The 226,528-nt window shown below is 67.4% G+C and carries 205 protein-coding genes, 3 tRNA genes and 1 riboswitch (2 of these 209 cut by a window edge); of the genes, 96 read left to right on the forward strand and 112 right to left on the reverse strand.

Going from position 1 to position 226,528, the window contains the following annotated elements; all coding sequences use genetic code 11:
• A protein-coding gene (gene trpE / locus RCAP_RS11635) for an anthranilate synthase component I (RefSeq protein WP_013068064.1) crosses the window boundary here: on the forward strand, positions 1-300 show its 3' end. 1,209 nt of this gene lie to the left of the window's left edge; 300 of the gene's 1,509 nt are visible here — the last part of the coding sequence; its start codon lies off the left edge, out of view; the stop codon is at positions 298-300.
• Between the two features lie 138 nt (positions 301-438).
• Here the strand turns inward: trpE and RCAP_RS11640 are convergent, their stop codons facing one another.
• Positions 439-1,932: a divergent polysaccharide deacetylase family protein gene (locus RCAP_RS11640; RefSeq protein ID WP_013068065.1), complete on the reverse strand. Its 1,494-nt coding sequence runs from the start codon at positions 1,930-1,932 to the stop codon at positions 439-441.
• Between the two features lie 145 nt (positions 1,933-2,077).
• Here RCAP_RS11640 and RCAP_RS11645 point away from each other — a divergent pair, with 145 nt between their 5' ends.
• The 5 genes from RCAP_RS11645 (at position 2,078) to lexA (ending at position 5,769) form a co-directional block, all read left to right on the forward strand.
• A complete protein-coding gene (locus RCAP_RS11645) occupies positions 2,078-2,665 on the forward strand; it encodes an anthranilate synthase component II (protein ID WP_013068066.1) in 588 nt (195 codons plus the stop codon).
• Positions 2,662-3,672: an anthranilate phosphoribosyltransferase gene (gene trpD, locus RCAP_RS11650; RefSeq protein WP_013068067.1), complete on the forward strand. Its 1,011-nt coding sequence runs from the start codon at positions 2,662-2,664 to the stop codon at positions 3,670-3,672. Before RCAP_RS11645 ends, trpD begins: the two co-directional genes overlap by 4 nt.
• A complete protein-coding gene (gene trpC, locus RCAP_RS11655; RefSeq protein WP_013068068.1) occupies positions 3,669-4,463 on the forward strand; it encodes an indole-3-glycerol phosphate synthase TrpC in 795 nt (264 codons plus the stop codon). The genes trpD and trpC overlap by 4 nt, the downstream gene beginning before the upstream one ends.
• The gene (gene moaC / locus RCAP_RS11660; protein ID WP_013068069.1) at positions 4,457-4,930 is read left to right on the forward strand and encodes a cyclic pyranopterin monophosphate synthase MoaC; all 474 of its coding nucleotides are present in this window, start codon (positions 4,457-4,459) and stop codon (positions 4,928-4,930) included. Before trpC ends, moaC begins: the two co-directional genes overlap by 7 nt.
• Before the next feature lie 122 nt (positions 4,931-5,052).
• On the forward strand, positions 5,053-5,769 hold the full coding sequence (lexA, locus tag RCAP_RS11665) for a transcriptional repressor LexA (RefSeq protein ID WP_013068070.1): 717 nt from the start codon (positions 5,053-5,055) through the stop codon (positions 5,767-5,769).
• On the opposite strand, the gene RCAP_RS11670 is transcribed toward lexA, so the two are convergent.
• A complete protein-coding gene (locus RCAP_RS11670) occupies positions 5,763-7,955 on the reverse strand; it encodes a ComEC/Rec2 family competence protein (RefSeq protein ID WP_238530197.1) in 2,193 nt (730 codons plus the stop codon). The genes lexA and RCAP_RS11670 overlap by 7 nt on opposite strands.
• A 79-nt stretch (positions 7,956-8,034) precedes the next feature.
• Here RCAP_RS11670 and gltX point away from each other — a divergent pair, with 79 nt between their 5' ends.
• A complete protein-coding gene (gltX, locus tag RCAP_RS11675) occupies positions 8,035-9,435 on the forward strand; it encodes a glutamate--tRNA ligase (protein WP_013068072.1) in 1,401 nt (466 codons plus the stop codon).
• A 101-nt stretch (positions 9,436-9,536) separates the two neighbouring features.
• On the forward strand, positions 9,537-10,832 hold the full coding sequence (gene gltA, locus RCAP_RS11680; protein ID WP_013068073.1) for a citrate synthase: 1,296 nt from the start codon (positions 9,537-9,539) through the stop codon (positions 10,830-10,832).
• Between the two features lie 62 nt (positions 10,833-10,894).
• On the opposite strand, the gene RCAP_RS11685 is transcribed toward gltA, so the two are convergent.
• From RCAP_RS11685 to RCAP_RS11725, 9 genes are all read right to left on the reverse strand, one after another.
• Complete coding sequence (locus tag RCAP_RS11685) at positions 10,895-12,481, reverse strand: glucan biosynthesis protein (protein ID WP_013068074.1); 1,587 nt, start codon at positions 12,479-12,481, stop codon at positions 10,895-10,897.
• Positions 12,482-12,538: 57 nt separating this feature from the next.
• The gene (locus RCAP_RS11690) at positions 12,539-13,723 is read right to left on the reverse strand and encodes an NnrS family protein (protein WP_013068075.1); all 1,185 of its coding nucleotides are present in this window, start codon (positions 13,721-13,723) and stop codon (positions 12,539-12,541) included.
• 114 nt (positions 13,724-13,837) lie between these two features.
• On the reverse strand, positions 13,838-14,389 hold the full coding sequence (locus RCAP_RS11695) for a calcium-binding protein (protein ID WP_013068076.1): 552 nt from the start codon (positions 14,387-14,389) through the stop codon (positions 13,838-13,840).
• A gap of 76 nt (positions 14,390-14,465) precedes the next feature.
• On the reverse strand, positions 14,466-15,095 hold the full coding sequence (locus RCAP_RS11700; protein ID WP_080514620.1) for an HAD family hydrolase: 630 nt from the start codon (positions 15,093-15,095) through the stop codon (positions 14,466-14,468).
• Positions 15,092-16,720, reverse strand: coding sequence for an FGGY-family carbohydrate kinase (locus RCAP_RS11705; protein WP_013068078.1), 1,629 nt, complete (start codon positions 16,718-16,720; stop codon positions 15,092-15,094). Before RCAP_RS11705 ends, RCAP_RS11700 begins: the two co-directional genes overlap by 4 nt.
• A gap of 30 nt (positions 16,721-16,750) precedes the next feature.
• Positions 16,751-17,479: an SDR family oxidoreductase gene (locus tag RCAP_RS11710; protein ID WP_013068079.1), complete on the reverse strand. Its 729-nt coding sequence runs from the start codon at positions 17,477-17,479 to the stop codon at positions 16,751-16,753.
• Between the two features lie 15 nt (positions 17,480-17,494).
• Entirely contained in the window at positions 17,495-18,745 is a 1,251-nt protein-coding gene (locus tag RCAP_RS11715; RefSeq protein WP_013068080.1) for a sugar ABC transporter permease, read from the reverse strand.
• Positions 18,742-19,545 carry an ATP-binding cassette domain-containing protein gene (locus RCAP_RS11720; protein ID WP_013068081.1) on the reverse strand — a complete coding sequence of 268 codons (804 nt, stop codon included), beginning with the start codon at positions 19,543-19,545 and terminating at the stop codon, positions 18,742-18,744. The genes RCAP_RS11715 and RCAP_RS11720 overlap by 4 nt, the downstream gene beginning before the upstream one ends.
• Positions 19,546-19,640: 95 nt before the next feature.
• Positions 19,641-20,687, reverse strand: coding sequence for an ABC transporter substrate-binding protein (locus RCAP_RS11725; RefSeq protein ID WP_013068082.1), 1,047 nt, complete (start codon positions 20,685-20,687; stop codon positions 19,641-19,643).
• A gap of 237 nt (positions 20,688-20,924) precedes the next feature.
• On the opposite strand from RCAP_RS11725, the gene RCAP_RS11730 reads away from it, so the two are divergent.
• The 4 genes from RCAP_RS11730 to RCAP_RS18565 all read left to right on the forward strand — a co-directional run bounded on the left by RCAP_RS11730 (position 20,925) and on the right by RCAP_RS18565 (position 24,522).
• A complete protein-coding gene (locus tag RCAP_RS11730) occupies positions 20,925-21,953 on the forward strand; it encodes a substrate-binding domain-containing protein (protein ID WP_013068083.1) in 1,029 nt (342 codons plus the stop codon).
• A gap of 50 nt (positions 21,954-22,003) precedes the next feature.
• Positions 22,004-22,198: riboswitch (cobalamin riboswitch) on the forward strand.
• 304 nt (positions 22,199-22,502) lie between these two features.
• Positions 22,503-23,288: a tonB-system energizer ExbB gene (exbB, locus tag RCAP_RS11735; protein WP_013068084.1), complete on the forward strand. Its 786-nt coding sequence runs from the start codon at positions 22,503-22,505 to the stop codon at positions 23,286-23,288.
• Positions 23,288-23,707 (forward strand): TonB system transport protein ExbD, encoded by a 420-nt coding sequence (gene exbD / locus RCAP_RS11740; RefSeq protein WP_013068085.1) that lies wholly within the window; start codon positions 23,288-23,290, stop codon positions 23,705-23,707. Before exbB ends, exbD begins: the two co-directional genes overlap by 1 nt.
• Positions 23,704-24,522 carry a TonB family protein gene (locus tag RCAP_RS18565; RefSeq protein WP_013068086.1) on the forward strand — a complete coding sequence of 273 codons (819 nt, stop codon included), beginning with the start codon at positions 23,704-23,706 and terminating at the stop codon, positions 24,520-24,522. The genes exbD and RCAP_RS18565 overlap by 4 nt, the downstream gene beginning before the upstream one ends.
• Here the strand turns inward: RCAP_RS18565 and RCAP_RS11750 are convergent.
• From RCAP_RS11750 to RCAP_RS11780, 7 genes are all read right to left on the reverse strand, one after another.
• Positions 24,506-24,757 carry a DUF6525 family protein gene (locus RCAP_RS11750; protein ID WP_013068087.1) on the reverse strand — a complete coding sequence of 84 codons (252 nt, stop codon included), beginning with the start codon at positions 24,755-24,757 and terminating at the stop codon, positions 24,506-24,508. The two genes, RCAP_RS18565 and RCAP_RS11750, sit on opposite strands and share 17 nt — an antisense overlap.
• An 18-nt stretch (positions 24,758-24,775) precedes the next feature.
• On the reverse strand, positions 24,776-25,981 hold the full coding sequence (locus tag RCAP_RS11755; protein WP_013068088.1) for a GTP-binding protein: 1,206 nt from the start codon (positions 25,979-25,981) through the stop codon (positions 24,776-24,778).
• 168 nt (positions 25,982-26,149) lie between these two features.
• Positions 26,150-27,949, reverse strand: a complete 1,800-nt coding sequence (locus RCAP_RS11760) for a peptidoglycan D,D-transpeptidase FtsI family protein (protein ID WP_013068089.1) — start codon at positions 27,947-27,949, stop codon at positions 26,150-26,152.
• Entirely contained in the window at positions 27,946-28,344 is a 399-nt protein-coding gene (gene ftsL, locus RCAP_RS11765) for a cell division protein FtsL (RefSeq protein WP_013068090.1), read from the reverse strand. The genes RCAP_RS11760 and ftsL overlap by 4 nt, the downstream gene beginning before the upstream one ends.
• A complete protein-coding gene (rsmH, locus tag RCAP_RS11770) occupies positions 28,341-29,357 on the reverse strand; it encodes a 16S rRNA (cytosine(1402)-N(4))-methyltransferase RsmH (protein WP_013068091.1) in 1,017 nt (338 codons plus the stop codon). Before rsmH ends, ftsL begins: the two co-directional genes overlap by 4 nt.
• Position 29,358: 1 nt before the next feature.
• Complete coding sequence (gene mraZ, locus RCAP_RS11775) at positions 29,359-29,844, reverse strand: division/cell wall cluster transcriptional repressor MraZ (protein WP_238530261.1); 486 nt, start codon at positions 29,842-29,844, stop codon at positions 29,359-29,361.
• Between the two features lie 754 nt (positions 29,845-30,598).
• Complete coding sequence (locus RCAP_RS11780) at positions 30,599-31,663, reverse strand: Mrp/NBP35 family ATP-binding protein (RefSeq protein WP_013068093.1); 1,065 nt, start codon at positions 31,661-31,663, stop codon at positions 30,599-30,601.
• A 303-nt stretch (positions 31,664-31,966) separates the two neighbouring features.
• On the opposite strand from RCAP_RS11780, the gene RCAP_RS11785 reads away from it, so the two are divergent.
• Both RCAP_RS11785 and rlmJ read left to right on the forward strand, forming a co-directional pair.
• The gene (locus RCAP_RS11785; protein ID WP_013068094.1) at positions 31,967-32,170 is read left to right on the forward strand and encodes a DUF1127 domain-containing protein; all 204 of its coding nucleotides are present in this window, start codon (positions 31,967-31,969) and stop codon (positions 32,168-32,170) included.
• Positions 32,171-32,652: 482 nt separating this feature from the next.
• Entirely contained in the window at positions 32,653-33,450 is a 798-nt protein-coding gene (gene rlmJ, locus RCAP_RS11790) for a 23S rRNA (adenine(2030)-N(6))-methyltransferase RlmJ (RefSeq protein WP_013068095.1), read from the forward strand.
• Between the two features lie 6 nt (positions 33,451-33,456).
• Here rlmJ and RCAP_RS11795 read toward each other — a convergent pair whose 3' ends face one another.
• The 3 genes from RCAP_RS11795 to ftsY form a co-directional block, all read right to left on the reverse strand.
• On the reverse strand, positions 33,457-33,705 hold the full coding sequence (locus tag RCAP_RS11795) for a hypothetical protein (protein ID WP_013068096.1): 249 nt from the start codon (positions 33,703-33,705) through the stop codon (positions 33,457-33,459).
• Positions 33,706-33,825: 120 nt separating this feature from the next.
• Positions 33,826-34,440, reverse strand: a complete 615-nt coding sequence (locus RCAP_RS11800; RefSeq protein ID WP_013068097.1) for an inner membrane-spanning protein YciB — start codon at positions 34,438-34,440, stop codon at positions 33,826-33,828.
• A gap of 269 nt (positions 34,441-34,709) precedes the next feature.
• Positions 34,710-36,149, reverse strand: a complete 1,440-nt coding sequence (gene ftsY / locus RCAP_RS11805) for a signal recognition particle-docking protein FtsY (protein ID WP_013068098.1) — start codon at positions 36,147-36,149, stop codon at positions 34,710-34,712.
• A 353-nt stretch (positions 36,150-36,502) separates the two neighbouring features.
• Here ftsY and RCAP_RS11810 point away from each other — a divergent pair, with 353 nt between their 5' ends.
• Positions 36,503-37,840, forward strand: coding sequence for an alkane 1-monooxygenase (locus RCAP_RS11810; protein WP_013068099.1), 1,338 nt, complete (start codon positions 36,503-36,505; stop codon positions 37,838-37,840).
• A 67-nt stretch (positions 37,841-37,907) separates the two neighbouring features.
• Positions 37,908-38,318 (forward strand): hypothetical protein, encoded by a 411-nt coding sequence (locus RCAP_RS11815; protein ID WP_013068100.1) that lies wholly within the window; start codon positions 37,908-37,910, stop codon positions 38,316-38,318.
• Between the two features lie 114 nt (positions 38,319-38,432).
• Here RCAP_RS11815 and xseA read toward each other — a convergent pair whose 3' ends face one another.
• Entirely contained in the window at positions 38,433-39,896 is a 1,464-nt protein-coding gene (xseA, locus tag RCAP_RS11820) for an exodeoxyribonuclease VII large subunit (protein ID WP_013068101.1), read from the reverse strand.
• Positions 39,897-39,981: 85 nt separating this feature from the next.
• Here xseA and purD point away from each other — a divergent pair, with 85 nt between their 5' ends.
• Positions 39,982-41,244: a phosphoribosylamine--glycine ligase gene (gene purD, locus RCAP_RS11825; RefSeq protein WP_013068102.1), complete on the forward strand. Its 1,263-nt coding sequence runs from the start codon at positions 39,982-39,984 to the stop codon at positions 41,242-41,244.
• Positions 41,245-41,437: 193 nt separating this feature from the next.
• Here purD and RCAP_RS11830 read toward each other — a convergent pair whose 3' ends face one another.
• A complete protein-coding gene (locus tag RCAP_RS11830) occupies positions 41,438-42,817 on the reverse strand; it encodes an L-serine ammonia-lyase (RefSeq protein ID WP_013068103.1) in 1,380 nt (459 codons plus the stop codon).
• 212 nt (positions 42,818-43,029) lie between these two features.
• Here RCAP_RS11830 and RCAP_RS18570 point away from each other — a divergent pair, with 212 nt between their 5' ends.
• The 8 genes from RCAP_RS18570 (at position 43,030) to RCAP_RS11870 (ending at position 50,692) form a co-directional block, all read left to right on the forward strand.
• On the forward strand, positions 43,030-43,998 hold the full coding sequence (locus tag RCAP_RS18570; RefSeq protein ID WP_013068104.1) for a Hint domain-containing protein: 969 nt from the start codon (positions 43,030-43,032) through the stop codon (positions 43,996-43,998).
• Positions 43,999-44,098: 100 nt separating this feature from the next.
• Positions 44,099-44,884 carry a ribose-5-phosphate isomerase RpiA gene (rpiA, locus tag RCAP_RS11840; RefSeq protein ID WP_013068105.1) on the forward strand — a complete coding sequence of 262 codons (786 nt, stop codon included), beginning with the start codon at positions 44,099-44,101 and terminating at the stop codon, positions 44,882-44,884.
• Positions 44,853-45,350, forward strand: coding sequence for a hypothetical protein (locus RCAP_RS11845; protein ID WP_131618313.1), 498 nt, complete (start codon positions 44,853-44,855; stop codon positions 45,348-45,350). The genes rpiA and RCAP_RS11845 overlap by 32 nt, the downstream gene beginning before the upstream one ends.
• Before the next feature lie 46 nt (positions 45,351-45,396).
• Positions 45,397-46,749: a glutathione-disulfide reductase gene (gorA, locus tag RCAP_RS11850; protein WP_013068107.1), complete on the forward strand. Its 1,353-nt coding sequence runs from the start codon at positions 45,397-45,399 to the stop codon at positions 46,747-46,749.
• A 65-nt stretch (positions 46,750-46,814) separates the two neighbouring features.
• Positions 46,815-47,990, forward strand: a complete 1,176-nt coding sequence (gene hflK / locus RCAP_RS11855) for an FtsH protease activity modulator HflK (RefSeq protein WP_013068108.1) — start codon at positions 46,815-46,817, stop codon at positions 47,988-47,990.
• The gene (gene hflC, locus RCAP_RS11860; RefSeq protein ID WP_080514621.1) at positions 47,987-48,889 is read left to right on the forward strand and encodes a protease modulator HflC; all 903 of its coding nucleotides are present in this window, start codon (positions 47,987-47,989) and stop codon (positions 48,887-48,889) included. Before hflK ends, hflC begins: the two co-directional genes overlap by 4 nt.
• Positions 48,889-49,080 (forward strand): DUF2065 family protein, encoded by a 192-nt coding sequence (locus RCAP_RS11865; RefSeq protein WP_013068110.1) that lies wholly within the window; start codon positions 48,889-48,891, stop codon positions 49,078-49,080. The genes hflC and RCAP_RS11865 overlap by 1 nt, the downstream gene beginning before the upstream one ends.
• A gap of 121 nt (positions 49,081-49,201) precedes the next feature.
• Positions 49,202-50,692: a Do family serine endopeptidase gene (locus RCAP_RS11870; RefSeq protein WP_013068111.1), complete on the forward strand. Its 1,491-nt coding sequence runs from the start codon at positions 49,202-49,204 to the stop codon at positions 50,690-50,692.
• A gap of 56 nt (positions 50,693-50,748) precedes the next feature.
• Here the strand turns inward: RCAP_RS11870 and RCAP_RS11875 are convergent, their stop codons facing one another.
• On the reverse strand, positions 50,749-51,339 hold the full coding sequence (locus RCAP_RS11875) for a peptidoglycan-binding domain-containing protein (protein WP_013068112.1): 591 nt from the start codon (positions 51,337-51,339) through the stop codon (positions 50,749-50,751).
• A gap of 131 nt (positions 51,340-51,470) precedes the next feature.
• Here RCAP_RS11875 and fdxE point away from each other — a divergent pair, with 131 nt between their 5' ends.
• Positions 51,471-51,794: a ferredoxin FdxE gene (gene fdxE / locus RCAP_RS11880; protein WP_013068113.1), complete on the forward strand. Its 324-nt coding sequence runs from the start codon at positions 51,471-51,473 to the stop codon at positions 51,792-51,794.
• A gap of 428 nt (positions 51,795-52,222) precedes the next feature.
• On the forward strand, positions 52,223-53,107 hold the full coding sequence (gene purU, locus RCAP_RS11885; RefSeq protein WP_013068114.1) for a formyltetrahydrofolate deformylase: 885 nt from the start codon (positions 52,223-52,225) through the stop codon (positions 53,105-53,107).
• Positions 53,108-53,276: 169 nt separating this feature from the next.
• Here purU and pgi read toward each other — a convergent pair whose 3' ends face one another.
• The 5 genes from pgi to RCAP_RS11910 form a co-directional block, all read right to left on the reverse strand.
• Entirely contained in the window at positions 53,277-54,890 is a 1,614-nt protein-coding gene (gene pgi / locus RCAP_RS11890; RefSeq protein ID WP_394296328.1) for a glucose-6-phosphate isomerase, read from the reverse strand.
• Positions 54,887-55,558, reverse strand: coding sequence for a 6-phosphogluconolactonase (gene pgl / locus RCAP_RS11895; RefSeq protein ID WP_013068116.1), 672 nt, complete (start codon positions 55,556-55,558; stop codon positions 54,887-54,889). The genes pgi and pgl overlap by 4 nt, the downstream gene beginning before the upstream one ends.
• Positions 55,555-57,030 (reverse strand): glucose-6-phosphate dehydrogenase, encoded by a 1,476-nt coding sequence (gene zwf, locus RCAP_RS11900; protein WP_013068117.1) that lies wholly within the window; start codon positions 57,028-57,030, stop codon positions 55,555-55,557. Before zwf ends, pgl begins: the two co-directional genes overlap by 4 nt.
• 164 nt (positions 57,031-57,194) lie before the next feature.
• Positions 57,195-57,755, reverse strand: coding sequence for an RSP_2648 family PIN domain-containing protein (locus RCAP_RS11905; protein WP_013068118.1), 561 nt, complete (start codon positions 57,753-57,755; stop codon positions 57,195-57,197).
• Positions 57,755-58,963 (reverse strand): RSP_2647 family RNA methyltransferase, encoded by a 1,209-nt coding sequence (locus RCAP_RS11910; RefSeq protein WP_013068119.1) that lies wholly within the window; start codon positions 58,961-58,963, stop codon positions 57,755-57,757. The genes RCAP_RS11905 and RCAP_RS11910 overlap by 1 nt, the downstream gene beginning before the upstream one ends.
• A 230-nt stretch (positions 58,964-59,193) precedes the next feature.
• Here RCAP_RS11910 and edd point away from each other — a divergent pair, with 230 nt between their 5' ends.
• Complete coding sequence (gene edd / locus RCAP_RS11915; protein ID WP_013068120.1) at positions 59,194-61,014, forward strand: phosphogluconate dehydratase; 1,821 nt, start codon at positions 59,194-59,196, stop codon at positions 61,012-61,014.
• Between the two features lie 94 nt (positions 61,015-61,108).
• On the forward strand, positions 61,109-61,762 hold the full coding sequence (locus RCAP_RS11920; protein WP_013068121.1) for a bifunctional 4-hydroxy-2-oxoglutarate aldolase/2-dehydro-3-deoxy-phosphogluconate aldolase: 654 nt from the start codon (positions 61,109-61,111) through the stop codon (positions 61,760-61,762).
• Here the strand turns inward: RCAP_RS11920 and RCAP_RS11925 are convergent, their stop codons facing one another.
• Both RCAP_RS11925 and RCAP_RS11930 read right to left on the reverse strand, forming a co-directional pair.
• Positions 61,763-62,032 (reverse strand): hypothetical protein, encoded by a 270-nt coding sequence (locus RCAP_RS11925; protein WP_013068122.1) that lies wholly within the window; start codon positions 62,030-62,032, stop codon positions 61,763-61,765. It abuts the gene before it with no gap.
• 13 nt (positions 62,033-62,045) lie between these two features.
• Positions 62,046-64,817: a [protein-PII] uridylyltransferase family protein gene (locus tag RCAP_RS11930; protein ID WP_013068123.1), complete on the reverse strand. Its 2,772-nt coding sequence runs from the start codon at positions 64,815-64,817 to the stop codon at positions 62,046-62,048.
• A gap of 255 nt (positions 64,818-65,072) precedes the next feature.
• Here RCAP_RS11930 and RCAP_RS11935 point away from each other — a divergent pair, with 255 nt between their 5' ends.
• The 8 genes from RCAP_RS11935 to RCAP_RS11970 all read left to right on the forward strand — a co-directional run bounded on the left by RCAP_RS11935 (position 65,073) and on the right by RCAP_RS11970 (position 73,011).
• Positions 65,073-65,531: a DUF2852 domain-containing protein gene (locus RCAP_RS11935; protein ID WP_013068124.1), complete on the forward strand. Its 459-nt coding sequence runs from the start codon at positions 65,073-65,075 to the stop codon at positions 65,529-65,531.
• 135 nt (positions 65,532-65,666) lie between these two features.
• Complete coding sequence (locus RCAP_RS11940) at positions 65,667-66,488, forward strand: arginyltransferase (RefSeq protein ID WP_013068125.1); 822 nt, start codon at positions 65,667-65,669, stop codon at positions 66,486-66,488.
• Positions 66,489-66,716: 228 nt separating this feature from the next.
• Positions 66,717-67,814, forward strand: coding sequence for a TRAP transporter substrate-binding protein (locus tag RCAP_RS11945; RefSeq protein ID WP_013068126.1), 1,098 nt, complete (start codon positions 66,717-66,719; stop codon positions 67,812-67,814).
• 96 nt (positions 67,815-67,910) lie between these two features.
• Positions 67,911-68,681 carry an SDR family oxidoreductase gene (locus tag RCAP_RS11950; protein WP_013068127.1) on the forward strand — a complete coding sequence of 257 codons (771 nt, stop codon included), beginning with the start codon at positions 67,911-67,913 and terminating at the stop codon, positions 68,679-68,681.
• Positions 68,674-69,009, forward strand: coding sequence for a dihydroneopterin aldolase (locus RCAP_RS11955; protein ID WP_013068128.1), 336 nt, complete (start codon positions 68,674-68,676; stop codon positions 69,007-69,009). The genes RCAP_RS11950 and RCAP_RS11955 overlap by 8 nt, the downstream gene beginning before the upstream one ends.
• 65 nt (positions 69,010-69,074) lie before the next feature.
• A complete protein-coding gene (locus RCAP_RS11960; protein WP_013068129.1) occupies positions 69,075-69,389 on the forward strand; it encodes a hypothetical protein in 315 nt (104 codons plus the stop codon).
• Between the two features lie 65 nt (positions 69,390-69,454).
• Complete coding sequence (locus tag RCAP_RS11965) at positions 69,455-71,800, forward strand: glycoside hydrolase family 3 N-terminal domain-containing protein (RefSeq protein WP_013068130.1); 2,346 nt, start codon at positions 69,455-69,457, stop codon at positions 71,798-71,800.
• Positions 71,797-73,011 carry a glucoamylase family protein gene (locus tag RCAP_RS11970; protein ID WP_013068131.1) on the forward strand — a complete coding sequence of 405 codons (1,215 nt, stop codon included), beginning with the start codon at positions 71,797-71,799 and terminating at the stop codon, positions 73,009-73,011. The genes RCAP_RS11965 and RCAP_RS11970 overlap by 4 nt, the downstream gene beginning before the upstream one ends.
• Here RCAP_RS11970 and RCAP_RS11975 read toward each other — a convergent pair.
• The gene (locus tag RCAP_RS11975; protein WP_013068132.1) at positions 73,008-74,744 is read right to left on the reverse strand and encodes an ABC transporter ATP-binding protein/permease; all 1,737 of its coding nucleotides are present in this window, start codon (positions 74,742-74,744) and stop codon (positions 73,008-73,010) included. The genes RCAP_RS11970 and RCAP_RS11975 overlap by 4 nt on opposite strands.
• Before the next feature lie 253 nt (positions 74,745-74,997).
• Between RCAP_RS11975 and RCAP_RS11980 the strand changes: the two genes are divergently transcribed.
• From RCAP_RS11980 to xth, 6 genes are all read left to right on the forward strand, one after another.
• Positions 74,998-75,654, forward strand: coding sequence for an SDR family NAD(P)-dependent oxidoreductase (locus RCAP_RS11980; RefSeq protein ID WP_013068133.1), 657 nt, complete (start codon positions 74,998-75,000; stop codon positions 75,652-75,654).
• 140 nt (positions 75,655-75,794) lie between these two features.
• The gene (gene surE / locus RCAP_RS11985; protein WP_013068134.1) at positions 75,795-76,583 is read left to right on the forward strand and encodes a 5'/3'-nucleotidase SurE; all 789 of its coding nucleotides are present in this window, start codon (positions 75,795-75,797) and stop codon (positions 76,581-76,583) included.
• On the forward strand, positions 76,580-77,227 hold the full coding sequence (locus tag RCAP_RS11990; protein WP_013068135.1) for a protein-L-isoaspartate(D-aspartate) O-methyltransferase: 648 nt from the start codon (positions 76,580-76,582) through the stop codon (positions 77,225-77,227). The genes surE and RCAP_RS11990 overlap by 4 nt, the downstream gene beginning before the upstream one ends.
• A gap of 60 nt (positions 77,228-77,287) precedes the next feature.
• Positions 77,288-78,538: a LysM peptidoglycan-binding domain-containing M23 family metallopeptidase gene (locus RCAP_RS11995; RefSeq protein ID WP_013068136.1), complete on the forward strand. Its 1,251-nt coding sequence runs from the start codon at positions 77,288-77,290 to the stop codon at positions 78,536-78,538.
• A 135-nt stretch (positions 78,539-78,673) separates the two neighbouring features.
• A complete protein-coding gene (locus tag RCAP_RS12000) occupies positions 78,674-80,353 on the forward strand; it encodes a putative transporter (protein WP_013068137.1) in 1,680 nt (559 codons plus the stop codon).
• Between the two features lie 22 nt (positions 80,354-80,375).
• Positions 80,376-81,155: an exodeoxyribonuclease III gene (xth, locus tag RCAP_RS12005; protein WP_013068138.1), complete on the forward strand. Its 780-nt coding sequence runs from the start codon at positions 80,376-80,378 to the stop codon at positions 81,153-81,155.
• Between the two features lie 33 nt (positions 81,156-81,188).
• Here the strand turns inward: xth and RCAP_RS12010 are convergent, their stop codons facing one another.
• Both RCAP_RS12010 and dksA read right to left on the reverse strand, forming a co-directional pair.
• Entirely contained in the window at positions 81,189-82,361 is a 1,173-nt protein-coding gene (locus RCAP_RS12010; protein WP_013068139.1) for an FAD-dependent monooxygenase, read from the reverse strand.
• Positions 82,362-82,536: 175 nt separating this feature from the next.
• A complete protein-coding gene (gene dksA / locus RCAP_RS12015) occupies positions 82,537-82,959 on the reverse strand; it encodes an RNA polymerase-binding protein DksA (RefSeq protein ID WP_013068140.1) in 423 nt (140 codons plus the stop codon).
• Positions 82,960-83,153: 194 nt separating this feature from the next.
• Here dksA and RCAP_RS12020 point away from each other — a divergent pair, with 194 nt between their 5' ends.
• Positions 83,154-83,996: an AAA family ATPase gene (locus RCAP_RS12020; RefSeq protein ID WP_013068141.1), complete on the forward strand. Its 843-nt coding sequence runs from the start codon at positions 83,154-83,156 to the stop codon at positions 83,994-83,996.
• A gap of 9 nt (positions 83,997-84,005) precedes the next feature.
• Here the strand turns inward: RCAP_RS12020 and RCAP_RS12025 are convergent, their stop codons facing one another.
• Genes RCAP_RS12025 through RCAP_RS12065 form a run of 7 tightly spaced genes read right to left on the reverse strand, consistent with a single transcriptional unit; the run spans position 84,006 to position 92,543 of the window.
• Positions 84,006-85,112, reverse strand: a complete 1,107-nt coding sequence (locus tag RCAP_RS12025) for an alpha/beta hydrolase family protein (protein ID WP_013068142.1) — start codon at positions 85,110-85,112, stop codon at positions 84,006-84,008.
• A complete protein-coding gene (locus tag RCAP_RS18575) occupies positions 85,109-86,575 on the reverse strand; it encodes a CmcI family methyltransferase (RefSeq protein ID WP_013068143.1) in 1,467 nt (488 codons plus the stop codon). Before RCAP_RS18575 ends, RCAP_RS12025 begins: the two co-directional genes overlap by 4 nt.
• 21 nt (positions 86,576-86,596) lie before the next feature.
• Complete coding sequence (locus RCAP_RS18580; RefSeq protein WP_013068144.1) at positions 86,597-88,372, reverse strand: TylF/MycF/NovP-related O-methyltransferase; 1,776 nt, start codon at positions 88,370-88,372, stop codon at positions 86,597-86,599.
• The gene (locus tag RCAP_RS12050; RefSeq protein WP_013068145.1) at positions 88,369-88,617 is read right to left on the reverse strand and encodes an acyl carrier protein; all 249 of its coding nucleotides are present in this window, start codon (positions 88,615-88,617) and stop codon (positions 88,369-88,371) included. The genes RCAP_RS18580 and RCAP_RS12050 overlap by 4 nt, the downstream gene beginning before the upstream one ends.
• Positions 88,618-88,655: 38 nt before the next feature.
• Complete coding sequence (locus tag RCAP_RS12055) at positions 88,656-89,864, reverse strand: cytochrome P450 (RefSeq protein ID WP_013068146.1); 1,209 nt, start codon at positions 89,862-89,864, stop codon at positions 88,656-88,658.
• Positions 89,857-91,590, reverse strand: a complete 1,734-nt coding sequence (locus RCAP_RS12060) for a fatty acyl-AMP ligase (RefSeq protein ID WP_013068147.1) — start codon at positions 91,588-91,590, stop codon at positions 89,857-89,859. The genes RCAP_RS12055 and RCAP_RS12060 overlap by 8 nt, the downstream gene beginning before the upstream one ends.
• Positions 91,587-92,543 carry a radical SAM/SPASM domain-containing protein gene (locus tag RCAP_RS12065; protein ID WP_337999037.1) on the reverse strand — a complete coding sequence of 319 codons (957 nt, stop codon included), beginning with the start codon at positions 92,541-92,543 and terminating at the stop codon, positions 91,587-91,589. Before RCAP_RS12065 ends, RCAP_RS12060 begins: the two co-directional genes overlap by 4 nt.
• 412 nt (positions 92,544-92,955) lie before the next feature.
• Between RCAP_RS12065 and RCAP_RS12070 the strand changes: the two genes are divergently transcribed.
• Positions 92,956-93,429, forward strand: coding sequence for an Lrp/AsnC family transcriptional regulator (locus RCAP_RS12070; protein ID WP_013068149.1), 474 nt, complete (start codon positions 92,956-92,958; stop codon positions 93,427-93,429).
• Positions 93,430-93,435: 6 nt separating this feature from the next.
• Here RCAP_RS12070 and RCAP_RS12075 read toward each other — a convergent pair whose 3' ends face one another.
• On the reverse strand, positions 93,436-94,152 hold the full coding sequence (locus RCAP_RS12075; RefSeq protein WP_013068150.1) for a GntR family transcriptional regulator: 717 nt from the start codon (positions 94,150-94,152) through the stop codon (positions 93,436-93,438).
• 204 nt (positions 94,153-94,356) lie between these two features.
• On the opposite strand from RCAP_RS12075, the gene RCAP_RS12080 reads away from it, so the two are divergent.
• From RCAP_RS12080 to RCAP_RS12105, 6 genes are all read left to right on the forward strand, one after another.
• Positions 94,357-95,544 (forward strand): ABC transporter substrate-binding protein, encoded by a 1,188-nt coding sequence (locus RCAP_RS12080; RefSeq protein ID WP_013068151.1) that lies wholly within the window; start codon positions 94,357-94,359, stop codon positions 95,542-95,544.
• A gap of 68 nt (positions 95,545-95,612) precedes the next feature.
• On the forward strand, positions 95,613-96,482 hold the full coding sequence (locus RCAP_RS12085) for a branched-chain amino acid ABC transporter permease (protein WP_013068152.1): 870 nt from the start codon (positions 95,613-95,615) through the stop codon (positions 96,480-96,482).
• A 3-nt stretch (positions 96,483-96,485) separates the two neighbouring features.
• A complete protein-coding gene (locus tag RCAP_RS12090; protein WP_013068153.1) occupies positions 96,486-97,457 on the forward strand; it encodes a branched-chain amino acid ABC transporter permease in 972 nt (323 codons plus the stop codon).
• Positions 97,454-98,236, forward strand: a complete 783-nt coding sequence (locus RCAP_RS12095) for an ABC transporter ATP-binding protein (protein WP_013068154.1) — start codon at positions 97,454-97,456, stop codon at positions 98,234-98,236. Before RCAP_RS12090 ends, RCAP_RS12095 begins: the two co-directional genes overlap by 4 nt.
• Before the next feature lie 3 nt (positions 98,237-98,239).
• The gene (locus RCAP_RS12100) at positions 98,240-98,956 is read left to right on the forward strand and encodes an ABC transporter ATP-binding protein (RefSeq protein WP_013068155.1); all 717 of its coding nucleotides are present in this window, start codon (positions 98,240-98,242) and stop codon (positions 98,954-98,956) included.
• On the forward strand, positions 98,956-99,687 hold the full coding sequence (locus RCAP_RS12105) for an aspartate/glutamate racemase family protein (RefSeq protein WP_013068156.1): 732 nt from the start codon (positions 98,956-98,958) through the stop codon (positions 99,685-99,687). Before RCAP_RS12100 ends, RCAP_RS12105 begins: the two co-directional genes overlap by 1 nt.
• 24 nt (positions 99,688-99,711) lie before the next feature.
• Here the strand turns inward: RCAP_RS12105 and RCAP_RS12110 are convergent, their stop codons facing one another.
• The 8 genes from RCAP_RS12110 to RCAP_RS12145 form a co-directional block, all read right to left on the reverse strand.
• Positions 99,712-101,211: an aldehyde dehydrogenase gene (locus tag RCAP_RS12110; RefSeq protein WP_013068157.1), complete on the reverse strand. Its 1,500-nt coding sequence runs from the start codon at positions 101,209-101,211 to the stop codon at positions 99,712-99,714.
• Between the two features lie 16 nt (positions 101,212-101,227).
• Complete coding sequence (locus RCAP_RS12115) at positions 101,228-102,010, reverse strand: ABC transporter permease (RefSeq protein WP_013068158.1); 783 nt, start codon at positions 102,008-102,010, stop codon at positions 101,228-101,230.
• Positions 102,011-102,019: 9 nt separating this feature from the next.
• The gene (locus tag RCAP_RS12120; protein ID WP_013068159.1) at positions 102,020-102,889 is read right to left on the reverse strand and encodes an ABC transporter permease; all 870 of its coding nucleotides are present in this window, start codon (positions 102,887-102,889) and stop codon (positions 102,020-102,022) included.
• Positions 102,886-103,986, reverse strand: coding sequence for an ABC transporter ATP-binding protein (locus tag RCAP_RS12125; protein WP_013068160.1), 1,101 nt, complete (start codon positions 103,984-103,986; stop codon positions 102,886-102,888). The genes RCAP_RS12120 and RCAP_RS12125 overlap by 4 nt, the downstream gene beginning before the upstream one ends.
• Positions 103,987-104,067: 81 nt before the next feature.
• Entirely contained in the window at positions 104,068-105,120 is a 1,053-nt protein-coding gene (locus RCAP_RS12130; RefSeq protein ID WP_013068161.1) for an ABC transporter substrate-binding protein, read from the reverse strand.
• Complete coding sequence (locus tag RCAP_RS12135; RefSeq protein WP_013068162.1) at positions 105,117-106,457, reverse strand: sigma 54-interacting transcriptional regulator; 1,341 nt, start codon at positions 106,455-106,457, stop codon at positions 105,117-105,119. The genes RCAP_RS12130 and RCAP_RS12135 overlap by 4 nt, the downstream gene beginning before the upstream one ends.
• Positions 106,454-107,590, reverse strand: coding sequence for a PAS domain-containing protein (locus RCAP_RS18585; RefSeq protein ID WP_013068163.1), 1,137 nt, complete (start codon positions 107,588-107,590; stop codon positions 106,454-106,456). Before RCAP_RS18585 ends, RCAP_RS12135 begins: the two co-directional genes overlap by 4 nt.
• A 293-nt stretch (positions 107,591-107,883) precedes the next feature.
• Positions 107,884-109,272, reverse strand: coding sequence for an NAD(P)/FAD-dependent oxidoreductase (locus tag RCAP_RS12145; RefSeq protein WP_013068164.1), 1,389 nt, complete (start codon positions 109,270-109,272; stop codon positions 107,884-107,886).
• Positions 109,273-109,449: 177 nt separating this feature from the next.
• On the opposite strand from RCAP_RS12145, the gene RCAP_RS12150 reads away from it, so the two are divergent.
• The 4 genes from RCAP_RS12150 (at position 109,450) to RCAP_RS12165 (ending at position 112,145) form a co-directional block, all read left to right on the forward strand.
• Entirely contained in the window at positions 109,450-110,742 is a 1,293-nt protein-coding gene (locus RCAP_RS12150) for a lipoprotein-releasing ABC transporter permease subunit (protein WP_013068165.1), read from the forward strand.
• A complete protein-coding gene (locus RCAP_RS12155; RefSeq protein ID WP_013068166.1) occupies positions 110,735-111,418 on the forward strand; it encodes an ABC transporter ATP-binding protein in 684 nt (227 codons plus the stop codon). Before RCAP_RS12150 ends, RCAP_RS12155 begins: the two co-directional genes overlap by 8 nt.
• Positions 111,415-111,735: an arsenate reductase family protein gene (locus tag RCAP_RS12160; protein WP_013068167.1), complete on the forward strand. Its 321-nt coding sequence runs from the start codon at positions 111,415-111,417 to the stop codon at positions 111,733-111,735. Before RCAP_RS12155 ends, RCAP_RS12160 begins: the two co-directional genes overlap by 4 nt.
• 128 nt (positions 111,736-111,863) lie before the next feature.
• Entirely contained in the window at positions 111,864-112,145 is a 282-nt protein-coding gene (locus RCAP_RS12165) for a helix-turn-helix transcriptional regulator (RefSeq protein ID WP_013068168.1), read from the forward strand.
• A gap of 65 nt (positions 112,146-112,210) precedes the next feature.
• Here the strand turns inward: RCAP_RS12165 and RCAP_RS12170 are convergent, their stop codons facing one another.
• From RCAP_RS12170 to RCAP_RS19355, 4 genes are all read right to left on the reverse strand, one after another.
• Positions 112,211-112,417 (reverse strand): cold-shock protein, encoded by a 207-nt coding sequence (locus RCAP_RS12170; protein WP_013068169.1) that lies wholly within the window; start codon positions 112,415-112,417, stop codon positions 112,211-112,213.
• Positions 112,418-112,793: 376 nt separating this feature from the next.
• Complete coding sequence (thrS, locus tag RCAP_RS12175; RefSeq protein ID WP_013068170.1) at positions 112,794-114,740, reverse strand: threonine--tRNA ligase; 1,947 nt, start codon at positions 114,738-114,740, stop codon at positions 112,794-112,796.
• 275 nt (positions 114,741-115,015) lie between these two features.
• Positions 115,016-115,645 carry an outer membrane protein gene (locus RCAP_RS12180; protein WP_013068171.1) on the reverse strand — a complete coding sequence of 210 codons (630 nt, stop codon included), beginning with the start codon at positions 115,643-115,645 and terminating at the stop codon, positions 115,016-115,018.
• 278 nt (positions 115,646-115,923) lie between these two features.
• On the reverse strand, positions 115,924-119,145 hold the full coding sequence (locus RCAP_RS19355; RefSeq protein ID WP_013068172.1) for a beta strand repeat-containing protein: 3,222 nt from the start codon (positions 119,143-119,145) through the stop codon (positions 115,924-115,926).
• 272 nt (positions 119,146-119,417) lie between these two features.
• Here RCAP_RS19355 and proS point away from each other — a divergent pair, with 272 nt between their 5' ends.
• The gene (gene proS / locus RCAP_RS12190; protein ID WP_013068173.1) at positions 119,418-120,758 is read left to right on the forward strand and encodes a proline--tRNA ligase; all 1,341 of its coding nucleotides are present in this window, start codon (positions 119,418-119,420) and stop codon (positions 120,756-120,758) included.
• Between the two features lie 763 nt (positions 120,759-121,521).
• On the opposite strand, the gene RCAP_RS12195 is transcribed toward proS, so the two are convergent.
• Positions 121,522-121,597, reverse strand: a tRNA-Ala gene (locus RCAP_RS12195).
• 196 nt (positions 121,598-121,793) lie between these two features.
• Positions 121,794-122,123, reverse strand: a complete 330-nt coding sequence (locus tag RCAP_RS12200; protein WP_013068174.1) for an FYDLN acid domain-containing protein — start codon at positions 122,121-122,123, stop codon at positions 121,794-121,796.
• A 116-nt stretch (positions 122,124-122,239) separates the two neighbouring features.
• On the opposite strand from RCAP_RS12200, the gene RCAP_RS12205 reads away from it, so the two are divergent.
• The 6 genes from RCAP_RS12205 (at position 122,240) to RCAP_RS12230 (ending at position 126,177) form a co-directional block, all read left to right on the forward strand.
• Complete coding sequence (locus tag RCAP_RS12205) at positions 122,240-122,938, forward strand: M48 family metallopeptidase (RefSeq protein ID WP_013068175.1); 699 nt, start codon at positions 122,240-122,242, stop codon at positions 122,936-122,938.
• Between the two features lie 30 nt (positions 122,939-122,968).
• The gene (locus tag RCAP_RS12210; RefSeq protein ID WP_013068176.1) at positions 122,969-123,616 is read left to right on the forward strand and encodes a GntR family transcriptional regulator; all 648 of its coding nucleotides are present in this window, start codon (positions 122,969-122,971) and stop codon (positions 123,614-123,616) included.
• A gap of 166 nt (positions 123,617-123,782) precedes the next feature.
• Complete coding sequence (locus RCAP_RS12215) at positions 123,783-124,283, forward strand: acyl-CoA thioesterase (protein WP_013068177.1); 501 nt, start codon at positions 123,783-123,785, stop codon at positions 124,281-124,283.
• 85 nt (positions 124,284-124,368) lie between these two features.
• Entirely contained in the window at positions 124,369-124,992 is a 624-nt protein-coding gene (locus RCAP_RS12220) for a L,D-transpeptidase (protein ID WP_013068178.1), read from the forward strand.
• Positions 124,992-126,038 carry a tRNA 2-selenouridine(34) synthase MnmH gene (gene mnmH / locus RCAP_RS12225; protein ID WP_013068179.1) on the forward strand — a complete coding sequence of 349 codons (1,047 nt, stop codon included), beginning with the start codon at positions 124,992-124,994 and terminating at the stop codon, positions 126,036-126,038. The genes RCAP_RS12220 and mnmH overlap by 1 nt, the downstream gene beginning before the upstream one ends.
• Before the next feature lie 62 nt (positions 126,039-126,100).
• Positions 126,101-126,177 (forward strand) — tRNA-Met (locus RCAP_RS12230).
• Between the two features lie 18 nt (positions 126,178-126,195).
• On the opposite strand, the gene RCAP_RS12235 is transcribed toward RCAP_RS12230, so the two are convergent.
• From RCAP_RS12235 to RCAP_RS12245, 3 genes are all read right to left on the reverse strand, one after another.
• Entirely contained in the window at positions 126,196-126,615 is a 420-nt protein-coding gene (locus tag RCAP_RS12235; protein ID WP_023911687.1) for a hypothetical protein, read from the reverse strand.
• A gap of 143 nt (positions 126,616-126,758) precedes the next feature.
• On the reverse strand, positions 126,759-127,307 hold the full coding sequence (locus RCAP_RS12240; protein WP_013068181.1) for a glutathione peroxidase: 549 nt from the start codon (positions 127,305-127,307) through the stop codon (positions 126,759-126,761).
• A gap of 54 nt (positions 127,308-127,361) precedes the next feature.
• The gene (locus tag RCAP_RS12245) at positions 127,362-129,893 is read right to left on the reverse strand and encodes a TonB-dependent receptor (protein WP_023911689.1); all 2,532 of its coding nucleotides are present in this window, start codon (positions 129,891-129,893) and stop codon (positions 127,362-127,364) included.
• Between the two features lie 235 nt (positions 129,894-130,128).
• Between RCAP_RS12245 and RCAP_RS12250 the strand changes: the two genes are divergently transcribed.
• Positions 130,129-131,160, forward strand: coding sequence for an ABC transporter substrate-binding protein (locus RCAP_RS12250; protein WP_013068183.1), 1,032 nt, complete (start codon positions 130,129-130,131; stop codon positions 131,158-131,160).
• Positions 131,161-131,556: 396 nt separating this feature from the next.
• Here RCAP_RS12250 and RCAP_RS18590 read toward each other — a convergent pair whose 3' ends face one another.
• Together RCAP_RS18590 and RCAP_RS12260 are read right to left on the reverse strand one after the other, a co-directional pair.
• Complete coding sequence (locus tag RCAP_RS18590; protein WP_013068184.1) at positions 131,557-133,314, reverse strand: polysaccharide pyruvyl transferase family protein; 1,758 nt, start codon at positions 133,312-133,314, stop codon at positions 131,557-131,559.
• A 171-nt stretch (positions 133,315-133,485) separates the two neighbouring features.
• A complete protein-coding gene (locus RCAP_RS12260) occupies positions 133,486-134,406 on the reverse strand; it encodes a manganese-dependent inorganic pyrophosphatase (RefSeq protein WP_013068185.1) in 921 nt (306 codons plus the stop codon).
• A gap of 242 nt (positions 134,407-134,648) precedes the next feature.
• On the opposite strand from RCAP_RS12260, the gene RCAP_RS12265 reads away from it, so the two are divergent.
• Positions 134,649-134,936, forward strand: a complete 288-nt coding sequence (locus RCAP_RS12265) for a co-chaperone GroES (RefSeq protein WP_013068186.1) — start codon at positions 134,649-134,651, stop codon at positions 134,934-134,936.
• A gap of 48 nt (positions 134,937-134,984) precedes the next feature.
• On the forward strand, positions 134,985-136,622 hold the full coding sequence (groL, locus tag RCAP_RS12270) for a chaperonin GroEL (protein WP_013068187.1): 1,638 nt from the start codon (positions 134,985-134,987) through the stop codon (positions 136,620-136,622).
• 66 nt (positions 136,623-136,688) lie between these two features.
• On the opposite strand, the gene RCAP_RS12275 is transcribed toward groL, so the two are convergent.
• The 5 genes from RCAP_RS12275 to RCAP_RS12295 all read right to left on the reverse strand — a co-directional run bounded on the left by RCAP_RS12275 (position 136,689) and on the right by RCAP_RS12295 (position 142,506).
• Positions 136,689-137,102, reverse strand: coding sequence for a cytochrome c family protein (locus RCAP_RS12275; protein ID WP_013068188.1), 414 nt, complete (start codon positions 137,100-137,102; stop codon positions 136,689-136,691).
• A gap of 73 nt (positions 137,103-137,175) precedes the next feature.
• Positions 137,176-140,028, reverse strand: coding sequence for a DNA polymerase I (polA, locus tag RCAP_RS12280; RefSeq protein WP_013068189.1), 2,853 nt, complete (start codon positions 140,026-140,028; stop codon positions 137,176-137,178).
• A gap of 92 nt (positions 140,029-140,120) precedes the next feature.
• Complete coding sequence (locus RCAP_RS12285) at positions 140,121-140,303, reverse strand: zinc-finger domain-containing protein (RefSeq protein ID WP_013068190.1); 183 nt, start codon at positions 140,301-140,303, stop codon at positions 140,121-140,123.
• Between the two features lie 236 nt (positions 140,304-140,539).
• Entirely contained in the window at positions 140,540-140,920 is a 381-nt protein-coding gene (locus tag RCAP_RS12290; RefSeq protein WP_013068191.1) for an HIT domain-containing protein, read from the reverse strand.
• Between the two features lie 11 nt (positions 140,921-140,931).
• Positions 140,932-142,506 (reverse strand): DUF5928 domain-containing protein, encoded by a 1,575-nt coding sequence (locus RCAP_RS12295; RefSeq protein ID WP_013068192.1) that lies wholly within the window; start codon positions 142,504-142,506, stop codon positions 140,932-140,934.
• 146 nt (positions 142,507-142,652) lie between these two features.
• Between RCAP_RS12295 and RCAP_RS12300 the strand changes: the two genes are divergently transcribed.
• The gene (locus RCAP_RS12300) at positions 142,653-143,471 is read left to right on the forward strand and encodes a sulfotransferase family protein (RefSeq protein ID WP_013068193.1); all 819 of its coding nucleotides are present in this window, start codon (positions 142,653-142,655) and stop codon (positions 143,469-143,471) included.
• A gap of 229 nt (positions 143,472-143,700) precedes the next feature.
• On the opposite strand, the gene RCAP_RS12305 is transcribed toward RCAP_RS12300, so the two are convergent.
• Genes RCAP_RS12305 through nth form a run of 3 tightly spaced genes read right to left on the reverse strand, consistent with a single transcriptional unit; the run spans position 143,701 to position 145,994 of the window.
• Positions 143,701-144,363: a class I SAM-dependent methyltransferase gene (locus tag RCAP_RS12305; protein WP_013068194.1), complete on the reverse strand. Its 663-nt coding sequence runs from the start codon at positions 144,361-144,363 to the stop codon at positions 143,701-143,703.
• A 3-nt stretch (positions 144,364-144,366) separates the two neighbouring features.
• Positions 144,367-145,353, reverse strand: a complete 987-nt coding sequence (locus tag RCAP_RS12310) for an adenosine kinase (protein WP_013068195.1) — start codon at positions 145,351-145,353, stop codon at positions 144,367-144,369.
• Positions 145,350-145,994: an endonuclease III gene (nth, locus tag RCAP_RS12315; protein WP_013068196.1), complete on the reverse strand. Its 645-nt coding sequence runs from the start codon at positions 145,992-145,994 to the stop codon at positions 145,350-145,352. Before nth ends, RCAP_RS12310 begins: the two co-directional genes overlap by 4 nt.
• Positions 145,995-146,148: 154 nt before the next feature.
• On the opposite strand from nth, the gene RCAP_RS18595 reads away from it, so the two are divergent.
• From RCAP_RS18595 to RCAP_RS12335, 4 genes are all read left to right on the forward strand, one after another.
• The gene (locus RCAP_RS18595; RefSeq protein WP_013068197.1) at positions 146,149-147,096 is read left to right on the forward strand and encodes a Hint domain-containing protein; all 948 of its coding nucleotides are present in this window, start codon (positions 146,149-146,151) and stop codon (positions 147,094-147,096) included.
• 75 nt (positions 147,097-147,171) lie between these two features.
• The gene (locus tag RCAP_RS12325; protein WP_013068198.1) at positions 147,172-148,071 is read left to right on the forward strand and encodes a methylated-DNA--[protein]-cysteine S-methyltransferase; all 900 of its coding nucleotides are present in this window, start codon (positions 147,172-147,174) and stop codon (positions 148,069-148,071) included.
• Between the two features lie 123 nt (positions 148,072-148,194).
• A complete protein-coding gene (locus tag RCAP_RS12330) occupies positions 148,195-148,869 on the forward strand; it encodes an OmpA family protein (RefSeq protein WP_013068199.1) in 675 nt (224 codons plus the stop codon).
• Between the two features lie 99 nt (positions 148,870-148,968).
• Positions 148,969-149,742 carry a FadR/GntR family transcriptional regulator gene (locus RCAP_RS12335; RefSeq protein ID WP_013068200.1) on the forward strand — a complete coding sequence of 258 codons (774 nt, stop codon included), beginning with the start codon at positions 148,969-148,971 and terminating at the stop codon, positions 149,740-149,742.
• A gap of 11 nt (positions 149,743-149,753) precedes the next feature.
• On the opposite strand, the gene RCAP_RS12340 is transcribed toward RCAP_RS12335, so the two are convergent.
• The gene (locus RCAP_RS12340) at positions 149,754-150,149 is read right to left on the reverse strand and encodes a DUF4087 domain-containing protein (RefSeq protein WP_198525885.1); all 396 of its coding nucleotides are present in this window, start codon (positions 150,147-150,149) and stop codon (positions 149,754-149,756) included.
• Complete coding sequence (gene fnrL, locus RCAP_RS12345) at positions 150,142-150,888, reverse strand: transcriptional regulator FnrL (protein WP_013068202.1); 747 nt, start codon at positions 150,886-150,888, stop codon at positions 150,142-150,144. Before fnrL ends, RCAP_RS12340 begins: the two co-directional genes overlap by 8 nt.
• A gap of 57 nt (positions 150,889-150,945) precedes the next feature.
• Between fnrL and hemN the strand changes: the two genes are divergently transcribed.
• Together hemN and rsgA are read left to right on the forward strand one after the other, a co-directional pair.
• The gene (gene hemN, locus RCAP_RS12350) at positions 150,946-152,301 is read left to right on the forward strand and encodes an oxygen-independent coproporphyrinogen III oxidase (RefSeq protein WP_013068203.1); all 1,356 of its coding nucleotides are present in this window, start codon (positions 150,946-150,948) and stop codon (positions 152,299-152,301) included.
• Between the two features lie 251 nt (positions 152,302-152,552).
• Entirely contained in the window at positions 152,553-153,587 is a 1,035-nt protein-coding gene (rsgA, locus tag RCAP_RS12355; RefSeq protein WP_013068204.1) for a ribosome small subunit-dependent GTPase A, read from the forward strand.
• A gap of 86 nt (positions 153,588-153,673) precedes the next feature.
• Here rsgA and RCAP_RS12360 read toward each other — a convergent pair whose 3' ends face one another.
• The 6 genes from RCAP_RS12360 to RCAP_RS12385 form a co-directional block, all read right to left on the reverse strand.
• On the reverse strand, positions 153,674-154,900 hold the full coding sequence (locus RCAP_RS12360; protein ID WP_013068205.1) for a glycosyltransferase: 1,227 nt from the start codon (positions 154,898-154,900) through the stop codon (positions 153,674-153,676).
• Positions 154,897-156,489, reverse strand: coding sequence for an ABC transporter ATP-binding protein (locus RCAP_RS12365; protein WP_013068206.1), 1,593 nt, complete (start codon positions 156,487-156,489; stop codon positions 154,897-154,899). Before RCAP_RS12365 ends, RCAP_RS12360 begins: the two co-directional genes overlap by 4 nt.
• Positions 156,486-157,592, reverse strand: a complete 1,107-nt coding sequence (locus RCAP_RS12370) for an ABC transporter permease (protein WP_013068207.1) — start codon at positions 157,590-157,592, stop codon at positions 156,486-156,488. The genes RCAP_RS12365 and RCAP_RS12370 overlap by 4 nt, the downstream gene beginning before the upstream one ends.
• Complete coding sequence (locus RCAP_RS12375) at positions 157,592-158,743, reverse strand: microcin C ABC transporter permease YejB (protein WP_013068208.1); 1,152 nt, start codon at positions 158,741-158,743, stop codon at positions 157,592-157,594. Before RCAP_RS12375 ends, RCAP_RS12370 begins: the two co-directional genes overlap by 1 nt.
• Positions 158,744-158,790: 47 nt before the next feature.
• Positions 158,791-160,683, reverse strand: coding sequence for an extracellular solute-binding protein (locus tag RCAP_RS12380; RefSeq protein WP_013068209.1), 1,893 nt, complete (start codon positions 160,681-160,683; stop codon positions 158,791-158,793).
• A gap of 122 nt (positions 160,684-160,805) precedes the next feature.
• Positions 160,806-161,405 (reverse strand): c-type cytochrome, encoded by a 600-nt coding sequence (locus RCAP_RS12385; RefSeq protein WP_013068210.1) that lies wholly within the window; start codon positions 161,403-161,405, stop codon positions 160,806-160,808.
• A gap of 200 nt (positions 161,406-161,605) precedes the next feature.
• Here RCAP_RS12385 and RCAP_RS12390 point away from each other — a divergent pair, with 200 nt between their 5' ends.
• Positions 161,606-162,445, forward strand: coding sequence for a prephenate dehydratase (locus RCAP_RS12390; RefSeq protein WP_013068211.1), 840 nt, complete (start codon positions 161,606-161,608; stop codon positions 162,443-162,445).
• A gap of 149 nt (positions 162,446-162,594) precedes the next feature.
• On the opposite strand, the gene RCAP_RS12395 is transcribed toward RCAP_RS12390, so the two are convergent.
• The 3 genes from RCAP_RS12395 to RCAP_RS12405 form a co-directional block, all read right to left on the reverse strand.
• On the reverse strand, positions 162,595-163,053 hold the full coding sequence (locus tag RCAP_RS12395; protein WP_013068212.1) for an SRPBCC family protein: 459 nt from the start codon (positions 163,051-163,053) through the stop codon (positions 162,595-162,597).
• Positions 163,054-163,117: 64 nt separating this feature from the next.
• Positions 163,118-164,050 carry an NAD(+) diphosphatase gene (gene nudC / locus RCAP_RS12400; RefSeq protein WP_013068213.1) on the reverse strand — a complete coding sequence of 311 codons (933 nt, stop codon included), beginning with the start codon at positions 164,048-164,050 and terminating at the stop codon, positions 163,118-163,120.
• Between the two features lie 446 nt (positions 164,051-164,496).
• A complete protein-coding gene (locus RCAP_RS12405) occupies positions 164,497-164,946 on the reverse strand; it encodes a nucleoside deaminase (protein ID WP_013068214.1) in 450 nt (149 codons plus the stop codon).
• Between the two features lie 119 nt (positions 164,947-165,065).
• Between RCAP_RS12405 and RCAP_RS12410 the strand changes: the two genes are divergently transcribed.
• The 14 genes from RCAP_RS12410 to RCAP_RS12475 all read left to right on the forward strand — a co-directional run bounded on the left by RCAP_RS12410 (position 165,066) and on the right by RCAP_RS12475 (position 178,541).
• Positions 165,066-166,850 carry a pseudouridine synthase gene (locus RCAP_RS12410; RefSeq protein WP_013068215.1) on the forward strand — a complete coding sequence of 595 codons (1,785 nt, stop codon included), beginning with the start codon at positions 165,066-165,068 and terminating at the stop codon, positions 166,848-166,850.
• Positions 166,851-167,010: 160 nt separating this feature from the next.
• Positions 167,011-167,922 (forward strand): 5-bromo-4-chloroindolyl phosphate hydrolysis family protein, encoded by a 912-nt coding sequence (locus RCAP_RS12415; protein WP_013068216.1) that lies wholly within the window; start codon positions 167,011-167,013, stop codon positions 167,920-167,922.
• Positions 167,923-168,052: 130 nt separating this feature from the next.
• Positions 168,053-168,595 carry a hypothetical protein gene (locus RCAP_RS12420; protein ID WP_013068217.1) on the forward strand — a complete coding sequence of 181 codons (543 nt, stop codon included), beginning with the start codon at positions 168,053-168,055 and terminating at the stop codon, positions 168,593-168,595.
• A gap of 20 nt (positions 168,596-168,615) precedes the next feature.
• Entirely contained in the window at positions 168,616-169,782 is a 1,167-nt protein-coding gene (locus tag RCAP_RS12425) for a toxic anion resistance protein (RefSeq protein WP_013068218.1), read from the forward strand.
• Complete coding sequence (locus tag RCAP_RS12430) at positions 169,779-170,726, forward strand: DUF2927 domain-containing protein (RefSeq protein ID WP_013068219.1); 948 nt, start codon at positions 169,779-169,781, stop codon at positions 170,724-170,726. The genes RCAP_RS12425 and RCAP_RS12430 overlap by 4 nt, the downstream gene beginning before the upstream one ends.
• 8 nt (positions 170,727-170,734) lie before the next feature.
• Positions 170,735-171,847 (forward strand): SPFH domain-containing protein, encoded by a 1,113-nt coding sequence (locus RCAP_RS12435; RefSeq protein ID WP_013068220.1) that lies wholly within the window; start codon positions 170,735-170,737, stop codon positions 171,845-171,847.
• Positions 171,848-171,850: 3 nt separating this feature from the next.
• A complete protein-coding gene (locus RCAP_RS12440; protein ID WP_013068221.1) occupies positions 171,851-172,978 on the forward strand; it encodes a hypothetical protein in 1,128 nt (375 codons plus the stop codon).
• Between the two features lie 54 nt (positions 172,979-173,032).
• Positions 173,033-173,956: a carbohydrate kinase family protein gene (locus RCAP_RS12445; protein WP_013068222.1), complete on the forward strand. Its 924-nt coding sequence runs from the start codon at positions 173,033-173,035 to the stop codon at positions 173,954-173,956.
• Entirely contained in the window at positions 173,953-174,402 is a 450-nt protein-coding gene (dtd, locus tag RCAP_RS12450; RefSeq protein ID WP_013068223.1) for a D-aminoacyl-tRNA deacylase, read from the forward strand. The genes RCAP_RS12445 and dtd overlap by 4 nt, the downstream gene beginning before the upstream one ends.
• A 280-nt stretch (positions 174,403-174,682) precedes the next feature.
• Positions 174,683-175,996 carry a DEAD/DEAH box helicase gene (locus tag RCAP_RS12455; protein ID WP_037091808.1) on the forward strand — a complete coding sequence of 438 codons (1,314 nt, stop codon included), beginning with the start codon at positions 174,683-174,685 and terminating at the stop codon, positions 175,994-175,996.
• Between the two features lie 71 nt (positions 175,997-176,067).
• A complete protein-coding gene (locus RCAP_RS12460; RefSeq protein ID WP_013068225.1) occupies positions 176,068-176,658 on the forward strand; it encodes a thymidine kinase in 591 nt (196 codons plus the stop codon).
• Between the two features lie 69 nt (positions 176,659-176,727).
• Positions 176,728-177,171 (forward strand): thioredoxin domain-containing protein, encoded by a 444-nt coding sequence (locus RCAP_RS12465; RefSeq protein WP_181443883.1) that lies wholly within the window; start codon positions 176,728-176,730, stop codon positions 177,169-177,171.
• 96 nt (positions 177,172-177,267) lie between these two features.
• Positions 177,268-177,342 (forward strand) — tRNA-Ala (locus tag RCAP_RS12470).
• A gap of 143 nt (positions 177,343-177,485) precedes the next feature.
• A complete protein-coding gene (locus RCAP_RS12475) occupies positions 177,486-178,541 on the forward strand; it encodes a class I SAM-dependent methyltransferase (protein ID WP_013068227.1) in 1,056 nt (351 codons plus the stop codon).
• Here the strand turns inward: RCAP_RS12475 and RCAP_RS12480 are convergent.
• Entirely contained in the window at positions 178,538-180,586 is a 2,049-nt protein-coding gene (locus RCAP_RS12480) for a putative bifunctional diguanylate cyclase/phosphodiesterase (RefSeq protein ID WP_013068228.1), read from the reverse strand. The two genes, RCAP_RS12475 and RCAP_RS12480, sit on opposite strands and share 4 nt — an antisense overlap.
• 465 nt (positions 180,587-181,051) lie before the next feature.
• Here RCAP_RS12480 and RCAP_RS18600 point away from each other — a divergent pair, with 465 nt between their 5' ends.
• The gene (locus RCAP_RS18600; protein WP_013068229.1) at positions 181,052-184,267 is read left to right on the forward strand and encodes an FG-GAP repeat protein; all 3,216 of its coding nucleotides are present in this window, start codon (positions 181,052-181,054) and stop codon (positions 184,265-184,267) included.
• Between the two features lie 40 nt (positions 184,268-184,307).
• Here RCAP_RS18600 and RCAP_RS12490 read toward each other — a convergent pair whose 3' ends face one another.
• From RCAP_RS12490 to RCAP_RS12515, 6 genes are all read right to left on the reverse strand, one after another.
• Positions 184,308-185,288, reverse strand: a complete 981-nt coding sequence (locus RCAP_RS12490; RefSeq protein WP_031321410.1) for an ABC transporter substrate-binding protein — start codon at positions 185,286-185,288, stop codon at positions 184,308-184,310.
• Positions 185,289-185,335: 47 nt separating this feature from the next.
• Positions 185,336-186,184 (reverse strand): ABC transporter permease, encoded by an 849-nt coding sequence (locus tag RCAP_RS12495; RefSeq protein ID WP_013068231.1) that lies wholly within the window; start codon positions 186,182-186,184, stop codon positions 185,336-185,338.
• The gene (locus RCAP_RS12500) at positions 186,181-187,044 is read right to left on the reverse strand and encodes an ABC transporter permease (protein WP_013068232.1); all 864 of its coding nucleotides are present in this window, start codon (positions 187,042-187,044) and stop codon (positions 186,181-186,183) included. The genes RCAP_RS12495 and RCAP_RS12500 overlap by 4 nt, the downstream gene beginning before the upstream one ends.
• Positions 187,045-187,137: 93 nt before the next feature.
• Positions 187,138-187,929, reverse strand: a complete 792-nt coding sequence (locus RCAP_RS12505; RefSeq protein WP_013068233.1) for an ABC transporter ATP-binding protein — start codon at positions 187,927-187,929, stop codon at positions 187,138-187,140.
• Positions 187,930-187,935: 6 nt separating this feature from the next.
• A complete protein-coding gene (gene hydA, locus RCAP_RS12510; protein ID WP_013068234.1) occupies positions 187,936-189,387 on the reverse strand; it encodes a dihydropyrimidinase in 1,452 nt (483 codons plus the stop codon).
• A gap of 78 nt (positions 189,388-189,465) precedes the next feature.
• Positions 189,466-190,716 carry a Zn-dependent hydrolase gene (locus tag RCAP_RS12515; RefSeq protein WP_013068235.1) on the reverse strand — a complete coding sequence of 417 codons (1,251 nt, stop codon included), beginning with the start codon at positions 190,714-190,716 and terminating at the stop codon, positions 189,466-189,468.
• Positions 190,717-191,018: 302 nt separating this feature from the next.
• On the opposite strand from RCAP_RS12515, the gene RCAP_RS12520 reads away from it, so the two are divergent.
• Positions 191,019-191,303: a helix-turn-helix domain-containing protein gene (locus tag RCAP_RS12520; RefSeq protein WP_013068236.1), complete on the forward strand. Its 285-nt coding sequence runs from the start codon at positions 191,019-191,021 to the stop codon at positions 191,301-191,303.
• 273 nt (positions 191,304-191,576) lie between these two features.
• Here the strand turns inward: RCAP_RS12520 and preA are convergent, their stop codons facing one another.
• Both preA and RCAP_RS12530 read right to left on the reverse strand, forming a co-directional pair.
• Positions 191,577-192,878 carry an NAD-dependent dihydropyrimidine dehydrogenase subunit PreA gene (gene preA / locus RCAP_RS12525; RefSeq protein ID WP_013068237.1) on the reverse strand — a complete coding sequence of 434 codons (1,302 nt, stop codon included), beginning with the start codon at positions 192,876-192,878 and terminating at the stop codon, positions 191,577-191,579.
• Between the two features lies 1 nt (position 192,879).
• Complete coding sequence (locus RCAP_RS12530; RefSeq protein WP_013068238.1) at positions 192,880-194,211, reverse strand: NAD(P)-dependent oxidoreductase; 1,332 nt, start codon at positions 194,209-194,211, stop codon at positions 192,880-192,882.
• An 834-nt stretch (positions 194,212-195,045) separates the two neighbouring features.
• On the opposite strand from RCAP_RS12530, the gene RCAP_RS12535 reads away from it, so the two are divergent.
• The 4 genes from RCAP_RS12535 (at position 195,046) to RCAP_RS12550 (ending at position 197,644) form a co-directional block, all read left to right on the forward strand.
• Positions 195,046-195,195 (forward strand): light-harvesting protein, encoded by a 150-nt coding sequence (locus RCAP_RS12535; RefSeq protein WP_013068239.1) that lies wholly within the window; start codon positions 195,046-195,048, stop codon positions 195,193-195,195.
• Between the two features lie 20 nt (positions 195,196-195,215).
• A complete protein-coding gene (locus RCAP_RS12540) occupies positions 195,216-195,398 on the forward strand; it encodes a light-harvesting protein (protein ID WP_013068240.1) in 183 nt (60 codons plus the stop codon).
• A gap of 96 nt (positions 195,399-195,494) precedes the next feature.
• Positions 195,495-196,883: a light-harvesting complex assembly protein PucC gene (pucC, locus tag RCAP_RS12545; RefSeq protein WP_013068241.1), complete on the forward strand. Its 1,389-nt coding sequence runs from the start codon at positions 195,495-195,497 to the stop codon at positions 196,881-196,883.
• 62 nt (positions 196,884-196,945) lie between these two features.
• Positions 196,946-197,644: a hypothetical protein gene (locus RCAP_RS12550; RefSeq protein WP_013068242.1), complete on the forward strand. Its 699-nt coding sequence runs from the start codon at positions 196,946-196,948 to the stop codon at positions 197,642-197,644.
• A gap of 379 nt (positions 197,645-198,023) precedes the next feature.
• Here RCAP_RS12550 and RCAP_RS12555 read toward each other — a convergent pair whose 3' ends face one another.
• The 10 genes from RCAP_RS12555 to ptsP all read right to left on the reverse strand — a co-directional run bounded on the left by RCAP_RS12555 (position 198,024) and on the right by ptsP (position 213,472).
• On the reverse strand, positions 198,024-198,743 hold the full coding sequence (locus tag RCAP_RS12555) for a sulfate/molybdate ABC transporter ATP-binding protein (protein ID WP_013068243.1): 720 nt from the start codon (positions 198,741-198,743) through the stop codon (positions 198,024-198,026).
• Positions 198,744-198,751: 8 nt separating this feature from the next.
• Positions 198,752-199,615 carry a sulfate ABC transporter permease subunit CysW gene (cysW, locus tag RCAP_RS12560; RefSeq protein WP_013068244.1) on the reverse strand — a complete coding sequence of 288 codons (864 nt, stop codon included), beginning with the start codon at positions 199,613-199,615 and terminating at the stop codon, positions 198,752-198,754.
• On the reverse strand, positions 199,608-200,444 hold the full coding sequence (gene cysT, locus RCAP_RS12565) for a sulfate ABC transporter permease subunit CysT (protein ID WP_013068245.1): 837 nt from the start codon (positions 200,442-200,444) through the stop codon (positions 199,608-199,610). Before cysT ends, cysW begins: the two co-directional genes overlap by 8 nt.
• Positions 200,445-200,640: 196 nt before the next feature.
• Positions 200,641-201,615 (reverse strand): cysteine synthase A, encoded by a 975-nt coding sequence (gene cysK, locus RCAP_RS12570; RefSeq protein ID WP_013068246.1) that lies wholly within the window; start codon positions 201,613-201,615, stop codon positions 200,641-200,643.
• Between the two features lie 288 nt (positions 201,616-201,903).
• Positions 201,904-203,112, reverse strand: coding sequence for a tryptophan synthase subunit beta (gene trpB, locus RCAP_RS12575; RefSeq protein WP_013068247.1), 1,209 nt, complete (start codon positions 203,110-203,112; stop codon positions 201,904-201,906).
• Between the two features lie 104 nt (positions 203,113-203,216).
• Positions 203,217-205,142, reverse strand: coding sequence for a putative bifunctional diguanylate cyclase/phosphodiesterase (locus RCAP_RS12580; protein ID WP_013068248.1), 1,926 nt, complete (start codon positions 205,140-205,142; stop codon positions 203,217-203,219).
• A 143-nt stretch (positions 205,143-205,285) separates the two neighbouring features.
• Positions 205,286-208,042, reverse strand: a complete 2,757-nt coding sequence (locus RCAP_RS12585; protein ID WP_013068249.1) for a sensor domain-containing protein — start codon at positions 208,040-208,042, stop codon at positions 205,286-205,288.
• A gap of 244 nt (positions 208,043-208,286) precedes the next feature.
• Positions 208,287-210,023, reverse strand: a complete 1,737-nt coding sequence (locus RCAP_RS12590; protein ID WP_013068250.1) for a PTS fructose-like transporter subunit IIB — start codon at positions 210,021-210,023, stop codon at positions 208,287-208,289.
• A gap of 18 nt (positions 210,024-210,041) precedes the next feature.
• Positions 210,042-210,992, reverse strand: a complete 951-nt coding sequence (gene pfkB / locus RCAP_RS12595) for a 1-phosphofructokinase (RefSeq protein WP_013068251.1) — start codon at positions 210,990-210,992, stop codon at positions 210,042-210,044.
• Complete coding sequence (gene ptsP / locus RCAP_RS12600; protein ID WP_013068252.1) at positions 210,989-213,472, reverse strand: phosphoenolpyruvate--protein phosphotransferase; 2,484 nt, start codon at positions 213,470-213,472, stop codon at positions 210,989-210,991. Before ptsP ends, pfkB begins: the two co-directional genes overlap by 4 nt.
• A 68-nt stretch (positions 213,473-213,540) precedes the next feature.
• On the opposite strand from ptsP, the gene RCAP_RS12605 reads away from it, so the two are divergent.
• Together RCAP_RS12605 and RCAP_RS12610 are read left to right on the forward strand one after the other, a co-directional pair.
• Positions 213,541-214,956, forward strand: coding sequence for an ABC transporter substrate-binding protein (locus RCAP_RS12605; RefSeq protein WP_013068253.1), 1,416 nt, complete (start codon positions 213,541-213,543; stop codon positions 214,954-214,956).
• Positions 214,953-217,586: an ATP-binding protein gene (locus tag RCAP_RS12610; protein ID WP_013068254.1), complete on the forward strand. Its 2,634-nt coding sequence runs from the start codon at positions 214,953-214,955 to the stop codon at positions 217,584-217,586. The genes RCAP_RS12605 and RCAP_RS12610 overlap by 4 nt, the downstream gene beginning before the upstream one ends.
• A gap of 10 nt (positions 217,587-217,596) precedes the next feature.
• On the opposite strand, the gene RCAP_RS12615 is transcribed toward RCAP_RS12610, so the two are convergent.
• The 9 genes from RCAP_RS12615 to RCAP_RS12655 form a co-directional block, all read right to left on the reverse strand.
• Positions 217,597-218,307, reverse strand: a complete 711-nt coding sequence (locus tag RCAP_RS12615; protein ID WP_013068255.1) for a response regulator — start codon at positions 218,305-218,307, stop codon at positions 217,597-217,599.
• A gap of 97 nt (positions 218,308-218,404) precedes the next feature.
• Entirely contained in the window at positions 218,405-218,578 is a 174-nt protein-coding gene (locus RCAP_RS12620) for a DNA gyrase inhibitor YacG (protein ID WP_013068256.1), read from the reverse strand.
• Positions 218,575-219,615, reverse strand: a complete 1,041-nt coding sequence (locus tag RCAP_RS12625; RefSeq protein WP_013068257.1) for a ribonuclease E/G — start codon at positions 219,613-219,615, stop codon at positions 218,575-218,577. Before RCAP_RS12625 ends, RCAP_RS12620 begins: the two co-directional genes overlap by 4 nt.
• On the reverse strand, positions 219,612-220,187 hold the full coding sequence (locus tag RCAP_RS12630; RefSeq protein WP_013068258.1) for a Maf family protein: 576 nt from the start codon (positions 220,185-220,187) through the stop codon (positions 219,612-219,614). Before RCAP_RS12630 ends, RCAP_RS12625 begins: the two co-directional genes overlap by 4 nt.
• Complete coding sequence (gene infA / locus RCAP_RS12635) at positions 220,184-220,402, reverse strand: translation initiation factor IF-1 (protein ID WP_013068259.1); 219 nt, start codon at positions 220,400-220,402, stop codon at positions 220,184-220,186. Before infA ends, RCAP_RS12630 begins: the two co-directional genes overlap by 4 nt.
• Positions 220,403-220,484: 82 nt before the next feature.
• Positions 220,485-221,387, reverse strand: a complete 903-nt coding sequence (locus tag RCAP_RS12640; protein WP_013068260.1) for a carbon-nitrogen hydrolase family protein — start codon at positions 221,385-221,387, stop codon at positions 220,485-220,487.
• On the reverse strand, positions 221,384-221,965 hold the full coding sequence (locus tag RCAP_RS12645) for a GNAT family N-acetyltransferase (protein ID WP_013068261.1): 582 nt from the start codon (positions 221,963-221,965) through the stop codon (positions 221,384-221,386). The genes RCAP_RS12640 and RCAP_RS12645 overlap by 4 nt, the downstream gene beginning before the upstream one ends.
• Entirely contained in the window at positions 221,965-222,396 is a 432-nt protein-coding gene (locus tag RCAP_RS12650) for a ketosteroid isomerase-related protein (protein ID WP_023911706.1), read from the reverse strand. Before RCAP_RS12650 ends, RCAP_RS12645 begins: the two co-directional genes overlap by 1 nt.
• A gap of 280 nt (positions 222,397-222,676) precedes the next feature.
• Positions 222,677-223,510: an NAD(P)H-binding protein gene (locus tag RCAP_RS12655; protein ID WP_013068263.1), complete on the reverse strand. Its 834-nt coding sequence runs from the start codon at positions 223,508-223,510 to the stop codon at positions 222,677-222,679.
• Between the two features lie 86 nt (positions 223,511-223,596).
• Here RCAP_RS12655 and RCAP_RS12660 point away from each other — a divergent pair, with 86 nt between their 5' ends.
• Positions 223,597-223,989: a winged helix-turn-helix transcriptional regulator gene (locus RCAP_RS12660; RefSeq protein WP_013068264.1), complete on the forward strand. Its 393-nt coding sequence runs from the start codon at positions 223,597-223,599 to the stop codon at positions 223,987-223,989.
• On the opposite strand, the gene RCAP_RS12665 is transcribed toward RCAP_RS12660, so the two are convergent.
• The 4 genes from RCAP_RS12665 to RCAP_RS12680 all read right to left on the reverse strand — a co-directional run.
• Positions 223,974-224,426, reverse strand: a complete 453-nt coding sequence (locus RCAP_RS12665) for an arsenate-mycothiol transferase ArsC (RefSeq protein WP_013068265.1) — start codon at positions 224,424-224,426, stop codon at positions 223,974-223,976. The genes RCAP_RS12660 and RCAP_RS12665 overlap by 16 nt on opposite strands.
• Positions 224,426-224,905, reverse strand: coding sequence for a UPF0262 family protein (locus RCAP_RS12670; protein WP_013068266.1), 480 nt, complete (start codon positions 224,903-224,905; stop codon positions 224,426-224,428). Before RCAP_RS12670 ends, RCAP_RS12665 begins: the two co-directional genes overlap by 1 nt.
• Positions 224,902-226,218, reverse strand: a complete 1,317-nt coding sequence (gene hisD, locus RCAP_RS12675; RefSeq protein WP_013068267.1) for a histidinol dehydrogenase — start codon at positions 226,216-226,218, stop codon at positions 224,902-224,904. Before hisD ends, RCAP_RS12670 begins: the two co-directional genes overlap by 4 nt.
• 174 nt (positions 226,219-226,392) lie before the next feature.
• Positions 226,393-226,528, reverse strand: the end of a protein-coding gene (locus tag RCAP_RS12680) for a GNAT family N-acetyltransferase (RefSeq protein ID WP_013068268.1). It continues 341 nt past the right edge of the window; 136 of the gene's 477 nt are visible here — the last part of the coding sequence; its start codon lies beyond the right edge, outside the window — the gene reads right to left on this strand; its stop codon occupies positions 226,393-226,395.

Below are 226,528 nucleotides of genomic sequence, written 5' to 3' on the forward strand. Positions count from 1 at the left end.
GGCACGGTTTCGGGGGCGCCGAAGGTGCGGGCGATGGAGATCATCGACGAGTTGGAACCGGAAAAGCGCGGCATCTATGGCGGCGGCGTGGGCTATTTCGCGGCCAATGGCGAAATGGACATGTGCATCGCGCTGCGCACCGCGGTGGTGAAGGATCAGACGCTTTTCATCCAGGCGGGCGGCGGCGTCGTCTATGACAGCGACCCCGAGGCCGAGTTCCAGGAAACCGTGAACAAGTCCAAGGCCCTGCGCCGCGCGGCCGAGGATGCGGGGCTGTTCGTGCGGCGCGGCAATCACTAAATCCGCCCGCCGAAGGGCGTATTTGCACCAAGAAAAAACAGCCTTCAAGACAGCCTTCCCTGCGGGGAGGGCTTTTTCTTGGCCGAAATACGCACCTGCGACCGCGGCGCCTGGGGCCAGGCGCGAAAAGGAGCGTATTTAGGCCAAGAAGAAACCCCTGCCGTTTCTTCTTGGGGAAAATACGCTCTTGCCGGGGGCCGGGGCGGGCGCGGCGCCTATTTGGCCTTCCCCCGCCCCGATCAGCGCCGAAAGCGGCGCGAGGTTGTACTTCGCCCCCTCCTCTGCGGCCCAGGCGGTCAGACCGGCGACGGATTCGGGCCAGGCCGACAGCATGACGACCGTGGCGCCGTCGCGGGCCGCCTCGAACCCGGCGCGGTCGAGGGTGCGGGTGATCACCGCCGCCTTGTCGCGCCGCGTGTCCAGAACCCGGAAGATGCCCGCGCGCGGCACGTCCCCTGTCGCCCGCGCGCCGATGCCGCCCGGTTGCGTCACATAGGCCATGCCCTCGGCGGCCAGCGCCTTTTCCGCCTGCGCCAGAAGCGGCGCCTTGCCCTGCAGCACCGGCGTTTCCGGCTCGACCAGCGCCACCGCCTGCGGCACCGCGCGCTGCCAGGCGGCCAGCGCCACCTCGAGATCCTGCGCCACCGCCCCCGCGGGCAGCGGCCCGGCCAGCATCGCCACCTCGAGCCCGGCGGCGCGGTAGCTTTCCGCGGCCTCGGTCACCCCGGGGGCCGCGGGGTCCAGCACCACCGTCACCCAGTTCCCCAGCGCCGCGATCGTCTGGGCGTCAAGCCCGCCCGCCGTGGTGCCGACGTCAACGAGCAGCACCGTCACATAGGGCTTGCCCGGCTTTTCCACGAAAGCCGCGCCAAAGCGGGTCAGCGCCGGGCCGGTCGCTTCGGGGGCCGGGGCCGCGGCGGGCGGCACGGGATCGGCGACGAAGGGCGTCACCGGCACGCCCGAGGGCGGCACGGAACTGCCCTGCGGCGCCGAGCCGACCTGCGGCAGCCGGTTCACCTTCGTCCCCTCGGCCGAGGCGAAGCCCGCGCCCGGCCCGCCCTGTCCCGACCCGCTTTGCCCCGGAACAATCACCCGCGGCCGCACGGGGCCGGGCGGCACCAGCGCGCCATCGGGCATCAGGGTGATCTCGCCGCCCGGAACGGGGGCGGGGGCGGTTTCGGCCGGGGGCAGATCGGGGGCCGCGGTGATGACGGACGGCGGCAGCGGCATCGCGGGCTCGGCCTGCGGCGGGGTGTCGAGCGCGACAGCGGGGGGGGGCGGCGGCGGCACGATGACGGGCGGGGTGAGCGCGGGTTCGGGTTTCGCGGGCGGCTCGGTCGCAGGCGCGGCAACGGCGGGCGGCTCGGCCCGGGGCGCGGGCGCCGAAGCCGCGGGCCGTTCCCGGGGCGCAGGCGGTGCGGCAGGCGGGGGCTCGGCCGCGGGGCGGGCGACGCCCGCGGCTTCGGGCAGCGCCACGGCCTGCGCCGGGGCGGGATCGGCGGGCGCGGTCCGGGGTGTCGCGGTCTTGCCCGGGCCGGGGGTCGGCAGCGGCAGCACCAGCGAGACCCCGCCCAGCCCCAGCCCCGAGACGATCACCCCCGCAACCATGCCCTTGATCAGACCGCCTGCCATCCTGCCCCTCATCGCCTTTTGCCGCTTTCTGCGCGCCTAGATCGCGGCCTTGAAGGCTTGACCCCGGCCGCTTGCTCTGAACATCTATACCGCGACGCCTGACCCGGTTCACCCCCAGAATGCGGGCGGCCCAAAGGATTTGCGCATGCTTCTGCTCATCGACAACTACGACAGCTTCACCTGGAACCTGGTGCATTACTTCGGCGCGCTTGGCGCGGAGGTGAAGGTGGTGCGCAACGACGCGATGGATGTGCAGGAAGCGATGGGAATGGGCGCCGAGGCGATCGTGCTGAGCCCCGGGCCCTGCGATCCGGCGCAGGCGGGGATCTGCATCCCGCTGACCTTGGCCGCGGCAGAAGCAGGCGTGCCGCTGCTGGGGGTCTGTCTGGGCCATCAAACGATCGGCGAGGCCTTTGGCGGCCGCGTGATCCGCGCGGGCGAGATCGTGCATGGCAAGATGGGCACCATTCATCACGCGGGCAAGGGCGTCTTTGCCGGTCTGCCCAGCCCGTTTCAGGCGACGCGCTATCATTCGCTGATCGTCGAACGCGAGAGCCTGCCCGCCTGCCTTGAGGTCACGGCGGAACTGGACAGCGGCATGATCATGGGGCTGCGCCACCGTGACAAGCTGATCGAGGGGGTGCAGTTCCACCCCGAATCCATCGCCTCGGAGCATGGCCATGCGATGCTGCGCAATTTCCTGACGGAAGCGAAAGTGAAGGTGAGCGCATGAGCGAACTCAAGCCCCTGATCGGCCTGGCCGCCGACCGCCCGCTGACCCGTGCCGAGGCCGAGACGGCCTTCGAGATCTTTTTCAACGGTGCGGCGACGCCCGCGCAGATGGGCGGGCTTCTGATGGCCCTGCGCACCCGCGGCGAGACGGTGGATGAAATCGCCGCCGCCGCTTCGGTGATGCGCTCGAAGATGCACCGGATCGCGGCGCCCGAGGGGGCGATGGATATTGTCGGCACCGGCGGCGACGGCAAGGGCACGCTGAACATCTCCACCGCGACGGCCTTTGTGGTCGCGGGGGCGGGGGTGCCGGTGGCCAAGCACGGCAACCGCAATCTGTCGTCGAAATCGGGCGCGGCGGATGCGCTGACGGCGCTGGGGCTTGACGTGATGAAGGGGCCGGAGGTCGCCGAAAGGGCGCTGGCGCAAACCGGGATCACCTTTCTGATGGCGCCGATGCACCATCCGGCGATGAAACATATCGGCCCGGCGCGGGTGGAGCTTGGCACCCGCACGGTGTTCAACCTGCTGGGGCCGCTGACCAATCCGGGCGGGGTGAAACGGCAGCTGACCGGGGCGTTTTCGCGCGCCTGGATCCGGCCGATGGCCGAGGTGCTGAAGGCGCTCGGCTCGGAAGCCGCCTGGCTTGTGCATGGCTCGGACGGCACCGACGAGCTGTCGATCTGCGGCGTGAGCTGGGTCGCGGCTTTGCGCAATGGCGAGATCACGGATTTCGAGGTCCACCCCGAGGAAGCCGGTCTGCCCACCCATCCGTTCGAGGCGATCATCGGCGGCGAACCGGCCGAGAATGCCCGCGCCTTCAACGACTTGCTGGATGGCCGCACGGGCGCTTACCGCGATGCGGTGGTGCTGAACGCGGCCGCGGCGCTGGTGGTGGCGGGCAAGGCGGGCGATCTGAAGGCGGGGGCCGAGATGGCGGCGGAGAGCCTCGATTCCGGCGCGGCCAAGGCGCGGCTGGTCGCCTTGCGCGAGGTGCTGGGCGCATGACGAACATCCTCGACCGGATCAAGGCCTACAAGCTTGAGGAAGTCGCCGCGGCAAAGGCCCGGGTGTCTTTCGCCGATCTTGAGGCGCAGGCCCGCGCGCAGGCGCCCTGTCGCGGCTTTGCCGAGGCTTTGCGCAAGAAATCCGCGCAAGGCTATGGGTTGATTGCGGAAATCAAGAAGGCCTCGCCCTCGAAAGGGCTCATTCGGCCGGATTTCGACCCGCCTGCGCTGGCGCGCGCCTATGAAGACGGCGGCGCCGCCTGTCTGTCGGTGCTGACCGACACGCCCAGCTTTCAGGGCGCCCCCGACTATCTGATTGCGGCGCGGAACGCCTGCGCCCTGCCCGCGCTTCGCAAGGATTTCCTTTACGACCCCTATCAGGTCGCCGAGGCCCGCGCCTGGGGCGCCGATTGCATCCTGATCATCATGGCCTCGGTCGAGGATGCGCTGGCGGTCGAGCTGGAAGCGGCCGCGACCGGCTGGGGCATGGATGTGCTTATCGAGGTGCATGACGGCGCCGAGCTGGACCGGGCGCTAAAATGGCTGAAATCGCCGCTGCTTGGGGTGAACAACCGCAATCTGAAGACCTTCGAGGTGACGCTCGACGTGACCCGTCAGCTGGCGCCTGTGATCCTGGCCGAGGGGCGGGAGCTGGTCTGCGAAAGCGGCATCTTCACCCCCGCCGACATGGCGGCGATGGCTGCGGTCGGCGCGCGGCGGTTCCTGATCGGCGAAAGCCTGATGCGTCAGGCCGATGTCGCCGCGGCCACCCGGGCACTTTTGGCATGCTGACGCATTTCGACGCCGCGGGCAAAGCCCATATGGTCGATGTCTCGGACAAGCTGCCGACGACGCGCGTTGCCGTGGCCGAGGGCTGCATCGTGATGGCGCCCGAAACCCTGGCGCTGGTGCTTTCGGGCACGGCGGAAAAGGGCGACGTGCTGGGGATTGCGCGGGTGGCGGGGATCATGGCGGCGAAAAGGACCGCCGATCTGATCCCGCTTTGTCATCCCCTGGCGCTGTCCAAGGTTTCGGTCGAGCTGACCCCCGATCCCGCCCTGCCCGGGGTGCGCATTCAGGCCACGGTAAAGACCACCGGCCCGACCGGGGTGGAGATGGAGGCGCTGACCGCGGTGTCGGGGGCGGCGCTGACGCTGTACGACATGCTGAAGGCCGCGGAAAAATCGATGCATATCGAGGGGATACGACTTTTGTCGAAAGACGGCGGCAAATCCGGCCCCTATCGCGCGGCGCCCTGAAACCGGCCCGTTCCTTGCCAGCGCGTTAACGCCACGCCCGGGGCTGTCATTGACACGAAACGGGAACGTGGTTAGAACACTTGCGGAACACCGGGCGAGGATGCAAGCGGGGGGGCAACCGGATGCTGACGCACAAGCAATTGGAACTTTTGGATTTTATCCAAAAACGCATGGCGCGGGACGGGGTTCCGCCGTCTTTCGACGAAATGAAGGATGCGCTGGATCTGCGGTCGAAATCCGGGATCCACCGGCTGATCACGGCGCTGGAGGCACGCGGCTTCATCCGGCGGATGGCGCATCGCGCCCGGGCGCTGGAAATCGTCAAGCTGCCCGAGTCGATGGAACGCGCCGCCGAGGCGGAACGGGGGTTGCAGACGCAACCGGCCTTCACGCCGACGCTGATCGCGGGCAGCCGGACCGAGCCGCCGCGCGGCGCGCTGCCGGTGGCGGCGGCGGCGCTGGACATTCCGATGATGGGGCGGATCGCCGCCGGGGTGCCGATCGAGGCGATTGCCGAAGTGGCGCATCACGTCACCGTTCCGGGCGCGATGCTGTCGGGCCGGGGTGAGCATTACGCGCTTGAAGTCAAAGGCGATTCGATGATCCAGGCGGGGATCAACGATGGCGACATCGTGGTGATCCGCAGCCAGCCCACCGCCGAGAATGGCGATATCGTCGTCGCCCTCGTCGAGGATCTGGAAGCGACGCTGAAGCGCTATTACCGCCGCGGCGGGATGATCGCGCTGGAAGCCGCGAACCCGGCCTATGAGACGCGGCTTCTGCGCGAGGATCAGGTGAAGGTGCAGGGCCGTCTGGTCGGGCTGATCCGCAGCTACTGAGCGCCTTCGGGCGGGTCCGGGTCTGGCGCCGTCCGGTCTTCGGGCGGCGTCTTGCGCTGCGGCGGATCGGTCCAGAGCCTTTGCCCCGCCTCCTCCCGCGCGCGGCGGATCTGCCCCGACACCTCGAAAGAAAGCGCCCCGGTCCGCGCCAGGCTGCGCCTGTCGTAAAGGCGGCAATCGCCCGTGAAGCCCCTGGGCGCGGCCGTGTCCAGCACCACCAAGGCCCCGTCCCGGCAGGCGTTTTCCAGATTGTCCAGGGCCGCCTTGCCCGACAGGTGCACCAGCCGCCTGCCCTGCCAATCGGCCTGCCGGACCCCTCTCTTGCCGCTGAACCCCGCCCGTGCCATCGCCTCTTTCGGGGTCACGGCATCGCCGTCGGCCTCCAGCCAGCCCTCGGCGGTGAAGCTGGGCGCGGCCTTCGACAGCGCCCGCCCCTCGGGCGTCATCAGCCCGACAAGCGCGCCCCCGGGCGCGATCAGCAGCGCCGGACGGGGGGCAAGCCCCCAGCCCGCAAAGGCCACGAGCGCGAGCGCCAGCATCGCCGCGCGGAACGCGCCCCGCGACAGCACCGCCGCCCCGGCCGCAAGCGCCAGCACCGGCAGCACCCAGCCGGGCGGCGCGGGCAGAAAGGTCTGCGCCCCCGCCAGACCCGCGACGAAGTCGGCCACGGCCAGCACCCAGTCGGTGCCCAGCCCCATCAGCCAGAGCGCGGGCCCCGCCAGACCCAGCGGCGCCAGAACCGCCGCCAGCACCCCGGCAGGCATCACCACGATCCCCATCACCGGCACGGCCAGCAGGTTCGCCAGCATGCCGTATTGCGACATCCGCCCGAAATGCGCCGCCGCGATCGGCGCCGTCGCCAGCCCCGCGATGAGCGAGGTCAGCACCAGCATGATCACCGGGCGCAGCACGACAGGCAGGCGGTGGTAATGCGCCGCCCAGGGCGCCGCCATCAGGATCAGCGCCACGGTGGCGGCGAAGGACATCTGGAAACCGGGGCCGGTCAGCGCCTCGGGCCACAGAAACAAAAGGAAAATCGCCGCAAGGGCCACCGTGTGCAGGCTTAACGCGCGCCGGTCGACAAGGATCGCCAGCAGCATCACCGCCGTCATGATCCAGGCGCGTTGCGTCGCGATATCGCCGCCCGAAACCCAGAGATATGCGGTCGAAGCCGCCAGCGCGACGGCGGCGGCGATCTTTTTCGTCGGCCAGATCAGCGCGAAAGGCCCGATCAGCGCCAGCCCCCAGCGCAGCGCGCCGAACACGAACCCGGCCAGCATCCCCATGTGCAGCCCGGAAATCGAGACGATATGGTAAAGGTTCGAGGCCCGCAGCGTGGCATTCGTCGCCTCGGAAATGCCGGAGCGGTCGCCCGTCATCAGGGCCGCCGCCACCGCCCCCGCCTGACCGCCGATCCGGTCCTGCATCGCCGCGGAAAGCCGCATCCGCGCCCGATGCGCCGCCAGCCCCCAATCCTGTTCCGGCGGCGCGATCACCACCACCGGGCTCCGGGTGTAGCCCAAGGCGCCCAGCCCCGAAAACCAGGCGTTGCGACGAAAATCCCAGGCGCCGGGGGCGATCGGCTCGGCCGGGGGGCTCAGATGCGCGGTCGTGGCGACGCGCAGCCCCGGTTCCGGCGCAAGGCCGGTGCTCTCGCCATGCAGCGCGATGCGGACCCTGGCGGGCAGGATCTCGGGCGCGACCCGGGTCAGCCGCACCTGATCAAGCGTGAGCCGGATCACGTCGCGCGCCGAACGGTCGATGCCGATGATCCGCCCCTCGACCGGGCCGTAATAGTTGAAGGGCAGCACCGGGGCGGCGACGGAATGGGCACGCCAACTGGCGGCCAGAAGCCCCAGCGCCGCCATCAGAACCAGCGTCGCGGGCAGGTGCAGAAAGCCCGGGCCGCGCCGCCACACCCCCACCGCGCCCACGATGACCGCAACTGCCGCGGCCAGCACGGGCACGCCCGGCTCGAAAGGCAGCGCGAAATAAACCCCGACGCCCGTGCCAAGGCCCAGCGGCGCCCAAAGCACCCAGTCCAGCTGCGCCCGATCGAGCGCCGCCAAAGGATCGGCCAAGCCCCGCCAGAGCCCGGAAAACCGGCGCCGGATCCCGTCCCGATGCACCGCCGATGCCTGCGCCACTTGTCCTGTCGCCCCCTCCTGCATTAGAGAAACGCTCAAGCTAGCCTACGGGCATCATGGTTTCCAAAAGGTTAAAACGCGGTCTCCGGCAGCCCCGGCGCCCGCAAGAAAGGCCGCAATGTCGCAAAAGATCGTCACCCGCTTCGCCCCCTCGCCCACCGGCTACCTGCATATCGGCGGCGCCCGGACGGCGCTTTTCAACTGGCTCTTTGCCCGCGGCCATGGCGGCACCTTCCTGCTCAGGATCGAGGATACCGACCGTGCCCGCTCGACCCCCGCGGCGACGGCGGCGATCCTCAAGGGGCTTGACTGGCTTGGCCTGGATTATGACGGCGAGGTGGTGAGCCAGTTCGACCGGGCCCCCCGCCATGCCGAAGTCGCGCGCGAGATGCTGGCCCGCGGCGCCGCCTACAAGTGTTTCGCCACCCAGGAGGAAATCGAAGCCTTCCGCGAGGCGGCAAGGGCCGAGGGGCGCTCGACGCTGTTCCAGTCGCCCTGGCGCGACGCCGACCCCGCGACGCATCCGGATGCGCCCTATGCGATCCGGCTGAAGGCCCCGCGCGAGGGTGCGACGGTGATCGCCGACAAGGTGCAGGGCGAGGTGACGGTGCGGAACGACCAGCTCGACGATATGGTTTGTTTACGCTCGGATGGTACACCGACCTATATGCTTGCCGTTGTCGTCGATGACCACGACATGGGCGTCACCCACATCATCCGGGGCGACGACCATCTGATCAACGCGGCGCGGCAGATGCAGGTGTATCACGCGATGGGCTGGGAGGTGCCGGTGTTCGCGCATATCCCGCTTATCCACGGGCCTGACGGCAAGAAACTGTCCAAGCGTCACGGCGCGGTGGGTTTGGAAGAATATCAGGCCATGGGCTATCCGGCCGCGGGCATGCGCAACTATCTGGCGCGGCTGGGCTGGAGCCATGGCGATGACGAGGTCTTCACCGACGCGCAGGCGCAGGAATGGTTCGAGCTGGAGGGAATCGGCCGCGCGCCCTCGCGGCTCGACTTCAAGAAGCTCGAAAATGTCTGCGGCCATCACATGGGCCAGATCGCCGATGACGATCTGATCGCCCAGATTTCGGGCTATCTGGAGGCGGCCAAGCTGCCCGCCCTGACCGGGACGCAATTGGCGGCTTTGCACAAGGCCCTGCCCGTGGTGAAATCGGGGGCGAAGACCTTTGGTCAACTGCTGGAAAAGGCGCGCTTCGCGCTGATCTGCCGTCCCGTCGAGATCGACGCGAAGGCGATGGCGGCGCTTGATCCGGTATCCCGTGGTATACTGAAAGAATTGACGCCGCAGCTGCAAAATGCTAGCTGGGTGCGTGAGGAGCTCGAAAGCGTGGTCGCGCGGGTGGCCGAGGCGCATGGACTGGGCCTTGGCAAGATCGCGGCGCCGCTGCGCGCCGCGCTGGCGGGACGGGCGGCAACGCCCTCGGTCTTCGACATGATGGAATTGCTGGGCCGCGAGGAAGTGCTGGCCCGGCTGAGCGATCAGGCGGCCTGAGGCCCGGCCGCCCTCTCCCGCAGCCGGTTCGTCGGGAACCGGCGCGCGGGAACCGGGAAGGATGCACCGGCGTGGCCCGCCGGACCAATGGAGAGGGAACCATGGCTGAAACGAAACGCACGGCAACGCTGACGCTTGACGGCAAGACCTATGATCTGCCGGTGCTGTCGCCCTCGGTGGGGCCGGATGTGCTCGACATCCGCAAGCTTTATGCGCAGGCCGACGTCTTCACCTTCGACCCCGGCTTCACCTCGACGGCGGCCTGCGAATCGGAAATCACCTATATCGACGGCGACAAGGGTGAGCTTCTCTACCGCGGCTATCCGATCGAGCAACTGGCCGAAAAGTCGCATTACCTGGAAGTCTGCTACCTGCTTCTGAACGGCGAACTGCCGACCGAAAAGCAGATGACCGATTTCGAGTTCCGGATCACCCGGCACACGATGCTGCACGAACAGATCCACATGTTCTTCCGCGGCTTCCGTCGCGACAGCCACCCGATGGCGACGATGGTGGGTGTGGTCGGCGCGATGTCGGCCTTCTATCACGACAGCTTGGACATCAACGACCCCTGGCAGCGCGAAGTGGCCGCGATGCGGATGATCGCGAAACTGCCGACGATCGCCGCGATGGCCTATAAATATTCGATCGGCCAGCCCTTCGTCTATCCGCGCAACGATCTCGATTACGCGGCGAACTTCCTGCACATGTGCTTCTCGGTCCCGGCCGAACCCTATGTGGTGAAACCGGAACTGGCGAAGGCCATGGACCGGATCATGATGCTGCATGCCGATCACGAACAGAACGCCTCGACCTCGACGGTGCGTCTGGCGGGCTCTTCGGGGGCGAACCCCTTTGCCTGCGTCGCGGCCGGGATCGCCTGCCTTTGGGGCCCGGCGCATGGCGGGGCGAACCAGGCCTGTCTGGAAATGCTGCGCGAAATCGGCTCGGTCGACCGGATCCCGGAATTCATCGCCCGGGCCAAGGACAAGAACGATCCCTTCCGCCTGATGGGCTTTGGCCACCGCGTCTACAAGAACTTCGACCCGCGCGCCAAGGTGATGAAGGAATCGGCCGACGAGGTGCTTGACCTGCTCGGCATCCACGACAACCCGATCCTGCAGGTCGCCAAGGAACTGGAACGGATCGCGCTCGAGGACGATTACTTCGTCTCGAAGAAGCTTTACCCGAATGTCGACTTCTATTCGGGCATCATCCTTGAAGCGATGGGCTTCCCGACCTCGATGTTCACCCCGATCTTCGCGCTCTCGCGCACGGTGGGCTGGATTTCGCAATGGAAGGAAATGCTCGGCGATCCGACCGGCAAGATCGGCCGTCCGCGTCAGCTTTACACCGGCCATGTCGCCCGCGATTACGTCCCGGTGCCGAGCCGCTGAGCGACCTCGGAACGAAACGACCAAGGCCGGGGGGAACCCCGGCCTTTTTCTTGCCGCCGCTCTCAGCGCAGCTTTTCGATCCGGTCGGGATGCAGCGGCGCGGCCCAGGTCTCGCTCAGCGCGCGACCGCCGCGGCTCAGCCCCGCCAGAAGATCGACCGTGCCGGTGCCCGGCGGCGATTTCACGTCGAAGACCAGCCGCCAGCGGGTGCTGCCCCGGATCGGATGGGCAAAGGGATTGATGATCTCGACCCCTTGCGGCGCGGTGATCTCCGGCGTCACGCCGTCGGCCTCGCCCAGACCGGCCAGGGCCGGGCCCTCGAAATCGAGCACGACCTTGATCTGATCGCGCGGCCGTTTCACCCCGGCATTGCCGCCCATGCCGATCCGGCTGGCCACCACCTGCGCCAGATCGCCTTGCGGCGGCACCCGGTCAACCCAGTGCAGCCTGTAATCGAAGCGCAGCTCCTGCCCCGGGGCGGGCAGGGTCTCGGGCGTCCAGAAGGCGACGATATTGTCGTAGATCTCGTCATGCGTCGGCAGCTCGACCAGCGTCACCGCCCCCCGCCCCCAATCCGAGACAGGTTCGACCCAGACCGTCGGACGGCGGTCATACCAGACGCCATCATCCTGATAATGCTCGAAATTGCGGTCGCGCTGCACCAGGCCGAAGCCCTTTGGCGCAGGCCCCGCAAAGCGCGTGGTGACGATGTCGCCGGGCGTATCGAGCGCGCGCCAGACCGGCGTTCCCGTCGCGGGGGCGATCAGCAACCCGTCGCTGTCATGCACCTCGGGGCGCCAGTCCAGCGCGTGCCAGCGGTTCGTTTCGGAATACCAGAACATCGAGGTCAGCGGCGCCAGCCCCAGCCGCGCCACCGGCTTGCGCAGGTAGATCCGGCTTTCGACCGCCATCACCTGCCCCTGCCCGGGGGTGTTGGTGATCGCCATGCGCCAGACCCCGGCCAGGCTGCGCCCCTCGACCAGCGCGGTGACGACCGCCTGCCCCCCGGCGCCTTCCTCCAGATAGACCTCGGTGAAGCGGGGGAATTCCTCGCCCGAGGGCAGGCCGGTATCGACGGCGATGGCGCGGGCCGAGAGGCCGAACTGACCCAGCGCCCCCTCGGTGCGGAAATAGGTGGCGCCGAGGAAGGAAATCCAGTCGCCCGACAGATCCGGGCGGAGGATCCGAAAGCCCGCAAAACCGGCATCGGCGGTCAGATCGCGGGCGGGGCTGTCCTTGGGCATGTCGAACAGAGCGGGGGCATAAAGCACCTCGCGCGCCTGCCCGTTCGCAACGGCGAACATCTTCACCGGCTGGCGGAAATAGGTGCCCAGATGGAAGAACTGCACGGGCACGGCGCCCAGCTGCAGCGTCTTGTCCTTGCGGTAGCGGATCTGCCTATGCGCGTCGTAATCGATGCGCTCCAGCACCTCGGGCTGGCGCGGCGGCGCGGGCACATAGGGCGCGCGGGCGATGGCGGCGGCGCGGGCGGCCAGCGCATCAAGGCTGAAGGGCGCGGGCGCGGCAAGGCCCGGCCCCGCCGCCGAAGTCTGGGCCAAAGTCTGGGCCGGGGTCTCGGCCGGGCATAAAGCGGGGGCCAGCAGGGCAAGGGCCGCGGTGGCCGCGAAAACAAGGGGGCGCAGGGTCATGGCGGGCTCCTTCGCGCAGGGGACTGCGGCAGGGAAAGACAGGAAAACCGCCCGCGATCAAGGGGTTTGACGCGGACCCAGGAAAGCGGGCGCAGAGCTGAGCGCGAAAAGCGCAAAAGCCAGCACCCAGAGCGCCGCCGCGCTCAGCATCGCCGCGACATAGGTTTCCGGCCAGGTGGCGGCGGCGAACCGCGCCAGCGCCGCCAGCGGCAGCAGCAGATAGGCCAGCACCACCGGCCGCGGCGCCACCAGCGCCCGCCCGGTCTGCGCCAGCGTCGCGCGGCTCATCACCGCCAGGATCATCCCGCCCACCCCCGCAATCGCGCTGACATGCAGCGCGCCGATCTCCTCGCCCCGGCCAAAGGCGGCAAAGCCCTGCAGCAGCGCGCCGATCCCGGTGCCCAGCATCGCCAGATGCAGCGCCGCCAGCAGCGGATTGCCCAGCACCTTCCGGCTGCGCCAAAAGCCCATCCGGGCCAGCTGCCCGGCCCCGAGCGCCAGGGCCGCCGCCCCCGCAAGCGCCCCGGACAGCGGGAAAACGGCCGCCAGCGCCGCCAGACAGGCGCAACCGGCGACGCTCCGGTCCAGCCAGGGGAAACTGCGTGGCAGCGCCGCGGGCGGCGCCCCGGCCCGGGCCAGCGCATTGCGGGTGAATTGCGGCGTGATCCGCCCGCCCAGCACCGCGACCAGCGCGACCAGCGCCGCCAGCCCGCCGCGCAGCCCCGCCGCCGCATCGCCGGGCGGCAGGTCGAGCCAGTCCAGCAGCACCCGCGCCTCGGCCAGCGTGATCAGCCCCAGAAGCGCCAGATACAGCCCCTCGCTCGAGGCCGGACGGCGGATCAGCTGCCGCGCCATCCGTTCGGTCAGAAGCGCCGGGAAGGCAAGGACCACCCCGGCGGCCAGAACCGGCGGCACGCTGCCCCAGAGCAGCACCGCCCCCCGGCCCGCCAGCCAAAGCCCCGCCATCAGCGCGATGAACCGCGGCCCGGCCACCGGCTTGCCGGTCCAGTTCGGCGCCGCGGTCAGGAAAAATCCCGCCGTCGCCGCCATGCCGAAGCCGAAGATCAGCTCATGCGCGTGCCAATGGGACGGCGCCAGCGCATTGGGCAGATCGCCCCCCGGCCCGATCTGGTTTTGCCACAGCCACCAAAGCCAAAGCGCCATCGCCGCCGCCGCCCAGAGGGAGGCGAGCAGGAAAAAGACGCGAAACGAGTCGGACAACAGGCGAAGAAGGGCGGTCATCGGCGCTCCGGCAGCGGGGATGTCCGGGTGGTGGCGCCCGGCCGCCGGGCTGTCAAGGTGGGGATGCGCCAAAACCCCGGTGCAGGGGGCTTGCGGCGCCGTGCCGGGGGGGGGTCAGCCGCGGCGGCGCGGTCCGAAATCGGCCAGCGTCACCACGCCGTCGCCGGTGCGGTCGCGCATCGCAAACCAGCGATCGCTGCCCGCGACGAATTCGGCCTGCGTCACCCGGCCGTCGCCATTGCCGTCAAGCCGAAGCATCTGATCGGCGGCCGGGGCAAAGAAGCCCTGCCCCGCCATCCCCTGACCTTGACCTTGGCCCTGACCTTGCCCCATGCCGCGTCCCATCCCGGCGCGCGGCATTACCCCGTCGGCGCGCTGATGCCCGGGGCCCATCCCGGCCTCCAGCTGCGCCTGTTTGAACTCGTCGATACCCGCCAGTTCCGCGGCCGAAAAGCTGCCGTCGCCATCGCTGTCGAACATGGCGAAGATGTCGGCGCGGTGGCTGCGGGCCTCGGCCAGGGTCACCTGACCGTCGCCGTCCAGATCCCATTGCGCCAGGAACGCCTGCCCCGGCACCACCGCCGGATCGGCCGCCTGTTGCGCCACTGCGGGCAGGGCCGCGCCACAAAGCGCCACGATCGTCGCAAATTTCAGAACGCGTGTCATCGCAGATCCCTTTCATGCTGATCTTGCAATATGAACGCGCAAGCGCCGCGATTCCGTCGCCGGGCCGGAAAGATCCTCAGCCCGGCAGGCGCGAGGACAGCGCCGCGAAGGGCTGCCAATCGCCCGCAGGCCCCTCGAACCAGGGCATCATGTAGACGCAAAGCCCCGCCGCCCGGGCCGCCGCCAGCCCCGCGGCGCTGTCCTCGACCACCGCCACCGTCTCGGGCGGCAGGCCAAGCCGTGCGAGCGCCAGCAGATAGGGCTCGGGATCGGGCTTGCCGCGGCGGACATCGTGACGGCTGACCGTGCGCACCGCTCCGGGGGCCAGCCCCAGCCGGGTCAGGTTCGCCCGCACGATCCCCTCGGGCGAGTTCGACACGATCGCCTGAGAAAGCCCCGCCGCTTGCGCCCGCGCCCAAAGATCGGTGGCGATCCGGAAGGGATGCACCTCCTCGATGCGGGCCAGATAGGCGGCGAAACGCAGCTCGGACCAATGCGCAAGGGACAGCGTCAGCCCGTGTTCGGCCGCAAGGATCGCATGGATCGCATCCTCGCTTTTGCCGATCAGGCCTTCGTGGAAATCCGCGGGCAGCGTCAGACCGCAGGCCCGCGCCGCATCGACGAAGGAGAGCCGATGCACCGGCTCGCTGTCCAGAAGCGTGCCGTCCATGTCCCACAAGATCGCGCGCAGGGGCTGGTCCATCATGCCTCCCGCAGCGCGGCATCGCGCGCAAGCACCTGAAACTTCTCGAAAAGCGCGAAACGGGCGTCGTGGAAGGCGCGCAGGGCCGCTTCCCCCGGCGGGTAGCGTCGCGCGATGCGCGACATCTGCGCCATGCCGGTGGCCACATCGGGCGCCGCCCCCGCCGCCACCGCGGCCAGGATCGCGGAGCCGAGCAGCACCGGCTCCTCGGTGTCGGGCGCGGCCACCGGCACGCCGGTCGCATCGGCCAGGATCTGGCGCACCAGATCCGACCGCCCCGCCCCGCCGCTGATCACGATCGTCGCGACCGAGGCGCCGCGTTTCGCCTGCACTTCAAGGATCTGGCGCAGCCCGTAGCCCAGCCCGCAAATCCCCGCGACATAAAGCGCAACAAGGTTGTCAAGATCGTCCTCCATCCCCAGCCCGGCGATCAGCGCGCGGGTATAGGGGTCGGCATGCGGCGCGCGGTTGCCCAGAAACTCGGGCACCACATGCAGCCCCGCCGCCAGACGGGCCACCTCGCCCCCCGCCCCTGCCAGGGCCTCGGCACGGCGCGCAAGCCAGGCGGGGAGGGAAAGCCCGGCACGGGAGGCGGCGGCCGACGCCTCGGCAGAGGCGGGATGGAACCGCAGAAGCTGATCGATCGCAGCCCCGGCGGCAGACTGACCGCCCTCGTTGAGCCAGGCCCCCGGCACCATCGCCGAATAATAGGGGCCCCAGACGCCCGGAACGAAGACGGGATCTTCGGTGGTGGTCATGGTGCACGACGAGGTGCCGAAGACGTAAGCCAGATTCGCCACAGCCCCCCCCTCGCCCGCGGCGCCGACGGTGCCGACACCGCCCGCATGGGCATCGATCAGCCCCGCCGCAACGGGCGTGCCGGGCAAAAGACCCAGATCCCGCGCGGCAGCCTCGGTCAGGCCCGCGCCCAAGGCGGTGCCGGGCATGACGACTTCGGTGCCGATGCGGGCAAAGCCTTCCTCGGCCAGGTCCGCAAGCCCGATCTGGCGGAAATAGCTTTCATCCCAACGGCTTTCATGGCCCATATAGGTCCATTTGCAGGTCACGGTGCAGATCGAGCGCGCCGCCGAGCCCGTCGCCTTCCAGGTCAGGAAATCGGTCAGATCAAAGAAATGCCCCGCGGCATCAAAGGTTTCGCGGCGGTGTTCCTTGAGCCACAACAGCTTCGGCGTCTCCATCTCGGGCGAGATCCGGCCGCCGACATACTCCAGCACCCGGTGTTTCGTCGCGTTGATCCGCTCGGTCTGCGCGGTGGCGCGGTGATCCATCCAGACGATCACATCGCGCGCGGGATCCCCCGAGGGGCCGACCGGCAAGGACCGCCCCGCCGGATCCAGCACCACCAGCGAACAGGTGGCGTCAAAGCCGATCCCGGCGACATCCGCGCCCGTCAGACCCGCCGCCTTGAGCGCGCCCTGCACCGCGCGGCCGACCGCCGCCCAGATCTCGGCGCTCGATTGCTCGACGACCGAGCCTTCCTCGCGGAAAAGCGTGATCGGGTGGTGGTCGGTGCCCAGAAGATGGCCGGTCAGGTCAAAGACCCCGGCGCGGGCAGAGCCGGTGCCGACATCGACCCCGACAAGATGGCGGGCAGTGGGTGCGGACATGGAAAATCCTCCGGGCAGGCGGCCTTGGGGTCAAAGATCGACGCTGTTGGGCAAAAGCACGAGATCGCGCACGACGACGCCGCGGCTGCGCGACAGCATGAAGAGAACGGCTTCCGCCACTTCGCGCGCCTGCATCAGCGAGCCATTCGCCAGGGCTTCCTCCATCTTCGCCTTCGGCCAGTCATCAAGCAGCGCCGTCACCACCGGACCGGGCAGCACCGCGCCCATGCGCACGCCATGCGGCGCCACCTGACGGCGGGTGGCGTGCAGGAAGGCCTGCACCGCGAATTTCGAGGCGGTGTAGACGGGCTCCCAGACCACCGGCACCACCCCCGCGACGGAGGAGGTGAAGATGATGTCGCCGGTCTTGCGTTCGATCATATGCGGCAGCACCGCATTCACCGTGCGGAAGGCGGCGTTGATGTTCAAATTCAACACCTTGTCCCAGACATCCGGGTTCCCCTCGGCCGCGGGGCCGCCGACATAGGCGCCCGCATTGGCGTGGAAGATGTCCAGATCGCCCACAAGCTTGCGGATCGCGGGCAGCATCCCCGAGACCGCCTTGCCGTCGAAAAGATCGAGCGACAGCGGATGCGCCCCCGGTCCGATCTCGGCGCAGGCGGCGGCCAGTTTCGTCTCGTCGCGGTCGATCAGCACGACCTGCGCGCCTTCCTCGACCAGGATCTTGGCGCAGGCCAGGCCGATGCCCGAAGCGGCGCCGGTGATGGCGGCGGTTTTGCCCTGCATGAGATTTGTCATTCTATCCTCCGGTTGTCAGGCGCGGCCGTGGCTGGCGCGCGATTGCCGTGCAAGCGAGTCGATGATCACGGCCACGGCCAGAACCGCCCCGGTGATCATGTAACGCAGCGACGAGCTGAGATTGAGAAGCGTCAGGCCGTTCGAAATCGACTGGATCACCAGCACGCCCAGCAGCGCCGCCCAGGCCGAGCCGCGGCCGCCGAAAAGCGAGGTGCCGCCGATGACCGCCGCCGCGATGGCATTCAGGTTCACGTCCCCCGTCCCCGCCTGCTGGCTGGCCGTGGCCAGACGCGCGGCGGAAAACACCCCGCCAAGGGCTGCGAGCGACGAGCCCAGCATGAAGGCGGTCAGGCGGATGCGCTTGACCTTGATGCCGGAGCGCCGCGCCGCCTCGATATTGCCGCCGACGGCGAACATCGAGCGGCCCCATTTCGTCCGGGTCAGCGCATATTGCATCGCCGCGACGCAAAGCACGAAGACGACGAACATGAAGGGCACGCCGCGGCCAAGGTTCAGATAGGCGACGGCGCCTTCCAGAAGCAGGGTCACGGCGCCCGCCTTGACCAGCACGACGCTGGCGCTGGTGCACGACAGGTTCGCCGCCGCCCGCGCCTTCATCTGCCGGAAGCCGAACCACAGGATGCCCAGCCCCGGCACCAAAGCCAGCGCATAAGACGCCCAGTCCGGCATGATCAGGATCTGCCCGAAGCGGACCAGGAACGAGGCGTAAGGCAGGTTGATCGAGCCGGTCGGCCCGAGGATGTAAAGCTGCATGCCCAGAAGCGCGAGCAGCCCCGAGAGGGTGGAAACGAAACTCGGCATGGTGAAGCGGTTCAGAAGCGTCGCATAGATCGCCCCCATCGTCGCCCCGGCCGAAAGCGCCGCCAGAATGGCCAGCGGCAAGGGCACCCCCATGTTGACCCAAAGAACGCCGACCAAGGCCGAGGCCAGCCCGCTCATCGAGCCGACGGAAAGGTCGATTTCCCCCAAAAGCAGGATCAGCACGATGCCCAGCGAAATAAACCCCACTGCGGCGGCATCGAACAGCAGGTTGACGAGGTTGTTGGGCAGCAGGAAGACCGGGTTCAGGGTGGAAAAGACCACCGAAATCAGGATCAGCCCCACCACGACCGGCAGGATGCCCAGATCGCCCGAGCGGATGCGGTCGATGAAGGCGCGGGCGGCACCGGCAAGCCCGGTATCGGCCCGCACCCGGGCATCGGCGCGGTCATAGGCGATGGGCGAGGCGTCGGGTTTCATGCTCATTGCTGGGCCCTTGTTCTTTCGATGGCATCGCGGCGGGCGGCGACATTGTCATCGGCGCCCATGATCGCCGCCACGATCTGCTCGCGCGTGGCGTCCTTGGTGAAAACGCCGTTGTTGCGACCAAGCCGCAGCACCGCGATGCGGTCGGACACGGCGCGGACATTGTCCATGTTGTGGGAAATCAGGATCACGCCATAGCCGCGATCGCGCAGCCGCTCGATCAGGTTCAACACCTCGGCGGTCTGGGCGACCCCCAGCGCAGCGGTGGGCTCATCGAGCATGACGATCTTCGGCTCCAGCAGCAGCGAGCGCGCGATCGCCACGGTCTGGCGCTGCCCGCCCGAAAGCGAGGCGATGGGCTCGCGCACCGAAGGGATGCGGGCCGCAAGTTCGCCCAGCAATTGCCAGGCGCGGACCTCCATCTGCACCTCATCCAAGGCCCAGGGCGACAGCTCCTGCCCCAGGAACAGGTTCGCCACCACGTCCAGATTTTCGCACAGCGACAGATCCTGAAAGACGGTGGAAATGCCCAGGGTCAGCGCCGCCGAGGGGCTGTCGATGCTGACCGGCCGCCCCATGAATTCGATCGTGCCCGATGTGGGCTGAAACACCCCCGCCAGGATCTTGATCAGCGTGCTTTTGCCCGCGCCATTGTCGCCCACCAGCGCCACCACCTCGCCCGCATGAACGTCAAGGTCGATGTCGCTCAGCGCCGAGACGGCGCCAAAGGTCTTGGTGATCCCGCGCAGGCGCAGGACCGGCTCGCGCGCGGGCGCAAGCGACGCATCATTCACAGCCATCAGGCTCTCCTCCCCAGTGCGGCGCAGGCAGTCGCCCGCCTGCGCCCTTCGGTCACAGCTTACGCGATCCGCAGACCTTACTCGATGCCCGGACCTTACTCGATGCCCAGGGCCTTGCAGCCCTCGGCATATTCGCCGGTGCAGATCTCGGCGGCGGTCTGAATGCCCTTGTCGAAGATCTCGGCCTTGATGTTTTCGCGCGTCACCACGGCCGGAACGAAAAGCTCCGAGGGCGTGTCGTAAAGCGTGGTTTTCGGCGCGGGGGTTTCGCCCTTGAGGAAGGTCACGGCCACGTTCGCGGCAGCTTCGGCGACGATTTCCGAGGGTTTCGAGATCGTGTTGTATTGATCGCCCGCGATGATCAGCTGCAGCGCCGCGATGGTGGCGTCGTTGCCGGTGACCGGCGGGATCGGATCGACGCCCGCCGCTTTCAGCGCCGCAATCGCGCCGCCGCCGGTGCCGTCATTGGCCGCGACGATGCCCTTGATCTGATCGCCAAAGCGGGTGATCTGCCCGGCGGTCCATTCCTGCGCCTTCGGCGGCGCCCAATCGGGCGTGTCGAATTCGGAAAGCTTGGTATAGGGCGATTCCTCCAGCGCGCGGTGGATGCCGTCGCGGATCAGACCGGCGGCCGCATCGGTGGGCGAGCCGTTGATTTCCAGCACCCCCGCGCCGTCCGGCACGCCCGAGGCCTTCATGTGATCGACCAGCGATTTCGCGATCGCATAGCCGATGCCCTCATTGTCGAAGGAGACGTAGTAATCGGCCGGTTTCGCCGGGATCGGACGGTCATAGGCGATGACCTTGACGCCCTGCGACTGCGCGATTTCCACCAGACCGGCGGCGGCGGCGCTGTCGACCGGATCGAGCACGATCACCTTGGCCCCCTGCGCGATCACCGAGTTGAACTGCTGCTGTTGCAGCGCCACATCGGCATTGGCGTTCTGATAGATCACCGTGCACTCGGCGCAAAGCTTGTCCATCGCCGCCTTGAAGCCGGGGAAATCGTGCTGCTCGTAACGGGTCGAGGCCTGGTCGGGCATCAGGAAAGCCACCGTGGCCGCCTCCTGCGCGCTGGCCGCGGCGCCGAAGAAAGCCGCGACAAGAACCGAAGCCCCCGCCAGCGAAATCGTCTTGTTCATCCTGGTCTCCTCCTCTGGATGATCCGCAAGGCCAAGGCCCGGTCTTGGCCCGGTCCCGTCGCCGGCCGCCCGGGGCGAAGCACCCGCCCGGCAGTGCCGACACGACCCGGTTGCGCCTCCTCCACGCCTCCGCCTCGCCTGCTTCATCGGTTGCGCAAGCTTGCTCAATCGATGAAGCAGAATTGCATCCGGTTTCGATTCACGTCAAGATGGAAGATGACAACATGACGGGAAAGCATGACCGACACCCTTGGCCCCGGCCGCAAGCGCCCCACGATCTATGACCTGGCCGAACGGGCGGGAACCTCGCCCAGCGCGGTCAGCGCGGTGCTGAACGGGTCCTGGAAGAAGCGGCGGATCAGCGAAAAGCTGGCCGAGCGGATCACCGAACTGGCGCGCGATCAGGGCTATGCGGTGAATTTCCAGGCCAGCCTGCTGCGGCGGGAGCGCTCGAACATCGTCGGCATGATCGTGCCGAAATATGACAACCGCTATTTCGGCGCGATGGCCGAGCGGTTCGAGGCGGTGGCCCGCGCGCATGGGATGTTTCCGGTGATGACCTGCACGCAGCGCGACCCCGAGCTGGAATTCGAGGCCGCCCGGGCGCTTCTGTCCTATCAGGTCGATTGTCTGGTGGCGAATGGCGCGACCGACCCGGACCGGATCGCCGATCTGTGCGCCGCGGCCGGGGTGCGGGTGGTCAACCTCGATTTGCCGGGATCGAAGGCGGCCTCGGTCACCTCGGACAACTATGCCGGGGCAAAGACGCTGACGCATCTGATTCTGGATCGTTGCCGCGACGATCTGGGCTACACCGGGCCGCTGCTGTTCATCGGCGGGCGGGCGGGCGATCACAACACCGCCGAGCGGATCCGCGGCTTTCGCGCCGCCCATGCCGAACGCGGCCTGCCCCTGCCCGAGGAGGCGATTCTGGCCTGCGGCTATTCGCCCGACAAGGCCGAACGGGCGCTCGACGCGCGGGCGGGGGCGCTGCCGCCGGGGCTCTTCGTGAACTCGACGATCACCCTCGAGGGGGTGGTGCGCTGGCTCAACCGCGCCGTGCCCGATCATGCCGGGCGGATGCGCTACGGCTGTTTCGACTATGACGCTTTCGCCGCGCAACTGCCGGACAATGTCGGCATGATCGAGCAGGACGTGGACGGGATGATCGCCAAGGTCTTCGCGCTGATCGAGGGCGGCCCGGCCAGCCCGGCGCATTTCCGCATCCCCTGCATCCTGCGCACGCCCGCCCCGCCCCGGGGCTGAGCGGCCCGGGCCAAGCCCCGCTTCCGGCTTGACGCGGCGGCGAAATTGGATTTGGCTTGACGTGTTCAAGTTCCGGCCTGCGGGTCGGATTGAAAGGGAACACGGAACGGCCTCCGGGCCCAGACCGTGGCTGCCCCCGCAACTGTGAGCGGCGAGCGACGTCGACATGCCACTGGGCCCGCCCGGGAAGGCCGACAGAGCGAAGACCCGCGAGCCAGGAGACCTGCTTGGACATTCACCCTTTCCGGGGCGCGAGGGGCGCCGCGGAAGCGGCCCGTTCCGCAGTGGTGGCCCGCCGTCTGCGGAAAGCCCAGCTTTTCCGCGACATCCCCCCTGCCGGGCCCTTCGGCCCGAGCCGAAAGGTCCGACCGATGCCGCCTTGCCCCAGCCTGCCGCCGCCTGCCGCCCCCGCGCGCCGGACCGCGGCCAAGATGGCCCGGCGCTTGCCCCGTCCATTACTTGACAAGTTCACTCAACAAGCGCAGGAGAGGACAAAGCCAGCCTTCCGCCAGCCGCCCCTTTCCGCCCTGAACGCCCCCGAGGTCTGCCATGCCGCCCGTCGTTCCCGCCGCTGCCGATAGCACGCTGATCCTGTTTCTTGACCGTGTCGGGCTTTCGGGTCTGGCCGAGACCCTGCGCGCCGCCGCCGCCTCCGAGGCGCTGACGCCGCTGGCGATGTTTGCCCATGCCGATATTCTGGTGCAGGGCGTGATGCTGGGGCTGCTTGCGGCCTCGGTGCTGGCCTGGGCGATCTGGGCGGGCAAGCTGGTGCAGCTGACGCGCGCCCGCCGCCGCCTGACGCGCGATTACCGGGTGCTGGCGGCGCGCGGCACGCTTGGCGCGGCGCTGAGCGGCGGGATTGTGGCGCGGATGCAGGCGGCGGCACGTGCGGAAATCGGTGCCTCGGCGGGGCTGCCGGATGCGGGCATCAAGGAGCGCGTCGCGATCGATCTGACCCGGATCGAGGCCGGGGCGGCGCGGGCGATGCAATCGGGGGTGACGGCGGTGGGCTCGATCGGCTCGACCGCGCCCTTCGTCGGGCTGTTCGGCACCGTCTGGGGCATCATGAACGCCTTTGTCGGCATTGCCGAAAGCGGCTCGTCGAACCTGGCCGTCGTCGCCCCCGGCATCGCCGAGGCGCTGATGGCCACGGCGCTCGGCCTTGTCGCGGCGATCCCGGCGGTGCTGCTTTACAACCACCTGACCCGCGCCGTCGGCGGCTACCGCGCCGCGCTGACCGATGCGGCGGCGCTGGTCGAACGCACGCTCTCGCGCGATCTGGACCGGGCGCGGCTGGCGCCCACGGTGAAATCCCTGCATCTGGTGGCGGAATAATGGCGGTCCGGCTGTCTGACGGCGAGGATCTGACCCCCGAAGCCGCGATCAACATCACGCCCTTCATCGATGTGATGCTGGTGCTTTTGATCATCTTCATGGTCGCCGCGCCGCTCTCGACCGTCGATGTGCCGCTGGATCTGCCGGTGGCCTCGGGCCAGCCGCAACCGCGCCCGCCCGAGCCGGTCGTGCTGTCGCTCAGCGCCGAAAAGGGGCTGATGCTGGGCCGCGATCCGGTCAGTGCGACCGATCTGCCCGCAAGGCTGGCCGAGGCGACACAGGGCGATCTGGCCACACGCATCTTTGTTTCCGCCGACAAATCCGTGCCTTACGGAGAGATGATGGGGCTTTTGAACCAGCTGCGCGCGGGCGGCTATCTGAAGATCGGCCTTGTCGGGCTGGAGGAGGCCGCGCCGTGAGCCTTGCGCTGACCGATCCGCCCGAAGTGCCCGGGCGGGCGCTTCTGTGGGGGCTGGCGCTCTCGCTGGCGCTGCATGCGGTCGCGGTTTCCGTGCTCTCGCAGACCGAGGCCGCCCCCGCGGCGCTGGTGGCGGCGGGCGCGGGCGGCGAGGATCTGGACGGCCTCGAAGCGATCGCCGCGACCTTCGTCGATCTGGCGCCGCAGATCCAGCTGCCCGAGCCCGAGATGGCGCTGCCGCTGACCGCGCCGGTGATCGACATTCCCCAGGTGCGGCTGCCCGATCCGGTGCTTTTGCCGCCCGAGCCCCCGAAGATCACGCCACCAAAGCGCGCCGAGGAGAAACCGAAGCCCCCGCCGCCAAAGCCGAAACCCGAGCCGCGGCCGCGGGCGGAAAAACCCAAGCAGGCGAAACCCGCGCCGGTGCAAAGCGAAAGCCGCGCCGCCTCGCGCGCGGCGGGATCGGGGGCGGGCGCACAGGCGGGCACGGGCGGGACGGATGCGCAGGCGACGGTCTCGGCGGGCACGACGAAAAGCCTGCTTGCGAAATGGGGCGCGACGATCCGCACCCGGATCGAACGGCGCAAAAGCTATCCCGCCGCGGCGGGACGGGCTGCAGGCTCGGTCGGGCTGGCGCTGAAAGTCAGCCGCGACGGCGCGCTGCTCTCGGCCGCGGTGAACCGCTCCTCGGGCCATCCGGCGCTGGATGCGGCGGCGCTGGCGGCGGTGCAGAAGGCGGGGAAATTCCCCGCCGCCCCCGCGGAACTGGCAAAGCCGAGCTACGCCTTCTCCGTCGCGGTCAAGTTTTCGCGCTGAGCGACGGCTCGCGGGCCAGCGTCCGCGCCTCGGCCAGATGCAGCCGGGCCAACGCCGCCTCGGGGCAGCCGGTTTCCGCCAGCGCGCGGGCCCAGATCCGCGCCACCGAGGCCGCCGACCAGGGCAGCACCGCCTGCCGCGCCCAGGCCCGGGCGGGCGCGGGCAGCCGGTCAAAGGCCGCCATCGGATCGGCCCGGACCCGGTGGCGCAGCGATGTCGTCAGGTTGCGTCGCATCCTCACGCCCCCCCCAGCTCACGCCCCCCAGCGCGGGAACGGGTCGGGCAGATCGGCCCAGGCCTCGGGGGTGAAATCCGCGGCCGGAACCAGCGCCGCATTCAGCCGCGCGCAGATCGCGTCGCGGTCCAGATCGACGCCGATGAAGACGATCTCCTGGCGCCGGTCGCCCCAGGGCTCGGCCCAGTTCCGGGCGATTTCGCGCTGCGCATCGGGATGCGCGGGCAGCCGCTCGGGCGGGACCGAGGCCCACCAGCGCCCCAAGGGCGTGACCCGGGCCGAGGCCCCCGCCAGGCTGAATTCGACCGCCCAATCGGGCCGCGTCGCCAGCCAGAAATGCCCCTTGGCGCGGATCACGCCGGGAAGCGCCCCGCCCAGGGCCGCCTCGATCCGGGCCGGATCAAAGGGGGCGCGGGCGTGATAGACGAAGCTTGAAATCCCGTATTCCTCGGTCTCGGGGGTGTGATTGGCGAAACCGTAAAGCTCTTTCGCCCAAAGCGGATGTTCGGCGGCGCGGGCGAAATCGAACAGCCCGGTGTCAAAGATCGCCTCGGCCGGAACCTGACCGAAATCGGTCTCGATCAGCCGCGCATCGGGGTTCAGCGCCTTGACGATCTGCCGCGCGATCTGCAGCCGCTCCGGCCCGGCATCCGTGACCTTGTTCAGCACCACCACATCGGCGAATTCGATCTGCTCGGTCAGCAGATTGACCAGCGTGCGGTCGTCCTCTGCCCCCGCCGTCTCGCCGCGATCGGCCAGAAAATCGCTCGAGGCGAAATCCTTCGTCAGGTTGATCGCATCAACCACGGTGACCATGCAATCGAGCCGCGCGATGTCGGAGAGGCTCGCCCCCGTCTCATCCCGAAAATCGAAGGTGGTGGCCACGGGCAAGGGCTCGGCCACGCCCGTCCCTTCGATCAGCAGATAGTCGAACCGCCCCGCCTCGGCCAGGGCCCGCACCCCTTTCAACAGGTCATCGCGCAGCGTGCAGCAGATGCAGCCGTTGGTCATTTCCACCAGCGCCTCTTCGGCGCGGTTCAATTCGGTGCCCTCGCGGATCAGATCGGCATCGATGTTCACCTCGGACATGTCGTTGACGATCACCGCGACGCGGCGCCCGGCGCGGTTGTTCAGCACATGGTTCAATAGCGTCGTCTTGCCCGCGCCCAGAAAGCCCGAAAGCACGCTGACCGGAAGGCGGGGATCAGTGGGAGAAAGGGTCATGGCCGTCCATCTGAGTTATGTTATACTATCACCCAAATAGCCCGAAAGCCCGCCCCCCCGCAAGCCCGCCAAAGCAAAGGGCCGGACCCTGCGGCCCGACCCCGTGTTTTCCCCGTGTTTTTCCTGGTGCAAATACGCCGGGGTGCGGGGCAACGCCCCGCTCTGCCCTCAATGCCCTTTCGCGGCCTTGACCAGCTGGATCCCGTCCAGCACCTCGGGCACGCTGTCGGCCGGGCGCAGGCCCAGGATCGGCGCGATGCGGCGGATCACCTCGGCCGCAACCGGCACCGCGGTCCAGCCCGCCGTCCGCCGCGTCTCGTTCGCGGCAAAGGACGAAGGCTCGTCCAGCGTCAGCACCAGCACATATTTCGGATCCGAGGCCGGAAAGGCCGAGGCAAAGGTGGCAATCACCTTGTTGTCGTAATAGCCGCCGCCCGGTTTCACCTTGTCGGCGGTGCCGGTCTTGCCCGCGACCTCGTAGCCCTTCACATCGGCGAAGCTGGCGGTGCCGCGCGTCACCACCGCGCGCATCATCGCCAGCGACTTGCGCGCCGCCTCGGTCGACATCACCTGCGGCCCGCGTTCATGCGTGGCCGCATGCACGAGCGTCGGCTTGACCCGATAGCCGCCATTGGCGATCGTCGCATAGGCCGCCGCCAGATGCAGCGGCGAGGCCGCCAGCCCGTGGCCGTAACCCACCGTCATCGAGGTGATCTCGGACCATTTCCCCGGCACGATCGGCCGCCCCGAGGGGGCCTCGGACAGCTCGACCGGGGTCGGCGCCATGAAGCCCAGGCTTTCCAGGAACGCCTTTTGCCGCTGCCCGCCGATCAGAAGCGCGATCCGCGCCGTGCCGACGTTCGAGCTTTCGACGACGATATCGGTGATCGACAGCGCGGGCCCGTAATTGTGGAAATCGCGGATCCGGAACCGGCCCCAGACCATCGGCGATTTCGTGTCCAGCATCGTCGTCGGGTTCACCAGCCCCAGTTCCAGCGCCTGCGCCACGGCAAAGATCTTGAAGGTGGAGCCAAGTTCATACACCCCCTGCACCGCCCGGTTGAAGAGCGGGCTGTCGGAGGCATCGCCCTTGACCAGCGGCGTCGGGCGGTCGTTCGGGTCGAAATCGGGCAAGGAGGCCAGCGCGACGATCTCGCCCGAATGCGCATCCATCACCACCGCGGTGGCGCCCTTGGCATTCATCAGCTTCATGCCGCCGGCCAGGATCTCCTCGACCGCCTGCTGCACCGTCAGATCGATCGAGAGCTTCAGCGGCGCGCCATTGTTGGCCGGATCGCGCAGCCAGCCGTCAAAGGCCTTTTCCACCCCGGCCGTGCCGATGATCTCGGCGCTGTCCACGCCCTCGTTGCCAAAGCGCGCGCCGCCCAGCACATGCGCCGCCAGCCGCCCGTTCGGATAAAGCCGCATCTCGCGCGGGCCGAACAGCAGGCCCGGCTCGCCGATGTCATGCACCTGCTGCAGCTGCTCGGGCGAGATCTTCTTCTTGATCCAGACGAATTTGCGCGTGCCGGTGAAATCGGCGGCCAGGCGTTTCGCATCCAGATCGGGGAAGATCTTCGCCAGTTTCTTCGCCGTGCCGACCGGATCGACCATCATCGGCGGCTGCGCGTAAAGCGCATGCGTCACCAGGTTCGTCGCCAGCACCCGGCCCTCGCGGTCGGTGATGTCGGCGCGCTGCGCCAGGATCGCCGGGGCGGTGTCGGCGCGTTGCGGTTCCTCGGGGGTCGAGGCGGCGAGCGTGCCCATCCGCACCCCCACCGCGCCGAAACAAACGCAGAAGATCCCGATCACCAGCCCGATCCGCCAGGCGACACGGGCGCGGGCGGCTTCGCGCCCCGCCTCGCCGCGGGCGCGGATATTGGCGCGTTCGATCAGGTCGGGGTTTTCGCCGCGGGCGCGGGCATCCAGGATCCGCGCCAGCGGGCGCAGCGGCGTGCGGGGGCTCATTGTGCCTCCTCTTCGGCGATGCGGGAGCTTTCGTCATCGGTCGGCGGCGCGGAAACCTCGATCGCCTGCGCGACGGCCTGATCGATCGACAGCGGGTCGGTGCCCTCGGGCGCGGGATAGGCGACCATCGCGGCGGTGCCGAACTGATCGGGGGTCATCGGCAACAGGCCCAGCGAGGCGAAATTCAGGTTCACCAGCTCGCGCAGCCGCTCGGGACGGTTCAGATAGGCCCATTCGGCGCGCAGGACGCTGAGGCCTTCCTGCAGATCGGCGATCTCGGCATTCAGCGCGCGCAGTTCCTGTTCGCGGTCCTGGGTCGCGTAATTGACGTGATAGGCCCAGAAGGCCAGACCCAGAACACAAAGCGAAACAAGGATATACGAGATGGTCTTCATCTGGGGCGGCCCCGGCTGCGGTCGGTTTCGAAAAGGGGGGCCGGCAGGCCAAGGCTGCTGCGGTCAGCTCTACCGGCGGGGGAATCGGTGCGGGCACCGATGCGCAGAATAGCAGAGCGTGCCCGCGGGTTCTGTGCAAGCTCGATTTCGTCCGGCCCCACCCCCTTGCGGGTCACAAGATCGAAGGCCGCCGCCTCGGGCGCGGCCTCGGGCGCATAGCGCGAGCCCCCGGGCGCCCGGCCCGCGCGGGCCTGAAAGAAGCGCTTCACCACCCGGTCTTCCAGCGAATGGAAGGTGACGACGGCCAGTTTGCCCCCCGGTTTCAGCGCCCGCTCGGCCGCTTCAAGCCCCGCGATCAGCTGGCCGAATTCGTCATTCACCGCGATGCGCAGCGCCTGAAAGCTGCGCGTGGCGGGGTGGCTTTGCCCCGGTTTCGGCCGCGGCAGGCAGCGCTCGATCGTCGCCACCAGCTGCTTCGTGCTCTCGTAAGGCGCGCTTTTGCGGGCCTCGACGATGGCGCGGGCAATCCGGCGCGAGGCGCGTTCCTCGCCGTAATGATACAGGATGTCGGCCAGCGCGCCTTCCTCGGCCGTGTTCACCAGATCGGCGGCAGAGGGCCCGGATTGCGACATCCGCATGTCCAAGGGCCCGTCGCGCAGAAAGGAAAAGCCGCGCTCGGCCTGATCGAGCTGCATCGACGACACGCCCAGATCCAGCACCACCCCGTTCAGCCCTTCGGGCGCGATCTCGGCGGCGACGGCATCGAGGTTCGAAAAGGTGTTCTCGACCAGCACCAGCCGCTCGCCGAACTCGCCGCGCCAGGGCGCCGCCATCTCGAAGGCCAGCGGATCGCGGTCGATGCCGATCACCCGCCCGGCCCCCGCCGCCAGCAGCCCGCGCGCATAGCCGCCCGCGCCGAAGGTGCCGTCCAGCCATGTCCCCAAGACAGGCGCGACCGCCTGAAGGAGCGGTCGCAGCAGAACGGGAATATGCGGGGTGTCGGGTCGGTCCATCTCAGCCCCCGTTGAGCAGGCTGAGCGGGTCGAAATCCTCGCCCATCTCGGCCATCAGTTTTTCCAGCCGCGCCTGATCGACGGCGGCGAAGGTCTCGGGGTTCCAGATCTCGAAAGTCTCGCCCATGCCGGCGAAATAGGCGTCGCCGGTCAGCTGGAAGCGCTCGCGCAGCTGCGCGGGCAGGACCAGACGGCCATCGGGGTCGATCTCGGTCGGATGCGCCTTGTTCAGCACGAAGCGTTGCAGGATGGCGCGGCTCGGGTCGCTGTAGGGGCGCGCGTTGATCGCGGCCGCCAGCTTCTGAAAACCCGCAAAGGAATGAACCTGCAGCATTTTCTGGGTGTCGGCGCCGTAGACGATGACCAGACGCGGGCGTTTCGTCACGGCGGCTTCGGGATCGCCCTCCTCGAGCTCACGACGAAACAGCGCGGGGATCGACACGCGACCCTTGCTGTCCACCTTGAAGGTGTATTCGCCGATGAACATGCCCGCCAAGGCGGCAACTCCCGTCCCCTCCCCGCGGTGGTCTTGAAGGAAAACGGCGGACCGAGCTGCTGCCACTGCTCGATCCGCCGCCCTCGTCCCATCTCTGGGCTGTCCGGTCTGCGCGCGCCACCTGGGGGATGTCTGCTCGCTCGCGCGCCGGATCTCTCTTTCGTGAAGCGGGTGCCTGTATGAAACTTCGGTCTTTGCGCCGTTGAGGTCTTGCTGCCTCTTGCCCGTCTTCCGTGAGGCAGTGATGCCATGGTCCCGGTGGGATTTCAAGGGATATTTTGGGAAGCGATGGAATTCCTGTCCGGCACGTGACACGGAAAGCGATGTTAACTCAACAGCTTGTGGATAACTTTTGCAGCAAAGGCAAAGCTGTAGCGGGATTGATCCAGATCAACCACAACATCTAGGCAACACCTCTGTGACAGATCTGCCATCCCGTCCGGTGGGGCAAATTCCCGCGCAACAGGCCAAAACCCGCAAAATCCCGGGCAAGCGCCGCGCAGAACGCCCCGATCACGGCCAAACACGGGCAAGTGATTCGGGCGGCGACGCCCGCCCGCCAATCCGTCCCATGATTTCCCACCCAAGACCCCAAACTCCGCAACGCCAAAGGGCAGCCCTGCGACTGCCCTTTCATCTTGCTTCAAATACCTCGGGGGTCGTCCATTGGTGCGCCATTGGTTCAAGACCCAATGGACGACGGGGCGGAGCCCCCGCCCGGGTCGCCGCGCCAGGCGCGGCGAAATCAGGCCACGCCGCGCCCGATCAGCTCTGCCGCGATCGCCGCATAGGCCCCGGCCGCGGCGCCCGTGCCCAGCGCCACGGGACGGCCCGCATCCCCCGCCTCGCGCACTTCAAGCGCCAGCGGCAGCGATCCCAGGAACGGCAGGCCCAGCCGCGCCGCCTCGGCCTCCACCCCGCCATGGCCGAACAGATGCGCCTCGTGGCCGCAATTCGGACAGACATAGGTGGACATGTTCTCGATCAGCCCCAGCACCGGCAGCTTCAGCTTGGCAAACATGTCGAGCGCCTTTTTCGCATCCAGCAGCGCGATGTCCTGCGGCGTGGACACGATCACCGCGCCGTCCAGCACGGTCTTCTGGCACAGGCTGAGCTGAATGTCCCCGGTGCCCGGCGGCAGGTCGATCACCAGCACGTCGAGCGGCCCGAAATGATCCCATTTCACCTGACCGAGCATCTGCTGCAGCGCCCCCATCAGCATCGGGCCGCGCCAGATCACCGCCTCGTCCTCGCGCAGCATCAGCCCGAGCGACATCAGCACCACCCCATGCGCGCGCACCGGCAGGATCGTCTGACCATCGGGCGAGGCGGGCTTTTCGGTGGCCCCCATCATCCGCGGCTGGCTGGGCCCGTAAAGATCGGCATCGAGCAGCCCCACCCTTTTGCCCGCCCGCGCCAAAGCCACAGCCAGGTTCGAGGCGACGGTGGATTTGCCCACCCCCCCCTTGCCCGAGCCCACGGCGATCACATGCGCCACGCCCGGCACCGGCAGCGGCCCGTCCTGCGGCTTCGCATGCCCGCCGATCTTCACCCCGCCGCCCGGCGCCTTCGACGGCCCGGCCGGGATCACCACCGACAGGCTTTGCACCCCCGGCAGCGCCCGCACCGCCGCCTCCAGCACCGGCCGGATCACCAGCAGCTCCGCCTCGGGCGCACCTTCCAGGACAAAACGCACCACCCCCGATTCGACGGCCAGCGCATGCACCAGATTGCGACCGACCGCATCCCCGCCCCCCGGCAAGGCGGTCTTGCGCAGCGCTTCCAGCACCGATTCCTTCGTAAGCGTCATGGCTCTCTCCTGTCGATTTGCCGGGGACTGTGGCGCATTTGCCGCGGGCTGCAAGGGGGCGCCCCGCGCCCAAGCAAGATTTGCACGATATTTGCGCGGTCAAATATGGAATTAATCCAGTTTGGAGGCGGATTCAGGTCAGAATCCGTTATGCATTTTCTGCAAGGCCGCATTGCCCCTGCCGCCCATTGTGCATCTGCAGCAATCGGGCCATGTTAGCCCCAACAGCGACGGTGCACCACAGCGACAGCCGGACGGTCCGAAGCTAAACCCCAAGACGACACGAACGAAAGAAGACGACCGATGGCACTGGTCAGCGACATCCGGACGACCGATAGCGGTTTTTCCAATTTTCTGGCCTCGATCCGCGAGGCTCTGGCGCGGCGCAAGGTCTATCGCCAGACGCTGGCGGAACTGCGCTCGCTGTCGAACCGCGAGTTGAACGATCTTGGCATGCACCGCTCGATGCTGACCCGCATCGCGCTGGAAGCCGCCTACGGCAAATAACGACTTCCGGAGACCCTCTCCTCCTCCCTGGGTCTCGGAGATCGGCGGCATCCTCTCTCCTCCTCCCTGAGGATGCCGCCACCCCATACCGGCCCCATCTGCCGGACCAAGGATCAAGCCCCTCTCCTCCTCCCTGGGGCTTCGATAGAAGACGGCGGCCTCGTCCTCCTCCCAGAGGCCGCCCGTCTTCGACCTGATCCTGCCGCCCTCTCCTCCTCCCTGGGCGGCGGTGTGGTGCTGCCCACCTCCTCCCGGGCGGCACCGGAAAACCCGAGGCCCTCTCCTCCTCCCTGGGCCGAGGTTATCGCGGCGGCGCTCTCTCCTCCTCCCTGAGCGCCGCCGCTTTCTTTTGCGCCACCCAAAGGCGGGGGGCGCTGCCCCCCGGCGCTGACGCGCTCCCCCCGGCGTATTTGCACCAAGAAAAAGCAGCCCCTTGCAGAGGGGCCGAGACCGGGTCAGGAAGGCGGGAAAGGGAGGACGCGATGCTGTCTTATCAACATGCCTATCACGCCGGAAATCTGGCCGATGTGCACAAGCATGCGCTGATGGCGGCGCTGCTCGACTACATGACGCGCAAGGACAAGCCCTTGTCCTACATGGAAACCCATGCCGGGCGCGGGCTTTATGCGCTTGATGGCGCCGAGGCGGCGAAGACGGGCGAGGCGGCGGCGGGGATCGCGCGGGCCGAGGCCGGGCGCTGGTTTGCCCCCGATCACCCCTACAGCCGGGCGCTGGCCGCGGTGCGCAAGGCGCATGGGCCCGCCGCCTATCCGGGCTCGCCGCTGCTGGCGGCAACGCTGTTGCGGCCGGTGGATTCGCTTCAGCTGTGCGAGCTGCATCCGCAGGAATTCGCCGCGCTGAAGGCGGCGATGGCGGCGCATGGCGGGATCTTTCACCAAAAGGACGGGCTGCAGATGGCCTTGGCGATGTGTCCGCCGACGCCGCGGCGCGGGGTTCTGCTGATCGATCCCTCGTGGGAGGTGAAGTCGGATTACGAGACCGTGCCGAAGCTGGTGGGCCAGCTGGCGCGGAAATGGAACGTCGGCGTCATCGCGCTTTGGTATCCGATCCTCGCGCCCCATGTGGCGGTGGCCCCGGCTCAGCGCGCGATGGTGCGTGCGCTGATGGCGGATCACCCCGAGGCGCTTTTGTCCGAGGTGCAGTTTCCCCCCGCGCGCGAGGGCCACGGGATGGTGGGCTCGGGCATGGTGTTGCTGAACCCGCCCTGGGGCCTCGACGAGGAAGCGGCGCAGATCGGGCGCCGCTTCGCAAAGCTGTGAGGGGGCTCAGGAGCGGCGCATCATCCCGGCCGCCAGCACCCAGAGGATGCAGACCGGCCAGACCGCAAGCGGCGCAAAGCCCATGGTGAAGATCGCGCCCACCAGCGCCACCAGGATCAGCGCCACCCCGCCGCGGACCGAGGTGTAAAGCAGCCCGACCGGGCCAAAGAGCACGACCAGCAAAAGCGCCAGCGGTTCATGGTGAAAGCCGACTTCGGCGGGGGTTTCGGAGGCATTGGCGGTGACGGTGGACATGTCTGGCTCCTGTTCAGCGCGGCCGGGCGATCCGGCCGTGATGCGCGCAGGCTCCTGCCGAAACGCGGCAGGATTGCGGCAATTCCCCGACCGGCTAAAGTTGCGCCTATTTTGCCCGGCTCAGCTTTCGGACTTGCCGCCCTCCTCGGGGGCGAAGCGGGCAAACAGGCGGCTTTGCGCAACAAAGAAGCCCATCAGCAGGATCGTCAGCCCGAAGGTCTTGAAATTGACCCAGGTCGCATCCGAGAAGTTGCGCCAGATCACCTCGTTGGCGATCGCCAGAAACAGGAAGAACGCCACCAGCCGCCGGGTCAGGATCACCCAGCCCTCGGCCCGCATCGGGATCGCGCCATCCATCACCAGCTGCAGCCAGGGCTTGCCGCGGATCAGGCCAAAGCCCAGCAGCGCCGCGAACAGCAGATAGATCAGCGTCGGCTTCATCTTGAAAAAGCGCGGATCGTTGAACCAGACCGACAGCCCGCCAAAGACCGTGACCAGCACCAGCGTTGCCACCTGCATCGGCGCCAGATGGCCCGAAAGCCGCCACAGCACCGCCATCGAGGCGATCAGCACCGGCACGAAGACCGCGGTGGCCAGAACGAAACCGCCATAGGTCTCGCCGCCCAGCGTCACGGGATGGTCGCGCAGCAGGAAGAAGGCCGCAAAGAAAACCACCAGCGGCCCGAAATCAAGCGCGAGCTTCAGCCCCTGCGGTATCGGTTTGCGTTCTGCCATCTGTCCCCCTCCGCGGCTGCCCGCGCTCCGGGCGCCTCTCCCATCGGGCGACCCGCGCCTGATAAATAGGCAAGGACGGGCGCAAGGACAGGGCTTTTCGTCGCCCGGTGCGGTTTCCTGACAGGATTGTGTCCTTCGCGCCGCAGCAGGCCCGCTTTTCCTTGGGCGAAACGCCGGGGGGTTGCGCGTCAGCGCAAGGGGGGGGCAGCGCCCCCCCGAAGCGCCTGAGGCGCGGCGGGCTTGCCCGCCCAACGAAGGCGCAACCACCTTCAGTCGGCTTCGATCCCCACCAGCGCGGCGGCGAATTCCTCGGGATCGAAGGGCGACAGATCGTCGATCTGCTCGCCCACCCCGATCGCATGGATCGGCAGGCCGAACTTGTCGGCGAGCGCGACCAGCACGCCGCCCTTCGCCGTGCCGTCGAGCTTCGTCATCACCAGCCCCGAGACGTCCGAGATCTTGCGGAACACCTCGACCTGCGCCAGCGCATTCTGCCCGGTCGTCGCATCGAGCACCAAAAGCGTGTTATGCGGCGCGGACTCGTCGATCTTGCGGATCACCCGCACGATCTTCGCCAGCTCCTCCATCAGATCGGCGCGGTTCTGCAGCCGCCCGGCAGTGTCGATCATCAGCAGATCCACCCCCTCAGCCGCCGCCCGCGTCAGCGCGTCATAGGCGAACGAGGCCGGGTCCGCCCCCTCGGGCGCGGTCATCACCGGCACCCCGGCGCGGTCGCCCCAGACCTTCAGCTGCTCGACCGCCGCGGCGCGGAACGTGTCGCCCGCGGCGATGATCACCGATTTGCCCGCGGCGCGGAACTGCGACGCGAGCTTGCCGATCGTCGTCGTCTTGCCCGAGCCGTTCACGCCGACGACCAGCACCACCTGCGGGCGGCGCGCATAAAGCGGCATCGGCCGCGCCACGGGCTCCATGATCCGCGCCACTTCGGCGGCCAGAATGTCCTTGAGTTCCGGCACCGAAAGCTTGCGCCCCATCCGCCCCTCGGCCAGGTTCGCCGTCACCCGCAGCGCCGTATCCACCCCCATGTCGGCGGCGATCAACAGATCCTCGATGCTTTCGAGCATCGCATCGTCCAGCACCCGGCGCGGCACGTCGGGACGGCTGACCAGACGCCCCAGCAGCCCCGCCCGCCCGGGCGCCACCGCGGCGACAGGCTCCGGCTGCGGCGCGGGTTCGGGTTCCGGCTCGGGTTCGGGCGCGGTTTCAGGCTCGGACCCGTTGCCACCCCGCCCCAGCAGGCGACCAAAGAAGCCGCGTTTGGCAGGCTCCGGTTCCGCCACGGGCTCGGGGTCCGGCTCAGCCGCAGGTTCGGGCTCAGGCTCCACCACGGGTTCGGGTTCGGGTTCCGCCACGGGTTCCGGTTCCGCAACGGGTTCAGGCTCCGGCTCCGCCACGGGTTCGGGTTCCGGCTCCACCGCAGGTTCAGGTTCCGGCTCCACCACGGGCTCCGGCTCCGGTTCCACCGCGGGCTCCGGCTCCGGTTCCACCGCGGGCTCCGGCTCCTGTTCCACCGCGGGCTCCGGCTCCACCACAGGTTCGGGTTCCGGCGCCGCCACCGGCGCGGCCAAAGCCTCGGCTTCGGGCTCCGGTGTGGTGTCCGGCGCCTCGGCGATGATCGCGTCAAGCCCTTCCTCGATCTTCGAGGACGAGCGTGTGAGCCGGGACTTCAGCTTGTTGAAGAACGACATCGGAGCCTCCGTTTTGCAAATCCCTACCGGATCGGGGGGAAAGAGGGAAGGGAGAAGCCCGGACCGGCGCCCTTCCCCGCCAGGACCCGGCGAAAAGGACGACTCGCCCGGCCGCGACGGCGCCCCGGCGCCCGGTCCCGCGGCCGGATTTCCGCATCGCGCCCCCGCCCGGCAAAGGCGACGCATCGCCACAGCGCCCGCCGATCCGCGCTGCCTGCGGGCAAAATCCGCCCGAGGGCGGGTGCTTGCGCGGAAATCCGGCCTTGCGGCAAGTCGTCGCCCTGCGGTTTCCGCAAAGCCGTCTAAAGTGCGCGCTCAAGTCGGAGCCATCTCATGCCGGAGTAAACCGCATCATGACTGAAAAGCCCGCTGAACTGTCCTTCGCGAAATTCATGGTCGCCCTGCGCAGCCTGCGCAAGATCGGCCGCGAAACCCCCGACGTGGACACTTTCGCTCTCTTCGCCTTCGCCCCGGTGCCGCTGATCTTCCTTGGCGCGCTGTTCGGAGGCATCTTCTCCTGGCTGGCCATCGCCTGGATCACCGTCGGCATCTTCGTGCTCGACCGCCGCGCGCCCAAGCCCGCCCCCGACGCCCCCGAGGGCGCCGCCTTCCCGAAAGCCGACAAGCTCTCCTCGGCGCTGGCCATCACCCATTTCGTGCTCTTGCCGATCGTCGTCGCCTCGCTCGCGGGCTTTGCGGGCATCTCGACCATGGGCACGCTGGGGCTGATGATCGCCGCCGCGCTCTGGTTCGGGCAGGTCTCGAATGCCAATGCGCATGAGCTGATCCACCGCGCCGACCGGAAATTGTTCAACCTCGGCAAGTGGGTCTATATCTCGCTGCTTTATGGCCACCATGTTTCGGCGCACCGGCTGGTGCACCATGTCTCGGTGGCGACCCCCGCCGATCCGGCCACGGCGACGCTGGGCGAAAGCTACTGGAATTACGCCTCGCGCACGTGGTCGGAATCCTTCAAGGCGGGCTACGCCAAGGAAAAGGCGATCATCGAGGCGCGGATCAAGGCCAATCCGGGCAAGCCCACGATCCGGGAACGGATCAACCGCATCAACCCCTATGCCACCTATGTTCTGGGGGGCCTTTGGTTCGTGATCGGCGCCGGGCTTCTGTTCGGCTCGGCCGGGTTTGCCAGCTTCCTGTTCCTCTGCGCGCTGACCCAGGCGCAGCTGATGCTCTCGGATTACGTCCAGCATTACGGCCTTGTGCGAAAGGAAACCGCGCCGGGCGACTATGAACCGGTGAGTGCCGCGCACAGCTGGGACGCGATCGAAACCGGCTCGGCCTTGATGATGCTGAACGCGCCGCGCCATTCCGATCACCACGCCCATCCCGCGCGCCCCTATCCGGCGCTGCAACTGGGCGATCTGAAGGAACCGGGCCGCCCGATCCTGCCCTACAGCCTGCCGGTGATGGCGATGCTGGCGCTGGTGCCCTCGCAATTCGCCAAGCTGATGGATCACCGCGTGCTGGCCGTGCGCAAGGGCGAAAGCGTCTACAGCGAACCGAAGCCGAAACAGGCCCCGGCGCCCGCCGCCGCGCCGACCGATGCGCCGACCGACGACGCCGGGCCTTTGGTCCTGACGGACGCCGAACCGGCCGAGGCCCCCGCGCCGGAGGTCAGCCAGGCCCCCGCCGCCCCGGCCGCGGCCGAACGGGAAAAGGCCGACGCCTGAAAATCACGCAGGCGTGGCTTCCCACGCCTGCCCCGATACGGCAAGCTGGGCGCAAAGGGAGACCCCGATGCGCCCAGTTTTCATTTCACTCGCCCTCGCCCTGACGCCGCTGGCCGCGCTGGCCGAAGACATCGGCCCGCCGCTCACCGCCGAGCAGTTCGACGCGCTGACGCTGGGCAAGACGATCACCTATTCGGCCGGGAACACCACCTACGGCATCGAGGAATACCGCCCCGGCCGCAAGGTCGTCTGGGCCTTCGCCGCGGGCGATTGCGAGGAAGGCGACTGGTTTCCGCAGGGCGAGCAGATCTGCTTCGACTACCACAGCCCCGATGTCGGCCTGCAATGCTGGACCTTCCATCTGCAGGGCGATGCGCTGGTCGCCTGGTTCGAAGGCAAACGCGACGGCGCGCCCCTCGTCTCGCTTGACACCAGCGCCGCGCCGCTCAACTGCCCCGGGCCCGAGGTCGGGGTCTGACCGACCGCGCGCCCGGCCCCGGCGTCGGCAAGATGCGTATTTGCACCAAGAAAAAACATGGGCTTTTTCTTGGTGCAAATACGCCCTTGCGCCGGGTCGTCGCGGGAAAGCCCCTCAGAACAAGGAGCCCTGATCGGGCGGAGTTTTCGCCGCTTTGCGCGGTTTTGCCGCCGGTTTCGGGGCGGGCGCAGGCGGCGGCGCATCGGAGGGAAGGACGCGCAGGCGGCCATCCTGAAACTCGATCTCGAGCGGCGCCAGCCCTGCCGCGGTGGCGGCAGAGGTCAGCACCTGATCGGCCGGGCCGCGCACCACCGCATAGCCGCGCCGCAGCGTCTCCTGATAGCCGAGCGTCTGCAACATCGCGGCGAGCCGCGCGAACCGGTCCTGCGCGCGCGTCAGCCGGGCCTGCTCTGCGCGGAGAAGCCGGTCGGAAAGCCCCGCCAGCCGGTCGCGTTCGACCCGCAGATAGGTCTGCAAAAGCTTGGGCGAGATCCGCGCTTCCAGCGGCGCAAAGGCCGCGCGCTTGCGCACGACGACCATCCGCAGCGCGGGCAAAAGCCGGTCGGCCACCAGATCGAAGCGCTGCCGCCGCGGCCGGGTGATCGCCTCGGGGCGGCCGAGCGCGCGGGAGAGATCGGCCAGACGCTGCGCCCGGCTGGCCATCCGGGTCTGGGTGGCGCGGCTGATCCGGGCCTGCATTTCCGAAAGCCGGGTGGCCAGTTCGGCGCGCACCGGCACCGCCATTTCCGCCGCCGCCGTCGGCGTCGGCGCGCGGCGATCGGCGGCAAAGTCGATCAGCGTCGTGTCGGTTTCATGCCCCACCGCGGAAATCAGCGGGATCTTGCTCTCCGCCGCCGCGCGCACGACCGCTTCCTCGTTGAAGCCCCAGAGGTCCTCGAGCGAGCCGCCGCCCCGCGCGACGATGATCAGATCGGGGCGCGGCACCTTGCCCCCCGGCGCGAGCGCGTTGAAGCCGCGGATCGCCGCCGCGACCTCGGCCGCGCAGGCCTGGCCCTGCACCGCAACGGGCCAGATCAGCACCCGGCGCGGAAAGCGGTCGCGCAGACGGTGCAGGATGTCGCGAATGACCGCCCCCGAGGGCGAAGTGACCACCCCGATCACCGCGGGCAAATACGGGATCGGCTTTTTCCGCGCCGGATCGAAGAGCCCCTCGGCCGCCAGCGCCTTGCGCCGGGCCTCGAGCATCGCCATCAAGGCCCCCGCCCCCGCGGGTTCGACATCATCGACGATCAGCTGATATTTCGACTGCCCCGGAAAGGTGGTCAACTTGCCGGTGGCGATGACCTCCATCCCCTCCTCGGGGCGGATCTGCATCCGCGCCACCTGCCCCTTCCAGCTGACCGCGGCGATCACCGCATTCGGATCCTTGAGGTCGAAGTAAAGATGCCCAGAGCCGGGACGGCTGACCCGCCCGACCTCGCCGCGCACGCGCACGCGGGTGAATTCGCCCTCGATCACCCGCTTCACCGCGCCCGAGATTTCCGAGACGGTGAATTCGGGGGTGTTGCCGGAGGGGCCGGTTTTCGAAGCCTCGGGGCCGTCGTCCAGGATGTCCATGTCGCCTTGCCTGATGTGTCGCGAAACCTTAGAAGGCGCGAAAGCCGAGGCCAAGGGCCATTGCGGCCACAAACGGGGGAACCGCATGAACATTCTCATTCTGGGCAGCGGCGGGCGCGAACATGCGCTGGCCTGGGCGGTGAAACAGAACCCGAAATGCGACCGGCTGATCGTCGCCCCCGGCAATGCGGGCATCGGGCAGCTGGCGGAACTCGCTGCCATCGACCCCTGCGACGCCACGGCCGTTCTGGCCTGTGTCGCGGAAAACGCGGTGGATTTCGTCATCGTCGGCCCCGAGGCGCCCCTGGCCGCGGGCGTGGCCGATGCGCTGCGGGCGGCGGGGGTGCTGACCTTCGGACCCTCGGCGCAGGCGGCGCAGCTTGAGGCCTCGAAAGCCTTCACCAAGGAAATCTGCGACGCCTGCGGCGCCCCCACCGCCGCCTGGGCGCGGTTTGCCGATCTGGAGGCCGCGCTGGCCCATGTGCGGGCGCAGGGCGCGCCGATCGTGGTCAAGGCCGATGGTCTGGCGGCGGGCAAGGGCGTGATCGTGGCGATGACGCTCGCGGAGGCCGAGGCCGGGCTGCGCGAGATTTTCGGCGGCGCCTTTGGCGCGGCGGGCGCCGAGGTGGTGATCGAAGAATTCATGGCGGGCGAGGAAGCGAGCTTCTTCATCCTGTCGGACGGGGTGAACGTGGCCCCCATCGGCACGGCGCAGGACCACAAGCGGGTGGGCGACGGCGACACCGGCCCGAACACCGGCGGCATGGGCGCCTATTCCCCGGCGCCGGTGCTGAGCGCGGCGATCCAGGAGCAGGTTCTGGCCGAAATCATCCGCCCCACCGTGGCGCAAATGGCGCGGCGCGGCATGCCGTTTCAGGGCGTGCTTTACGCCGGGCTGATGATCGAGAACGGCCGGGCGCGGCTGGTCGAATACAACGTCCGCTTCGGCGATCCGGAATGCCAGGTGCTGATGATGCGGCTGGGCGGTCAGGCGCTCGATCTGCTGCAGGCCTGCGCCGAGGGGCGGCTGGATCAGATCACCGCGCAATGGGCCGAAGATTGCGCGCTGACCGTAGTGATGGCGGCGCGCGGCTATCCGGGCACTTACGAAAAAGGCAGCGAGATCAAGGGCCTCGACAGCCTGCCCGAAACCAGTGCGCAAATGGTCTTTCATGCCGGAACGACGGCGCAGGACGGCAGGATCCTTGCCACCGGCGGGCGCGTGCTCAACGTCACCGCCCGCGCCGCGACCCTGGCCGAGGCGCAACAGCGCGCCTATGCGATGGTCGATGCGATCGACTGGCCCGAGGGGTTCTGCCGCCGCGACATCGGCTGGCGCGCGCTCTGAGACGAAACGGGGGCGCTGCCCCCCTCCTGCTTCGGCCAATTCACCCCCCGGGATATTTCGGGCAAGATAAAGAAGGTCTTTTCCTTTCATCTTGCCCGAAATATCCCGGGGGAGCCCGCTTGCGGGCGGGGGCAGCGCCCCCGAAGCGCCCGACGCGCGGCGGGCTTGCCCGCCCAAGGAGGGCGCAACCGCCTCAGCAGTTCGGCACGTTCACCGCCAGACCGCCAAGGCTCGTTTCCTTGTAATGCTCGTGCATGTCGCGTCCGGTCTGCCGCATCGTCTCGATCGCGGCATCGAGCGGCACGAAATGCGTGCCGTCACCGCGCAAGGCCAGCGAGGCCGCCGAAATCGCCTTGATCGCGCCCAGGCCGTTGCGTTCGATGCAGGGCACCTGCACCAGCCCCTTTACCGGGTCGCAGGTCATGCCCAGATGATGCTCCAGCGCGATCTCGGCCGCGTTCTCGATCTGCTCGGGCGTGCCGCCCAGCACGGCGGCCAAGCCCGCCGCCGCCATCGCCGCGGCCGAGCCGACCTCGGCCTGACAGCCGCATTCGGCGCCCGAAATCGAGGCATTGGTCTTGATGATGCCCCCCACCGCCGCCGCCGTCAGCAGGAAATCCCCCACTTGCGACCCGCTCGCCCCGGGCACGTGATCCAGCCAGTAGCGGATCACCGCGGGCACCACCCCCGCCGCGCCATTCGTCGGCGCCGTCACCACCTGCCCGCCCGCCGCGTTTTCCTCGTTCACCGCCATCGCGTAACAGGAAATCCAGTCGTTGATCGTATGCGGCGCCACCATGTTCAGACCGCGTTCGGCCTCAAGCGCGGCATGGATCGCCTTGGCGCGGCGCTTCACCTTCAGCCCGCCCGGCAGCACGCCGTCGGTTTCCAGCCCCCGCGTCAGGCAATCGTTCATCACCTGCCAGATCCGCGCCAGCCCCGCCTCGATCTCCGGCTCCGAGCGGAACCGCCGCTCGTTCCTGCGCTTCATCTGCGCGATCGTCAGCCCCGAGGCCTGCGCCATCGCCAGCATCTCATCGGCCTTGCGGAACGGATAGGGCACCGGCGAGGGCGCGGCGAGCGTCTTGTCATCGATGGCGGCATGTTCCGCCTCGGTCAGGACAAACCCGCCGCCGATCGAATAAAAGGTCTCGCGCAGGATCACGTCGCCCTCGGCATCGCGGGCCTCGATCACCATGCCGTTCGCATGGCCGGGCAGCGGGTGGCCGTAGTCGAAGATCAGGTCGTGATCGGGGTCGAAGTGCAGCGGGCCCAGCCCGGGCGGTGTCAGCGTCAGGCTCTCGCGGTTGGCGGCCAGCACCGCCTCGGCCTTCTCGGCCTCGTAGCTTTCGGGCAGGAACCCGGCGAGGCCCAGGATCGTCGCGCGGTCCGTGGCATGCCCCTTGCCGGTGAAGGCGAGCGAGCCGTAAAGCCGCACCCGCAGATGGCGCGGATGAAAGGGCGAGGCCCGCAGCATGTCCAGAAACCGCCCCCCCGCCACCATCGGCCCCATCGTATGCGAGGAGGACGGCCCGACGCCCACCTTGAAGATGTCGAAAACGCTCAGAAACATGGCGCACTCCCTTTGCCCCATGCTGCCCTGTCGCGCCCCGCGACGAAAGCGCGAAAGCGACATTTGCGCGCACGCAAGCGGTGCCCCGGCCACCTTCCCGGCCCGCCGGTCCGGCCCGCTCTGGCGGGCGCCGCAAAATTCGCTAAACAGCTTAACATGTTAAGCGCTGTTTCATCGGTTCTGGCGATACTGTCGCAAAGGCAGGAGGTGCCATGCCCACTCTTTGTTTCTGGCCGCTGACCGAGGTCACCTCCTCCGGTCCGGATCCTTTCGGCTCGGTGCCCGGCAGCGAGGAAGCCGCGCTGGGGCGGGCCCATTTCGTCTTGCGCCCCGGGGCGGCGATGCGGTTCATCGACCTGCCCGAGGCGGACGGGGCGGACCCCGACGGCGCCGCGATCGAACCCGATGTGTCCTATCGGATCCGCCCGCTCGCCTCGGAGGATCTGGCCGATACGCAGGTCGTGCATCTGATCGACACCCCCGCCACCGGGCGCGGGCTGGCGGCCTCCGAACGGCTGAAGCCCGGCCGGGCCTATCGCATCACCGGGCTCGAGACCGAGGGGATGCTGACCCCCTTTGCCAGCCAGGCGATCTGCTTTGCCGCCGGAACGCTGATCGCCACCCGGCGCGGCCCGAAACCGGTCGAGGATCTGGGGCCCGAGGACCGGTTGCAGACCTCGGACAATGGCTACCGGCCGGTGCAATGGGTCGGGCGCTGGCGCGTCGGCGGCCTGGGGGCGACGGCGCCGGTGCGCTTTGCCCCCGGCGTGCTGGGCAATGACCGGGCTCTGTTTCTGTCCGGGCAGCACCGGGTGCTGATCCGCCCGGCCACCGGTCCGCTTGCCGGAGAAGAGGTGCTGGTCGCCGCCAAGGCGCTGGTGGGCCTGCCCGGCATCGCCCGCGCCCCCCGGGCACGGGTGGACTGGGTGCATGTGATGATGCCCACGCATGAGGTGATCTTTGCCGAAAACGCCCGCGCCGAAACCATGCTGGCCGGGCCGAAGACGATGAGCGTGCTGGAACCCACACAGGCGCTGGCGCTGCGCCAGAGCCTGTCGAGCGATCCTTTCACCGGCCTGCCCGCGCGGCCGATCGTGCCCACGCCCAAGGTCGCGAAGCTGATCTTGCAGCACCGGCGCGGTCACAGCCCGCTGGAAAGCGCGGGGCTGGTGCGGCGCTGACCGCCCGCGCCCGGGGCCGGACGCAAAAATCCCTCGCATGGGGCTGACCGCTTGGCTATAACGGCGCGCAAGATCCGCATCCCGTCCGACAGGAGCCGCCATGCCCGCCGAGCTTTCCCCCATCGACAAGGCGAAATTCGCCGCCGCGCGCCGTGCCGTCGATTTCGTCGAAGACGGGATGAAGGTCGGTCTGGGCACCGGCTCCACCGCGGCCTGGATGGTGCGCTGTCTGGGCGAGCGCGTGCGCGAGGAAGGGCTGCGCATCGTCGGCGTGCCGACAAGCTCGCGCACCGCCGATCTGGCGCGGCAGATCGGGATTTCAGTCGTCGGTCTGGACGAGGCGAAATGGCTCGATCTGACCATCGATGGCGCCGATGAATTCGACGCGCAGCTGCAGCTGATCAAGGGCGGCGGCGGCGCGCTGTTGCAGGAAAAGATCGTCGCCACGGCCTCGGACCGGATGATCGTCATCACCGATGCGTCAAAGGAAGTGGTGAACCTCGGCGCCTTTCCGCTGCCCGTGGAGGTCGTGCCCTTCGGCTGGCAGACCACCCGCGCCTTGATCGAGGAAATGCTGATCGCCACCGATGTTCTGGGGCGGCAGACGACGCTGCGGCTGAATGGCACGCAGCCCTACATCACCGACGAGGGTAATTATATCGTCGATCTGCACCTCAACCGCATCGGCAACGCGCGGGCTTTGGCGGTGGCGCTCAACCAGATCCCGGGCGTGGTCGAGAACGGGCTGTTCATCGACATCTGCGACATGGTGATCATTGGCGGCGCCGAGGGCCAGGTCGAGCTGCGCGACATCAACGCGGGCACGATTGCCCATGAACGGATCGATTTTGCCGATGACGAGAACATCTTCGCCGACCTCGACTGAGACCCGCCCGGATCTGGTGATCCCCGGCCGGTCCGTGCTGCCCCTGGTGATGGGGGGGGTGATCGGGCTGATCGGGGTGGTGCAGATCATCACGCCGATCCTGACCTTGGCCGCCTTCTTCGGCGAGGGGTTCCGCGACGACATGATCCTGAATGCGATCGTCGGCGCGGTGGGGGCGACGCTGTGCTTCTATCTCGCCTGGGTGGTGCTCTCGGTGCCGCGTCCGGTGCTGGTCTTCCGCGCCGACCGGGTCGAGATCGGCAAGCTTTTCGGCAAATACACCACCGTCCCCTATGCCGAGATCACCGGCGAGGGCACCCCCGCCACCGGAGCTGCGAAGGCGCCGGTGCGGCTGCGCGAGCTTTCGGTGCCGGGCTGGGTGATGACGGCCGAGGAGAACGCCGCCTGGCAGGCGGAACTGGCGGCGCGGGCGCCTGCCCTTGCCGGAACCGGGGCGCGGGGCTAAGTCCTTGGGCGCGGCCACGGGGTCGCGACCTTTGAAAGGACGGCAGATGAGCTTCGATTTCGACCTCTTCGTGATCGGCGGGGGTTCGGGCGGCGTGCGGGCGGCCCGCATCGCGGCCGGTTATGGCGCGCGCGTGGCGCTGGCCGAAGAGGATCGGATGGGCGGCACCTGCGTCATCCGCGGCTGCGTGCCGAAAAAGCTGATGGTTTTCGCCTCGACCATGCCCGCCGCCGTGGCCGAGGCCCGCGCCTATGGCTGGGATGCGGCCATCGGCGGGTTCGACTGGGGCGCGTTTCGGGCCAAGCTGCATGCGGAACTGGACCGGCTGGAGCGGATCTACCGCGCCGGGCAGCAGAATGCGGGCGTGACGGTGCATGACTGCCGCGCCACCGTGAAGGGCCCGCATGAGGTCGCACTGGCCGATGGCCGGGTGATCAGCGCGAAACACATCCTGATTGCGGTCGGCGGGCGGCCTTTCGTGCCCGCCTTCGAGGGCGCAGAACACGTTCTGACCTCAAACGACCTCTTTCATCTGCCCGCGCTGCCCAAGCGCCTCCTGATCGTCGGCGGCGGCTATATCGCGTCCGAATTCGCCTGTGTCTTCAACGGGCTGGGGGTTTCGGTGGCGCAATGGAACCGCTCGCCGCTTCTGCGCAGCTTCGACACCGAATGCCGCGATCTGATCGTGGCGCAGATGAAAGCGCGCGGCATCGACGTGCATGAAAATGTCATCATCGACCGGGTCACGAAGACCGAAACCGGCGTCGTCGCCCATTGCGGCGATGGCCGGTCGCAGGAATTTGACGCCGTGGTTTACGCCACCGGCCGGGTGCCGAACACCGCCGGGCTGGGGCTGGAAGCCGCGGGCGTCAAGCTGGCCGCCAATGGCGCGGTGCTGGTTGACGCTTGGTCGCAGACCAATGTCCCCTCGATCTTTGCGGTGGGTGATGTGACCGACCGGATCAACCTGACCCCGGTCGCGATCCGCGAGGGGCACGCCTTTGCCGACACCGTCTTTGGCGCGAAACCGCGAGTAAGCGATCACGAGCTTGTCGCCTCGGCGGTCTTTACCCGGCCCGAATTCGGCACCTGCGGGCAAAGCGAGGAAGCCGCCCGCAAAGACGGCCCGATCGAGGTTTATACGAGCGCTTTCAAGCCGATGCGCTCGGCCTTTGCGGGGGCGGAGGACCGCGTTCTGATGAAACTGATCGTCTGCAAGGCGACGCGCAAGGTGCTGGGCTGCCACATCGTCGCGCCCGAAGCAGGCGAGATGATCCAGATGGCGGCCATCGCGATGAAGATGGGCGCGACCAAGGAGCAGTTCGACGCCACCTGTGCCGTGCATCCGACGATGGCCGAGGAACTGGTGACGATGCGGGCACCGACCCGGCATTCCTGAGCGAAGCGGTTGACATTGCGCAAACAATCCCCACTTCGGGGCAAGGACATTCGAAAGAGGACAGCATGACCAACGGAGGACCCTGGGGCTCGGGTGGCGGTGACGACCGCGAGCCGCCGCGCCGCCCCGGCCCGCGCCGGCCCAATGACAGCGCCCCCATTCCCGAAATCGACCAGATCGTGAAGAAGGGCACCGAGCAGCTGCGCGTCCTGATGGGCGGGCGCGGCGGTCCGGGCCGCCCCGGCGGCGGGCGCGACGACGGCCCGGCCTTCACGCTGGGCACGATCGCGATCGGCGCGGTGGCCCTGGCGGCCGTCTGGGCCTGGAGCTCGTTTTACACGGTGCAGCAGAACGAACGCTCGATCGAGCTGATGTTCGGCAAATACCACGCCACCGGCAACCCGGGCCTGAACTTCGCGCCCTGGCCGGTGGTGTCGAAAGTGGTGATCCCGGTCACCGACGAACGCACCACCGAGGTCGGCACCGGCCGCACCCGCGCCATCGGCACTTCGGAAAGCAGCGACGGCGTGTTCTCCTCGGGGCGCAGCAGCGATTTCGTCACCGATTCCGGGCTGATGCTGACGCGCGACCAGAATATCGTCGATGTCAGCTACCAGATCGTCTGGAACGTCTCGGACCCGTCGAAATTCCTGTTCAACCTCGCCGACCCCGAGGACACGATCCGCGCCGTCAGCGAATCCGCCATGCGCGACATCATCGCGCGGTCCGAACTGGCGCCGATCCTGAACCGCGACCGCGGCACCATCGCCGCGGATCTGCGCACCGCCGTTCAAGGCACGCTTGACAGCTATCAGGCCGGGATCAACATCGTGCGGGTGAACTTCAACCGCGCCGATCCGCCGCGCGAGGTGATCGACAGTTTCCGCGACGTGCAAGCCGCGCAGCAGGAACGCGACAAGCTGGAAAAAGAGGCCGACGCCTATGCCAACCAGGTGACGGCGGGCGCCCGCGGGCAGGCCGCGCAGCTGGTGCAGCAGGCCGAGGCCTATCGCGCCGAGGTGGTCAACGATGCCCAGGGTCAGGCCGCGCGCTTCACCTCGGTCTACGAGGAATACCGCAAGGCCCCCGAGGTGACGAAGCGGCGGATGTTCTATGAAACCATGAGCACGACGCTGGGCGGCGTGAACAAGGTGGTGATCGACGGGCAATCGGGCACCGTGCCCTATCTGCCGCTTGACCGGCTGCGGCCGGTGCAGCCGACGACCGGGGGGGCGAACTGATGAAGGCACAACTCCTGATCCCGATCGGCATCATCGCCGTGGGCCTTGGCCTGTCGTCGATCTACACGGTCGACGAACGCGAAAAGGCGCTGGTGCTGCAATTCGGCGAAGTGACCGCGGCGCGGACCGAACCGGGAATCGGCTTCAAGATCCCCTTCGTGCAGAATGTGGTGAAATATGATGACCGGATCATCAGCCTGACCACGCAACCGCTGGAAGTCACGCCGCTTGATGACCGTCGTCTGGTGGTCGATGCCTTTGCGCGCTGGCGCATCGTCGATGCGGTGAAGTTCCGCGAAGCGGTGGGCGATGGCGGCGAAAGCTTTGCCAAGAACCGGCTGGACGGCATCCTGAACAATGCGATCCGCGAAGTCATGGGCTCGGTGCCCTCGACGGCGGTTCTGTCGAATGACCGCACGGCGCTGATGAACAAGATCCGCGACATCGCCAAACGCGAGGCGAATGCGCTGGGCGTTGACGTGATCGACGTGCGGCTGACGCGCACCGACCTGCCCGAGCAGAACCTGGCCGCGACCTATGCGCGGATGCGGGCCGAGCGCGAACGCGAGGCGGCGGATGAACGCGCCCGCGGCGGCGAGGCGGCGCAGCGGGTGCGGGCGACCGCCGACCGCGAGGTGGTCGAACTCACCTCGGAGGCGCGCAAGCAGGCGGAAATCGTGCGCGGTCAGGCGGATGCGGAACGCAACCGGATCTATGCCGAAGCTTACGGCAAGGATGAAAGCTTCTTCGCCTTCACCCGGGCGCTGCAGTTCTATGCCGAAAGCCTGAAGCCGGGCACCTCCTCGCTGGTGACGGAACCGGGCAGCCTTTACTTCGACTATGAACGCTTCGTGACATCGCTGGCGGCGGGCGGCACCGCCCCCGCGGCCGGAAACTGATGGCGGCGGTTTTCACCGCTCTGGGCCTTGTGCTCGTGATCGAGGGGCTGGCACTTGTGCTGGCCCCTTCGCGCATTGTCGAGGTGCTGGCGCTGCTGGCCAGCCTTGGCCCGGTGGGGCGGCGCCGGATCGGCCTTGCGGCAGTGGCTGCGGGGGTGGGTGTCGTCGCGCTGGTGCGGGCCCTCACATGAGCCTCGCGGCGCTCTCACATCGAAGTGACGCCCCGCGACGGGCTTTCATTTGAACGGCGCGACGCTTACGCTTTTATAGAAGGCCAGCCGGAGCACCGGCCAAGGACCACGGGAGACCCGCATGACCAAGACCCCTCTTCCCCTGACGACCCCGCGCCGCGCCCGACCGATCCTGATGGCGGTGCTGCTTTCCACCGCGCTCGCCCTTTCGCCCCTGGCGATGACGCCCGCCCAGGCGGGGCCGGTGCCCGAAAGCTTCGCCGATCTGGTCGTGCAGGTGAAACCGGCGGTGGTGATGATCACCACCTCGACCACAGTTTCCGAACCCGCCGGGCGCATGCCGGGCTTTCCGCCGGGCTCGCCCTTCGAAGAGTTCTTCAAGGAATTCGGCATGCCGAACATGCCGCAGGGCGGGCCGCAGCGGCAACACCGCGCCGATGCGCTGGGCTCGGGTTTCGTGATCTCGGCCGATGGCTACATCGTGACGAACAACCACGTCATCAAGGGCGAGGATGGCAACACCGTCGCCGATGAAATCTCGATCGAATTCGCCAATGGCAAGAAGCTGGACGCGAAGATCGTCGGCACCGATCCGAAAACCGACATCGCGCTTTTGAAGGTCGAAAGCAAGGAGCCCCTGCCCTTTGTCAGCTTCGGCGACAGCGACACGATGCGCGAGGGCGACTGGGTGATGGCGATGGGCAACCCGCTGGGTCAGGGCTTCTCGACCTCGGTCGGTATCGTCTCGGCGCGCAACCGGGAACTGAGCGGCACCTATGGCGACTACATCCAGACCGATGCCGCGATCAACCGCGGCAACTCGGGCGGGCCCTTGTTCAGCATGGACGGCAAGGTGATCGGGGTGAACACCGCGATTCTCTCGCCCAATGGCGGCTCGATCGGGATCGGCTTTTCCATGGCCTCGAACGTGGTCTCGAAGGTCGTGGGCCAGCTGCAGGAATTCGGCGCCACCCGGCGCGGCTGGCTGGGCGTGAAGATCCAGGACCTGACCCCCGACATGGCCGAGGCGATGAGCCTGGCCACGCCCGAAGGCGCGATGGTGTCGGAAGTGCCCGAGGGCCCGGCCAAGGTGGCGGGGATGAAATCGGGCGACGTGATCATCAGCTTTGCCGGGGCGCCGGTGAAGGACACGAAATCGCTGACCCGCCGCGTCGCCGATGCGCCGGTGGGCCAGGCGGTCGATGTCGTGGTGATGCGCGCGGGCAAGCCGGTGACGTTGCAGGTGACGCTGGGGCAGCGCGAACTGGCCGAAAGCAGCGAGGCGGCGGCGGGCGGCACGGCCCCGGCGCTGGCGGGCGGCGCGGTGCTGGGCATGGTGCTCTCGCCGATCACCGATGCGATGCGGGCCGAGCGCAACCTGCCCGAAGATCTGACCGGGCTGATGGTGACCGATATCGACGCGACCGGGGCGGCTTTTGACAAGGGGCTGCGGGCGGGCGACGTGATCGTCGAGGCCGGGCAGCAGCCGGTGACCTCGCTTGACGACCTGAAGGCCCGGGTGGCCGAGGCGAAAGAGGGCGGGCGCAAATCGGTGCTGCTTCTGATCCGGCGCGAGGGCGAGCCGCGTTTCGTCGCGGTGCCGCTGCAATAATCGGCCCGGCGGGACCGGCTGAACGGAGAAAGGCACCCTTCGGGGTGCCTTTTGCGTCAGGGCGTCGCCAGCCAGGACACGACGCCCATTTCCCGCGCCGCGCGCAGCGAAAGTTCGGCGCTGAGCAGGCCGCGCTGGGTCTGATAGCGGCGGATCGCCTCGCGGGTGGCGGCGCTCATCTGCCCGTCGAGCGGGCCCGCGTAAAGCCCGCGCACCCAAAGCGCGCGTTGCAGCACCGCGATGCGGGCGGTGGTCATGTCGGCGGCGCAAACCGAGGCGAACCACATCCGCCCCCCGCCCGAGACGATGCGGGCCTGGGTGGTGGTGCGGTAGCTGGCGGGGCTGGTGACGGCGCCGGTCTTCGGGTCGCGCTCTTCGGGTTCGACAAGCACATGTTCGGTGACGGTCTCGACGATGGCGGGGCGGCGTTCCTCGGTGAAGCAGCCCTTCGCCTCGGCGCCGGGGGGGGATTTCAGCCATTCGCCCGCCAGCGAATTCGCCGGGGGGGCGACGATCGGCACCGGCGCCTGCGCGGCCTGACCTGCGGGCTTCTCCGCGGTCGTCGGCCCCCCGGCCCCGGTGCAGCCCGCCAGCGCCGCGCAAAGGGTCAGCAGGGCAAGGGTCGGGCAAGGCAGGGAAAAGGTCATGGCGGGTCCGGGTCGGTGTCGGCGCGACCATAGCGGCTTTGGGATGCGCCGCAAAGGGGCGCTGGCAAAGCGGGCGCCTTTGTCCTAAAGGGAGGACGAACCCAGCGCAGCCACAGGCACACGAGGATTTCATGGCGAAGATCATCTTCATCGAACACAACGGCACCCGTCACGAGGTGGAGGCGAAACCGGGGCTGACGGTGATGGAAGCGGCGCGCGACAATGGCGTGCCGGGCATCGACGCCGATTGCGGCGGCGCCTGCGCCTGTTCGACCTGCCACGCCTATGTCGATCCGGCCTGGGTGGACAAGCTGCCGAAAGCCCTGCCGACCGAGACCGACATGATCGATTTCGCCTATGAGCCGAACCCCGCGACCTCGCGGCTGACCTGCCAGATCAAGGTCACCTCGCTGCTCGACGGGCTGGTGGTGCATCTGCCCGAAAAGCAGATCTGACATCGCGATGAAACGGCCGCCTTCGGGCGGCCTTTTGCCTGGGCGCGAAAGCGTTTCGCCTTGGCTTCGCCAAGGCGACCCGGCGGGGGCCGCCCCCGCACCCCCGGCGTATTTGCACCAGGAAAAGCCAAAGCCGTCCCCGGCAGGACCGAAGGCCTCAGGACCCCGGGCCCCTTTTATCTTGCCCAAAATATCCCGGGGGTCCGGGGCGGAGCCCCCGGCGGGTCGCCGGGGCGAAGCCGCGGCGAAATCCCGGCCCCGGCAAGCGCCTGGGCGGGAAGATCGCGCGCCCCGGAGCAATTGCGACACGCCACCTGACGCTTTTTCGTCATTCGCGGTCGCATCCCGGCAGGCCCCTTGGCGCGGGGCGGGGAATATGTGCTAGACGCCTCCGAGACACTCTGTAGGGGCCGCGAAAGGAACCGGGAATGACCACCTATGTGCTGACCGTGAACTGCCACTCGACCCGCGGGATCGTGGCGGCGATTGCCAATTATCTGGCCGACAGCGGCTGCAACCTGACCGATTCAAACCAGTATGACGACCTTCTGACCGGCCAGTTCTTCATGCGCGTCACCTTCGTGTCGCAGACGGGCGCGACGCTTGACAGCCTGAAGGCGGGCTTCGAGCCGGTGGCGCAAGAATTCGACATGGAATGGGCGATCCATGACGCCGAAAAGAAGGTCAAGGTCCTGCTGATGGTCTCGAACTTCGGCCATTGCCTGAACGACCTGCTTTACCGCTGGCGCATCGGCGCGCTGCCGGTCGAGATCGTCGGCGTGGTGTCGAACCACATGACCTATCAGAAGGTGGTGGTGAACCACGACATCCCGTTCCACCACATCAAGGTGACGAAGGAAAACAAGCCCGAGGCCGAGGCGCATCTGCTCGATGTCGTCGAGGAATCGGGGGCCGAGCTGGTGGTTCTGGCGCGCTACATGCAGATCCTGTCGGACAAGCTCTGCCAGAAAATGTCGGGCAAGATCATCAACATCCACCATTCCTTCCTGCCGAGCTTCAAGGGCGCCAACCCCTACAAGCAGGCCTATGAGCGCGGCGTGAAGCTGATCGGTGCGACCTCGCACTATGTGACCGCGGATCTGGACGAAGGCCCGATCATCGAGCAGGAAACCGTCCGCATCACCCATGCGCAAAGCCCCGAGGATTACGTCAGCCTTGGCCGCGATGTCGAGGCGCTGGTGCTCGCCCGGGCGATCCACGCCCATGTGCAGCACCGCGTCTTCATCAACGGCAACAAGACCGTCGTCTTCCCGGCCTCGCCCGGCGGCTACACCTCGGAACGGATGGGCTGAACCGCAGCGACGCCAAAGAAGGGGGGGGCGCTGCCCCCCTCTTGCCTTCGGCAATTCACCCCCCGGGATATTTGCGGCAAGATGAATGAGAAGCCCCGATCGTGCTTTATCTTGCCGAAAATATCCCGGGGGGAGTCCGCTTGCGGACGGGGGGCAGCGCCCCCCTTGCTCAGGCCCGCGCCGCGCGGATGCGTCGGGCGAGGCCGAGCGTCGAGCCGTCCTTGCCCGCGCCCTCCGAGCTGCCCTCGAGCACCGGAGCCAGCGCCAGCGCCAGTTCCTTGCCCAGCTCGACCCCCCATTGGTCGAAGCTGTTGATGCCCAGGATCACGCCCTCGACGAAGACCCGATGTTCGTAAAGCGCGACGATGCCGCCAAGCGTGAAGGGGGTGAGCACCTCGATCAGCAGCGTCGTCGAGGGGCGGTTGCCGGGGAAGACGCGGTGGCGGGCCTGGCGGTCCAGCTCTGCCCCGGTCAGGCCCTTTTTCGCCATGATCTCCGTCGCTTCCGCAAGCGAGCGGCCGCGCAGAAGCGCCTCGGACTGGGCCAGGCAATTGGCGACGAGCAGAAGGTGCTGATGTTCGAGATAGGGCTCGCGGCCCCGCGCAGCGAGGAGGAATTCGCAAGGCACGACCCGGGTGCCCTGATGGATCAGCTGGTAAAAGGCGTGCTGGCCGTTCGTGCCGGGCTCGCCCCAGACCACCGGACCGGAATGCCAGGGCAGATCGGCGCCGTCCATCGAGACGCGCTTGCCGTTGCTCTCCATTTCCAGCTGCTGCAGATAGGCGGGCAGCCGGGCGAGGCGCTGTTCATAGGGCAGCACGGCGCGGGTGGCATGGCCCAGCACCTGATTGTGCCAGATGCCGACCAGCGCGAGCAGAACGGGCAGGTTTTCCGCCAGCGGCGCCTCGCGGAAATGGCGGTCCATCGCGGCGGCGCCGGCGTGGAATTCGGCGAAATAGCCCGGGCCGATGCCGATCATCAGGCTGAGCCCGATCGGCGACCAGACCGAATAGCGCCCGCCCACCCAATCCTCGAAGCCGAAGACGCGCTCGGGCGGGATGCCGAAAGCCGCCGTCCTGTCGGTCGCGGTCGAGATCGCGGAGAATTGCGCCGCCGGGTCCGTGACCTTCGCCGCCATCCAGGCGCGGGCGGTTTCGGCATTGGTCATCGTCTCGATCGTGGTGAAGGTCTTGGACGCCACGATCACCAGCGTCGTTTCCGGGTTCAGCCCCGAGAGCACGTCATGGGCATGGGCGCCATCGACATTCGAGATGAAATGCAGCCGCGGCCCGTCGGCAAAAGACGTGCAGGCGACCGAGGCCATCACCGGCCCCAGATCCGAGCCGCCGATGCCGATATTGACCACATCGGTAATCCGGCCCCCCTGCCCGGTGAAACGGCCCGTGCGCACGTCTTCGGCGAAATCCTGCATCCGGCCAAGGGTGTCGCGCAAGGCGGGCATGACGTCGTGGCCATCGACCGTGATCGTGTCGCGGAAGTTGCGCCAGGCCATGTGCAGCACCGCCCGGCCCTCGGTCTCGTTGATCTTTTCGCCCGCGAACATCGCGTCGCGGCGTGCGGCAACGCCGGTCTTTTCCGCCAGATCGATCAGCAGCTTCAGCCCCGCGGCATCGATGTTGGTTTTCGAGAAATCGAAGAACCAGGACCCGAATTCGGCGCTGAAACGGGCGGCGCGGTCGGGATCGGCGGCGAAAAGATCGAGGATATGCCGGTCCTTGACGGTCGCGGCATGGGCAAGAAGGTCATCGAAACGGTTCATCAGGGGGCCCAATGGATGGTGGCGTTGGAAAGGACGATGCGCACCGGGGCCTCGGTTTCGGGAAGGCTTGCGGCACGCTCCAGTGCTGCGCGCTTTTCTGCACCGGTGATCAGGAGATGGCAATGCATGGCTGCGCGCAGGACGGGCGCGGTGAGCGTGATCCGCGGCTCGCCCGCGGCCTCCGCGCGCAGCGCCATCACCGGGGGGGCATCGGGGGCCAGCGCCTCGGCCAGACGGTCGGCGCCGGGGAAGAGCGAGGCCGTGTGCATGTCCGCCCCCATGCCCAGCATCAGCACGGTCAGCGGCAGCGCGGAACGGACGCCGTGGGACAGTTCCTCCAGCCGCTCCTCGGGCGTTGCGGCGGGGGCGTAAAGCGGCACCAGATGGGCCAGCGCCGCAGCCCCCCGCAACAGCCGGTTGCGCAACAGCGCGGTGTTCGAACGCGGGCTGGTCTCATCGACCCAGCGCTCGTCATTCAGCATCACCCAGACCCGCGCCCAATCCAGATCCAGCCCCGAAAGGATGTCGAAGACCGGCCCGGGCGTGGTGCCGCCGGGCACGCACAGCGTCACCCGTTCCTCGACCTCCAAAGCGCGGCGCAGCTGGCTTGCGACCTTGTCGGCAAGCGCCAGCATCATCAATTCGCGGTCCGGATATTCGATCAGGTTCATTCGCGGATCTCCCGCCAGCGACGGCCGTCGCGGTGCATCAGCATCAAGGCATCTTCCGGCCCCGAAGACCCGGCGTCATAGGGCCGCGGCCGGTCGCCCCGGGCCTCCCAGCCCGCGATGATCGGATCGGTCCAGGCCCAGGCGGCCTCGACCTCGTCGCCGCGCATGAAAAGGGTCTGGTTGCCGCGGATCACATCCATGATGAGGCGTTCATAAGCGTCAGGAATGTCGGCGCCATCCTCGCCCAGAGCCTCGGCAAAGGACATGTCAAGCGGCACCTGCACCAGACGCATCCCCCCCGGACCCGGTTCCTTGATCATCACTTTCAGATTCATGCCCTCGTCCGGTTGCAGCCGGATGACAAGCACGTTTTCGCGCCAGCTGGCTTCTTCCTGATCGAAGATCGAATGCGGCGGCGCCTTGAAGGTGATGGCGATTTCACTGGCCCGGCCCCGCAGCCGCTTGCCGGTGCGCAGATAGAACGGCGTGCCCTGCCAGCGCCAGTTCGCCACCTGCACCTTGAGCGCGATATAGCTTTCGGTGCGGCTGTCGGGGTTTTCGCTGTCGGCCAGATAGCCCGGCTGCTCGGCCCGCCCGGCCGTGGCCTTCACGCCCAGATATTGCCCGCGCACGATGTCGGCCGCGGGAACGGGCTGCAAGGCCCGGATCACCTTGACCTTTTCATCGCGCACCGCATCGGGGTCGAAGTGATAGGGCGGCTCCATCGCGATCAGGCACAACAGCTGCATCAGGTGGTTTTGCACCATGTCGCGCATCGCGCCCGATTTGTCGTAATAGCTGCCGCGCCCGCCGACACCCACGGTTTCGGCCACGGTGATCTGCACATGGTCGATATATTGTGCGTTCCAAAGCGGCTCGAACAGGATGTTGGCGAACCGCACCGCCATCAGGTTCTGCACCGTCTCCTTGCCCAGATAATGGTCGATCCGGTAGATCTGGCTTTCCTCGAAATGCGCGGCCAAGGTGGCGTTCAAGGCCCGGGCCGAGGCCAGATCGCGGCCGAAGGGTTTTTCCACCACGATGCGCGACTGATCCCCGGCGATCCCATGCGCCTTGAGCCGGTCGGCCAGGGGGCCGAACAGCATCGGCGCGACCGAGAAATAGAAGGCATTGATCCGCGCGGGATCGACCTTGGCCTTGAGACTGTCCCAGCCGCCCTCGCCCGTCGCATCGACCGAGACATAGTCAAGGCTTTGCAGAAAGGCGGCGATGGTCGCCGCGTCATGTTTCGCCGGATCGACGAAATCGGCGATCGCCTTGGTCACCTGGGCGCGAAAGCCCTCGGCATCCATGTCGGAGCGGGCGGCGCCGATGATCCGCGCGCCTTCGGGCATCTGACCGGCGTGAAAGCGGCGGTAAAGCCCGGGCAGGATCTTGCGCTGCGCAAGATCGCCCGTGGCTCCGAAGATCACGAGATCGAAAAGATCGACCGGAATGACGCGCGACACCATGGGGCTGGCTCCGATTCTTGGCATGACTGGCGCCCTCCTCCGGATGCGCCGTCCTGGGTTGCATATGTTAGCGGTAACACATGCTGTTTCTACCGTGGCGCCAAGTGCAAGTCTAGCCCGGTGTCGGGCGAACTCAAAGCGGTTTGGCAAGGGCGTGGAAAGTCTCAGGCGGTTTCAAGCGCACGGGCAAGGCGAAAGAGCCTGGCCTTTTTCAAAAGCGCCCGGGTGGTCCAGCCTTGGCCCGACAGCGCCTCGGCCTTGGCCCGGACACGTTCGACCACGGCGGCGACCTGCGTGGGATGATCGGCGGAAAGCGCCCAGAGGAAGCCATCGGCATCAAGGCGCGAAAGCCCCTCGGCCGCCAGGACGCCGCGCGGGAAATCGGCCCGGTTTTGCGTCACGATCGCCTCGGCCCCGCCAGATATGGCAGCGGCCAGCACATGGATGTCGTTTTCATCGGGCAGATGCAGCCGCGATTCGAGCCCCGGGCGGGGGGCGATGCTGGCCCTTGGGAAACGGGCCTTGAGGGCGGCAATCTCGCCCCGCGCAAAGGCCTCGTCGCCCGAGGACAGCCGCGCCGCCGCCCGCGCCCATTCCTCCAGGATGCGGTCCGACCACAGCGGCGTGAAAAGCCCCTCGGCCGCACAAAGGGTCAGGATCTCGCGCAGAACCGTCGGGTAAAGCACGCAGGCATCGAGCAGCACCTTGCCGGGGGCGGCGCGCATCAATCCAGCCGGAAGACCAGCGATTTCAGATAGGCCGATTCGGCCAGTTGCGGCAGCATCGGGTGATCGGGCCCGGCAAAGCCGGTGTGCAGCAGTTGCGCACGCCGCCCGCCCCGGCCCAGACCGCGGGCCGAAGCATTGCGGAAGGCGACCAGATCGGCGGCATGGGAACAGGAGCAAAGCACGATATACCCGCCCGGCGCCACCAGCGGCGCAGCGAGCCGCGCAACGCGTTCGTAAGCGCGCAAGCCCGCATCGAGCGATTGCTTGTTCGGCGCAAAGGCGGGCGGATCGCAGATCACCACCTCGAATTGTGCCCCCTCGGTGGCCAGCGCCTCAAGCGTCGCAAAGGCATCGCCCTGACGGGTGGCGAAACGCGCGCCCTGCCCCATCGCCGCGGCGCCCTGCGTCGCCAGATCCAAAGCGGCAGCCGAGGCATCGACGGCCAAAGCGCTTTCCGCCCCACCGGCCAGGCACGCCAGCGCGAAACCGCCGACATGGGAAAACACGTCAAGCACCCGCGCCCCCCGCGCCAGCCGCGCGGCAAAGGCGTGGTTCGGGCGCTGGTCAAAGAACAGCCCGGTCTTCTGCCCGCCCAGAACGTCGGCCATGTAGGTGGCGCCGTTCATCTCGACCGGCACCGGGCCGTCGATGGCGCCGCACAGGACCACGGTTTCCTCGGGCAGACCTTCCAGCCCGCGCGAGCGCCCCGAGCCGTTCTTGATCACCGTCTTCACGCCCGTCACCGCAACGAGGGCCGCGCACAGATCGCCGATCAGCGCCTCCGCCCAGGCGGCATTCGGCTGCACCACCGCGACATCGCCGAAACGGTCGATGATGACACCGGGCAGGCCGTCGGCCTCGGCATGGACAAGGCGATAGAAGGGCTGATCGAAGAGCCGCCTGCGCAGATCCAAAGCACGCGACAGCCGCGCCGCCAGCCAGTCGCGGTCGATCACCGCCTCGGCGTCGCGATCCAGCATCCGCGCGATGATCTTCGATTTCGGGTTCACCGTGACCGTGCCCAGCACACGGCGCTCGGCATCTTCCAGCGTCGCGATCACGCCCGGGGCGAGGCCCTGCGTGCGCCGGTCGGTCACCAGCTCGTCGGCATAGACCCAGGGAAAGCCGTGCCGGATCGCGCGGGCCTCGGCCTTGGGGCGCAGCCGCACGACGGGACGGGACTTCGGCGCTTCTTCTTCGGTCATGGCGGGCCTGCTGCTAAAGGATGTCGCGCCCCCTCTATCCCGAGTTTCGCGCCGCGCAAAGCCCGCATCGGCGCGGTTTTGCTTCCTCTGCGCCACACCCTTCGGATTTTCGCGGAAATTCGCTGGACCTTGCCCGCCGTGGCGCGCAAGAGGGAAAGCAGGATTGATTTGTTAGCGCTAACTGATTATATGCGGGGCATCCCGAGCCTTCGCCAAAGCTGGATCCGACCATGACCGAGACTGCCGCACCGCTGAACGCCACGATTGCCCGGGTGACGGATCGCATCCGCGCCCGCTCGGCCGCGCGGCGGGGCGATTATCTGGCACGGATCGCGGCAGCGGCCGCCGCGGGCCCGGCGCGGGCGCATCTGACCTGCGGCAATCAGGCCCATGCCTATGCCGCGATGGGGCCGGACAAGACGCCTTTGGCCGAGGGGCGGGGCCCGAATGTCGGCATCGTCACCGCTTACAATGACATGCTTTCGGCCCATGCGCCCTATGCCGATTACCCGGCGCAGATCAAGGCGGCCTTGCGCGAGATCGGGGCGACGGCGCAGGTGGCGGGCGGCGTGCCCGCGATGTGTGATGGCGTCACCCAGGGCCGGGCGGGGATGGAGCTGTCGCTTTTTTCGCGCGAGGTGATCGCGCTGGCGGCCGGGATCGCGCTCTCGCATGACACGTTTGACGCCGCGATTTTCCTCGGCGTCTGCGACAAGATCGTGCCGGGTCTGGTGATGGCGGCGGCGACCTTCGGCCATCTGCCCGCGATCTTCCTGCCCGCGGGGCCGATGACGGCGGGCCTGCCGAATGACGAAAAAGCCAAGGTGCGGCAACAATTTGCCACGGGCGAGGTGGGCCGCGACAAGCTCATGGCGGCCGAGATGGCCTCCTATCACGGGCCGGGCACCTGCACCTTTTACGGCACCGCGAACACCAACCAGATGCTGATGGAGGTGATGGGCCTGCATCTGCCGGGGTCCAGTTTCGTCAACCCGCACACGCCCCTGCGCGATGCGCTGACGGGCGCGGGGGCGCAGCGGGTGGCCGAGATCACCGCGCTCGGCGCCGATGCCCTGCCGGTCGGGCATCTGCTCGATGAGCGCGCCTTCGTCAACGGGCTTGTCGGGCTGATGGCCACGGGCGGCTCGACCAATCTTGTGCTGCACCTGCCCGCGATGGCACGGGCGGCGGGGATTGAACTGGATCTGCAGGATTTCGACGAGATTTCGGATGTCGTCCCCCTGATGGCCAAGGTCTATCCGAACGGGCTGGCCGATGTGAACGCCTTTCACGCCGCGGGCGGGCTGCAATTCCTGATCCGCCATCTTCTGCGCGCGGGGCTTTTGCACGCCGATGTCAACACCGTCGCGGGCCCGGGCCTTGCGCGCTACACACAGGAACCGAAGCTGATCGAGGGCCGCCTGACCTGGGTCGAGGGGCCGGAAGACAGCCTGAACGACCGCATCCTGCGCCCTGCCGCCACCCCCTTCGCGGCAACGGGCGGGCTGAAGCAGCTCGCGGGCAATCTTGGTCGCGGCGTGATCAAGGTCTCGGCCGTCGCCCCCGACCGTCATGTGATCGAGGCCCCGGCCCGCATCTTCGAAAGCCAGGACGCGGTGAAAGAGGCCTTCAAGCGCGGCGACTTCACCGCCGATACCGTGGTCGTGGTGCGCTTTCAGGGGCCGCAGGCGAATGGCATGCCGGAACTGCATTCGCTGACGCCCACGCTTTCGGTGCTGCAAGACCGCGGCTTGCGCGTCGCCTTGGTCACCGATGGCCGGATGTCGGGGGCCAGCGGCAAGGTCCCCGCCGCGATCCATGTCAGCCCCGAGGCCGCCTGTGGCGGGCCCTTGGCGAAGCTGCAAGACGGCGATCTGATCCGGCTTGATGCCGACACCGGGGAACTGATCTGCCTGACCGCGGGCTTTGAGACCCGCACCCCCGTCTCCCCCGATCTGAGCGCCAATCGCACCGGGCTGGGCCGCGAGCTGTTCGAGACGTTCCGCCGCAACACCGGCCCTGCCACCTCCGGCGCGTCCGTGATAGTGTGACGGCGGAAGCGTATTTGGGCCAAGAAAAAGACCGCAGCTTTTTCTTGGCGAAAATACGCACTTAGCCAGATGTAATCGCCTCAGGAGGCCCCTCATGACCCCCACCGCCCAATCCGCGAAAGCGCGCGAATTCTGTGCGCTTGCCCCCATCGTGCCCGTGATCGTGGTGCAGGACCTGGCCCATGCCCAGCCCCTGGCCAAGGCGCTGGTGGCGGGCGGGCTGAAGGCGCTCGAGGTGACCCTGCGCAGCGCCTGCGCGCTTGAGGCGATCCGCGCCATGGTCGATGTCGAAGGCGGCGTCGTCGGCGCGGGCACGCTTCTGACCCCCGCCGATGTCAAGGCCGCCAAGGCCGCGGGCGCGCAATTCGGCGTCGCCCCGGGCCTGACCGACAGCCTGGTGAAGGCCTGCGAGGACGAGGGCCTGCCGCTGCTTCCCGGCGCCGTCACCGCATCCGAGGTGATGCGGGCGCTGGAACTCGGTTATGACATGCTGAAATTCTTCCCCGCCGAAACCTCGGGCGGTGCGGCCGCGCTGAAGGCCATGGGCGGGCCGCTGCCGAAAGTCTCGTTCTGCCCCACCGGCGGCGTCAGCCTGAAGAATGCGCGCGATTACCTGACGCTTCCGAACGTGATGTGCGTCGGCGGCTCCTGGGTCGCGCCGCAGGGCATGATGAGCGCGGGCAACTGGGCCGCGATCGAGGCGCTGGCAACGGATGCCGCCGCGCTCTCGCGCGCGACGCTTGGCTGATCAGACCGACATCCGACCTGCCCGGCCGCCGCGCCGGGCGGGCGGGGTTTCCGCGCGGGTCAGCCCCTCGGCCAGAACCTGCGACATCGGATGGCCCGCATCGGCGCCATAGCTGGTCAGAACCACCCGCATCGCCGCGGTCTGATCGGTGCCCGGCGCAAGGCTGAGCGCCCAATCCAGAAAGATCGACCGGCATTCGACCGCCCCGATCCCCTCGATGCGATAGCTCTCGCGCAAAAGCCCCTTCGGGTCCGCCAGTTTCAGATCCATCTTCGCCCTCCCGTCAGCCGAGCGCCTTCTCGACGAGCGCCGCAACCTCGGATGTGGTGCGCGCCAGCCGTTCGGCAAGGGCGTCCAGACTGTCTTCGCCCAGTTCGCGCAGCAAAAACGCCCGCCCGCCCTCGCCCAGCGCCTGCAGATCCAGCGGCCGGTCGGTCAAAAGCCGCCCCCCCGCCTGCAGCCGCCACAGGAAGCGATAGGCCGAGGCCAGCGTCTCGCCCTCGGCTTTCGTGACAAACCCCCGGCGCGGACCGATGCGCAGCTGCGCCTCGACCTTCCGGGCGGGCTCGCCGGCGCGCAGCGCGAAACTTTGCGCCAGCAGTTCGATGTCCTGCAGCCGCCCGGGGCCGATCTTCGCCTCCCAGGCGCCATCGGGGGCCTTGGCGGCAAAGATCCGCGCCCGCATCTCGGCCAGATCGGGCATCACCTTCGGATCGCCGCCCTTTTCGGCCAGAACGGCCAGCCGCGCCGCCTCGACATCGGCGCCAAGGCCGGCATCGCCCGCCAGCACCCGCGCCCGCGTCAGCGCCAGATGTTCCCAGGTCCAGGCCTCGGTCCGCTGATAGTCGCGGAAACTGTCGAGCGAGACCGCCACCGGCCCGCCCCGCCCCGAAGGCCGCAGCCGCATGTCGACCTCGTAAAGCCGCCCCTCGGGCATCGGCGCGGTCAGCGCGGTGATGAAGGCCTGCGTCAGGCGGGCGAAATATTGCCGCGTCGCCAAGGGCTTCGGCCCCTCCGACTGCTCGACCCCCAGCGCGTCATAGATGATGATCAGATCGAGATCGGAGGCCGCATTCAGCCGCTCGGCGCCCAGCGAGCCCATCCCCAGCACCACCGCCCCCCGCCCGGGTTGCGACCCATGCCGACGCGCGAATTCCGCCACCACCTCGGGCCAGAGCCCGGTGACGGCGGTGCCCGCGATATCGGCATAAAACCGCGCCGCCTCGGCCGCGTCGATCAGCCCGCGCAGATGATGCACGCCGACGCGAAAGCGGAATTCCTTGGCCCAGCGCCGCGCCGCATCCAGCTTTTTCTCGTAATCCGGCACCGCCGCCAGCGTCGTGCGAAAGCTCTCGGCCAGGGCCTCGGCCCCGGGCCAGGCGGCAAAGAACGACCCGCCGATCACCGCGTCGAAAACGCCCGGATTGCGGCTCAGATGCGCGGCAAGCCCGGGCGCCGTCGCGCAGATATCGACGATCAGATCGATCAGCGAGGGGTTCGCCTCGAACAGCGAAAACAGCTGCACCCCCGCAGGCAACCGCGCGAGGAAGCCGTCGAACTGGCGCAGCGCCTCCTCGGGGCTTGCCGCGCGCTCCATCCGCTTCAGGATCTCGGGCTCGATGCGCCGGAAGATCGCCTGCGCCCGGTCCGAGCGCAGCGCCGGATACCGCGTCCAGGCCCCGACGATCGCCTCGGCCTCGGGGCTCAGATCGGGCCGCGCCGCCGCCTCGGCGGGGGCAAAGAACGCCCCGGTCAGCGCCTCGACCCGGGTCAGACGGTCCTTCAGCCGCGCCGTCCAGGCGGCGGTGTCGCCCGCCCCCATCAGCCGCGCGATCCGGTCGATCCCCTCGGGCGTGGTCGGCATCAGCTGGGTCTGGGCATCGTTCACCATCTGGATGCGATGCTCGATCTCGCGGTGCTCGCGGTAGTGATCGGTCAGCTCGCAGGCGACATCGGCAGGCACCCAGCCCTTGGCGGCCAGTTTCGCAAGACCGCCAAGGGTGGTGCGGTCGCGCAGCTCGGCATCGCGCCCGCCCGCGATCAGCTGCCTTGTCTGGGTGAAGAATTCGATCTCGCGGATGCCGCCCTGACCCAGCTTCAGATTGTGCCCGGCCACTTCGATCGCGCCGCCCAGCCCCTTGTGGGCGCGAATCCGCAGCCGCATGTCATGGGCATCCTGAATCGCGGCGAAATCCAGATGCTTGCGCCAGACGAAAGGGGTCAGCGCGCGCAGGAATTTCTCGCCCGCCGCAATGTCGCCCGCACAGGGCCGCGCCTTGATATAGGCGGCGCGTTCCCAGGTCCGCCCCTCCGCCTCGTAATAAAGCTCCGCCGCCCCCATCGAGATGCAAACGGGCGTCACCGAGGCATCGGGGCGCAGCCGCAGATCGGTGCGAAAGACATAGCCCTCGGCGGTGATGTCATTGATCAGGGCCGACATTTTCCGCGTCACCCGGATAAAGGCCGCGCGTGCCTCCATCCGGTCATCGGGGGCAAACTGGGTCTCGTCGAAAAGACAGATCAGATCGATGTCCGAGGAATAATTGAGCTCATGCGCCCCCATCTTCCCCATCGCCAAAGCCACCATGCCGCCCGCGCGGGCGGCGTCGTCCGGGCCCTTGCCGGGCAGCTTGCCCCGCCGGATCTCGTCGGCGACAAGGCGGCGCAGCGCCAGATCGACGGCGGTATCGGCCAGCGTCGTCAGCGCCCCGGTCACCTGCTCCAGCGCCCAGACGCCCCCCAGATCGGCCAGCGCGATCAGCAGCGCCAGCCGCCGCTTCGCCCGGCGCAGCTCGGCCCCCAGCGCCTCCAGCTCGATCCCCTGCAACCGGGCGATCTCGGCGTCGAAGGCCGCCTCGACCGGGCTCGACAACGCCGCGCGCGCCCAATCCGCCTCGCGTTCCAAAAGCCCCGCCAGATAGGGCGAACAGCCCGCCGTGCCCGCGATCAACCCCCGGATTTCGGGCGGAAAATCGCCATAACGGGCAACGACATCGGCGCCACGGGCCGGATCAAGGGGAACGGGCGTGCGGGTCAGGCGGGATGCAAGGCTCATGGCGCCAGACTAGCCGCCGCAAGCCCCGGGTCAAGGCGCGCAAATGCCCCGCCCCTGTCATCTTGGCGCGAATATCCCGGGGGGTGCGGGGGGCAGCGCCCCCGCCGGGTCGCCTCGGCGCAAGCCGAGGCGAAATCTCTCCCCGACCCCTTGCGGCGCAATGTAAAAATCTTTCACATCCCCTCTTGACCCGGACCCGCGCCTCCCCCACCTTCGCAATGTGAAAAGACTTCACATCAAACCCCGGAGGGTTCCATGACTTATACCACCGCCGCCAGCACCACGGCCCCCGAGCGCCCCGGCACGATCGCCCGCACGCTGGCCTGGCTTGACGAGCGCGGCCCGATGAGCTGGATCGTCGTGATGATCGGCTCCTTCATCTTCGCCGGCCCGCTCGTTCTTCTTGTGCTGGGCTTCATCCTGATGACCGGCCGCTTCAGCGGCAGAACCTGCCGCGCCCGTGCCGGGTTCACCCCCCGCTTCGCGCGCGGCTATGCTTTCCACGCCATGCGCCCGACCGGCAATGCCGCCTTCGACGCCTATCGCGCCGACATGCTGGCCCGGCTCGAACGCGAACAGGAAGAATTCGAATCCTTCCTGATCCGGCTGCGCGAAGCCCGCGACAAGGCCGAATTCGACCAATACATGGAAGAACGCGCCCGCGCCGCCGCCGCGCCGCCGGTGCCTGCGGAGCCGCAAGACAGCGCGAAATGACCGCCTCCGACACCCGCCCCGCCCCCCCGGGCGGGGTCATTGCCCGGCTTTCGAAGGAAATCCTTGGCGCAGCGCCCGCGCTTTGATAGCGTGGGGCTGCGTCGATCGCCTTCGACGCGTCAGCCCCCGTCTCTCATGCGCCATTCGCTTCCGCTTGCCCCGCAATTCTATGTGACCGCTCCGCAGCCCTGCCCCTATCTGGACGGGCGGTCGGAGCGCAAGCTGTTCACGGCCCTGCAGGGCGAAGGCGCCGAAAAGCTGAACAATGCGCTGTCGCGGCAGGGCTTCCGGCGTTCGCAGAACGTGCTCTACCGCCCCTCCTGCGCCGATTGCTCGGCCTGTCTTTCGGCCCGCATCCGCGTTGCCGATTTCGAGCCCACCCGGACGCAGCGCAAGGTGCTCAACCGCAACACCCATCTCAAGCGCACCGCGACCAGCCCCTGGGCCACCGAGGAACAATTCGCCCTCTTCCGCCGCTATCTTGACGCGCGGCATGCCGATGGCGGCATGGCCGACATGGACATTTTCGAATTCGCCGCGATGATCGAGGAAACGCCGGTCAAGACCCGCGTCATCGAATATCGCGATGGCCGGGTGGAAACCGGCCCCCGCCCGCTGACCGCCGTCTGCCTGACTGATGTGCTCGATGACGGCGTGAGCATGGTCTACAGCTTCTACGACCCCGACCAGATCGACTTCAGCCTTGGCACGCATCTGATCCTCGATCACGTCGCCATCGCGAAACGCGCGGGCCTGCCTTACGTCTATCTGGGCTATTGGGTGCCCGGCTCGCGCAAGATGGGCTACAAGGCGAAATTCTCGGCGCTGGAAATCTTCAAGGCCGGGCGCTGGCAACCCTTGGGCGACCCCGAGGACCATTCCGGAGAGATTCACCCGCTTTCGGTCGATCCGATCGCCGAACAGGTCGCCCGAATCCAGCTGCCCGACATGCGCTAGGGCGAAAGCCGCCTTGCACCGCCCGCAGATGCGGCAGTTCGGCACAGGATCTTCCACCCAGAGGCGAACCCGCGTTCATCTGGTCATGTTTTCGGACCGATTTGCGCAATTTTCCTGCGCGACGTCTGGACAGAACCGGCCCGCGATGCCAGTTTGAGCGCCGGACCGGCCGGGCAACGACCCGGTCGGCATGAAGAACCAGACCGAAACAAACGGGAGGAGAACCCAATGGATCGTCGTTCATTTCTGACCAAGGCCGCGATCGGCGGCGCTGCCGCGACCACGCTGGCCACGCCCGCGCTGGCGCAATCGATGCCGAAAGTGACGTGGCGGCTGACCTCGTCCTTCCCGAAATCGCTCGACACGATCTATGGCGGGGCGGAAGTGCTCTCGAAGATGGTGTCGGAAGCCTCGGACGGCAATTTCCAGATCCAGGTCTTCGCCGCCGCCGAGATCGTCCCCGGCCTGCAGGCCGCCGACGCCACCGCCGCGGGCACGGTCGAGGCCTGCCACACCGTCGGCTATTACTACTGGGGCAAGGACCCGGCCTGGGCGCTGGGCGCGGCCGTGCCCTTCGGGCTCTCGGCGCGGGGCATGAACGCCTGGCAATACCACGGCGGCGGCATCGACCTTTACAACGAATTCCTGGCGACCCAGGGCCTGATCGGCTTCCCGGGCGGCAACACTGGCGCCCAGATGGGCGGCTGGTTCCGCAAGGAAATCAACACCGTGGCCGATCTGTCGGGGCTCAAGATGCGGGTCGGCGGCTTTGCGGGCAAGGTGATGGAGAAGCTCGGCCTCGTGCCGCAGCAGGTGGCGGGCGGCGACATCTACCCGGCGCTGGAAAAGGGCACGCTCGACGCCACCGAATGGGTCGGCCCCTATGACGACGAGAAGCTCGGCTTCTACAAGGTCGCGCCCTATTACTACTATCCCGGCTGGTGGGAAGGCGGCCCGACCGTCCACTTCATGTTCAACAAGGCCGCCTACGAGGGTCTGCCGAAAGCCTATCAGGCGCTGTTGCGCACCGCTTGCCAGGCCGAAGACGCCGACATGCTGCAAAAATATGACTACAAGAACCCGCTGGCGCTGAAATCGCTGGTGGCGAATGGCGCGCAGCTGCGTCCGTTCAGCCAGGAGATCCTCGAGGCCTGCTTCAACGCCGCGCAGGAGGTCTATGCGGAAATGACCGCGACCAACCCGGCCTTCAAGAAGATCTACGACTCGATGGTGGCCTTCCGCGCCGACCACTACCTGTGGACGCAGGTCGCGGAATACAACTACGACACCTTCATGATGATCCAGCAGCGCAACGGCAAGATCTGAGCCCGCCTGCAACCGATCGGCCCCGGGGGAAACCTCGGGGCCTTTTTCTTTTCGCCCCCTCGCCCTAGATAGGCCGAAGACAGGAAAGGAGACCCCATGCCCGGCATTCTGATCACCGGCGGCGCGAAGCGGATCGGCGCCGAGATGGCACGGGGGTTCGCCGCCCGCGGCTTTCGCGTGGTGCTGCATTACAACAGCTCCTCGACCGAGGCCGAGGCGCTGGCGGGTGAGCTGAACCAGTCGGGCGAGATCTGCCGTCTGGTGCAGGCCGACCTGTCCGACGCGGCCGCGGTGCAGCGGGTCTTTGACGTGGCGCAGGGTTTTCTGGGCCGGGTCGATGTGCTTTTGAACAACGCCTCGAACTTCATGAACGACGACATCTTCAGCCTGAGCGATGCGAAGATGGACGCGCATTTCGCGGTGAACCTGAAGGCGCCGCTGGCGCTCGCCGCACGGATGGCGGCGCAGGACAGGAGCGGCGAAGATGCGCTGATCCTGAACATGCTCGACAACAAGGTGCTGGCGCTGAACCCGGATTTCTTCTCCTACACGCTGTCCAAGGCCGCGCTGCATGCCGCGACCGAGATGCTGGCGATGCGCTTTGGCGGTTGCCCGCGGGTCAATGGCATCGCCCCGGCGATCACGCTGATTTCCGGCAAGCAAACCCCGGAGAATTTCGAGAAATCGAGCCGCATCAACCCCTTGGGCATTCAGGTTCAACCGGCCGATCTGGTGCGCACGGCGCTTTACTTCTGGGAGGCCAAGGGCGTGACGGGCGAGGTGATCGCGGTCGATGGCGGCCAGACGCTGTGGCAGCTGCCGCGCGACGTGGCCTTTCTGGTGAAAGAGGGATATGTGCATGGCTGATCTGATCATCCGCCTCGAAGAGCTTGAAATCACGATGTTTCTGGGCATCCACGACTTCGAGCGCGCGCGCATGCAGCGCGTTCTCGTCTCGGCCGAGATCACCGTGACCGGCACCGACTGGCAGGCCGGGCGCTTCTTCGATTACGACCGCGTGGCCGAGTTCATCCGCTCCTTCAACGGCAGCCGGATCGACACGCAGGAAGAACTCGTCTCGCGCATCCATGCCTTCGTGCATGGCCTCGACGGCGTCGCCCATGCCGCGATTTCCTCGAAAAAACCCGATGTCTACCCGGATGCGAAAGCCGTGGGCGTGGTGCTGCGCGGCTGACCGGCCACGTTGCGAGCCCCCGGCGTTTCTGCTAGCCTGCTGCCACGATCCCGAAAGGCCCCCCGATGTTTTACGTCATCGTTCTTTACCTGCTGCTCTCGCTTGGCCTGCTGTTTGGCGCCGCGGAACTGGAACGCCGCGCCATCGTCGCGCGGCGGCGTGGCCCGAACGGCCGGGCGATGCTCTTGTCCTTGCTGATCTCGGCGGTGGGCTCGCTGGTCGTGCTGGTGATCGGCGGCTTTGCCGAGGGCTGGATCTACATCCTGCATATTCTGGGCGGCTCGATCCTTTATCACGGCATCATGGGCATCTCGCTCGTGCACGGCCTGCAAGAGGTCTCGGCCCGCACCGCCCGCGAACGCCTGCCCGCCCGCGCCTGAGCCTTTGTGCTTGCGCTACGCCCCTTCGGGAGTAATCTGACCTCAGGCAGCCAAGGGGTTGGACCATGCGCAAGTCTTCGGAAGACAAGGGTTTTCTCGACGATCTTCTGAGCCGGATGAGTTTGGCCGACAAGATCGGGCAGCTGAACTTCCCCCATGCGGCGGGCCTGCCCACGACCGGCGCGGCCGAGGGGGCGGATACCGAAACGCTGATCCGCCGCGGCCATCTGTGCGGCACTTCTGCCGGGGCGAATATCGCCGAGCGGCGGGTGCTGCAGCGCATGGCGCTTGAGGAAAGCCCGCATGGCATTCCGCTTTTCTTCGCCCGCGACTGCCTGCAACGCTATATCACCTGCGGGCCGATCCCGCTGGCGCTGTCGTGTTCCTGGGATCTCGACCTGATCTCCCGCATCGCGCAAATGACCGCGCGCGAGGCCCGGGCGGATGGCGTCTCCCTCACCTGGGCGCCGATGCTGGATATCAGCTACGACGCGCGCTGGGGCCGGATCGCCGAAGGTCATGGCGAGCTGCCGCATCTTTGCGCCGCCATCGCGCAGGCGATCGTGACGGGCTATCAGGGGGCGGATGGCGACATGGCCCGGCCCGACCGGATGATGGCGACCCTGAAGCATTTCGCGGGCTACGGCCTGTCCATCGCCGGGCGCGATTATGCGGCGGTGGAGGCGAGCCCCGCGACGCTGATGCGGATCATGGAGCCCTTCAAATCGGGCGTGGCGGCGGGGGCCGGTGCGGTGATGGTGGCCTTTTCCGCGATCAACGACATTCCCGCCACCGCGCATCGGGTGCTGTTGCAAGACATCCTGCGCGATCGGTTCGGGTTTGAGGGCATGATCGTCACCGATTTCACCGCCATCGACCCCGAGCTGATCCACCACGGCATCGCCGCCGATGCCCGCGCGGCCGCCTATCTCGCCTTCAAGGCCGGGGTGGCCGTCGATCTGGTCTCGGGCGCCTTCCTGCATCATCTGGCGGCGCTGGTCGAGGAGGGCAGATCCGCCCCCGACGCCCGCCCCTGGGGCCCGGTGACCGAAGCCGAGATCACCGCCCGCTGCCGTCAGGTGCTGCGGGCGAAAGAACGCCTTGGCCTCTTCGCCGATCCGTTCATGGGGCTGGACGAAGATCTGCGCGCCAAGGTGGTCCGCTGCCCCGACCATATCGCCCTTGTCCGCGAAGCTGCCGCGAAGTCGCTGGTTCTGCTCAAGAATACCGGGGTTCTGCCGCTGGCCCGAGGCAAGAAGCTGGCCCTGATCGGGCCTTTGGCCGAGGACCGGATCGACATGCAGGGCAGCTGGGCCATCGACGTGAACCCGATGGACAGCGTGACAATTGCCGAGGGGCTGACCGCCGTCGCGGGGCCCGATACCCGGGTTCTGATCGCCAAGGGCTGTTCCATCGTCGAGGATCCGGCGCTGGCGGCGCGGCTGAATGTGCACAACCGCGCCATGCCCTCGGTGCCGCCGGAAAGCCGCAGCCTTGAGGCGATGCTGGCCGAGGCGCACACCCTTGCCGCGACAGCCGATGCGATCATCCTGGCGCTGGGCGAGGCCAAGGAACATTCCGGCGAAAGCTCGACGCGGGTTGACATCACGCTTCCCGGCGCGCAGCCAAGGCTTGTCCGCGAAATGGCGCAGGTCGCAAAAGACCGCGGCATCCCGCTGATCCTGCTGGTGATTTCCGGCCGCCCGCTGGCCCTGACCGAGGAAGCCGCGCTCTCCGATGCGCTGATCTGGACCGGCCATCCGGGCGCCGAGGGCGGCCCGGCGATTGCCGAAATCCTGTTTGGCGACCGCGCGCCGGAGGGGCGGCTTTCGATCTCGCTGCCCCGTCACGTGGGGCAATTGCCGCTCCGGATCGAGGATCTGCCCTCGGGACGGCCGCAGGACGGGATCGGCGTCGATGTCTATGGCGACAGCGAGATCGACGCGACGGGGCGGCATGTGTTTCGCAAATTCACCACCGCCTGCATTCTGGAAAGCCCGCATACGCCGCTTTACCCAGCGGGCTTCGGGCTTGGCTACACAAGCTTCGCCCATGGCCAACCACAGCTCAGCGCGACCGAGCTGCAAGGTGCCGCGGCGGTGCTCGATGTGACCCTCGACATCACCAACACCGGCACGCGGGCGGGCACGGAAACGGTGCAGCTTTACCTGCGTGATCCGGTCGCCGAAATCTCGCGGCCGCTGCGCGAATTGAAGGGCTTCGCGCGCCTCACGCTGGCCCCGGGCGAAACCGGCACGGCGCGGTTTCAGATCACCGCGGCCGATCTTGAATATGACCGCGGCCCCGATCTGGCGCAGATGCGCCGCGACTGGGAGGGCGGCGCGTTTCGTCTCAACATCGGCCCGCATGCGCTTGACACGCAAGAGATTTCGATCCGGTGGACGAAATGAGGACCGCGGCCCTTCTGGACCGCATCCAGTCCGAAACGCTGCGCTATTTCACCGAATTTGCCCATCCCGTCTCGGGGATGGCGCGGGAAAGATACGGCGATGACCGCTGGCTCGACACGGTGACGACGGGCGGCACCGGCTTTGGGCTGATGGCGCTGATCGTGGGGGCCGAGCGCGGCTTCGTGCCCCGCGACGCCGTGCTGGCGCAGATCGACCGCATTTTGGCGCATCTCGAAGCCGCCCCCCGCCATCGCGGCGCCTTTCCGCATTGGATGCACGGCGCAACCGGCGCCACCATCGCCTTTTCGCCCCATGACGACGGCGGCGACATCGTCGAGACCGCCTTTCTGATGATGGGGCTTTTGACGGCACGGCAATGGCTTGCGCCCTTTGCCCCCGCTTTGGCCGCGCGCATTCAGGCGCTGTGGTGGGCGGTCGATTGGGCCGGTTTCTGCCCCACCCCTGACCGGCTGCACTGGCACTGGAGCCCCAATCACGGCTTTGGCCGCCTTGCGCTGATGGGCTGGCACGAGGGGCTGATCGCCTTTGTCCTTGCCGCGGGCTCGCCCACCCATCCGATCGCGCCCGAAGCTTACCAGCAGGGCTGGAAGCAAAGCCCCGGCTTTCGCAACGGCCAAAGCTGGCATCGCATCCGCCTGCCGCTCGGCCCGGCGCTGGGCGGGCCCTTGTTCTTCAGCCATTATTCCTTTCTGGGCCTCGACCCGCGCGGGCTGGTCGAAGACGGCATCGACTATTTCGCGCAAAACCGCGCCCAGACCCGGATCAACCATGCGCATTGCGTGGAAAACCCCGGCAAGTTCAAGGGTTACGGGACCTTCTGGGGGCTGACCGCCTGCGACGGGCCCGATGGCTACGGCGCCTTTTCCCCCGCGAACGACAGGGGCGTGATCGCCCCCACCGCGGCGCTTGCCGCGGCGCCCTATCTGCCGCGCGCCAGCCTCTCTGCCGCCCGCGCCATGGCCGCGCGCCCCGAGCTTTGGGGGCCTTTCGGCCTTGTCGATGCCTTTGACGACACGCGCGGCTGGGTGGCCGCAAGCCATCTGGCGATCGATCAGGGGCCGATCGTCGGCATGATCGAAAACGCCCGCACGGGTCTTTTGTGGCGGCTCTTCATGTCCGCCCCCGAGGTGAAGACCGGCCTGCGCCGCCTTGGCTTTGCAAGTCCGCATCTCGGCCCGGATCGCGGCTAAAGGGCCACGCCCTCGCCCGCCAGAATTTCCACCGTGCGGGTGAAAACGCCCTGCGGCGTGCCGCCATTGCCGATGTCGATCAGCCCCAAATGCGCCAGCGGCCCGCGCAGCAGCGTCACGATCCGGTCCCGCGCATCGGGGTCAAGCTGCGGCAGCGTGTCATCCATCACCAGCCATTGCGGCCGGTTCAGGATCACCCGCGCAAAACTCACGCAGTGCTTTTCGCTTTCCGACAGCAGCTTTTCCCAATGTTCATCCACGTCAAGGCTGGCCATCAGATGGCCAAGGCCCACCGTCTGCAAGGCCGCCTCGACCTCGGGGCGGGGGAAATGCGCCGCCGAATGCGGATAGCCCAGCACGTCGATCAGCCGCCCCGGCGGCACATAGGCCCGCGTCGGCAGATACATCACCGCACCGGCCTGCGGCATCGCAATGCGCCCCGCGCCGCGATCCCAAAGCCCCGCCAGCGTGCGGAACAGGATCGTCTTGCCCGAGCCCGACGTGCCCTTGAGCAACAGCCGCTCGCCCGGGGCCAGCCGGATCGGATCTTCGCCAAGCCGCACCGAGACATAGGGGGTCAGGATCGACAGCCCCTCGATCTCGATCCCGCCCTCGGCCGGATCGCGGCGGATGCGGTCGGGCCGGGCCGCGCAGTCGCCTTGCGAAAGCTCGCGCAGCGCGCGGTGGAAACTGATCACCCGGTGCAGGATCGCACGCCAATTGGCGATGCCCGCGAAATTGTTGATGAACCAGCGCAAAGCGCCCTGCACCTGGTTGAAGGCGCCGACCACCAGCATCAGCTCGCCGATCGTCATGTCGGTGCTGAAATAGAACGGCGCCGCCGCAAGGATCGGCGCCACCGTGTTGAACCAGCCCGAGCCCGCCGTGACCCAGGTCAGCCCCACGGTGGCGCGGATCACGCCATGGATCACCTCGACCAGCCGCCCGAAGGCCGCCTTGATCCGCCGCGCCTCCACCCGCTCGCCGCGGTCCAGGGTGATCGCCTCGGCGGCCTCGCTGACGCGGACGATCTCGAAGCGGAAATCGGCCTCGCGCGCGGCGCGTTCGGCGCTCATCGCGACCAGGGGCCGCCCGACGCGCCAGCTCAGCCAGGACGCGAGCCCGGCATAAAAAAGCGCGCACCAGACCATGAAACCGGGGATCTCGACCGCGCGGCCCAGGATCGAGACCGACAGCCCGTCGGAATGGTGCCACAGCACGCCGACAAAGGAAAACAGCAACAGCCCCGCCTGAAACAGCCCGACGCCAAGCGCGACGGACAGATCGGCCAGCCCGTCGACATCGGCCTGCAGCCGCTGGTCGGGATTCTCGCCGATCCGCCCCGCCCGCGACAGCCGCAGCGCCGCCCCGGGCCGCATCCAGTCGTGCAAAAGCGCGGTGAAGATGCCCCGCCGCAGGGTCAGCTTCAGCGTCTGATCCAGCCAGAGCTGCCCGACGTTCAGCGCCAGAAGCCCCCCCGCCAGAACCGCAAAGACCCCCAGCTGCACCACGAAGGCGGGGAAATCCTTGCGCGTCAGCGCGTCGTAAAAGGGCTGGTTCCAGGCATTGAGCAGGATCTGCGCCGCCGCGGTCACCGCGATCACCGCGACCAGCCCGCCGATCAGCCACAGGATGCGCCGCCCGCTGCGCACGGTGCGCAGGATGCGCCCCAGATCGGCCAGTTCCCCGAACAGGCCGGGATTGGGATCGGTGTCGGTCGTCAGATCGGTCATGCCGGAACCTTGCTTGGGGCTGGCTTACAGAACCGCCAAACCGCGCCGGGCGCAACCCGAGGTGAAGCGATTTTGCGTGAGCATCGGCGCTAACGGCAAAGAGGCAGTTACCGCCCTGCCCGCCGCCTGCGCAAGCGGCCGCAAAAAGCGGCGATCGGGCGCGGCGCCGCGGGCGCCCCCCCGCGCCAATGCGCCCCTTGCGCGGCCGCCGGAGCGGGCCTAAAACCCGCGCGAAACGCTCAGGAGTTGCGCCATGACCGGAACCGCCTTCAAGAAACTCGCCCTTGTCACCGGCGCCTCGCGCGGGCTCGGCTTTGCCATCGCCGAAGAGCTGGCGGCCGAGGGCTGGCACATCATGGCGGTGGCGCGCACCGTGGGCGGGCTCGAGGCGCTCGATGACGTCATTCAGGCCAAGGGCGGCTCGGCGACGCTCGCACCTTTGGACATCACCAAGCCCGAGGAAATGGAAACCCTTGCCAATGGCATCCTCGGGCGCTGGGGCGGGCTGCAGCTGTGGATCCACACCGCGGTCCATGCCGCGCCGCTTTCCCCCGCCGCGCATTCCGACGCCAAGGACATGGAAAAATCGGTGGCGACGAACCTGACCGGCACCGCGACGCTGATCCCGCTGATCGACCCGCTTCTGCGCGCGGGGGACGGCACGGCGGTCTTCTTCGAGGATGACCGGGCGGGCCAGCCCTATTTCGGCTCTTACGGCGCGACGAAGGCGGCGCAGATCGCGCTGGCCCGCAGCTATGCGGTCGAGGCGGCGAAGATCGGCCCGAAGGTGAAGATCGTCGCGCCGCGGCCGATGGCCACCGCCGTGCGGGCGCGCTTCTTCCCGTCCGAGGACCGCACGCCGCTGATCGATTGCCGCGACGAAGCGAAACGCCTTCTTGCCGAGATCTGACGGACGGGGGGGGCCCCTGCCCCGCCGGATCCGGGGCGGACCGGGTCCGCAAGGGCACACCTGCGCGCCAAGTGCAGCGGCTTGCTTGTTTGGCTGCGGCGCAGCGGCTAATCAGACAGAAACCGGGCAACGAGGGTCGCATGCGCATTCTGATCACCAATGACGACGGCATCAACGCGCCGGGGCTTTCGGTGCTCGAAACGATCGCGGCCGAGCTGGCGGGCCCGGCGGGCGAGGTCTGGACCGTCGCCCCCGCCTTCGAGCAATCGGGCGTCGGCCATGCGATCAGCTACAACCGGCCGATGTCGATCGCCGAGCTGGCGCCGCGCCGCTTTGCCGCCGAGGGCAGCCCGGCCGATTGCGTGCTGGCCGGTCTTTACGACGTGCTGACCGACGGGCGCCCGGATCTGGTGCTGTCGGGGGTCAACCGCGGCAACAACTCGGCCGAGAATGCGCTTTATTCTGGTACCCTTGGCGGGGCGATGGAGGCCGCGCTGCAGGGCATTCCCGCAATCGCGCTGAGCCAGTTCCTCGGCCCGGCCTGCCTTGGCCCCGGGCTTGACCCGTTCGAGGCCGCCCGCGTGCATGGCCCGGCTCTGGTGCGCAGGATCTGGGAAAACGGCATCTGGGACGATGGCCCCTATCGGGTCTTTTACAACGTCAATTTCCCGCCCGTCCCCGCCGCCGCGGTCAGGGGCACGCGGGTCGCGGCGCAGGGCTACCGGAGCGACAGTTTCTTCACCGTGGAACCGGCCGTTTCGCCCAATGGGCGGCGGTTTCTGTGGATCAAGGGCGGTCCGCAGCATGGCGCCACCGCGCCCGGCACCGATGCGATGGTGAACCTGGAGGGTCATATCTCGGTCACGCCGATGCGCGCCGATCTGACCGCGCATGACGTGCTCGCCGATCTCGAGGCGCGGCTGGCATGACCGAGGACGAAGCCGCACAGATCAAGATGCAGTTCCTTTACGCGCTGCGCTCGAAGGGCGTGACCGATGCCCGGATCCTGTCGGCGATGGAACGCATCGACCGCGGCGCTTTCGTGCGCGGCATCTTTGCCGAACGCGCCTATGAGGACATGCCGCTGCCGATCGCCTGCGGGCAGACGATCTCGCAACCCTCGGTCGTCGGTCTGATGACGCAGGCGCTGGCCGTGGGCCCGCGCGACCGGGTGCTGGAAATCGGCACCGGCTCTGGCTATCAGGCCGCGGTGCTGTCGCTTTTGTGCCGCCGCGTCTATACGGTCGACCGCCACCGCCGTCTGGTGCGCGAGGCGCAGGCGGTCTTCGAGGCGCTGTCGCTGCCCAATATCGTCGCGCTGGCCACCGATGGCTCGCGCGGGCTGCCCGATCAGGCGCCTTTTGACCGGATCCTGGTCACCGCCGCCGCCGAGGACCCGCCGGGGCCGCTGTTGTCGCAGCTGAAGATCGGCGGTATCATGGTGCTTCCGGTCGGCCAGTCCGACACCGTGCAAAGCCTGATCCGCGTGACCCGACTGGAAACCGGCTTCGATTACGAGGAGTTGCGCCCGGTGCGCTTCGTGCCGCTGGTCGAGGGCATGGCGGGCGACTGAGCCGGGTCCCCGCGGAACCGGGACGAGACCGAAGAACGACAGACCGAACGAGGACGAGCGATGCAAGCCCCCCACTCCCGCCGACTGACCCGCGTGCTGCTGACCGGCGTCGCGCTGGCCGTGCTGGCCGGTTGCGGCAAGGACGGCAGTTTCGATGCCGACCTGCGCCATTTCGGCAAGACCGGCTTCGACACCACCGACGCCGTGCGGCAGGCCACCGCCGACCGCCCCGCCCCCGATGCGCGCGGGGTGATTTCCTATCCGAATTATCAGGTCGCCGTCGCACGGCAGGGCGACAGCGTCGGCTCGATCGCCTCGCGGCTGGGGCTCGATGCGGCGGAACTGGCGCGCTACAATGCGCTGGCGCCGAACACGCCCTTGGGCAAGGGCGAGGTTCTGGCCCTGCCCAAACGGGTCGGCGAACCGGCCCCCGCCGCCGTCGCGGGCGGGGCTGCCGCCGCGGGCAGCGAGCGGATCGACATCACCTCGCTGGCGGGGGCCGCGATCGACCGCGCCGCCGTCACCCAGCCGCCCGCCGAGACGCCCGCGGCCCCCGCCACCGCGCCCCGTCCCGCCGCGCCAAGTGCCAGCCCGGTGGCGAAACCGGCCGCCCCCGCCCAGACCGGCGCCGAGCCGATCCGCCACCGCGTCGCCCGCGGCGAGACCGCCTATTCGATCGCGCGCTATTACAATGTCCCCGCCAAATCGGTGGCGGACTGGAACGGCCTGCCCGCCGATCTGAGCGTGCGCGAGGGCCAGATGCTGATGATCCCGCCCGCGACCGGCGCCGCGCCGCGCTCCGCCACCGCGACGCTGACCGAACCGGGCGAAGGCTCGCCCACGCCCGAGCCGCCCTCGGCGGCGAAACCGCTGCCGAAAGAGGTGCCGCCGAAAGCCTCGGACCCGGTCGACACATCCGCCGCCCCCGATCTGGGCGCCGCCCGGACCGAGGCCTCGCGCAGCTCGAAATTCGTCATGCCGGTGCCGGGCGCGATCATCCGCCCCTATGCCAAGGGCAAGAACGACGGGGTGGACATCCGCGCCGCCGCCGGAACCGCGGTCAAGGCCGCCGATGCGGGCACAGTCGCGGCGATCACCAAGGACACCGAACAGGTGCCGATCCTGGTTTTGCGCCACGAGGGCGGGCTGCTGACCGTCTATGCCAATATCGACGGCATCACCGTCGCCAAGGGCGACAAGGTGCGCCGCGGCCAGAGCATCGCCAAGGTCCGCGCGGGCGACACCGGCTTTTTGCATTTCGAAGTCCGCAAGGGCTACGATTCGGTCGATCCGATGCCCTATCTGGACTGAGCCCCGACCGGGGCGCCGGCCGCGAAAAGGGGGCTTTGGCCCCCTTTTTCCATCCGGTAACAAGAACTTGACCTCTCTGGCCGGGAAGCGCAATTTGCCGTGGGGGCGAGGACACCCCCGCGGGAGGGGGGGACCATGGCGCTTTTGCATTTCCTGAGCACGATTTCGCCGGTGGGTCTGGCCACGGCGGCGCTGGCCCTGTCGGGGGCGCTGGGTCTGCTTCTGGGCGGGCTGAACTGGCGCGGCATCGGGCTGGGCATCGGGGGGGTGCTGTTCGCGGGGCTTTTCGTCGGTCACTGGACCTCGGTCGCGGGCCTGCACCTTGCCCCGGAAATGCTTGAATTCGTGCGCGAATTCGGCCTCATCATCTTTGTTTTCACGATCGGCATCCAGGTCGGGCCGGGCTTTTTCGCCTCGTTGCAGCGGGCGGGCCTGCAGTTTAACCTGATCGCCGCCGCGATCGTCCTTCTGGGCGTGGCCACCACGGTGGCGCTGCATTTCATCGCCGACATTCCGGTGCCCGCGCTGGTCGGGCTGATGTCGGGGGCGGTGACGAACACCCCGGGGCTGGGCGCGGCAACGCAGGTGCTGAAGGATGCGGGCATCCCCTCCGAGGTGATTTCCGAAGCCTCGCTTGGCTATGCGGTCGCCTATCCCTTTGGCATCCTTGGCATCTTGCTGACGATGATCGCGGTGCGGCAGGTGCTGGCGATCCGCATCGAGCGCGAGGAGGCCGATTTCGAGGCGGCCCGGGCCAAGGGCGGCACCAAGGAGCTGCCCGCGCTGAACGTGGTGGTGCGCAACCCCAATCTTGAGGGGCTGGAACTGGGCGAGGTGCCCGATCTTTACGATCAGGGCGTTGTGGTGTCGCGGCTCAAGCGCGGCGAGGTGCTGATGCATCCGTTGCGCTCGATGGCGCTGCACATGGGCGACGTGCTGCATCTGGTCGGTCCCGCGGACAAGCTGCATGCGATGGTGCTGATCCTGGGCGAGGAGGTGGATGTCTCGCTCACCTCGACCAAGGGCACGCAGCTGAGCTGGCAGCGCGTCGCGGTGACGGCGCAAAAGGCGCTGGGCAAGCATATCCGCGATCTGGGGCTTGAAGAACGCTCGGTCTCGATTTCGCGCGTCACCCGGGCGGGGACGCAGCTGCCGGTCGAACCCGATCTGGCGCTGCAATTCGGCGACATCCTGACCGTGGTCGGCGCCCCCGCCGATATCGAGGCGGTGAAACCGCTTTTTGGCGATCAGATGAAAAGCCTGGATCTGGTGCAGTTTTCCGGCGTCTTCTTCGGCATCCTTCTCGGCGTGATCCTCGGCTCGATCCCGATCGCCTTTCCGGGCCTGCCCGCGCCCTTGAAACTGGGTCTGGCGGGGGGGCCGCTTGTCGCGGCGATCCTGCTCTCGCGCATCGGTTTCCTTGGTCCCTTCGTCTTCTTCATGCCGCCCGTCGCCAACCATGCGCTGCGCGAATTGGGCATCGTGCTCTTCCTCTCGGCGGTCGGGCTGAAGGCGGGCGGACAATTCGTGCAGACGCTGATCCACGGGCCGGGGCTGACCTGGATGCTTTACGGCATGGTGATCACCCTCGTGCCGCTGATGATCGTGGGCTTTGTCGCCCGTGTCGTCTATCGGGTGAACTACCTCAGCCTTTCGGGCGTGCTGGCGGGGTCGATGACCGATCCGCCCGCGCTCGCCTTTGCCAATGGCATGTCCGGCTCGGCGGCGGCCTCGGTCGGCTATGCCTCGGTCTATCCGCTGGTGATGTGCATGCGGATCCTGGCACCGCAAATCATCGTGCTGCTGTTGCTGTAAGCCGCCCCGCGAAGGAGAGACCATGAAGATCGCCACCTTCAACATCAACGGCATCAAGGCCCGCGCCGAGGCCCTGCCCGCCTGGCTGCGCGCGGCCGAGCCCGATGTCGTGCTGCTGCAGGAGATCAAGTCGACCGACGAAGCCTTCCCGCAGGAGGTGCTGGACGGTACCGGCTACACGGTGCACACGCACGGGCAGAAAAGCTTCAACGGCGTCGCGATCCTGAGCCGGTTGCCGCTGGAGGATGTGACGCGCGGCCTGCCCGGCGACGACAGTGACGACCAGGCCCGCTGGATCGAGGCGACGGTGATCGGCACCCGCGCGGTGCGGGTCTGCGGGCTGTATCTGCCCAATGGCAACCCCGCGCCGGGGCCGAAGTATGACTACAAGCTGGCCTGGATGGCGCGGATGCAGGCGCGGGTGGAAACCCTGCTGCGCAGCGAGGAGCCGCTGGTTTTCGCGGGCGATTACAACGTGATCCCGCAAGACGAGGATGCCGCGAAACCGGAAAGCTGGCGCGCGGATGCGCTGGCCCTGCCCGAGACCCGCGCGGCGTTCCGGCGGATCGTGAACCTTGGCCTGACCGATGCCTTCCGCGCCCGCGTGCCGGGCCCGGGGCAGTATTCGTTCTGGGATTATCAGGCGGGGGCCTGGCAAAAGAACAACGGCATCCGCATCGACCACCTGCTGCTTTCGCCGCAGGCGGCCGATCTGTTGCGCGATGCGGGCATCGACAAGGAGGTCCGCGCGGGCGAGAAACCCTCGGACCATGTCCCGGTCTGGATCGATCTGGACGCCTGAGACGGCCCCCCCCCCGCTTGGCTGCCGCGGCTCCTATTTCCGCGGCGCCGTCACGTCGTGGCCATAGACCCAGTCGAAACGGCCCAGGATCTTGCCCGGCGCAATCGCCGAGGCCGTGCGCAGCGCCAGATGGCCGATCACCCGCGCCGGGCCCGACAGGTGATAATTGCGGGCGTTTTCATTCGCCGCCTCGACGATCGCCTCGCAGCGCCCGCGCCGCGCCGCCTGATAGGCGGCCAGCCCCTCAGCGTCGCTTTGCGCTTCCGCCAACGAGGCCGCCAGCACCCAGGCATCTTCCAGCGCCATCACCGCACCCTGCGCCATGAAGGGCAGCGTCGGATGGGCGGCGTCGCCCAGGATCGCCGCGCCGCGGCCCTGCCAGACCCGCGCCACGCGATGCCGAAACAGCCCCCAAAGCCAGGGTTCCTTCACCGCCTCGAGCCAGTCCTGCACCTGCGGGCAGAACTCCTCGAAAGCCGCCAGAAGGCTGCGCGGATCGTCGCGATGCGACCAGCCCTCGGCGGTCCAGCGCTGGCGTTCCTCGACCGCCACGATGTTGCGCAGGCCGCGCCCGATCGGATAGCTGACCAGATGCCGCCCGTCGCCCATGAAGACCTGCGCCACCTTGGGCTCGGCATCGTCGCAGGGGATCAGCGTCCGCCAGGCGACCTGATGGGTGAAAAAGGGCCGCCCCTCGCCGTTCAGCGCGCGGCGCACCCGCGATTGCAGCCCGTCGGCGCCGATCAGAAGGCCGGTCTCGATCTCCTCGCCCTTGAGCATCTTCAGCCGCGGCAGATGCGGGCCCAGCATCACCTCGGCCACCCGGCTTTGCAGCTTGATCTCGACGCCCGCCGCCCGCGCGCCCTCGGCCAGAAGCTCGATCAGCCGGGCGCGATGCAAAAGCCGGTATTCCTCGCCCGGGCGCAGCCGCGCCAGATCGAGCCGCGTCACCCGCTTGCCGGTCTCGCCCTCGCGCAGCTCGATCGCCTCGGCCTGCGGACCGGCCGCGGCCAGCGCCTCGCCCAGCCCGAGCGCATGCAGCACCCGCGCGCCATTGGGGGAAATCTGCAGGCCCGCGCCGACCTCGCGGATCGCATCGGCCTGTTCCAGCACCGTCACCTCGGCGCCGCGAAGCGCCAGCGCCCGGGCCACCGCAAGACCCGCAACCCCGGCCCCAAGCACCGTCACCTTCCGACCGATCAGCACGACCAGACCCTTTCCGAACCGTTGGACCCCGCCCGACCCGGAGCCGTCTTCCAAAAAAAGCACCGGCCCCTGCTGGTGCCGGTGTCCCATGTCCTTGCGAGAATTCAAACCCCCCACGCTGGGGCGTCGCGTCGCACCCCCCTGTCGCACCCCCCCTGCGAGGCGGTGGCCGGGGTCAGTCGTCGCGGTGCACGCGCTCGCGGCGCTCGTGTTTTTCCTGCGCTTCCAGCGTCATCGTGGCGATCGGCCGGGCGTCAAGCCGCTTGAGCGAGATCGGCTCGCCGGTCATTTCGCAATAGCCGTATTCGCCATTCTCGATCCGGCGCAGCGCGGCATCGATCTTCGAGACCAGCTTGCGCTGCCGGTCGCGGGTGCGCAATTCCAGCGCGCGGTCGGTTTCCTCGCTGGCGCGGTCGGCCAGATCGGGCACGTTGCGCGCCGATTCGGCCAGCCCTTCAAGGGTTTCGAGCGATTGTTCCAGCAGTTCCGATTTCCACGCCAGAAGCTTGCGGCGGAAATATTCAAGCTGCCTTTCGTTCATGAAAGGCTCGTCTTCAGCCGGACGGTAATTGTCGGGAAGGAAGGTCTCGGCTTTCATCGCGTCACTCACTGTCGGGCCCTCGGTCGTGTCGGGCTTGCCCCCCGGCACCGCTCGGCGCTCACTTACCCTAACCCGCATGGGTTGTCACCCCCGCTTTGCGGCCGCGGCATCTTTCCTGCGCCGATCCCGCGCGGCGCTTGCGGCGATTTTGGCGCCCGGCTAGGCTTTCGGCAGCAAGCAAGGAGAGGCAAGTGCAGTTCAGCTCGACCAAGGATTACGTTGCCCCCCCCGATCTGATCGTGGCGGTGAATGCCGCCGTCCGGCTGGAGCGGCCGCTGCTGGTCAAGGGCGAGCCGGGGACCGGCAAGACCGAACTGGCACGGCAGGTTTCCGCGGCGCTGGGGCTGCCGATGCTCGAATGGGCGGTGAAATCGACGACGAAGGCGCAACAGGGGCTTTACGAATACGATGCGGTCTCGCGGCTGCGCGACAGCCAGCTCGGCGATGCGCGGGTGAACGAGGTCAGGAATTACATCCGCAAGGGCAAGCTCTGGCAGGCCTTCGAGGCGGAGGCCAAGGTCGTGCTTCTGATCGACGAGATCGACAAGGCCGACATCGAATTTCCCAATGACCTGTTGCAGGAACTCGACCGGATGGAGTTCCACGTCTACGAGACCGGCGAGACGATCCGCGCGGCGCATCGGCCGATCGTCATCATCACCTCGAACAACGAAAAGGAACTGCCCGACGCCTTCTTGCGGCGCTGTTTCTTTCACTACATCCGCTTCCCCGATGCCGAGACCCTGCGCGCCATCGTCCGCGTGCATTTCCCCGGCATCAAGGAGGCGCTTCTGGCCGCCGCGCTGAGCCGATTCTACGAGATCCGCGAAACCCCGGGGCTGAAGAAGAAGCCCTCCACCTCCGAGGTGCTGGATTGGCTGAAGCTGCTTCTGGCCGAGGATCTCTCGCCCGAGGATCTGAAGGCCGATCCGGCAAACCTGTTGCCGAAGCTGCACGGGGCGCTGTTGAAGAACGAACAGGATGTGCATCTGTTCGAGCGGCTGGCCTTCATGGCGCGGCGGCAGGGGCGCTGAGCGCCGCCCTCAGCGCGGCAGGACGGTGACCCGGCAGGTCGCGGGGGCGGGGCCGATCTCGCCCAGCCACAGCACCCCGGCCTGTTGCAGGTCGATCTCGAGCAGGCATTCGCCCTCCCGCTCGGGGGCGCGCACCAGAAGCGTGGTGTCAAGCGTGCCGCCCGGCGGCAGCGGCCGGTCGAGCGGCTGCTGGCCGTCAAGCCATTGCAAAAGGCTGCCATCGGGCGCGCGCCAGTGGTTGCCCAGCGAGAGCCCGCTTTCGGGGCTGGGCGCCCAGACCGCGTCCGAGCTGTTGCGCAGGCTCACCGGCACCTCGCACAGGCCGCGCGCTTGCATCACCAGCTGCGCGGGCGCGGTGATTTCGGCCGAAAGCGACCAGAGCGGGAAGACCCCGGGGCTGGTTCCCGTCACCGCATCCATGCGCCGGCGCAGGATGTCGGTCCACAGTTCCAGGATCTTGCCGTTGAAAAGCTTGCCATGTTCCGAGGGAATGGTGTCGATCGTGCATTGCGGCAGGTTGGCGCGCAACAGCGCCTCGGCGTCGTGAAAGCGCGACAGCGGGTTGGTCACGTCATGGCGCCCGAGGATGAAGGCCGCGCGGCCGCCATAGGGGGTGATCTGGAGCGGGTTGAGACAGATCAGCAGGGCGACGGGGTGCTCGGCCGCGGTCAGCAGTTGCGCGGTCTTCTGCGCCAGAAGCGCGCCCTGACAATTGCCGCCCAGAAACAGCGGCCCCGAAAGACCGAGGGACAGCACCTCCTCGGCGCACATCGCCGCCAGATGCAGATGGGTCTTTGCCCCGGGCTTCACCACCATATGCCCCGAGCGCAGGCCGTAAAGCGGCTGATCGGGGCCGAGTGCCGCGGCCAGCGCCGCAAAGGGCGCATAGCCCTGACAACTCCAGATCAGCGGCGGGCGCGAGCCCGCGACATTGACCCCGAAGATCAGCCCGTTCGCGCTGACCACCTCGCCCCGCCACCAGGGCCTTGTGACCGCCGCGATCTTCTTGCGCAGATCGGCCACAAGCGTCGGATCGATCAGCCCCGCCCCGACGGGGGCGGCGGCGGCGGCGGCGGCCGGGCTGTCCTGCGGGGCGGGAGGCGCGATCTTGCTCATGTTCGCCGCAACCAGCCGTTGAAGTTGAACGTGGCATTATAGCCGAAGCGGTCGCAAGACTGCGTGTCGATCTCGTAATCGGCGCCGCGGCGGGCCAGAAAAGCATCGATCGCGCGCGAGGGCGGCGACAGCGCCGAGGCCACCGCCGCGCTGTCGGCGGCGTCGCGAAACGCGCCATCCTCGATGATCACGTAATCGCCCCGCGTCAGATGCGGATCGACATAGTCCAGAACCGCGGTGCAGGTCGCCTCGTCATGGGCGGAATCCTCGATCACCAGCAGCGGATGGCCAAGGCGGCGCAGCTCCTCGGGCGGCAGCACCCGCGCCAGATCGCGGGCGTCGCCGATGCGGGCATCGACCTGCGGATGCGCGCTGGGGGGGCGCGGCAACAGATCGATGCTGATCACCGGCCCGGGCAGGCCCAGCGCCACCATCATGTCGGCCAGCCATTCGGTCCGCCCGCCTTCGAGACTGCCGATCTCGATCACCGCGGCCGGTTTCAGCTGCCCCAGCAGCGCCAGATAATTCGCCATGTCCAGCGGGTTGAGCAGCATCGCCCGGCCCTTGTAGCGATAGTCAAGGCTGCCCTTGAGCAGGTCGGTCAGCACTGCGCCGGGCAGCGCGCTGGAAAATTCCCGCGCCCCGCCGCCCTGCCCCGCCGCCGGTCTTGGCCCCGATCCCGCGGGGGCCAGCATCGGGCGGCTGGCATCAAGCCGTTCCAGCTCGGCGATCTTGCACAGGCTGCGCAGCGGGGGGCTCAGTTCCAGCCCGCCCAGCACCGCCGAGAGCGCCCCCTCGCGGTCCGCCGCCAGCCGCGGCTGCGGCACGATCACCGCCAGACCGAACAGAAGCGGCAGCCAGACGACATGAAACTCTGCCCCGCGTCCGGCCAGAAAATCCTCGATCGCGGTCTTGACGCCATTGCGCGGACCGCCCTCCTCCACGGCATGGGCAAAGCCCGCATTGTGCCCCCCCGGCGAAAGGCCGCGTTCCCGCGGCAAGAGCCCGCCGATGCGATGGGGCTGGCGATGCGCGGCGGGGATGCGGTCGGGGCAATAGTAAAGATCGCGGCGCGCATAGGGCCATTCGACATCGTGGCAGATAGTGATCGGCGCATCGGGTGCCAGCGGGCCGTCGCCGCCGTAGATCGCCTGCAGCTCGTGATACATCGTGTACCAGTTGTGGTCGCCATCCAGCAGCACGACATCGGCGGGCAGAAGATCGCCCAGCACGTCCAGGCTGGGGCGCGGGTGAAACACCGCCACCCCGGCGAAGCGGTCGCACAGCCGCGCCACCTCGGGCCCCGGTTCGGGATCGACGATGTCAAGCCGCGCCCCGGCGGCCTTGGCCCAGCCGGCCAGAAACCGGGAATGGCGGCCCGCATCGGCGCCGACCTCGATCACGCGGCGCGCTTCGGCGGCGTCCAGAATGGGTTTGACGACACTGGGCCAGAATTGGAACACGGGGCTGTCTCCGAAAAAGGGTCACGACTTGCGCCAGAAGGCGCCCGTCCAGTCGATCATGCCAAGCGGCGCGGTGATGCCGCGCGCGGCGCGGAAGCGGTCCACCGCCAGCGCGCATTGGCCAAGGGCGCCGTAATCGTCGATGATGACGAAGCCCCCCGGCGCGACGCGGTCGTAAAGCGCCTCCAGCGCCTGCAGGGTGGAGCTGTAAAGATCGCCATCAAGCCGCAGCAGCGCCAGTTTTTCCACCGCGCAGCCCGCCAGCGTGTCGGCAAAGAAGCCGGGCAGGAACCGCACCCGCGCATCGAGCAGGCCGAAATCGGCAAAGGCCCGCTCCACCCGCGCCTGCGACACGGCCAGCGCCGGGGCGCGCTCGCGCGACAGATCCAGCCCCTCGTCTTCGGGCAGCGCGGGCGGTGGCAGCCCGGCAAAGGAATCCGCCACCCAAAGGCTGCGGTCCTGCGCCCCGGCCAGATCGAGCATCGCCTTCATCAGCAGGCAGGCCCCGCCGCGCCAGACCCCGCATTCCATCAGATCGCCCGGCACCGCCTCGGCCAGGACGGTGGCGACGCAGTCCTGCAGATGGTCCAGCCGCCGCCGCCCGATCATCGTATAGCCCAGCGGCGGACCGGCCTGCGCGGTCAGCGTGTCAAGCCCCTGCGCCCGCAACCGCCGCTTTTCCGCCAGCGCCGGGGCCAGCTGGCCGGGCACGTCGTAAAGCGTCTCGCTCCAGAAGGCGGGGGGGATGTCCTTTCGGCCCCGCAGCGCATCCAGCGCAACCTCGGTTTCCAGCCCGGTCTCGTTCAAAAGCACCGCCTTGAGCAGGTCGAGATAGCGCTCGCCCGCCTCGGGGCCGGGCCGCAAGGGCGTTGCCGCCGCGCGCGGGGGGGCCGTCTGCGCCGCGGCAAGCTGGCGGGCGTAAACCTCGGCGGCGCGGCGCGACACCGGGCCGAAATAGCTGCGCTCGGTATCCACGACCCGGATCCGGCCGCGCAGGCGGTAATATTCCTTGGCGGCGCGCTTGTGCACCTCCAGCGCGGCGGCCCCGGCATTCGTGTGGGTGCCGCCATGGATCTGATGAAAGATCCCCTCGCCCAGAACCACCACCTGCCGCGTGCCCGGATGTTCCAGCGCGCGCCAGAGCAGATCGGCATTGGCCGCCCCGCCGCCCGGGCTTTCGAAGGCCGGATCGAAGCCGCCCAGCGCCTCCCAAAGAGCGCGCGGCAGGAACAGCAGATTGCTTTCGCTGAGCGGGCCGAACCAGCCGCGCCGGACATTCTCGGCAAAGGGGCTGATGTCGAACAGCCGGTAGCCGTCGGCCTGCCAGTCGATCCCGGCCAGCAGCCGGTCCTCCCAGGCGCTGTCATAGCCCTGCTGCTGGGTCAGCCATTGCGGCCCCGGCCCGATCTGGAACGAGAGCGTGCTGACGACCGGCATCGGATCGGTCCGCGCCGCGCGGCGACAGGCCTCCAGCAGGCCGGGGCTGGCCATCCGCGCGCCGTCGATGCTGACGCCGATCAGCGGCGCCGCCGCAAGGCCCAGCCCGTGGTTGATCGCCCGCACCGGCGAGGGCGTCGGATCGGCAAAGCGCTCGATCCGCAAATTCAGGCCCAGATCGGCGAAATCCTCGGCCCGCGGCGGCTGGCGCGAGCCGTTGTCGATCACGATCACCTCGTAATCCTCGGCGGCGATGCCCTCCTGATAGCGCGGCGACAGGCTGTAAAGCGTCCGCGGCAATTCGCGCGCCATCTCGTGGCTGATCACGATCAGGCTCAGCTCGGGCGGCTTGCGGGTCATGCGAGCAGGCCGCTTTCGCGCAGATCGGCGATCAGCTCGTCGATCGTGGCATTGCGCAGGACCAGCGTCGCCTCGATCTCGGTGCCGAAATGTTCTTCCATCGCGCCCGCCATCACCACCGCATCGACCGAGTCGATCCCGAGGTTGTAAAATGGCGCATCGCCGGTGATGGCGGTCGCCTCTGCCCCCGTGAGCGACACGAGAAAATCGGTGATCCAGGTTCTGACGGCGGTTTCATTCAGCATCGGGGCCTCGCAGCAAGGTATTTCGGGGGCCATGCGGGTCAGACCTGCACGGGAAGATTGGTCATGCGGCGCTGGTTGTGCAGCGCCCGCCAGCCGGGCCGGTCGATGCACAGCCGCGGGCGCGGCCCGTCCAGCACGGTGCCCAGCGCGATTTCGGCCTCCATCCGGGCGACCCAGGCGCCCAGGCAGTGATGCAGCCCGCCGCCAAAGGATTGCACCGGCCGCCCGGTGCGCCCGGGCAGGTAAAGGTCGGGGTCGGGATAGGCCTGCGGATCGCGGTTGGCGGCGGCGATCATCAGCACGATCTGCTGGCCCGCCCGGATCTCCTGCCCGGCCAGGGTCATGTCGGTGGCGGCGCGGCGGCGGACCTGCTGGATCGGCGCCTCCAGCCGCAAGGCCTCTTCGGCGGCACTGGCCAAGAGCTTCCGGTCCGCCGCGACGCGGTCGCATTGATCGGGATGGTCGAGCAGCAGCCAGAGCGCATTGCCGATCAGCGCCGAGGTGGTCTCGAAGCCCGCCATGAAGACGAAACTGGTCAGGGCGGTCAGCCGGTCGTCGTCAAAGGGCGCCTCGGAGGCGTCATTGCGGCTGACCAGAAGCGACAGGCCATCGTCCCGCGGCGCAAGGCGGCGGGCCGTGATCTCGGCGCGCAGGAAGGCATGGGCCTCGGTCAGGCGCCGTTCGGCGGCGCGGAAATCGCGGATCGAGGCGCCGCGGTTGAGGATCACCGGCACCCCCGAAAGCGTCTTCGCCAGCCAGAGCGCATCGGCATCGGCCAGCCCCAAAAGCCAGCCCATGAACAGCGGCGGCAGCGGATCGGCAAAGCCGGTCATCAGATCCAGACCGCCGTCGCGGACCAGCGGCGCATGAAGGCTGCGGGCGATGCGCGCCACCTCGGCGGCGCAGGCGGCCTGCGGGCGCAGCGCCAGAAGCCGCGCCACCAGCGCGCGCAGCGGCCCATGCGCGGGCGGGTTGCGGAAAAAGATCGCCATGTCAAGCAGCCGCAACAGCTCGACCGGGTGGTCGCCCAGCGCCTGCGAGACATCGGCGACGAACTGCCCCAGATCCAGCGTCAGCAGGCCGGGGTTGCAAAAGGCCGCGCTGACCTCTTGATGGCGCAGCAGCACCCAGGCCTGTTCGGTCTCGGTCCAGAACACCGGCGCGCGGGCGCGCAGCTGCGCGTAGACCGGATAGGGGTCGTCGCGCAACAGCGGCGCAAGACTGTTGAACGATCCAAAATCAACCATCGGAACCTCCTGAAAATGAAAGATGATCTGTCTTCGTGACCGGGCAGCGGGCCAGCTCTCCGGCCAGATGGGCGGCGCGGCAGGCGCCGCGGCGGATCTTGTTGCTGGTGGTGCGCGGCAAGGTGCCCGGCCGCACCAGCACGACTTCAAACGGGCGCACCCCGAAGCCCTCGCAGATCGCCGCCGTGACCGCCTGCGCCGCCAGATCCAGCGCCGGATCGGCCTGATGGCCGCGCCGGACCTCCTGCACCACGACCAGCGCCTCGGCCCCGTCTTGCGGCACGGCAAAGGCGGCGGCAGTGGCGGAAAGCGCGGGATGGGCGCGGGTGGCGGCGGCCTCGATATCCTCGGGGTGGTGCTTGGCGCCGCGGATGATGACGATATCCTTCAGCCGCCCGACGACGGCCAGCCCCTCGCCCCGCATCTGCCCCAGATCGCCGGTGCGCAGGAAGGCCGGGCCATCCTCGTTCGCGATCCGCGCCCCGAAACTGTCCCGGCTGCGGTCGGGCTGCTGCCAGTAGCCCGCGCCGACATGCGGCCCGGCCACCCAGATCTCGCCCACCTTACCCTCGGGCAGGCGTTCGCGGGTTTCGGGATCGACGATGGCCAGCTGCTGCCCCGCGGCGCCAAGGCCGCAGATCACCCGCTCGGGCTGGTCGGCAGATCCGGGCAGCGTGGCAAGCCCGCTGCCCGCCGGCCCGCCCGAGACGAAAAGCGTCGTCTCGGCCATGCCGTAACAGGGAAACAGCGCCTTCGGGTCGAAGCCCGCCGGGGCAAGACGGGCGGCGAAGCGGCGCAGATCCTCGGCCCGGACCGGCTCGGCGCCGCAAAAGGCGACGCGCCAGCTGGAGAGGTCAAGGCCCTCGATCTGCTCGGGGCGCAGGCGCTCGGCACAGAGCGCATAGGCGAAATTCGGCCCGCCGCTGCTGGTGGCGCGGTGGCGCGCGATCGCCTGCAGCCAGCGCAGGGGCCGCTGGATGAAATCCATCGGCGCCATCAGCACCGTCTCGGCCCCCAGATAAAGCGGCTGCAGCATCCCGCCGACCAGCCCCATGTCGTGAAACAGCGGCAGCCAGCTGACCATCCGCGTCGTGCTGTCATGGCCAAAGGCGCGGCGGATCATCTCCATGTTGGCGATCAGATTGGACTGGGTGACGATCACCCCGCGCGGATCGGCGGTCGAGCCCGAGGTATATTGCAAGAAGGCCGGATCTTCGGGTTGCGGCGGTTCGGGTTGCGGCGGATCGCCCGCGGGGGCGGGCCCGTCGGTGGCGATCCAGTCCAGATCGGGCCGCAGCGCGGCCACCGCGTCGCGGATCGTCGCCTCGGCGGCCAGCGCAGCCGAACACAGCACCAGACGGGGCCGCGCATCGGCGGCAATCGCGGCGATCCGCGGGGCAGAGCGCGCAGGCGTGATGAAGGGCGTCGGCACCGCGATGGCGCCTGCGTAAAGACAGGCCCAGAAGCCGATGACAAAGGGCAGACCCGGCGGATAGACCAGAAGCACGGTCCGCCCGCGCGCGCCCCGCGCCAGCAGCTCGGCCGCCCAAAGCCGGGCCTGACGGTCAAGCCCGGCATAGGTCAGGCAGGTCCCCTCGCCCTCGCCGCGGTCCAGAAACCGCAAGGCGATCTTGTCGGGGCAGTTCCGGGCGTGCCGTTGCAGCACCTGCGCCAAGGTGGCATCGGGCCGCGTGCCGGGAAGGCCCGGCGATGTCCCCTCTGTCATGCCGCCCCCCCTTGCGAAAACCGCGTCACCGCCTCGGTCGGGGGGCCAAGCCCCCAGTCCGCGCCCATCTCGCAGCGGTTGCAGACCGGCATCGCCGCCCGGCGCGTTTCCAGCGCCCGCAAGAAGGCCGCGCGCCGGTCCCCGGCCCGCAGCATGCTCAGGCGGTCCTGCCCCAGATTGCCAAGCAGCGCCGCCCCCGGATGAAAGCAGCATGGCACGATGTTGCCGCGATGATCGACGTAAAGATTGCCCGGATCGGCGGCGATCGCACAGCCGCCCGTGCCCATCGTCACCCGATCGCGGGCGCGGTCGCGCAGGCTGTCGGGCAGCTGGATCCAGCCGCGGAATTCGGGATGAATGCCGAAAGGCCCCAGCACCTCTCGCCAGCGCTGCCGGTACTCGGGCGCCTCGATCACGCAGCGCGCCTGCAGGCGCAGGGCCGGATATGTCGCCGCCAGATCCCGGGCAAAGGCCAGAAACGTCATCAGTTTCGACCACCTGGCCGGTGGCCGCAGGGCTTCGTAGCTGGCCGGCGTGCCGTCGCCGTCGCAGCTGACCGTCAGCAGATTGAGCGCCCCCATCGCCACCAGCGCCTCCAGCCGGTCGCGGGCCTCGGATTGCGCATTGGTGGAAATCTCCACCCAATGCCGCCGGATCGGGCTTTCCAGCAGGATCCGGCCCAGCTCTTCCAGCGCGGGATGCAGCAGCGGCTCGCCGTAGTTGAACAGCCGTATCAGCGTGATCTTCGGCACGTCGATGTTGGACAGGCAGCGCGCGAACAGCTCGGGCGCGATGAACTCGGGGCGGGGATCAAGGCCGGAATTCGGGCAGCCGACACAGCGCAGCTGACAGCCGCCGACGATGTCGAAATGCAGCGTGGACAGCGACAGCGGCCTCCCGGCTCCCCCCCCCGGCCAAAGCCCCGGCCCGACTCGTCTGTCGCGGCGACGGATGTGTCATGGGCTTTCGCAGCCTCCCGAAGTTGCGCAACCCGCGGCTGCAGATGGCGGACATGACCAAAGACGACCCGGTCGGCTGGCTTGTTGATGAGTTTGCCCTTCAACACCGACCCCCGGACGTCTTTGGCAAAGGTCGGACCAACGGCGTCACGGCACAATCCGAAACGACACGCCCCGCAGGACATGCCCGGCAAGTACAGGAAGACCATCGTAAATCCCGGTGGTCAAGGGGGATTCGTCGGCGCTTGCGCGGCGTCGCCCGCAGTTGCCACAGCCGCGGCAAGCACGCCCCGCGCCCCCCGGCCGTCGTCGCCACGCATAAAAAATACCAAAACTCGATAAACGCAGTGGACTTTTTTCCGAAGATGGCATTCCCTTGCCAAAGACGCAGCTTCGGAGAGCCCGGATGGCCCAGCTTGACCTGATCGACCGCAAGATTGTTTCTGAACTGATGCGCGACGCGACGCTGCCGGTGGCGCAGATCGCCGACCGGGTCGGGCTGTCGCAGACGCCGTGCTGGAAGCGGATCCAGAAACTGGAAGCCTCGGGGGTGATCGAAAAGCGCGTCGCGCTGGCCAATCCGCAGGAACTGGGGCTGGGCCTGACCGTCTTTGTCGCCATCGAGGCCCCCGATCACGGCCCGGAGTGGCGGGCCGCCTTTGCCGCCGCGGTCGAAAAACTGCCCGAAATCATGGAGGTCTGGCGCATGGCGGGGGAAATGGATTACCTGCTGCGCGTCGCGGTCTCGGACATGGCGGCCTATGACCTGCTTTACCGCCGCCTGACCGATGCGGTGCCGATCCGCAACATCACCTCGCATTTCGCGATGGAGCGGCTGCGCCACACCACCGCCTATCCGATCGACACCAAAAGCTGGTAGGCGGCTTCAGCGCGCCGACAGCACCGACACCAGATCGCCCCCGGCAGGTGCCCTGCCCGACAGGTCCAGCGTCGCGGCGATGTCTTGCAGATGCGCCGCCATCAGCCGTTCCGCCGCCGCCCCGTCGCGCGCGCGCAGCGCCTGCAGCAGCGTGGCATGGTCATGGTCGCGGCAGGTCTCCAGCCCCGGCGCCCCGTAAATCGCCACGATCAGCGAGCTGCGCGCCACCAATTCGCGCAGCATCCGTTCCAGCGTGGCATTGCCGCTCGCCTCGGCCAGCTGCAGATGGAACTGCCCCGAAAGCCGGATCGCCTCGTGGCGGCTGCCGCGCTCATGGGCGGCGGCCTCTTCGGCGATGAACCGTTCCAGCGCGGCGATTTCCGTGGCGCCCGCGCGCTCGGCCACCAGACGCGCGATCGCCGGTTCCAGCGCCGCGCGCGCCTCGAACACGTCGCGCGCCTGCGCCGGGGTGGGGCTCGCCACATAGGCGCCGCGGTTTTCGCGCAGCTCCACCACCTCGCGGCTGGCCAGAAGCAGCAGACAGCGGCGGATCCGCATCCGCCCGACCCCGAAGGCCTTGCACAATTCCGATTCGGACAGCTTGGTCCCCGCGGCCAGCCGCCGTTCCATCACTGCCTCGAAAATGCGCTCGACGATCTCGGTTTCGGTGATTTCGTCACCAGCACCGGAACCGTCTGTCTCTTGTGCGGGGCTCTCGTTCATCACACATGGTCCGAAACATCCTGTCTTCACAGGCAAATACATCCGCCCCCCGATGCCAGCAAGCGTCGCGGCGGTCACAGTCAGGATAACAGGATGGTTGACAGGATTGTTAACAATCTTTTCCCTGACCTCAGGCAACCGCGTCAGAGCGCCGGATCATGGCTCTGGTGCAAACATAAAGACGGTCCACAGGGAGTTTCCACGATGAACAGACGCACCATGCTCACCACCTCCGCGCTTGCGGTCGTGGCGGCGCTTTCGCTTTCCGCCACGCTGGCCCGGGCCGAGGAGACGCTGAAGATCGGCTTCGTCGGCGTCACCTCGGGTCCGGCGGCGGCCTGGGGCACCTCGAACGTGCGCTCGATGCAGACGCTGGCGGCGATGCTGAACGAAAAGGGCGGCGTCGAGATCGGCGGCACCGCCTACAAGATCGAGATCGTCACCTTTGACGACCAGAAGGACCCCAAACGCGCGATTGCCGGCATGGAGCAGATGGCGCAGCAGGGCATCCATTATGTCGTCGGCCCGAATGTCGATGACGGCGCCGCCGCCGTGCGCCCGGTGGCCGAGACGAATGACATCATCTACATCCCCTATGCCTTCCCGAAGGAACTTTACACCAAGCCCGCCGAAAACGCGATCCTGGGCATGGTGGCCAGCTATCAATCCGGCCCGGCAATCTACAAATACCTGAAAGAAAACAAGGGCGTCACCAAGGTCGCCTTTGTCGCGGCGAATGAATCCGACCCGCTGAGCCAGCGCGACAGCGGCGTTGCGGCCGCCAAGGCGCTGGGCCTTGAGGTGACCTCCGCGGACGTGACCTATCAGGTCGACACCACCGATTTCACCCCGGTCCTGCTGCCGGTGCTGAAATCGCAGCCCGACCTTCTGGTGCTCTCGGGCGTCGCCCCGGCCGCCGCGCCGCAGCTGATCCGTTCGGCCCGCGATCTGGGCTACACCGGGCTCATTTCGACCGAGACCGCGCAGGATGCCAAGGTGATCGAGGAAGGCGCGGGCGAGGCGGCGAATGGCTTCATCTCGGTCGGCGGCGCCTCGACGCCCGAGATCGCCTCGGATTACATGAAGGACTTCGTCGCGAAATACACCGAGATGTTCGGCGAATACAACGACGAGTCGAACACCAAGGTCTATGCGCTGGAATATATCCTGCAGACGCTGAAAGCCGATCCGAAGGGCCTGACCGACATTGCCGCCTTCAAGACCGCGATCGACAGTTTCGCCGCGCCGAACCCTAACATGAAGGGCGATGCGAAGCTGAGCTATGTCGGCACCACCTCGTTCGGGCAGAAGCGGCAGCTGTCGGTGCCGCTCGTGGTGAACGAATACAAGGACGGCGCCTTCCAGACGCTGTTCGTCGCCACCGTCGATTGACAAGCCCGACTGACAGGCCCCGGCCCGGCCGCGACCGGCCGGGCCATCCTTTGATCCGGGGAGAGGACATGGAGCAGATCATCGTCAACGGGCTCTTTCTTGGCGCATCCTATGCGCTGATCGCGCTCGGCCTCACGCTCATCTTTTCGCTGATGAACGTGCTCAATTTCGCCCATGGGCAGATGTATGTGATCGGCGGGTTCATCACCTATACGGTGGTGGCGCAGTTCCATCTGCCCTTCGTCGTCGGGCTGATCTGTTCGGCCGTCGCCTTGGCGGCGCTCGGCGCCTTTGTCGAAAGGTTCCTCTTTGCCCCGGTCATCCGCCGCTCGAAGCGCGAGGAATCGACGATGCTTCTGGCGGCCGGGATCGCGTTTTTCCTTGATGCGGTGACGCTTCTGGTCTTTGGCGAAAAGCAGCGCGGCATTCCGAAGCTTGTTCCGGGCGTCTTCAACTGGGATTTCCGCATCGTCATGCCCTATGACCGGATCCTGATCGGGGTCCTGGCCGTGGCGCTGATCGGGGCCTTCATCCTCTTCATGCGCCAATCCCGCACCGGACGCGCGATGCGGGCCCTGGCGCAAGACCGGATGGCGGCCGAGCTGATGGGGGTCGATGTCGCGCGCTATTCGATGATCGGCTTTGCGCTGGGCGCGATGCTGGCGGGGCTGGTGGGCGGGCTTCTCGTCTCGATCGTCGGCGTGAACCTTGGCATGGGCGGCCCGACCTCGATCAAGGCCTTTCTGATGATCATGATCGGCGGCGCCGGGGTGATTTCGGGCGCCATCGCCGGGGGCTTCATTCTGGGCATGCTGGAATCCGTGGGCCTGTCGCTGCTCGCAGCTTACGGCGACATCACCTATCTTGTCATCTTCGCCTCGCTGATGATTTTCCTCGCCTTCCGCCCGCAGGGGCTGATGGGCAAACCCTGGGGCTGAGCCATGATCCGTGCCGTTTCCCTCGCCGCTTTCCTGCTGGCGCTTTACATCGGCGTGCCGGGGCTGATCGCCCTCACCGGCCGGTGGGATTTCTACTACACGCTGACCTCGGTCGCGCTTTTGTCGATCGGCTCGGCCGGGGTCTGGCTGACCTTCTACATCGGCCGCATCAACATCGGTCAGGGCGCCTATGCGCTGGCGGGCGGCTATGTCGCCGCCATCCTGATCACCAAGCTGGGGGTCAATTTCTGGGCCACGCTGCCGCTTGCGGGGCTGTTTTGCGCCGGGCTGGCGGTGCTGATCGGCCTGCCGATCCTGCGGCTGCGGGGCGTCTATTTCTCGATGGTGACGCTGGTTCTGACCGAGGTCGCCCGGCTTTCGGCCCTGGCCCTGCCGATCACCAATGGCGCGCGCGGCATCACCTCGATCCCGCTGCCGGGCGAGGTCTCGGTCTTCGGTCTGGTGCTCATCCCCGATTTCGCCACGCTCGAAAACCCGAAACTGGCGTTTTACCTGATGGCGGTGACGCTGATGTGCCTCGCCTATCTGGTGCTTTGGCGGCTGACCCGGTCGCGGCTGGGGCATCTCTTCCGGTCCCTGCAGCAAAACGAGGATCTGGCGGCCTCGATCGGGGTCAACATCGCGCTTCTCCGGGTGCTGGCCTATGCGATGTCTTCCTTCATGGGCGGCATCGCCGGGGCGGGCTTCGTGGTGATCTCGCAGTCGATCTATCCCTCCTCCTTTCAGGTCGCCGACAGCGTCAACTTCATGCTGAACTGCTTCCTGGGGGGCCTTGGCTTCGTCTTCGGCCCGATGCTGGGCACGCTGGTCCTCTACTTCGGCTGGTCGCTGCTTTTCGCCGCCGCGAAATACCAGATGCTGATCTATTCGACGCTGCTCATCGCCGCGATGCTGGTCGTGCCGAACGGCCTGCTCAGCCTGCCCGCGATGCTGCGCGGCAAGGGGGGGAAATGAGCCCGATCCTGCAAATCCGCAATGTCACCAAGCGCTTCGACGGGCTGGTTGCGAATAATGACATCAGCTTCGACGTCGCCGAGGGCGAGATCCTGTCGGTCATCGGCCCGAATGGCGCGGGGAAATCGACACTGTTCAAGATGATCTCGTCCTTCCTGCGCACCACATCGGGCGAGGTGCTGTTTCGCGGCGAACGGATCTCGAACCTGTCGCCCCATGCGGTGGCGCGCAAGGGCGTCGTGCGGACCTTTCAGGAAACCACGATCTTCCGCGCCATGACGCTGCGCGAAAACGTCATCGTCGCGCATCACCTGCGCGCCCGGGCGACGCTGGCCGGGTTCTTTTTCGGATCGAGCGCGGCGCGGGCCGACGAGACCGCCTTTGCCGCCTCGGCCGACGAGATCATCGGCTTTCTGGGGCTGGGGGCGATTGCAAACGAACTTGCCTCGAACCTGCCGCAGGGGCATCTGCGGGCGCTGGGCATGGCGATTGGCCTCGCCACCAACCCGGCCGTGCTGCTTCTGGACGAGCCCTTCGCCGGGATGAACCATGACGAGACGATGCGGATGGTGGCGCTGGTGCGGCGGCTGCGCGATGAACGCGGCATCACCGTGCTTCTGGTCGAACATGACATGCCGGCGGTGATGAAGATCTCGGACCGGATCGTGGTCTTGAACTTCGGCGAAAAGATCGCCGAGGGCACGCCCGCGGAAATTCAGGAAAATCCGCGCGTGATCGAGGCCTATCTGGGCTCGGAAGATGCTGCGATCGGGATGTGAGACATGCTTCTGAGCCTTGAAAACATCGAGCTTTATTACGATCACGTCTATGCGCTCAAGGGCGTGTCGCTCAATCTGGCCGAGGGCGAGACGGTGGCCCTGATCGGCGCGAACGGGGCGGGGAAATCCTCGATCCTGCGCGCGATCACCGGCCTGCGCAAACCGCGCGCGGGCACGATCACCTATCGCGGCGACCGGATCGACGGCAAATCCCCGGCCGAGATCGTGAAAATGGGCATCGCCATGGTGCCCGAGGGGCGGCGGGTGTTTCCGCTGATGTCGGTCAGGGACAATCTGCTGATGGGCGCTTTCACCCGCTCCGACACGGCCGGGATCGCGCGTTCGCTTGAGGCCGTGCTGACCCGGTTTCCGCGGCTGAAGGAACGCTATGGCCAGCAGGCGGGGACGCTTTCGGGCGGCGAGCAGCAGATGATGGTGATCGGCCGGGCGCTGATGGCGGCGCCGAAGCTTTTGTTGCTTGACGAGCCCTCGCTTGGGATCGCGCCGAAGCTGGTGCAGGACATCGCCCGCGCCATCGTGGCGATCAGCCGCGACGAGGGCGTGTCGGTGCTGCTGGTGGAGCAGAACAGCCGCATGGCGCTGTCGATTTCGGCGCGTGCCTATGCGCTCTCGACCGGCACTGTCGCGCTTTCGGGCGCCTCGGCCGACCTCATGCACGACCCGCGGATCAAGGCGGCTTATCTGGGCGGAGACATCTGATGCGTCTGCTGGTGATCAATCCCAACACCACCGCCACGATGACGGAAAAGATCGGCGCCGCCGCGCGTCGGGTGGCCGCGCCGGGGACCGAGATCCTTGCGGTCAATCCGGGCCGCGGCCCCGCCTCGATCGAGGGCTATTACGACGAGGCGATCAGCCTCGCCGGTCTTCTGGAGGTGATCGGCAGCCGGTCGGATTATGACGCGGTGATCATCGCCTGTTTCGACGATACCGGGCTTGATGCCGCGCGCTGTCTGACCGACAAGCCGGTGATCGGCATCGGCGAGGCGGCCTTTCACATGGCGGCGATGCTGTCGAATTCGTTCTCGGTCGTCACCACTTTGGGCCGGTCGGTTCCGGCGATTTCGCACAATCTGGCCCGTTACGGTCTGGCCGCGCGCTGCGCCCGGGTGCGGGCTTCGGAAATTCCGGTGCTGGATCTGGAAGACCCGCTCAGCGACGCCTCTGCGCGCATCGGCCATGAAGTCGCGCGGGCGATCCTTGAGGACCGGGCCGAGGCGATCGTGCTGGGCTGCGCGGGCATGACCGATCTGGCCCGGGCGCTGTCGCAGGCGCATGGGCTGCCGGTGCTCGATGGCGTCGTCTGCGCCGTGGCCCTGGCCGAGGGGATGGTGCGGCTTGGCCTGGCCACCTCGCGGCTGGGGGGCTATGCGCCGCCGCGGTTCGACAAATCGGCGCCGGTCCCGCCCGGGCGTGGGCCCGCCCCGTAACCGGGACGGGCCGGGCCGGATCTGTCAGCCCAGATTGATCCAGACCGATTTCGTCTGGGTATATTGCGACAGCGCCTCGAAACACTTGTCGCGACCGTTGCCGGTCTGCTTGAACCCGCCCCAAAGCGAGGTCATGTCGCCGTGATCGAAGCAGTTCACCCAGCACACGCCCGCCTCCATCTCGCGCCCGAAGGTATGCGCCTTGGCCAGATCGCGGGTCCAGACCGAAGCGGCCAGCCCATAGGGCGAGTCATTGGCGATTTCGAGCCCGTCTTCGAGCCCGTCGATCGGAATGATCGTGCCGACCGGGCCAAAGATTTCCTCGCGCGCGATGGTCATGGCATTGTTGACCCCGGTGAACAGCGTCGGCTCCACATAGGCACCGTGCGACAGGCCCGCAGGCGTGCCGCCGCCCAGCGCCAGCACCGCCCCCTCGGCGCGGCCCTTCGCGATATAGCCCAGAACGCGCGCCTGCTGGTCGGTGGTGACCAAGGGCCCCATCGTCGTCGCGGGATCGAGCGGGTCGCCGAGGATGAAATTCTGCTTTGCCGTGGCGATGAATTTCTCGACAAAGGCGTCGTGCAATTCCCGCGCCACAAGGATGCGCGAGCCCGCGTTGCAGACCTCGCCCTGATTGCCGAAGATGCCGTTCACCGCATAGGTCGCGGCGGTGTCCAGATCGTCCCAGTCGCCCAGAATGATCTGCGGGGTCTTGCCGCCGCATTCGGTCGTCACGCGCTTCATGTTCGACTGACCGGCATAGATCATCAGAAGCTTGCCGACCTCGGTCGAGCCGGTGAAGGCGATCTTGTCGACATCCATGTGCAGCGCCAGCGCCTTGCCCGCCTCCTCGCCCAGACCCTGGACAACGTTCAAGACGCCGGGCGGACCGCCCGCCTCGATGAACAACTCGGCCAGCAGACAGGCCGAAAGCGGCGATTGCTCGGCCGGTTTCAGCACCACCGAATTGCCGGTGGCGAGCGCCGGGCCCAGCTTCCACGCCGCCATCATCAGCGGATAGTTCCAGGGCGTGATGATGCCGACGACGCCGAGCGGCTGATTGAGGATGTAATGCAGCGCGGTCGTCGCCGTCGCCGTCACCTGACCGTGGAACTTGTCGATCGATTCCCCGAAGAACTTGATCGTCGTGGCCGAAAAGGGCACGTCGATGTTCATCATGTCCATCACCGGCTTGCCCATGTCGAGGCTGTCAAGGACGGCGAATTCCTCGCCATGCGCCTCGATCAGCGCGGCGAATTTCTCCAGCACCGCCATGCGGGCGCGCGGCTCCATCTTTGACCAGACGCCGGAGCGAAAGACCTTGCGGGCGACCGACACGGCGCGGTCGATCTCGGCCTGACCGCCGCGGGCGACCTCGGCCAGAACGGCGCCATTGGCCGGGTTGATCGTCTGGAAGGTGCGGCCATCGGCCGAGGGCAGATAGTCGCCGCCGATGAAGTGGCGGGTGCGCAGCGTCAGCTTTTCGGCAAGCCCCTGCCAATAGGCCAAGGTGGTATCGGTCATGGTGTTCTCCCTGTGGTTATTTGCGGTCGCGCAGCAGCCCGACCGAGAGGATGATGAGCAGAAGCGAGACCAGAACGATCAGCGAGCCGATGGCGTTGATCTCGGGGGTGATGCCACGGCGCAGCGTGGAATAGATGTAGATGGGCAGGGTGATGTCGCGCCCGGTCAGGAAATAGGTCACCGGGATCTCGTCAAAGCTGAGGGTGAAGCTGAGAAGCCCCGCGCCAAGGATCGCCGGCCGGATCGCGGGCAGGGTGACGCGAAAGAAGGTCTCGACCGGCCCGGCGCCCAGATCGGCCGAGGCCTCCAGCAGCCGGTGATCGGTCTTGGCGAGCCGCGCCATCACCTGGCTGACGACCACCCCCAGCAGCGCCGTCGCATGGCCGATCACCACCGCGGTCAGGCTTTGGGGAATGCCGATCTGCTTGTAGAAATTCAGCATCGCGATGCCGGTCACCAGCCCCGGCAGGCTGAGCGGCAAGAGGATCGCATTGCGGAACAGCCCCTTGCCCGGGAAGTCGTGACGATCCAGCACAAGGGCCGCCAGCGTGCCGATGGTCAGCGTCAGGCCGGTGGCGCAGGTGGCGACGATCAGGCTGTTTTTCAGCGCCGTCAGCATCTGCGCATTGGCGAAGACCGCCTGATACCAATGCCAGGTGAAGCCCGACAGCGGGAAGGAGGTCACCTTGCTGTCGTTGAAGGAAAAGACGACGAGCACGACGATCGGCAGGTAAAGGAAAGCGAGCACGCCAAAGACGAAGCCGACCATCCCCTTTTGCCACCACAAAAGCTGTTTCATCGCCGCCCCCTATCGCAGATTGCGCGCCGAGGCGCGTTCGGCCCAGCCGGTGAGGCCCAGGATCGCCAGCACCATGATCAGCACGAGCGTGGCGAGCGCAGACCCAAGCGGCCAGTTCAGCGCCGCGCCGAATTGCGTTTGCAGCAGGTTCGCCACCATCGTCCCATCGGGGCCGCCGACCAGCACAGGGGCGACGAAATCGCCGAAACTCAGGCAAAAGGTCATCATCGCCCCCGCCACCACCCCGCCCAGCGACAGGGGCGCGATCACATGGGCAAAGGTACCCAAAGGCCCGATGCCAAGGTCTTCCGACGCCTCGATCAGCCCCTTGGGGATGTTTTCCAGCACGGCATAGATCGGCATCACCATGAAGGGCACGAAGATATAGGTGAGCGTGATCACCATCGCCGTCTGGTTATAAAGGAAGGCATCGAGCGGCGTGTCGATCAGCCCAAGCCAGATCAGCGCGGAATTGAGCGCGCCATCGGTGCCCAGAATGATCTTCCAAGTATAGGCGCGCAGCAGGTAGCTGACCCAGAGCGGCACGATCACCGCCATGTAGATCAGGTTGCGCAGCCGGTCGGAGCGGATGGTGAAGACCAGAAAATAGGCCAGCGGATAGCCCAGGATCAGCGCGCAGGCGGTGACCATCGCTGCGATCTTCAGCGTGCGCAGGATCACCGTGGTATATTGCGGGTCCGAGAACAGCTGGACGTAGTTGCCGAACTGGAAATCGGGGACGAAAAGCGGGAATTGCCGGGTCCAGAAACCGACCGCGATCATCAGCAGATAGGGCACGATCAGAAGCAGCAGCGCCCAGCCCAGCGGCAGCGAGAAAAGCCCCGCCGTCAGCAGCATCGAAGCGGAGGGGCGTTTCATGCCGCCACCTTGGCAAACAGCATGACGTCCTCGGGGGCAACGGCAAAGCGGATCGGCTGCCCCGGCATCAGCGCATCGGCGGAAAGCGCCGCGCCGCGCGGCAGCTGCGCAAAGGCCGGTTGCGTCGCGCCATCGGGCAGGAATTCCAGCCTTATGCTGTCACCGTGGAAAAGCGTGTCGACCACCCTGCCCTGCAGCAGATTGTCGCCCGCGGCGGGGCGCAGATGTTCGGGGCGAATGCCGATCAGAACATCCGTGCCCGGATGGAAGCCGCCATTGCCCGCGGTCTTGCGGCGCAGCTTCGCGCCGCCCGGCAGGGACATCACGTCAAACCCGGCCTCGCGCCCCTCGTAGCGCGCCTCGATCAGGTTCGTCGCGCCGATGAAATCGGCGACATAGGGCGTCGCCGGGCGGTCATACAAATCGTTCGGCGTGCCGATCTGGCGGATCCGCCCGGCCTCCATCACCACGATCCGGTTCGAGAGCGCCAAAGCCTCGGTCTGATCATGCGTGACCATGAGGAAGGTGATGCCCAATTCCCGGTGCAGCCGCTTCAGTTCGACCTGCATCACCTCGCGCAGTTTCACATCGAGCGCCGAGAGCGGCTCATCCAGAAGCAGCACCCGCGGCTTGCGGATCAGCGCCCGCGCCATCGCCACGCGCTGCTTTTGCCCGCCCGACAGCGCGCCGGGGCGCTTGCCGCCCATCTGGCTCAGCCCGACCATTTCAAGCACTTCGGCCACCTGGCGGGGAATGTCGGAGCGCGCGACGGTCGAGCCGCGCACGGTCAGCCCGTAGGCGACATTTTCCGCCACCGTCATATGCGGAAAGAGCGCGTAATCCTGAAACACCGTGTTCACCGGGCGGCGATAGGGCGGATTGCTGGTCACATCCTGCCCGGCAATGCCGATCTTGCCGGTGGTGGGCAGCTCAAACCCGCCAATGAGGCGCAGCGTCGTCGTCTTGCCGCAGCCCGAGGGGCCAAGCAGGGTGACGAATTCGCCCTCGCCGATGGAGAAGCTGGTTTCGTGCAGCGCCTTGAAACTGCCGAAGGATTTGGTGACGCCGTCGAGCGTCACGATAGGGCGTGCGGACATGGGCCAATCCTGTGCGATGCGGAAGGGGGCGACCCCGGGCGTTCCGGGGCCGCTGATCTGGGTCGAAAGGGGGAAGCGGCCTCAGGGCGCCGCTTTCACCGCGTTCCAGACCTCGAGATATTTGTCGAGCCGCACCGGCTGTTGCCACATCACCAGGCTTTTGACGAAGTCGATGTTGTCGACCTTGCGCTCTGCCTTCATCGCCGCATCCATGCAGGCGGACACCGCACCCGGGTTCACCGGGAAATAGCCGGTCGATTTGGCGATGCCGCACTGACCCTCGGGCGATTGCATGTAGGACATGAACTTGACCGCACATTCCTGGTTCGGCGTGCCCTTGACCAGCATCATCGAATCCATCCAGCCCTCGGCCTTTTCCTTCGGCGAGAATTCGGCCACGGTGAAGCCCTTGCCCAGCGCGTTCACGTCCTTGGAGGTCAGCCCCGTCCAGGCGTTCGAAACCCAGACCTCGTTATTGGCCATCAGATCGGTCAGCTCGCCCGCGCTTGACCAGTATTTGCGGATCAACGGCTTTTGCGCGATCAGCTTGGCCTTGACCGCCTCCAGTTCCGCGTCGCTCAGATCGAAGATGTTCTCAAAGCCCAGATAGCGCGCCGTCCAGTAGATCGCCGATTTGTCGTCCCAAAGCGAGATCTTGCCCTTGTAGGCCGGGTCGAACAGCAGGCCGATGGAATCGGGCGTGCCGGTGACCTTGTCGGGGCGGTAGATCACCGAGACCGAGCCCCAGATCAGCGGCACCGCCCAGGTTTCGCCTTCGACCACGATCTCGGGATGTTTGGCGAACTCGGGATAGATGCCCTCGGCTCCGGTCACCGTGGCGGGGTCGACCGGATCGACGAAGCCCGCCAGCCGCATCATCGACACCGTGTCGAGCGAGGGGGTGATGACGTCATAGACGCCGCCGCCCGCCGCAAGCTTGGCCGCGAAATCGTCGTTCGAGCCGACATAGGTGGCGCTGACGGCGCAGCCCGAGGCCTCTTCGAAGGGTTTGAGGAAGGACGGGTCGGCATAGCCTTCCCAGGTGAGGATGTTCAGCTCGCCCGCCGCCGCGCCAAGCGGCAGGGTGGCAAGCGCGAACGCGGTCAGCGCCCGCGCGGTCCGTCTCCGAGTCATGGGGTTTCACTCCTTGTTGGTTGCGTGTCGCGTGACCTGTTCATCTTGCGGATCAGGGTCGCGACATCGATGCCGAGCGCCTTTGCGGCGCTTCGCTTGCTTCCGTGGTCGGCCACGGAATTCTCGATGGTCCGGATTTCGAATTCCCGGACCAGATCCTTGAGCGGCAGCCCGGTCCGGTCGGGGACCGGCGCGGCGGCCATGTCCCGGGCGGGCGGCAGATGCGCGGGCTCGGCCGTGGTCCCGGCGCAAAGCGCGGCGCAGCGCAGGGCCGCGATCGCCTCGCGCAGGTTGCCGGGCAGCGGCCGGGCGGCGAGCGCCTTGACGAACCGCGCCGAAAGCGCCAGCGGACGCGGCCGGGCCCGGTTGATCTCGGCCAGCCAGGCGTCGAGGAAAGGCGCCAGAAAGGCGGGCTCGGCGCGCAGCGGCGGCAGGGTCAGGGTCAGGTCGCAAAGCCGGAAATAAAGCGCCTCGGGCAGCGTGCCATTGGCGCAAAGCGGCCAGAGCGGCTGCGTGGCGGTGGACACGATCCGGGTGCCGCCGCTGTCCAGAACCGCATCGAGCGTCGCCAGAAGCCGCCCGGCCAGCGCCGGGGGCAGCAGATCGACTGCTTCCAGAACCAGCGTGCCGCCCGCCGCCGCCTCGATCCGGCCGATGCGGCCGGGATCGGTGGCGCCGGTGCCGAAAAGCTCTGCCTCGAAGCTGGCGGGATCGAGCGCGGCACAGAAGATCGTCGCCACCGGCGCCCCCTGCCCGGCCAGAGCACGGGTCAGAAGTGTCGTCTTGCCGGTGCCGGTCTCGCCCGAAAGATGCACCGTCAGCCCCTGCGCCAGGGCGCCCTCGAGCCGCTCGGCCAGCGCCTGCCGCGCCGGGCTGGTGACAAAGGGCGCCTGCGGCGCCAGATCGCGCGCCAGCCGGAACTGGCCCCGCGCCGGGCTGGCCACCGGATGCGCCCCCAACTCGCGCAGCGTCAGCAGCGCCGCATAGGGATCGTCGTCCTGCCGCAGGATCGAGAGCTGCGCGCTGACCGCCCGCCCCGAGGGCAGCGTGCCCGTGGTCTCGGTCCGCCGCAGCCGGATCAGCCCCTCGGACAGATCCGCCGCCAGCCGCCCGGTGCCGCGCAGATGCCGCGCGAGATCCGCGCCCAGAAGATCGGCCCGGGTCGCGCGCAAGAGCCGCTCCATCGGCGCATTGACCAGACGGATCCGCCCGTCCAGCTCGACCAGCGCCGCGCCATCGGTCAAGCCGTTGAGAAAACTGGGAAACCCCGGATCGTCGATGAAGCCCGGACGACGACGACCCAGCCCGGCCTGGGGTTCGCTGCGATAAAACCTCATGCCGGTTCCCCCGCCGATGCGCGTCGCCGCGCGGTCTTGCGGCGGCCGCGCAGAACGTAACGGCGCGGCCCCTCGGGCATCAGCGTGACCCGGAAAAGCCAGGCCGCGCGGGGGTGATCGGGCTCGCGCAGCGCCAGTTCGGTCTCCGCCTCGCTGTCCTCCAGCGCCGCGCTGCACAGCCGCGCAAAGGCTTGCCGCGTCGCGGCCAGACTGTCGAAGGGCGCCCCCAGCAGCCCGCTGCCGCCCAGCGCGCGCTCGGCCGCGGCGTTGGTCGCCAGCACAAGCCCGGCCTCGGAAAGGACAAAGATCGGATCGGGCACGGCGCCCAGGATGTCGCGCATCACCTCGGCCTCGGCGCTGATCGCGCGTTCGCGGGCGCGGCTTGGCCCGATGTCGCGGGTGGTGCCCCAAAGCCGGATCAGCTGATCGTCGCGGATCAGGGCGCGGAAATCGTTTTCCACCAGCATCGGCGTGCCGTCATGGCGCTGGTCGATCGCCTGCGCACCATCCAGCCGGTAGCCCATCCGCACCAGATCGCGGATCATCGCCCGGTTGACCGGCGTTTCGGGAAAGTAGCGGCTGACCGGCTGGGTGTTGAAATCCTGATCGGCGGGCACGGCGTAAAGCGCCGCCATCGCATCGTTGCAGGCCCGCCAGCGCGCGCGGTTGCGAAACACCTGATCGACGATCTCGTCTTCGGGGCGGCGCAGATCGACCGGGTCCAGAAAATCGATGCACCAGCAGGCGTCGCGGGCGGCATCGATCATCTGCGACAGGATCTCGAGCCGGTCGAGCGGTTCGGCAAAGGCCGCAGGCAGCGGCTCGGTCAGGCGCAGCACGAACAGCCAAAGCCCGCCGCCGTCCCGGGGGGCGCAGTGCAGGGCGGCCGGAAGCTCCTCTGCCTGCAGCCGGGCGACAAAGCCCTGCGGCGCCGGTTCCCTGCCCGCGCAGATCGCCGCCAGCCGGTCGGCCGCCTCGGCGGCGAACAGATCCGAAAGCGCCCCCCCGGCCGCCAGACCCCGTGCCGCCAGCCAAAGCGCGGCCGCAGGATTGGCCGCGCGGGCGGTGCCGGGGGCGGCAAGCGCCAGCACCGGCAGCGGCAGATCGGCAAAGGCGGGGGGGCTGTGTGTCATGGCGCCGTCGGTCAGGGTTCATTTCCCCCGAGGATGCGACCTCCCGTCGCAGCGGCAATCGAAATTGCGCGATCCCGGCACGCTTTCGGATTTTCGCTGCGATATTGCGCATCTTTCGCAGCGATATTGCATTTTCCCGCGGGGAAACCGCCGCAACGGGTCGAAAAATCCGGCACAGGCGGCGATGATGCCCGCGCGGCAGCGCAGAAGCGGCACCGCCTGTGCGGGCCGCAGCGCAGCGCCCGACGGGATCACGGACAGGGGATTCGGCGCAGGCGTCCGTCGGCGCCGGCTCAGCGGCCGGTCAGCCGGTTCGCCAGCCGCGCAAGGGGAGAGGTCCGCGGATCGCCGCCCGCCGCCTCTTGCCGGTCGGCCAGAGCGTAAAGCTGATACATCCCGTGCACGCCCAGCCAGCGCAGCGGCTCGGGCTCCCATTTGCGCGGATGCCGGTTGACCCAGGGCAGCCCGGTCCGGTCCGTGTCGCGCCCAAGCACCAGATCGGCCAGCGTCCGCCCGGCCAGATTGGCGGTGGAAACCCCCAGCCCGACATAGCCCCCCGCCCAGCCGATCCCGGTCGCCGGGTCCAGCCCGACCGTCGCGCACCAGTCCCGCGGCACGCCCAGCACGCCGCACCAGGCATGATCCAGCCGCAGCCCCCGCACCTGCGGCAGCATGCGATAGAGGATCTCGGTCAGCTTCGCGATCGTCGCGGCCTGGGTCTGCCCGTTCCGGTCGGTGCGCGAAGCGAAGCGATAGGGCACGCCGCGCCCGCCCATCGCGATGCGGCCCTCGCGGGTGCGCTGCGCATAGCAATAGGCATGCGCGGCATCGCCGAAAAGCTCGGCCCCCGTCCAGCCGATCTCCTCCCAAAGCGCGGCGGGAAGCGGTTCGGTCACCACCATCGCGCTGTTGAGCGGCAGCCATTCGCGTTCCTGCCCGGGGATGCCATGGGTGAACCCCTCGGTCGCGCGCAGGATCCGCGGCGCCCGCACCGTGCCGCGCGCGGTCGTCACCCGCCCCGGGGCAAGGCCGGTCACGCAGGTGTCCTCGTAGATCGTCACCCCCAGACGCTCGACCGCCGCGGCCAGACCGCGCACCAGTTTCGCGGGCTGCACCCGGGCCACGCCATGCGTCACCAGCGCGCCAAGCACCCCCGGCACCCGGATCCGCGCGGCGGCGGCAGCAGCGTCGAGCAGCTCCACCCGGTCGGGGCCGATCTCCCAGGCGCGTTCTTCGGCCAGGGTGTCGCGCAGCCGCTGCAGCTGCGCCGGATTGCGCGCAAAGGTCAGGCAATCGGTCTTCACGATATCGGCCGCGATCGCCTCGGCGCTGCAGACGCGCAGGATTTCCGCCACGCTGTCGCGCAGCTGCCGTTCCAGCGCGATCACCCCGGCGCGGCTGCCGCCTTGCAGATATTTCCCGCGGCTCCAGCCGAATTCGCCCGAGCACCAGCCGCCGTTGCGGCCCGAGGCGCCAAAGCCCGCGAAATCCCGCTCGAGCACCGCAATCGAGAGCGACGGCGCAAGCTGCTTCAGATAATAGGCGCTCCACAGCCCGGTGAAGCCCGCGCCGATGATGCAGACATCGACCGCCAGATCCCCCGGCAGGGGCGCGCGCCGGGGCGGCAGCCCGCCGATATCGGCAAACCAGAACGACACCTGCCCATTCGTCGTCACATCCATCGCATCCCCCGACCCGCCCGTCTGCCGCGCCCGGCAAGGGTCGGCCAGCCCCCCGGGGAATGCAAGAAGAACCGCAGGCCGGTCGCGGGCCGCCGCCGCCTCGCGGCATCTTTATGCATCGTGGCTTGACCTTTGCCCGCCCAGAGGCCAGCTTGCGCCGACTTTTGGGAGCGATCCATGGCCACACGCACCGCGCCGTTTTCCGGCTTCGAATTCCTGATCGCCTGGCGCTACCTGCGCGCCCGCCGCGCCGAGGGCGGCGTCAGCGTGATGACCTGGATCAGCCTGATCGGCATCATGCTGGGCGTGGCCGCGCTGATCATCACGCTGGCCGTGCGCGCGGGCTTTCGCGCCGAATTCGTCGACACGATCCTGGGTTCGAACGCCCATGTCACGGTCTATTCCGCGCCGATGGAAGTGGCGCCCGAGACCGGGATCTTTTCCAGCCTGATGCCCGATTACGCCGCGCGCGCCGCGCGGATCGCGCAGGTGCCGGGCGTCACCCGGGCGGCGCCGCTGATCCGGGGTCAAGTGATGGCGACGATGAACGACCGCTCGAACGTCGCGGAAGTCTATGGGATTTCTTATGAAAACCTGATGACCATTCCCCGCGTCGCGCATTCGGCGCAGATCGACGGCGAGATCGAAAGCTTCGGTCAGGGCATCGCCATGGGGTCGGAACTGGCGCGCGAGCTGGGCGTGGCGGCGGGCGACACGGTCAAGCTGATCTCTCCGAACGGGGTCAAGACGCCGTTTGGCGTCTCGCCGCGGGTGAATGCCTATACCGTCGTTTATGTCTTCACCGCCGGGCGCTGGGACATCGACCGCACCCGCATCTACATGCCCTTTGCCGAGGCCCAGAGCTTCTTCAACCGCGAGGGTGGCGCCGACGAGATCGAGGTGATGGTCAAGGACCCCGAGCATGTCGATGACCTGACGCCGCAGCTGATCGCGGCGGGGGGCGCGGGCACGATGCTGTGGTCTTGGCGCGATGCCTCGGGCAGCTTCCTGCGCGCGCTGACGATGGAGGACAACGTGATGTTCGTGATCCTCTCGGTGCTGGTCTTGATCGCGACGATGAACATCACCTCGGGGCTGATCATGCTGGTGAAGAACAAGGGCCGCGACATCGGCATTTTGCGCACCATGGGGCTGACCGAGGGCTCGGTGATGCGGGTGTTTTTCCTCTGCGGGGCCTTTACCGGCACGATCGGGACGGCGCTGGGCGTCGGGCTGGGGGTGCTTTTCGCGCTCAACATCAGCCATGTGATGGATGCGGTGAACTGGGTCAGCGGCGGCGGCGCCTGGGATCCGTCGATCCGCGGCATCTATGAATTGCCTGCGAAACTGCTGCCCTGGGACGTGGCCAAGGCGGTCGTCCTGGCGCTGGGGCTCAGCTTCGTGGTGACGATCTTTCCGGCCCGCCGGGCGGCGCGGCTCAATCCGGTGGAGGCGCTGCGCTATGAATGAGGTGTTGCGGCTTGATCGGCTCGAAAAGGGCTACAACCGGGGCAAGGCGAATGAAATCATCGTGCTGCGCGGGGCCTCGCTGGTCATTCCGCGCGGGCAGGTGGTGGCGCTTGTCGCGCCTTCGGGGGCGGGGAAATCGACGCTTCTGCATATTGCCGGGCTGCTCGACACGCCCGATTCCGGCCGGGTGATCGTGAACGGGCAGGATCTGACCGGGGCGAAGGACGCGGCCCGCACCGTCGCGCGGCGCGAGGCTTTGGGCTTTGTCTATCAGTTTCACCATCTGCTGCCCGAATTCACCGCGCTGGAAAACATCGTGCTGCCGCAGCTGGCCAATGGCACCGCGCGCAAGGCGGCCGAGGCCCGCGCGCAGGAATTGCTGGCGCGCGTCGGGCTGGCGGCACGCGCCGGGCACCGGCCCTCGGCGCTCTCGGGGGGGGAACAGCAGCGCGTGGCCTTTTGCCGGGCGCTGGCGAACCGCCCTGCCCTGCTTTTGGCCGACGAGCCCACCGGCAACCTGGACCCGACCACCTCGGAAACCGTGTTCTCGGCGCTGATGGAACTGGTGCGCGCGACCGGGCTTTCGGCGCTGATCGCGACGCACAATCTGGAGCTGGCCGCGCGGATGGACCGGGTGTTGCGGCTGAGCGATGGCCAGCTGGTGGAGGCAAAATGATCGTCTACGGCATCAAGACCTGCGGCACGGTGCAAAAGGCGCTGGCGGCGCTGACGGCGGCGGGCAAGGCGCCGGTGCTGCGCGATATCCGCAAGGCGCCGCTGACCGAGGCCGAGATCGCGGAATTCATCGCGGCCTTTGGCGAGAAGCTGATCAACCGCAGCTCGACCACCTGGCGGGCGCTGCCGGAAGCCGAGCGTGCCGCCCCCGTCGCGACGCTGCTGCAGGCCCATCCGACCTTGATGAAACGGCCGGTGATCCGCGGCAACGGGCTGACGCTGGGCTGGGATGCTGCCGCGCAAATGGCTCAATTATAACTCTTTCTTACCTCTGACGCGTCGAAGTAATCTCAAAGTTGCGACGTCTTATAACTTCTGGACGATAGGATGGCGCGGCTTTTCGCGCTAAATTCCCCTGGGGAAGAGGCGAGAACAGGCAGGACGTCATGACCGCAATTCCGAAGCCGCGGATAGAAATTCCGCGCGAGGAAATCCGTTCCCAGTCGCAAAGCTTCTGGACACAGCTCGCATGGATCAGCGCCGGGGCCTCGCCCCTGATGGCCTGGCGGCGCGCCGCGCGGATGAGCGTGGCGGATCTGGCACGGGAATCGGGCGTCTCCCCCGAGATCATCACCGCGATCGAGGCGCGGCGCCACAGCCCCAGCCGGCTGGAACTGGTCGCGCTGGCGGCCTCGCTGGGGCTGAGCGTCGGCGATCTGCAGGACTGAGCGGCCCCCGGAAAGAAAAAAGCCCGCGTGGGCGCCGCGGGCCTTCTCGACGGCAGGAGCGTCGTTCAGAGAAGTTTCAGATCGCCCGCCGACGAGCGGCCGTCGCGCCCCGAGATCAGTTCGAAGCTGATCTTCTGGTTGTCGCTGAGCGCCTTCAGCCCGGCGCGTTCCACCGCCGAGATGTGGACGAACACGTCCTTGCCACCCCCATCGGGGGCGATGAACCCGTAGCCCTTGGTGGTGTTGAACCATTTCACGGTTCCGGTAGCCATATCTCTCTCCTCGTATTGGCCGAAGGCGACATTGCCCCCGGACGTGCAGCCAGGTCTTCCAAGTCTTCCGGCTGCCCCGAAAAGGGAGCGGTAGGAAAGTCCAAGTTCACGCAAGGGGAAGCGTGCCATACACATTCCAAAAATCAACGGCCAAAGCGCCGCAGGCGCTGATTTCAAAGGCTGCGACATTTTTGCATCTCCAAGTTGAAGATGGAATAATTTCAGGGCGTTGTCAGGCGGTCAAAAGCCGGAACAAAGCGGAAACACCGGCACCACCGGCCCGCCCCGCGCCATAGGCGCGCAGGGCTTGAAACGGAACGGGACGCCACAGGTTTCCCGTGGCGTCCCGCATGATCCGGCAGTCGTTTCAGCGCCTTCAGCGCAGGTCGGGCGGCGTCGCCTCGGCTTTCAGCGCCGCGACGATGGCATCAAGCGCCACGGTTTCGGTGCGGGTATCGCCCAGACGGCGGACCGAAACGGTGCGGGTCTCGACCTCTTTCGCGCCGATGGCGAAGATATAGGGCACCTTGCCCAGGCTGTGCTCGCGGACCTTGTAGTTGATCTTTTCGTTGCGGGTGTCGCATTCGGCGCGAATCCCCGCCGCGATCAGCGTCGCCGCAACCTCTTCCACGTAATCATCGGCCTCCGAGGTGATCGAGGCCACCACCACCTGCCGCGGCGCCAGCCACAAGGGCAGCTTGCCCGCATGCGATTCGATCAGGATCCCGATGAAACGCTCGAAACTGCCCAGACAGGCGCGGTGCAGCATGACGGGGCGGTGTTTCGCGCCATCGGGGCCGATGTAATTCGCATCGAGCCGCTCGGGCAGGTTCGGGTCCACCTGCAGCGTGCCGCATTGCCAGTCACGGCCGATCGCATCGGTCAGCACGAATTCCAGCTTCGGCCCGTAAAACGCGCCCTCGCCCTCGAAGATCTCATACTCATGCCCGGCCGCGGTGACCGCATTGGCCAGCGCCGCCTCGGCGTGATCCCAGCTTTCCTCGGTGCCGATGCGCTTTTCGGGCCGGGTCGAGAGCTTGATGCGCCATTTGTCAAAGCCCAGATCGGCATAGACCGCCGAGAGGAATTCGATGAATTTCTTCGTTTCCGCCTCGATCTGATCTTCCATGCAGAAGATATGCGCGTCGTCCTGGGTGAAGCCGCGCACCCGCATGATGCCATGCAGCGCCCCCGAGGGTTCATAGCGCGCGCAGGAGCCGAATTCCGCCATCCGCAGCGGCAGATCGCGGTAGGACTTCAGCCCGACGTTGAAGATCTGCACATGGCAGGGGCAGTTCATCGGCTTGAGCGCGTTGATCACCTTTTCCCGCGCGCCCTCTTCATCGACTTCGACGATGAACATGTTCTCGCGGTAGTTTTCCCAATGCCCCGAGGCCTCCCAGAGCTTGCGGTTCACCACCTGCGGCGTGTTCACCTCGACATAGCCGTCGGCGCGCTGGCGGCGGCGCATGTAATCCTGCAGCGTCGTGTAGATCGTCCAGCCGTTCGGATGCCAGAACACCTGGCCCGGCGCTTCCTCCTGCATGTGAAACAGGTCCATCTCGCGGCCAAGCTTGCGGTGATCGCGCTTCGCGGCCTCCTCGAGCATGGTCATGTGGGCTTTCAGGTCATCGCGGGTGCGGAAGGCGATGCCGTAGATGCGCTGCAGCATCGGGCGCGTGCTGTCGCCCAGCCAATAGGCGCCCGCGACATGGGTCAGCTTGAAGGCGTCGGCGGGCACCTGGCCCGTGTGTTGCAGATGCGGGCCGCGGCAGAGATCCTGCCAGTTCCCGTGCCAATACATCCGCAGATCTTCCCCCTCGGGGATGCGGTTCACCAGTTCGACCTTGTAGGGCTCGTTCGATTTTTCGTAATGCGCAATGGCGTCTTCGCGCGACCAGACTTCGGTGCGGACAGGCTCGCGGGCGTTGATGATCTGCTTCATCCGCGCTTCGATCTGGCCCAGATCCTCGGGGGTGAAGGGCTCGGCGCGGTCGAAGTCATAAAACCAGCCCGCATCGCGGACCGGGCCGATGGTGACCTTCACATCGGGCCAGATCTCCTGCACGGCGCGGGCCATGATATGGGCCAGATCGTGGCGGATCAGCTCCAGCGCCGGAACCGGGTCCTTCATCGTGTTGATCGAGATCCGCGCGTCGCGCTTGATCGGCCATTGCAGGTCCCAATGCGCGCCATCAAGCTGCGCCGAGATCGCCGCCTTCGCCAGCGAGGGCGAGATCGAGGCCGCCACCTCGGCCGCCGTCACCCCTGCGGGGTAATCGCGTTTGGCACCATCGGGAAAGTGGAGAGAGATCTGGGACATATGTCCTCCTCGTCGGTTTGGCGGCTACAAAGCGCCCGGTTGCGGGTTATGATGCGCCGGGTATGCGACGCGGCGGCAGGCGTGTCAACCGTGGCGCTTTTGCGCAGGCAAAAGGGGGGCGCTGCCCCCCTCTTGGCTTCGGCCAATTCGCCCCCCGAGGTATTTGGAACAAGATGAAAAGACCATGGGTTCATCTTGCCTCAAATATCCCGGGGGGAGTCCTGAAAGGACGGGGGGCAGAGCCCCCCTCCCGGGTCTTTCTCAAGCGTTCCGGCTCAGAACCGGAAGCCCGCGCGCACCTGCACGGTGTTGAAGTTGGTGTCGACGCTGCGCGCAGAGCCGTCGAAATCGGTGCTCAGCTCGCGGCGCATCAGTTCGGCGCCGACCGACCACTTGTCGTTCACCGCGTAATCGACGCCCAGACCGTAGTTCATGCCATCGGCCGCGCCATTCGTCTGGCCGTCGCCGTTCTTCCAGTCGCCGCGCGAATAGCCGACGAAGGCATAGGGCAGCGCCTTGCCATAGGCCATCCCGGCGCGGGCTTTCAGGTCGATCATGTTGTCGAACTTGCCCGGCGCCCCATCGAGGTTGAAATCGGTGGCCTGGGCCGCGATCTCGCCGCCGTAGACAAGCGCGCCCGACTGCAGGTTGTAGCCGCCAAAGACCCCGTAGCTGCCGCGGCCCATGCCAAAGGCGGCACCGCCGGGCGCGTAGCTGGCGCCGCCGCCGGTGACAGAGCCGCCGGTGATCCCGGCATAGAACCCGTCCCAGGCTTGCACGGGCGCCGGTGCCGGGGTCGCCGCCACCGTCGGTTCGCTTTCGACCACGGGCGGCGTCAGGCCACCGGCAAGGGCGGGGGCGGCAAGGCTGGCCATCGCGACGATCGCAACACTGAGCTTTTTCATCTTCCTCTTCCTTCGGCAAAGATGCGTCATGCCAGCAAGATTTGCATTTTTCCGAACAAGTTCAATATTTTGACCGGGAACATCGAAACACGATCGCTCAACAGCCCGTGCCCGTGACGTGAGGGAAAAGCCCGCGGCCTTGCGGCGCGGGCTTTGTTTTCAATCGGTTCGCGGCCGGGACGGGCTCACGATCCGGTGTGAAGCCGCAGATCGCGGGCAGGCCCGGTGATGCGGCGGCAAGGCCCCGCCCGGGACATCCCCGGGCGGGGCGGGGCGCGTCAGATGAAGATCACGTCGCTGCCCGAGAGGCTGAAATCGGCCGCGGTGAAGCTGCCCGTCAGCCGGATCGTCAGATCCGCCCCGGCGGTGCCGTCCAGGCCGATCGCCAGCGTCGTCACCCCGCCCGAGGCGGAGACGGCGATCTGCCCGGCGCCCAGCGTCGTGCCCGCGCCATTGGCGATGCTGCTCAGCGCCAGCCCGCTCAGCCGCAGCCGGTCGCCGATGGCGCCATCGGCGATCGTGTCGATGCCGCAGCCGTAAAGGTTGGTGAACTGGAACACATCCGCCCCCGCGCCGCCCAGCAGCGTGTCATTGCCGTCGCCGCCGTTCAGGATGTCATTGCCGGCGCCGGTGCTGATCCGGTCGTTGCCGCCAAAGGCGTAAAGCCGGTCATTGCGGGCCGAGCCGGTGATGTTGTAGGTCTCGAAGTTGTTGAAGGTGGCATCATAGCTGCCGTCGGTGGCATAGATGTGATAGGCGCCGTTGGAGACGTAATCCATCCGCAGCCCCGAGGTCGCCAGCGAGGCGTTCAGCGTCAGGCTGTCGGTGCCCGCGCCGCCATCCGCCCATTCCGACCGGCCACGCCCCAGATTGACAGTGTCGTTGCCCTCGTTCGTCGCCACCGCGTCATTGCCGGTGCCCGCCGAGAGGTTGACGATATCGGCATTCTGCCCGGTGGTCAGCGACACCGCCTCGATCCCGGTCAGGACCGTGCCCGCCCCGCTGACCGTGGCCGCGCCCGCCGCGCTCAGCGTCAGACCGATCGCCACCGTCGCGCCCGCAAAGCTGGCCTGCCAGGTGTCGACGCCCGCGCCGCCGTTGATCACGTCGGCACCGGCCCCGCCATTGAGCCAGTCATTCCCCGCGCCGCCGGTCAGCGTGTCGGCCGCCCCGGCGCCGATCAGCGTGTCGGCCCCGGCCCCGCCGGTCACGTTGAAGCGCTCGACGTTGATGTAATCGAGGAAATGCGCGTCGCCCTGTTCGCCGTAGCGGTTCCAGCCGTTCGAGGTGTAGCGGCTCTGGATCGCCTCGGTGCTGGCGGAATAGTCGAGGATCAGCAGATCGACCCCGGCGCCGCCGTCGAACCCGTCCTGACCCAGCCCGAGCGAGACGGTGTCATTGCCCGCATTGCCCGCGAACCAGTCGTTGCCGCTTTGGCCGGTGGTGTCGATCAGATCGGCCCCGGCGCCGCCGGTCAGGCTGACCTGTTCGATGTTGCGCACGTCGCAGCCCGAGCCGGTCGCCTGCGCCGCGGTCTGGCTGGCCGACGCGCTGAAGCGCAGCCCCGCCGAGATCGCCGAGAGATCCGCCCGCCACAGGTCGGTGCCCGCGCCGCCGTCGATCACCGCCCGCCCGGCGCCGCTGTCGAGCGTGTCATTGCCCGCCCCGCCGCGCAGCGTGTCGTTCATCGTGCCGCCGACCAGACTGTCATGGCCCGCGCCGCCGGTCATGTCGTAATGCTCGATGTTGATGAAATCGACCTGATCGCCGCTGGTCGAGCTGAACCGATACCAGCCGTTCGAGACATAGCTGTAGGTGATCCCCTGCGTCGCCCCGGCGATGCCCGACCAGTCAAGGATCAGCGTATCCTCGCCCTCGGCGCCATTGACCGCATCGACGCCGCGCCAGACCGCGGCGCTGTCATTGCCCGCGCCCAGATAAAGGTTGTCGTCATAGGCGCCGCTGCGGGTGGTGATGAGGTCGCGCACCGCGGTGCCGGTGTAGTTCAGCCGTTCCAGCCCGCTGATCACCGCGCCATAATTCGTGGTCTGGGTCTGGAAGTTGATGGTGACGTTGGTCTCGTGTTCGGAAAGGTTCGCCTCCCACAGATCCACGCCGTCGCCACCGGTGATCGCATCGACCCCGCCGCCGCCCGAAAGCGTGTCATCGCCGCCATTGCCGACCAGCCGGTCGTTCAGCGCCGCGCCCAGCAGATAGTCGTTGCCCGCCCCGCCGGTCAGGAAGAAGCGCTCGAAGTTGATGTAGTCGAGCCGGTCGCCGCTGGCCGCGCTGAAGCGATACCAGCCGTTCGAGACATAGCTGCGGCTGATCCCCTGGGTGGCATCGGTGATGCCCGACCAGTTCATCACCAGCAGGTCCTCGCCCGCCTCGCCATTGGCGCCATCGACGCCGCGGCCGGTGGTGACGGCATCGTCGCCCGCGCCCATGGTGAAGCTGTCGTTGTAGCTGCCGGATTGCGCCACGACGGTGTCGTCAAAGGCGGAGCCGGTATAGGTCAGCCGTTCGATGCCGCTGAGCACCGCGCCGGTGTTGCTGGTCTGGCTGACCAGGCTGACCGAGGTGTTCGCCTCGATGTCGGTCAGATCGACCTGCCACAGATCGATCCCGGCGCCGCCCGCGATGGTATCGGCCCCGGTGCCGCCGATCAGGGTATCATTGCCGCCGTTGCCGGTCAGCCGGTCGGCCTGCCCGGCCCCCGAGAGCCAGTCGTTGCCCGCGCCGCCGGTCAGGAAATAGCGCTCGAAGTTGATGTAGTTCACCTGATCACCGCTGAGCGCCGCATAGCGATACCAGCCGTTCGAGACATAGGAATTGCGGATCGCGAAGCTCGGATCGGTGATCGCGGACCAGTCGAAGACCATGATGTCGGTCCCCTCGCCGCCATTGATCCAGTCGACGCCGCGCCCGGCGTTGACCTGATCGCTGCCGTTGCCCGTCGCGATGTCGTCATTGCCGACAAAGGCCGAGGTGTTGATCACGTCATCGCCGATGCCGGTGGTGATCGAAAGCGCCTCGATCTGGGTGAAGCGCGCGCCGGTGGCCGCGACCAGCTGGGTGATGGCGGGATCGGCCGAGAGCGTGATCAGCACGTTGCCGGTGACGGTGCCGTAACCGGCGGTCCAGCGGTCGAAGCCCGCGCCGCCATTGACGACATCGGCCCCAAGCCCGCTGGTCAGGCTGTCGGCCCCGGCGCCGCCATAAAGCTGATCGACGTCATTGGCCCCGCGCAGGTCGTCATCCCCCGATCCGCCGCGCAGGATGAAGCGTTCGAAGTTGTAGAAATCGATGCTGGACGACAGATAATCGGTGAAGCGATAAAAGCCGTTGCCCGCATATTCGTAGATGATGTCGCTTGTCAGCGTGCTGTAATCCATCACCAGCGTATCGACGCCCCCCTCGGCGTTGACGCTGTAAATGCCGGTCGGCGTGACGGTGACGGTATTGTTGCCACTGGTGACGGGAAGTCCGGTAATAGGCATGGTCTCCTCCTCTTTCGTCCGCTTTCTCAGCACGACGTCAGCCGGAATTGGCCTTGTCCATTGGTTTACGGACGACAGGTTGAGGATACACCCGTTCCGCCCTGCCCCGGCTGCGACAAGAATTCCGCGCCGCCTCGTGACGCCTGTCTTTTTGGACAGGTTCTGCCGTGGGCGCGGCCTTGTGGCCGGGCGGCGCCCCCCGGCCCATCTTGCCCCGCGGCGCCGTTTCCACTACCCACTTGCGCAACGAAACCCTGTGCCGAGGCTTGTCCATGCGCCTTTCCCGCTACTTCCTCCCCGTTCTCAAGGAAAACCCCGCCGAGGCGCAGATCGTCAGCCACCGGCTGATGCTGCGCGCGGGCATGATCAAGCAGCAGGCGGCGGGGATCTATTCCTGGCTGCCGCTGGGCTTCAAGGTCTTGAAGCGCATCGAGCAGATCGTGCATGAGGAACAGATCCGCGCCGGTCACATTCCGCTGCTGATGCCGACGCTGCAACCGGCCGATCTGTGGCGCGAAAGTGGCCGCTATGACGATTACGGTCAGGAAATGCTGCGCATCAAGGACCGGCACGAGCGCGAGATGCTGTATGGTCCGACGAACGAGGAGATGATCACCGACATCTTCCGCGCGCATGTCTCGTCTTACAAGGACCTGCCGCTGACGCTTTACCACATCCAGTGGAAGTTCCGCGACGAGGTCCGCCCGCGCTTCGGCGTCATGCGCGGCCGCGAGTTCTACATGAAAGACGGCTACAACTTCGACCTGACCCGCGAAGACGCGCTGCATGCCTACAACCGCCACATGGTCAGCTATCTGCGCACCTATGAACGGATGGGGCTGACCGCCATTCCGATGCGCGCCGCCTCGGGCCCGATCGGCGGCGACAACACGCATGAATTCCTGGTGCTGGCGCAGACCGGCGAGAGCGAGGTCTTCTATGACGCCCAGGTGCCCGATCTGAAACTGGGCGACCGGGCGGTGGATTACGACGACCGCGATCAGGTGGCGGCGATCTGTCAGGAATTCACCACGCTTTACGCGCGCACCGACGAAACCCATGACGAGGCGGTGTTCAACCAGATCCCGGAAGCGCGCCGCTGCGTCGGCCGCGGCATCGAAGTGGGGCAGATCTTCTATTTCGGCACGAAATATTCCGAAGCGATGGGCGCCACCGTCGTCACCCCCGATGGCACCCGCGTGCCGGTCGAGATGGGTTCGCACGGCATCGGCGTGAGCCGCCTTCTGGGCGCGCTGATCGAGGCGAACCATGACGAGCGCGGGATCATCTGGCCCGAGGGCGTGACGCCCTTCCATGTCGGCATCGTCAACCTGAAACAGGGCGACGGGGCGACCGATGCGGCCTGCGCCGGGATCTACAAGGCGCTGGTGGCCAAGGGCCTCGATCCGCTTTACGACGACCGCGACGAACGCGCCGGGGCGAAATTCGCCACGATGGATCTGATCGGCCTGCCCTGGCGGATCACCGTCGGCCCGCGCGGTCTGGCGGGTGGCGTGGTGGAACTCACCTCGCGCCGCACCGGCGAAAGCGAGGAGATGTCGGCCGAAGCGGCGGTGGACCGCATCGCGCAGATCTACGCCGCGCATCGCTGAGCGCGCAGCCCTTCTGAAAACCGGATCGCGGCGCAAGCGGCGATCCGACCGGGCCGATTTCCGCACGGGCAGAGATCGGCCCCCGCCCGGCCCTGCCACAAGCTGCGGGCCGTGTGCCGAAAGCCCCCCAACAACCAGCCAAAGCACCCCCCGCGGCTCTCGCGGCGGGTCAGCCTTGGGCCGCTTCCGTCCTCAAAGCCGCCGACCGGCAGGGGGCCGCCGCCCGACCGCCAAAGAATCGGCGGCGAAGGTCGCGGCGGGCGTCCATCGCGATCGACGGCCTCTTCGCAGAATCGCCTCCCCCGGAATCCCCCCCCGATCGGCGCGGTGAGCACCAGCCTCCGAACGGGGCAATCCCGATCCGCGACATACCCCCGCCGCCCGGCTTGCGCGCGGGACGCCCGGGCGCAAGCCGGGCGGCGGCGGCACAACCATGAAGCCCGGACCTTGCCCCCCCCCCAGAGTGCTCCCGGCCCCGGAGGGGGCATCGGCAACCGCGCCACGACGGACACCGCGATTGATCCGCCCCGGATGACAGGACGGACCGGGGCACCGATGCACGGCAACGGTAAGGCGGAAGACAGGCTCGATCAAGGCCGGGCGCAGGGGGGGCTTGGGCGCCGATCTGGCGAGGGCCAACACCCCCGGGACACAGGCCAGCGGGCGGCCACCGCGGGGAACCGGCAGCCTGCGCCGTGTCCCCCCTGAAACGACGACGCCCCGCACGAGGCGGGGCGAGGGTCGTTCAAGTCCTTGTTTTATTTGGTGGAGCCACGGGGAATCGAACCCCGGACCTCTTGAATGCCATTCAAGCGCTCTCCCATCTGAGCTATGACCCCACCGGATCGGCTTGACGTTTCCATCTTGCGTGAGGGGGTGTATATGGACCTCAAGCGACGGGCGCAAGAGGAAAAAACACGCCTCGTCGCAAATTTTTTCAGCCCCCTGAAAACCCCCTTGCGGCAAAGGAAAAGGCGCGAAGTTGCCCTCGCGCCCGGTCCCGTCTTTTCCGTGATCCGCCCCTTTCGGGCCGACTCAGGCCTCGTCTTCGCCCCCCGCCACATCGGCGATGTCATCCAGCGAGACGTTGTCGTCTTCGTCATCCTCGAGCAGATCGTCGTCCAGATCGACGTCGCCGCCGTCTTCGTCCAGATCGTCATCGGTCAGATCGTCGACATCAAGATCGGCCGCGCGCGGCGCCACCTTGTCGGACACCATCACACGGCTGCGGCCCGCGGCCGTCAGGCTCTCGAGCGAGAAGCTGTTCGAGCAGACCGGGCAGGTCATCGGGTCTTTGGCCAGATCATAGAACCGGCTCGCGCAATGCGGGCAGAGGCGCTTGACGCCCCATTCCTCTTTCGGCATGGAAGTCTCCTGGCAAGCTCTATCGCACAGAGTCGCAGCCAACTGCCACAACCGCCGCGGGGTGTCAAAGCCTTTTCGCGCGCAACCTGCCGCTTCCAGCCGGACCAGAGCCCGCGATGACCGAAAGCCCCCTGATCCTGCCCGATCTGCCCGGTGTCGCCGTGCATCTGCGCCGCTCGGCCCGGGCGCGGCGGTTTTCGCTGCGCGTCAGCCGGATCGACGGCGCTGTGACGCTGACCCTGCCCGCCCGCGCCCGTCTGGCCGAGGCCGTGGCCTTTGCCGCGGCGCAATCGGACTGGCTGCGCGGGACGCTTTCGCAGCTGCCCGCGCCAAGCCGTCCGGGCTTTGGCGACACCCTGCCCTTTGAAGGCGCGGCGCTGCGGATCGAGGCGGCAAGCCTGCGCGCGCCAAAGCGCGAGGGGGACCGGCTTTTGGTGCCCGCAGGCGACGACCGGCTGGGGGCAAGGCTTGAAACCTTTTTGCGCCACTGCGCCCGGATCCGGCTGCAGGCCGCGACCGAGACCCATGCCAAGACCCTTGGCCGCCCGTTCAAGCGCATCACGCTCCGCGATACTCGTTCGCGCTGGGGCTCCTGCGCGCCGGATGGCTCGCTTTCCTACAGCTGGCGGCTGATCATGGCGCCGCCCGAGGTCCTTGATTACGTCGCCGCCCATGAGGTCGCGCATCTGGTCGAGATGAACCATTCCGCCGCCTTCTGGGCGGTGGTGGCGCGGCTTTGCCCCGATTATGCCCTGCATCGGGCCTGGCTGAAACAAAACGGCGCGGCGCTGCAGGCGATCCGTCTGACGGATTGACCGCGGCCGCATTCGTGATCACAAAGGGGCATGACCCAGCCCGCGCCCCGCCCGACCGAAACCGCCGCGCATGACCGGCTTTACCGCAGCCTGCGCCAGCAGATCCTGACCGGAGAGCTCTTGCCCGGCCAGGCGATGACGTTGCGGGGCCTGGGCAAGCAATTCGGCGTCTCGATGACCCCGGTGCGCGAGGCTTTGCGCCGGCTGGTGGCCGAGGGCGCGCTGACGCTGTCGTCTTCGGGGCGGGTCTCGACGCCCGAGCTGACGAACGAACGGATCGAGGAGCTGGCGGCGCTGCGGGCGCTGATCGAGCCGGAGCTGGCCTCGCGCGCCCTGCCCCGCGCCCACCTTGCGCTGATCGACCGGCTGTCCGCGATCAACACGGCCAATGCCGAGGCGGTGGCGCGGCGCGATGCGGTGGCCTATATCCGCACCAATCTGGAATTCCACCGCACGTTATATTTGCGCGCCCAGGCGCCTGCGATGCTGGCCGTTCTGGAAACCGTCTGGCTGCAGCTGGGGCCGACGATGCGGCAGCTGCATGGCAAGTTCCCCCGCACCGAGCCGCCGCGCCATCACCGGCTGATTCTGGCAGCGCTGCGGGCGGGCGACGAACCGGGGCTGCGGCTGGCCGTGCGCACAGATGTCACGCAGGGGCTGCGGCATCTGACCGGCTAGGGGCGCAGCCCCCGTCCCTGCCCACCCCGGGATATTTGGCCAAGGTGAAAGGGTGGCGGGTTGCGGCCAGCACCCTGATCGCGCAAATGTGCCAGGAAGCGGTGGCAGTTTCTTCCCGGCTGAACTACGCCTCTGCCACGTTTTCGATTTGCACGAGGCCCAGATGATGAATCCCTTGAGCGCCGAAGAGCGCAAGACGCTGGAAATGACCGTGTTGATGACGCCGGATCTGGCGAATTTTTCCGGCAAGGTGCATGGCGGCGCGCTGCTGAACTGGCTTGATCGCGTCGCCTTCTCGCTCGCCTCGCGCTATTCGGGGCGCTATGCGGTGACGATTTCCGTCGACCAGGTGATCTTCAAGGAACCGATCCATGTGGGCGAGCTGGTGCGGTTTCGCGCCAGCGTGAACCACACCGGGCGGTCCTCGATGGAAATCGGCATCCGGGTCGAGGCGGAAAACATCCGCGAAGGCACGCGGCGGCACACCAACAGCTGCTATTTCACCATGGTGGCGGTGGACGAGACCGGCAAGACCGTCGCCGTGCCGATGCTGGAGCCCGCGAACGAGACCGAGATGCTGCGCTGGAAGGCGGCCGAGCTGCGCAAGGCGCTGCGGCGCGAGCACGCGGCGCAGATGGAGGCCGCGGCGCTGGGCAAGTCGGAATAAGCGGCCCGGAACCCGGGCTGCCCTTTTGGCGTTGAGTGGCGGCAGGCGCTTTGCTAGCCTGCCGCAACGGAACCGGGAGACCTGCATGTATCGCCGCACTTTTCTGACGAGTCTGGCCGCGCTTGGCGTGGCTGCAAAGCCGCTGTTCGCGCAGGCCCCCGCCGTGGCCGCCGCGGCTCCGGCCGCCGCCGCCAAAGCGGCGTCTCCGGCGGCAGCCCCCGCCAAGACCTGGCCGATCGCGCCGCAATTCTACCCGACCGAGGTGGATGTGAAGCCCGATCTGGCGGTGGGCTCGATCATCGTCGTTTCGGACAAGTTCTTCCTTTACCACATCATCGCGCCGGGCAAGGCGATGCGCTACGGCGTTGCCGTCGGCCGCTCGGAGCTGCAGTTCCGCGGTCAGGCCACGGTGGCGCGCAAGGTCGAATGGCCAAGCTGGAAACCCACCCCCGAGATGGTCAAGCGCAGCCCCAGCCATTACGCGCGCTATGCCGAAACCGGCATGCCGGGCGGCCCCGGCAACCCGCTGGGGGCCCGCGCCATGTATCTCTATCAGAACGGCCATGATACCGGCATCCGCATCCATGGCACGATTGAGCCGTCCTCGATCGGCCATGCGGTCTCGAACGGTTGCCTGCGCATGGTGAACGATCATGTGATGGCGCTTTACAAGGTGGTCGAGCTGGGCACGCCGGTCACCGTCTACTGATGCGGCTGGGCTCGGTCGCCGAGGCGGCGGCGCTCGATTTCGACACGATCATCGACGTCCGCTCGCCCGCGGAACATGCGCTTGACCATCTGCCCGGGGCGATCAACCTGCCCGCGCTGTCAGATGCGGAACGCGCCCGCGTCGGCACGATCTACAAGCAGGTCTCGCCCTTTGACGCGCGCAAGATCGGCGCGGCGCTGGTGGCGAAGAATGTCGCCGCGCATCTGGAGGGCCCCTTGGCCGACAAGACCGGGGGCTGGCGGCCGCTGGTCTATTGCTGGCGCGGCGGGCAGCGCTCGGGGTCGTTTGCGACGATCCTGCGCGCGGTGGGCTGGCGCACCGAGCTGCTGGAAGGCGGCTACAAGAGCTGGCGGCGGCTGGTGCTGGAGACGCTCGGCCAGCCGATCCGGGCGCCGGTCGTGGTGCTGGACGGCAACACCGGCTCGGCCAAGACCGCCGTTCTGCAGGCGGCCGCCGCGCAGGGCGCGCAGGTGATCGACCTGGAGGGGCTGGCCAATCACCGCGGCTCGATCTTTGGCGCGCGGCCGGGCGGGCAACCGGCGCAGACCGGCTTCGAGGGCAAGCTGGCGGTTGCCCTGGCGCAGCTCGATCCGGCGCGGCCGGTGCTGATCGAGGCCGAAAGCGCGAAGGTGGGGCAGATCCAGCTGCCGAAAAGCCTCTGGGCGGCGCTGCGCAGGGCGCCGCGGCTGCGGCTGGTGGCCCCCCTGCCCGCGCGGGCGGCCTATCTGGCGCGGGCCTATGCCGATATCGTCGCCGATCCCCTGCGGCTGACCCGGCTGATCGACCAGCTGCGCCCCTATCACGCCGCCGAGGTGATTCACCTCTGGCACGGGTTGGCGGCGGCGCAGGCCTTCGAGGCGCTGGCGGCCGAGCTGATGCGGCGCCATTACGATCCGCGCTACGACAAGCACCGCGCGCGGCAGGACCACCGGGTCATCGAGATCGCCACCGACAGCCTTGCCCCCGAGGCGCTGACCGCGCTGGCCGCAGATGTCATCGCCGCGGCGGGGCGGTTGGCGGGCTGAACCACTTTTTCCCGATTTCACCCTTGACGCCCCCCGCGCCATCCCTTAGTGACGCCGCCAGTGGCTAGGTAGCTCAGCAGGTTAGAGCACGTGACTCATAATCACGGGGTCGGGGGTTCGAGTCCCCCCCTCGCCACCAACTTACCCCCTACAACCATCACCGGAATCCGCCCCGCAAAGGGCAGAAAAAGTGCCGACCTCCTCGGCTTCCAGGGGCCGCCGCGCGCCGTTCCTGCGCGGCCGCGAGGTCCTGGCGCAAGGGGATGATCTCTCGATCAAAGAAATCCTCCTCCACGCGGCCCGCGTTCAACGACTTTTGCAGCCGCTCGATCGCGGCCGTCGCCCGGTCCCTGTCGCGCGCTGCCGTGGCGCGGGTCTTGGCTGCCGTCCGCCGGTCCTTTTGCGCCGCCTCGATGAATGCGGCGACAAGATCCGGTTTTTTCAGACCCTCGATCAGACCGTCGATCACCGCGCGCCGAATTTGGTCGAACCGACAGCTTCGCCCGTTGGGGCAGGTGCCGCTTTCCCGGAAGGTGGAACACTCTCCCCCGACCCCATCACCGCGCGTGTCGTGCATTGCCAGACTGCCATTGCTCTTCCGGGACAAGCGCGAGGTGCGAAACCTCGGCGCGCTGCCATTCTGGGTCCGGGTTGCCCCTCGGAACACGCTTTCCGGTGCCCGGGAACACGAGCCGACCGGATCTGCCGGAAAGGTCCGGTTCAGGCGGGCAGCAGCGGCGCGATGATCCGCTTCATTTCCTCCGACCCCGGCTTGACCGGCGCGCCCCAGGTGGTCACGACCTGCCCCGCGCCGTCCAGCAGCACCTTGTTGAAGTTCCAGTTCGGCACGAACCCCCGCGTCTGGCGCAGCCACCGATAAAACGGATGCGCCGCTTCCCCGAGGAGGAGGACGGGTTCGCTCATCGGCACGGTCATCCCCCAGACGGTTTCGCAATAGGCCCTGGTTTCGGCGGCGGTGTCGAATTCCTTGCCGAAATCATCCGAGGGCACCGCCAGCACCCGCAGCCCGCGCGGGCCCCATTCTTCGTGGAACTGCTGCAGATCGCCCAGCTGCGCCTTGAAACTGCACTGCGAGGCGGTGTTGACCACCAGAACCGGATGGCCGCGCCAGCGCGCCAGCTCGATCGGCTCTCCGCCGCCGATCGGGTCGAACCGGAAGGCCGGGGCCTGGTCGGCCCGCGCGGCGGCATCTGCCAGAAGAGAGATCCCGCCCGCAAGGAAGACGCGGCGGTTGAGACGAAACGACATGGGAGCCTCGCGTTTGAAAGGCGCCCCCGGACGGCGGCGTCGGGGGCGCGTTGATTACCAGGTGACCTGCGTGCCCAGCCAGACGCTGCGGCCCTCGACCCAGGGGTTTTGCAGCGTCGACGGGCCTGCGCTGTCATCCAGCAGGTTGGCGATCTTCAGCTTCAGATAGGCCTCGCGGTCGCCATCGGTGAAGATCCGCGCCTGCGCCGAAAGGTTGATCTGCGCATAGGTCTTGAAGCGGTAATCCTCGAACAGGCTGTGCGGCCGGTCGCCATAGGTCGGGTTGGTGTGGGTTTCATCGACATCGGTGTCGCGCACCCCGTCATAGGCGAAGTTGATGTCGGCGCCGATGCCAAGCCCGTATTGCCCGTCCTTCCAGCTGGTCTGCAGCTCGACTTGCGCGCGCACCGGAATATCGTAATTGCCCGTCAGCTCGCTGAATTCCGCGCGGCTGTAAGAGGTGCCGCGATACCAGATCAGATCAAGCTCGTTCAGCGCGTCGTCGCTGTCGTAATAGCTGCTGGCCGAGGTCTTGTTGTCGGCGAAGACCCCGGAGACGCGCAGCCCGACACTGTCCAGATTGCGCAGGCGCGTCCGGTCCCAGACCCGGTCGTATTCCAGCCTGGCTTCGCGATAGCGGCTGCTGCCCGCGTTGGTCAGAAAGTTGATCTCCTTGCCATCCGCGCCGGTGCGCGCGGCCTGGGCGAACTGGTCGCGGCCGTGCCGATCCAGCAGGGTCAGCCGCCAGACGCCTTCGGACCAGGGGTCATCTGCCGTCATCCCCAGCTTGATCTCGTCGGTATAGGGGGTGTCGAGCCCCTGCTGGGTGTAGCGGTAATGGCCGAAATCGTAAAAGGTCCAGTCCCCGGTCGGGCTGAACCGCATCCGGTTGATCGCGATCGGGGTGTTGTCGTGGATCGCATAAGCCAGATAATCGTCCGAGTAATAGCGGTTCAGGCCCAGATCGACGCGCAGCGCCTCGTTGGGCCGGAAGGCCAGCGAGAGGCGCGGCGCAACATCGGTGTTGTCCAGCACGTCATTGCGGTCCAGCCGCAGACCGGCGCGCAGATCGATCCTGTCCCAGCTCTTTTCCCATTCGGTGAAGGCCTCGAGCTTGTGCGCCTCGACCGTCGTCGCATAGGCGGGGTAGATCACCTTGATCCAGGCATATTGATCGGCGTTGCAAAAGGCATCGCCCGGTGCGCAGACACCGCTGAAATTGCGGTTGAAGGCGGCATAGGCGGTGGTGTCTTTCAGACGGCTGCGGCTGGCGCGGGTCTTTTGCACCGCGGCGCCAAAGCGCAGCTCGCCCCCGGCAAGGGCGCGGCTGACCTTGAGATCGGCGCGCAAGCTGTCGTCGTCAAGACGCTTGTCGCCGGTAAAGCCCCCCTCCATGCAGGACACATAGCCCGTGGTCAGCGCCCCGACGTTGCACCAGCCCAGCGCGCCATCAAGCGTGGTGTTGTCATAATAGCGCCCGATCCAGTTGGCGAAGTAATCGACGTTGCTGTCATTTTCCACATCATTGGTCGCATAGGTCAGGCTCGAGGTCATGTCCCAAGGGCCAAAGCTGTTTTCATACAGCGCGGTGAGGGTGCGCGCCCGGGTCCGGGTGGCCAGCGTATAGCCCCAGGCGTAATTCGACGCCCAATCCTGATCGTAATCGGTGGCCGCCGCCGACAGCGAAAAGACGCCGCCGTCATCGGCCTGATGGCGCAGGGCAAGGCGCGCGAAATCGCTCGTCGTCTCTGCTTCCACATCCTCGCCAAGATATTGATAATCAAGCTGCTTGCGCCCCCAGGCGGCGTTGCGGCTGATCGAGAAAAGCAGCGCCGTGCGGTCGCTCAGCGGCGTTTCATATTCAAAGCCGATCTCGCGCCGGGTCCATTCGGGCTTGCTGCGGCCAAGCGGATTGCTGCCCTCGGGGGTTCCGTTGCTGTAATGCGTCAGCGCGTCCGACGTATAGCCAAAGGTGTAAAGCCCGCGCTTTTCGCCGGAGGGCTCGCGCAGGCGATAATTCACCACCCCGCCCTGAAAGCCGCCGTATTGCGCCGAAATGTCCGAGGTCTGCACCTCGACCTTCTCAATGAAGGCCTCGGGGATATACTGGCTTTGCGGATGCAGGCCGTAGATCGTGTTGATGCCGGTGCTGCCATCGGCCTTGTCGAGCGGGGTCGCCGTGAAGGGCTCTGCGGCGACGGTGCTTGAAATGCTCACCCCGTTCATCATGAACAGGTTCTCGTTCACCGAGCCGCCGGAAATGGAAAGCCTGGACGGCTGAAGGTTGAGCTTGGTGTCGGAATTGGTGCCGGTGTCGAAGGCGCCGTCCACGGTGCGGCGGGTCTCGTCCTGCACGCCGGGAAGCGCCGCGATGGCCGCGTTCACATCGCCCGAAACACCGCCGAAAAGCGCGATCTCGCCCGTTTCGACCTCCTGCGCGCCTTCCGAGGTCTCGGTCTCGCCTGCCTTGTGGTGGCGCACGACGATCGGCGCCAGGGTCGCCGCGTCGCTGCCTTCGGTCTCCGGCACCGCCTGAGCGAGGGCGGGCCCGCCCAGAAGCAGCCCCGAAACCAGGGGGCAGGTCAACAAAAGGAATAGTCCGGGTGTCTTGCGCATCATGCCCCCAAGGCGGCAAAAGGGTTGCGACCTTTCGCTGGCTGAGGCTGGCGTCGAAGCTGTCGTTAACGGCTTGGCGCGCGCAATTCAAGATGCGGCACGGGGGATCTTGACCTTCCCCCGCGATCAAAGGCAGGGTTGGTCAACCCGTTCCCCAGCCGGCGCCAGGCAAGACAGGGCCCTCCCTCATAAACGAAAGTTTGCCATGCGTCTCGCCCGCCTGTGCCTGTTCTCTGCCCTGAGCCTGTCTTTCCCCGTGATGCCTTGCGCCGCCCACACGCCGCCCCCCGCCGCCGATCCCCTGCGCCCGGGCTTCACCGCCCCCCTGCCCGCCGATGTCGCCGCGCTGGACCCCAGCATCCTGCTGGGCGACCGGCTGGTGGCGGTGGCGCGTCATCTCGGGGTCGAAAGCCGCGCCTTTTCCCTGCGGCAGAACGATGCCGCAACCGAGATGGCAAAGCTGCCGTCCGGGGCGCTGGCGCTGAGCTCGCCGCGGGTGATGGCCGATGTGAACAGCTGCGAAATTCTGGTGGCGGTTCTGGAAACCCAGCCCGAGCGGATCCTCGTCGAGCAGACGGGCGCCACCGCGGCAGCCGAGATCTTGCAGGATCCGATGCGGCTGATGCCGCTGATGACGGCGGAAGGCGGCCTGATCGCGGTCAACCATGTGAAGATCGAGATCGCCGATTACACGCTGGGGGATGAGCTTTTCATTTATCAGATCGGGCAGATGCTGAACCGGGGGGCCAGGGCGGAGGCGCTTTTGCAGGCGCGCGAGGCAACGCTGGCGCGCGTCGAGACGCTGTTGCCGCTGCCCGCACGGCCCAGAACGCTGGTGCTCTCTGCCGGGCCGGACGGGACCTTGCGGCAGGAGCTGCGCGCAAGCCCGATCTCGCGCGACCTGCTGGACCGGCTCGGTCTGGAAAATGCCGCGCGGCCTTCGGCAAACGGGGGCACGGAAGACGGGGCCGCGCGCGCGGCGATCAACGGGGCGGAACTGGCCGCCCTTGCGCCGGAGATGATCGTGCTGACCGGCGAGCCGGTCGCCGCGCGTCGGGCGCTTGACGCGGCCCTCTCGGCCGTGCCCGCGGCAGCGGCCGTTCCTGCGGTCGCGACGGGGCGCATCGCGGAATTGCCCGGGTGGAACGGCTACGACATCATCGCTTATCCCGCGCTTCTGGAACGCTGGGCAAGCACCTTGCGCCGGATGGCCCCCGTGCCGCCTCACCTGCCGTAAAAGGATGCTGTCGAGATTTGACCTCCTTCTGCAGGGATTTTCCTGCCGTTCGGGCATGTTGGGACCGTCTGTATCCCGCGATGCAGGGCCGGATGCTGACGGCGGCGGTCGAAGCCTGTCCGCCTGGCCCGACCGGGCCGCGCATCGGCAGGATCGGCCGCCGCCCTCACCATGGGCCTGAACGGATATGCGGCGGGATCGCGGCGGGTGACGAGGATGGAGGCGACCATCGGCAAGATCGGAACGCGCGCCAACGCGCGGATCGCCGCGCCTGCAGGACGCGGCGCAAGGGGGGGCCGGGCAAATCGTGCCGCTGCGCAAAATCGGTCGGCGCCCCGACATTCGGCCGCGGATCGATGCGGTCACTGCGGCGCCTGTTTGGTGGCCGAAGAGCTTTCAGGAGGTCACATCGGCCTTTCCAAGCCGGTCGGGGGGCGGGTTCCCCACCAGCGCCGCCACCTGATCGAACATCTGACCGATCCGGTCGCAGGCCGTTTGCAGCACCTGCGCGCGACGGGCGACGAAGGCCGGATCTTGCTGCAACTCCAGACATCTCTCGACCTCGAGCCGCTGCGCCGCCGCCGGTTTCGACAGCCAGTCAGCGCCCAGCAGACATTCCGCCGTCAGCCCGAAATCTTCCAGCAGACCCTCGATCTTTGCGGTATTCGACCGGAGCGCACAGACCGGCCGCCCCGCGCAAAGCGCGCCGATCATGCCGTGAAACCGCCCCGTCACCCAGGCCCGCGCCGCCATCAGATCGGTGATCTGCAGCAGCCGCGGCCAGACCGGGCCGGAGCGGTCGGAAGCGTCCTGCCGGATCCGGCCCAGCGCCGCCCCCGGCATGGCGAAATAGGGCAGCGCACCGGCTTCGGCAAAGCGCAGCAGCGCCGCGGCGGCCTCGGGGACGACATTGTCCATCACCGCAACCGCCTGCACGGCCGCCGGAAAGCTGCCCGACCGGGCGACCTCCCGAAAGATCGGGATCGAGGCATCCGGCGTCACCCGGGCCGGAAAATCCGGCGGCAGCGCGGCCAGGGACCGGCTGTCGCGGACATGCACGACATCGGCCAGCCGCAAGAGCGCGGCCATCGCGTCGTCATTCGCCTCCCAGACCGTGTTGAGGACCGCCACCTTCATGCCAAGGCTCTGGCCGAACCGGCAGGCCTCCAGCAGCGCGCGGGCCCGCGGCGCGCAATGATGCAGCGTCCCTTCCCCGTTGAGGACAAGAAGCTGCGGTGGCGTCGGGCCCTGCGCCAGCAGCGCGCGCAGCCCCGCCAGATCATTGGCCCAGCCGGCCTCCTGCAGGCCGCGCGCGGCAAGATGGCTGCGAATCGAATGACAGGCGTAAAGCGTACCCAGATGGAACCCGCCGCCCAGCCGCGCGGTGTCATTGAGCAAAACATATTGCGGCGGCGGCGGCGGCGGCATCTGGCCCTGCGCCCGGGCGGGCGGGGCCGGTCTGGGCCGGATCGGCGCCACCGGCAGATGCGGCGGCCAGGTGTGGCAGGACTGGCGTCGGCCGAAGCGGGAAAACACCGTGTCCGAGGCCAGGGTGCGGCTGACAAGCTGGCGGCCGATCCGGTCGACAAGGCGGGTGTGGGTCAGCGTGCGGTCAAGCCGGTGCAGCAGATTGGCGATCATGTCGCCGACGCCGACCATGAAACTGCTCAGCCCGTCATGCAGCTGGCGGCGCTGCCCCAAGGGCGCGGCGGGCTGGCGCACCGGCCCCTCCATCAGGCGCTCGGTCTCGAAGAGCTTGACCGTATTGACGAAAAGGGTCAGCAGGATCGCCGCCCGGGCTTCCTCGGGGTCGTCGCTCTGATCGCTGATCGTGTCGCAGGCCGAGACCAGCCAGCGGCTGTCGAGGATCTCGAGCAGCAGATCCGCATGCTCCGCCCACAGGCTGCGATAGTGCCGGTAGACCGTCTCGGTGGCGATCTTGCGGCGCAGCAGGACGGTCATGGCGGCATGGGCGAACTTGATTTCCGGCTGGCCGACGAACTCGCGCCGCAGCAAGGCGAGATGTTCATCAAGATCGTTGCGGCGGCCGAAAAAGGGCTGATAGGGCGTCCCGTCGATCACCCGATGGCGCATCGCCTCGAAATCGGGGGTCTGCGCTGCGGTGAAATCGTCGACGTTGACGCTGGCTGGCATGGGGCGGACCTGGCTTGTCAAAGGCCGGAGGACGACCGGCAGATCATCGGGCAGAGGCAGCCCCTGCCGGTGTCACGGTGCGGGGCCCGCGTCCCGAAGGGGGCGGCCCCTGCATGCGACGGGGGGCCGAAGCCCCCCGCCAGCGATCCTTTGCCCGAAGCGACGCTTCGATCAGACCTTCAGCGCCGGGATGATCTGTTTCTTGCGGCTCATGATGCCCGGCAGAACCACGGTGTCGCCGGTCACGCTGCAGGGGAAGCTGGCTTCCGCGATGCGCTTGACGAAATCGTTCGGCACCAGCAGCGTCGCCTCTTCCTTCAGGATGTCGACGACGAACAGAAGCACCTGATCGGCGCCGTCTTCTTTCGCCACATCGACCATCGAGGCCATGAGGCTGTCCTTGCGGTCCAGGATCAGCTTCGGCGCGGTGGTTTCCAGCACCGAGACGCGCAGCTCCTTGCCGTCGACGGTGTATTCCTTGCTGTCCATGCGCAGAAGTTCGGCATCCGAGAACTCGGACACGTCCGATTTCGCCTCGAACATCGCGGTGGCGAGTTCGGCGATGTTCACGCCCAGATCGGCGGCCAGTTTCTCGCAGACGGCCTTGTCATGCGCGGTGGTGGTCGGGCTGCGGAATTCGAGCGTGTCGGAGAGGATGCACGAGAGCATCGCGCCCTTGATGCCGCGCGGCGCCGTTGCCACGGCCTCGCCCATCAGGTCGAACATGATCGTCGCGGTGCAGGCCAGCGGACGGATGGTGATGTCGATCGGGCCCTTGGTTTCCAGACCGCCGACCAGCTTGTGGTGGTCGATGATGGCCAGGATGTCGGCCTTGTTGATGCCCTCGGGCAGCTCGGCCGGGTTGTTCGTGTCGACGATGACGACCTTTTCACCGGCTTCGACGCCCGCGATGATTTCCGGCTTCGGCAGGTCCCAGTGTTTCAGCACGAAAGCCGCTTCGGTGTTGGGCTCGCCCAGCAGCACCGGTTTCGCGGGCTGGCCCAGCACCTCGGTCATGTACCAGGCCCAGATGATGGGCGAGCCGGTCGAGTCGGTGTCGGGGGATTTGTGGCCGAAAACCTTGGTGGTCATGCGTTCCTCGGAAGGTTTGATGGGGATTTTGGCGCCTTATAGGGCTTTGCCCCCCGCTTGTCACGCTTTGCGCAACCGATTTCGCACCCGCAGCATCACGCGCGCGTGATCGGCGCCCGTGCAAATTTTTCCGCCCCCGGGTGTTGACAGGCCGGGGGGGCGATGACTAACTCCCCTGCCGTTAGCACTCGCTACCCGTGAGTGCTGAAAGCATGAACCTGGAACCTTAGGGAGTGACCCAGATGGCATTCAAACCGCTGCATGACCGCGTGCTGGTCAAACGCGTTCAAAGCGAAGAAAAAACCAAGGGCGGCCTGATCATCCCCGATACGGCGAAGGAAAAACCGGCCGAGGGCGAAGTTGTCGCCGTGGGCGCGGGTGCGCGCAAGGATTCGGGCGAGCTGATCGCCCCCGCCGTCGCCGTGGGCGACCGCATCCTGTTCGGCAAATGGTCGGGCACCGAAGTGACGCTTGATGGCGTCGAAATGCTGATCATGAAAGAGTCGGACATCATGGGGATCATCTCGTAATCCACGAGAAGACCCTGATCCCCAACGATATTTGAAGGAGCCGAAAGAATGGCAGCCAAAGAAGTCAAATTCTCGACCGACGCCCGCGACCGGATGCTGAAAGGCGTCAACATCCTCGCCGATGCGGTCAAGGTGACGCTCGGCCCGAAAGGCCGCAACGTGGTCATCGAAAAGTCGTTCGGTGCGCCGCGCATCACCAAGGACGGTGTCTCGGTCGCCAAGGAAATCGAACTGGCCGACAAGTTCGAGAACATGGGCGCGCAGATGGTGAAGGAAGTCGCTTCCCGCACCAATGACGAAGCCGGTGACGGCACCACCACCGCGACCGTTCTGGCGCAAGCCATTGTCCGCGAAGGCATGAAAGCCGTCGCCGCGGGCATGAACCCGATGGATCTGAAACGCGGCATCGACCTGGCCACCACCACGGTCGTCGAAGCGATCAAGGCCGCCGCCCGCCCGGTGAAAGACAGCGACGAAGTCGCGCAAGTCGGCACCATCTCGGCCAACGGCGAAGCCCAGATCGGCCGCTTCATCGCGGACGCGATGCAGAAAGTCGGCAACGAGGGTGTGATCACCGTCGAAGAAAACAAGGGCATGGACACCGAAGTCGAAGTCGTCGAAGGGATGCAATTCGACCGCGGCTACCTGAGCCCCTATTTCGTCACCAACCCCGACAAGATGATCGCGGATCTGGAAGACGCCTACATCCTGCTGCACGAGAAAAAACTGAGCTCGCTGCAGCCGATGGTGCCGCTGCTGGAAGCCGTGATCCAGTCGACCCGTCCGCTGATCATCGTCGCGGAAGATGTCGAAGGCGAAGCGCTGGCGACCCTCGTCGTCAACAAGCTGCGTGGCGGCCTGAAGATCGCCGCCGTCAAGGCGCCGGGCTTCGGGGATCGTCGCAAGGCGATGCTGCAGGACATCGCGATCCTGACCGGCGGTCAGGTGATCTCGGACGACCTCGGCATGAAGCTGGAAAACGTCACGCTCGACATGCTCGGCCGTGCGAAGAAGGTCACGATCTCGAAAGAGAACACCACGATCGTCGACGGTCATGGCGACAAGGCGGAAATCAACGCCCGCGTGGCGCAGATCCGCACCCAGATCGAGGAAACCACCTCGGACTACGACCGCGAAAAACTGCAAGAGCGCGTGGCGAAACTCGCCGGTGGCGTTGCGGTGATCCGCGTCGGCGGCATGACCGAAGTCGAAGTGAAAGAGCGCAAGGACCGCGTTGATGACGCGCTGAACGCGACCCGTGCGGCCGTGCAAGAAGGCATCATCGTCGGCGGCGGCGTGGCTCTGGTTCAGGCCGCGAAGAAGCTGAACGACCTGACCGGCGCGAATTCGGATCAGGATGCGGGCATCTCGATCGTGCGTCGCGCGCTGGAAGCGCCGCTGCGTCAGATCGCCGAAAACGCGGGCGTCGATGGCGCCGTCGTGGCGGGCAAGGTGCGTGAATCGGCCGACCCGGCCTTCGGCTTCAACGCCCAGACCGAAGAATATGGCGACATGTTCGGTTTCGGCGTCATCGACCCGGCCAAGGTCACCCGCACCGCGCTGGAAGATGCGGCCTCGATCGCCGGTCTCTTGATCACCACCGAATGCATGATCGCCGAAAAGCCCGAGCCGAAAGCGGCCCCGGCCGGCGGCATGGGCGGCATGGGCGGCATGGACATGATGTAATCTTCCCTGCCGGGGAAGATCGAAGGGCGCCCGCAAGGGCGCCCTTTTTCGTTGCGGATCAAGCGGTTATTGCTGCATGCCCTTGATGTATTCCATCAGCCGCACCAGCCGCGCCGGGGTCGGCGTCGCGATGCCGTCGCCACTGTCGTAAAGCACCACCGGCCCGTCCAGCATCGGCTCGAAGGACGGCATCTCGCCCGCCTGCGCCCCGATCATCTCGCCATGTTCGCGGTGGCCGACGATCTTCGACATCACCCGCGCCTCGGGAAAGCGGCCGTCGTTCATCATCGTCAGATCAGCCAGCGAGACCGGATGCAGCTTCAGCTCCTGCGCGATCGGGCCGGGATCGCCGCCGGTGCCATGGCAGCCCGCGCAGTAATCGGCATAGTCCCTTGCGGGCGAGGGCGCCGTCAGATCGACCGCCCCCATGCAGGCCGCCAGCCCCATCGCCCCGCCAAAGCAAATCAGAATCGCACGCATCGCACACCTCCCTTTGCGCCCAGCAAAGCACGGGGTCGCCCCCCGCGCCCTGATGCAGCGCAAATGGCGGGCCTCAATGCGCCTCGGCCCAGCTCGCCCCCTGCCCCGCATCGACGACGAGCGGCACCGAAAGCCGCACCGCCGGATCGGCCGCCCCCTCCATCACCGCCCGCGCCGTGGCGATCAGCGGATCGACGGCGCTTTCCGCAACTTCAAAGATCAATTCGTCATGCACCTGCAGCAGCATCTTCGCGGGCAGATGCGCGATGGCGGCGGGCATGCGGATCATCGCGCGGCGGATGATATCGGCCGCCGCCCCCTGGATCGGCGCGTTGATCGCGGCGCGTTTGGCAAAGCCCGCGCCCGGCCCCTTGGCGTTGATTTCGGGCGTGTGGATCTTGCGGCCGAAAAGCGTCTGCACGAAGCCGTTCGCCTTCGCGAAGGCCACGGTTTCGTCCATATAGGCGCGGATGCCCGGGAAGCGCTCGAAATAGCGATCGATGAAGCCCTGCGCCTCACTTCGCGGAATGCGCAGGTTGCGCGCCAGGCCGAAGCCGGAAATCCCGTAGATCACGCCGAAGTTGATCGCCTTGGCGCGGCGGCGCACCATCGGGTCCATCCCCTCGACCGGCACGCCGAACATTTCCGACGCCGTCATCGCGTGAATGTCGATGCCACGGGCGAAGGCCGCCTTCATCTCGGGCAGATTCGCGACATGGGCAAGGATGCGCAACTCGATCTGGCTGTAGTCGAGCGAGACGATGCGATGCCCCGGCGTCGCCACGAAAGCCTCGCGGATGCGGCGGCCCTCGTCGGAGCGCACGGGGATGTTTTGCAGGTTCGGATCGGTCGAGGCGAGCCGCCCGGTGTTCGCCCCCGCGATACTGTAAGAGGTATGCACCCGGCCGGTGTCGGGGTTCACATGCGTCTGCAGCGCATCGGTGTAGGTCGATTTCAGCTTGGCGATCTGGCGCCAGTCGAGCACCTTGGCCGCCAGGTCAGCCGCCTGCTTGTGATCCTCCATCGTGGTGATGTCTTCAAGCACATCGGCCCCGGTCGCATAAGCCCCGGTCTTGCCCTTTTCACCGCCCGGCACGCCCAGCTTGTCAAACAGGATCTCGCCCAGCTGCTTGGGGCTGCCCACGTTGAAGCTTTGCCCCGCAAGGGCCTGGATTTCCTCCTCAAGCCCCGCCATGCGCTGCGCAAAGACATTCGACATCCGGGCCAGAACCGTGGGATCGACCTTGACCCCCGCCATTTCCATTTCCGCCAGAACCGGCACCAGCGGCCGCTCCAGCGTCTCGTAAACCGTGGTCACCTGCGCCCGGTGCAGCTGCGGCTTGAAGGCGGCCCAAAGCCGGTAGGTGATCTCGGCATCCTCGGCCGCGTAGGCTGTGGCCTTGTCGAGCGGCACCTTGTCAAAGGTGATCTGCGCCTTGCCGGTGCCGATCAGCTCCTTGATCGGAATCGGCCGGTGGCGCAGATATTCCTCGGACAAAGCGTCCATGCCATGCCCGTGCAGGCCCGAGAACATCGCGTAAGACATCAGCATCGTATCGTCGAAGGGCGCCACGCGGATGCCGTGCCGGGCGAAGATCTTCCAGTCGTATTTCATGTTCTGGCCGATCTTCAGGAGGCTTTCATCTTCCAGAACCGGCTTCAGGATCGCCAGCGCTTCATCCATCGGCATCTGCCCCGGGGCCAGCGCGGTGGTGCCGAAAAGATCGTCGCCTCCCGTCGTGTGCCCCAGCGGAATGTAGCAAGCCCGCCCCGGCCCGGTTGACAGGGACACCCCCACCAGCTCGGCCTGCATCTCATCGAGCGAGGTGGTCTCGGTATCGACGGCCAGCACCCCGGTCGCCTGCGCCGTGGCCAGAAAGTCGCGCAGCGCCGCGGGATCGGTGATGCGCTGATAAAGGGCGGTGTCGATCGGCGCCACCGCCTCGGCCTGCGGGGCAAGGCGGGCCTGCGGCGCCGCCCCCTCGGCCCAGCGCGCGGCGGCGTCGGATTTGGGCGCAGGTGCCCCCACCGGCACCTCGCGGCCGAATTTCTCGGCGACGCGTCTGGTCAGGGTGCGAAACTCCATCGCCTCCAGAAAGGCGATCAGCGCCTCGGGCTCGGGCTCCTTCACCGCAAGACTGTCCAGCCCGAAGTCGAGCGGCACATGGTCTTCCAGCGTCACCAGCCGCTTCGAGATCCGGATCTGATCAGCGAAATTCACCAGCGTCTCGCGGCGCTTCGGTTGCTTGATCTCGCCCGCCCGTTCCAGCAGCGTTTCCAGATCGCCATAATCCGCAATGAGTTGCGCGGCGGTCTTGATGCCGATGCCCGGGGCCCCCGGAACGTTGTCGACGGAATCCCCCGCCAGAGCCTGCACGTCGATCACCCGGTTCGGACGCACGCCGAATTTCGCCTCGACCTCCTCGGGGCCGATGACGATGTTCTTCATCGCATCCAGCATCACCACGCCATCGCCCACCAGCTGCATCAGATCCTTGTCCGAGGAAATGATGGTGACGCGCCCGCCCGCCTCGCGCGCCTGTCGGGCAAGGGTGGCGATGATGTCATCGGCCTCATAGCCCTCGATCTCCAGACAGGCGAGGTTGAAGGCGCGGGTGGCGTCCCGCGTCAGCGGAAACTGCGGCCGCAGATCCTCGGGCGCGGGGGGGCGGTTTTCCTTGTAGGCGGGATAGATCTCGTTGCGGAAGGTCTTGGAGCTGTAATCGAAAATCACCGCCGCATGGGTGGGCGCATCGGCGCCCTTGGCGTCTTCGATGTAGCGGAAGATCATGTTGGTGAAGCCCGCGACGGCGCCGACGGGCAGGCCGTCGGATTTGCGCGTCAGGGGCGGCAGCGCGTGATAGGCGCGGAAGATGAAGGCCGAGCCGTCGATCAGATGCAGATGGCAGCCCTTGGTGAAACTCATGTGCGCCTCCCTTTTGCTTCGTTGTGCCACAGCCCCCCGCAAACGAAAAGGCGGCCGCAGGGCCGCCTTTGCATCGCCGCGGGGGCCGGGCGTCAGTGGTCTTCGACGGCGTTGGCGCGGTCGATGATGAATTTCTTGCCGCAATAGGGGCAGCAGATCTCGCCGCTCTCGCGCGGGATGGTCAGCCAGACCTTGGGATGGCCCAAAGCGCCTTCACCGCCGTCGCAGGCACCTTTCCAATGGGTGACGACCTTGATTTCGGGGGCGTTCGGCATGGCTGGCTCCTGAGCGAGGCAAATGGGTCGGGCGGAGTTATGCGAAATAACGCCGCAGCACGCAAGCGTTCCGCGCGGGCCGCCGCCCGAAGCAAGGCCGGGGGCTTTGCCCCCCACAACGTTAAGGACGGGGGGCTTCGCCCCCCGGGCCCCCCAGCGTATTTGGGCCAAGAAAAAGCCGATGCCGTTTCTTCTTGGCCCAAATACGCCCTTTCGCGGGCGGGACCGGGAGTGCCTCAGTCAGTGCAGATCATCGGGCCGATGCAGCGCCCGGCCAGGATGTGGAGGTGGAAATGCGGCACTTCCTGCACGCCGTTTTCGCCCGCATTGGTGATGGCGCGGAAGCCCTTGCCCCCGGAATGGGCCTCGGCGCCGATCAGCTTCACCACCGCGGCGACGGCGCGGGTGAAATCGACGATCTCGGCCTCGGAGGCTTCGGCGCAGAAATGGTCATAGGTGACGTAAGCGCCCTTGGGGATCACCAGCACATGATCGGGCGCTTTCGGCGCGATGTCGCGGAAGGCCAGCGTGTGCTCCGTCTCCAGAACCGTGCGGTTGGGGATTTCGCCGCGCAGGATGCGGGCGAAGATGTTCGTGGTGTCATAGACATAGGCCAAGGGCGTTCTCCTCAATCGACAAACAGATAATCGGTCGCCGCGATCTGATGTGCAAGAGCGGGCGCGATGCCCAGAAAGGCCGCCAGCGGGACGGCATTCGCCTCGGGGCTGTCGTCCTGGCGCATCCGCAGCAAGACCGGAAAATCCGCGTCCTGCATCTGCTCGCTTTCGTGGCGCAGATCGCTGCGGATCGTCGGCAAGAGCCGCTCCAGCACCTCGGACGGGGTCGTCTCTCCCGCCAGCCCGACGCGGCGGGCATGGCCGATCAGATAGGCGTCGGTAAAGGTGCATTCGATCTCCAGCACCCGCACCGTGCATTTGTCGGCGGCGAAATCCCGCATCAGATCGATCGCCGCCGGATCGAGGCAGACCACCAGCCGGTCGGTCTGATGATGTTCGAACAGCATCCGCAACAGCGCCCGGCGATGGCGGTTGCGCTTGTCCAGCGAGCGCTCGATCCCGCCCAGATCGGGCAGGCCGCCGGATTCGTTGAAGATATACTCCACCGCCGCAAGGCCCGCCTGGCGCCGGACCTGCTCGACCAGACGCTTGGCCACATGCCATTTCTTGCACACGACCAGAAGCAGGGTGCGGTCGCGGCCAAGGCTGGCCTCGCGTTCCCAAAAGCGCGGCGCGAAGCGGCGCCCCTCGCGGCCGCGCCCGGTCAGGAAGCTGAACAGCACCCGCCCCTCGTTCGAGACGGTGAAGCTGACGTCGCGCCGGTCCCAAAGGGCGCCGAGGCGGTCCTTCAGCTCCTGCGCGTCGGGGCTGATCTTGCGCGCAAACAGGTAATCTTGCGACACAAGCAGGTCGTAATGGTCGTTGTAGAAGGTCACCGGCATGCCGTAATCGGTGAACATCAGAAAGGTCAGGGTGCGACGGCGGATCTCGGTCTCGGGGATCAGATGCGGCACGATGGTCTGAAAGAAGGTCTCGTCCGGGATCCAGGTGGTGCGGAAGAACCGCCGCACGTCGCGGCGGCGGGCGATGAACTCCAGCACCGCCTCGAGGGTGGTGCGGCGCAGGCACCACCATTGCGAGCCGATCATCATCTGCAGGTCTTCGGGCACCTTGCGGGTCAGGCCCAGCCGCTTTTGCCATTCGAAGGAGGTGTAGAACAGCGTCTTTTGCGTGCGTTCGTTGAACCAGTGCCGATAGGCGAGCCGTTCTTCCTTGAAGCCGGTCTTGATCCAGTCCGAGGCGTAGAAATCGAAACATTCGATGTAATCGGCCTCCTCGGCATCGAGGAAGCGATGCGCATAATCGGCGGATTTGATCTGCATGCAATCGCCCGAGAGCATGTAAAAATGCGTCGCCTGCGGAAAGGCCTCGAGCGCCGCTTCGGCCGCCGAGAGCGTCGCGGCGACCAGGCTCCATTCCCCCCAGCCGCATTTGTGCCGCCTGCGCGCGAAGGTGACGGCGGGATTGGTCTGCAGCGCGGCGCGGATCAGCGCGTAATCGTCGCGGCTGGCGCGGGCATCGAAATGAATCGCGACGAAATCCCCCGCCGAGGTCAGCCGTTCGGCCTGCGCGATGATCCCTTCGGGGTCCTTGTGGGTCAGCAGGATGAAGGCGATTTTTGCCATATTGGAAACAAGCCGTGCCAGTTAAGCCCTATTCGCCTAGATACCGTCAAAGGACATTGAAAAAACAGAGGTTCTTTGCTTCAAGGGTAGGAATTCTTGAAGAGTGGTGTGACAGGCTTGGCGCACTGCGACTGGAGGTTCACATCATGGGGTTTCCCGGCACCTGGATGACCGAGAGCGAAAGCGTCGTTTATCGGGTCGTTCCGAAATGCGCCTGCTCCTCGATCGGGCAGATCATGTTCTATTCCGATCACGGGCGGTTTTTCGACGGCGACATCCATGACAGCACGGCGGGGCTGCACAAGTGGAGCCAGGACGAAAGCCAAAAGCCGATCGAGGCGAATGTGAAGGCGCACAGATCCTATGCCTTCACCTGCGTGCGCAACCCCTATGCGCGGATCCTGTCGTCCTTCTTCGACAAGATCGCGGGGATTCAACGGAACGGCAAGCGCTACCGCGGCGCGCTGGTGCCGCAGCTCATTCAGAAATACGGCATCGATGTCGGCAGCCCGGAAAACGGCTTCGACTTCGATCAGGTGGCCTCGTTCCGCCGCTTTCTGCTGTTCGCGCGCGACACCATCCGCTGGCGCCGCCCGATGGAGCCCGACATCCACTGGTCGGCGATGTCGGGGCATATCGCCACTTTCATCGTCAACGGCGGGCGCTATGACCACATCTTCTTCACCGAGAAATTCGACGAGGGCATGCAGGTCGTCTTGAACAACATCCAGACGCGCCATCCGGTCGATCTGAAGGCGGTGCCGAAGTTCAACGAAAGCGAGGGCCACGGGCCGAAGCGGGCGCATCCGGTCTCGGCCTATTTCGACGATCTGTCCCGGCATCTGGTCTGGGAGATCTACCGCAAGGATTTTCAGCTGTTCAAATATGATTTCGACAATCCCGACAACAAGATGCCGGTGGGCGAGATCGATCTGGACGAGGTGCATGTGAAGCTGGGCGATTGAGACGGTGTTTCGGGCGGATCAGGAAAAGCACCGCTTTTCCCCGCCCGCCGCGCAGACGCATCCGCAAGACCGCCTGCCCCAAGCGATGTCAGAGGCCAGGGCCTGCCCCGGCGGGCGAGAAGCGCCCGCCATGGGCGGGGCGGGCGCTGGCAGAGTGCCTGAAGCACTCGGCGGCCACGGGGCAGCCGTTCCGCGTGACCTCGGCGATGGCCTCGGTCAAGAAGACCTCTCAGCCCCCCGCCCGCCGCGCCTCGAACAGCACCTGGCCGCGCGGCAGCATCCGGTCGTGTTTCGTCAGATCCCAACCCGGGGCGGCGGCCAGAACCTCGCGCTCCGGCACATGCCGGGGCGGACGGTCGGGATGGGTCACGACGCCATCGGGCTGACGAAAGGCCGCCCCCGCCTGCGCCTCGGGCGCCAGAAACACCGTGAACAGAAAGACTTCGAGCCGCGGGAACCGGGCCAGATTGGCCAGCGCCCGGCCCAGACAGTCATGCGGCAGATGCGGAAAGACCGCAAAGGCGATGGCATGGGTGATCGCCTCGGGCACGCCCGGAAAGGCGAAGGCGTCATCCTCGATCAGCTGCGCGGGGTCAAGCCGCGCCGGGTCCGCCAGCTCGGCCGCATGGCCCGCCAGCATCAGATCACGCGAGGCATCGGTGCCCCAGTAATGCCCCGGCTCGAGATAGGCGACGGCCTTGCAGCCAAGCCGCAAGGCCCCCGCCCCGATGTCGAGCAGATGATGGTGGGGCGCCAGCCCCCCCACCTCGCACAGCGCCGCCATCTGCGCCCGCCCGGTCTCGTCCCAGCGCCCGCCGACGATGGCCCGGTGCCGCCCCTCGGCCAGCGCCTTGCCGTAGAAATCCGGCGCCAGATAGGGCGAGCGGCCCATGGATCAGAGCAGCCCGGCCTGTTTGAACTGCGCCAGAATGTCGGTTTCCGGCCGCGCGCCGTAATGGCTGATCACCTCGGCCGCGGCAATGCAGCCCATCTTGCCCGCCACTTCAAGGCTTTGACCGGTGGCGATGCCATAAAGGAACCCGGCCGCGAACTGATCGCCCGCCCCCGTCGCATCGACCGGCACCACCCGGTTCACCGGCACTTCCACCCGTTCTTCGCCCCGGATCACCACCACATCGGCGCCCGAGCGGGTGCAGACCACCAGCCCGCATTCGGAGGCCGCCTGTTGCAGCGCGCTCTCCAGATCGGTCTGGTAGAGCGAGGCCCATTCATGTTCATTGCCCAGCGCGAAATCCATCTCGTCCCTGACCAGACGGCGGAAGCTGTCGCGATGCCGATCGACGCAGAACGGGTCGGAAAGCGAGATCCCGGCCCGCCCGCCGCCGCGGTGGCAGCCCTGCGCGGCTTTCAGGAACCCCGCCTTGCCGTGATCCTTGTCGAAAAGATAGCCCTCAAGGAACAGCATCTCGGTGTTCTCGACCACCTCAAGCGCCACATCCTCGGTCGAAAGCTCGGCCGAGATCCCCAGATAGGTGTTCATCGAGCGCTCGCCATCGGGCGTCACGAAGATCATCGAGCGCGACGAGGGCAGATCGGCGCCCTTCACCGGCGGGTTCGGGAAATCCGTGCCCTCGGCATTCAGCGCGGCCTTGTAGAAATGGCCCAAAGTGTCATCGGCGACGCGGCCGATGAAGGCCGCCGTCAGGCCAAGGTTGCCCAGCCCCGCGATCGTGTTGCCGACCGAGCCGCCGGGCGCCTCGGTCCGCTCGGCCATCGCGGCATAAAGCTTTTCGGCGCGCTCGCGCTCGATCAGCTGCATGATGCCCTTTTCGATGCCCATCGCGGCCAGGAATTCATCGTCACATTGCGCGATCACATCGACGATGGCGTTGCCGATGCCGACAATCTGGTATTTCTTCATGCGGTCTTCTCCTCGTAACGGCACAGATCCCGGATCAGGCAATCGGCGCAGCGGGGTTTGCGGGCGGTGCAGATGTAGCGCCCGTGCAGGATCAGCCAGTGATGCGCATGGCGCTGAAATTCCACCGGCACATTGTCTTCGATGGCGCGCTCGACCGCATCGACATCCTTGCCCGGACAGATGCCGCTGCGGTTGCCGACGCGGAAGATATGGGTATCGACCGCCTGCGCCGGGTGCCCCCAGCCCATGTTCAGAACGACATTCGCCGTCTTGCGCCCGACACCGGGCAGGCTGACCAGCGCCGCGCGCGAGGACGGCACCTGCCCGTCGAAGCGCTCGACCAGCAGACGGCTCAGCGCGATCACGTTCTTCGCCTTGGTGCGGTAAAGCCCGATCGACTTGATGTGATGGGTCAGGCCTTCCTCGCCCAGGGCCAGCATCTTTTGCGGCGTGTCGGCCACGGGCCAAAGCGCGCGCGTGGCCTTGTTCACCCCCACATCGGTCGCCTGCGCCGAGAGCGCGACCGCGACCAGCAGGGTAAAGGCGTTCACATGCTCCAGCTCGCCCTCGGGATGCGGATTGGCCTCCGCAAACCGGCGGAAGACCTCTTTCATCGTCGGATAATCAAGCTGTGCACCCATGGCCCCCTTCTGCCCGCCGTTCCCGCACGGGGCAAGAGGGCGCGCGCAGGATTAACCGAATTCGGCAATTTGCGGACAATTCGCCGCCGCCGTTAACGATTCGTTTGCCGTGACGCGGAAAGATGGGCGCGTATCTGCAGGTGCAGGAGGTCACATGGACTACGGTTATCCGGTTTCGGTGCTGGGCTTCGACGCCGAGCGCGGGCTTTGGTCGCTCGACCATGATTTCGACACCGCCACGATGCTCTGGCAGCTTGTGCATGGCGCCGACGGGTCCGAACTGCGCTCCGAACTGCGCGATGCGATGGGCCATGTCGTCGCCGCGGGGCAGATGACCGCCGATGTGCCGCTGGTGCTGCAAAAACCGGACGGCGGCATGATCCGGCTCGACCGGATCGAGATTGCCGGGGTGCTGTGCCTTTACATGGCCTCGGAGCCGCTGACCCCCGGCATCGATTACACCGAGGCCGAGCCCTTCGCCCTGCCCGCCCGCGCCGCCAGCCCCGAGGAAATCGCCGCCCTGCCCTGCCTGGGCACCGGCACGATGATCGCCACCGCCGAGGGCCCGGCGCCGATCGACTGGCTGCGCCCGGGCGACCGGGTGCTGACGCGCGACAACGGCTATCAGCCGCTTCTCTGGGTCGGCCAGCACACGATGCCGCGCCGCGCGCCGGCCGAAACCCGGCCGCTGCTGCTTTCCGCCGCCTGTTTCGGCGAGGCGCTGCCGGAACGCGACGTGCTGCTCTCGCCCGGGACCGGGGTGCTTCTGGCGGGGCATGAACTGGAACTCTGGTTCGGCGAATCCGAGATGTTCGCCAAGGCCCGTCACGCGCTGCCCAAGGCCGAGGCCGGGGCGGGGTCGCAAAAGCTCTACTCGATGCTGCTCGCCACCCCCGAGGTTGTGCTGGCCGAAGGGATGTGGGTCGGCTCGGTCCATGCCGATGCCGCCTATCTGTCGCTGCTGCCCGACCGCATCCGCGGCGCGATCAGCGCGCGCGTGACCGCGGGCCATGCCGATCCGGTCCGCGCCTGGCTTGAAGATTGGGAAGTGGCGATGTTCCGCCGCGAACGTCTGGCCCGCGCCCGCCGCGTCGCCGCCTGACCCGCCGAAACCGCAGCTTTCGGGTCGCCCGCAGCGTCCGAACCGGGCTAGGATGGCGCAACGAAAGGCGTGCCGATGTCCGACCCGATCCCGCTGGAAGACCGCTATCACTACCGCCTGATCGCCCGGGCGATCACCGAAATCGACGCCGCCCAGGCCGAGGCCCGGGCCGCGGGCCGCCCGGTGCAGATCCCGCTCGACGCGCTTGCGGCACGGCTGGGCCTGTCGGCGGCGCATTTCCAGCGCGTCTTTTCCGCCTGGGCCGGGGTCTCGCCGAAACGCTACACGCAATATCTCTCGCTCACGCTGGCGCGCGAGCTTTTGGCGCAAAAGCTGCCGCTTGATCAGGTCGCCGAGACGGCGGGGCTTTCCGCCCCCTCGCGGCTGCATGATCTGATCCTGCGCTGGGAGGCGATGACCCCGGGCGAATTCGCCGCGGGCGGGGCCGGGCTGGTGATCCGCTGGGGCCGGTTCGACAGCCCCTTCGGCCCGGTGCTGGGGTTCGGCACCGACCGCGGCCTGTGCGGCCTTGCCTTCACCGAGGAGATGGGCCCGGAGGCCGCCTTTGCCGACATGGTCGCGCGCTGGCCCGGCGCGCGGCTGACCGAGGACCCGGCGCCACTGGCAGGCTGGGTCGCGGCGGCCTTCGGCACCGGCGGCGAAGCGCGGCTTTGCGTCCTTGGCGCGCCGTTCCAGATCAAGGTCTGGGAGGCGCTTCTGGCCATCCCCTCGGGCGAGGTCCGCAGCTATTCCGACATCGCCGCGCGCATCGGCAGCCCGCGCGCGGTGCGGGCGGTGGGCACGGCGGTCGGGCGCAACCCGGTCGCGGTGCTGATCCCCTGCCACCGGGTGCTGCGCGCCTCGGGGGGGCTGGGCGGCTATCACTGGGGGCTGGGGCTGAAACGGGCGCTGCTGGCGCGCGAGGCGGCCAGACATGAGGCCGGGCATGGGGCCAGACACGAAGCCGGGCTCTGACCCTCTCGCCGGAATTTGATGCGCAAGAATCCGCCCAATGCGCAGAGGGCATGGAACCGCGACGAAAATCTGGGGTAGACTGGGGGCAACGGCCGCGATGGCCGCAAGCACAAGGGCAGATCCATGACCAAGACCTCCACCCTCCTTCTCGCCTGCACCGGGCTTTTCGCACTGGCCGCCTGCACCGAACCCTACAGCCAGGGCTACACCGGGTCGTCCAGCGCCGACCCCAATGCCAACATGCGCGGCGGCGCGATCACCGGGGCGCTGATCGGCGGCGTTCTGGGCGCCACCAGCAATGGCGACGAGAAACTGGAAAAGGCCGCCGCCGGGGCGATCGTCGGCGGGCTGATCGGCGGCGCCATCGGCAACCAGCTGGACAAGCAGGCGCAGGAGCTGCGCCGCGATCTGGACACCAACGGCGTCTCGGTCGTGCGTCAGGGCAACCAGCTGATCGTGACGATGCCGCAAGACGTGCTCTTTGCCGTCGACAGCGCCGCCGTGCGCCCCGATCTGCAACGCGATCTCTACACGCTCTCGGGCAGTCTGAACCGCTATCCCGACACCACCGTCGATGTCGTCGGCCACACCGATTCGGACGGCGATGCCGCCTATAACCAGCGCCTGTCGCAAGACCGCGCCAATGCGGTCGCCCGCATCCTGATCGGCGCCGGCGTGCCCTCCTATCGCGTCGTGGCTTACGGCCGCGGCGAGGAACAGCCGGTCGCCTCGAACCTCAGCGCCGCGGGCAAGGCGCAAAACCGCCGCGTCGAATTCATCATCCGTCCGAACCGGTAAGCAGCGCCCCGGACAACAGGCCGGGCTTCGCGCCCGGCCTGCCATTTCCCATTGCCCGTCTTTCCCATTGGTCATAGTTTCTGACCACGGGAGAGAGAAATGCCATTCCAGAAGATCGAATCCGAGAAACTTGCCTCGGCCGTCGTGCGTCAGATCGAAAATCTGATCGTCGAGGGCGTGCTGCGCCCCGGCGAACGGCTGCCGTCGGAACGCGAATTGTCCGAACGCCTTGCGGTGTCGCGGCCCTCGCTGCGCGAGGCGGTGGCGGAATTGCAGCAGGAAGGCCTGCTGACCACCCGCGCCGGATCGGGGATCTTCGTCGCCGAAGTGCTGGGCTCGGCGTTTTCGCCCGCGCTGATCCGGCTTTTCGCCCGCAACGATCAGGCGGTCTTCGACTATCTCGCCTTCCGGCGCGATCTGGAGGGGATGGCGGCGGAACGCGCGGCCAAGATGGGCTCGGACACCGATCTGAAGGTGATCGACGCGATCCTGACGCGGATGGAAACGGCCCATGGCAAGCGCAACCCCGCCGACGAGGCGGCGCTGGATGCGCAATTCCACATGGCGATCGTCGAGGCGAGCCACAACATCATCATGCTGCACATGATGCGGGCGATGTTCGACCTTTTGTCGGAAGGCGTGTTCTACAACCGCCAGATCATGTTCCGCAACCGCTCCACCCGCGAGGCGCTGCTGGAGCAGCACCGGGCGATCAACGCGGCGATTCAGGCGCGCGACGGCTTTGCCGCGCGGGCGGCGGTGGCGGCGCATATGGATTTCGTCGAAGTGGCGCTGACCGAGTTGCGCAAGGCCGAACGCCACGAGGCGCTGGCCCGGCTGCGGCTGCAACATCAAAGCGCGAAAGCGCCGTAACCGCGGCGCCGTCAGCCCCGCGGCGGCGGCGGCAGGGCCGGATCGCGCAGGCATTTCGCCAGCGGCAGCGCCTTCAGCCGGTCGATGAACCAGACCTCGCCCTCGGCGGCACGGCCGTAATCGCCCGCGGCGCAGGCGCAGCCATAGCCGTAAGACCCATTCGTCGCGACCCAGTCGTCGCCGAAATCGGCCTCCGACCAGTCCAGATTGTCCCAGCCGCCGACCTCGAGCGCGCCCTGCGCGGCGAACCACCAGTCCCCCTCGGCATCGGTCAGGTAGAAATTCCCCGGCGTCGGATTGACGAACCAGCCGCAGCGGGTTTCCGACCGCGCCTCGGCCAGGACCGCCCCCGCCCCCAGTCCCGTCCCCAGTCCGAAAGCCACGGCCAGCGCCACGATCTTACGCAATCAGACCGCCATCGCTGTCGTCGCCCGCCTCGATCAGCAGCCGGTCCATGTCGGGCACGGTGACGTGACGTTTCCCCTCCAGCTCGATCACCCCGTCGCGTTTGAGCGCGGACATCTGCCGGCTGACGGTCTCCAGCGTCAGGCCAAGATAATCCGCCATCGCCTCGCGCGTCAGCGGCAGATCGAAGCTCAGACGGCCGCGCATCTTGCGGTGACGAATCGACGCATCGCGGCGCGCGACGATCGACAGAAGCGAGGCGATCTTCTCGCGCGCGGTCTTGCGACCGAGCAAAAGCATCCATTCGCGCGCGGCATCGAGCTCGTCCAAAGTCATCTGCAACAGCCGCTGCGCGATGTGCGGCGTGCGCTCCATCATCTCCTCGAAGGGCTTGCGGCGGAAGCAGCACATCAGGATATCGGTCGTCGCGGTGACATTGTAAGCCGCCCGGTCGCGGCCGGGTCTTCCAACGAAATCAGAGGGTAAGAGCAATCCCACCATCTGCGTGCGACCATCTTCGAGGGTCTGGGTCAGGGTCGCGATCCCCGAGACGACCGAGGCCACGAAGTCCATCTTGTCGCCCGACCAGATCACCGTCTGCCCCGCTTCGAAGCTCCGGTAATACTTCGCGCCCTCGAGTTCATCGAGTTCGGAACTCTCGCATCTTGCGCAGACGGCCCGGTGCCTGATCGGGCAGTCTCCGCATTGCAGCGAGACCGGATGAGCGTCGTCGTGAGACATTGCCTTGCTTGATTTGGGACAATACTTTGTTCGCGTCGTGAAGGATACAATACGCCCATGAAACATGAATCGCAACTCGCCCGGCTCGGCCTCTTCGATGCCAAGGTGCCCCGCTACACCAGCTACCCGACTGCACCCCATTTCTCCAAGGATATCGGCCCCTCGCAGTTCATCGAGTGGATCGAGGCGATTCCGGCGGGGGCGTCGATCTCGCTTTACATGCACGTGCCCTTCTGTCGGCGCCTGTGCTGGTTCTGCGCCTGCCGCACCCAGGGCACGCAGACCGACGCGCCGGTGAAGACCTATGCCGAGACGCTGATCAAGGAAGTTGCGATGCTGAAATCGCATCTTGCCCCGGGCGTGAAGCTGTCGCGGCTGCATTGGGGCGGCGGCACCGCGACGCTGCTTCCGGCGGACTCGATGCGCAAGATCGCCGAGGCGGTCTTTGAGGCGGTGCCGCTGGGCGAGAATGGCGAATTCTCGGTCGAGATCGACCCGAACGAGATCGACGACGAACGCATGGATGCGCTGGCGCAATCGGGGATGAACCGGGCCTCGGTGGGCATTCAGGATTTCGACCCCTTCATCCAGTCGGTGATCGGCCGCGAACAGACCTTCGAAGTGACGAAGATGGTCGTCGACATGATCCGCGACCGCGGCATCAACAGCCTGAACGCCGACATCCTCTATGGGCTGCCGCATCAGACGCCGCAGAAGATGACCGAAAGCGTCGAAAAGGTGCTGTCGCTGAAACCCGACCGTGTCGCCTTCTACGGCTATGCCCATGTGCCGTGGATGTCGCGTCGGCAATCGCTCATTCCGTCGGAAAACCTGCCGACCCCGCCCGAGCGGCTGGAGCTGTTCCACCTCTCGCGCGAGCTGTTCACCAAGGCGGGCTATGACGTGATCGGCATCGACCACTTCGCGCTGCCGCATGACGGGCTGGCCACCGCGCTGAAAGCGGGCAAGCTGCGCCGCAACTTCCAGGGCTATACCGACGATCAGGCCGAGGCCCTGGTGGGGCTGGGCGCCTCGTCGATCTCGCGCTTCCCGCAGGGCTTTGCGCAGAACGAAAGCCCGACCGGCACCTATACGGCGGCGATCCGCGAGGGCAAGTTCTCGACCCACCGCGGCTTTGTCTTCTCGAAGGAAGACCTGATGCGCGGCCGTCTGATCGAGATGCTGATGTGCGACTTCAAGGCCGACAAGGCGGAACTTGTCAGCCAATGGGGCGCCGATCCGGCGGTTCTGGATGCCGAATTCGCCGCTTGCGTGGCGAAATTCGAAGACATGGTGGTGGTGACCGAAGCGGGGCTGGAAATCCCCGAACAGGGCCGGCCGCTGACGCGGATGATCGCGCGTCATTTCGATGCCTATGACCTCTCGAAAGCCGGGCACAGCTCGGCGATCTGAGGCGCTTCCATAACAAGGGAAGGGCAGACTGGGCGCCGCAAGGCGCCCATTTCTTTTCCCGCCGCTTCGGGCTGGTATTTCGGCGCAAAGGGCGTAAACTGGCCGAAACCAGCACAGGAGGGATGTTTGTCGGATCTTGCGCGCCTCCGGGCCGGGGTTTTCCGGGCGGTCTGACCGCCGAAGCCTCGTGCCCCCTGAATGTCACCGGCGCCCTGGCGCCTGTCTTTCAGTGTCCTGCGAGGATCACCTTGATGACCGACACGTTCCCGCTCGCCGAGCTCGGCTGGGCGTCCGATTTCCTGCGTCAACTCACGCTTGACGAACTTGCCACCCTCACCCCCTGCCGCATCAGCGCGGTGCATCGCAGCCGGATCGAGGCGCTGTGCCCGACCGGGCCGCTCTCGCTTCTCCCGCCCGCGGGGCTCTCCACCGCCGAAATCGCCGTCGGCGATTGGGGCTTGTGTGACGGGACCCGGCTTTTGCGCCTGCTCGCGCGGCGCAGCACGCTGGCCCGCCGCGCCGCGGGCACCGGGGCGGACCGGCAGCTGATCGCCGCCAATGTCGACACGCTCTTCATCGTCACCTCCTGCAACGCCGATTTCAACCCGGCCCGGATCGAGCGCTATCTGGCGCTCGCCCGCGCCGCCGGGGTTGCCCCGGTGCTGGTGCTGACCAAGGCCGACATCGCCCCCGACCCCGCGGCCTGGCAGGACCGCGCCGCAATGATCGACCGCCGCGTGCCGGTCGTGGCGCTGGACGCCCGCGCCCCGGGGGATCGGCTGGCGGACTGGTGCCGACCGGGGCAGACGGTGGCGCTGCTCGGCTCTTCGGGGGTCGGAAAGACCACGCTTGCCAATGCCTTGACCGGCGCGGATCAGGCCACGGCGGCGATCCGCGAAGACGATGCGAAGGGCCGCCACACCACCACCGGGCGGCATCTGCACCGGCTCGTGCAGGGCGGCTGGCTGATCGACACGCCCGGCATGCGGGAATTGCGGCTCAGCGATGCCGGGGCGGGGATCGCCGCGACCTTCGACGATCTCGACACGCTGGCGGGGGCATGCCGCTTTGCCGATTGCCGCCATCAGACCGAGCCCGGCTGCGCGGTGCAGGCGGCGATCGCCGCGGGGACGGTCGATCCGGCGCGGCTGGGGCGCTGGCAAAAGCTGCGCCGCGAGGACCGGATCAATTCCGAAACCCTGGCCGAGGCCCATGCCCGCGACCGCGCCTTCGGCAAGATGACCCGGGCGGCGCTGCGCGACAAATCCCGGCTGCGCGGCGACTGACGCCGGTTCGGGGGCCGGTGGGGGCATCGCCCCACCGCGCCCGACGCGCGGCGGGCTTGCCCGCCCAAGGAGGGCGCCCCCGGATCTCAGCGCAACGTGCCGCCCGCCGTCTCGACAAAGCGGATCAGCCGCGGCAGGCACCGGCTTTCCAGATCATATTTCGCCACCACCGAGGCCCGCGCCGCCCGGCGCATCTCCAGGTAAGCCTCGGGCCGCGCCAGCGCATCGGTCAGCGCCGCCGACCAGCCCTTGATGTCGAAGAAATCGACCAGCCGCCCGTTCACCCCGTCCTCGATCACCTCGCGCAACGGCGCCGTGTCCGACCCCACCACCATCGCCCCCGCCGACATCGCCTCCATCAAGGACCAGCTGAGCACGAAGGGATAGGTCAGATAGGCATGCACCCGGCCGATCTGCATGATCGCGATGAAATCCTGATACGGAACCCGGCCCAGAAAATGCACCCGGCGCAGATCCAGCCGATCCTTCACCTCGTCCAGAAACTTCTGCTTCCACGAGCCCTCGGGCGGGGCGGCGCCATAGCTTTGCCCCTCTTCGCCGATGATCAGCACCTGCGCCGCGGGCCGCGCCGCCAGCACCTCGGGCAGCGCCCGCATGAAAGTGTGATAGCCGCGGTAAGGTTCAAGCGAGCGGTTGATGAAGGTCACCACCTCGTCGCCCGCGCAAAGCGTCAAGCCGGTGCCCGGCACGGTGTAACGCGCCGCGGGGTTCGGCACCAGCCGCGCCGTGTTCACCCCGTCATGACAGATGGTGATCTTGGCGCGCAATTCGGGCGGAAAGGTCGAGGCCTGAAATTCCGTGGGCGAGAGCGCGGCATCGGCCTGAACGATCGACTGGATCAGATGCGCCGAGCGCGCCGTGGTCGAAATCCGGCTTTCCAGCCCGGGCTTGGCAAATTCCGGGTCGAAATCGGTATCAAGCCCGGTGGTCTTGTACATCAGCTCGGCATAGACGAGCAGTTTCGCCTCGGGCCAGACTTCGCGCAGGAACAGGGTCTCGCCCCAGCCCGGATGGCCAAAGATCACATCGGGCACATAATCGTGTTGGCTGCGCAGCTGCCGCGCCGCAAAGGCCGCGCGCAGGCCCCGCTCGCTGACCTCGGCATACATTTTCGTCAGCCGCGGCTCCAGCGTCACCTCGGCGGGCTTGCGGTATTTCACCACCTTCACCGGCGCGGGGCGGTTGTTGGTTTCGGTCGTCAGCGCCAGAATGTCGTGGCCGCGCGCGGCCAGCGCCGGGGCAAGATGCGGAAACTGGCCGGGGAAATTCTGATGGACGAACAGGATCTTCATGCGGGTTTTCCCAAAGCCGCGGCGATCAGCGCGCGGGTATAGTCGGTCGTCGGCTGCTCGAAGATCTGCGCCGCGGGACCGGCCTCGACCACGTCGCCTTCCTTCATCACCATGATCTTGTGGGCCATCGCCCGCACCACCCGCAGATCGTGGCTGATGAAAAGATAGGCCAGCCCGTGCCGGCGCTGCAGATCGCGCAACAGATCGACGATCTGCACCTGCACCGTCATGTCCAGCGCCGAGGTCGGTTCATCCAGCACAACGACGCGCGGGCGCAGGATCATCGCCCGGGCAATCGCGATGCGCTGGCGCTGGCCGCCGGAAAATTCATGCGGATAGCGCGCCATCGCGGCGGGATCGAGCCCGACCTCGGCCATGATCTCGGCCACCATCTCGCGCCGGTTGCGCCCCGGCGCGACCCCATGCACGCCCAGCCCCTCGGCGATGATCTGCTCAATCGTCATGCGGGGCGACAGGCTGCCGAACGGGTCCTGAAACACGATCTGCATGTCGCGGCGCAGCGGCCGCAGCTGTTTTGCCTGCCAGCGCGAAATATCCTGCCCGGCAAAGCGGATCGGCCCCTCGCTCTCGATCAGCCGCATCAGGGCCAGCGCCAGCGTGGTTTTCCCCGAACCGGATTCCCCCACGATGCCAAGGGTTTCCCCCGCCCGCACCGTCAGGCTGGCCTCCTTGACTGCCTTGATGTGGCCCACGGTGCGGCGCAAGAGCCCGCGCTTGATCGGAAACCAGACCTTCAGCGCCTCGGCCTGCAAAAGGGGTTCGGCCTGCGCGGACACCGGCTCGGCCCGGCCCACGGGTTCGGCGGCGAGCAGCTTTTTCGTGTAGGCGTGCTGCGGATTGGCGAAAATCGCCGCGGTCGGGCCCTGTTCGACAATCTCGCCCTGGCACATCACGCAGACCCGGTCGGCGATGCGGCGCACCACCCCCAGATCATGGCTGATGAAGAGAAGGCTCATCCCCAGATCGCGTTTCAGTTCCGCCAGAAGCTCGAGGATCTGCGCCTGGATCGTCACATCGAGCGCCGTCGTCGGTTCATCCGCCACCAGCAGTTCCGGCCCGTTCGCCAGCGCCATCGCGATCATCACGCGTTGCCGCTGCCCGCCCGACAGCTGATGCGGCAGATCCGCAAGACGGCTTTCCGGGTTCGAAATGCCGACCCGGGTCAACAGCTCGATGATCCGCGCCCGCGCCGGGGCGCCGGTCAGCCCCTGATGCAGCGCCAGGCTCTCGCCGATCTGTTTTTCGATCGAATGCAGGGGGTTGAGCGAGGTCATCGGCTCTTGGAAGATGAAGCTGATGTCATTGCCGCGCACCGCGCGCAAGCTCGCTTCATCGGCCCCGACCATTTCCCGGCCCAGATAGGTGACCGAGCCCGTGACCCGCGCATTCGGCCCCAGAAGCGACACCGTGGACAGCGCCGTGACCGACTTGCCCGAGCCGGATTCCCCCACCAGCGCCACGGTTTCGCCCTTGGCCACGGTGAAGCTGACCCCCTTGACGGCGGGGATCTCGCGCCCCTCCTGGCGGAAGCTGACGCGCAGGTTTTCGACAGAAAGAACGGCAGTCATTTGAACACCTTGCGCGGGTCAAAGGCATCGCGCAGGCCCTCGAACACGAAGACGAGCAGCGACAGCATGGTGGCGAAGGTGACGAAGGCGGTAAAGGCCAGCCAGGGCGCCTGCAGATGCTGTTTCGCCTGCAGCGCCAGTTCCCCAAGCGAGGGCGCCGAGGAGGGCAGCCCGTAGCCGAGGTAATCAAGCGTCGCCAGCCCCGAGATCGCCCCGGTGATGACGAAAGGCAGCATGGTGATGGTGGCGACCATCGCATTGGGCAGGATGTGGCGGACCATGATCACGCGGTCGGAAACCCCAAGCGCACGGGCGGCGCGGACATATTCGAAATTGCGCGCGCGCAGGAACTCGGCCCGCACCACGCCGGTCAGCGCGGGCCAGCCAAAGAGGATCGTGACCCCCACAAGCAGCCAGAAGCTGCGCCCCAGAATCGCGAACAGGATGATGATGACGTAAAGCGACGGGGTGGAGGACCAGATTTCCAGAAGCCGCTGGAAGATCAGATCGACCTTGCCGCCGAAATAGCCCTGCACCGCCCCGGCGGCGATGCCAAGGACGGAGGAGACCGAGGCGACGATCAGTGCAAAGGCGACCGAAATGCGGAACCCATAGATCACCCGGGCCGCCACATCGCGCGCGGTGTCGTCGGTGCCCAGCCAGTGGTCGCGATCGGGGGCCGAGGGCGCGGTGCCGACATCGTTGATCGTGCGGTAGTGATAGGGGATCACCGGCCAGATCATCCAGCCCTTTTCAACGGCTTCGCCGCCGACGGTACCACGGGTCTCGGCCTCTTTCCGGGTCTCCTCGGGGGTATCCCAGCATTCTTGCCGCCCGCCGGTGACGATCAGGCATTGCACGGCGGGATCGGTGTAGATCGCCTCGGTGCGGAAATCGCCGCCAAAGGCGGTTTCGGGGTAGAACTGATAGACCGGAAAGAAGAATTCGCCGCGATAGCGCACCACGATCGGGTGATCATTGGCGATCAGCTCGGCGAAAAGCGACAGGAGGAACAGCGTCGCAAAGACGATCAGCGACCAGAAGGCGCGGCGGTTGGCGCGAAAGTTGCGCCAGCGGCGCTGGGCCAGGGGGGACAGGGGCATCAACCGGCCCTCCGCTCGAAGTCGATGCGCGGATCGACAAGGGTATAGGTGATGTCAGAGAGGATCCCGATCACCAGCGAAATCAGCCCGAAGGCGTAAAGCGATCCGAAAACAACGGGATAGTCGCGCTCGACCGCGGCCTGATAGCCCAGCAGGCCCAGCCCGTCGAGCGAGAACATCGTCTCGATGATCAGCGAGCCGGAAAAGAGCACCGACAGGAACAGGCCCGGAAACCCGGCGATGACGATCAGCATGGCGTTGCGAAAGACATGGCCGTAAAGCACGCGAGATTCCGTCAGCCCCTTGGCGCGGGCGGTCATCACATATTGCTTGTTGATCTCGTCCAGAAAGGAATTCTTCGTCAACAGCGTCAGCGTGACGAAGCTTGACAGCGTGATCGCGATGGTGGGCAGGCAGATGTGCCAGAGGTAATCGAGCACCTTGCCGCCCAGCGACAGCGTCTCGAAATCATCGGACGTCAGCCCGCGCAGCGGGAAGATCTTCCAGTAGCTGCCGCCCGCGAAAAGCACCATCAAAAGCACGGAAAACACAAGCGTCGGAATGGCATAGGCAACGATGATCGCCGCCGAGGTCCAGGTGTCGAAGCTGGTGCCGTCCTTCACCGCCTTGCGGATGCCCAAGGGGATCGAGATCAGATAGGCCAGCAGCGTCGACCAGAGCCCCAGCGAGATCGAGACGGGCAGTTTCTCGATCACCAGATCGACCACCGACTTGTTCTTGAAGAAACTCTCGCCGAAATCGAAGACCAGATAATCGCCGATCATCTTGAAAAAGCGTTCATGCGCCGGGATCTTTTCGCGCGTGCAGGCTGGGTCCTTCAGGTTCGGCGTGCCGGTGAAGCCCGGGGCGCAGGTGATGCGCGAAAAGCCCATCTGCACCTCGAGCTGCGCCAGCAGATCGGGGGAAATCCCCCGCGCGCCCTGATAGCCCATGTCCTCGGCCGATTGGCCCTGCCCGGCATCGGCGCCGCCGGTCAGGTTGCGCGTCGCATCGGACTCGCCCTGCACCCGGGCGATGATGCTTTCGATCGGCCCCCCGGGCACGAATTGCGTCAGCGCGAAATTGATCAGCATGATGCCGAAAAGCGTCGGCAAAACCAGCATCAACCGCCGCAGGATATAGGCGCCCATCGTTCCCTTGCCTTGCACTTTTGCAACATTCTGGCGGGCCTGAAGGCTTAAAGCGCCCCTGCCGCTTTCAGTTTTGCAGCCTTGTCGGCGTTATACCACCAGAAGTCCAGCTCTCCCAGAGAATAGGGCGGCAGGGTTTCGGGGTGCTCGTAGATGTCGTAATAGGCGACGGTGTGGCTGTCCTTGAACCATTGCGGCACCCAGAAATACATCGCCCGCAGCGCCCGATCCAGCGCATGGACCCGGGGGATCATCTCTTCCTTCGTCGCCGCCTCCTCGACCTTGCGGATCAGCGCGTCGATGGCCGGATTGGCGATGCCCGCCAGGTTGAAGGCATCCGCGGTCGCGGCCGAGCCGAAATACTGCTGCAGATCGGCGCCGGGCAGCAGCTCCTGGCCGAAATGGCCGGTGATCAGGTCGAAATCATGCCGCGCCTTGCGTTCCTGATGCTGCGCATCATCGACGCGCAGATGCACCGCATCCACCCCCAGCGCGCGCAGGTTTTCCACGAAAGGATTGATCACCCGGTCAAAGGTCTGGCTGTCGTTGATGAATTCGACATGCAGAAGCTCGCCCTTCGGATTGCGCCGCATCCCGTCCGCGCCCACGACCCAGCCCGCCGCATCCAGCAGCGCCGCCGCCTTGCGCATGTTGCCCCGGTCCAGCTGGCGCTCGCCCGACACCGGCGCCATCACCGCCGGATCGGTCAGAACGCCCTCGGGCAGGTCCTTGGCCAAGGGGGTCAGCAGCGCCAGTTCCTCGGCCGAGGGCATTCCCGTCGCCGCCAGATCCGAGTTTTCCCAAGGCGAATTGATCCGCGCATAAAGCCCGTAAAACAGCGTCTCGTTCGACCAGTCGAAGTTGAACATCAGCCCCAGCGCCTGGCGCACGCGGATATCCTGAAACTTTTCGCGCCGCAGGTTGATCGCCCAGCCCTGCCCGTTCGCCACGCTGCCATCATGCAGCTGCGCCTTGACCACCGTGCCCGCCTGCACCGCGGGAAAGTCATATTGCGTCGCCCAGATGATCGAGCTGGCCTCGTTGCGGAACGTGTAGCTGCCCGCCTTGAACCCCTCGAAGGCGGATTGGTAATCGCCGTAATATTCGACGCGGATGCGGTCGAAATTGGCGCGCCCGACATTGATCGGCAGCTTTTCCCCCCAATAGGCGGGGTTGCGCTTCCAGACCACGGTCTGGCCCATCTTGAAACTGTCAAGCATGTAGGGCCCCGAGCCGATCAGCGCCACCGGCACCGGCTTGGCGAGATCGATCTTGTCGCGGGTAAATTGCGCCCGGGAAAAGACCGGGAAGCCGCCCGCCGACTGGATGATGTCGCGCTTCGGGTAATCGGGCTTGAAAGTGAATTTGATCCGGCGCGCGTCCAGCACCTCGACCGCGGCGATCTGCTGCGCGACGACGGCGCGGAAGCTCGACAAGCCCTTGTCGCGCATGGTTTCATAGGAAAACAGCACATCCTCGATCGTTAGCGGCGTGCCGTCGGAAAAGGTGATGCCGGGGCGCAGGGTGAAGATCACCCAATCGCGCGAGGGCGGATATTCGAAGCTTTCGCAGAGCAGGCAATAGGCCTCGCCCACCGTATCCGCGGTGCCGGTCAGCATGCTTTCCTGCGGCGCGCTGGACAAGGGCGCCGCCCGCCCCTCGATCGTGTAGGGGTTGAAGTTGTCAAAGCCGTAGGCAGTCCATTCGGAGATCTCTCCGCCCTTCGGCGCATCCGGGTTCACATAGTCCAGATGCTTGAAATCGGGCGGATATTTCACCGTGCCCAGAGTGGCGATGGCGGAAGCGGTGATGGTTTCCCCGGCGCGCAGCGGACCGGCAAGGCCCGCGGCCAGACCAAGCGCCAGAAGCCCGCCCCCCAGCGCCCGGAGCATCTGAGCCCGCTGATCCCGCACCGCCACCCGAACTGCCGCTTTCGCCATGTCATCCTCCCTTTTGCCCCACTAAAGGGCGAAGCCCGCGCCGGGGCAAGTTGCAAAGATGTGAGGGCAAAAGGAAAGGGCCGCGCCTTGCGGCACGGCCCCGGGCATTTCTGCAGCTGCGCTCAGCGCGGCAGCGTGTTCAGATAGGCGATCACGTTGGCACGGTCGGCAGCTTCGGGCAGACCGACGAAGGACATCTTGGTGCCGGGCACTTCGGCTTTCGGGCTGACCAGATAGATGTCGAGACGCTCGGGCGTCCAGTTGCCGACATGGTTCTTCATCGCGGTCGAATATTTGAAGCCTTCGACGGTGGCGGTGGCGCGGCCGATCACCCCGTTCAGATGCGGGCCGACGGCGTTCTTGCCATCGATCTTGTGGCAGGCCTTGCAGGTCTTGTTGAACTTTTCCTCGCCGGCTTTCGCGTCGCCGGTGATGGTGGCCGGGTCCACTTCGACATAGGCGGGCGGCGGCGGCGCGGCGGGCTCGGCCGGGGCAGCGGCTTCGGCCGTCTCGGCGGCGGGCGCGGCAGCGGCGGGCGCCTTGGCGGGCATGGCGGCCTCGTCGACCGACGGCAGCAGGGCTTTCCCGTCCGCACCGACCGCAACGGCGGTGGCCGGCCGCGTCGCAAAGAGCGAGTTGGAAAGCATGTAGATGAACCCGTAGAACAGAGCCACGGCGAACAGCGTGACCCCAATCTTCGTGATGTGCGTCTTGACGAGCATGGCTCCCCCGGCGGTTGGCATGTGCGGTTGGCGCATCTACGCGCTTCGCCTTGCACATTTCAAGGTTCATTCGCGCGGCAAAACGCGTTTGGGGCGCGATAAAAAGGCGCGGATCAGGGGCTTGACGGCAGATCGGCGCTTTTCTTGGCCCGGTCTTTGCGACATCAAGGGGGCGGATCGACTGTCAGGGGAATGCAAGCATGGCGGGAAATGGCGTGATCGCCTTTCAGGGCGAATTGGGGGCCTATTCGCACGAGGCCGCGAACCGGGCGCGGCCGGGGATGACGCCCCTGCCCTGCGCCACCTTCGAAGAGGTGATCGACGCCGTGCGCGAGGGCCGGGCCGAGCTGGCGATGCTGCCGGTCGAAAACTCGACCTATGGCCGGGTCGCCGACATCCACCGGCTGCTTCCGGAATCGGGGCTGCATATCCTCGACGAGCATTTCCTGCGCGTGCGCATCGCGCTGATGAGCCTGCCGGGCACGAAGCTGGAAGAGATCCGGCATGTGCGGGCGCATCTGGTGCTGTTGCCGCAATCGGCGCGGTTTTTGCGCACCCATGGCATCGCGGGCCATGCCGCCGCCGACAGCGCGGGCGCGGCGGCCGAACTTGCGCGCACGAAAACCCCGGGCGAGGGGGTTCTGGCCTCGGAACTGGCCGCCTCGATCTACGGGCTCGAAGTGCTCGCCCGCGACATCGAGGATCACGGCCACAACACCACCCGCTTTCTGGTCATGGGCCGCGCGCCCGACGAGCGCCGCCGCGGCGACCGGATGATGACCACCTTCGTCTTTGAAGTGCGCAACATCCCGGCCGCGCTTTACAAGGCGATGGGCGGTTTCGCGACGAATGGGGTGAACATGACGAAGCTGGAAAGCTACATGCTTGACGGCTCCTTCACCGCGACGCAGTTCTATGCCGATATCGAGGGCCATCCCGAGGATGAAAACGTCCGCCTCGCGCTCGACGAGCTGCGCTATTTCACCTCCTATCTGCACATCCTGGGCACCTATCCGGCCGATCCGCGCCGTCACGAATGAAGAAGGGGGGCCTTGCCCCCCGTCCTTCGGACGCCCCCGAGCGTATTTGACCCAAGAAAAAACATCGCGTTTCCTTGGCAAAATACGCCGCGGGGGTGAATTGGCCGCAGGCCAAGAGGGGGGCGCGCAGCCCCCCTGCCCCGGCCCGATCAGGCGGCGCGGCTTTCCAGATCGCGCAGGAAGCTCTTGATCCGTTCGTCATAGCGGCGGTCAAGATTGGCCCGGCCGAGCCGCGCCGATTGCAGCAAAAGCCGCCCGCCCAGCGTGCGCGGCTTGATTTCAAGCAGCGTCGCCATCCGGCTGCGGCGCGGCGCAAGCGCGGTGAATTCCAGAACCAGCGTCAGCTCGAACCCCGAAGAGGTGCCGCAATAGTCGATCCGCGCCGGGGCTTCGTAGCGGGCGACGTCGACGATCATCTGCCGCGGCTTGCCGCGCAGCCGGAAGCCCACGTCCCAGGACATGCCCGCGCCCTTTTCCGGCAGCGAATCGAGCCGGTGCATCACCACGCCCTTTTTCATCGCCGCGCGTTCCAGCGCGGGAATGTCGGTGAGCTGTTCAAAAAGCTGGTCGGCGGGCAGGGCCACGTCGACGCGGTTGCTGAATTTCATGCCTGCCTCCGATGAGGTGACCGTCTCGGCCACCCGATTCCCTTGCCCAAAGCCCCCGCGGCTGTCAATCGGCCGGGCGCGCAAGCCAATCGCGCAGCATCCAGCGGGCCACAGTGCCGGGCCGCGGCGGCCGGATGTCGGGATCGCGGCCCGCCAGAACCGCGGCCAACCGGCTTCGGCCCACCCAAAGCGCCGCCTCGAGTTCCGTCGGATCCAGCGTGATCGCCCCCGGCTCGGCCGCGCCCGCGCAGCCCAGCATCAGCGAGGCCGGAAACGGCCAGGGTTGCGCCGCCAGAAACCGCACCGCGCCGACGCGGATCCCGGTTTCCTCGAAGACCTCGCGCCGGACCGCCGCCGCCGGGGTCTCGCCCGGTTCCATGAAGCCCGCCGGACAGGAATGCAGCCCCTCGGGCCAGCCCGGGCTGCGGGCCAGAAGCACCTGATCGTCGCGGATGATCCGCATGATCACCACCGGATCGGTGCGCGGGAACTGCACCCGGCCGCAGCCCGGGCAATCGCGTTGCCACCCGGCATGGGTGATCCGCGTCGCGCCGCCGCAGGCCGGGCAGAAGCCGTGGAACCGGTGCCAGACGAAAAGTCCGCGCGCGGTCGCCGCCAATTCGGAGGCGCGCGGGCAGAGCCGCGGCAGCATCCAGCGCAGATCGGCGCGTTCCGCCGCCGCGGGCGCCGCCGCCGCGGGCAGATCAAGCGCGAAGACCGGGGCGGCGCCGATCAGGCCCAGAAACAGCCGCGGCACCGCCTCCTGTCCCGCCGTCGGCACCGACCAGAGGCCAAGCCCGGTGACCGGATCGGGGGCGCTCCCCTCGGGCGCCATCAGCACATCGCCCGCGACGAAGCCGATGCAGCGCGCCGCCGGATCGGCCCAAAGCGCCGCCTGCGCCGCGGGATCGGCACGCAGCCTTGCCGCGCGGTCAAGACCGGGGCCCTCCTCGGGCCCGGTGAACCCCAGAAATTCCTGCTCCTGCAGCGGCGTCATCGCATTGCTCCGGTTTGATCGCCCGCTTGTGGCACGGGCCGGGGCGCTTGGCCAGTCCCGGCCCCGCGCCCCGGTCAGGCGGGCCCGGGACTCACGCCTTTCTGGCCCGTTCATTGCTGCAGTGCCGCAATTTCAGGCGACGCCCCCGAAAAAGGGCTTCTTTTCGGACCAATGCCGGTTTTTGCGCCGCTTGCGCACCATTGCCCGTTCCCCTGCGCGCCGCGTCGCGGCAAGATCAGGAAAAGGAAGAAGAAAGTCCGACAGGGGACCCGCACCGCAAAGGTGCAAAGTGACCGTGCACCGCAAGGGTGCAAAGTGACGAAGCACCGCAAGGTGCTGACCCATCCGGCCGCGCGAGGCGGCCTTGGGGCGACGTGGCCTCCTCCTCCCTGCCACGTCGCCCCGACGATTAATGGGCCCCGACGATTCTCGGGCCAAGACTGCTCTCAGCGTCGGGCGGCGAAGAACTCCTTCAGAAGCTTTTCGGCAGGTTCGGCGGCGATGCCGTCATAGACCTCGGGGACATGGTGGCATTGCGGATGCGCGAAGATCCGCGGCCCCTGCGCCACGCCGCCCGATTTCGGATCCCCCGCCCCGTAATAAAGCCGCGCGATGCGGGCGTTCGCCAGCGCCGCGGCACACATCGGACAGGGTTCGAGCGTCACGTAAAGGTCGTGCCCCGCCAGCCGCTCGGAGCCCAAAGCCGCGCAAGCCGCGCGAATCGCAAGGATTTCCGCATGCGCCGTGGGGTCGTTCAGCTCGCGCGTGCGGTTGCCCGCGCGGGCGATCACCCGGCCGTCGGGGGCAACGATCACCGCGCCCACCGGCACCTCGCCGCGCCTCGCGGCGGCCTCGGCCTCGGCCAGGGCGGCCTGCATGTGGCTTTTGAACTGCATCGCCTTTCATCGCCCGCAAAGCTTTCCCGATCAAGCCGCTTTCCAAACCGGCGCAAGAGGTGTAGGAAGGCCCCTTCGCCCGCGATGGTCGCGCGCCCCCTCCCCCTGAAGGATCGGTCATGAACGATATTCACGAAACCCCCGCCCAGACTCTGACTGCCGATACGGCCGAACGCATCGCCAAGGTGATTGCGCGCTCGGGCGTCGCCTCGCGCCGCGATGCGGAAAAGATGATCCTTGCGGGCCGGGTGACGGTGAACGGCAAGAAGGTCGACAGCCCCGCGCTGGATGTGAAACCCGCGGACAAGGTGGCGATCGACGGCAAGCCGATCGACGCGCCGCAGGAAACCCGGCTCTGGCTTTACTACAAGCCGCTGGGCCTTGTGACGACCGAGAAGGACGAACAGGGCCGGCGCACGATTTTCGACGAGATGCCCGAGGAAATGCCGCGGGTGCTGAATGTCGGCCGGCTTGACCTCAATTCCGAGGGGCTGCTTTTGCTGACCAATGACGGCGGGCTGAAGCGGCGGCTCGAGCTGCCGGAAACCGGCTGGCTGCGCAAATACCGCGTGCGGGTGAACGGCCGCCCGACGACCGAGACCTTTGATCCCTTGCGCCGCGGCATCACCATCGACGGCGAGGATTTCCAGCCGATGGAAGTCAGCCTTGACCGCCAGCAGGGCGCCAATGCCTGGCTGACCGTCGGCATCCGCGAGGGCAAGAACCGCGAGATCCGCCGCGCCATGGGCGAGGTCGGCATGACGGTGAACCGGCTGATCCGGGTCAGCTACGGCCCGTTCCGGCTCAATGACATGGAACCGGGTGCCGTGGTCGAGGTGAAACGCAAGATGCTGCGCGACCAGCTGGGCGACCGGCTTTTGCTGGGGGTCGAGGATGGCAAGCCGCCGCGGTCGGAACGGATGGCGCCGAAGCCCGGGGCCCGCAGACCGCGCCCCGAGGGCGGCGAGGGCGAGGAGCGCAAGGGCTTTGGCCGTCAGCGCGATTTCGCCGGGGCGGAGGGCGATCGCAAGCCGAAGTCCTTCGGCATGAAATCGCATCGCGAGGAGGGCGAGCGCAAACCCTTCGCGCGGCGCGAGGACGGCGAGCGGAAGCCCTATGCGCGTCGTGAAGACGGCGACCGCAAGCCCTACGCCCCGCGCGATGGCGAGAAGAAACCCTACGCGCGTCGCGAAGACGGCGACCGCAAGCCCTATGCGCCCCGCGATGGCGAGAAGAAGCCCTATTCGCGTCGCGAAGACGGCGACCGCAAGCCCTACGCCCCGCGCGACGGCGAGCGGAAGCCCTACGCCCGTCGTGAAGACGGCGACCGCAAGCCCTATGCGCCCCGCGATGGCGAGAAGAAGCCCTATGCGCGTCGCGAAGACGGCGACCGCAAGCCCTACGCCCCGCGCGACGGCGAGCGGAAGCCCTACGCCCGTCGTGAAGACGGCGACCGCAAGCCCTACGCGCCCCGCGATGGCGAGAAGAAACCCTACGCGCGTCGCGAAGATGGTGACCGCAAGCCCTACGCGCCCCGCGATGGCGAGAAGAAACCCTACGCGCGTCGTGAAGACGGCGACCGCAAGCCCTACGCCCCGCGCGACGGCGAGAAGAAACCCTATGCGCGTCGCGAGGATGGTGACCGCAAGCCCTACGCGCCCCGCGATGGCGAGAAGAAACCCTATGCGCGTCGTGAGGATGGCGACCGCAAGCCCTATGCCCCGCGCGATGGCGAAGCGGGCAAATCCTTCGGGCCGCGCGGCGGCAAGCTCGGTTTCAAATCCGAGGGCTTCAAAAGCCACGGCGGCAAACCCGGCGGCAAACCGCGCTCGGAAGGGTTCAAAAGCCACGCGGGCGGCGACAAGCGCCCCTTCGGCGGCAAGCCCGGCCCGAAACGCGGCTGAGCCCGCGCAACGCCCCCTTCAAACCCGGCCCGGTTGCGCCTACCTTGAGCGCAACCGGCAACCGGCGGAGGGCCCATGTCGCGCAAGACCATGCAAACCATCGCTTTCGGACTGCTTCTGGCGCTGATCTTCTCGGTCGCGCTGAAAGGCACGGTCTGACATGGCGCAGCGTTTCGGCGGCAAATATTCGCCCCGGCCCGGGGCGCCCACGCCGGGCTTTCCCGGCGTCGCCCCCGACCGGCTGCCAGATCCCGCGCCGCGCCACCGGCTGGCAGGCCGCCCGGCCTGGCTGGTCTTTGCGGCCTTCCCCTTTCTTTTCAATGCGTTCGGCGATGGCCCCCTGGCGCTTGCGCGCAATCTTGGCGCCTTTGCCACGATCGGCCTGGCCGCCTTTCTGCTGCGCGAGGGGCTGAAGGCCGAGGCCGCCTGGGACGCCCGCAAGACCGCCCGCCGCCCCGCCCTGCCGCGCAAGGCCCTGGGGTCGGTGCTGCTGGGGGCGGGGCTGGCCGCGGGGGCGCAGGCGCCCGAACTTGGCCTGATCGGCACGGGGGTCGTGGCCGCCGTGGGCCTGGCGCTTGGCCTGATCGGCTTCGGCCTTGATCCGATGCAGGACAAGGGGATGGAAGGGGTCGACGCGTTTCAGCAAGACCGCGTCGCGAAAGTGGTGGCCGAGGGCGAAAAGCACCTGACCGCCCTGCGCGAAGCCATCGCCCGGATCGACGACGCACGGCTGACCGCCCGGACCGAGGCCTTTGCCGCCTCGGCCCGCGGGCTGTTTCGCGCCGTCGAGGATGACCCGGGCGATCTGACCGCGGCGCGGCGCTACATGACCGTCTATCTGCAGGGCGCCCGCGACGCCGGGGTGAAATTCGCCGATCTCTGGGCGGGCAACCGCGACGAAACCGCCCGGGCCGCCTTCGAATCGCTGCTTGATGATCTGGAGGCGAATTTCACCGCCCGCACCCGGGCGCTGCTGGAAAGCGGCCGCGAGGGGCTGGAGATCGAAATCGAGGTCCTGCGCGACCGGCTGGCCCGCGACGGCGTGATCAGCGCCCCCGGAAGCGACCTCTGACCGCGCGCGTTTCCCGCCCGGAAACGCGCCGTTCTTTTCAAACCGCCCATTTTCCCGGCAGTTTTCGCAGCTTGGCCACAAAACGGCCGCACCGGAGGGCGAGTCTGGCCCCCCGTGTCAAAGGTGTCCCATGGTCGAGACCGCCCCGCCGCCCCGCCTGCTTGCCGCCGCTCTTGCGCGGCTGGCGCAATGTCCCCGCCTTCTGCTCGGCCCGCTACATGCCACCCTGGCGCTGCGCCAAAGGCCCGGGCCGCTGGCGCCGCTCGCCCCCGCCAAGCATCTGGCCGAGGGCGGCGATCTGCCTGCGGCGGTGAAGCTGCGGATGACCGAGGTGCACCGGCAATTGCGCCGCCTTGCGCCGGAGCTGCTGCCCGTCTTCGCCGAATGCCGCGCCGCGCAGCTGCGGCTCCTGCATGATCAGCCCGGCCGCGCCCCCGAGGCCCGGCGCGAGGCCGAAACCGCCCTGATCGGCGCGCTGGTGCAGATCGAGGCCGCCACGCGCAAACTTTCGGTTGTCCTTCCCGAGACGACGAAGGAATATGCCCTTGGCAACTACGCCGACACGCTCGAAAAAGTCACGGGCGAGACGCTGGATTGCCTGATTGCGCTGCGTGCCCGGACCAGGGGTGCTCTGCGTGGGGTGCAGATCGGGGGCGAGGTCGATCGGGCCTGACACTGCCCCAAGGGGGGACCATGACCGAGACCGTCCGCGCCGAAGCCGCAAAGGCGCTTGCCGAGATCGAAACCGTGACCGCGACGCCTTTGGCCGAGCCCGCCCCGCCGCCGGTGCCGCTGGCCGAAGCCGCCCCGCCCGTGGCCGAGGCGATCCGCGCCCGGATGGCGGAAATCGACCTGCGCGACAGCGGCTCGATCACCCAGTTCGGCACCAAGGCGCAGGTGGAATTGCAGGCGATCTCGCAGGAGATGCTGGCCGATGTCCGCGCCAAGGATCTGGGCGCGGCGGGCGACAGCCTTTCGGCGCTGGTGACGACGATCCGCGGTTTCTCCGAGGAGGAACTGGACGTGCGCCGCGAACGCTCGCTTTGGGACCGGCTGACCGGCCGCGCCGCGCCGTTTGCGAAATTCGTCGCCCGCTACGAAGAGGTGCAGGGCCAGATCGACAGCATCACCGATGCGCTTCTGGGCCATGAACAGCGGCTGCTGGTCGATATCAAGGCGCTCGATCGGCTTTACGAGAAGACCCTGAAATTCTACGACGAACTGGCGCTTTACATCGCCGCGGGCGAGGCGAAGATCGCCGAGACCGACCGCGCCGACATCCCCGCCAGGGAAGCCGCGCTGGCCGCCGCCCCCGAGGCCGACAAGATGCTGCGCGCGCAGGAGCTGCGCGATCTGCGCGCGGCGCGCGACGATCTGGAACGGCGCGTGCATGATCTGAAGCTGACGCGACAGGTGACGATGCAGTCGCTGCCCTCGATCCGGCTGGTGCAGGAAAACGACAAGAGCCTGATCACCAAGATCAATTCGACGCTCGTCAACACCGTGCCGCTGTGGGAAACGCAGCTGGCGCAGGCGGTGACGATCCAGCGCTCGGCCGATGCGGCGAAAGCGGTGAAGGAGGCGGCCGATCTGACGAACGCGCTGCTGGCGGCCAATGCCAAGACCCTGCGCGAGGCCAATGCGACGGTGCGCACGGAAATGGAGCGCGGCGTTTTCGACATCGCGGCGATCCGCGGCGCCAATGCCGAGCTGATCGCGACGATCGAGGACAGTCTGCGCATCGCCGACGAGGGCAAGCGGCACCGCGCCGAGGCCGAGGCGGAACTGGTCACGCTGGAAGCCACGCTGCGCGAGACGCTGTCTTCGGCCCGGGCCAAGCCGGTGCAGGGCAAGGAATGACGCAAGGTCAAAGACTTGCGGCGCTTTTCGCGCTGACCACGGCGCTTTCGGGCTGCTTTTTCGAGACCGACAAGGGCGGGCTTGACCGCTCTCCGCGGCCTGCGCCCGCACCGCCCGCGCCGGTCTCGGTCAGCCCGCGCAGCGCCGAAAGTCTGGCCGTCGAGACCTATTACCGTCAGGTCGAAACGACGCTGCGCAGCCGCGGGCTGATGCGCGTCGATGTTGCGCCCCGCGATGCGCCCTTTGCCACGCATCAGCTGATCGAGAATTTCATCCATATCGCGCTTTACGACGAATATTCCGCCTTTGGAGGCACTTACATCGCGCAGACCCGGGCCTCGCGGCTGCGCCGCTGGGAGGTTCCGGTGCGGATGTCGGTCAGTTTCGGCGATTCTGTGCCGCTGGCGCAGCGCGCCCGGGACCGGGCGATGATCTCGGCCTATGCGGGCCAGCTGGCCACCGCGACGCGCCATCCGGTTTCGGTCGTCAGCGAGGCGGCGAATTTCGACGTGCTGGTGGTGAACGAGGACGAACGCCGCGCCCTCGCCCCGCGGCTGATGCAGCTGGTGCCCGGCATCGACGCCGCCTCGGTCACGGCGATCACCAACCTTGCGCCCTCGACCTTCTGTGTCGTCTTCGCCTTCTCGGCGGGCGACGCGCCTGCCTACAACCATGCGGTCGCGGTGATCCGCGCCGAACATCCCGACCTGATGCGGCGGTCCTGCGTGCATGAGGAACTGGCGCAAGGTCTTGGACTTGCGAATGATTATCCGAATGCGCGGCCCTCGGTCTTCAATGACGACGAGGAATTCGCGCTGCTGACCCGGCATGACGAGCTGTTGCTGCGGATGCTTTATGACCCGCGCCTGCGCCCCGGCATGACCGAGGCCGAAGCGCGGCCGATCATCACCGACATCGCCACCGAACTGACCGGCGGCAGCTAGGAGGACCCATGGGCATTCTCGATTTCCTGACCGGCGAATTCATCGACGTGATCCATTGGGTCGATGACACGCGCGACACCATGGTCTGGCGCTTCGAACGCGAGGGGCATGCGATCAAATACGGCGCGAAACTGACCGTGCGCGAGGGGCAGGCGGCGGTTTTCGTGCATGAAGGCCAGCTGGCCGATGTCTTCGGGCCCGGGCTTTATCAGCTTGAAACCAACAACTTGCCGATCCTGACGACGCTGCAGCATTGGGATCACGGCTTCCGCTCGCCCTTCAAATCCGAGATCTATTTTCTCAACACCACCCGCTTCACCGATCTGAAATGGGGCACGAAGAACCCGGTGACCTGCCGCGATCCGGAATTCGGCCCGGTGCGGCTGCGCGCCTTTGGCACCTATGCGATGCGCATCGTCGATCCGGCTGTTTTCATGAAGGAAATCGTCGGCACCGATGGCGAATTCACCGCCGACGAGATCAGCTTTCAGATCCGCAACGTGATCGTGCAGGAATTCTCGCGGGTGATGGCCGCGGCGAAGATCCCGGTGCTCGACATGGCGGCGAACACGGCCGACATGGGCAGGCTGGTGGCGGGGGCGATCGATCCGGTGATTGCGGCCTATGGCCTGTCGATCCCGGAATTCTACATTGAAAACATCAGCCTGCCCGAGGAAGTCGAGAAGGTTCTGGATCAGCGGACCTCGATGGGGATCGTTGGCGATCTGAACCGCTACATGCAGTTCAACGCCGCGCAGGCGGTGGCGCAGCCGGGCAGCCCGATGGGCACGGCGATGGGCATGGGCATGGGTGCAGGAATGGGGATGGGCATGGCTGCCGGGCCCTGGGGCGCGCCCGCCTCTGCCCCCGCCGCGGTCGCGGTCGCGCCGCCCCCTCCGCCGCCGCCGCCCATCGAAGCCGTCTGGCATGTGGCGGCGAACGGGCAGACGACCGGCCCCTTTGGCCGCGCGCAACTGGCGGCGATGATCACCGCAGGCGGGTTCAGCCGGGCCAGCCTGGTCTGGGCACCGGGACAGGAGGGATGGAAACCGGCCTCTGACGTGCCGGATCTGGCCGCGCTTTTCGCCACCACGCCGCCCCCGCCGCCGCCCGGGGTGTAAGCCATGGCCCTGCCCAAGGTCAGCCGCGACAAGACCGAACATCACACCCCCTGCGAGGCCTGCGGCGCCGATCTGCGCTTCGCGCCCGGTCAGGAAAAGCTCGTCTGCGATCATTGCGGCCACGAACAGGCGATCCCGCGCGCCCTTGGCCGGGGCCGGTCCGGGCTGGCGGAACTGCCGCTGGCGGCCGGTCTGGCGGCGCGTCTGCCCGCCGCGGCGATGCAGGAGAGCCGGACGCTCACATGTTCGAATTGTGCAGCGCTGATCGAGATCACCGGCGCAAATCACGCGGTGCAATGTCCGTTTTGTGCAACTCCCGTGGTGATCGACACCGGCCTGACGCGGCAGATCAAGCCGCAGGGCCTGGTGCCTTTCGCGCTGACCGAAGCGCAGGCGCATGCGGCGCTGGGCAAATGGCTGTCCGGGCTCTGGTTCGCGCCCTCGGGTCTGACGCAATATGCCCGCAAGGGGCGCCGGATGACCGGCGTCTATGCGCCGTTCTGGACCTTCGACGCCGAGACCCGCTCGCATTACAGCGGCGCCCGCGGCGACGCCTATTACGAGACCGAACAGGTCCGGGTCGAGGTCAACGGGAAGATGGAGACCCGCAGCCAGCAGGTGCGTCATGTCCGCTGGACCCCGGTCGCGGGCCGGGTCGCGCGCGATTTCGACGATGTGGTGATCTATGCCTCGCGCTCGTTGCCGCCCGCCTACATGGCGGCGCTGCAGCCTTGGGATCTGTCGGCGCTGACGCCCTATCACCCTGATTACCTTGCCGGATTCGAGGCCGAGGGCTATACGGTCGATCTGTCGGACGGCCACGGTCAGGCCCGGACCGAAATGGCGCGGGTGATCGACATGGATGTGCGCCGCGACATCGGCGGCGACGAACAGCGCGTCGCCTCGATCGACACCGATTTCTCGGCCGAGACCTTCAAGCACATCCTGTTGCCGATCTGGACCGCCGCCTACAGATACCGCGACCGCTCCTATCGTTTCGTCGTGAATGCGCAAACCGGGCAGGTGCGCGGCGACCGGCCCTGGTCGGCCTGGAAGATCGCCTTTGCGGTCGCGCTGGCGGCGCTGGCGCTGGGGCTGGGCCTTTGGCTCTACAATATTCAACAACACTGATTTATTGCGCCCTGCCCCGCTTGGCGCTATGTCTCGCCAAACGGGGAGGGAAGGATGATCCTGAGTTGTGGTGAAGCGCTGATCGACATGCTGCCGCGGCAAGGCACGGCGGGCGAGGCCTGTTTTGCGCCCCATGCGGGGGGGTCGGTGTTCAATACGGCGATCGCGCTGGGGCGTCTGGGGGTGCGGGCCGGGTTTCTGTCGGGGATTTCGACCGATCTTTTCGGCGAGGTGCTGATCGGGACACTGGCGGCGTCAAATGTCGATGCGGGGCTGGCGATCCGCTCTGACCGGCCGACGACGCTGGCCTTCGTGAAGCTGGTGGATGGTCACGCAAGCTACGCATTTTACGACGAAAATACCGCCGGACGGATGATCCTTCCCGGTGATCTGCCCGCGCTTCCGGCCGCGGTGCGGGCGCTTTTCTTCGGCGGCATCTCGCTGCCCGTCGATCCCTGCGGCGGCACCTACGAAGCCCTGATGGCGCGCGAAGCGGCGAGCCGGGTCACCATGATTGACCCGAACATCCGCCCCGGTTTCATCCGCGACGAGGCCGCCTATCGCGCGCGCCTGGCGCGGATGATCGCGCTGGCCGACATCGTGAAACTCTCGGACGAGGATCTGCGCTGGCTGGAAGGCCCGGGCGAGATCGCGGCGCTGGCGCAGGGGCTGCTGCGCCGTGGGCCGAAGCTGGTCTTCGTCACCGAGGGCGGCACCGGCGCGCATGCTTTCGGCGCCGGACTGTCCGTTTTCGCCCCCGCGCAGCGGGTGACGGTGGTCGATACCGTCGGCGCGGGCGACACGTTCAACGCGGGCGTTCTGGCGGCGCTCGACCGGGCGGGACGGCTGACGAAAGCCGCTGTCGCGGCGGCCGATGCGCCGCTTGTGTCGGCCTGTCTGGCGCTTGGCAATGCGGCCGCCGCGATCACCGTCAGCCGTGCGGGCGCCAACCCGCCCTGGGCAGAGGAGCTGAAATGAGAGCCCTGATCCAGCGCGTCCGCCGCGCAAAAGTCGAAGTCGAGGAACGGGTTACCGGCGAAATCGGGCCGGGCCTGCTGATCCTTGTCTGCGCCATGCAGGGCGACACCGAAGCCGAGGCGGAAAAACTCGCCGCCCGGATCGCGAAGCTGCGCATCTTCAAGGACGAGGCCGGCAAGATGAACCGCGCGGTCACCGATATCGGCGGCGCCTGCCTCGTGGTGAGCCAGTTCACCCTTGCCGCCGACACTTCGCGCGGCAACCGCCCGGGCTTTTCCACGGCCGCCCCGCCGGACGAGGGCAACCGGCTTTATGTGCAGTTTTCGAACAATCTGCGCGCGCTTGGCCTTCCGGTCGCGAATGGCGAATTCGGCGCGGACATGGCGGTCAGCCTGGTCAATGACGGGCCGGTGACGATCTGGATGGACACTGCCGACCGCGCCTGACCGATCGGCGAAAATGCGCAAGATTGCGCGGATTGCCTTGACATGCGGGGCAATCGCGCCCATCTGCTTGGCATCCCGCCCTCGCTGCCGCGTGAGCAGCCGCTTTCCTTGCGAAAGCACGACCGGGACAATTGGCCTCACATTCACGCGGGGGGCCGGGTGCAACGCCTTGCACCGCCCGCCCGCCGTTGCCCCCGACCGGGGGCTTGATCCTTTGCGCGCCTGTGCGCCATGAAAGACGACCCCTTTGGAAACCTTTGAAAACCTCGGCCTTGCGCCGATGCTGCTGAAAAATCTTGCGGGCCTTGGCCTGACCAAGCCGACGCCGATCCAGGCGCAGGGCATTCCGCATATCGTGCGCGGCCGCGACATCCTGGGCCTGGCCCAGACCGGGACCGGCAAGACCGCCGCTTTCGGCCTGCCGATGCTGACCCGCATCCTGGCCTATGGCAAGCGCCCGGCGCCGAAAACCGTGCGTGCGCTGGTGCTTGCGCCGACGCGGGAACTTGCGACGCAGATCCATGACAACCTTGCCGCCTATGCCGAGGGCGCCCCGGTGCGCATCCAGCGCGTCGTCGGCGGGGCTTCGCTGAACGTGCAGGCGGAAAAACTGTCCAAGGGCTGCGACGTGCTGATCGCCACGCCGGGCCGGTTGATCGACCTGATCGAACGCCGCGCGCTGGTGCTGAGCGAGACGAAATATCTGGTGCTCGACGAGGCCGACCAGATGCTCGACATCGGTTTCATCCATGCGCTGCGCCGCATCGCCAAGCTGATCCCGGCAGAGCGGCAGACGCTGCTGTTCTCGGCCACGATGCCGAAGCTGATGGAGGAACTGGCGGCCAGCTACCTCTCCGACCCGATCCGGGTCGAGGTCGCCACCCCCGGCAAGGCCGCCGAAAAGATCGACCAGGGCGTGCATTTCACCACCCAGGGCGAAAAGGCGGCCCTTCTGGCCGAATATATCTCGCGCCATCCGGGCGAATTGGCCGTGGTCTTCAACCGCACCAAGCATGGCTCGGACAAGCTGACCAAGCTTTTGGAAAAATGGGGTTTTTCGGTCACCGCCATCCATGGCAACAAAAGCCAGGGGCAGCGGGAACGGGCGCTTTCGGCGTTCCGCGCCAGCGAGGTGCAGGTGCTGGTGGCGACCGATGTGGCCGCGCGCGGGCTTGATATTCCGCAGGTGGCGCATGTCTACAACTACGACCTGCCGAACGTGCCGGAAAACTACGTGCACCGCATCGGCCGCACCGCGCGGGCCGGGCGCGATGGCCGCGCCGTGGCCTTCTGCGGTCCGCTCGAAATGAGCGATCTGCGCGCGATCGAAGCCGCGATGGGGGCGAAGATCCCGGTCATCGGCGGCGAAGCCCATGCCGAAGGCGGCAGCCGTCCCGCGCCGGGGCGCAGCGGCCAGCCGAAGAAACCGCATCGCGGTCAGGGCCCGAAACCCGCCCGCGAGGGCGAGGCGAAACCGGCCCGCAAGCCCGATGCGAAACCGGCGGCGAAACGCGGCGGCCGCGCCGAGGGACATGCGCCCGCGGGCGGACAGGCCGCGCCGAAGCGTCCGGCCCGTGCGCAACGCGGCCACTGAGATCCGGCGCGGGGGCGGCCTGCCCCCGCCTGCCCTCTTGCGCGGCCGATCCGGCTGACGCAGAAGGCGGCATGGCCAAGCTTTACTTCCATTACTCGACGATGAATGCCGGCAAGAGCACCGCGCTTTTGCAGGCCTCCTACAACTACATCGAACGCGGCATGCAGACCCTGCTGGTCACGGCGCGTCTGGATGACCGGGCCGGGCCGGGAAAGATCGGCAGCCGCATCGGCATCTCGGCCGCGGCGACCTGTTTCACCCCCCAGACCGACATGTTCGATTTGTGCAAGAATCGGCTGATCTCGGGCCCCTGCGCCTGCGTTTTCATCGACGAATCACAATTCCTCACCGAGGCGCAGGTCTGGCAGCTGGCCCGGGTCGTGGATGATCTGGGGCTGCCGGTGATGTGCTACGGGCTGCGCGTCGACTTTCGCGGCCAGCTGTTCCCGGGCTCTGCGGCGCTGCTTGCGCTGGCCGACGAGATGCGCGAGGTCCGCACCATCTGCCATTGCGGAAAGAAGGCGACGATGGTGGTGCGGATGGGGCCCGATGGCCAGGCCCTGCACGAGGGCGCGCAGGTGCAGATCGGTGGCAACGAGACCTATGTCTCGCTCTGTCGTCGCCACTGGCGCGAAGCCATGGGCGACGGCCCGCAAGCTTGACCCGGCGGCCTTGAAATCCGCCCCCGCCGCGCAAATATATTCCGCAACGCGAATATGATGGGGGCCAAGATGGCGGAATCGCTGCGACTGACCTGTCTGGCCTGCGGGCAGGCGAACAAGGTGCCGTCGGACCGGCTGGCGGCGGGGCCGAAATGCGGCATCTGCGGCGCCGGTCTGATCACCGGCAAGGTGGCCGGGATCGATCCGGCGATTCTGGCCCGGGCCGAGCGCGACGACCTGCCGCTGCTGGTCGATTTCTGGGCGCCCTGGTGCGGCCCCTGCCGACAGATGGCGCCGCAGTTCCAAGCCGCCGCGGCGACGCTTGCCGGTCAGGTGCGGCTGGCGAAGATCGACACCCAGGCCCATCCGGCGGTGGCCGGGCGCCACCGGATTCAGGGCATTCCCGCCTTCATCCTGTTTCACAAGGGCCGCGAACTGGCCCGGGCCGCGGGCGCGCGGCCCGCAAGCGAGCTTGTCGGCTTCGTCCGCGGCAAGCTGGGCGCCCGCGCCTGAGAACCCGCGCCCAAGAAGATGAAAAATTTTGTGCATCAGGGGGTTTGGGGCGCTTGACATCCCCCGCGTCTTGGGCGAAATACCCCCCCACGGCGAGGGGCTGTAGCTCAGTTGGGAGAGCGCATCGTTCGCAATGATGAGTCAGGGGTTCGATCCCCCTCAGCTCCACCAAGCCGTTCCCTGAAAATTGACGTGATCGCCGCTTCGGCGGCCCATGCCTGCGGGGCGGCCCTGCCGGGATCGGTCGGGTCGGCACGACAGAGCTTGATCCGGCGCCGATCCGTCGCGGCGCCCTTTTTCGGGAGAGAATGGCCATGACGTCCCGCCTCGACCTGCTTTTGAAACATGTGACCCCGACCGCCCCCGGGATCGAGATTGCCCCCTATTTCAACCCCGCCCTGCCGAAACGCGCGGGCTGCAACGTCCGGATCTTCGACGTCTTCGACACCGAAACCCTGCGCGCCCGGGCGCGCGAGAACAGCTTCATCCCCGACAGCCGCATCGCCGAGATCGAAGCGGTCGATTTCGTCGGCGACGCCTGCCGGATCGGCGCCGTGCTGGGCCGCGAGGGCCTGCTGGGCCGGTTCGACCACATCGTCTCGTCGCATAATTTCGAACATCTCGCCAATCCGATCCTGTTCCTGCAGGGCGCGGCGCAGGCGCTGAAACCGGGCGGCGTGCTGAGCATGGCGATTCCCGACGGCCGCGCCTGTTTCGACCATTTCCGCTTCCCGACCCGGCTGGGCGACTGGCTGCTGGCCTATCACACCGACCGCGACAAGCCCGATCCGGTGACGCTGTTCGATGCCCATGGCTATCGCGCCCTGTATTGGCGCGGCGCGGATCCAAGCGAGGCCGCGGGCTTTCTGAGCGAGGATCCGGCGCAGTTCCGCCCCGAATCGGAGCTGCAGGCGCAATACCGTGCCTTCGTGGCCCGGCTCGAGGCGCCCTATGCCTATACCGACGCTCATTGCAGCGTGCTGTTCCCCGAGCTGTTCGAACTGCATCTGCGCGAATTGCACCATCTGGGGCTGGTCGATTTCGAGATCCTCGAGATCGTGCCGACGCAGGGGCATGAATTCTTCGTGCATCTGCGCAAGCCGGTGGCCCCCGCCCCGCAAGACGCCCCCCAGGACACGCCGCAGGACGCGGACGACTTCCACCGCCGCCGGGCCGCGCTGCTGCGCGCCGTGGCGTTGCGGATGGGCGAAACGCCGTTCCTGAGCACGCCGCGCTGGGAGATCGCCGACCGCGACGCCGCGCATCCGCTGCGCGCGCTGCTGCAAAACCCGCGGCAGATTCTGGCGCGGCTGCGAATCTGGAACCGGCAACGCCGCCAGCGGCGGCGGGCCAAACGCGCGGCGCGCTAAAGCTTGCTGCCCGCGGGCGGCAGCATCGCGAAGGGACGGGCGGGGCCGAAACGGAAGCCCTGCCCCTCCAGACAGCCCAGCCCGCGCAGATAGACCGCGGCCTTTTCGGTCTCTACCCCCTCGGCGACGGTTTCCAGCCCAAGCACCGCCGCCAGATCCAGAATCGCGCGCAAAATCGGGGCGTTGCGGTGATCGTCCGCAAGCCCCAGCACGAAGGACTTGTCCAGCTTGATGCGGTCGATCGGCAGATCGCGCAGATGCGACAGCGAGGCGAAGCCGGTGCCGAAATCGTCCAGCGCGATCCGCATTCCCTGCGCGCGCAGCCGCGTGAACCCCTGCGCCAGCAGCTCGGACCGTTGCCCCAGCAGCACGGTTTCCACCACCTCGAGCTCGATCAGCGCAGGCGAAAGCCCGCGCGCCGCGATCAGCGCCAGGATCTGCTCGGCGAAATCCATCCCCCGCAGCGAGGCTTCGGAGAAATTGACCCCCACCCGCATCAGCCGCGCCGCATCCTGCGTCAGATCCGCCAGAACCGCATCCAGCACGGTGCCATCGACCAGCCGCGCGCAATCGACATCCTCCAGCGCCGCCCCCCAGAATTCGGGGCCGCAGATCGCGCCCTCGCGCGTGCGGATCCGCGCCAGCGCCTCATAGCCGACGATGCGGCGGCTCTCGAGCCGCACCTTGGGCTGATACCAGGCCAGAATCCGGCCCTCGCGCGCGGCGTCCTGCACGAAGGCGATGGCAGAGCGGCGGGCCTCCACCCGGTCGCGCAAGGGCCCGCGCAGGAAGGCGGCAGAGCCCGGCCGGACCGTTTTCACCTCGGCCAGCGCCTGACGGGCGCAGCGCAAAAGCCCCTCGGCATCGGCGGCATCGGCGGGATAGCTGGCCATGCCGATGCAGGCGGTCAGCACCGTCGCCGCCACGTCGAAAGGCTGCGCCAGCGCCGCCCGCGCCGCCTGCGCCAGCCGTTCGGCCGCCGCATCGGCCTCGGCCGCGGGCAGAAGCAGCGCGAATTCGTCACCGCCCAGCCGCGCCGCCAGCCCGCCCGGACCGACCAGCCCCGCCAGCCGCACCGCCACGTCGCGCAGCAGCGCATCCGCCGCATCGGCGCCCAGAAGATCGTTCACCGCGTTGAAATCGTCGATGTCGAGCAGCACCAGCGCAAAGGCCCCGCCCGCCAGCGCCCCCTGCACGCTGCGGTGGAACAGGCGGCGATTGGCGAGGCCGGTCAGCTCGTCGATATTGGCCGCCTGCCACAGCCGCTGCTGATCCTCGTGCATCCGGGTGATGTCATGCAGCACCCCGGCGATCCGGGTGATGCGCCCGCCCTGCCACTCGCCCTCGGCCTGCAGCTGCACCCGGCGCAGCACGCCCGCGGGGGTCGAGAGCACCGCCTCGTGCTCGAGCGGCGCCTGCGTGCGCACAAGCTGCGCCAGATCGTCCCGGATCGCCGCCCGCGCCTTGTCGGAAACGAAGCGCGCCAGCAGCTGCTCCAGCGTCAGGCCGGGGGTCGCGGGCAGGCCCAGCATCTCGAACACCCGGTCCGAGGCCTCGATCCGGCCGGTCTCGGGATCAAGCGCAAAGGCGCCGACCCCGGCCATCCGTTCGATCTGCGCCAGCCAGCGCATGCGCAGCTGCGCCAGCACGCCCGCCCGCGCCTGATCCTGATCGCGCTGATGCGCCCGCGCCGCGTCGAACAGCACGAAGCCGATCCGGCCCGCCTCGGACGAGAGCTGCGCGCTGAGCAGGCAATGGCGCAGCCCCCCCGCCGCATCGGGCAGGGGCAGCGTCACCTCGGCCAGATGGCCCTGCGCGCAGAGCTTCGGCCACAGATCCGTCTTCCAGTAGATCTGCCCCGGCATCGCCAGCAGCTGCGCAAAGCCGCCCTGCCCGATCAGCGCCGCGGCGGGCTGCCCGATCCAGCGCAGCAGCGTCGCATTGGCGGCCAGGATCCGCCCCTCCAGATCGGTCAGCAAAAGCCCGCAGGGCAGAAGCTCGGCCTCCGGCCCGAACCCGCCGAAAGCATGGGGCGGAAAATCCATCACCGCGCCGCCCCCCGAATGCGGCCGCCAAAGGATCCGGCGGCGCGGGGTTCGGATGCGCAGGGTTCGGATGCGCAGGGTTCGGTTGCGCAGGGCCGGGCCCCGCCCGGCAGCGACCGGGGCAGATCGCCCGAATCGGCGGCGGGCGATTTCAGCATGCAACATTCCTGCATGCAACACTCCGGCATGCGACAGTCCTCCGCCCGGGGGCCGCATCCCGCCCCCTTCGTCCTGAATATAGAAGAGTTGCAACCAAAACCTTGATGCAGCCCCAGATTGTGCAGGACAAGGCCGATTCTGTCCGGCTTTGGCCTGTCTTTCCGCCCCCTGTGTTTCCGCAGTTTCTTAAAAAATCCTTGCCGCAACCGGGGGCGGAGCGCAGAATTTTTCGCGGTGCACCCGGCGCCCCCGGTCTGGCGGGTCCCGGGGCGCGGCAGCGCGGGCCGACCCCGCGCGGGAGGGCGGATGACACGGGAAATCGACCTCTCGGCCCTGACATCCGATCAGGGCTTCGTCCTGCGCGACAGCGTGACAGGAGACGGGTTCGGCTGCTGCGTCGCCTCGGCCGGGGATCTCAACGGCGACGGCCATGACGATCTGATGATCGGGGCGATCGGCGACGACCGCGGCGGGGCAGAGACCGGCGCGGTCTGGGTGATTTTCGGCAGTGCCGGGGGCGCGGCGGGGCCGATCGATCTGGACGCGCTGACCCCGGCGCAGGGGGTGGTGATCCGCGGCCCCGAGGCCGAGGCACGGTTCGGCGCCAGCCTGGCCGCGGCGGGCGACGTGAACGGCGACGGGATCGACGATATCGTGATCGGGGCGCCGCGCAGCGATGCCGGGGCCACGGATGGCGGCGCGGCCTGCGTGGTCTTCGGCGCGCCCGATATCGGCGCCGGGGGTCCGGTTGATCTGGCCGAAATCCCGGCCAGCCGGGCGCTGCGGATCAGCGGCGGCGGCGAGGCCGATCTGGCGGGCAGCAGCGTCGCCGCGGCGGGGGATCTCGACGGCGACGGTCTGGCCGATCTGCTGATCGGCGTGCCCCGCGCCGACGCGGGCGGCACCGACAGCGGCGCGGTCTGGCTGATCCGCGGCAGCGCCGAGCTGTCGCGGCTGGGCCAGATCGCACTGACGGCGCTGCCCGCGGGGCTGGGCCAGGCGATCATCGGCCCCGCGGATTGGGATCTGCTCGGGCTCGCGGTATCGCAGGCCGGAGATCTGAACGGCGACGGGCTGGGAGATCTTATCCTTGCCGCGCCCGGCCGCGATGTCGCGGGGGCGGGCGCGACGGGCGAGGATGCCGGGACGGCCTGGGTGATCTTTGGCAGCGCCGATCCCGACCGCGGCCCGATCGACCTGTCGGCGCTGACGCCCGGGACCGGCTTTGCCCTGACCGGCCCCGGCGATGGCGCCTTGGCGGGCTGGTCGGTGGCGGCGCTCGGCGACATCAACGGCGACGGCATCGACGACATCGCGATCGGTGCCCCCTATGCGCAGGGCACCGCCCCCTGGAGCGGCGGCGCCTGGGTGGTTTTCGGGCGCGACACCGGCGCCGGGGCGGCGCCTTTCGGCACGCTCGATCTGGCGGCGCTCGACCCGAGCGAGGGCTTTGCGATCACCGGCGCGGGATCGAATGACGCCCTGGGCTGGGCGGTCTCGGCGGCGGGCGACGTGAACGGCGACGGGCTCGGCGATCTGGTTCTGGGCGCCCCCGGGCGCGACGGCGGGACCGGCGCCGCCTGGGTGATCTTCGGGCGCAACGTGGCGGCGGGGGCGACGCCCTTCGGCACGCTTGACCTTGCGGATCTGGACGGGCTTGACGGGCTGGCGCTGATCGGCTGGGCGGGGGCCTCGGCCGGGATCTCGGTCGCGGCGGCGGGCGATCTGAACGGCGACGGGCTTGGGGATCTGCTGCTGGGCGCCCCGGGCGCGCAGGGCGATCCGACGGCGGCGGGGGCGGCGGTGGTGCTTTATGGCGGCAGTTTCGCCAGTCGGCTCTCGGGCAGCATCGGCAATGACACGCTCTCGGGCAGCACCGGCGACGATGCCGTGCTGGGCTTTGCGGGCAATGACCTGCTTTACGGCGCGGCGGGGCTTGACGCGCTGCTGGGCGCGGCGGGCGATGACACGCTGGACGGCGGCGCGGGCGACGACACCCTGCGCGGCGGCGCGGGCGATGACACCTATGTCGTCGACAGCGCGACCGACACGGTCTGCGAATTCTGCACCCCCGAGGGCACCGAGGATGCGGGCGGCGCCGATACGGTTCTGGCCCGGGTCTCCTATGATCTGACGCGTTGCGCGGGGGCCTGCTACATCGAGACGCTGATCCTGATCGGCACGGGCGCGCTTTCGGCCACCGGCAATGCGCTGGGCAACCGGCTGATCGGCAACGGCGCGGCCAATCTGCTGCGCGGTCTGGAGGGCGCCGACCTGCTCGACGGCAGCGACGGCGATGACCGGCTGGAGGGCGGGGACGGCAACGACCGGCTGCAGGGCGGCGCCGGGGCGGATGTGCTGCTGGGGGGCGCGGGCAATGATGTCTACACCGTCGAGAGCGACGCCGATCAGGTGCTTGAGACCCTCTCCGAGACCGACCTGCGCGATGCGGGCGGCATCGACACCGTGCTGACCTCGGTCAGCTACAGTCTGGCGGCGCCGGGCCGCGCCTTTGTCGAGCGGCTGGTGCTGACCGGCACCGCGGCGATCAACGCCACCGGCAATGGGCTCGACAACACGCTGACCGGCAACGGCGGGGCGAACCGGCTCAGCGGCGGCGCCGGGTCGGATGTGATGATCGGCGGCGCGGGCAACGACATCTATTTCGTCGAGCGCGTCACCGACCGCGTGGTCGAGACGATCTCCGAATCCGATCTGCGCGATGCGGGCGGCATCGATACGGTGATGACCTCGGTCAGCTATGGCCTGACGGGGGCGACCCGGGCCTTTGTCGAGCGGCTGGTGCTGACCGGCACCGCGGCGATCAATGCCACCGGCAATGCGCTGGACAACTGGCTGACCGGCAATGGCGCGGCGAACCGGCTGGATGGCGGCGCGGGAAAGGATCTGCTGCTGGGGGGCGCGGGCAACGACACCTATATCGTCGAGAATGCCGCCGACCGCGTCGTCGAGACGATCTCCGAGACCGACCTGCGCGATGCGGGCGGCATCGACACGGTGATGACCTCGGTCAGCTACAGCCTGACGGGGGCGGCGCCCCGCGCCTTTGTCGAGCGGCTGGTGCTGACCGGAACCGCGGCGATCAACGGCACCGGCAACGGGCTGGCGAACCAGATCTCGGGCAATGCGGGGGCGAACCGGATCTCGGGCGGGCTTGGCCTCGACACGCTCAGCGGCGGCGGCGGGGCGGACAGCTTCGTCTTCGACACCGCACCCGCGCCGGACAATCTGGACCGCATCCTGGATTTCAACCCGCTGGACGACACGCTCCGGTTCGAGGACGCGGTCTTCGCGGCGCTGGTCCCGGGGCGGGTGGCAAGCGGCGCCTTCGTGATCAACACCACGGGTCTGGCGCAAGACGCCGACGACCGGCTGATCTATGAAAGCGACACCGGGCGGCTCTTTTATGATCCGAACGGCACGGCCGCGGGCGGGCGGGTTCTGGTGGCGATCCTCGCCCCGGATCTGGCCCTGACCCCGGCCGATATCCTGATCTACTGATGAAAAGGGCGCCGAGGCGCCCTTTCCACATCTGCACCGCTTATTTCAGCGCTTCGTTGGTGATCTCGAGCGTATAGGCCCCCTCGGGCGCCTTGGTGATCACCGGATCCGAGCCGCCGCCCATCAGCGTCGCCACGGTGCGCTCGTAATCGGCGACATCCAGCGCCCCGTTCGAGCCCGCCGTCAGCTTCGCCACTTCGCTCATCATGCGCTTCTGATGCGTCTCGGTCTGCGCCCCGGTCTCGTCGTTTTCCAAAACGATCATCGCGGCTTCGTCCGGGTTCGCCTCGGCATATTTCCAGCCCTTCATCGCGGCGCGGACGAATTTCACCATCGTCGCCTTGAAGGCCGGATCGGCGAGCTTGTCCTCCATCACGTAAAGACCGTCTTCCAGCGTCGCGACGCCCTCGTCTTCATATTTGAAGGTCACCAGATCCTCGGGCTTGATGCCCGCATCGATCACCTGCCAATATTCGTTGTAGGTCATCGTCGAGATGCAGGCGGCCTGCTTTTGCAGCAGCGGATCGACGTTGAAGCCCTGTTTCAGCACCTCGACCCCATCGGCGCCGCCCGTCGTCGGAATGCCCAGCTTCGACATCCAGTTCAGGAACGGATATTCGTTGCCAAAGAACCACACGCCCAGCGTCTTGCCCTTGAAATCGGCGGTGGTCGAAACGCCCGATTCCTTCAGACAGGTCAGCATCATGCCCGAATGCTTGAAGGGCTGCGCGATGTTGACAAGCTTCAGCCCCTTTTCGCGCGCGGCCAGCGCAGGCGGCATCCAGTCGACGATGACATCGGCGCCGCCCCCCGCGATCACCTGTTCAGGCGCGATATCGGGGCCGCCGGGCAGGATCGTGACATTCAGCCCCTCTTCCTCGAAATAGCCTTTCTCCGCAGCGACATAGTAGCCCGCGAATTGCGCCTGCGTCACCCATTTCAGCTGCAGCTTCACATCCTCGGCCGAGGCGGCGCCCGCCATCAGCGCAAGGGCCGCCACCCCCAGCATCACCTTTTTCATCATCGTCTCTCCTGTTGCGTCCGGGACTTCTGCCCGGTTGGTTGAACTCATCTTCCCCGTTGCGACGGGTGCCAGAAGGTCGCCGCCTTCTCGATCATCGCGATCAGCCCGAAAAGGCCCGATCCCGCCAGCGCCGCCACCGCAATCTCGGCCCAGACCAGCGCCAGATCAAGCTGCCCGACCGAGGTGGAGATGCGAAACCCCATGCCGCGGGTGGGCGAGCCGAAGAATTCGGCGACGATCGCGCCGATCAGCGCCAGCGTGGTGGCGATCTTCAAGCCGTTGAAGAGGAAGGGCAAAGCGGCGGGCAGGCGCATCTTGATCAGGCTTTGGCCATAGCTTGCCGACCAGGTCGCCATCAGATCGCGGCTCAGCGCATCCGTGGCGGCCAGCCCCGCGACCATGTTCACCAGAACCGGAAAGAACACCATCACGACGACGACGGCGGCCTTCGACTGCCAGTCAAAGCCGAACCACATCACCAGAATCGGCGCGATGCCGACGATGGGCAGGGCGGCGACGAAATTGCCGACCGGCAGCAGGCCCCGTTGCAAAAAGGGCGAGCGGTCAACCGCAATCGCCACCAGGATCGCCGCGCCGCAGCCGATCAGATAGCCCGAAAGCGCACCCTTGAGGATCGTCTGCACGAAATCCCCCCACAAAAGCGGCAGGTTGCCGACAATCGCCGCGGCGATGTCGCTCGGCGCGGGCAGAATGACGGGGCTGACATCCAGCCCCCGCACCAGCCCCTGCCACAGCACCAGAAGCGTGACGCCAAACAGCGTCGCCACCAGCGCCCGCACCGGGCGGGAATTCGGATAGCGCTCCGCGAGAAAGAAGTTCAGCCCCATCGCGACGCCCCAGAACAGGATCGCTCCCCAGCCGATCGCGCTCATCGCACCATCCCCATGCGTTTGAGAACCCGTCCCTCGATCAGCCCGACGATCAGCACCAGCCCCGCCGCCAGGATCGCGGCGGCAAAAAGCGCCGACCAGATCTGGATCGTCTGGCCGTAATAGCTGCCCGACAGAAGCCGCGCGCCCAGCCCCTGCGACGCCCCCGCGGGCAGTTCGGCCACGATCGTGCCCACAAGCGCGGCCGCGACGCCGACCTTGAGCGAGGCGAAAAGATAAGGCATCGAGGAGGGCAGCCGCAGCTTCCAGAACGTCTCCGCCCCGCTGGCGTTATAGGTGCGCAACAGATCCAGCTGCATGCCGTCGGGCGCCCGCAGCCCCTTGACCATGCCCACGAGCACCGGGAAGAACGACAGGTAAGCGGCGATGATCGCCTTTGGAATCAAGCCCTTGATGCCAAGCGAGGCCAGAACGACAATGACCATCGGCGCAATCGCCAGGATCGGGATCGTCTGGCTGGCAATCGCCCAGGGCATCACGCTCATGTCCATGGCGCGCGAATGCACGATGCCGACCGCCAGCAGGATCCCCGCCGCCGTGCCCAGCGCAAAGCCCGCCATCGTCGCGGAAAAGGTGATCCAGGAATGCAGTACCAGGCTTTTCTTCGAGGTGATCTTCTGCCCCGTGAACCCGTCCCACAGCCCCTTCGCCACCTGATGCGGCGCGGGCAGGACGGGGCGCTCCTGCGCCATCGTATCGGCCAGCATCTGCGCCGTGGTCACCGTCACCCCGGCACGCGCCGCCTGATCATAGGTCCATTGCTTGTTCAGCAGCACCGCCGCGCCATACCACAGCGCGACGATGGCACTCAGAACCGTCAGGATCGGAAGGATCGATCTCATGCCTGCGCGCCCCCTTTATCTTGCCTCAAATTTCCTCGGGGGGCGCGGGGGGCAGACAGCCCCCCGTCCGACAGCGGTCCCGATGCACGCCCCTCAGTCATAGGCATGCCCCGCGCGCAGCCCCTCGCGGACGCGATGGGCGATCTTCAGGAATTCCGCGCTGTCGCGAATATCGAGCGGCCGGTCCTTCGGCAGGGTGCTTTCGATCACATCGGTGATCCGCCCCGGACGGGGCGACATCACCACGATCTTCGTCGACAGATACACCGCCTCGGGGATCGAGTGCGTCACGAAACCGATGGTCTTGCCGGTCCGCGCCCAAAGCTTCAGAAGCTCCTCGTTCAGCCGGTCGCGCACGATTTCATCGAGCGCGCCGAAGGGCTCGTCCATCAGCAGGATATCCGCATCAAACGCCAAGGCCCGGGCGATCGAGGCGCGCTGCTGCATCCCCCCCGAAAGCTGCCAGGGGAATTTTTTCGCAAACCCCTGCAGATCGACGAGCGAGAGCACTTTTTCAACACGGGCGTCCTGTTCGGCCTTGGTGTAGCCCATGATTTCCAGCGGAAGTTTCACATTTCCCGCAATCGTGCGCCAGGGGTAAAGCCCCGCCGCCTGAAACACATAGCCATAGCTGCGGGCCTTGCGCGCCTCCTCGGGCGGGATCGAATTCACCGTCAGCGTGCCGCTGGTCGGGTGTTCCAGCGCCGCGATGCAGCGCAGGAAGGTGGTCTTGCCGCAACCCGAGGGACCGATGAAGCTGACGAAATCGCCCCGCTCGATCGACAGGTTCACGTCTTTCAGCGCCTGAACCGGACCGTCATTCGTCTGAAAGACCAGGTTCAGATCCTTGGCAAATATCACGGGGGCTTTCACGTCTTCGGTCATCCTTGCTTACACGCCACTGGCCGGAATGCCCGAGCGCACCACCGGACGCGGCGCGGTCAATTCCTTCCAGGTGCTCAGCGCCTTGCTCACCGACCCGTTCGGGTCACGCGCCACGAACTGCCCGTGGCCCTCGCGGCTTTGCACCTTTCCGTCCGCAACCGCAACCATCCCGCGGCTCAAAGTGTAGCGCGGCAGGCCCTTCACCTCCTTGCCCTCGAAGACGTTGTAATCAATCGCAGATTGCTGGGAGCTGGCAGAGATCGTCTTTGTCGCTTCGGGGTCCCAGACCACCAGATCGGCATCCGCCCCCACCAGAACCGCGCCCTTCTTCGGATACATCCCCATGATCTTGGCGATATTGGTCGAGGTCACGGCGACGAATTCGTTCATCGTGATCCGCCCGGTGTTCACCCCCGCCGACCAGAGCATCGGCAGCCGGTCCTCCAGCCCCCCCGTCCCGTTCGGGATCTTGGTGAAATTGCCAAGGCCGAAGCGCTTCTGTTCCGTGGTGAAGGCGCAATGGTCGGTGGCAACGCAAGAAAGCGTCCCCGAAGCCAGCCCGGCCCAAAGGCTGTCCTGATGGTGCTTGGCCCGGAACGGCGGCGACATCACGCGCCGCGCCGCATGGTCCCAGTCGGGGTGGAAATATTCGCTTTCATCCAGCGTCAGATGCTGAATGAGCGGCTCGCCCCAGACCCGTTTCCCCTGCATCCGCGCGCGGCGAATGGCTTCATGCGCCTCCTCGCAGGAGGTATGCACGACATAAAGCGGCACGCCGGCCATGTCGGCGATCATGATGGCGCGGTTCGTCGCCTCGCCCTCGACCTGGCTCGGGCGCGAATAGGCATGCGCCTCGGGGCCCGTATTGCCCTCGGCCAGAAGTTTCGCCGACATTTCCGCAACGATATCGCCGTTTTCCGCATGCACCATCGGAATGGCGCCAATCTCGGCGCAGCGCTTGAAACTGGCGAAGAGCTCGTCGTCATTCACCATCAGGCTGCCCTTGTAGGCGAGGAAATGCTTGAACGAGGTGATGCCGCGTTCGACCACCTTCGGCATCTCGTCAAAGACTTGCTGCCCCCACCAGGTCACGGCCATGTGGAAGGAATAGTCGCAATGCGCGCGCTTGGACTTGTTGTCCCATTGCTGCAGCGCATCCATCAGCCCCTGCCCCGGATTGGGCAGCGCGAAGTCGATCACCATCGTCGTGCCGCCCGCCAGCGCCGCGCGGGTGCCGCTGTCGAAATCATCGCTTGAATAAGTGCCCATGAAGGGCATTTCCAGATGCGTATGCGGGTCGATCCCGCCCGGCATCACATAGCAGCCGGTGGCGTCAAGCACGGTCTCGCCCGTCAGCCCCTGCCCGATCGCGATGATCTGCCCGCCCTCGATCGCCACATCGGCCCTGTAGGTCAGATCGGCGGTGACGATGGTTCCGTTCCTGATGACTGTGGTCATGTGCACTCCCTGCAAGCGCGTGCTTTCATCTTGCCCTAAATATCTCGGGGGTCCGGGGGCTGCGCCCCCGGCGCGCGGTCAGTCTACGACGACGGCGGTTTCCAGAACCGCATGCAAAAGCACATCCGCCCCCGCCGCCGCCCATTCGGGCGAAATCTCCTCGGCCTCGTTGTGCGACAGCCCATCGACACAGGGGCACATCACCATCGTCGTCGGTGCCACTTTCGCCGTCCAGCAGGCGTCATGCCCGGCGCCCGAGATGATGTTGCGATGCGGATAGCCCAGTTTCTCGGCCGCGGCGCGGACCCGGCCCACCAGTTCGGGCGTGAAGGTGACCGGGTCGAAATGGCCCACGGCCTCGACGGCGCAGCCGACCTTCAGATCCGCGCAGATCGCGGCCGCGCGGCGCTCGATTTCGGCCCGCATGCCATCGAGCTTCGCCTGATCGGGGCTGCGGATATCCACCGTGAAAATCACCGTCCCGGGCAGGACGTTGCGCGAATTGGGGCTGAAGTTCACCTGCCCCACGCCGCCCACCGCATCGGGCTGGGCGGCCATCGCGACCTCTTGCACCATCTCCATGATCCGCGCCATGGCCAGGCCCGCATTGACCCGCATCCCCATGGGCGTCGAGCCGGTATGCGCCTCTTTCCCGGTCAGGGTGAATTCCAGCCACCACAGGCCCTGGCAATGCGTCACCACGCCGATGGTCTTGGCCTCGGCCTCAAGGATCGGGCCCTGCTCGATATGCAGCTCGAAATAGGCCTGCATCTGGCGCGCGCCGACCTCTTCGTCACCAACCCAGCCGATCCGCGCCAGCTCCTCGCCGAAGCTTTTGCCGTCCGGATCCTTGCGCGCATAGGCGTAATCGAGGCTGTGGATACCCGCAAAGACGCCCGAGGCCAGCATGGCGGGCGCGAACCGCGCCCCTTCCTCGTTCGTCCAGTTCGTCACCACGACCGGGTGTTTCGTGCGGATGCCGCGGTCGTTCATCGTGCGGATGACTTCCAGCCCGCCCAGAACCCCCAGAACGCCATCGTATTTCCCGCCCGTCGGCTGGGTATCCAGATGCGAGCCGATATAGACCGGCAGCGCCTGCGGGTCGGTGCCTTCGCGGCGCATGAACATGTTGCCCATCCGGTCAAGGCCCATCGTCAGCCCCGCCGCATCGCACCAGCTTTTGAACAGCGCGCGGCCCTCGGCATCGGCATCGGTCACGGTCTGGCGGTTGTTGCCCCCCGCGATCCCCGGCCCGACCTGCGCCATCTGCATGAGGCTGTCCCACAGGCGCGCGGAATTGATACGGAAGTTTTCTCCGGGTGATGGCATCTGGCTGTCTCCCTGTCGTCTGCGGGGCTTTGCCCTCTTGCGACTCATTTTCTGACCGATTGGTCAGAGGAAAGAGGCCACGCTTCCCCGCCCCGGTCAATGGGGAATGGGGGGCGGATGCGGCGCTTGGCGCGCAAGACACAGGCCATTGCCCGAATTTTGGGCGGGACCAAGCGGCGGCTTGATCGACGGGCCCGATGCGGCTAGCCTTTGACCACCCAAGAAGGTGCCAAAGGCCCCGGGGGGCGGCTGACAGGGGAAATCCCGCGGCGGCAACGAGAGCAGTCAAGGACGAGGCAGGCATGGAAGAGATGGAGAGCGGCCTTTGGCAGGCGCTTGAGCGCAGCGCGGCCTTTTACGAGGGCGGCGCGGCTTTCGACCCGATCCCTCAGGAACGCATCAACCCGGTCGATTTGCGGCGCAAGATGGGGCTGACCCAGGCGCAGATGGCGCCGATGATGGGCATGAGCCTGTCGGGCTATCGCAAATGGGAACAGGGCCAGCGCGCGATCAGCGGCCCGGCCGCGGTGCTCTTGCGGGTGATCGAAACGGCCCCCGAAGCGGTGAAACAGGCGCTGGCGTCGTAAGAAAATTGCCCCGAAAGGGTCGGGCGGGCCAGGAAAAGCATCGCTTTTCCCCGCCCGTTGGCACGACGGCGGCGGCATGACCGCATCCGCAAGCATGAACAGAGGGCAGCGCCCTGCCCCGGCGGGCGAGAAGCGCCCGCCATGGGCGGGGCGGGCGCTGCCCGAGTGCCTTGGGGCACTCGGGGGTCATGGGACCACTGTTTCGCAAGGCCTCGGCGATGGCCTCGGCCAATCGGGGTGGGCTTCCCGGTTGCGACCGGAAAGCCCCGGCTGTCATTTCCCGCTGGTGGTCGCCATCGGGTTGTTCGGATGCCCGGTCCAGTTCAGATAGTCGCCGACCGGCTTGGCCGTGCGCAGGTCCAGCTCGCCCTCGGAGAGCTCCCGCATGGTGATGCACTTCGTCGGGCAGACCTCGACACAGAGATTGCAGGCGACACATTCCTCCTCTTTCACCGTCACCGTGCGATCCGCCGCCATCGCGATCGCCTGATGCGACGTGTCCTCGCAGACGATGTGGCAGCGGCCGCATTTGATGCAATCGTCCTGCGCAATGCTGGCCTTGGTGGTGTAGTTCAGGTTCAGATATTGCCAGTCGGTCACCTTCGGCACGGCGCGGCCGACGATCTCGCGCGTCTCGGTCAGGCCCTTGCGGTCCATGTAGTCCGACAGGCCCGAGATCATCTCCTCGACGATCTTGAACCCATAGGTCATCACCGCGGTGCAGACCTGCACGTTATGCGCCCCAAGCGCCATGAACTCGGCCGCATCGCGCCAGGTGGTGACGCCGCCGATGCCGGAAATCGGCAGACCGCGCGTGGCCGGGTTGCGGGCGATTTCCGCCACCATGTTCAGTGCGATGGGTTTCACCGCCGGACCGCAATAGCCGCCATGGGTGCCAAAGCCGTCAATCGTCGGCTGCGGCGCGAACAGATCCAGATCGACCGAGGTGATCGAATTGATCGTGTTGATCAGGCTGACCGCATCCGCGCCGCCGCGTTTCGCCGCCTCGGCCGGTTTGCGGATGTCCGAGATGTTGGGCGTCAGCTTCACGATGCAGGGCATGCGCGAATGTTGCTTCACCCAGCGCGTCACCATCTCCACATAGTCGGGCACCTGCCCCACCGCCGCGCCCATGCCGCGTTCGGCCATGCCATGCGGGCAGCCGAAGTTCAGCTCCACCCCGTCGGCCTCGGTTTCCTCGACCCGGGCCAGGATCGATTTCCAGCTGTCCTCGTCGCAGGGCACCATCAGCGACACGACCAAGGCGCGGTCCGGGTAATCGCGCTTGACCGATTTGATCTCGCGCAGGTTCACCTCCAAAGGCCGGTCGGTGATCAGCTCGATGTTGTTGAGCCCCAAAAGCGTGCCATCGGGCCCGTGAATCGCGCCATAGCGCGGGCCCGAGACGTTCACCACCGGCGGGCCGTCAAGGCCGAGCGTCTTCCAGACCACACCGCCCCAACCGGCCTCAAAGGCGCGGCGGACGTTCACCTCCTTGTCGGTGGGCGGCGCCGAGGCCAGCCAGAACGGGTTCGGGGATTTGATGCCAAGGAATGTCGAAGTCAGGTTCGCCATCTCAGGCCCCCATCAGAAAAGCGTGGATGTCTTCGGCCGCATCGCGGCCCTGCGCGACGGCGGTCACCGTCAGATCTTCGCCGCCTGTGGCGCAATCGCCGCCCGCCCAGACATGCGCCATCCCGGTGCGCCCCTGCGCGTCGATCTCGATCTTGCCGCCGGTGATCGTCAGCCCCTCGGGCACCGGCCCAAGCGTCTGGCCGATCGCGGTGAAGATCTGGTCGGCCTTGATGCGCAAGGTGTCGTCCAGCTGCACCAGCTTGCCGCCCTGGGTCTCGGTGCGGGCGAATTCGACCTCATAGCCCTGATCGTCCTTGCGGATCGCCACGGGCGCCGCATTCGGCACGATCCGCACGCCGTTCTTTTGCGCATGCTCCTGTTCATGCGCCGAGGCGGGCATCTCGGCTTGCGAACGGCGATAGACGATGCTGGCCGTCTCCGCGCCCAGAAGTTTCGCCTGCACCGCCGCATCGACCGCGGTCATGCCGCCGCCGATCACCACGACGCGCCGCCCCACCGGCACCGTCGCCAGATCCCCGGCCTGACGCAGATGCGCGATGAACTCGGTCGCGGGGGTGGCATGTTCGGCGCCGGGAATGGTCAGCGCATTCACGCCCGCCAGCCCCATGCCCAGAAACACCGCGTCATGCTCGGCCAGCAGATCCGCCACCGAACCGTTGCGGCCGAGTTTCCAGTTTTCCAGCACCGCGATGCCGCCGATCTGCAAAAGCCAGGCCACTTCCCTGGCCGCAAAGCCGCCCGGCGCCTTGTAGGCGGCAATGCCATATTCATTCAGCCCGCCCGGTTTCAGCCGCGCGTCATAAACGGTGACCTCATGGCCCAGCATCGCCAGCCGATGCGCGCAGGCCAGACCCGCAGGCCCCGCCCCCACCACGGCGACAGACTTTTCCGTGCGCGGCGCGCGCGTGAAGGGATGCACGCCCGCGGCCTGCAGCCGGTCGGTGGCAAAGCGCTGCAGCGCGCCGATCTCGACCGGCATGCCCTCGGCGGCCTCGCGCACGCAGGCGCCCTCGCACAGGGTTTCGGTCGGGCAGACCCGGGCGCACATGCCGCCCATGATATTCTGCGACAGGATCGTCCTTGCCGCGGCCTCCGGCGTGCCGGTCAGGATCTGCCGGATGAACAGCGGCACGTCGATGTCGGACGGGCAGGCCGTGGTGCAGGGCGCCTCGGCGCAGAAATAGCAGCGCGCGGCGGCCACCTGCGCCTGATGCGCCGTCAAAGGCGGCGCCACATCGGCAAAGGCCGTGCAATACCCCTCGGGCGGAAGACGCCCGGGGTGCACCCCGGGTCGAAACTGGCTTGTGGTCACTGTGACCTCCCTGGCTTTGTTATTGCCGCAAAGGCTGCCACGATCCGAAATTTTATCAATAGGTAAAATACTGAGGCGCAGGGATTGGCGCTTCATGGCCGGGCATCTGCCCAAGGAATGGGCTGACGCAGGGGAAATTGCGGAAAGAGATTCGGGACGAGGGCGCAAAACGGCGGCGATGACCACGGATTCGGCAGGGATTCGGCAGGGATTCGGCGCGGCTCGGGCCCAGAATCACGCCCGGGCCTGCGACAATCACGTCAACGAAGCGAAGTGGGAAGCCGTCAGAGCGGTTTCAAGTGCTTCCGGCGGATAAATTCGGCGCGACAATTCGACCTGAAAATTCCGGTTGCCTGCGACAGGCCGTCCGGGCGCGCGCGCCGCCGCCATCGCCCGATCTGCGACAGGCTAACGCAGTTTAATGTACATCCCGCATGACAGTTTGACCCGAAGCCCGGTTCTGGTCACGCCGCAAGCCGCCCGCCGCGCGGGGGCCGCAAGGCGCAAACCCCCTTTGCAGCATGGCTCTTGCGCCCTGTCGCACCCCCCGCCGCAGGCGCCGCGCCGCCCGCGCCACCGGCCCCGGAATCGCCCAAAGATGCGTCTGGAACACCTGTTTTCACTGGGATTTTGCGCCCCCGGGGGTGGCCGAATTTGCCGCAGTGTAAGCCCGACTTTACACTTGATCGCCGACACTTGGGCTCCCATAGTGCGTCTCACGAGGTCGGATCACAGACGGTCCGGCAGCGGGGGGGCGCTGAGACGGGGCTCGAACTTAACCGAGAGAGCTTCATCAACGTTCCCAATGATCCCAGTTTTGGAGGATTCGGGACAATGACTGACGATAAAGCTGGGCCGAGCGGCCTGTCGCTGAAAGAAGCTGAAGAAATCCACAGCTACCTGATCGATGGCACCCGTGTGTTCGGGGCGATGGCGCTTGTTGCGCACATCCTCTCGGCCATCGCCACGCCGTGGCTCGGGTAATCGGGTAGAGGAGAAATACAATGAACAACGCCAAAATCTGGACCGTCGTCAAGCCCTCGACCGGTATCCCGCTGATCCTCGGCGCCGTTGCGGTCGCCGCTCTGATCGTGCACGCCGGCCTGCTGACCAACACGACCTGGTTCGCGAACTACTGGAACGGCAACCCGATGGCGACCGTCGTCGCTGTTGCGCCGGCTCAGTAATCTGCTGACCTTTGGGCCCACCGGCACCCGTCGGTGGGCCCATTCCCTCCGGGGCTGAGCCCCTCGCACTTTCTCTCTCCGACGGGCGGCTGGACTATGGGCTACCGTGCTTTTGCTCTGAAGAACCTGGCGCGGCACGCTCCGAAGTACTTGCCATTCGCCGACGTGGCCAGTGAAGAGGTTCCGCTCTCGCGGTTGCTGCGACTGTCGCTCTTTCAGATCACCGTCGGGATGACCTTGACCCTGCTCGCGGGCACCCTCAACCGGGTGATGATCGTCGAGTTGGCGGTTCCGGCCTCGCTCGTCTCCGTGATGCTGGCGATGCCGATGCTGTTCGCGCCCTTCCGCACGCTGATCGGCTTCAAGTCCGACACGCACAAGTCGGCTCTGGGGCTGCGTCGCGCGCCCTGGATCTGGAAGGGAACGATCTATCAATTCGGCGGTTTCGCCATCATGCCCTTCGCGCTTCTGGTGCTGTCGGGCTTCGGGGAATCCGTGGATGCGCCGCGCTGGATCGGAATGAGCGCGGCTGCTCTTGCCTTCCTCCTCGTGGGGGCCGGGGTGCATATCGTCCAGACCGCGGGTCTGGCGCTGGCAACCGACCTCGTCGCGGAAGAAGACCAACCGAAGGTTGTCGGCCTCATGTATGTGATGCTGCTCTTCGGCATGGTGATCAGCGCGCTCACCTACGGGGCGTTGCTGGCGGACTACACGCCCGGGCGCCTGATCCAGGTGATCCAGGGCACGGCGTTGATGAGTGTCGTGTTGAACATGGCTGCGATGTGGAAGCAGGAAGCCGTCAGCCGGGAACGTGCCCGGCAGATGGAGACCGCCCAGCACCCGACCTTCCAGGAGGCCTTCGGCCTGCTGATGGGCCGTCCGGGGATGCTGGCGCTGCTGACCGTGATCGCGCTGGGAACGTTCGGCTTCGGTATGGCCGATGTGCTTTTGGAACCCTATGGCGGTCAGGCGCTGCACCTGACGGTCGGGGAGACGACGAAACTGACCGCGCTCTTTGCGCTGGGGACGCTTGCCGGGTTCGGCACTGCGTCCCGTGTGCTGGGGAACGGGGCAAGGCCGATGCCGCTGGCGGTGCTGGGTGCACTGATCGGGGTTCCCGGGTTTGTCGCCATCATTCTGTCCTCGCTGATCAGCCAGGGTGGTATCTGGTTGTTCCTTGTGGGCACCTTTGCTGTCGGGCTTGGCATCGGTCTTTTCGGCCATGCGACGCTGACGGCGACGATGCGGACCGCGCCCGCCGATCGGATCGGGCTGGCGCTGGGCGCATGGGGGGCGGTGCAGGCGACGGCCGCGGGCGTGGGGGTCGCGCTTGCCGGGGTGGTTCGTGACGGTTTGGTTGCCCTGCCGGGGACTTTCGGGTCCGGTGTGGCGGGGCCTTATAATACGGTGTTCGCCATCGAGGCGGTGATTTTGATCGTGGCCATCGCCTTCGCGGTTCCGCTTGTGCGGCGGGGAGGCCGATGATCCGGAGCCCGGCGGGACACCAGGACGTGACTGAAGAATGCCCTTGAACCCGAGGAGGACGCATGACGACGGTGATCACACGGCTTTATGCCGATGAAGAAACGGCTTGCGACATCGCAAGACAACTGAAAAGTGAAGGTATTCCGAAACGCGCTCTGAAGGTCGTCGTCGCCGACGGCAAGAAGGGCGCTGCCTTGGCCGAAGCCCTCAAGTCCGCCGGCGTGCATCCCAGCGCGGCTGCGGGCTATGCCGAACGTGTCGCCGGCGGCGCTGCCGCGCTCGTGGCGAAAGTCAACTACAAGCCGCTCGGCGCGGCGAAACTCGTGCGCGCCATCACTGCTCGCGCAGCGGTGGTCGCGGTCGAGAACGCAACCGAAGAGTTCACCTGTGAGGACGCATCTGAAATGACTGACAACATCATGAAAGACCACCGGCACATCTTCCTGCCGCAACCCGTCAAGGCCGACGAAAAGCCCGGCGCCTTCTCGGAGCGCTTTGGCTGGAAACTTCTGCTCGACACCCCGCGCAAGAAGAACGTCTACGAAGGCACCAAGTTCATGTCGCAAGACTTCTGGCCGACGCCCTTGGTGAAAACCACCGCGCCGAAGGTCAAGCTGATCCCGGCCGACGCTCCGCCGCAATCGGCGAAGTTCTGGAAGGCTCCGCTCCTGAAAGACACGCCGCGTCAATCGAACGTGATCCCGGGCGACTTCCTGCCCTTCTCGAACACCTTCGGCCTGGCGACCATTCAGCGTCGCTGATCACTGACAAGGGGCGGCACTGACCGCCCCTGCACTCCTCGGGTTTGCGCCCGTCTGTCCGCCCTTCCCCGGAAGGTCCGAACAGGCGGGCGCCTTTTATTTCGGCCCCCCGTCTTGGCCCCCCGTCTTGGCCCCCCCTGCCCTGCCCTGCTGCCTTGGCCTCGGGCGGAGAAGAAAACGCATCGCGTTTTCCCGCCCGTCGCAAGCCGGTCGACACGGGACCGCATCCATCAAGCACAACAAAGGGCGGCGCCCGTCCCGGCGGGCGAGAAGCGCCCGCCGGGGGCGGGGCGGGCGCTGCCCGAGGGCCTTTGGGCCCTCGGGGGTCATCGGACCAATGATCCGCCGGGCCAAGGCGATGGCCTTGGCCAGACCGAGGTCAAGCGGTGATGAAATCGCGCACGAAACTGCTGGCCGGGCGGGCGCGGATGTCGTTCGGGCGGCCGATCTGCTCGATCCGGCCCATCGACATCACCACCACCATGTCGGCCAGCTCCATCGCCTCTTCCTGATCATGGGTCACGAAGACCGTGGTCAGGCCGGTGGCGTCGTGAATGTCGCGCAGCCCCTGGCGCAGCTCCTTGCGGACCTTGGCATCCAGCGCGCCGAAGGGCTCGTCCAGAAGCAGCATCCGCGGCTCGATCGCCAGCGCCCGCGCCAGCGCCACCCGCTGCCGTTGCCCGCCCGAAAGCTGGCTGGGATAGCGCGATCCGATGTCGGGCAGCTGGATCAGCTCCAGAAGCCGCGCCACCCGCCGGGCGATTTCCAGCTTCGGCGGCCGCTCGGCCCGCGGCCGGGCGCGCAGCCCGTAGGCGATGTTTTCAAACACCGTCATGTGCCGGAACAAAGCATAGCTTTGAAACACGAAGCCCGCGCGGCGATCCTGCACCCGCAGGTTGGTGGCGTCCTGGCCGTCAAACAGCACCCGCCCCGAGGTCGGGAATTCAAGCCCGCCCAGAATCCGCAGAAGCGTCGTCTTGCCCGAGCCCGAGGGGCCCAGAAGCGCCACCAGCGCCCCCGAGGGAATGGCGAGCGACACCGGATGCAGCGCCGCCGTCGTGCCGAAGAGCTTCGAGATCTCTTGAATGTCGATATCCATCATGTCCCTCAATGGCGGTGGGTGGCGGCGATTTCGTCGGCGTGACGCAGTTCCAGCACGGTCTTGACCAGAAGCGTGACCAGCGCGAGCGCGGTCAGCAGCCCGGCCAGCGAAAACGCCGCGACCGAGAGATATTCGTTGTAAAGCATCTCGATGGTGATCGGCATCGTCGCGGTCTGGCCGCGGATCTTGCCCGAAACGACGGCAACGGCGCCGAATTCCCCCATCGCGCGGGCGTTGCACAAAAGCACGCCGTAAAGCAGCGCCCAGCGGATCTTCGGCAGCGTCACCGTGGTGAAGACCCGCCAGCCAGAGGCGCCCAGCGTCAGCGCGGCCTCTTCCTCCTGACAGCCCTGCTCAATCATCACCGGGATCAGCTCGCGCGCGACAAAGGGGAAGGTGACGAACATCGTTGCCAGAACGATCCCCGGCAGGGCGAAGACAATCGGGAAGCCCTGCGCGACGAGCCAGCCGCCAAGCGCGGAATTCGCCCCGAACATCAAGACGATGCACAGCCCCGCCACGACCGGGGACACCGAAAACGGCAGGTCGATCAGGGTGATCAGAAAGGCCTTGCCCCGAAAGTCGAAGCGGGTGATGAACCAGGCCGCGGCAATGCCGAAAGCGGCATTGAGCGGCACCGACAGCGCGGCAATCGTCAGCGTCAGCCGGATCGCGGAGAGCGCATCGGGGTTGCCCAGGCTTTTGAGCGCGGCAAACCAGCCCTTGGCCAGCGCCTCGACAAAGACGATCAGCAGCGGGGCGGCGACCAGAAGCGCCATCCCGGCGACGGCGGTCAGGATCAGAACGCCCCGCACCAGCGGCGTTTCATCGGTGGCGGATCGCCAGTTGCGTTCGGCAGCGTCAGACATCGCCAATCCTCCGGCGGCTCCAGATCTGGATCAGGTTGATCGACAGCAGCATCGCGAAGCTGATCGCCAGCATGGCAATGCCGATGGCGGCGGCGCCGTCATAGTTGAATTCCTCGAGCTGGATCACGATCAGAAGCGGGGCGATCTCGGTTTTCAGCGGGATGTTTCCGGCGATGAAGATGACCGAACCATATTCGCCCACCGCCCGCGCCAAGGACAGCGCAAAGCCGGTCAGCGCGGCGGGCAGCAGCATCGGCGCGATCACCCGGCGCAGCGTGGTGAAGCGCGTCGCCCCCAGCGTCGCCGAGGCCTCTTCGACCTCGCGGTCGATCTCCTCGATCACCGGCTGCACGGTGCGGGTGACGAAAGGCAGGCCGACGAAGATCAGCGCGATGAAAATCCCCCCTTGCGTATAGGCGATCTTCAGCCCGAACTCTTTCGCCAGGGCGCCAAAGGCCCCGTTCGGCGCATAAAGCGCGGTCAGCGCGATGCCCGCGACGGCGGTCGGCAGCGCAAAGGGCAGATCGACGGCGGCATCGACCAGACGGCGGCCGGGGAAATCATAGCGCACCAGCACCCAGGCAAGGGCGACGCCGAAGACCAGGTTGAACAAGGCCGCAAGGAACGACAGCCGGAACGACAGCTCCAGCGCCGCCCAGACCCGCTCGCGGTTCACCGTGGCCCAGATGCCCTCCAGCCCGTAGCTGGCGCCCTGCGCCAAAAGCGCGCCGATCGGGCCCAGCACCACCAGCGACAGCATCGTCAGCGTGATCCCCATCGAGAGCCCCAGCCCCGGCATCGGCGAGCGGTTGATCAGCAGGCCCGGCATGGCGAACACCTTCCTTCCGTGAGCTTCGTCATTTCCAAAATATCCACTGTGTCAGTCGAGATTGAAAGGGATAAATCTCGCCATTCTTGGTCGTGAATATAGAATTTTATTCCCCCCCCCCACTCCCCCGTGCCGGGGCGCCAGACGAAAAGGCCCCGCCGGGGGGCGGGGCCTTTGAAAGACGCGGGGAAACCGATCAGGCCGGGGCGCCGGTTCCGTCAAAGACACCCTCGAACAGCACCGAGGACAGGTAGCGTTCCCCAGAGTCGGGCAGGATCACCACGATGGTCTTGCCCGCATTTTCGGGCCGCGCCGCCAGCCGCAGCGCCGCCGCCGTGGCCGCGCCGCCGGAAATCCCGGCCAGAATGCCTTCCTCGCGCGCCAGCCGCAGCGCCACCGCCACCGCCTCCTCGTTCGAGACCTGCTCGATCGCATCGACAAGATCCAGATCCAGCACCTCGGGCACGAAACCGGCGCCGATGCCCTGGATCTTGTGCGGCCCGGGCTTGACCGGCTCGCCCGCGCGGGTCTGGCTCAGCACCGGGCTGGCCGCAGGCTCGACCGCGACCGAGGTGATCGCCTTGCCCAAGCCTTTCTTGAAATAGCGGCTGACGCCGGTGATCGTGCCGCCGGTGCCGACGCCCGCAACGAAAATGTCGATCTTGCCGCCGGTCGCGGCCTCGATCTCGGGGCCGGTGGTGCGTTCGTGGATGGCCGGGTTGGCCGGGTTCCGGAACTGCTGCAAAAGCACGTATTTCGGGTCCGAAGCCGCGATGTCCTCGGCCTTGGCGATGGCGCCCGCCATGCCCTTCGCCGCCTCGGTCAGCACCAGTTTCGCGCCATAAGCCAGAAGCAGCTTGCGCCGTTCCAGGCTCATCGTTTCGGGCATGGTGAGGGTGATCGGAATCCCGCGCGCGGCGGCGACGAAGGCCAGCGCGATCCCGGTATTGCCCGAGGTCGGCTCGACGATTTCCTTGCCGGGTGTCAGGATACCGCGTTCCTCGGCGTCCCAGATCAGCGCCGCGCCGATCCGGCATTTGACCGAGCCCGCCGGATTGCGCGCCTCGATCTTGGCCAGAACGGTGGCGCCCAGCCCCTGCCCCAGCCGCCCCAGCTTCACCAGCGGCGTGCCACCGATCGAAGCCGAATTGTCTTCGAAAACCGTCGTCATCTGCTTCTCCCCGATAGGTTCTGCCCCTATCGAGCATGCCCGGCCGCGGTTGAAAAGGGGCTAAAACCCGCCTTCCTGAAAGCGGTCTAACTTTGGGAGAATGGTGTTTTGGCCCCGGCCGGAAAAAGCACAAAATTCTGTTTCGCAGCACAGGCACAGGGGAAATCCGGGCCGAAAACCGGCCCGGACCGCCGTTCAGAGAATAAAATCCGCAAACCCGCCCCGGGCCAGGCCCGGGATTCGCCCCGGAGGCGGCGCGCCGGGATCAGGCCCCGGCGCGCGGCGGCGTTACAGATCGGTGCCGAAGCCGTAGGTCTGGGTGACGTAGTCGATGTCCTTGTCGCCCCGGCCCGACAGGTTGATCAGGATCGACCGGCCCGGATTGGCCGCCGCCTCGCGCATCGCAAAGGCCACGGCATGCGCGCTTTCCAGCGCGGGAATGATCCCCTCGTGCCGCGACAGCGCGTAAAAGGCCTTCAGCGCCTCCTTGTCATCGGCGGTGGTGTAATGCACCCGGCCGATCTTGTGCAGATGCGCATGTTCCGGGCCGACGCCGGGATAATCCAGCCCCGAGGCGACGGTGTGCACCGGCGCGGGCTCGCCGTTGGCGTCCTTCAGCACAAGGGTGCGGAAGCCGTGGATGTCGCCATCCTCGCCAAAGGAAATCGTCGCCGCGTGATCGCCGAGATTGGAGGAGGTGCCGAGCGGCTCGACCCCGTAAAGACCGACCGAAGCATCGTCGATGAAGCCCGAGAAGATCCCCATCGCATTCGAGCCGCCGCCGACGCAAGCCGCCACCATGTCGGGCAATTCGCCCGTCATTTCAAGGAATTGCTCCCGCGCTTCCACGCCGATGACATGCTGGAAATCGCGCACCATCCGCGGGAAGGGATGCGGGCCGACGACCGAGCCGATGGCGAAAAGCGCGGTATCGGCCTGGGCGATGTAGCTTTGGAAGCAGCTGTCCACCGCCTCCTTCAGCGAGCGCCCGCCAAAGGAGACCGGCACCACCGTCGCGCCCAAAAGCTTCATCCGGGTGACGTTCGGCGCTTCCTTGGCGATGTCGATCTCGCCCATGTGGATTTCGCATTCCATGCCGAAATAGGCCGCCGCCGTGGCCAGCGCCACCCCGTGCTGCCCCGCCCCGGTTTCGGCCATGAGCTTGGTCTTGCCCATGAATTTCGCCAGCAGGCCCTCGGCCATGCAATGGTTGAGCTTATGCGCGCCGGTATGGTTGAGATCCTCGCGCTTGGCATAGATCTGTGCGCCGCCGCACAGCGCCGAGAGGTTCTTCAGATAGGAAACGGGCGTGGGCCGGCCCTGGAAATGCTTGCGGATCAGCCGCAGCTCGGCGATGAAATCGGCCGATTTCGAGATCTTCGCATAAGCCTCGCGGATCTCCTTGAAATGCGGCTCGAGCGGCGGCGGCAGCATCGCCCCGCCGTAGCTGCCAAACCAGCCGTCCTTGTCCGGTGTCGTCTTGAGATAGGATGTCATCCTCGGTCCTCCCACGGTCTTTCCGCGCGGGATTTGACGCCGATCCGAGGCGAACGGCAAGGCGCGAAAGCGCCACAGTCGATTTCCGGTCCTGTCCCCCGCCCTCAACCGCTGCGGCGGGCGTCTCGGAGCAGAAAACGCGCAAAATCCGCGGCATCCATCGGGCTCGACCACAGATAGCCCTGCCCGACATCGACGCCCAGATCGACCAGCATCGCGCGCTGATCGGCATCCTCCACCCCCTCGGCGACCGAGCGGATGCCCATGCCGCGGGCGATTTCGGCGATCGCGGCGACGATGGCGCGATCGGCGCGGCGAAAGCACAGACCGGCGATGAAACTGCGGTCGATCTTCAGCTCTGCCACCGGCACCTTCTTCAGATCGCCCAGCGAGGCATGGCCGGTGCCGAAATCATCGAGCGACAGCTCGTAGCCGCGGTCCGCCAGCGAATCGAGCAGGCTGATCGTCATGTCGGTGCCGCGCCCGACGAAACATCCCTCGGTGATCTCGAGCAGCAGATCGCGGCCGTCGATGCCCGCCGCCTCGAACATGGCGATGGTGTCAAGCAGCAGCTCGGGCGATTTGATGTCGTCGGGATGGATGTTCAGCGCGATCTTGCCCGGCGCCAGCCCCGCGCCGCGCCAGCCCAGCAGATCGGCGGCCACGGTCTCGGCGATCCGGCGCGACAGATTCGGCAGAAGACCGCGTTCGGCGGCAATGGTCAGGAAACTGTCGGGGGCGATTTCCTCTCCGTCGGCGCGGCGCCAGCGCACCAGCGCCTCCGCCCCCAGCAGACGGCCGTCGCCCAGCGCGATCTTCGGCTGATACTGCACGTAAAGCTGCTCGCCCTCCAGCGCCTCGCGCAGCCCCGCCTCGATCCGGTCGCTCTCGATCACCCGCTTGCGCAGCTGTTCGTTGAACAGCAGGCATTGGCCGCGCCCGCTCTCCTTGGCGCGGTTCAGCGCCAGATCGGCCTTGAGCAGCAGTTCGACCGGATCGGCGCCATCCTCGGGGCAGATCACCGCGCCGATCGAAGCGCCCGGATGCACCCGCCGCCCGGCCAGATGCGCGGGCGGCTCGAAGGCCGCCAGCAGGCGATCGGCGATCGGGCGGATCTGCGCCGCGGCGCCGACCTCGGCCAGGATCACCGCGAATTCGTCGCCGCCCAGCCGCGCGATCACATCGCCCTCGGGCAGGTTGGCGCGCAGGCGGCGGGCGATTTCGGTCAGCAATTCATCGCCGAAGCCATGGCCGAACAGGTCGTTGACATTCTTGAACCGGTCGAGATCCATCAAGAGCAGCGCAAAGCCGTGTCCGCAGCCGCGCTGGCGGGCCACCGCCTCGGCCAGGCGGGCGTTGAAGGCCTTGCGGTTCAGCAGCCCGGTGGTGTCGTCGATATTGGCCAGGAGATAGTTTTCATCCCGGGCCTGGCGCAGGCTGTCGACGGCGCGCGACAGCGCCGCAAGGGAATCGTCGCGCTGCCGGGCGGTTTCGCCGGTGCGATAGGAAAAATAGGCCAGAAAGGCCCCGTAAAGCAGCGCATAAAGCGTCACCGACCAGGCCTGCGGCCAGCCCCCCAGATGAAACGACACGATCACCGCCGCGAGGATCGTCGCCTGAAAGGCCACCGCGGCAACAAAGGCGCGGTGCAGCATGAAGACGCCCCCGGCCAGCATGCCGGAACAGACAAGCAGCACCACCAGAGGCTCCCCGATCTGATGCAGGCCGATCACATGCAAGGGCAGCACCGCCCAGGGCACGGCGAAAAGCACCGAGGTCAGGATCAGCCGCCGCGCCGCCCGCGCCGAGACCCGTTCGACCTGCCGCCCGGCCGCACGGCGCGACATCCGGCTGAACGCAAACCCCAACGCCAGGACCGACCCGAGCCAGATCGCCACGAAGGTGTGGTCATCCTGGCGCAGCGTTTCCAGCCCATAGATCATCGCGTTCAGCGCGGCCACCAAAGCCCCGACCGAGGTTCCCTGCACGACACTGGACACATCTTCCGGGCTGGGATGCTTGGTCAGCATCGCCCGGATCCGGGTCAACAGGAGCGGTATCAGAGCCAAAACATCAGTCTTTCACAGGAGTCGCGGCCCCGATCATGGCGGCAAATGGTAACCAGCCCCTGAAGACGGCCCGAAAAATCCCGCCCAAGGCGAAAACGCCCGCCTCAGCCCAGCGCGAGATCCTTGGCCCGCAGCCCGTCAGCTTCCAGAAACCCGGACATAAAATCCATGGCGGGCAGGGGCTTGGCGAAATGATAGCCCTGCCCCAGATCGCAGCCATGCTGGCGCAGCCAGACCACCTGCGCGGGTGTGTCGATGCCCTCGGCGACGGTGCGCAGCCCCAGCGCCGCCGCCATCGCCAAAGTGGCGCGCACGATCGCATCCGAGGCGAAATCGCCCAGCGCGATGCGCGAGACGAAACTGCGGTCGATCTTCAATTCCTTCAGCTGCAGCTTTTGCAGATAGCTGAGCGAGGAATAGCCGGTGCCGAAATCATCGGCCGAGAGCTCGAAGCCCGCAGCGAGCAGCGCCTCGATGCTCTCGCGCGCATCGGAATTCAGATCGACGACGGCGCCCTCGGTGATCTCGAACAGCACATCCTCGGGGCCCAGACCCGCCGCCGCCAGATGCGCCAGCACCGCCTGCCCGAAGCGGACGCGACGCAGGCTCTCGGGCGAGAGGTTGATCGAGATGCACAGCTGCTGGCCGCGCCCGCGCAGCGTCGCGACAAAGGCGCCCACCAGATCGATCATCAAAAGGTCGATGTCACGCACGAGCCCGGTCTTTTCCGCGATCGGCATGAAGATGTCGGGGCCGATCCCCGCCAGCGCCGGATCGGTGCAGCGCACCAGCGCCTCGGCCCCGGCCAGACTGCCGTGATCGAGCAGATTGATCTTCGGCTGCAGATAAAGCGCAAAGGCGCCGTCGCGGATCGCGCGTTGCAGCGATTGTCCGATCATCGCCTCCTGCGCCAGCCGGTCGCGCAGCTTCGGCGTGAAGGGCACGGCGCGGTTGCCGCCCAGCGCCTTGGCCTCGTACATCGCCAGATCGGCGTTCAGCCACATTTCCTCGGGGCTGTGCGCATCCATCGGAAACAGGCTCATCCCCATCGAGGCGGACAGATACAGCGGCTGGCCGTCGATCTCGAAGGGTTCGGCGAAAGCCTGCGCCAGCGCCGCGGTCGCCGCCTCGGGTTCCTCGGCCAGACGGCCGCGGCTGAGAAAGGTGAATTCCTCGGCCCCGACCCGGGCCAGCAGCTGGTCGGGTTCGCGCAGCGCCTCGAGCCGTTCGGCGACCTTGCAGATCACCCGGTCGCCCAGCTGCGGGCCGAAACGGTCCTTGATCTGCTGGAACTGGTCGATCGACAGGAAGACCTGCTGCAAGAGATCGCCCGCGGGGCGCGCGCGCAGCTGCGCCGGGCCGACCTGGGCGCGGAAGGATTCGCGATTGGGCAGCCCGGTCAGCGCATCATGCGTCGCGGCATGGCTGGCCTCCTCGGCGGCCTGGGCCAGACGCCGTTCGTCCATCAGCCTTTGCGTGATGTCGGAGACCGAACAGACCACCTGCACCGGCCCGCCGCGCGATTCCATCGGCGCCGCATTGACCGAGATCACCCGCTCCGTCCCGTCCGGTCGCGGCAGGGTCAGGCGCAGGTCGTTCAGCGTCTCGCCGCCCTGCGCCACGCGCTCGAACGGAAAGCCCCGCCCCGCCCCGGTGCCCTCGCGCGGACCGTAAAGCCAGCCCAGCGCCGCGTGACAGCGCCCGACCAGACCCGCGCCGGTGGTGTCAAGGATCTGCTCCGCCTCCATGTTGGCAAAGACGATCACCCCCGAGGGATCGAAGGCCAGGATGCCCGAGACCGAGGTTTCCGTCAGCCGCTGCAGGAAGTCGTTCTTCGCGATCAGCTCGGCCTCGAGCAGCTTGCGGCGGGAAATGTCGACATGCACCCCCGAGAGCACCAGCGCCTCGCCGGTCGCGGCCATTTCGACGGCGCGGCCGCGCGACAGGATCCAGACCCAATGCCCGTCGGCATGGCGCATGCGGAATTCTTCGGTGAAGAAATAGTCCCGGCTGCGGAATTTCGGCGCCTGGGCGGTGTTCAGCCGCACCATGTCCTCCGGGTGGACGAGCGCGCGCCAGTCGTCGATCATCAGCGGCACGGGCAGGTCTTCGGGCTTGCGGCCGATGATCTCGGCCCAGCGGTCGTTGATCACCAGCCGGTTCGTGCGCAGATCATGCCGCCAGGTGCCCACCTGCCCGCCGGCGATGACATCGGCCAGACCCCGGATCGCCTCCTGCTGGTCGTGCACGTCAAGGGCGAAGCCGAACAGCCTGCCGCCGGGATCGCGCAGGGCGCTATCGACATCGGTCACCACCTTGATCCAGCGGTAAGTGCCGTCACGGTCGCGGATCCGGTGCACATGCGGCGGGATCGGCACCCGCCCGCCCGCGAAAATCTCGCGGTGCAGCGCCATGTGGGCGTTGAAACTCTCCATGTCGTCGGGATGGATCAGCGCGCGCAGCTCGGTTGTCGGCACCGCCTCCCCCTCGCGCCAGCCGATCCGGCGCGCCAGGATGCCGGAGGTGCGCAGCCACAGGACCCCGTGGCGGTCGACGAAGCTTTCCCAGTCGCAGCCCCCCGCCGCATCCAGCGCCCCGCGCAGCCGGTCCTCGGCCTGCGAGACGGCCTCGAACGCGGTTTCCTGCCGCGCCAGCGCGCCGCGCAAGATCCCCCAGAGCGCCAGCGAGGTCAACGCGATGAAGGCCCAGCCCTTGAAGGTCTGATAGGATTGATATTGCTGATAATCCGCGGAAATCGCGGTCAGCATCCGGTCGCTGGTCAGGACGTAGAGCACGCCCACCAGCGCATAGGCCGCGGCAATCCGGAACGCCGTCAAGTGATGAACCAGTTTGGCAGGCATGGAGGCTTTTCGCGTGAGTTCCGGGGTCAGAAGAAGTCGGACACGAACGCGGACGATGTGTCAATCGCCGTGAACGCGCGCTTTCGAAATACCCCGGCAGACTGCACCCAAGCTGTGAAGCAATCCTTGCGTTTTTGCGAAACGCGATTGAATCTCTGACGTATTTTCATGATTTTCTGCCCGGCGGACAGCCAAAGGCCGACGATCCGGGGACCGTCGGCCTTGAGTTCGCGGCCTTGCCCGATCAACTGCGGGCGCGCTCTTCAGCCGGGATCGGCTTTTTCAGCGCGATCAGCAGACCCGTCGTCACCAGCGTGCCGACAACGATCGAAAGCGCATAAAGCCCGAGGTTCGTCACCGCATGCGGGATCGCCAGCACGAAGATCCCGCCATGCGGCGCGACCAGCAGGCAACCCAGCGCCATCGACAGCGCCCCGGTGATCGCCGAGCCGACGATGATCGAGGGGATCACCCGGGCCGGGTCTTTCGCGGCAAAGGGAATGGCGCCTTCGGTGATGAAGGACAGGCCCAGCACCGCGGCGGCGCCCCCGGCTTCACGTTCTTCCGCGGTGAAGCGGTTCTTCGCAACCAGCGTCGCCAGCGCCAGACCCAGCGGCGGCGTCATGCCCGCGGCCATCACGGCGGCCATCGGCGCATAGGTGCTCGAGGTCAGCAGGCCGACGGCGAAAGTATAGGCGGCCTTGTTGATCGGCCCCCCCATGTCGACGGCCATCATGCCGCCAAGGATCAGGCCCAGAACGACGGCATTGGTGGTGCCCAGCCCCTGCAGGAAGGCGGTCATCGCGGCCAGGATCGCCGCCACCGGCGTGCCGACGACATAGACCATGATCAGCCCGGTGATCGCGGTCGAGAGCAGCGGCAGGATCAGGACGGGCTTGAGCCCTTCCAGCGTGCGCGGCAGCTTGATCGCATCGCGCAGCCAGCGCGCGACATAGCCCGCCAGGAAGCCCGCGACGATGCCGCCTAGGAACCCGGCATTCAGGTTCACCGCCAGCATGCCACCGATCAGACCCGGGGTCAGGCCGGGACGGTCGGCGATCGAATAGGCGATGAAGCCCGCCAGAACCGGCACCATCAGCTTGAAGGCGGCGCCGCCACCGATCGCCATCAGCGCCGCGGGCAGCGTGCCCTCGACCTCGAAGGCCTTGATCCCGAAGACGAACGAAAGCGCGATCAAGAGACCGCCCGCCACCACCAGCGGCAGCATGTAGGACACGCCCGTCAGCAGGTGCATATAGGGGCCCGAGCGGGTCGCGGCGCGTTGCGCCTTGAGCGCATCGACCGTGTCGGCCAGGTTGGTGCCCAGCACGACGCCTTCGGCCAGGGCCGCATCGAGCACCTTGGCCGCGCCCTTCACCGCCGCGCCGACCGAGGTCTTGTAGACCTTTTTCCCGGCAAAGCGGCTGTCATCGACATGGGTGTCGGCCGCGATCACCACCAGATCGGCGGCCTGGATCTGCGCCGCGCTCAGCGCGTTTTGCGAGCCCACCGAGCCCTGCGTCTCGACCGCGATTTCCCAGCCGCGGGCGGCGGCGGTCTTTTTCAGCGCATCGGCCGCCATGAACGTATGGGCAATGCCGGTCGGACAGGAGGTGATCGCCACCACCCTGAGCGGCCTTTGGCCTGTATCTGTCGTCATTTGCGGGGTCTCCTCTCCGGTCAGGGCAAGGGCCTCGGCCAGAACCGCCGCCGTCTGGGTGACGGCGCGGGCAGTCGAGGTCCGGTAAACGGGTTTCGTGACGAAGCGCACATCCTCGATGCGGAGGTCGGCGGCGATCAGCACCACATCGGCGGCGGCGATCTCGGCCCCCTGCAGCGGCGCCTCGACGCCCTCGGCAGAGTGGCGTTCGACACGGATCTGATGGCCCAGCGCCTGCGCGGTGGCGCTCAGCGCCTCGGCGGCCAGATGGGTATGCGCGACGCCCTTGGCCCCGGCGGTCACGGCAACGATCTTCGACATGGGTTCCTCCCCTGCGGCTCAGACGGGCGGCAGCGTTTTGACGGTGACGGTGCGGGCCAGCGCGGCAAGGCGCTCCGGCGGCGGCAGATGCGGGCCGATCTCGCCCAGCGCGCCCAGCGAAAAGGCGGTGGCCAGACGGGCGGTCTCGGCCAGGTCGAGACCAAGGGTGGCGGCATGGATCAGCCCGGCCACCATCGCGTCGCCCGCCCCCACGGTCGAGGCGATGGGGGTTGCGGGCGGGATCGCCAGCACCGCCTCGGCGCCGCGCACCAGTACCGCGCCCCCCGCCCCCATCGAGACAGCGACCAGCCCGACGCCCGAGGCCGCCAGATCGCGCGCGGCCTCGCGCACGCTCTCAAGGCCGGTCAGGGTGCGGCCCAGATGCGCGCCCAGTTCCGCGACATTGGGCTTGACGATGTCGGGCCGTGCCGCCAGCGCCAGACCGAGCGCGGGCCCCGAAGTGTCCAGCGCCACCCGCGCGCCGCCCTTGCGGGCAAGGGCCGCCAGTTCGGCATAGGCCTCGGCGCCGATCCCCGCGGGCAGGCTGCCGCACAGCGCAACCCAATCCAGGCCCTGCGCCAGAAGCTCGGTCAGGGTCGCGGCCACGGCGTCGAGATCGGCAGGCCCGGCGGCGATGCCCGGAAAGTTCAGATCGGTGACCTGATCTTGCAGCGGATCGACGATCTTCACATTCGTCCGCGTCGCGCCGGGCAGACGCTGACAGGCATCGACCAGCCCCGTCGCCGCGAAATGGCGCGCGAACAGCGCCGCATTCTCGGCGCCGAGCAACCCGGTCACCGCGACCCCGTGGCCGACATGGGCCAGGAAGGAGGCGACATTGACCCCCTTGCCGCCCGCATCGATGCGCGAGGCGGCCACCCGGTTCACCGCATCGGCGGTGAAGCCCGGCACGGTCACCGTCTGATCGACGGCGGAATTGAGCGAAACCGTGGCGATGCGCAGCGTCATTTCAGCCCCCGCACTTCGGCCGCGGTCGTGCAGGCCAGCGCGCGGCGCGCCAGATCCCGGTTTTCCGCCATCGCAGAGTGGCGCAGCTGCGCCTTGATCCCCGCCACCGCCGGGATCGAGACCGAGAGTTCCCGCACCCCCAGCCCCGAGAGCACCGCCGCCCCCACCGGATCGCCCGCGATGCCGCCGCAGGCGCCGACCCAGATCCTCGCGGCCTCGGCCGCGCGCACGGTGCTGTCGATCAGCCGCAGCACCGCCGGATGCAGCCCGTCGGCCTGTTTTGCCAGCACCGGATGCATCCGGTCCATCGCCAGCGCATATTGCGTCAGGTCATTCGTGCCGATCGAGAAGAAATCGACCCGTTTCGCCAGTTCCGGCGCCATCATCACGGCGGAGGGGATCTCGATCATGATGCCGATCTCGACCGGCGCGGCGCCGACCTCCAGCCGGACCTCCTCGGCGATGCGGCGGGCGGTTTCCAGCTCCTCGATCATCGCGATCATCGGGAACATGATGCGGACCTGCCCCCCGGCCGAGGCGCGGTAGATCGCCCGCAGCTGGGTGCGGAACAGGTCTTCGTGCGACAGGCAAAAGCGGATGCCGCGCTCGCCCAGGAACGGGTTTTGTTCAACGGGCATGCGCAGATAGGGGATTTCCTTGTCGCCGCCCACATCCAGCGTGCGGATGATGATCGGCAGCCCGTTCAGCGCCGAAAGCATGGCGGCATAGATCGCCAGCTGTTCGTCTTCGCCGGGCGGGGCCTCGCGGTTCACGAACAGGAATTCGGTGCGCAAAAGCCCCACGCCCTCGGCCCCCGCCTCGACCGAGGCGATGGCCTCGGCCACGTCGGAGATATTGGCGACCACCTCGACACGCGCGCCATCGACCGTCAGCGCGGGCTTGTAGCGTTCGCGCGCCTCCAGCTCGCGTTGCGCCGTCAGCGCCGCCATCGCGGTCTCGGCCCGGGCCTTGTCAGCCTCGGTCGGAGCCACGACGATCACGCCCGCGCCGCCATCCAGCAGAACCGGCGTGCCGGTCGCAAGATCAAGGAGCCGCGGCCCGACCCCCGCCACCGCCGGAATATCGAGCGCGCGGGCAATGATCGAGGTATGCGAGGTCGGCCCGCCCTGCGCCGTGGCAAGGCCCCGCACCAGCGCCGGATCGAGCCGCGCGGTATCGGAGGGCGTCAGGTCATCGGCCAGAAGGATGCAGGGCGCGGTGGGCAGATGCGTCTCGCCCGTCCGCACCCGGCCCAGATGCTGCAGCACGCGCTGGCCCGCATCGCGCAGATCGATGGCGCGGCCCGACAGCACCGCATCCTTCATCGCCCCCAGCATGTCGGCGCGGTCGGAAAAGACCCGGTGCCAGGCAAACCCGGCCGAGCGGCCCTGCCCGATCAGCGCCTTCGCCTCGGCGACCATTTCGGGGTCGTGCAAAAACTCCTGATGCGCGCGGAAGATCGCGGCGCGGGCGGGGCCGGATGTCTTCCAGACCTCGTCGTGCAGCTCTTCCAGCTCGTGCCAGGCGGTCTGCAGCGCGGTGTCGAGCCGGTCGGTTTCAAAGGCCGCATCCGCGGCGTCGGTGTCAAAGACCACCTCGTCGCGGGCAAAGCGGAAGACGGGGGCAAGCGCGTAGCCCGGCGAGGAGGAGATGCCCACAAGGGTGCGCCCCTCGTAGGATGCCATCGACGCCCCCGCCCCCGTCAGACCGGGCGTCGCGGCTTCGGGGGCCGCCGCACCGGTATCTTCTTCGTCTTCAAGCCCGGCCTCAAAGGCCGCGGCGATCGCCGCCAAAGCCGCGGTCGCATCTGCCCCTTCGGCGCTGATGCGCAGGGCCGCGCCCTGCGCCGCGCCCAGATTGAGCAGCGAAATCAGGCTTTTGCCATTCGCGACCTTGGCGCCGTTGCGGATGCGGATCTCGGCCGCAAAACCCTTGGCCAGATCGACCAGCGTCGTTGCGGGCCGGGCATGCAGCCCATGCGCGCCCGTCACCACCACGTCGATGCCCTGCGCGAAATCCGCGGGCGTCTCGGCCGGGGCCGCCACGGGCGCCGCCGCCCCGGTCAGCCGCGCCACGATCACCGCGGCGTCCAGCGTCGTCGCCAGCCGCTCGGCCTCGGCCTCGTCGCCCAGAACGTCGGTCAGGTTGCTCAGCACCTGCAGGTGTTCATCCGATTTCGCCGCGATCGCGACGACCAGACGCGCGGTGTCGCCCGGCGCCCATTCGACCCCCGCGGGCAGCTGCACCACCGCAATCGCCGTGTCATGGATCAGGTCGCGGTCCTGCGGCAGGCCATGCGGTATAGCGATCCCGTTGCCCAGAAAGGTATTCGCGACGGCCTCGCGGCCCATCATGCTCTGGCCGTAGCGCGGGTCGATCTTGCCCGCCGCGGTGAGCAGGTCGACGGCCTGCGCGATGGCATCGGCCTTGTCGGTGGCCGTCTTGCCGATGGCCACAAGTTCGCTGGTCAGGGGTATCACGGTTCCTCCTCGGCATCGGATGTGCGATGCTCTTGCAGGCGACGAAGCGCCCGGCAGATGAATGGAGTATGTCGCCCGTGACGGCCCGGCTTGTAACAATTGTCATATTGGCGCTGAGCCTGACCCGCGCCGAGGCGCTCGAGGTGCTGACCCGCGACGGCGGCCCGATTGCGGGCCCGGCCATCGCCCATGGGGCAGAGTTCGCGCGCGAAACCGGCGTGGCGGTGCATGTGACGCCCCGCCCCTTTGACGCGCTTTACGGGGCGGTGATGATGGGCTTCGTCACCGGCAGCCCCCCCGCCGATGTGCTGATCCTGCCCGCCGACTGGCTGCCCGATGTCGCGCCCTATCTGATGCCGGTGCCGGACGACCTTGTGCAAAGCCCGCTGGTGCAGGGCATCCACCCCGCCTATCGCGACCGGCAGATGCGCTGGCGGGGCCAGTGGCTGGCGGTGACGCTGGACGGCGATCTGCACATGGGCGCCTATCGCCGCGATCTGTTCGAGGACCGGGCCGCGCAGGCCGCCTATCGGGCGCAGACCGGCCGGGCGCTGGAACCGCCCCGGACATGGCAGGATTACGCCCGCATCGCCGCCTTTTTCCGCGCCCGGGGCGTGGCGGGCACGCTCGAGGCCTCGGCCGAGAACGGGCAACGGCTCTGGTCGCTGTTTTCCCACGCCGCCGCCTATACCGCCCATCCCGACCATCCGGGGCATTTCTTCTTTGACCCGGACACGATGGCGCCCGAGATCGACAACCCGGCCTGGGTGCGGGCGTTGCACGATTATCTTGATGCGCTCGCGACCGCGCCGGGACCTGCCTTGCCCAGCCATGGCGTGCGGACGGAATTTGCCGCCGGAGCGGCGGCGATGGCGCTTGACTGGTCCGATATCGGCACGGTGGCGACTGATCCCGCGAGTTCGAAAATCCGCGACCGGGTCGGGTTCTTTGCCTTGCCCGGCACCGATCAGGTCTGGAACCCGGTCGCGAAGCGCTGGGACCGGCTGGCCGCGCCGCGCCCGGTGCCGTTCCTGGCCTTTGGCGGCTGGATCGCGGTGGTGCCGCGCGGGGCCGCCGATCCGAAGGCCGCCTGGGATTACATCGCCTTCCTGGCCGATCCGGCGCGGGCCACGCGCGACGTGATGACGGGCGCTTCGGGCTTCAACCCCTATCGGCTGTCGCAGCTGGACGACACCGCGGGCTGGTCGACCCTGATGGGGGCGCAGGCGGCGGCGGATTACCTGTCGGTGCTGCGCGAAAGCCTGTCGGCGCCGCAGACCGCGCCGGATTTGCGCCTGCCCGGCTATCCCGCCTACATGGCCGCGCTCGATGCCCGTCTTGGCCGGGTGCTCTCGGGCGAGATCACCCCCGAGGCGGCTCTGGCGGCGGCGGCGACCGACTGGGACCGGATCACCGACCGGCTTGGCCGCGCCAGCCAGCGCCGCCACTACCGCGAGGCGATGGGGCTGGAGGCGGCGCCATGAGCCTGTGGCGCGGCATTCAGGGGCGGCTGTTGCTGATCGTCGCGCTCTCGACGCTGGCGATGGCGCTGGCGGGGTTTGCGGCGATCCGGGCGCTGGATCAGATCGGCGAGGCGGCGGAAACGGTGACCGGCCGCGACGTGCCCGCGATGGCGGCGGCGCTGCGTCTGGCGCGGATCGGCGACCGACTGCAAAGCCGCGGCGCCAGCCTGATGGCCGCCAGCACCGCCGCGGCGCTGAGCGAGGCGCAACGCGCCATCGACGCCGATCTGGCCGCCTTTGCCGAGCAGATGGGCGCCCTGCGCGCGGCCGCGCCCACGGATAGCCCCGATCAGATCGCGACGCTGTCGGCCGAACTGGCGGCACGGCTGCGCGCACTTTCCACCGATCTCGACCGGCTGCGCGGCCTTGCGACGCTGCGCGCGGCGGAGCGGGCGAAGATGCTGGCACAACAGGATTTTCTGCGCCAGCTTCTGGGTCCCTCGATCCTCGCGGTCGAGGCGATCACCGCGGGCGAGACCCTGCCCGACCCGGAGATCTACCGCACCGCCGTCCGGTCTCAGGCGCCGCTTCTGGCCGCCGAACGGCTGACCGACCGGGCGATGTCGGAGCTGCTCTTGGCGGGCGACGCCCGCGAGGCGCAGGCGCTGCAGCGGGGCCGGGACGCCTATCGGCGCACGCTGGCGCAGCTTGAGGCCACCGGCGCGGCCCTGCCCGCGGGCCTGCGCGCCGATTTCGGCCGGGCGCTGGCCAGCTTTCGCGATCAGGCGGCGCCGGGCGGGATCTTCGATCTGCAGACGCAGGAGATGACCGCCCGCAGCGCCGCCGAGGCCGATCTGCGCGCCGCCGCCGCACGGGCCGCGGATCTGAAAGCCGCGGTCGATGCCCGGGTGCTGGCCGCCAGCCGCACCACCGCCGAGGTGACCGAAAACCTGCGCCGCACGATCCTGGAACGCACGGCGCAATTCGCCGCGATCGGCCTTGCGGTGATCCTGATCGCCGGGGGGCTGTCCTATGGTCTGGTGATCCGGCCGCTCTCGCGCAATCTGCGCGGGGTGACGGCGGCGATGGTGCGGCTGGCCGCGGGCGAACGCGACGCCACCGTGCCCGGTGCCAACCGCGCCGACGAGATCGGCGATCTGGCCCGCGCCTTCACCGTCTTTCGCGAAAACTCGGCGCAGGTGGAAAAGCTCGACCGGGAACTGGCGGAACGATCAAGCCTGCTGCTGGCGACCTTCGAGACGATGAAGGACGGCTTTTCCGTCTTTGACGGCGACCGGCGGCTGGTGGCCTGCAATCCGCAATATCTGGCGCTGCATGATTTCACCGCCGAAGATGTCGCCGCCGCCCCGACGATCACCCGGATCAACCGGATGCTGGTGGCGCGCGGGGTGCAGGCCAGCCTGCCCGACGGCACGCCGGTCGATCTGGATGATCTGGTGCCGCGGCGGCTGGCCGGGCCGACGCGGGTGGAGATGCGCTTTCCCTCGGGGCGGGTGCTGGAGCTGCGCTCGAACCCGATCCCGATGGGCGGCTTCGCCACGATCCACATGGATGTGACCGAAAGCCGGGCGACGCAAAGCCAGCTTCTGCATGCGCAAAAGCTGGAGACGGTGGGCCAGCTGACGGGCGGGATCGCGCATGATTTCAACAACATCCTGGCGGTGATCATCGGCAATCTGAACATTCTGGCGCGGGAACTGGTGGAAACCCCCGCGCTGAAGGCCCGCGCGGAGCGCGGTCTTTCCGCCGCCAACCGCGCCGCCGGGCTGATCAATCGTCTGCTGACCTTTTCGCGCCGCCAGCGCCTTGCGCCGGAAAATGTCGATCTGAACGGCCTTGTGCGCGGGATGCTCGATCTGATGCAATCCAGCCTTGGGTCGGGGATGCGGATCACGCCGGATCTTGCCGCGGATCTGCCGCGGGTGCGGGTCGATCCGGGGCAGCTGGAAAACGCGCTGATGAACCTGGCGGTGAATGCCCGCGACGCGATGGAGGGAGCGGGCGAAATCACCGTCATCACGCGCCGGGCCGCGGACGGCTTTGTCGAGCTGGCGGTCGCCGACACCGGCGCGGGCATCCCGCCCGACCTTCTGGAACAGGTCTTCGAGCCCTTCTTCACCACGAAACCCGTGGGCAAGGGCAGCGGGCTGGGCCTGTCCATGGTCTATGGTTTCGTGCGGCAATCGGGCGGCACGGTGACGATCGAGAGCGCCCCGGGCGCGGGCACCCGCGTCAGCCTGCGCCTGCCCGAGAGCACCGCCCCCGAGGCCCCCGCGCGCCCCGAAGGGCTGGACAGCGCCGAGGCCTGCATTCTGGCCGTCGATGACGACGCCGACCTGCTGGAGATCACCGCCGATCAACTGCGCCGTCTGGGCCATGCCGTGGTGACCGCGCCCGACGGGCTGACCGCCTTGGAAATGCTGAAGGAAATCCCGGAAATCGACCTGCTTTACACCGATCTGGCGATGCCCGGGCTGGGCGGGCGAAGGCTGGCCGAAGAGGCGCAGGCGCTGCGCCCGGGCCTGCCGGTGCTCTTCACCTCGGGGGCGCCGGGCAAGGCGGGGGCGGATCTGCCGAATCTGCTTCGAAAACCCGTCCCCGAAGAGTTCTGGCCGCCGCGATCCGCCTGACGCTGGAAGATCAGAGCCGCTTCACCTCGGCATCCAGCACATAGCCCGCGCCGCGTTCGGTGCGGATCAGCTGCGGCGCGCGCGGATTGGGCTCGATCTTGCGCCGCAGCCGCAAGATCAGCACGTCGATGGTGCGGTCGAAAACCTCGCCGCCATCCGCCCGGGTGCGTTCCAGAAGCTGATCGCGGCTGAGCACGCAGCGCGGCGCCCGCACGAACGCCTCGAGCAGCAGGAATTCCGCATTGGTCAGCGCCACGCCCTGCCCCGCGGGGGTTTCAAGGCTGCGCGCCGTCAGGTCGATCACCCAGCCCGCGAAACTGCGCCGGTCATGTTCGGTCAGCTCGACCGGCACCGCAGCCGCGCCCGAGCGGCGCAGCACCGCCTTGATCCGCGCCACCAATTCGCGCGGATTGAAGGGTTTGACCACGTAATCATCGGCGCCCATTTCCAGGCCGACGATCCGGTCCACATCGCCGCCCAGCCCGGTCAGCATGATGATCGGAATCGCGGATGCCGCCCGCAGCCGCGCGGCCAAGGTCAGCCCGTCCTGATCGGGCAGGCGCAGATCGAGCAGGATCAGATCGGGCGCCGCCGCCGCCAGCGCGGGCGCCACCTCGGCCGCGGTCGCCGCCTCGCTCACCTCCCAGCCGCGCGATTCAAGCTCGTAACGCACAAGCTCGCGCACATCCGGGTCGTCATCGACGATCAGAATCCTCACCATGCCGCAGGCCTCCCCCGTCGCAGCATAAGAAGGGATCGCCCGGCCCGCCAGCCTTGCGGCACACTCGTCCTCGCAGGGGGCATTTCCGCAATCAGGGTTATTGCACCGGGCCTGCGGGGTCTTCGCCCGGCCGGTCTTCCGCTTCGGCGATGTCGCCGGGGATGACATAGCTGCCGTTCAGCCAGCGCGCCAGATCGACATCGGCGCAGCGTTTGGAACAGAAGGGGCGGTAGTTCGCCGCCGTCGCCTTGCCGCAAATCGGGCAGCTCATGTCCGCCCCGCCAGCAGAGAGGTCAGCGCCACGCGGTCGCGCTTGCGCACCAGTTCGAAAAGCCCCAGCGGCGTCCAGCCCGCAAGGCTGGTTTCCGCCGCCTCGCCCTTGAAGGCGGTGCGTAGTTGCTGTTCCAGCACCAGACGGTCTTTCTTCGGCATCGGCGCGAAATCGACCACGACCTGACCGCCCAGACCCCGCAGCCGCAACTGCCGCGGCAGATCGCGGGCGGCGGCAATATTCGCCTTGAGCGCCGCGGCGGGCGAGGTGTCGGGGCCGGTGTTCACATCCACGGCCACCAGCGCGCGCGTGGGCTCGATCATCATGTGACCGCCGCCCGGCAGCGCCACGCGCGGGGTCAAAACCGCGTCGATCGCCTCCAGAACGCCATGATCTTCAAAGCCCTCCACCACCTCGTCGGGGGCGGGATCGGCCCATTCGCGCCAGGCTTCCTCGTGCGGCGCGGGGGCATCGACCAGCAATTCCGGGGCGCCGTCCAGATCGGCCAAAACCGCCTCGGCCAGCTCGCGCAGGCCTGCGATATCCTCGACGATCTCACCCTCTTCCGCGCCCTCGCAGGCCGAGCGCAGGATGAGGCCCATGTCCGAGCCCTCCATCACCACGCCTGCAAGCGCCTGCAGACCTTCCCGCGTGTCTTCCTCGCGGATGCGGCGCGAAACATTCAGCCCCGGCGCCCCGGGGGTGACGATGCCGTAGCGGCCCTTGAACAGAAGCCGCAGCGTCACCGGCACGGCCTTGCCAGGTTCCGCCCCGCCCGAGACCTGCACCAGAACCGATTGCCCCGGCGAGAGCCCCTTGGCGTCTTTCAGGAACCCTTTTTCACCGCCCGGAAGGGCGACGAACAGACCGCCCTGCCCCTTCATCGGGCGTTCGATCTTCGCGCGGCAGATCGCACCGGGCGCCAAAGCCATCGCATCGGACACATCGACCAGCAGATCTTCCAGCTGGCCATCGACCATCAGCGCGGCGGCCTCAAGCCCGCCGATGGCGCCCAGAACCACGATCCGACCCTTCATGCGCCTTCTCCCACCGCAACGCCCGCCGCGCGCAACAGCACGGCGGTCTCGGCCAGCGGCAGGCCGACGACGCCGGTGAACGAGCCCTGCAGCCAGGGGATGAACGCCCCGGCCAGGCCCTGAATCGCATAGCCGCCCGCCTTGCCCTGCCATTCGCCGGACGCAAGATAGCCGTTCACTTCGGTGTTCGAGAGCGGACGGAATTTCACCACCGTATCCACCAGCCGCTCGCGCAGACCGGCACTTGTCCGCACCGCCACGGCGGTCAGCACATGATGGCGACGGCCGGAAAGCAGCCACAGGAACTCGGCCGCTTCCTTTTCATCGGCGGGCTTGCCCAGGATCCGGCGCCCGCAGGTGACGGTGGTATCGGCGGTCAGGATCACCTCCTCCGCGCCGCAATCCAGCACGGCGGCCTTTTCGCGGGCCATGCGCGCGACATAGGCACGGGCATCTTCACCGCGCGCGGGGGTTTCATCGATGTCGGGAACGCGGACCTCGGCCGGGGTCAGACCCAGCTGACCCAGAAGCTCGCGTCGCCGCGGGCTGGCCGATCCGAGGATGAGCTTCACTTGAAGCGGTAGTTGATGCGACCCTTGGACAGGTCATAGGTGTTCATTTCCACCTGCACCCGGTCGCCTGCCAGAACGCGGATGCGGTTTTTCCGCATCTTGCCTGCCATATGCGCGATGATCTCATGGCCGTTTTCCAGCTCGACCTTGAACGTCGCATTCGGCAGGAGTTCCTTCACGACGCCGGGGAATTCGAGCATTTCTTCCTTGGCCATGGTCACTCCATTGGGGATACCCGCACGGAGGCGGCGGGCGCGCTTTCTTTGCGCCCGCTAAAGGCAGAATTCAAGGGCAATGTCAAGATTTGCGAGGGGATTCGGCCACGGTGCGGATCTGCACCGCCTGCAAGGGTTGCTCGGACCAGTGCTGAAACAGCAGCACCGAACCGTCGCGGCGGCTGTGCGTGACCTGGTCCAGATCGACGGTGGCAACGACCCAGCCGGGTTCGTCATAGCCGCCCCTCGCGATCACGCCATCCTCGGGCCAGCCCGCGTCGGGCGGCCCGTAGATCCCTGCGGCGCCGTGGTTTTCATCGACCGCGGGGCACCAGGGCGCCAGCCCGACAACCGGCGCCTGCACCGTCACGCACTGGTTTTCCAAGGCCCGCGCCTGCGCCCCGATCCGCACCCGGTTGTAGCCCGAAGCCGCATCGGTGCAGCTCGGCGCCAGCAGGATCTCCGCCCCCGCCTCGCACAAGGCCCGCGACAAAAGGGGAAATTCGCTGTCATAGCAGATCACGATGCCGATCTTGCCGATGCCGGTGTCAAAGAGGGTGAGTCCCCGCCCGGGGCCGATGGTCCAGTCCTCGCGTTCAAAGCGGGTCATGATCGCCTTGTCCTGATGGCCGATCCGCCCCGCCGGGCCGAACAGCACCGCGCGGTTGCGCAGATCATAGCCGTCCTGCGCCGGGCCCGAGGGGGCCAGGATGTAAAGGCCGAATTCGATGGCCAGCCCCTCGAAATGACGCTCCATCGCGGCGCGGTGGTAAAGGACTTCGGTGACGGCGCGGGTCAGATCGGCGGCGACCTCGGCCCCGCCCAGGCTCGCCAGTTCCATCGCCGCATATTCGGGAAAGACCAGCAGATCGGCTTTCTTCAAGGCCGCCATCTGCACCCAGGCGCGGGTCTTCGCCTCGTAGGCGGCCCAGTCCTCGGCCCAGTCGAGCGGATAGGCCGCCGCGGCGATGGTGACATGTCTCACAGCTTCCTCCCCCAGAATTGCAGCGGTTTCGCAGTCTCGCCCGCCGCGCCGACATCCGTCCAGCGGAAATGCGCGATCACGCCGGGCAGGGGCGCATAGCCGCGCTTGCGCCAGAACGCATCGAGCGGGCGATAGGTCGCGGGTCTGAGCGGATGATCTGCGGGGCGGATCACCGCGCAAAAGGCGCTGAAGCGGCGGCCAAGCGCCCGTGCATGGGCCTCGCGCGCGTCGAAAAAGGCGTGGCCCAGGCCCCGGCCGCGATACTCGGGCAAAAGCACCGATTCGGCGCAGTAAAAGACCGTCTCGAGCGGCAGGCCGGTCAGGGCGAAGGGGGCGGCGAAATCTTCCGCGTGATCTTCCAGCGGCGTGCCGGTGGCGGCGCCAACGAGCCGCGGCCCGTCAAAGGCGCCCACGACGACCGCGCCCGGAGAGGTTCGGTAGCTGTCGAGATAGCGGCGTTCATAGTCAAGCGCGCCCTCGTACAGATAGGGCCAGTCGCGAAAGACCGCGATGCGCAGCGCCGCGACATCCTCCAGCGCGGCATCCAGCGCCGGGCCGGTCAGAACCCGCACCTCCATCAGCGGACCTGACGGATCCAGTCGGCCAGGTTGTAATAGGTGGTGACGCGCTGGATGCGGTTGCCGCGCAGGGTGAAGAAGGTGCCCGCGGGCAGGATGTAGCTTTGGCCGCGGGCCTCGGGCAGGCCGTCGTCGGTGGCGATGTAGCTGCCGTGCACGGTGAATTCCGCCGCCGCGCGGCTGCCCGCATCATTCGCCATCACCACGATGTCGGTCAGCTTCTCGCGGTAACAGCGGGTCATGTGGGCGTTGAAATCGCGGAACTTTTCGATGCCGCGGCGAATGTCGCCCTCGTTGACGTGATGTTCGAAATCCTCGGTCAGAAGCGCCTCCATCGCCGAGGTGTCGCCCCGGTTGAAAGCGTCGTAATAGGCGGAAATCACGGCAAGGGCGGCGGCGCGGGGCATCGGGTCCTCCATCTGATCCCCCATCTGTGGCATGGGCGGCCGGTTTGGTCAAACCTTGGAACCGGCAGGGCATGGGGCAAAAGCGGCATGGGGTTCGGGCGGAATAGGAAACGCGACCCGCGTTTCCCCGCCCGCAGCGCCCGGTTGCGGCATGACCGCTTCAGCCCGCACCACAGAGGGCAGCGCCCGGCCCGCGGCCGAGAAGCGCCCGCCGGCCGGCTGCTGCCCGAGGGCCTTTGGGCCCTCGGGGGTCACAGGACCTCTGTGACGCATGGCCAAGGCGATGGCCTTGGCCAAGGTCAGCTCATGCCAGCGCCGCCCGCACGGTTTCCGCCATCGGCACCGTCGGCCGCCCGATCAGCCGCGAGAGGGTCTGGCTGTCGTCGTAAAGCGCCCCGGCCGTGCCCACCACCGCATCGGATTGCGCCAGCGTCGCGGCAAAGGCGGCGGGCAGGCCGAAGCCCTCCAGCGCCTTGGCATAATCCGCCTGCGTCATGTTCACATAGGCGACGGGCTTGCCCGCTTGCGCCGCGACCTCGGCCGCCAGCTCGGCCATGGTAAAGGCCGTGTCCCCCGCCAGTTCGTAGACCTGCCCCTCGTGCCCCGGCGCCAGCGCCACCACCGCCGCGGCTTCGGCATAATCGGCCCGCGGCGCGGCGGCATATTTCCCCTCGCCCGCCGCCCCGATCAGCGCCCCGTGGTCCAGCGCCGCGCCCAGATTGCCGGTCAGGTTTTCCGTGTACCAACCGTTGCGCAGGATCGTCCAGGCCACGCCCGAGGCCTTCAGCGCCGCTTCCGTCGCGATGTGATCGGCCGCGAGCAGCGTCATCGGCGAGGCCTCGCCCTTGAGCACCGAGGTATAGATGATCCGCCCCACGCCCGCGGCCTTGGCCGCCGCGATCGCGCTTCGGTGCTGCCCGGCGCGGTCGTTGAAATCATTGCTGGAAATCAGCACCAGCACCTCGACGCCCGCCAGCGCCGCCGCATCGGGGGCGGTATAGTCGAAGGCGCGGGCCTCGTATCCCGCGATGCGCGCGGGCGTGCGGGCAAGGGCGATGGGTGCGGCGCCGCGGGCTTTCAGCGCGGCAAGGACAAGCCTCCCCAGTTGTCCGGTGGCGGCAGAGACGGCGATGGTCATGGGCATTCCTTTCGTTGACTTGCCCGATCTGGCCACAGGTGCTATCAAAACGTAAGTACCCACATGAATGTAAGTATCCGAAAAACATGCACAGCCCCCCCGCCGTCCTTGCAGAACTGCCCCGCGGAGATGTTCTGGTCCCCGATTGCCCGTCGCGGCAGATCCTGCAGCATGTCACCTCGCGCTGGGGCGGCCTTGTGATGATCGCCCTTGGCCGCGAAACGCTGCGATTCGCGCAGCTGCGCCGCAAGATCGGCGGGATTTCGGAACGGATGCTGGCGCAGACGCTGCAGGTGCTGGAGGCCGACGGGCTGGTGGTGCGGCACGATCACGGCGAGGTGCCGCCGCGCGTCGATTACCGCCTGACGCCCGCGGGCTGGGAAATCGCCACGCGGGTCTTTGCGCTGGCCGACTGGATCGAGACGCATCTGCCCGATCTGCTGGCGCAGCGGGCGGAACAGGCTCAGGCCTTGGGCTGACCGAAACGGGCGAGGATATGATCACGGATCTGGTCGCGGGTCTGGCGGTAGTAATGCAGCCGCGCCTCGCGCCCCTCACCCAGCCCCGTCGGGTCCATGATCGCCCAGTGCTCGACCTCGATGTGGTAAAACCGCGTCAGATCGAGCGCCTGATGGTAAGACGCGGGGGAAAGCGCGATGACCAGATCAAAGGCCCCCAGATCGTCGCCCATCTCCTTGAGTTCATGGAAACTTCTGGCCTGATGCCGTTCCAGGTCGACACCGATTTCGGAACAGACCGCAATCGCGAATCCGTCGGTGTCCAGATCGGCCTTGACCCCCACCGACTGCACATAGACCTCGCGGCCGTAGAACTGCTTCATCATCCCCTCGGCCATCGGCGAGCGCGTCGCGTTATGGTCGCAGCAGAACAGGACGGCGTTGGGAAGCTTGCCCATCAGCTTACCGGGGTCAGCACGCAAACAAGGGTGAAGAGCCGCCGGGCGGTGTCGATGTCGATTTCGGCCTTGCCGGTCAGGCGTTCCTGCAGCACGCGGGCGCCCTCGTTGTGGATGCCGCGCCGGGCCATGTCGACCGCCTCGATCTGGCTGGGCGGCAGTTTCTTCACCGCCTCGAAATAGCTTTCGCAGATCTGGAAATAATCCTTCACCACCTGCCGGAACGGGCCGAAGGACAGATGGAATTCCGCCACCTTGGCGCCGGTTTCCAGACAGGTGTCGAAGACCAGCCGCCCGTCGCGCACCGAGAGCGTCAGCGCAAAGGGCCCCTCGGGCGCGGCACCGCCGTCCCGGCCGGGGATCACCCAGCTGTTGTCCTCGAGCAGGTCAAAGACCGCGACGCGGCGTTCCTGTTCGATTTCGGGCGTCGGCGCGGGCAGGCCCGAATCGTCGATGTCCAGACGGGTGATGCGGCTCATGGCGTCCCCCTTTCGTTCAGGGCATCCAGACGCGCGCGGACCGAAAGCCCATGCGCCTGCAGGCTTTCCGAAATCGCCAGCGTCTCGGCGGCGGGGCCAATGGCGCGCAGGGCTTCGGGCGTCATTTTGGCGAGCGTCGTGCGCTTGAGGAAATCCATCACCGAAAGGCCCGAGGAAAACCGCGCCGAGCGCGCCGTGGGCAGAACGTGGTTCGGCCCGCCGACATAATCGCCGATCGCCTCGGGCGTCCATTGGCCAAGGAAGATCGCCCCGGCATGGGTGATCCGGGCAGACAGCGCCTCGGGGTCGGCGACGCACAGCTCAAGGTGTTCGGGGGCGACGCGGTTAGAAAGCATCGCCGCCTCGGCCAGATCGCGGGTGACGATCACCGCGCCGAAATCGCGCCAGCTGGCGCCTGCAATCGCGCGCCGCTCCAGCGTTTCCAGCCGCTTTTCCACCGCCGCCGTCACGGCTTTCGCGAACCCGGCATCCGGCGTCAGGATCAGCGCCTGCGCCGATTGGTCGTGTTCGGCCTGGCTCAGCAGATCCAGCGCCACCCAGTCGGGGTTCGCGGTCTCATCCGCGATCACCAGAATTTCCGAGGGCCCGGCGATCATGTCGATGCCGACCCGGCCAAAGACCCGCCGCTTCGCCGCCGCCACGAAAGCGTTGCCCGGCCCGGTGATCTTGTCGACGGGCGCAATCGTCGCCGTGCCGTAAGCCAGCGCCGCCACCGCCTGCGCCCCGCCGATGCGGTAAACCGTGTCCACCCCGGCGATCTCGGCCGCCAGAAGCACCAGCGGATTGACCGCGCCCCCGGGCGTCGGGCAGACGACCACCAGCCGCTCCACCCCCGCCACCTTGGCCGGGATCGCATTCATCAAAACCGACGAGGGATAGGAGGCAAGCCCCCCCGGCACGTAAAGCCCGGCGGCCGAAACGGGCGACCAGCGCCAGCCCAGCTCCGCCCCCGAGGCCTCGGTCCAGCGCTCTTCCCTCACCGGCATCTGCCGGGCGTGATAGGCGCGGATGCGCTCTGCCGCGAGTTCCAGCGCCGCGCGCTCGGCCGCGGGCACGCGGGCGATTTCGGCCGCGATCTCGGCTTTCGAAAAAGCGAGCGTCGCGGGGGTCAGGTCGAGCCGGTCGAATTTCGAGGTGTAGTCGATCACCGCCGCATCGCCGCGGTCGCGCACCTCGGCGATGATCGCGGCCACCGTCGCATCGACATCGGGGCTGTCCTCGCGCTTCATCCCCAGAAGGGCGGTGAAACGGGTCTCGAAATCATCGGCGTCGGTGGTCAGGAAATGCGGCATCATGGGCTCCTTCTGGACCAAGGGGATAGAGCGAAGCGGGACGCGGGGCAAGCTTCGCGCGCGGCCCCGCCCTGCGGCATCCATCGCGCAAGGGCGTATTTGTTCCAAGAAAAAACCCATGCCGTTTCTTCTTGGCGCAAATACGCCTCTGCCTTGCGGGCCGGGCGCGGCGTTTCAGATCAGGCGCTTGTGCAGCGGGTGGCCCAGCAGCCAGCCACCGCCGCCGCCGCGGTCATCCATCTGCCAGCCCTGACGGCGATAAAAGCCAAGCGCGGTGTTGGTGGCGGTCAGCCGCGCCTCGACACGGCCG

The sequence above is a fragment of the Rhodobacter capsulatus SB 1003 genome (genome assembly GCF_000021865.1).
Classification (GTDB): Bacteria; Pseudomonadota; Alphaproteobacteria; order Rhodobacterales; family Rhodobacteraceae; genus Rhodobacter; species Rhodobacter capsulatus_B.

Bases quoted from the DNA above. Each gene is read 5' to 3' on its own strand.
- RCAP_RS11640 (WP_013068065.1), bottom strand. From the start codon at position 1,932: ATGGCAGGCGGTCTGATCAAGGGCATGGTTGCGGGGGTGATCGTCTCG.
- RCAP_RS11645 (WP_013068066.1), top strand. From the start codon at position 2,078: ATGCTTCTGCTCATCGACAACTACGACAGCTTCACCTGGAACCTGGTG.
- trpD (WP_013068067.1), top strand. From the start codon at position 2,662: ATGAGCGAACTCAAGCCCCTGATCGGCCTGGCCGCCGACCGCCCGCTG.
- trpC (WP_013068068.1), top strand. From the start codon at position 3,669: ATGACGAACATCCTCGACCGGATCAAGGCCTACAAGCTTGAGGAAGTC.
- moaC (WP_013068069.1), top strand. From the start codon at position 4,457: ATGCTGACGCATTTCGACGCCGCGGGCAAAGCCCATATGGTCGATGTC.
- lexA (WP_013068070.1), top strand. From the start codon at position 5,053: ATGCTGACGCACAAGCAATTGGAACTTTTGGATTTTATCCAAAAACGC.
- gltX (WP_013068072.1), top strand. From the start codon at position 8,035: ATGTCGCAAAAGATCGTCACCCGCTTCGCCCCCTCGCCCACCGGCTAC.
- gltA (WP_013068073.1), top strand. From the start codon at position 9,537: ATGGCTGAAACGAAACGCACGGCAACGCTGACGCTTGACGGCAAGACC.
- RCAP_RS11685 (WP_013068074.1), bottom strand. From the start codon at position 12,481: ATGACCCTGCGCCCCCTTGTTTTCGCGGCCACCGCGGCCCTTGCCCTG.
- RCAP_RS11690 (WP_013068075.1), bottom strand. From the start codon at position 13,723: ATGACCGCCCTTCTTCGCCTGTTGTCCGACTCGTTTCGCGTCTTTTTC.
- RCAP_RS11695 (WP_013068076.1), bottom strand. From the start codon at position 14,389: ATGACACGCGTTCTGAAATTTGCGACGATCGTGGCGCTTTGTGGCGCG.
- RCAP_RS11700 (WP_080514620.1), bottom strand. From the start codon at position 15,095: ATGATGGACCAGCCCCTGCGCGCGATCTTGTGGGACATGGACGGCACG.
- RCAP_RS11705 (WP_013068078.1), bottom strand. From the start codon at position 16,720: ATGTCCGCACCCACTGCCCGCCATCTTGTCGGGGTCGATGTCGGCACC.
- RCAP_RS11710 (WP_013068079.1), bottom strand. From the start codon at position 17,479: ATGACAAATCTCATGCAGGGCAAAACCGCCGCCATCACCGGCGCCGCT.
- RCAP_RS11715 (WP_013068080.1), bottom strand. From the start codon at position 18,745: ATGAGCATGAAACCCGACGCCTCGCCCATCGCCTATGACCGCGCCGAT.
- RCAP_RS11720 (WP_013068081.1), bottom strand. From the start codon at position 19,545: ATGGCTGTGAATGATGCGTCGCTTGCGCCCGCGCGCGAGCCGGTCCTG.
- RCAP_RS11725 (WP_013068082.1), bottom strand. From the start codon at position 20,687: ATGAACAAGACGATTTCGCTGGCGGGGGCTTCGGTTCTTGTCGCGGCT.
- RCAP_RS11730 (WP_013068083.1), top strand. From the start codon at position 20,925: ATGACCGACACCCTTGGCCCCGGCCGCAAGCGCCCCACGATCTATGAC.
- exbB (WP_013068084.1), top strand. From the start codon at position 22,503: ATGCCGCCCGTCGTTCCCGCCGCTGCCGATAGCACGCTGATCCTGTTT.
- exbD (WP_013068085.1), top strand. From the start codon at position 23,288: ATGGCGGTCCGGCTGTCTGACGGCGAGGATCTGACCCCCGAAGCCGCG.
- RCAP_RS11750 (WP_013068087.1), bottom strand. From the start codon at position 24,757: ATGCGACGCAACCTGACGACATCGCTGCGCCACCGGGTCCGGGCCGAT.
- RCAP_RS11755 (WP_013068088.1), bottom strand. From the start codon at position 25,981: ATGACCCTTTCTCCCACTGATCCCCGCCTTCCGGTCAGCGTGCTTTCG.
- RCAP_RS11760 (WP_013068089.1), bottom strand. From the start codon at position 27,949: ATGAGCCCCCGCACGCCGCTGCGCCCGCTGGCGCGGATCCTGGATGCC.
- ftsL (WP_013068090.1), bottom strand. From the start codon at position 28,344: ATGAAGACCATCTCGTATATCCTTGTTTCGCTTTGTGTTCTGGGTCTG.
- rsmH (WP_013068091.1), bottom strand. From the start codon at position 29,357: ATGGACCGACCCGACACCCCGCATATTCCCGTTCTGCTGCGACCGCTC.
- mraZ (WP_238530261.1), bottom strand. From the start codon at position 29,844: ATGTTCATCGGCGAATACACCTTCAAGGTGGACAGCAAGGGTCGCGTG.
- RCAP_RS11780 (WP_013068093.1), bottom strand. From the start codon at position 31,663: ATGACGCTTACGAAGGAATCGGTGCTGGAAGCGCTGCGCAAGACCGCC.
- RCAP_RS11785 (WP_013068094.1), top strand. From the start codon at position 31,967: ATGGCACTGGTCAGCGACATCCGGACGACCGATAGCGGTTTTTCCAAT.
- rlmJ (WP_013068095.1), top strand. From the start codon at position 32,653: ATGCTGTCTTATCAACATGCCTATCACGCCGGAAATCTGGCCGATGTG.
- RCAP_RS11795 (WP_013068096.1), bottom strand. From the start codon at position 33,705: ATGTCCACCGTCACCGCCAATGCCTCCGAAACCCCCGCCGAAGTCGGC.
- RCAP_RS11800 (WP_013068097.1), bottom strand. From the start codon at position 34,440: ATGGCAGAACGCAAACCGATACCGCAGGGGCTGAAGCTCGCGCTTGAT.
- ftsY (WP_013068098.1), bottom strand. From the start codon at position 36,149: ATGTCGTTCTTCAACAAGCTGAAGTCCCGGCTCACACGCTCGTCCTCG.
- RCAP_RS11810 (WP_013068099.1), top strand. From the start codon at position 36,503: ATGACTGAAAAGCCCGCTGAACTGTCCTTCGCGAAATTCATGGTCGCC.
- RCAP_RS11815 (WP_013068100.1), top strand. From the start codon at position 37,908: ATGCGCCCAGTTTTCATTTCACTCGCCCTCGCCCTGACGCCGCTGGCC.
- xseA (WP_013068101.1), bottom strand. From the start codon at position 39,896: ATGGACATCCTGGACGACGGCCCCGAGGCTTCGAAAACCGGCCCCTCC.
- purD (WP_013068102.1), top strand. From the start codon at position 39,982: ATGAACATTCTCATTCTGGGCAGCGGCGGGCGCGAACATGCGCTGGCC.
- RCAP_RS11830 (WP_013068103.1), bottom strand. From the start codon at position 42,817: ATGTTTCTGAGCGTTTTCGACATCTTCAAGGTGGGCGTCGGGCCGTCC.
- RCAP_RS18570 (WP_013068104.1), top strand. From the start codon at position 43,030: ATGCCCACTCTTTGTTTCTGGCCGCTGACCGAGGTCACCTCCTCCGGT.
- rpiA (WP_013068105.1), top strand. From the start codon at position 44,099: ATGCCCGCCGAGCTTTCCCCCATCGACAAGGCGAAATTCGCCGCCGCG.
- RCAP_RS11845 (WP_131618313.1), top strand. From the start codon at position 44,853: ATGACGAGAACATCTTCGCCGACCTCGACTGAGACCCGCCCGGATCTG.
- gorA (WP_013068107.1), top strand. From the start codon at position 45,397: ATGAGCTTCGATTTCGACCTCTTCGTGATCGGCGGGGGTTCGGGCGGC.
- hflK (WP_013068108.1), top strand. From the start codon at position 46,815: ATGACCAACGGAGGACCCTGGGGCTCGGGTGGCGGTGACGACCGCGAG.
- RCAP_RS11865 (WP_013068110.1), top strand. From the start codon at position 48,889: ATGGCGGCGGTTTTCACCGCTCTGGGCCTTGTGCTCGTGATCGAGGGG.
- RCAP_RS11870 (WP_013068111.1), top strand. From the start codon at position 49,202: ATGACCAAGACCCCTCTTCCCCTGACGACCCCGCGCCGCGCCCGACCG.
- RCAP_RS11875 (WP_013068112.1), bottom strand. From the start codon at position 51,339: ATGACCTTTTCCCTGCCTTGCCCGACCCTTGCCCTGCTGACCCTTTGC.
- fdxE (WP_013068113.1), top strand. From the start codon at position 51,471: ATGGCGAAGATCATCTTCATCGAACACAACGGCACCCGTCACGAGGTG.
- purU (WP_013068114.1), top strand. From the start codon at position 52,223: ATGACCACCTATGTGCTGACCGTGAACTGCCACTCGACCCGCGGGATC.
- pgl (WP_013068116.1), bottom strand. From the start codon at position 55,558: ATGAACCTGATCGAATATCCGGACCGCGAATTGATGATGCTGGCGCTT.
- zwf (WP_013068117.1), bottom strand. From the start codon at position 57,030: ATGGTGTCGCGCGTCATTCCGGTCGATCTTTTCGATCTCGTGATCTTC.
- RCAP_RS11905 (WP_013068118.1), bottom strand. From the start codon at position 57,755: ATGCGCGCCGCCCCCGGCAAGGTGCTGCTCGATGCCTGCGTGCTTTAC.
- RCAP_RS11910 (WP_013068119.1), bottom strand. From the start codon at position 58,963: ATGACCGAAGAAGAAGCGCCGAAGTCCCGTCCCGTCGTGCGGCTGCGC.
- edd (WP_013068120.1), top strand. From the start codon at position 59,194: ATGACCGAGACTGCCGCACCGCTGAACGCCACGATTGCCCGGGTGACG.
- RCAP_RS11920 (WP_013068121.1), top strand. From the start codon at position 61,109: ATGACCCCCACCGCCCAATCCGCGAAAGCGCGCGAATTCTGTGCGCTT.
- RCAP_RS11925 (WP_013068122.1), bottom strand. From the start codon at position 62,032: ATGGATCTGAAACTGGCGGACCCGAAGGGGCTTTTGCGCGAGAGCTAT.
- RCAP_RS11930 (WP_013068123.1), bottom strand. From the start codon at position 64,817: ATGAGCCTTGCATCCCGCCTGACCCGCACGCCCGTTCCCCTTGATCCG.
- RCAP_RS11935 (WP_013068124.1), top strand. From the start codon at position 65,073: ATGACTTATACCACCGCCGCCAGCACCACGGCCCCCGAGCGCCCCGGC.
- RCAP_RS11940 (WP_013068125.1), top strand. From the start codon at position 65,667: ATGCGCCATTCGCTTCCGCTTGCCCCGCAATTCTATGTGACCGCTCCG.
- RCAP_RS11945 (WP_013068126.1), top strand. From the start codon at position 66,717: ATGGATCGTCGTTCATTTCTGACCAAGGCCGCGATCGGCGGCGCTGCC.
- RCAP_RS11950 (WP_013068127.1), top strand. From the start codon at position 67,911: ATGCCCGGCATTCTGATCACCGGCGGCGCGAAGCGGATCGGCGCCGAG.
- RCAP_RS11955 (WP_013068128.1), top strand. From the start codon at position 68,674: ATGGCTGATCTGATCATCCGCCTCGAAGAGCTTGAAATCACGATGTTT.
- RCAP_RS11960 (WP_013068129.1), top strand. From the start codon at position 69,075: ATGTTTTACGTCATCGTTCTTTACCTGCTGCTCTCGCTTGGCCTGCTG.
- RCAP_RS11965 (WP_013068130.1), top strand. From the start codon at position 69,455: ATGCGCAAGTCTTCGGAAGACAAGGGTTTTCTCGACGATCTTCTGAGC.
- RCAP_RS11970 (WP_013068131.1), top strand. From the start codon at position 71,797: ATGAGGACCGCGGCCCTTCTGGACCGCATCCAGTCCGAAACGCTGCGC.
- RCAP_RS11975 (WP_013068132.1), bottom strand. From the start codon at position 74,744: ATGACCGATCTGACGACCGACACCGATCCCAATCCCGGCCTGTTCGGG.
- RCAP_RS11980 (WP_013068133.1), top strand. From the start codon at position 74,998: ATGACCGGAACCGCCTTCAAGAAACTCGCCCTTGTCACCGGCGCCTCG.
- surE (WP_013068134.1), top strand. From the start codon at position 75,795: ATGCGCATTCTGATCACCAATGACGACGGCATCAACGCGCCGGGGCTT.
- RCAP_RS11990 (WP_013068135.1), top strand. From the start codon at position 76,580: ATGACCGAGGACGAAGCCGCACAGATCAAGATGCAGTTCCTTTACGCG.
- RCAP_RS11995 (WP_013068136.1), top strand. From the start codon at position 77,288: ATGCAAGCCCCCCACTCCCGCCGACTGACCCGCGTGCTGCTGACCGGC.
- RCAP_RS12000 (WP_013068137.1), top strand. From the start codon at position 78,674: ATGGCGCTTTTGCATTTCCTGAGCACGATTTCGCCGGTGGGTCTGGCC.
- xth (WP_013068138.1), top strand. From the start codon at position 80,376: ATGAAGATCGCCACCTTCAACATCAACGGCATCAAGGCCCGCGCCGAG.
- dksA (WP_013068140.1), bottom strand. From the start codon at position 82,959: ATGAAAGCCGAGACCTTCCTTCCCGACAATTACCGTCCGGCTGAAGAC.
- RCAP_RS12025 (WP_013068142.1), bottom strand. From the start codon at position 85,112: ATGAGCAAGATCGCGCCTCCCGCCCCGCAGGACAGCCCGGCCGCCGCC.
- RCAP_RS18580 (WP_013068144.1), bottom strand. From the start codon at position 88,372: ATGACCCGCAAGCCGCCCGAGCTGAGCCTGATCGTGATCAGCCACGAG.
- RCAP_RS12050 (WP_013068145.1), bottom strand. From the start codon at position 88,617: ATGCTGAATGAAACCGCCGTCAGAACCTGGATCACCGATTTTCTCGTG.
- RCAP_RS12055 (WP_013068146.1), bottom strand. From the start codon at position 89,864: ATGGTTGATTTTGGATCGTTCAACAGTCTTGCGCCGCTGTTGCGCGAC.
- RCAP_RS12060 (WP_013068147.1), bottom strand. From the start codon at position 91,590: ATGACAGAGGGGACATCGCCGGGCCTTCCCGGCACGCGGCCCGATGCC.
- RCAP_RS12070 (WP_013068149.1), top strand. From the start codon at position 92,956: ATGGCCCAGCTTGACCTGATCGACCGCAAGATTGTTTCTGAACTGATG.
- RCAP_RS12075 (WP_013068150.1), bottom strand. From the start codon at position 94,152: ATGAACGAGAGCCCCGCACAAGAGACAGACGGTTCCGGTGCTGGTGAC.
- RCAP_RS12080 (WP_013068151.1), top strand. From the start codon at position 94,357: ATGAACAGACGCACCATGCTCACCACCTCCGCGCTTGCGGTCGTGGCG.
- RCAP_RS12085 (WP_013068152.1), top strand. From the start codon at position 95,613: ATGGAGCAGATCATCGTCAACGGGCTCTTTCTTGGCGCATCCTATGCG.
- RCAP_RS12090 (WP_013068153.1), top strand. From the start codon at position 96,486: ATGATCCGTGCCGTTTCCCTCGCCGCTTTCCTGCTGGCGCTTTACATC.
- RCAP_RS12095 (WP_013068154.1), top strand. From the start codon at position 97,454: ATGAGCCCGATCCTGCAAATCCGCAATGTCACCAAGCGCTTCGACGGG.
- RCAP_RS12100 (WP_013068155.1), top strand. From the start codon at position 98,240: ATGCTTCTGAGCCTTGAAAACATCGAGCTTTATTACGATCACGTCTAT.
- RCAP_RS12105 (WP_013068156.1), top strand. From the start codon at position 98,956: ATGCGTCTGCTGGTGATCAATCCCAACACCACCGCCACGATGACGGAA.
- RCAP_RS12110 (WP_013068157.1), bottom strand. From the start codon at position 101,211: ATGACCGATACCACCTTGGCCTATTGGCAGGGGCTTGCCGAAAAGCTG.
- RCAP_RS12115 (WP_013068158.1), bottom strand. From the start codon at position 102,010: ATGAAACAGCTTTTGTGGTGGCAAAAGGGGATGGTCGGCTTCGTCTTT.
- RCAP_RS12120 (WP_013068159.1), bottom strand. From the start codon at position 102,889: ATGAAACGCCCCTCCGCTTCGATGCTGCTGACGGCGGGGCTTTTCTCG.
- RCAP_RS12125 (WP_013068160.1), bottom strand. From the start codon at position 103,986: ATGTCCGCACGCCCTATCGTGACGCTCGACGGCGTCACCAAATCCTTC.
- RCAP_RS12130 (WP_013068161.1), bottom strand. From the start codon at position 105,120: ATGACTCGGAGACGGACCGCGCGGGCGCTGACCGCGTTCGCGCTTGCC.
- RCAP_RS12135 (WP_013068162.1), bottom strand. From the start codon at position 106,457: ATGAGGTTTTATCGCAGCGAACCCCAGGCCGGGCTGGGTCGTCGTCGT.
- RCAP_RS18585 (WP_013068163.1), bottom strand. From the start codon at position 107,590: ATGACACACAGCCCCCCCGCCTTTGCCGATCTGCCGCTGCCGGTGCTG.
- RCAP_RS12145 (WP_013068164.1), bottom strand. From the start codon at position 109,272: ATGGATGTGACGACGAATGGGCAGGTGTCGTTCTGGTTTGCCGATATC.
- RCAP_RS12150 (WP_013068165.1), top strand. From the start codon at position 109,450: ATGGCCACACGCACCGCGCCGTTTTCCGGCTTCGAATTCCTGATCGCC.
- RCAP_RS12155 (WP_013068166.1), top strand. From the start codon at position 110,735: ATGAATGAGGTGTTGCGGCTTGATCGGCTCGAAAAGGGCTACAACCGG.
- RCAP_RS12160 (WP_013068167.1), top strand. From the start codon at position 111,415: ATGATCGTCTACGGCATCAAGACCTGCGGCACGGTGCAAAAGGCGCTG.
- RCAP_RS12165 (WP_013068168.1), top strand. From the start codon at position 111,864: ATGACCGCAATTCCGAAGCCGCGGATAGAAATTCCGCGCGAGGAAATC.
- RCAP_RS12170 (WP_013068169.1), bottom strand. From the start codon at position 112,417: ATGGCTACCGGAACCGTGAAATGGTTCAACACCACCAAGGGCTACGGG.
- thrS (WP_013068170.1), bottom strand. From the start codon at position 114,740: ATGTCCCAGATCTCTCTCCACTTTCCCGATGGTGCCAAACGCGATTAC.
- RCAP_RS12180 (WP_013068171.1), bottom strand. From the start codon at position 115,645: ATGAAAAAGCTCAGTGTTGCGATCGTCGCGATGGCCAGCCTTGCCGCC.
- RCAP_RS19355 (WP_013068172.1), bottom strand. From the start codon at position 119,145: ATGCCTATTACCGGACTTCCCGTCACCAGTGGCAACAATACCGTCACC.
- proS (WP_013068173.1), top strand. From the start codon at position 119,418: ATGCGCCTTTCCCGCTACTTCCTCCCCGTTCTCAAGGAAAACCCCGCC.
- RCAP_RS12200 (WP_013068174.1), bottom strand. From the start codon at position 122,123: ATGCCGAAAGAGGAATGGGGCGTCAAGCGCCTCTGCCCGCATTGCGCG.
- RCAP_RS12205 (WP_013068175.1), top strand. From the start codon at position 122,240: ATGACCGAAAGCCCCCTGATCCTGCCCGATCTGCCCGGTGTCGCCGTG.
- RCAP_RS12210 (WP_013068176.1), top strand. From the start codon at position 122,969: ATGACCCAGCCCGCGCCCCGCCCGACCGAAACCGCCGCGCATGACCGG.
- RCAP_RS12215 (WP_013068177.1), top strand. From the start codon at position 123,783: ATGAATCCCTTGAGCGCCGAAGAGCGCAAGACGCTGGAAATGACCGTG.
- RCAP_RS12220 (WP_013068178.1), top strand. From the start codon at position 124,369: ATGTATCGCCGCACTTTTCTGACGAGTCTGGCCGCGCTTGGCGTGGCT.
- mnmH (WP_013068179.1), top strand. From the start codon at position 124,992: ATGCGGCTGGGCTCGGTCGCCGAGGCGGCGGCGCTCGATTTCGACACG.
- RCAP_RS12235 (WP_023911687.1), bottom strand. From the start codon at position 126,615: ATGCACGACACGCGCGGTGATGGGGTCGGGGGAGAGTGTTCCACCTTC.
- RCAP_RS12240 (WP_013068181.1), bottom strand. From the start codon at position 127,307: ATGTCGTTTCGTCTCAACCGCCGCGTCTTCCTTGCGGGCGGGATCTCT.
- RCAP_RS12250 (WP_013068183.1), top strand. From the start codon at position 130,129: ATGCGTCTCGCCCGCCTGTGCCTGTTCTCTGCCCTGAGCCTGTCTTTC.
- RCAP_RS18590 (WP_013068184.1), bottom strand. From the start codon at position 133,314: ATGCCAGCCAGCGTCAACGTCGACGATTTCACCGCAGCGCAGACCCCC.
- RCAP_RS12260 (WP_013068185.1), bottom strand. From the start codon at position 134,406: ATGACCACCAAGGTTTTCGGCCACAAATCCCCCGACACCGACTCGACC.
- RCAP_RS12265 (WP_013068186.1), top strand. From the start codon at position 134,649: ATGGCATTCAAACCGCTGCATGACCGCGTGCTGGTCAAACGCGTTCAA.
- groL (WP_013068187.1), top strand. From the start codon at position 134,985: ATGGCAGCCAAAGAAGTCAAATTCTCGACCGACGCCCGCGACCGGATG.
- RCAP_RS12275 (WP_013068188.1), bottom strand. From the start codon at position 137,102: ATGCGTGCGATTCTGATTTGCTTTGGCGGGGCGATGGGGCTGGCGGCC.
- polA (WP_013068189.1), bottom strand. From the start codon at position 140,028: ATGAGTTTCACCAAGGGCTGCCATCTGCATCTGATCGACGGCTCGGCC.
- RCAP_RS12285 (WP_013068190.1), bottom strand. From the start codon at position 140,303: ATGCCGAACGCCCCCGAAATCAAGGTCGTCACCCATTGGAAAGGTGCC.
- RCAP_RS12295 (WP_013068192.1), bottom strand. From the start codon at position 142,506: ATGGCAAAAATCGCCTTCATCCTGCTGACCCACAAGGACCCCGAAGGG.
- RCAP_RS12300 (WP_013068193.1), top strand. From the start codon at position 142,653: ATGGGGTTTCCCGGCACCTGGATGACCGAGAGCGAAAGCGTCGTTTAT.
- RCAP_RS12305 (WP_013068194.1), bottom strand. From the start codon at position 144,363: ATGGGCCGCTCGCCCTATCTGGCGCCGGATTTCTACGGCAAGGCGCTG.
- RCAP_RS12310 (WP_013068195.1), bottom strand. From the start codon at position 145,353: ATGAAGAAATACCAGATTGTCGGCATCGGCAACGCCATCGTCGATGTG.
- nth (WP_013068196.1), bottom strand. From the start codon at position 145,994: ATGGGTGCACAGCTTGATTATCCGACGATGAAAGAGGTCTTCCGCCGG.
- RCAP_RS18595 (WP_013068197.1), top strand. From the start codon at position 146,149: ATGGACTACGGTTATCCGGTTTCGGTGCTGGGCTTCGACGCCGAGCGC.
- RCAP_RS12325 (WP_013068198.1), top strand. From the start codon at position 147,172: ATGTCCGACCCGATCCCGCTGGAAGACCGCTATCACTACCGCCTGATC.
- RCAP_RS12330 (WP_013068199.1), top strand. From the start codon at position 148,195: ATGACCAAGACCTCCACCCTCCTTCTCGCCTGCACCGGGCTTTTCGCA.
- RCAP_RS12335 (WP_013068200.1), top strand. From the start codon at position 148,969: ATGCCATTCCAGAAGATCGAATCCGAGAAACTTGCCTCGGCCGTCGTG.
- fnrL (WP_013068202.1), bottom strand. From the start codon at position 150,888: ATGTCTCACGACGACGCTCATCCGGTCTCGCTGCAATGCGGAGACTGC.
- hemN (WP_013068203.1), top strand. From the start codon at position 150,946: ATGAAACATGAATCGCAACTCGCCCGGCTCGGCCTCTTCGATGCCAAG.
- rsgA (WP_013068204.1), top strand. From the start codon at position 152,553: ATGACCGACACGTTCCCGCTCGCCGAGCTCGGCTGGGCGTCCGATTTC.
- RCAP_RS12360 (WP_013068205.1), bottom strand. From the start codon at position 154,900: ATGAAGATCCTGTTCGTCCATCAGAATTTCCCCGGCCAGTTTCCGCAT.
- RCAP_RS12365 (WP_013068206.1), bottom strand. From the start codon at position 156,489: ATGACTGCCGTTCTTTCTGTCGAAAACCTGCGCGTCAGCTTCCGCCAG.
- RCAP_RS12370 (WP_013068207.1), bottom strand. From the start codon at position 157,592: ATGCCCCTGTCCCCCCTGGCCCAGCGCCGCTGGCGCAACTTTCGCGCC.
- RCAP_RS12375 (WP_013068208.1), bottom strand. From the start codon at position 158,743: ATGGGCGCCTATATCCTGCGGCGGTTGATGCTGGTTTTGCCGACGCTT.
- RCAP_RS12380 (WP_013068209.1), bottom strand. From the start codon at position 160,683: ATGGCGAAAGCGGCAGTTCGGGTGGCGGTGCGGGATCAGCGGGCTCAG.
- RCAP_RS12385 (WP_013068210.1), bottom strand. From the start codon at position 161,405: ATGCTCGTCAAGACGCACATCACGAAGATTGGGGTCACGCTGTTCGCC.
- RCAP_RS12390 (WP_013068211.1), top strand. From the start codon at position 161,606: ATGGCGGGAAATGGCGTGATCGCCTTTCAGGGCGAATTGGGGGCCTAT.
- RCAP_RS12395 (WP_013068212.1), bottom strand. From the start codon at position 163,053: ATGAAATTCAGCAACCGCGTCGACGTGGCCCTGCCCGCCGACCAGCTT.
- nudC (WP_013068213.1), bottom strand. From the start codon at position 164,050: ATGACGCCGCTGCAGGAGCAGGAATTTCTGGGGTTCACCGGGCCCGAG.
- RCAP_RS12405 (WP_013068214.1), bottom strand. From the start codon at position 164,946: ATGCAGTTCAAAAGCCACATGCAGGCCGCCCTGGCCGAGGCCGAGGCC.
- RCAP_RS12410 (WP_013068215.1), top strand. From the start codon at position 165,066: ATGAACGATATTCACGAAACCCCCGCCCAGACTCTGACTGCCGATACG.
- RCAP_RS12415 (WP_013068216.1), top strand. From the start codon at position 167,011: ATGGCGCAGCGTTTCGGCGGCAAATATTCGCCCCGGCCCGGGGCGCCC.
- RCAP_RS12420 (WP_013068217.1), top strand. From the start codon at position 168,053: ATGGTCGAGACCGCCCCGCCGCCCCGCCTGCTTGCCGCCGCTCTTGCG.
- RCAP_RS12425 (WP_013068218.1), top strand. From the start codon at position 168,616: ATGACCGAGACCGTCCGCGCCGAAGCCGCAAAGGCGCTTGCCGAGATC.
- RCAP_RS12430 (WP_013068219.1), top strand. From the start codon at position 169,779: ATGACGCAAGGTCAAAGACTTGCGGCGCTTTTCGCGCTGACCACGGCG.
- RCAP_RS12435 (WP_013068220.1), top strand. From the start codon at position 170,735: ATGGGCATTCTCGATTTCCTGACCGGCGAATTCATCGACGTGATCCAT.
- RCAP_RS12440 (WP_013068221.1), top strand. From the start codon at position 171,851: ATGGCCCTGCCCAAGGTCAGCCGCGACAAGACCGAACATCACACCCCC.
- RCAP_RS12445 (WP_013068222.1), top strand. From the start codon at position 173,033: ATGATCCTGAGTTGTGGTGAAGCGCTGATCGACATGCTGCCGCGGCAA.
- dtd (WP_013068223.1), top strand. From the start codon at position 173,953: ATGAGAGCCCTGATCCAGCGCGTCCGCCGCGCAAAAGTCGAAGTCGAG.
- RCAP_RS12455 (WP_037091808.1), top strand. From the start codon at position 174,683: ATGCTGCTGAAAAATCTTGCGGGCCTTGGCCTGACCAAGCCGACGCCG.
- RCAP_RS12460 (WP_013068225.1), top strand. From the start codon at position 176,068: ATGGCCAAGCTTTACTTCCATTACTCGACGATGAATGCCGGCAAGAGC.
- RCAP_RS12465 (WP_181443883.1), top strand. From the start codon at position 176,728: ATGGCGGAATCGCTGCGACTGACCTGTCTGGCCTGCGGGCAGGCGAAC.
- RCAP_RS12475 (WP_013068227.1), top strand. From the start codon at position 177,486: ATGACGTCCCGCCTCGACCTGCTTTTGAAACATGTGACCCCGACCGCC.
- RCAP_RS12480 (WP_013068228.1), bottom strand. From the start codon at position 180,586: ATGGATTTTCCGCCCCATGCTTTCGGCGGGTTCGGGCCGGAGGCCGAG.
- RCAP_RS18600 (WP_013068229.1), top strand. From the start codon at position 181,052: ATGACACGGGAAATCGACCTCTCGGCCCTGACATCCGATCAGGGCTTC.
- RCAP_RS12490 (WP_031321410.1), bottom strand. From the start codon at position 185,288: ATGAAAAAGGTGATGCTGGGGGTGGCGGCCCTTGCGCTGATGGCGGGC.
- RCAP_RS12495 (WP_013068231.1), bottom strand. From the start codon at position 186,184: ATGAGCGCGATCGGCTGGGGAGCGATCCTGTTCTGGGGCGTCGCGATG.
- RCAP_RS12500 (WP_013068232.1), bottom strand. From the start codon at position 187,044: ATGAGATCGATCCTTCCGATCCTGACGGTTCTGAGTGCCATCGTCGCG.
- RCAP_RS12505 (WP_013068233.1), bottom strand. From the start codon at position 187,929: ATGACCGAAGACGTGAAAGCCCCCGTGATATTTGCCAAGGATCTGAAC.
- hydA (WP_013068234.1), bottom strand. From the start codon at position 189,387: ATGACCACAGTCATCAGGAACGGAACCATCGTCACCGCCGATCTGACC.
- RCAP_RS12515 (WP_013068235.1), bottom strand. From the start codon at position 190,716: ATGCCATCACCCGGAGAAAACTTCCGTATCAATTCCGCGCGCCTGTGG.
- RCAP_RS12520 (WP_013068236.1), top strand. From the start codon at position 191,019: ATGGAAGAGATGGAGAGCGGCCTTTGGCAGGCGCTTGAGCGCAGCGCG.
- preA (WP_013068237.1), bottom strand. From the start codon at position 192,878: ATGGCGAACCTGACTTCGACATTCCTTGGCATCAAATCCCCGAACCCG.
- RCAP_RS12535 (WP_013068239.1), top strand. From the start codon at position 195,046: ATGACTGACGATAAAGCTGGGCCGAGCGGCCTGTCGCTGAAAGAAGCT.
- RCAP_RS12540 (WP_013068240.1), top strand. From the start codon at position 195,216: ATGAACAACGCCAAAATCTGGACCGTCGTCAAGCCCTCGACCGGTATC.
- pucC (WP_013068241.1), top strand. From the start codon at position 195,495: ATGGGCTACCGTGCTTTTGCTCTGAAGAACCTGGCGCGGCACGCTCCG.
- RCAP_RS12550 (WP_013068242.1), top strand. From the start codon at position 196,946: ATGACGACGGTGATCACACGGCTTTATGCCGATGAAGAAACGGCTTGC.
- RCAP_RS12555 (WP_013068243.1), bottom strand. From the start codon at position 198,743: ATGGATATCGACATTCAAGAGATCTCGAAGCTCTTCGGCACGACGGCG.
- cysW (WP_013068244.1), bottom strand. From the start codon at position 199,615: ATGTCTGACGCTGCCGAACGCAACTGGCGATCCGCCACCGATGAAACG.
- cysT (WP_013068245.1), bottom strand. From the start codon at position 200,444: ATGCCGGGCCTGCTGATCAACCGCTCGCCGATGCCGGGGCTGGGGCTC.
- cysK (WP_013068246.1), bottom strand. From the start codon at position 201,615: ATGACGACGGTTTTCGAAGACAATTCGGCTTCGATCGGTGGCACGCCG.
- trpB (WP_013068247.1), bottom strand. From the start codon at position 203,112: ATGACATCCTATCTCAAGACGACACCGGACAAGGACGGCTGGTTTGGC.
- RCAP_RS12580 (WP_013068248.1), bottom strand. From the start codon at position 205,142: ATGCTGACCAAGCATCCCAGCCCGGAAGATGTGTCCAGTGTCGTGCAG.
- RCAP_RS12585 (WP_013068249.1), bottom strand. From the start codon at position 208,042: ATGCCTGCCAAACTGGTTCATCACTTGACGGCGTTCCGGATTGCCGCG.
- RCAP_RS12590 (WP_013068250.1), bottom strand. From the start codon at position 210,023: ATGTCGAAGATCGTTGCCGTGACCGCCGGGGCCAAGGGCGTCGCGCAT.
- pfkB (WP_013068251.1), bottom strand. From the start codon at position 210,992: ATGACGCTGCGCATCGCCACGGTTTCGCTCAATTCCGCCGTCGATCAG.
- RCAP_RS12605 (WP_013068253.1), top strand. From the start codon at position 213,541: ATGTCGCCCGTGACGGCCCGGCTTGTAACAATTGTCATATTGGCGCTG.
- RCAP_RS12610 (WP_013068254.1), top strand. From the start codon at position 214,953: ATGAGCCTGTGGCGCGGCATTCAGGGGCGGCTGTTGCTGATCGTCGCG.
- RCAP_RS12615 (WP_013068255.1), bottom strand. From the start codon at position 218,307: ATGGTGAGGATTCTGATCGTCGATGACGACCCGGATGTGCGCGAGCTT.
- RCAP_RS12620 (WP_013068256.1), bottom strand. From the start codon at position 218,578: ATGAGCTGCCCGATTTGCGGCAAGGCGACGGCGGCGAACTACCGCCCC.
- RCAP_RS12625 (WP_013068257.1), bottom strand. From the start codon at position 219,615: ATGAAGGGTCGGATCGTGGTTCTGGGCGCCATCGGCGGGCTTGAGGCC.
- infA (WP_013068259.1), bottom strand. From the start codon at position 220,402: ATGGCCAAGGAAGAAATGCTCGAATTCCCCGGCGTCGTGAAGGAACTC.
- RCAP_RS12645 (WP_013068261.1), bottom strand. From the start codon at position 221,965: ATGGAGGTGCGGGTTCTGACCGGCCCGGCGCTGGATGCCGCGCTGGAG.
- RCAP_RS12650 (WP_023911706.1), bottom strand. From the start codon at position 222,396: ATGGGGGATCAGATGGAGGACCCGATGCCCCGCGCCGCCGCCCTTGCC.
- RCAP_RS12655 (WP_013068263.1), bottom strand. From the start codon at position 223,510: ATGACCATCGCCGTCTCTGCCGCCACCGGACAACTGGGGAGGCTTGTC.
- RCAP_RS12660 (WP_013068264.1), top strand. From the start codon at position 223,597: ATGCACAGCCCCCCCGCCGTCCTTGCAGAACTGCCCCGCGGAGATGTT.
- RCAP_RS12665 (WP_013068265.1), bottom strand. From the start codon at position 224,426: ATGGGCAAGCTTCCCAACGCCGTCCTGTTCTGCTGCGACCATAACGCG.
- RCAP_RS12670 (WP_013068266.1), bottom strand. From the start codon at position 224,905: ATGAGCCGCATCACCCGTCTGGACATCGACGATTCGGGCCTGCCCGCG.
- hisD (WP_013068267.1), bottom strand. From the start codon at position 226,218: ATGCCGCATTTCCTGACCACCGACGCCGATGATTTCGAGACCCGTTTC.